Consider the following 163,862-nt stretch of genomic DNA (forward strand, 5'->3'; position numbering starts at 1 on the left):
CCTGGATGACGTCACTGGAGTCGGCCATTTGCGGCACCCATTTTGGCGAGACAAATGCCCCGGCCTCAATGTGTTTCAAACCGGCGTCGGCCAGTGCATTGACCAGCGCAATTTTCGCGTCGGTCGATACACTGGACTCATTTTGCAGGCCATCACGTGCACCAACTTCAACTATTTTGACTTGAGCAGGATAGTTCGCCATTTCAGGCCTCCTCAACAATCGCAAGCATTGCGCCGTGGCTGACCAGCTCGCCTTCGTCGAAACAATAGCTGGTGAGCGTGCCATCAAACGGCGCATTCAAAGTGTATTCCATTTTCATTGCCTCGATGACAACCACTGGATCGCCTTTGCTCACCTGAGCACCAACGCTTTGCAGGTGTTTCACGACCGTGCCGTTAAGTGGCGCAGCCAGTGGTGCTTCCTGATGTTCATGCTCGCTGATGTAGTGCTTAGATTTAAGCGCCACATCAAACTGATAAGGGCCAAACATAACTGTGATTTGCTCTTCGGTGATCACCACATCTGCCAGCAAGCGCTTGCCATCCAGGTTGGCGACCAGGCTGTGACCATCCAGACGTACGTCCATCGTATGGTCGAGATCCTGATAAAATACCTGCCACTGATTGCCACTGGCTTCGGCTACCACCAGATGGTCGGCAAATGGCAGTACCTGACGACGCGGCTGGTTGAGCTTAAAGCCCGACAGCTGCCACGGCGAGGTGACTTTCTCTGCCTGCTGATGCGCCAGATAGGCTGCACTGGCCAGACAAACCAATAAGTCATTGGGCGCCTGAGACGCCGTCAGCGTCTCGGTTTGGGTATCAATAAAGTGGGTATCCGGTGCTGTGGTACTGAATGCAGGGTGGCCTGCCAGATGATGTAAGAAGGCAATATTGCTCTTCAGACCTGCCAGATGCACCTCAGCCAGTGCACTGCGTAATTTTAATAGTGCAGTGCGGCGATCTCGACCATGCACAATCAGCTTAGCGATCATTGGATCGTAAAAGGGGCTGATCTCGTCGCCTTGTTGCACACCGGTGTCGATGCGCACACCGTCTTTGGCTTGTGGGAAGCCCAGATGGGACAATACGCCAGAGCAGGGCATAAAGTTTTCCTGCGGATCTTCGGCGTATATGCGCGCCTCAAAGCTGTGACCGCTGAGGCGGATTTCGTCCTGGGTCAGAGGCAGTACTTCATTGTTGGCGACGCGGATCTGCCACTCAACCAAATCCTGATCGGTGACCATTTCCGTTACCGGGTGTTCTACTTGCAAACGCGTGTTCATTTCCATAAAGAAGAACTCGTCACCACAGAGCAAGAACTCGACGGTACCGGCACCGCGGTAGTTGATGGCCTGAGCACATCGCACGGCGGCTTCACCCATTTCACGGCGCAGCTCTGCACTCAGATCCGGGGCAGGGGCTTCTTCTATGACTTTTTGATGGCGGCGCTGCAATGAGCAGTCGCGGTCGCCCAGATACACGCAATTACCATGGCTGTCGGCAAACACTTGCACTTCAACATGGCGGGGCTTATCGACAAAGCGCTCCAGCAGCACCAGGTCATTACCAAAACTGGCTGCGGCCTCACGCTTTGCGCCTTCAAGGGCGCTGATAAATTCGCTGGCTTCGCGCACTACGCGCATGCCTTTACCGCCACCACCGTAAGCGGCTTTAATCAGCACCGGGTAGCCCACTTTCTCGGCTTCCTGAGCCAGAAAATCAGTATCTTGCTGCTTGCCGTAATAGCCGGGCACTAAAGGTACATTGGCCTCGGCCATGATCTCTTTGGCGCGGGTTTTTGAGCCCATGGCTTCAATTGAACTGGCCAGCGGACCAATAAAGGCAATATTGGCCTGTTCACAGGCGTTGGCAAAGGCTTCGTTTTCAGATAAGAATCCGTAACCCGGATGGATACAGTCCGCACCGGCGCGCTTGGCAACGTCCAGAATACGCTCAGCAACCAGGTAGGAGTCTTTACTTGGCGCCGGACCGATGTGATAGGCCTCGTCTGCCTGTTGTACGTGCATGGCATTGGCGTCTGCATCGGAGTAAACCGCCACGGTGCTCAGGCCCAGGCGCTTGGCGCTGCGCATGACACGACAGGCGATTTCGCCACGGTTGGCTATCAGAATTTTCTTTAACATAGTGTACTCCTTACTTGCTGGCCGCGTTTTGCCAGCCGGGGGCACGTTTGTCGAAAAAGGCGCTCAGGCCTTCCTGTCCTTCTTCGCTAACGCGGATCTCAGCGATCCGTTTTGCGGTGTGTGCAATCAGTGTGTCATCAATGGCATGGCTTGCGACCTCGTCTATCAGTGCCTTGGCACTTTTGACCGCCACCGGACCATTGTTCAGCAGGGTTTCAATAAAGTGAGATTCGGCACCGGCTAAGTCTTCGGCGATTTCGTGGATAAGACCTATGCTCAGTGCTTTGTCTGCAGTAAAGATCTCAGCACTGAGGAAATAGCGACGCGCCTGACGCTCGCCAATGGCGCGGATCACATAAGGGCTGATCACGGCAGGGATAAGCCCCAGCTTGACTTCGCTCAGACAAAATTTGGCATCCGGGGTCGCAACGGCGATGTCACAGCAGGCGATGAGACCCAGTGCACCACCAAATGCTGCGCCCTGAACCAGACAAACCGTTGGGTGCGGGCTGTTTGCCAGCACTTTCATCAGCTTGGCCAGCTCCATAGAGTCAGCGAAATTTTCGTCGTAGTTATTACCAGCCATGGATTTCATCCAGGCCAGGTCGGCGCCTGCAGAGAAGTGCTTGCCATTGGTTTTTAATACAAGTGCACGAATATCCAGCTCGTTTGCGTATTCAATGCTTTTGATTAATTCGGCTATGACTTCGGCATTAAATGCATTGTGTTTTTCCGGGCGGCTAAGTTCCAGCACGGCCACCTTACTTTTGGTGATATTTAAGGTTACTGACATAGGGCCTCCTTACATCCGGAAAATGCCGAATTTTGAATCCTGCTCAGGTGCATTGGCAGCCGCTTCAAGCGCCAGACCAAGCACTGTGCGTGTATCGGCAGGATCGATAATGCCATCGTCCCACAAGCGTGCGCTGGCGTAGTAGGGGTGGCCTTGTTTTTCGTATTGCTCAACAATGGGCTTTTTGAACTCAGCCACTTCTTCATCACTCATAGACTGACCTTTACGCGCCAGACCATCCTGACGAACCTGTGTCAGTACGCCGGCAGCCTGCTCGCCACCCATGACCGAGATACGGGCATTTGGCCACATCCACATCATGGTGGGTTCATACGCTCGGCCACACATGCCATAGTTACCGGCACCATAAGAGCCACCGATCAGCACGGTAAATTTAGGCACGTCTGCACAAGACACCGCGGTAACCATTTTAGCGCCGTGCTTAGCAATACCTTCTGCTTCGTATTTTTGACCTACCATAAAGCCGGTGATGTTCTGTAAGAACAGTAGCGGAATATTACGTTGGGCACAGAGCTGAATAAAGTGCGCACCTTTTTGCGCCGACTCAGAGAATAAAATCCCGTTGTTGGCGACTATCCCAACCGGATGGCCATAAATTTCGGCAAAGCCGGTGACCAGGGTTTCACCAAAGTAGCGTTTAAATTCGTCGAACTGTGAGTCGTCCACGATACGGGCGATGACTTCGCGTACGTCAAACGGTTTTTTAAGGTCCGTCCCGACGATACCGTATATCTCACGGATATCGTATCGAGGTGCTTTAAAGTCTTTCAGAACGGGGCGAACAGGACGTTGGTGATTGAGGCGGGAGACACATTGGCGGGCGATAGACAGCGCGTGCTCATCGTTTTCCGCATAATGGTCAGCAACCCCGGATACTTTACAGTGGACATCGGCACCACCGAGATCTTCGGCGCTTACTTCCTCACCAGTTGCCGCTTTTACCAGCGGCGGGCCCGCGAGGAAAATCGTCCCTTGTTCTTTTACTATGATACTTTCATCGGCCATTGCTGGCACGTATGCACCACCGGCGGTACACAGGCCCATCACCACGGCAATTTGCGGGATGCCTTTGGCAGACATACGCGCCTGGTTATAGAAAATACGGCCAAAGTGCAGTTTATCCGGGAATACTTCATCCTGCTCCGGCAGGTTTGCACCGCCCGAGTCAACTAAATAAATGCAGGGCAGGTGACAACGTTCTGCAATTTCTTGCGCGCGCAGGTGCTTTTTCACCGTCAGCGGGAAATAGGTCCCCCCTTTAACAGTCGCGTCGTTCGCTACTATCATGCACTCCACGCCTTTTACCCGGCCAATACCGGCCACGACACCGGCGCAGGGAATATCCTGTTCATACACACCGAAGGCGGCAAACTGAGAGATCTCTAAAAAGGGAGAGCCTTCGTCAAGCAGGTGCTCAATGCGATCACGGACAAATAGCTTGCCGCGACTCTGGTGGCGAGCGATCAGCGCTTCACCGCCGCCCATAGACAAAGTTGCAACCTTATCATTGAGGTCGGCAACCAGAGACGCCATAGCGTCCTGGTTTGCCTTAAACTGCGGATCATGACTATTAACAGTCGAGTTTAGTACTGTCATGCTGCCTCCTTAGCGGCTTTCGGTGAACAGCTCACGACCGATCAGCATACGGCGGATCTCAGAGGTGCCCGCGCCAATTTCATACAGTTTGGCATCACGCAGTAAGCGTCCGGTAGGATATTCATTGATGTAACCGTTACCGCCCAGCAACTGAATTGCATCGAGCGCCATTTTAGTTGCCAGCTCGGCGGCATACAAAATTGCACCGGCGGCATCTTTACGGGTGGTTTCGCCGCGGTCACAGGCTTTTGCCACTGTATATACATAAGAGCGTGCAGCATTCATTTGCGTATACATGTCGGCGATTTTGCCCTGTACAAGCTGGAATTCGCCAATAGACTGGTTGAACTGCTTACGTTCGTGGATATAAGGCACAACCACATCCATACAAGCCTGCATGATCCCAAGTGGGCCACCGGCCAGTACCACACGTTCATAGTCCAGACCACTCATCAGGACCTTAACGCCTTCATTATAGTTACCCAGAATATTCTCTTCCGGCACTTCACAGTTTTCAAAAACCAACTCACAAGTGTTGGAGCCGCGCATGCCCAGTTTGTCCAGCTTTTGTGCGGTAGAGAAGCCCGGGAAGTTTTTCTCAACGATGAATGCCGTGATACCACGTGGACCGGCTTCTAAATCGGTTTTTGCATAGATCACAAAGACGTCGGCATCCGGACCATTAGTGATCCACATTTTATTGCCGTTAAGAATAAACTTATCGCCTTTTTTCTCGGCTTTGAGTTTCATAGATACAACATCTGAACCCGAGTTAGGCTCACTCATCGCCAGTGCGCCAATGTGCTCGCCGGAGACCAGTTTAGGCAGGTACTTTTCTTTTTGTGCCTGGTTGCCATTGCGGTTGATCTGGTTGACACATAAGTTTGAGTGCGCTCCGTAACTCAAGCCGATAGAGGCGCTGGCACGGCTGATCTCTTCCATCGCAATAACATGCTCGAGATAGCCCATGTTTGCGCCACCGAACTCTTCTGGTACTGTGATGCCCAGCAGACCCATGTCACCAAACTTTGGCCACATTTCATTTGGGAAAGCGTTTTCTTCGTCGGTTTTTTCTGCCAGTGGGGCGATTTCGCTGCTGGCAAAGCTGTTGACGTGGTCACGGATCATGTCCGCTGTTTCGCCCAGGCCAAAGTTAAGTTCTTTATAAAGTGATACTGTGCTCATCTGTAGTTATCCTGTGTGAGAGTTATTCTTGATTAAGCACTCGCCGCGACTCGCATTAAGTGCTACATTGCTCAATCACTATTCGTCTAAATTTTTTAAAGTATTTAAGCCTTGTGGTGCCTTGTATTAAGTGCACTATTTTTGCTCAATCACTATTCGTCTAAGTTCTTTAATGTATCCAGACAGCGACGTTCTGCTGTCACCAGCTCCATCAGGACTACTTTAATGTCGTCCATTTGCTGACTCAGATCGGCCTTTTTTTCTTCGATCAGTTGCAGCATAGTATGAAGCTGTTTGGCGCTTGATTTGTCAGCGTCGTAAAGCTCAAACAATCGACCGGTTTCTGCCAGGGTAAAGCCCAATCGCTTGCCACGCAGAATGAGTTTCAGGCGCACTTTATCGCGCTTAGAATAAATGCGGGTCTGGCCATGGCGTTCAGGTGAAAGTAATCCCTGATCTTCATAAAACCGAATACTTCGGGTGGTAATATCAAACTCCTTGGCGAGTTCGCTGATTGAATAAGTTGGTTCTTTGTTGTCTTGCATCGTTTACGCACTTACATCAAAACTGATTTGTCCAATATAAGTGAAGTTTACGTAAAGGTAAAGTATGGCGTTTGTTTCATCCTATAGTCGCATATCGCAACCGCTCATACTGGTCTACTTTAGGTATTCGTTTTGCTTACAGAAGACCCGCTGAGGCACTCCAGATGGTACGTCACAATGCAGTATAGTCGCCTTATCCGAGACTGACTGGCGAGGAGGACGACACATCGTAAGTCACACCAGTGGCAACCTCGATGTGCAACTTTACTTTACACTTTCAGAGATCGCAATTTGCTTGATTTTAGATTTACGTTGGCGTAAACGTAAATATTAGGTATGCTCGACGTAAGAGATTACTAAAAGCAAGCAACTTGCTTGTAAACAGGAGTTTTTTTAATGAGTAACGAAGCTGTTGTCATTGTTGCTGCCAAACGTACCCCTATGGGTGGATTTATGGGCAGTCTTTCTGGTGCCAGTGCAACTGACCTGGGTGCCACCGCAATTAAAGCTGTGATGGCTGATACTGGGCTGTCTGATGCCAGTATAGACGAAGTGATCATGGGCTGTGTACTGCCGGCCGGTTTAGGCCAGGCGCCAGCGCGTCAGGCGATGTTACATGCGGGTCTGGCCCGTTCAACGGGTGCGACCACCATTAATAAAGTATGTGGTTCAGGGCTTAAAGCAGCCATGTTCGCCCACGATTTAATCAAAGCTGGCAGTATTAACACTGCGGTCGCCGGTGGCATGGAAAGCATGACCAATGCACCATACTTCATTCCTAAAGCCCGGGGCGGAATGCGCATGGGCCATGGTGAAATTAAAGACCACATGATGGCTGACGGCCTGGAAGATGCTTACGACAACAAAGCTATGGGGTGTTTCGCTCAGGATACAGCCGATGAGTATGGCATTACCCGCGACAATATGGACGAGTTTGCGCTGAGCTCTCTGAGCAAAGCCAATGCCGCCATCGAAAACGGCAGCTTTAATAATGAAATTGCTGCACACACCATTTCTACCCGTAAAGGTGATGTGCAAGTGGCGATTGATGAACAGCCTGGCAATGCACGCCCGGACAAGATCCCGTCACTGCGCCCGGCGTTTAAAAAAGATGGCACTATCACCGCGGCTAACTCGTCTTCTATCTCTGACGGCGCTGCAGCGCTGGTATTGATGAGCGAATCAGAAGCGAAACGTCACGGTCTAACACCACTGTGTAAGATTGCAGGTCACACCACACACTCTCAGGCTCCTGCTGAGTTCACTGTGGCACCTGTTGGTGCAATGAACAAGTTGCTTGAGCAAACTGGCTGGTCTAAAGACGACGTCGATTTGTGGGAGATCAACGAAGCATTCGCTATGGTCACTATGCTGGCGATCAGCGAGCTTGGCCTGGATCAGAGCAAAGTAAACGTGAATGGTGGTGCGTGTGCACTGGGTCATCCAATCGGTGCCAGCGGCGCGCGTATTCTGGTAACGCTTATTCATGCACTGCGCAATCGCGGTTTATCAAAAGGCATTGCCTCACTGTGTATCGGTGGTGGTGAAGCGGTGGCATTAGCCGTCGAAGTTTAAGTTAAGTATAGCGCCGCAACGACAATAATTAAGCGGCGCTTTTTCGTTTTAATTGGGGGAGGAGTGCACATGCACCAGGTACCATTATACATCAACGGTGAATTTACCCAGTCTCAGTCTGACAAGTGGCTAGATGTCGTCAATCCGGCGAATCAGGAAGTTTTGGCGAAGGTGCCATGCGCGACACAGGATGAAGTACAGGCAGCTATTTCGTCTGCACAAGAAGCATTTAAAACCTGGCGCAATGTCCCGGTGACAGAGCGCGCACGTATCATGATGCGCTATGCGGCACTGTTAAAAGAGCACCAGGAAGAGATTGCGACTATTATCTGCCATGAGCTTGGCAAGACCTTTGAAGATGCCAAAGGCGATGTATGGCGTGGTATTGAAGTGGTTGAGCAGGCGGCCAATGCGCCGGCGCTGATGATGGGCGAAACGGTTGAGAACGTTGCCCGTAATATCGACACTTATTCTTATATTCAACCGCTGGGCGTATGTGCGGGAATTACCCCATTTAACTTCCCGGCGATGATCCCATTGTGGATGTTCCCAATGGCTATTGTGTGTGGTAACACCTTCGTATTAAAGCCGTCAGAACAAGATCCTCTTACACCGATGCGTTTGGTTGAGCTATTCGAAGAAGCAGGCGCTCCAAAAGGCGTGCTACAAGTGGTACACGGCGCGAAAGAGCAGGTAGACCAAATCCTGACAGCCCCTGAAGTACGCGCGATTTCTTTCGTGGGTTCGTGTGGTGTAGGCTCTTATATCTACAGTAAAGGCACGGAGAATCTAAAACGTGTTCAGGCGTGTGTCGGCGCAAAAAACCACATGGTGATCATGCCAGATGCGAGTCGTGAACAGACCATTAATAACCTGGTCGGAGCCTCTGTGGGTGCCGCGGGTCAGCGTTGTATGGGTATCTCGGTTGCGGTGTTTGTTGGCAAGTCTAAAGAGTGGATCGATGATTTAAAAGCCGGTCTTGAAAAAGTACGCCCGGGTGTGTGGAACGACCCTGAAGCGGCCTATGGCCCGCAAACCTCGGCTCAGGCAAAAGCACGTATTCTGTCGCTGATAGAAAGCGGTAAACAACAAGGTGCAACTTGTCTGCTGGATGGCTCAGACTTTACGGTTGAAGGCTACGAAAACGGCAACTGGGTTGGTCCAACGTTGTTTACAGACGTCACACCAGACATGGATATCTACAAGCAGGAAATCTTTGGCCCTGTATTGAACTGTGTATGTGTTGATACCCTGGAAGAGGCCATTGAACTGGTTAATAACAGCCCTTACGGTAACGGTACGTCTCTGTTCACCGCAAGCGGTGCGGCAGCACGTAAATTCCAGAATGAAATCGAAGTAGGCCAGGTGGGCATCAATATTCCGATTCCTGTGCCACTGCCGTTCTTCTCATTCACCGGCTGGAAAAACTCTTTCTATGGCGACCAGCACACCTATGGTAAACAAGGTGTGCGTTTCTACACAGAAACCAAGACCATTACTTCACGCTGGTTTGCCGATGAGGCCGTAACGGGCCCGAATATGAGCATCAACCTGCGATAACGCCAGTCAGTTAACCTATCAGGCCCGGCACTTGCCCGGGCCGCAAGTAGTAATCCCTGAAACTCAGGTACATAAGAATAACGCCGGGCAGAATCATCACTTCGCCCGCTATGACAACAAGTGAGGTCTTTATGGACTTTAATCTCAACGAAGATCAACAGGCTTTTGCCGAAACCGCCTATCAGTTTGCCATGAGCGAACTGGCGCCCCATGCCGCTGAATGGGATCAGAAACATATTTTTCCCAAAGACGTGATTAAAAAAGCCGGCGAACTGGGCTTTTGTGGCCTATATACGCCGGAAGAAGCGGGCGGCCTGGGTCTGTCGCGTCTTGATTCAAGCATTATCTTTGAACAATTGTCGATGGGCTGTACGGCCACAACGGCGATGCTGACCATACACAATATGGCCACCTGGATGATTGCCAGCTTTGCCACCCAGGCGGTAAAAGATCAGTACATGGATCAATTGGTGATGGGTGAGCTGCTGGCTTCATACTGTCTGACCGAACCAGGCTCTGGCTCTGATGCGGCATCACTGAAAACCAAAGCGATACTGGAAGGTGGTGAGTATGTTCTGAACGGCTCGAAAATGTTTATCTCTGGTGCCGGTGAAACCGATGTGCTGGTAGTGATGGCACGTACTGGTGAAGACGGCCCGAAAGGTATTTCTGCCTTTGTTGTTCCGGCAGATGCCGAGGGCGTTATCTATGGTAAAGCCGAAGAAAAAATGGGCTGGAATGCCCAGCCAACCCGCCTGGTGACATTCGAAAATGTTCGTATTCCGGCGGCTAACCTAATGGGCAAAGAAGGCGAAGGCTTTAAATTTGCCATGCAGGGTCTGGATGGCGGACGTATTAATATAGCAACCTGTTCAATCGGTACTGCACAACAGGCACTGAACACAGCCAAAGAATACATGCAGGAGCGCCAGCAGTTTGGTAAGCCTCTGGCGGCATTCCAGGCACTTCAGTTTAAGATTGCCGATATGAATACTGAACTGGTTGCAGCGCGTCAGATGGTCCGTCTGGCTGCGTTCAAACTGGACAGCAACGACAGTGAAAAAACCACTTACTGTGCCATGGCTAAACGCTTTGCGACCGACGTTGGTACTAAGGTTTGTGATGATGCATTACAGATCCACGGTGGTTATGGCTACATCAAAGAATACCCACTTGAGCGCCACCTGCGTGATGTACGCGTTCACCAAATCCTGGAAGGCACCAATGAGATCATGCGGGTGATCATTGCACGCCGAATTCTAGCCGAAGGCGCTGCAAGCGTACTGTAGAGGAGCATCATTATGTCAGCACAATTGAAACTCGAAAAACAAGGCCATATCGCGATAGTGACTATGTCCAACCCACCGGCAAACACCTGGACTCGCGATACACTGGTCGGTCTGAAGGAGCTGGTAAACGAGCTTAATGCCGATAAAAATATTTACTCTTTGGTGATCACCGGTGAAGGCGAAAAGTTCTTCTCAGCGGGCGCCGATCTGAATGTGTTTGCCGACGGCGACAAAGGCGTTGCGGCGGATATGTCTCGCGTATTTGGTGAAGCGTTCGAAACCCTGAGTGATTTCCGCGGTGTGTCTATTGCAGCCATTAATGGCTTTGCGATGGGCGGTGGTCTGGAAGTCGCCCTGGCCTGTGATATTCGTATTGCAGAAGCGCAGGCTCAAATGGCACTGCCAGAGGCCAAAGTGGGCTTGCTGCCTTGTGCCGGTGGTACACAAAACCTGTCATGGCTGGTCGGTGAAGGCTGGGCGAAGCGCATGATCTTATGTGGTGAGCGCCTCAAAGCAGATAAAGCTCAGCAGATTGGGCTAGTTGAAGAAGTGGTTGAGCAGGGCAAAGCGCTTGAAGCCGCACTTGAGCTGGCTAAAAAAGTTGAAGATCAAAGCCCGGTGGCTGTGACCGCCTGTAAAGCCCTGATCCAAAAAGGTCGCACAGGTACTATCAACAGTGCACTGCCGCTTGAGCGTGAACTGTTCGTGACTTTGTTCGACACGCAAGACCAAAAAGAGGGTGTCAATGCCTTCTTGGAAAAACGTAAAGCAAACTGGGTGAATGGCTAATGGTTGAATTACAGTTACTGAACCAGGCAGATGCCCCAGTGGTATTTGAGTTGGCGCACTGTAATAACGGCATGAAGGTGGCGGTTGCCACCCTCAATGCGCCAAAAGCACTTAACGCTCTGAACCTGGAAATGATCCGCTTATTGGATCCACAGCTTAAGGCCTGGGCTGAAGACGAGCAGATAGCTATGGTGCTGCTCAAAGGCGCAGGTGAAAAAGCCTTTTGTGCCGGTGGTGATGTGGTTAGCCTGTACAATGCAATGGCTGCGGAAGATGGCAATAATCATCTGGAAGTTTTCTTTTCCGAGGAATATCGCCTCGATTACCACATCCACAATTATGATAAACCTATCCTGCTTTGGGGCAATGGCATCATCATGGGTGGTGGTCTGGGCCTGATGGCCGGCGCCAGTCATCGGGTGGTGACTGAATCATCACGTATTGCGATGCCGGAAATCACCATTGGTTTATATCCGGATGTTGGTGGCAGCTACTTCCTGAACAAGATGCCGGAGGGCGTCGGTTTGTTCCTTGGCCTGACTGGTGCCTCCATCAATGCCACCGATGCCAAGTTTGTTGGCCTGGCCGACCACTATATGGATGGCGAACGTCTGGATATGCTGCTGCATAATCTCAGTGAAGTAAACTGGGGTAAAACCAATGTACTCAATCATGAGAAGCTGACTCAATTACTCATCTCGCTTGATGAGGCATCGCACATTCCGCCGCGCAGTGAAATCAAGCCGCTGGCTGAGTCTTTTGCTCAACTCGCTGAATTTGACACCCTGGAAGCACAGGTTGAGCATATTCTGGCGCTCGACAGCACAGAGAACAAATGGCTGAGCAAGGCGCAAAAAGCTCTCAAACATGGCTCTCCTTTGAGCGCAGTATTAATTCAGGCGCAACTAAAGCGTGCAGATGGCCTGTCACTGAAGGAGTGCTTCTTGCGTGAATTGGCGATGTCGGTTCACTGCGGTGAAGTGGGTGAGTTCCGAGAAGGTGTACGTGCACTGCTGATTGACAAAGACGGACAGCCTCAGTGGCAATTTAAGACCATTACAGACGTAGACAGCGCTGTGATTGAGCGCTTTTTTGCGCCACGCTGGGAAGAGAGTGAACATCCTCTGGCTGATCTATAAGGAATAAACACATGGCAAAGATTGGATTTATAGGTTTAGGAAACATGGGTGGCCCGATGGCGGCCAATTTAGTAAAAGCTGGTCATCAGGTGACGGTATTTGATCTAAGCGCAGAGGCAGTGAATCACCTTATTTCACTGGGTGGTCATGCCGCAGACAAAATGTCTGACGTGTGTTCAGGTGCCGATTTTGTTGTCAGCATGCTGCCAGCCAGCAAGCACGTTCGTATGATTTATACTGGCGAAGATGGGTTAATCAACTATCTTGAAAAGTCGACGCTGGTGATTGACTGCTCGACAATCGATGCCGAATCAGCGCAGTTTGTTGGTAATGCACTGGCTGACGCGGGTATTGCGTTTGTAGATGCGCCCGTTTCAGGCGGCGTTGCCGGGGCTGCGGCAGGTACTTTAACCTTTATCGTGGGTGGCAGTGACGCAGATTTTAACAAAGCACAGACTGTCCTGAACGATATGGGTAAGAATATTTTCCATGCCGGGGCGGTGGGTGCAGGCCAGGTCGCTAAGATCTGTAATAATATGCTGCTATCAATACTCATGGCAGGCACCAGTGAAGCACTGCAAATGGGCGTTGACCACGGCCTTGATCCAAAAGTATTGAGTGAAATCATGCTCAACAGCTCGGGTCGCAACTGGACATTGGAATTATACAACCCATGTCCGGACGTACTAGAGAATGTGCCTTCGTCAAATGGGTATAAACCTGGTTTTATGGTTGACTTGATGGCCAAAGACTTAGGGTTGGCGATGCAGGCGGCACAGCAAACAAACTCGGCTACGCCGATGGGGGCACTGGCAAAAAATCTCTACAACCTGATGCAGAATCAGGGCAGTGGCAGTGAAGATTTTAGTGCTATTTTTAAACTCTATTCACAAAAGCAGTAACAGAAGCAGGGTTGAAATATCATGGATATAAAGAACAAAACGGTGGTGATCACCGGTGGTGCGCAGGGCCTCGGCTTTGCGATGGCAACGGAAATGGCCAAAATGGGTGCCAAACTGGCATTGGTAGATATGCAGGAAGAGCAGCTGCAAAGCGCAGCCGCTGAGCTTAGAACACTGGATGTTGAAGTAAAAACTTATGTTGCGAATGTGAGCCTGGAGAGCGATGTTGAACAGGTATTCAGCGACATAGTGGCAGACTTGGGTAACATTGCGGTATTGGTCAACAATGCGGGTATTTTACGCGATGGTTTGCTGTTAAAAGCCAAAGACGGTGAAGTGACGGATAAAATGTCACTACAGCAGTTCCAGTCGGTACTGGACGTTAACCTGACCGGGGTATTCCTGTGTGGTCGTGAAGCGGCAACTAAGATGGTAGAAGGCCAGGAAGGGGGCGTTATCATCAATATGTCGAGCGTGGCACGTGCGGGCAATATGGGTCAGACCAATTACTCGGCAGCTAAAGCTGGCGTCGTTGCTATGACTACATCCTGGGCGAAAGAGCTCGGCCGCTACGGTATTCGTGTTGGCGCAATTGCGCCAGGTGTCATCCGTACACAAATGACTGACGCAATGAAGCCTGAAGCCAAAGAACGCCTGCTGAAGATGAAACCCGTTGGACGTTTGGGTGAAGCTGGCGAGATTGCCCACACGGCAAAATATATTATCGAGAATGATTTCTTCACCGGTCGTGTTGTAGAAATTGACGGCGGGATCAGACTCTGATAAATTAATACTTAAGTATCGGTTTGTTTTTGCTTTTGACCTAAAACCAATACAAAAGAATTCGCATACTTATGTTCCTTTATCTTCGCAAGAAGAAAGTGTGTTGAATCAAGCGGCAGGCCACGCATACCTGCCGCTTTTTAGTTTCTGGCGCACAAGTGTTTGGCGTATTGGCTTATCTACTTCTTTTCTGAGCATGCCTTTTGCTCTTTGAATATTATTGAAAAATTACATATTCTTTTAACTAATCCATTGCTAAAGTAGCGAATTTCTCACTTTTTATCCTTACGAACAAGGGACGACTTTGATTGATTTTGTAGCCACTTTTATCTTCTTTTTTGCGGTTATCGACCCCATAGGCACGATCCCCGTATTTATTGCGGTCACGCGTGGTTATGATGCTGCAGCGAAACGCAAGATCGCCGTGATTGCAAGTCTGGTAGCCGCAGCGTTGTTGGTGTTTTTTGCTGTTGCGGGTGAGATTCTACTGACTGCGATGGGGATCCCGCTGGCTGCGTTTCAGATTGCCGGAGGCATTGTGCTGTTCTTATTTGCATTGTCCATGATCTTTGGTGAGAGTAAACCAGAAGAAGAGGTCCGGTTAATTAAAGACCACCGTGAAACCGCGATATTCCCGCTGGCAGTCCCGTCGATCGCAAGCCCAGGGGCTATGCTTGCGTGTGTGCTGTTAACCGAAAATGCGCGGTTTAATATTTTTGAGCAAATGCAGACTGTGGCTATGATGCTCGCGGTAATTTTACTGACCTTGTTATTGATGCTGATAGCAAGTAGCGTTCATAAGGTTATTGGTAATGCGGGGGCCAGTGTTATCAGCCGTGTAATGGGGTTGATATTGGCATCCGTGGCGGTGACCAATGCATTAGCGGGTTTTGTGAGTTACTTCGATAAGTAAAGATTAGCTGGAAAAGCAGCCTGACGGCTCGGGAAAGGTGGAAAAGCAGCCCAAGGGCTGCTAAACCAATATAGAGTGGTGTGTCAGCTCGATTGCTGATTACGTTCTGCCCAAGCTTTGTTAACAGAGCGACGCCATAAGAAGTCAATAACGAAAAAGCCCAAAATCGCAGCCATGCAGGCGCAGATCAGCGAGCCGAGCATAAAAGCGGGGCCTATCGTCGACAGGCTCTCTACCAGCCAACTCCAGCTGGCTTCAAAATGAAACGGTTGCTCCTCCTGACCCAGTGCAAACGCACCCACCTGATATGATGCATAAAAAATTGGAGGCATAGTAAGGGGGTTTGTGATCCACACCAGTGCAATAGAAAGTGGCAGATTTACTCTGAAAGGAATAGCCAGGGCGGCTGCAAGAACCATTTGAAAAGGAACAGGGATGAACGCAAAGAACAGGCCTACGGAAAAGGCCCCACGCGCCGAGCGGCGATTTAAATGCCAAAGATTTGCATCATGTAACAAACTACCGAATATTTTCAGCGATTTTTGCTGTTTGATCTTATTGTGATCGGGTAGAAACCGTTGGATCGTCTTCTTTGGCATGTTAAGCAACCATTTACATCGATATTGATCTGCTGCGGCCTGATCAGCGGGTGCCTGATCTCAGTATTTTATCTGGGTCAGTGGCAGTGGTTTGTCTGCTCAGGCGTGCTCCTTTTTCTCTGCGGGTATTTTAAGACTTTTTCGAGTGTTTTGGCAGGTTTTATTTTAGGTATTTTTGTGACGGTTTGTCACTATTGGCTGGTTTATGCGCCACCGCTTGCTGAAAAAGGCTTAGAGCAGAACATTGAGGTGGTGGGTACTGTGAGCAAAATCATTGGTACAGGCGCGAACCCTTATGTCACGCTAGAGCTGGCAAGCATAGGCCAGTATAAGGTGCCCCGGTATCGCCGTGTACGCGCAAATGTGTCACTAAGTGGCGCGTTGCCCAATGACTTACATGGCGCAACACTGGCAGGCATGGCGACACTTAAACTGTTTCGCAGTCGAAAAAACTTCTCGGTATTTGACGCTGAGCTTTATGCCTTTCGCAATCAGGTACTCTACAAAGGCCGCCTGTCAGTGGAGGATGCAAGTTACGAACATAGCGAACGCTTGCACACGACCTATCGCACTTGGGTGTCACAGGCGCTGGATGGATTGCATTTTAGCTGGTTTTACTATGTGATACTGACGGGAGATAAAAGCGCGGTACCGCAAGCCGATAAAGCTTACTTTCAATCGCTGGGTCTCAGTCATTTGCTGGCCATTTCCGGCCTGCATGTGGCCATTGTATTTGCGCTGAGCTTTGGTCTGTGCAAACTTGCCCTGACTTTAATGTGGTCGCGTTTGGCTCAGCATCATAATTATCAGCTGGGCTACTTTACCTTTGCGCTGCTCTTAAGCGGGGTGTATGTCTGGCTCAGTGGTATGCAGGTGTCAGCGCAGCGCGCCTGGTTAATGGCCTTGCTTGGCGCATGTTGCTTTTTGTTTGCCCGGCGCCTGAGTCCTGCACGAACCTTAATCTATGCCCTGGCGGTGATCTTATTAGCTAATCCCTTTGCTGTGCTCAATCTGGGGCTGTATTTTTCTTTCTTTGCAGTGGCCACTATTTTTATGGTGTTTCGTAACGTAGTGCGTGAATCACAGCGCCTGTCCCGAGTTAAGCTGCTGTTATATTTACAATGTGGCTTATTTGCGGCTCTGTTGCCGCTTACCCTTTATTCCTTCCATGGCTTTAGCATGAGCAGCATACCGATCAACCTGGTGGTGATTCCATTGTTGTCGGTAGTGATTTTTCCGCTGCTGTTGACACATCTGCTCAGCGTAATGACCACGGGCTGGGCCGTTTTGGCTCTACCAGATGCCATGCTTAACTCGGCCTATCAGTGGCTAAACGCTTTTCCTTACCACTGGTGGCATACTGGCGCGATGGCACCAGAGCTGGTGATACTGAGCTACTTAGCGTTACTACTGTGTATGAGTACCTTAACCCGGCCATTTGCCTGGGTTCCGGTGTCTGCCGCCCTGATGGTAAACTTCTCCGAACGGCCACCCGACTGGCAGGTAGACGTTTTTGATGTTGGGCATGGCACAGCTGTACTGGTCACTGCTCAGGGCAATGGTGCGCTTATTGACCTTGGCGCCAGTTATTTTTCGCGTTATTCGCTGTTTGAAAATGTGATTAAGCCTTATTTGCAGGCGCATCGTATTACCCTTGTGCATACCGTGATCAGCCATGACGACAGTGATCATAACGGCGGGCTCGCTGACTTATACCGTTACGATGGTGGCCGCTCCCTGGAACAGTTTCACCAGGGAGATGGCAAGGCGCTGTGCACACTCAAAACGGTGCAAATGGGCAAACTGAGTATCGAGTCTCTGTGGCCAGTTGAGCCAATGAGCAGCGACAATAACAATTCCTGCGTGGTGAGGATAAGTGATGGCACGACCGAGCTGTTACTACCCGGAGACATAGAGCAGGTTGCAGAAAAGGCACTGTTGGCATTGCAAAGGGAAAAGCTGCCATCGGAGATACTGATTGCTCCCCACCACGGCAGCAATACATCATCAAGTATGGCGTTTGTCTCTGCCGTTGCACCTAAATGGGTGGTGTTCTCGCGAGGATACCACTCTCCATGGCGCTTGCCACACGAAGAGGTGGTGGCGCGTTATCAATCGACGGGCAGCCAGATGCTGGATACCGCCACTGCGGGTCAGATTCGATTCAAAATTACCGGGACAGAAGTTCAACTGGAAACCGCCCGCGACAGGAAAAGTTTTTGGTTCTTAAGATAATGCATTCAGTTTTGCCATCAGTACAGCTACAATACGCGGGTTATGACGTACCAGAGAGACACTATGCAACAATCCGCCAAGCAGATCTACAAGCGGCTTCTGAGTTACACCTTCGAATTTAAAGTGCCGGCCTTGTTTGCCATCATTGGCATGCTCGGTTACGCCGCTATGGATGCGCTGTTCGTTCAGCTAATGCAGCCGTTTATTGACGATGGCCTGACAGAGCGCAATGCCGAAGTGTTAAAAATGGCACCCATCGTGGTGGTGTTGCTGGTTATTGGGCGCGGTATTTTCAACTACATGGCATCGTATTGTCTGAGTTATGTGGGCTCTCAGGTGGTAAGAAAGCTGCGTCAGTCTTTGTTTGAACACATGTTGTTCTTACCTGTAAGCTTTCACGATCAGCACTCCAATGGCGAAATGATCTCAAAAATCACCTTTGATACTGAGCAAGTGCAACAGGCCGTGACCCGTGCTTTGCAGGTAATGATCCGCGAAGGCGCTTTTGTACTGTTTTTGCTGGTGGTAATGTTCAACGCCAGCTGGCAATTGTCTTTGATATTTTTAGTTGTGATTCCTATCGTCGGCGTGATAGTGAACCTGGTCTCTAAGCGCTTTCGAAAAATTTCAAAGAATATTCAGGATGCCATGGGTGAAGTAACCCGTAGCTCAGAGCAGATGCTGGCCGGGCATAAAGTGATCCATGGTTTCGGTGGTCAGGAGAAAGAGATAACTCACTTTGCCGATGTGAATAACCGCAATCGCCAGCAACGTGTAAAGATGGATGCAACGCGTGCACTGAGTGTGTCTGTGATCCAAATTATTGCAGCCAGCGCCATGGCATTCATCCTGGCTATCATCGCGATGCCAGAAATGATAGATACCATCTCATCGGGCACCTTTGTGTCGCTGACTACCTCTATGATGATGATGCTCAGACCGCTTAAGCAGCTGGCGAATGTGAACAGTGATCTGCAGCGCGGTATTGCTGCAGCGACCAGTATTTTTGAAATTCTGGACAAAGAGCAGGAAAAGAATACCGGCGAACTTGAGGCAGATAGCGTAAAAGGCGAGATCGCGGTCTCAGGCGTGACATTCCGTTACCCGGGCAAAGATGAAGCCGTCATTAAATCCTTATCATTACAAATTCCGGCTGGTCAAAGTATCGCGCTGGTGGGCCGCAGTGGGTCGGGTAAATCGACTTTATCGAACCTGCTGCCGCGTTTTTACGACTGGGATGAAGGAGAGATCACCCTGGATGGGGTGAAACTTCAGGACTACACACTATCCTCGCTGCGTAAGCAGTTTGCACTGGTGTCACAACAGGTCGTGCTGTTTAACGACACCATTGCCAACAATATTATGTATGGACTGGAGCGCGCTTATTCTCAGGAAGAGCTGGAGCAGGTAGCAAAGCAGGCCCATGTCTGGGAGTTTGTTAAAGACTTGCCTGAGGGTTTGAATACTATGGTGGGTGAAAACGGTGTCATGTTGTCCGGCGGGCAGCGTCAGCGCATTGCCATCGCCCGCGCGATTGTTAAAAACGCACCCATTTTGATTCTCGATGAAGCAACTTCGGCACTGGATACCGAGTCGGAACGGTTGATCCAGCAAGCGCTCGACAACCTGATGAAAGATAAAACCTCCATTGTGATAGCACACCGCCTGTCTACCATTGAGCAGTCAGACTGTATCTATGTGCTCGACCAGGGTCGTATTGTTGAGCAGGGTAAACACCAGGCACTGCTTGAGCAAAAGGGCATTTATGCCGCGTTATGCCAGATGCAATACGGTGAGCAGGCATGAATCGCTTAGAGCGCAGCTGGTATCAGCCATTAGGGCTGTTAAATATCTTACTGCTGCCTTTGTCAGGCTTATTTTGGCTATTGAGCTCTTTGCGAAGGGGGCTATTTAAGCTGGGCCTCAAGCGAGTCTATAAAGCGCCCGTACCGGTGATCATCGTTGGTAACATTGGCATAGGTGGCAACGGTAAAACGCCGTTCGTGTTGTGGCTGGTGCCATACCTTGAGTCTTTGGGCCTGAAAGTAGCCGTGATCAGCCGGGGCTATGGTGCAAAGCCTCCTGGTCTGCCATACCGAGTGACGGACAACAGCAGCGCCGCAGAAGCGGGAGATGAGCCGTTATTGATATACAAGCGGCTGGGTTGTCCTGTGATGATAGGTGGCGACCGTCAGGCCAGCATTGAAATGCTGATGCGTGAAGACAAACCGGATATTATCGTCAGTGACGATGGCCTGCAGCACTATCAGCTGGCCCGGGATATCGAGATTTGTATTGTTGATGCACAACGCCGTTTTGGCAACGGTCTGCTGCTACCGGCCGGTCCTTTACGTGAAACATCAGGGCGTCTCAAGCACACAGATCTGGTTGTCTATAATGGAGAATCAGACGGGGTTGGTTATGAGCTGGCTCGCAGTGGCTATTTCAGCGTGAAAGACAATCAGGCGGTTGCGCAAACCGCCGGGCAGGGCGTTGCCGTAAGCGCCATTGGTAACCCGCAGCGATTTGAACAGTCCTTGCGCTCAGATGGCATTGAACTGACCGCTACACTGCATTTTGCCGATCACCATGCCTACAGCGCAGCCGACTTTGCCACGTGCGAAGATCAGGCTGTCTTTATGACCGAAAAAGACGCCGTAAAATGCCAGTCATTCGGCAAAGAAAATTGGTATTATTTAAAAGTAGAAGCCCAGCCCAGTGCTGCGCTTATACAACAACTGAATTCGTTATTAAAACAAAAAGGGATAGTCAACCATGGCCTTTGACACTAAATTACTCGAGATTATTGCTTGTCCGGTTTGCAAAGGAAAACTGAGATTTGACAAAGACAATCAGGAGCTGATCAGCACGGCTGCGAAACTGGCTTACCCTGTCAGAAACGACATTCCAGTACTACTGGAAAACGAAGCGCGCGAATTATCCCTTGAAGAGGTCGAAAAGTGGAATTCATAGTCGTTATTCCGGCGCGTTACGCTTCAACCCGTCTGCCAGGCAAACCCCTTGCTGACATTTGTGGTAAACCCATGATCCAGCATGTGTTCGAGCAGGCGCAAAAGTCTGGCGCCAAAGCCGTTTACATCGCGACCGACAACACTCAGGTGTTTGAGCGCGCTAAAGCCTTTACAGAGAACGTACTGATGACCCGAGAAGATCATCAGTCGGGGACTGAGCGCCTTGCAGAGGTGGTTGATCAGCTGGGGCTGGCCGACGATACCTTAGTGGTTAATGTGCAGGGCGATGAGCCCTTACTGGCGCCGGAAAACATCACTCAGGTGGCGACCTTGCTGCATGAAGCTCAGGAAGCGCCGATGGCTACGCTGAGCGTTGATGTGACGGATGTGCAGGAAGTACTGAATCCCAATGCCGTTAAAGTGGTTCAGGACGCCCATCACAATGCGCTGTACTTTTCCCGCGCTTCCATCCCGTTTCAGCGTGACAGCATGATGGAGCTCGATGAGAGTAAAATTCCACTGGCACATTTTCAACGTCATGTGGGTATCTATGCCTATCGCGCCGGGTTTATTAAAACCTATCTGGCCCTACCGGTTTCTCCGCTGGAAGGGCAGGAATCGCTTGAGCAATTGCGTGTGCTATACCACGGTTATCGTATTAAAATTGCCAAGGCGTGTCGTCCGGTTTATGCCGGGGTTGATACACCGGAAGACTTAAAACGCGTCGTAGAGTACCTCAATGGCGCCCTTTGAGGTGATCGCCAGCCACCCGGACTTTGTGGTGGCACATAAACCCGCCGGGGTGAGTTTTCACAGTGAGCACGAAAGCGGCTTTGTTGCGTTATTGGCTGAGCAGTTGGGTGAGCAGCTTTACCCGGTTCACCGACTCGATAAGGTAACGTCCGGCTTGCTGGTACTGGCGCGCTCAAGTCAAGCCGCAGCCAGGCTAACTGAGTTGTTTACCAGTCGCGCTGTAGATAAGTTTTATCTGGCACTCATCGATAGCAAACCCAAAAAGAAGCAAGGCTGGGTTAAAGGCGACATGGCTAAATCCCGGCGCGGCACTTATAAGCTGTTAACCAGTCAAGACAACCCGGCTGTTACGCGCTTTTACAGTGCCAGCATAGCACCGGGTCTCAGAGCCTGTTTACTCAAGCCATACAGCGGCAAAACACACCAGTTGCGGGTTGCGCTAAAAAGCTTGTCAGCGCCTATCCTCGGCGATGTCAGCTATGGTGGCAGTGAAGCCGACAGAGTTTATCTGCACGCATATTGTTTGAGCTTTGAATGGGACAACGAAAGAATGACATTTTACGCTTTGCCTCAGGGCGGAGCACGGTTTGCTGAGCTGGCAGACACAGAAGTAATGCAAAGCTGGGCAAAGCCCAGAGAGTTAGAGTGGTAATATGACGCAAGATACATCTTTAAGATTTGGTGGCATCGGCCGCTTGTATGGAGATACAGAGTTAACCTGGCTTGGCGAAGCCAGTTTCTGTGTTATCGGCATTGGCGGCGTGGGTAGCTGGGTGGCAGAGGCTCTGGCGCGTACTGGCATAGGTAAAATTACCCTGATCGATCTGGATGATATTTGCGTCACCAATGTCAATCGCCAGCTGCATGCAAAAACAGAGACCATAGGCCAGCCTAAGGTTGAAGCCATGCAGGCGCGTTGTCAGTCAATCAATCCGGATTGTCTGGTTGAGGTGATAGATGACTTTATCACCCTGGATAATATCAAAGAGCATATTCAGGGTTTTGATTATGTTATCGACTGTATTGATGCAGTCAAAGAAAAAGCGGCGTTGATAGCCCACTGTAAGCGGCAAAAAATTCCGGTGATCACCACAGGCGGCGCGGGTGGTCAGACAGATCCAAGTCTGATCTGTTATGGGGATGTGGCCAAAACCACCCATGACCCTTTGCTTGCAAAAGTCCGATACCTGCTGCGTAAGCAGTATAACTTTACCACCAATCCGAAGCGTAAGTTTGCTGTTGATTGTGTGTATTCCACCGAGCAACTGGTTTATCCAACAGGTGACGGTAGTGTCTGTAAAGCCAAACAAATGGCCGATGGCAGCAAGAACATGGACTGTGCGACCGGATTTGGTTCTGCAACTATGGTGACGGGCAGCTTTGGCTTTTTTGCTGCGGCAAAGGCTATTCGTAAGTACCTGGATAAGCGCGCGCGCGAAACGGGCTAATTCACTGTGAGTATTTCAGGTGCTATTGCAGCACCTGGAGCTGTTGATGAATACGCTCTACTATAGCGCGCACCCCGTTGCCGCGAGACGGACTCAGGTGCTTGATCAGCCCCAGCTTATCAAACAGCTCATAGGCATCAAGCTTACCTGCTTCTTGCGGTAACTGGTTGTTATAACACGCAAGAATAATTGCCAGTAAACCTTTAACAATGCGGGTGTCAGAATCTGCAATAATGACCAGGCGTTGCTGTTGCTCATCCAGGTCAAGATGTAACCAGACTTTGCTTTCACAACCTTTCACCAACGCAGCATCCGTTTTAAGCGCATCCGGCATAGCCGGAAGTGCCTTGCCCAGAAGCATGATTTCGCGATACTTGCCTTGCCAGGCGCCGTGCTGCGCCAAGGTGTGCTCTATGTGTGATAAGTCCATAATTACTCTTCTAATAAACTGATGGTGTCTTTCAGTGCAACAATAAACCGACGGATGTCTTGTTGGTTGTTGTAAAACGCCAGGCTGACACGAATGGTGCCTTCAATGCCCAGATGTGCCATCAAAGGTTGTGTGCAGTGGTGGCCGCTTCTGGCAGCAATACCATGGGTATTGAGTAAGGTCGCCAGATCGTAATGGTGCTCGTTTTTGTAGCTAAAACTGACAGTGCCGACGTTGTTAGCGGTATCGCCCCAAATCCGGATCCCGTCAATTTCGTTTAGTTGCTGAAGCAGGCTTTGATACAGTGATTGTTCATGCCGGAATAATGCGTCATGATCTTGTGCTGCCAGGTAATCAAGGGCTGCGCCAAAGCCGATAACACCGGCAATATTAGGTGTGCCGGGCTCAAATTTTTCAGGCGCCGGGCGAAAGGTGGTGCCACTAAAACTGACAGTGTCTATCATTTCGCCACCGCTTTGATAAACGGGCAGGGCATTGAGCAACTCATAGCGACCATACAGGCCACCCAAACCGGTTGGACCTAGTGCCTTATGTGCAGAAAACACATAAAAATCGCAATCAAGTTGCTGCAGATCCGGGCGCAAATGCAATAAAGATTGAGCGCCGTCTACCACAGTAACCGTGCCTGAGCTTTTACTGCGCGCTATCAGCGCTGCCACATCATTGATATTGCCCAGCGCATTCGAGGCATGGCAAATACTCATTACTTTGGGTTTTAATTTTTCTATCAGCGCTTTAGCTTGTTCAAGCTGGAGAATACCTTGTGCATCGACGGGCAATAACTCAATACGTGCACCTGTGCGCTGCGCCGCGAGTTGCCAGGGTACGATATTGGCGTGATGCTCCAAAGGAGACAACAAGATCACATCATCTTTTTTTAAGCTGTCGCTCAGGCCATACGCAATTAAATTCAAAGAGGCGGTAGCACCACTGGTCCAGACTATCTCCCGGCTTTGCACATTAAGAAATTGCGCTAATTTGGCCCGTACAGCCTCATAGGCCGTAGTTGCCTGCTCACTCAATGTGTGTAAACCTCGGTGTACGTTGGCGTTCTGAGACTGGTAAAAATTCTTTACAGCCTGGATCACCTGATTGGGTTTCTGGGTGGTGGCTGCGGAGTCAAGATAACACAAAGGCTGGTCGTCAACCGAGACCTCAAAGATGGGGAAATCACGCCGAAGTTGTATGCAAGGGTTATCGTTCAAAAGGGTCTCCTACTGCGCCTGAGCAGGCGGATTCTACCGGATTTATATGGGCTTGCAAGTCTGCCTGAAGACCTGGCACAAAAAAGGGCTGCCAATGGCAACCCTTTTCAAAGTGTCAGTTAAGCGATGCTTATCTGTCACCTTCTTTTTTGTAGTCACGTGCCGTGTAGCCAGTGTACAACTGACGTGGACGACCAATCTTGTGGCCAGGCTGAGACAGCATTTCGTTCCAGTGTGAGATCCAGCCAACAGTACGAGACATAGCGAAAATCACAGTGAACATGCTGGTCGGAATACCGATAGCCTTCAGGATGATACCTGAGTAGAAATCAACATTCGGGTACAGCTTCTTCTCAACGAAGTACGGGTCTTCCAGTGCGATCTGCTCAAGCTTCATTGCAACGTCAAGCAATGGATCCTGAATGTTCAGCTCTTTCAGAACTTCGTGACAAGTTTGACGCATTACGGTCGCACGCGGATCGAAGTTTTTGTATACGCGGTGACCAAAACCCATCAGACGGAACGGGTCGTTCTTGTCTTTTGCTTTTGCAACGTATTCGTCGATACGGTCAACAGTACCAATTTCTTCCAGCATGTTCAGACACGCTTCGTTTGCACCACCGTGCGCAGGACCCCATAGTGACGCGATACCCGCTGCGATACATGCATAAGGATTAGCGCCTGAAGAACCAGCAAGACGTACCGTTGAAGTAGACGCGTTTTGCTCATGGTCTGCGTGTAGCATGAAGATACGGTCCATTGCTTTAGCCAGTACAGGGTTAACCTTGTACTCTTCAGCAGGGACTGAGAACATCATGTGCAGGAAGTTTTCTGCGTAGCTCAGGTCGTTACGTGGGTAAACGAACGGCTGGCCTGTGTTGTACTTGTACGCCATCGCAGCAATGGTAGGCAGTTTAGCAACCAGTTTGATTGCACAACGCATACGCTGATCTGCGTCTGAGATGTCCAGGTCGTCGTGATAGAACGAAGACAATGCACCAACCACACCACACAGCATCGCCATTGGGTGAGAATCAACGCGGAAGCCCTGGAAGAACGAAGCAATTTTCTCATGCAGCATAGTGTTGTGCGTGATGTTCTTTGCAAATTCTTCAAGTTGCGCATCGTCTGGTAATTCACCGTTCAGAAGCAGGTAGCACAGCTCAATGTAGTTAGATTGCTCTGCTAATTGCTCGATTGGGTAACCACGGTGTAGTAGTACACCCTTTGCACCATCGATATAAGTAATAGATGATTCGCAAGAGCCAGTCGACATAAAACCAGGGTCGTATGTGAAGAAGCCGTGAGCGCCAAGTGTGCGGACGTCGACTACGTCCTGGCCAGCAGTGCCAGAGTAGATCGGGAGTTCGATCGGATCATGACCATCGATATGGACTGTGGCTTTCTTATCTGCCATCTATTTATCTCCTATGAAATAACAATATTCTGATTGTTATGTTGTGATACTAATGTTAAGCAAATTCAGATCATTCTAACTTAAAATAGGGGTGGAAAGTCAATTTTTCTGAGAATTATGCAGAAATGTATGATAAATATTCTACGCCGTTTAAATATTATACCATCGGCTAATTCGCAAGCGTCTCAATCTAAACAAGAATTGTAAAAGGCCGCTCGGCCTTATATACTATCTACGGTTTTATACCGTGTCGTCTGTGGGTAAACCTATTTTTACATTGGCATTTTCACAAAGTGAACCGCTCAGTGTTTAAACAGGTATATCTAGAGTGTGCCATTTGTGCAACCAGCGCAAGTGGTTTTATAAAAACAAGTAGATGAGCTCCTTTGTGAGCAAGATGGGCAAGTAACTGTGAAAAAGCAAAGACCTGTAAATCTAGATCTTACGACTATATCTATGCCACCTACGGCAAAAGCGTCGATTTTGCACCGTATCACCGGTGTTGCGTTATTCTTCGCATTGACCTTTGTCATTTGGGCGTGGTCTGAGTCTCTTTCTTCTCCTGAAGGGTTTGAATTTGTTAAAGAGCTAATGACTGGCTTTATTGCAAAATTCATTGCGTGGGGCACCCTGACTGTATTGTCTTACCACATCATTGGTGGCGTACGTCACATGATCCAAGACATGGGTCACTGGGAAGAATTAGAATCGGGCAACACCAGTGCAAAAATCGCATTGGCGCTGTGGGTAATCGTAGCCATTCTGGCAGGAGTGTGGATATGGTCTTAAATCAAGCAACTCTGAAGCGCGACGGTGTGCAAGACTATGTGTCATTGCGCGCGACTGCACTAATCATCCTGGCTTATTCGGTATTTATCGTTGGCTATTTTCTGCTAACGCCCGAAATCAGCTATGAAGCCTGGACAGGTTTATTCTCAAACCTGGCTGTTAAAGCGGCAACTTTCATCACACTGGTATGCATCATGGTCCACACTCGCATTGGCTTGTGGCAGGTTCTGACGGACTACGTTAAGTGTTCAACGATGCGTTCTGTGCTGGGCTTTGTACTTAATCTGATGGCACTGGCGTATGTTGCTGTTGGCCTGTTTGTATTGTGGGGTGTTTAAGTGAAATATAATGTTCGTGAATTTGACGCTGTTGTAGTTGGCGCCGGTGGTGCTGGCATGCGTGCAGCGCTTGCGATTTCTGAGTCAGGCAAAACTTGTGCATTGATCTCTAAAGTATTCCCGACACGTTCTCATACGGTATCTGCACAGGGTGGTATCACAGTTGCGCTGGGTAACTCCCACGAAGACAACTGGGAATGGCACATGTACGACACGGTAAAGGGTTCTGATTACATTGGTGACCAGGATGCCATCGAGTACATGACCAAGACGGGTCCTGAGGCAATCACTGAACTTGAAAACATGGGTCTGCCTTTCTCTCGTTTCGAGAACGGCCGTGTTTATCAGCGTCCTTTCGGTGGTCAGTCTAAGAATTTTGGTGGTGAGCAGGCTGCACGTACGGCAGCAGCGGCAGACCGTACAGGTCACGCATTGCTACACTGCTTGTACCAGCAAAACGTTAAGAACAAAACAAACGTTTTCTCTGAGTGGTACGCACTTGATTTGGTTAAAAACGACAAAGGCGACGTAGTCGGTGTAACTGCAATCGATATCGAAAGCGGCGAAGTTGTTTACTTCAAGTCTAAAGCGGTTGTTTTGGCAACCGGTGGTGCAGGTCGTATCTACGCATCAACCACTAACGCACACATCAATACTGGTGACGGTGTTGGTATGGCGGTTCGCGCTGGCATCTCTATGCAGGACATGGAAATGTGGCAGTTCCACCCAACCGGTATCGCGGGTGCGGGTACGCTGGTAACTGAAGGTTGTCGTGGTGAAGGTGGATACCTTCTTAATAAAGACGGCGAGCGTTTCATGGAACGTTATGCGCCTAACGCGAAAGACCTTGCGGGTCGTGACGTTGTTGCGCGTGCAATGATGACCGAAATCCGTGAAGGCCGTGGTTGTGAAGGCCCTTGGGGTACTCACATTAAGCTTAAGCTTGACCACCTTGGTGAAGAAATGCTTAACCTGCGTCTGCCTGGCGTATGTGACTTGTCAAAGACATTCGCACACGTTGACCCGGCTAAAGAGCCAATCCCGGTTATCCCAACCTGTCACTACATGATGGGTGGTGTACCGACCAACGTTAATGGTCAGGTACTAAACGTGAATGAAAACGGCGAAGAGCGCATCATTGAAGGTCTGTTCGCGGTTGGTGAAATCGCGTGTGTATCTGTACACGGTGCAAACCGTCTGGGTGGTAACTCACTGCTTGACCTGGTTGTATTCGGTCGTGCGGCAGGTAACTTCCTGGGTACTTACCTGCAAGGCTTCGAGTCTACAGGTGATGCATCTTCTGACGACGTTGAGCAGGCATTTGCACGCTTCAACCGTTGGGAGTCTTCAGAGAAAGGCAAAGGCGAAGATCCGGTTCAGATCAAGAAAGATCTACAAGAATGTATGCAGCTTAACTTCTCGGTATTCCGTGAAGGTGATGCGATGGCAGATGGTCTTAAAGAACTTAAAGAGATCCGTGAGCGTCTTAAGTTTGCGCGTCTTGACGACAAGTCTACTGAGTTCAACACCCAGCGTATCGAGTGCTTAGAGCTTGATAACCTGATGGAAACAGCTTATTCAACAGCCGTTGCAGCTAACTTCCGTACAGAAAGCCGTGGTGCGCACTCGCGCTTTGACTTCCCTGAGCGTGACGACGAGAACTGGCTGTGCCACTCTCTGCATCACCCAGAGTCAGACACGATGACTAAGCGTGAAGTAAACTTTGCGCCTAAGACTCGTGAAGCATTCCCACCGAAAGCACGTACATACTAGGAGCTAAGCGATGGCAACTTTAGAATTATCTGTTTATCGTTACAACCCTGACGTAGATTCAGCACCTCGTATGCAAGATTACAAGCTGGAGGTTGAAGAAGGTCGTGACATGATGGTGCTAGATGCACTGTTAATGTTGAAAGAACAAGATCCAACACTGTCTTTCCGTCGTTCATGCCGTGAAGGTGTGTGTGGTTCAGACGGTGTAAACATGAATGGTAAGAACGGTCTGGCTTGTATCACTCCTTTATCTGCATTGCAAAAAGGTGGCAAAGGCAAGATCATCGTTCGTCCATTACCGGGTCTGCCAGTGATCCGTGACCTGGTTATCGACATGAGCCAGTTCTACACTCAGTACGAGAAGGTAAAACCTTACCTGATCAACGACAAGCCAACCGGCGGTGAAGAGCGTCTTCAAAGCATTGAAGAGCGTGACAAACTGGATGGTCTGTACGAGTGTATTCTGTGTGCATGTTGTTCAACGTCATGTCCGTCGTTCTGGTGGAACCCAGATAAATTTATCGGTCCTGCGGGCCTTCTTCACGCGTATCGTTTCCTGGCTGACAGCCGTGATACTGCGACAGAAGAGCGTCTTGCTGACCTTGACGACGCGTTCAGCGTCTTCCGCTGTCACAGTATCATGAACTGTGTAAGCGTTTGTCCGAAAGGCTTGAATCCTACTAAGGCGATCGGACACATTAAATCTATGTTGTTAAATCGTTCGGTTTAATACATATTTAAATCTACAGATGGCATGCTCAGCATGCCATCTTGTTTTCGTTTAAGTTTCTGCGCTAGAAAAAGGGCTAATAAATGCACGAAGGTGTGATGAAGGCATGGCTGGAATCTTCGCACTTATACGGCGGCAACGTTGCATATGTTGAAGATTTATATGAGGCGTATCTTGATGATGCGGCTTCAGTGCCAGAAGAATGGCGAGAAGTGTTTGATCAACTGCCAAAGGTAGAAGGCGTTGACGTTGATGTTAAGCATTCGGAGATCAAGTCTCAGTTTGCTGACCTTGCTAAAAACAAACACAGAGAAGTAATCGTTTCTGCAGAAGGTGCGGCAGATGCAAAACAGGTTCGTGTTTTGCAGCTTATTAATGCATTCAGATTCAGAGGTCACCAAAACGCAAACCTGGATCCTTTGGGTCTATGGCAGCGTGATCGAGTTCGCGAACTCGACCTGGCCTATCATGATTTAGATAATGCCGACCTGGAAAAAGAATATAACGTTGGCTCTTTTGCTTCAGGCCAAGAGACAATGAAGTTAAAAGACTTATACAACGCACTGAAAACCACTTACTGTGGCTCTGTTGGTGCCGAGTATATGCACATTACTTCAACAGAAGAAAAACGTTGGTTACAGCAACGCATCGAATCTACCTTCGCACAGCCTAAATTCAACAAAGAAACTAAGCTTCGCATTCTAAAAGGCCTGACCGCTGCTGATGGTCTGGAAAAATATTTAGGTGCTAAATTCCCAGGCGCAAAACGTTTCTCACTGGAAGGCGGTGATGCACTGGTTCCTATGCTGAAAGAGCTGGTACATCGTGCCGGTGAAAGTGGCCAGGAAGAAGTGGTCATTGGTATGGCGCACCGTGGTCGTCTGAACGTATTGGTCAACGTACTGGGTAAAAACCCACAAGTACTGTTTGACGAGTTCGCGGGCAAATACGGCGAATCAGCTGGCTCTGGTGACGTAAAATACCACATGGGTTACTCTTCAGACTTCGCAACGCAGGGCGGCAACGTTCACATGGCGCTGGCGTTTAACCCGTCACACCTTGAGATCGTTAACCCTGTGGTTATGGGGTCGGTGCGTGCACGTCTTGACCGTCTTAACTGTAAGAGCGGTTCTAAAGCACTTCCTATCACTATTCACGGTGACTCAGCCATCGCCGGCCAGGGCGTAGTACAAGAGACATTCAACATGTCTCAGACGCGTGCTTATGGTGTGGGTGGTTCAATCCGCATCGTGGTGAACAACCAGGTTGGTTTCACGACCTCAAACCAGGAAGACACGCGTTCAACAGAGTACTGTACTGACATCGCTAAGATGGTTCAGGCGCCAATTTTCCACGTTAACGCGGATGACCCGGAAGCGGTTGCGTTCGTGACGCAAGTTGCCCTTGATTTCCGTAACAAGTTTAAGCGCGATGTAGTAATCGACTTGGTTTGTTACCGTCGTCATGGCCACAACGAAGCCGATGAGCCAAATGCAACTCAGCCTCTGATGTATCAGAAAATCAAGAAGCACCCGGTACCACGTCAGATTTATGCTGACAGATTGGTCGCAGAAGGCGCTTTGAGTGCTGATGAAGCGAAAACGCTGGCAGATGACTACCGTAACGGTCTGGATAAAGGTCAGATCGTGGTTGAAGAAATTCAACCTGAGACCAAGCACTCTTCAGACTGGTCTAAGTACGTTGGTCACGACTGGGATACCGATTACGAGGCAAGTGTTCCAGTTGAAAAGCTGAAAGAGTTAAGCGAAAAAATTTCGACTTACCCGGCTGATCACAAAGCACAGTCGCGCGTTAAGAAAATCTACGACGACCGTAAGACCATGGCCAGTGGCGAGAAGCTACTTGACTGGGGTATGGCAGAAACGCTTGCTTATGCAACCTTGGTAGATCAGGGTACAGACATTCGTCTGACTGGTCAGGATTCAGGTCGTGGTACTTTCTTCCACCGTCATGCGGTTGTTCACAACCAGGCTGATGCTTCAACTTACCTGCCGTTGCAAAACGTTCGTGACGATCAGGGTCTGTTTGAAGTATATGACTCAGTATTGTCTGAAGAAGCAGTACTGGCGTTCGAATACGGTTACGCAACTGCTGAGCCAACTTCATTGGTACTGTGGGAAGCACAATTTGGTGACTTCGCTAACGGTGCCCAGGTAGTATTCGACCAATTCCTGAGCTCAGGTGAACAAAAGTGGGGCCGTCTGTGTGGTCTGACTTTATTACTGCCACATGGCTACGAAGGTCAGGGTCCAGAGCACAGCTCAGCGCGTCTTGAGCGTTACCTGCAACTGTGTGCAGACCACAACATGCAAGTGTGTGTACCAAGTACGCCAGCACAGGTTTATGCTATGTTACGTCGTCAGTCAGTACGTCCTCTGCGTCGTCCACTGATTGTTATGACACCAAAATCTTTACTTCGTCATCCTCTGGCTGTATCCAGCCTGGAAGAGTTGTCTGAAGGTGTTTTCCACAACATGATCGACGAGATTGACGACATCAATCCTGAAAACGTCGAGCGCGTTGTGTTCTGTAGCGGTAAAGTGTACTACGAATTGCTACAGGAGCGTCGCAAGCAAGAGCTGAATAACGTCGCTATCGTTCGTGTGGAGCAGCTATATCCGTTCCCGCACAAAGAGATGGACGAGATCATGGCTCGCTACCAGCACGTTAAAGACTTCGTATGGTGTCAGGAAGAGCCTCAAAACCAAGGTGCCTGGTACTGTTCACAACACCATTTCTGGGAAGCTATCCCAAGTGGTGCGAAGTTGACTTACGCCGGTCGTAAAGCTGCAGCAGCGCCTGCATGTGGCTATATGTCGACCCATACAAAAGAACAAAATGCGTTGATTGCTGACGCTTTAACTATTAAGAAATAAGGAATTAGAGATGACGACCGAAATTAAGGTTCCTGTTCTTCCTGAATCTGTTGCCGATGCAACAGTGGCCACATGGCACGTAAGCGTTGGTGACAAAGTAAGCCGTGACCAAAACCTGGTAGATATCGAAACTGACAAAGTAGTTTTAGAAGTCGTTGCACCTGAAGACGGTGTTATTGTCGCTATCTCTGAAGAAGAGGGCGCAACGGTTCTTGGTGAGCAAGTTATCGCACAGCTGGGCGCGTCAGATGCCGCTCCAGCGCAATCAAATGAACAAACAGCAGCGCCAGCAGCGGCGCCAGCAGCAGAAGGTAAAGAAGTGGACATTAAAGTACCTGTACTTCCTGAATCAGTAGCAGACGCTACAGTTGCAACTTGGCATGTACAACCAGGTGAAGCGGTAAGCCGTGACCAGAACCTGGTAGACATTGAAACAGACAAAGTTGTGCTTGAAGTTGTTGCACCTGAAGACGGTGTAATGGGCGAGCAACTGCACGCAGAAGGTGAAACCGTTCTGGGTGAGCAAGTAATTGGTAAACTGGTTGCCGGTGGTGCACCAGCAGCGGCGCCAGCTGCACAGGCAGACGCAGCACCTGCAAGCGATGACAATGCAGACGTGCTAACGCCATCTGTACGTCGTCTGATTGCTGAAAAAGGTCTTGATGCTTCACAAATCAAAGGCACTGGCAAAGGTGGTCGCATCACTAAAGAAGATGTTGATGCATTCCTTAAAGCACCAGCGGCAAAACCGGCAGCTGCGCCAGCGGCAGCAGCTCCTGCGGCACCAATGGGCGACCGTACTCAGAAGCGCGTTCCTATGACTCGTCTGCGTAAGACAATCGCGAACCGCCTGCTTGAAGCGAAGAACTCAACAGCAATGCTGACAACCTTCAACGAAGTAAACATGAAGCCTATCATGGACCTTCGTAAGCAGTACAAAGATGTATTCGAAGAGCGCCACGGTATCCGTCTTGGTTTCATGTCTTTCTACGTGAAAGCGGTTACAGAAGCACTGAAGCGTTTCCCTGAAGTAAACGCGTCTATCGACGGCGATGACATTGTTTACCACAACTACTTCGACATCAGCATCGCAGTATCTACACCACGTGGTCTGGTAACACCTGTACTACGTGACTGTGACAAGCTGTCTGTTGCTGAAATCGAAAAAGGTATCCGTGAGCTGGCACTTAAAGGTCGTGACGGTAAGCTGACTGTTGACGACATGACTGGTGGTAACTTCACTATCACTAACGGTGGTGTATTTGGTTCACTACTGTCTACGCCTATCATCAACTTGCCACAGTCTTCAATCCTGGGCATGCACAAAATCCAGGAGCGTCCAATGGCAGTCAATGGCAAGGTTGAGATCTTGCCTATGATGTACCTGGCGCTGTCTTACGATCACCGTCAAATCGATGGTAAAGAGTCGGTTGGCTTCCTGGTTACAATTAAGGAACTTCTTGAAGATCCAACGCGTCTGCTTCTGGACGTTTAATCATCTAGATTAAAGATTAAGCTGTATGTGAGCATAATGTCCGCATACAGCTTTTTTTTTGCGCCATTAGTCTTACTGGGGTTTTCATACAAGGCCTTGAGATCTATACTATGGGCGCAATTTGGGATAGCTGATTATTTGCATAAATATTCAGCTTTTTTAGTATAAAAAATTGGATAAAGCATCATGAATTTGCATGAGTATCAGGCAAAACAACTTTTTGCCGAATATGGTTTACCTGTATCAGATGGTTACGCTTGTGACACGCCTCAAGAGGCAGTTGAAGCTGCTGGTAAAATCGGTGGTGACAAGTGGGTTGTAAAATGTCAAGTACACGCTGGCGGCCGTGGTAAAGCGGGCGGTGTAAAACTGGCAGACAGCAAAGACGAGATCCGCGCATTTGCTGAAAACTGGTTAGGCAAAAACCTGGTAACCTACCAAACTGACGAGAAAGGTCAGCCAGTTGCTAAAATCTTAGTAGAAAGCTGCACTGATATTGCAAATGAGCTATACCTGGGTGCTGTTGTTGACCGTGCTTCACGTAAAATCGTGTTCATGGCATCAACTGAAGGTGGTGTTGAGATCGAAGAAGTTGCTCACAACACACCAGAACTAATTCACAAAGCTGAGATCGATCCACTAGTCGGTCCTCAGGCTTACCAAGGTCGTGAGCTTGCGTTCAAACTAAATCTGAACCCAACTCAAGTTAAGCAGTTCACTAAGATCTTCATGGGTCTTGCTGACATGTTCATCAACCACGACTTTGCACTACTAGAGATCAACCCTCTGGTAATCACTGACGAAGGCAACCTGCACTGTCTTGACGGCAAGATCGGTGTAGACGGCAACGCATTGTTCCGTCAGCCTAAGATCCGTGAATTCCACGATCCTTCACAAGAAGATGCGCGTGAAGCTCACGCAGCAAGCTTCGAGCTGAACTACGTTGCGCTAGACGGTAATGTAGGTTGTATGGTTAACGGTGCTGGCCTGGCGATGGGTACTATGGACATCGTAAACCTGCACGGCGGTAAGCCAGCTAACTTCCTTGACGTAGGTGGCGGCGCGACTAAAGAGCGTGTATCTGAAGCGTTCAAGATCATCCTGTCTGATGACAACGTTAAAGCTGTACTAGTTAACATCTTCGGCGGTATCGTTCGTTGTGACATGATCGCAGAAGGTATCATCGGTGCGGTTAAAGAAGTTGGCGTAAACGTACCAGTAGTTGTACGTCTTGAAGGTACTAATGCTGAAGCGGGTCGTGAAGTACTAGCTAACTCTGGCCTTGACATCATTGCAGCTGAGTCTCTAACTGACGCTGCTGAGAAAGTAGTTGCTGCTGCGGAGGGCAAATAATGTCTGTACTAATTAACAAAGATACTAAAGTAATCTGTCAGGGTTTCACTGGTGGCCAGGGTACTTTCCACTCTGAGCAAGCTATCCAGTACGGTACGCAAATGGTTGGTGGTGTTTCTCCTGGTAAAGGCGGCACAACTCACCTGGGTCTGCCAGTATTCAACACTGTACGTGAAGCGGTAGAGTCTACTGGTGCAACTGCATCTGTAATCTACGTACCAGCTGCATTCTGTAAAGACGCTATCCTTGAAGCGATCGACGCAGGTATCGAGCTTATCGTATGTATCACTGAAGGCATCCCTACACTAGATATGGTTGATGTTAAAGTGAAGCTGGAAGAAACTGGCGTTCGCATGATTGGTCCTAACTGTCCTGGTGTTATCACTCCGGGCGAGTGTAAGATCGGTATCATGCCTGGTCACATCCACCTTCCTGGTAAAGTAGGCATCGTATCTCGTTCAGGTACTTTGACTTATGAAGCGGTTAAGCAAACCACTGACGCTGGCTTCGGTCAGTCTACTTGTGTAGGTATCGGTGGTGACCCAATCCCAGGCACTAACTTCATCGACGTACTGGAAATGTTCCAGAACGATCCTAAGACTGAAGCAATCGTAATGATTGGTGAAATCGGTGGTACGGCTGAAGAAGAAGCGGCAGAATACATCAAGCACAACGTGACTAAACCAGTTGTTTCTTACATTGCAGGTGTTACAGCGCCTCCAGGTAAGCGCATGGGTCACGCTGGTGCAATCATCGCAGGCGGTAAAGGTACAGCTGACGAGAAGTTCGCTGCACTTGAAGCTGCTGGCGTTAAGACCGTTCGCTCACTGGCTGAGATCGGTTCTGCACTAAAAGAAAAAGCAGGCTGGTAATCACTTTACCTGTACTGTAAAAAAGGCGCCTCAGGGCGCCTTTTTTGATCCTGCTATCATATCCTCTAAGCCGTTAACCTCGATGATGAATACTTGAGAATCTTGCCTGAATTTGGAGGTATTTTCGGGTTAGCCAGCAACTATTTTGTCAAGTGTGCAGGTCGTTAACGGGGAGGTTGCATTCATCAAGAGATAAACACGTGTCATTTATGGGGAATGTGTTGAATGTGAGTGAAGCGGGGGAGAGGGCCCCCGCTGAAGAAGCTTAATCCTGATAGCTGATATGCTGGAAGAAGCGCACAATAACGTCTTGCTTCTCAGGGTTAATAGGCAGCTTGCCGGTTAAACGGCGGATCATGGTTTCGGCGTTGTTCATAAACTTGCCGTAGCCCACGTCTTTTTTATCTTTGTCGCTGGCAACCACCACAAAGTGCATGGTATCGCACAGGTGTTCGCCTTCCCAGATAGAACGGACCTGACCAGCGGGAGCGGATGTATCAAAGCTCAGCTTTTGCAACTCACGATTGGCGTCTGACTTATCAATCTGACTGCTTCTGACCAACGGCTGACGGCCATCGGCAACAAAGCCAACATGGGTCAGTTGCAGTTGATCGCACAAAGTTAAAAAGCTGTCTTCAATGCTACGATAAAACTGAGTGTAATCTCCAGGGCGCATCTGACTTTGATACTCGGTCTTGATAGCGCGGGTAATAGGGATAGAGAAAGACACATAGCTCATCTCAGAGTGCTGCTCTGGCAATGTGCAGTTGCGAGCCTGATAGCGCGGATATAGGCTACGCAGTTTATAGCCGTAACTTTCTCTGTGGCCTTTTACTTTAGCGAAAATGTCATAGGTCAGATGCTGATGGTCACGCACTTTATAAGACAAGCCTTGCTGTTCATATTGTTCTTTAAGGTCGTCCAGTGCTTTTTTCACTTTGCTGTGGAAACTGGCGGCATTGGCACGCAGCTCATCGCCGGTGGCCAGGAACAATAAGCGAATTTTTCGGGCTTTATGGCTCGCCTCATAATGTATCTTGTGACCTTCGTGATACTTTGGATTGTAAAAAAACAGGATCTGCTTATCCGTTTGCAGGCTATGTGCTTCATCGTGATAGCGCACGATGGGCAGCTTGTCGTTAGCAATGACGTGAACGTTAAATAATTCGTGCTCGTCGCAGATGGCAAACAACTTTCGGGCCAGGCGTTGGTAGCAGCTTTCCACATCATCAAAACAATCGAAGAATGCGTCACTGGGTTTGAACTCAGCCAGAATATAATGGTTGTTACGTGCGTTGGTTGGAATATAAACGCGGTGAAGATTCATTGATGCCATAGGTTTTTCCTTGCGATACCTCTGTTGTTGACACCTATGATAGAGCGAGCGTGTGACGAATATATTGCGCTAGAACAAAATTTGTCATAAAAATGACGCGTCTTATTGCCTTTGATTTGGCTGTTTTATGCCCAGGTTTACACAATTGCAAGGTAAATCTGTTTTCGCCTTAGTTTTACGCTGTTCGTTGCGCTAACTTTTTGTAATAATGCCTCAGTTAACTGGTACTAAATTTTCAGAGGAATGAGTTCCTATGGCGGAAGCAGAAAATCGCCCAACAAATTTTATAACAAATATCATTGATGCGGATTTGGCCAGCGGTAAGCATGGCGGTACGCACACGCGCTTTCCACCAGAGCCGAACGGCTACTTACATATAGGCCATGCTAAGTCTATTTGTCTGAACTTTGGCATCGCCCGCGATTACCAGGGTCTGTGTAACCTGCGCTTTGACGATACGAACCCGGAAAAAGAAGATCTGGATTACGTTAATTCGATTAAAGAAGACGTGCAGTGGCTGGGCTTTAACTGGGATGGTGAGATCTGCTATTCGTCTAACTATTTCGACAAGCTATACGAGTATGCGGTAGAGCTGATCAATAAAGGCCTTGCCTATGTGTGCTTCCTGTCGCCAGAGCAGGCGCGTGAATACCGTGGCACTTTGACTGAGCCGGGCAAAAACAGCCCGCATCGCGATACTTCACCAGAAGAAAACCTGGCGCTGTTCGAAAAAATGAAGAACGGCGAGTTTAAAGAAGGCGAGTGTGTACTGCGTGCTAAGATAGACATGGCCAGCTCATTCATGGTGCTGCGCGATCCTATCATTTATCGTATTCGTTTTGCTCACCACCACCAGACCGGTGACAAGTGGTGCATTTACCCAATGTACGACTTTACCCACTGTATTTCGGATGCACTGGAAGGGATCACCCATTCACTGTGTACGCTGGAGTTCCAGGATAACCGCCGTTTGTACGACTGGGTACTGGACAATATCAGCCTTGAGTGTCATCCACAACAGATCGAGTTCTCTCGCCTGAACCTGGAATACACTGTGATGTCAAAGCGTAAGCTGAATGACCTGGTGGTGAACGGTCAGGTAGAAGGCTGGGATGATCCGCGCATGCCAACTATTGCTGGATTGCGTCGTCGTGGTTATACCCCTGCGTCTATCCGTGAATTCTGTAAGCGCATTGGTATTACCAAGCAAGACAATATGGTTGAAATGGGCATGCTGGAAGCCTGTATCCGTGACGACCTGAATGAAAACGCACCGCGTGCAATGGCAGTACTTGATCCGGTTAAAATCGTGATTGAAAACTATGACGCCGAGCAGGTAGAGATGCTTGACGCACCTAACCACCCAACGCTGGATATGGGCTCACGTCAGTTGCCATTTACTCGCGAAATCTACATTGAGCGTGATGACTTCCGAGTTGAAGCGAACAAGAAGTTTAAGCGTTTGGTACTGGGCAAAGAGGTACGTTTGCGTAATGCCTATGTGATTAAAGCCGAGCGCGTTGAAGAAGACGATGCGGGTAACATCACTACGATTTACTGTACATACGACGCCGATACTTTAGGTAAAAACCCGGCTGATGGTCGTAAAGTGAAAGGCGTTATCCATTGGGTATCAGCAAGCCACTGCATTGACGCAGAAGTACGTCAGTACGATCGTTTGTTCAATGTACCAAACCCGGCAGCGGCGGAAGACTTCGCGACTACGCTGAATCCAGATTCACTGGAAATCATCGCCAATGCTAAGCTGGAGCCGTCTCTGGCAGACGCTGCACCAGAGCAGGGTTTCCAGTTCGAGCGTTTGGGTTACTACTGTCGTGATAACAAGCGCGACACATTGACCTTCAACCAAACAGTTGGTCTGCGTGATTCCTGGGCAAAAATTGAAAACGCCTAACACGCACAATAAATAAAAAGGTCGGCTTATGTCGGCCTTTTTTAATTAGCATGCCCGATCTTCAGAATTGATTTGATAATTTGCATTAGAAACACTGAATACCCGTAAACGGACAGGCACATGACAGAAAAGTCGATCCATAATTTTTACATCAATGAACAGCAGTCGGTGTATTTGCTCTCCCATAAAGACGCAAAAAAACACCGTCAGTGGCTCAACATCTGTCAAAAACAGCTGACTATGCTGGGCTATCATGATGTGGAAGTGATCGGATCCGGCGCATTCGGATTTGTATTTGCAGGGATCGATGAGCAGGGCAAAGAGTGGGTGTTTAAGTTTTCCCGCATTACCCTGGCGCAGAGTGTACGCGACCGGCTGGAAGACGAAGCCTATATGCTGTCGCAGATTAAAAATCCCATGGTCCCCGAGTTTTACGCTTTTGAACGGGCAAAAAAGCAGGGGATCCTGATGATGGCCCGTGCCAAAGGCCAGGATCTCGAACAATGGTCGCTTAAACGTGGTCGCTTTAAACCTCATGAGCTGGTGCATCTGGCCAATAAACTCAGAAGTGTACTGGTTGATTTACGCGACCGCAAAAATGGCATGTCTCCTCAGCCTGTGGTGCATGGCGATATTAAACCGTCTAATATTGTCTGGGATGAAGCAACAGACAGCTTTTCGCTGGTTGACTGGGGCAGTTCAGTGTATGCGCAGCTGGACGCCCATGGCGAGCCCGTTGCCAGTAATATTATGGATCTTATGTCATCGGACATCAGCAGTACCAATGCCCGGATGGGCGATGTGTACTTTATTGGCGATGAGCAAATGTCGGGCGCGCGCTCTTCGCCGCGCTTTGACGAGCAGGGCGTGGCATCCACTATTTATGCACTGGCCAGCGCTCAGTCCTGCCGTTTTGGTGCCGCTGTAATTCCTGCAACCAGCTTGGGGCTGCCGCAGGCATTTGCCAAAATGATAGATGCAATGCTGAGTAAAGATAAAACCACCCGAGATCAGGCTGGCGACTACTTTATGCGTAATATGCCGGCCATGGCGCGCATGTATCTGCCCGAACTAAAAACACCGCCTCGCAAAGCCAGCATCCCTTTCTGGTTTAATGAGATCGACGAAGAGCCAGATACGGTGGTTTACAGCTCTCGTAAACAATTTTTACGCCGGGCCGATCATAACCAGCAACTGCTGGATGTGAACGATGCTCAGCTTGACCGCTACTATAAAGAGTTTCTGTTCGACACCGGCGACAGTGAGAAAGCGTTTCTGGCATCCATCAGCCGACTGGCAAAATATCCGGTAGTAGGTGGTCTGAGCTTTCACTGGAAAGACGCCTCTTTGTTTGTGGAGTCCAGCCTGGTACTGCACGATGAATCTTTGCAAAGTGCTTTTACGGATGCCGTAAACGCCACCGTGATGCTGGCGCAGGGGATAGAGCAAAAGGGCCTGTTTAAATGCTGCCTGTTTGATGCCAGACAGACTATACAACTCCAGCGTGACGGCACTGGCGCGTTTATTTTTGATCAGGTTCCTGAGCTGCAATACACGGTATCGGACATTGGCACCAGTGAAATCGCGCGGCCGCACTCTTACTTTGAAGATGGTAAAGACCCTGACGAGCAACTGCAATTACCACGACAGATAGTGCAGTGCGTGTTTGAGCTTAACCAGATCCACCATACCGGTTGTATCATCTTTGAATCGCTCAACGACCGCCTTAAAATTCACCATTACTACTGCCTGCTGGATGCCAGCAAAGAGCGGGAGTTTAAAACTCTGCTGACCCGCATTATGCAGTACGCTATGAGCATTCAGGACTTCGGTGTGGCAGGTTTTATGAAACTGCCTTACAAAAATACCCGTGAATTTGCGCTATGTGCCCGCCAGCCAGACCATTTTTATCCCAAAGATCCGAAAGCTGCAGAAACTCAAAGTGAATCATCTACGACTAAGATATAACAAAACGCACGTTGCACATCCGCCCGTCCTCCGCCAAGATAAATAGCTTACAACCGGAGGGAAACATGGATCAGGAAACACGCCGAGAGCTGCTCAAACTAAGCTGGAGCATGCATGACGAAGTAGAGCAGGCCATTTTACAAGACAGCGCCAAACAGGGCGACGACAACTGGACAGAAAAGCAAAAACTGCTTTTGGCAGACATGTCGCTGCATCTGCTGCAAACTGCGCTCAAGCCCAATGGCCTCAGCCAGGAAAAGCTCAAAAACAACCTCAACGCCATTCTTACGCTCAGCGACGACTTTATCGACGAAGTCGACCTGCGCAAAACCGCCGATGCACTCTATGGGTTGGATAAGTGATCAGGTGCTGATCTTCCAATCAGCATTTAGTCACTTACCCTATTTTATACACTTGCACTTATTAGTCATCCCGGACGTGTGCGAGCCGGGATCTACTTGAATACCACACAGTTGTACCTCGTTACAGGCAAACCTAACAAATAACTCCGTCATCCCGGACGCGTGCGAGCCGGGATCTACTTGAACACCACCCTGCAGTTCCTCGATAAAGACAATCCCGACAAACAGCTTCGACATCCCGGACGCTTGCGAGCTGGGACCTACTTGAACACCACCCAGTAGTTTCTCGATAAAGATAAGCCTAACAAACCGCTCCGTCATCTGGACGCTTGCGAGCCGGGATCTACTTGAACAACATGCAGTAGTTCCTCAATGAAGTCAAACCTGACAAACAACTCCGTCATCCCGGACGCTTGCGAGCCGGGATCTACTTGAACACCACACAGCAGTTCCTCGATAAAGACGAACCCGACAAACAGCTCCGACATCCCGTCTCGAAATCACAACACCTTGCCAAATAGGAAAAAAGTGGGTTTAATGATACGCATATATAATGTTGTTCAGGCAGGGAATCAGCCACGTTGTAGCGGCTTAAATCACAAACGGTTGACAGCAAAAGTTACTCATCAAAAGCAAATCCCCATAGCAAAAACCACATCAGCCGGATACGGCGTGCAGGTAGCGGCCAAGTTCAACAAGCAACTATGCGTACGCATGAATACTAAAGCGTTATGTGACTAAAAGAGTAAGCTCAAAATTTTCAGGTAACTAAGCTGTAACAGAAAGGTAATTTCCGTGTTTAGTATCGGAGTAGCCGTGTGGTGTATTTCTATGCTTGGCTATCAAATAAGTTATGCAGAGCGGGTTATGTCAGGACTAGAGAGTTGCATAATTGAATCGCTCTCACTTTGTGAGAAAGTACTGAGATCGAGCTGTATCGAAGCCTATGGGATGGGTCTGCCAGGTACTATGTTTTAGCAACGGTATTTTTCTGCGTTATATATGGTGCAACCTCTTTTGGAGAGCGAAAGAAAAGATGAAGCAGATGCCATCTCTTAACAAGCGGCTGTTGACCCTAAGCTGGGCTTTGTACTAAGTCGCTACGTGGAGATAGCAGACCTCACCATCTCAGTCACACTTACCTTGGGGATAACCCCAGACGATGAACCGAGAAGAGTGATGAATACATTAATTGATCAAGCTCAATTGGAACTTGCCTATCGAAGCTACGCCAGCAAAACAACAAAGTCCTACTGCGATGCGCTTCAAAAAGTCAGCCATTTCTTTAACAAGCTCCTGGATAAAGTACTTAACGATAAGCTTCATCTGCACTTAAAACAGTGGGTAATGTGACATCTCGCTTACTGAATGAATAGTTCAAACCTTTGATGTCTCGCTTTATAATAAAACGGTACAAAAAAATGATGGCGCACAGCGCTTGATTTTGCGTTGCAGCGCTCACCGCCCGGTTAACGGCCAAGTGGTTGAGAAAACGCTCTATTTCCCTGTTGCCCATCTCATTAGGATGTTTTTTGTCATTGAATAAAATGTAGCCTTTTATCCAGTACAGATAGCTTTTCTCTGTTTTCAGACTGTAGTGCTTGGTCCTGAGCTCAACGCGTACAGACTCCAAAAAAGGTGAATAAGACATCTCTACTCCGAATGCTGTTTATTTATACAGGTATAAGTGAATACGGCTATTTATCAAGTCAAATTTCTCGTTTTCTCCGCGCTTTCAAGTCTCGTTTATGCCGCTTGCCTTGTTAACCCATTGAAATTTATTGTGTTAGCCGTTTTACATAACGAGACCCCAAGTCTCGCTATGAACAAGGCTCGGTTTCAACAAAGCCATTCTGGCTTGAGCAATGAGAGCAATGGTGGTAGGTTGTTGTTCTTATTATGAATAAAATAATTTAGCTGTGGAACTGTATGGTTTTAGGAACTGGGTTTAACCGGTATTCACGCTAATAAGCTGTTATGACTAATTTAGGCTCGAGGTAAGGATGAGTTATTCACTGATGTTTAGTATTCCAGGTATTCCGGAGTCAGATGAGGATGCGTGGGATGAATTTGATGAAAGAGAAGAAGCGAATGAGGAAAATGAATTAGCTCCTCATCCTTTGATGCAAGATTTGATAAATCAATTGACTAAACGGTATCCTTGCATTTGTACGCTTCCAGATGAAGAAATTGATGGCGGTTTGTGGGCTGATGGGCCTATTGAAAACAATATCGTTGGTGATCTACTCATATTGGCAATAGTGTTTTCAAAAGTAGAGGAAGCTCTTCCTTTTATTGCAGAAACTGCCAAAAATGTAGGTGTGGTATTTTACGACCCACAAACTGAAAAAATATTCAGGTCATAACAAGCAATTAAACAGGGATAAAAAACTTGCGGGCTATTCGCTTCGCTCAATTTTAGCCCACAATTTTTTACCCGTTAATCGGGCGTTAGCTATACCGTAAGGTGATTGAGTAATGGAAGAACTGTTAAGTAGTTTAGATAAGTTAGTAGTTGAACATAAGCTTGAGTCGCTAGCTTTTGAAGGCGCTAAGGCATGGGCTGCATCAGAAGACTTTGATATAGACAATTCTATAACTTCTCAATTTAAGTACGATTTTCATGCTCATAAACTTTGTTTTAAACATGAGTTTCGACCAACACCATACATAGAGACTTACCTAAATATTGAGCTCGATGACTTGGAAGTGGGTTATTACTGTTGGGTTTCTGATTTAAATGGTGAGGTAATTGACGATATGTTAGTTATAACTGATAACGAGTTAAAGAGTAGCTAACAAATTACTCAAAAGGACGCAAAACGCTTGGCTTGCACTCCTTCGTCGCTAATTTTAGCCAAGCATTATGCGCCCATTAGTAAGGCGTTATGAGTCAACACGAATTTAGGCATGACGCATCCTGACGATATTGATTTCTTTTACTTTCTTGAAAACCATGGGTGGAGTACCTGTGTTGTCTTTATTAATGGAAAAATGTATGAAATGGGGCCGACTCATATATTTGAGAACCCTATTGAAATTTTACTTAGTAGCATGATTGACCTGCTAAATGGAGCTGATTCTGTAGATTTTCAGTGGCAGGATGAACCAGGTGAGTATAACTGGTCTATAAGGCGTAACCCTGAACAGAAGCATAAAGTGCAAATCTCTATTACAGGTTGTACTCAGGTTAATACTTTCAAAGATCCCAAGATCGAAGACTTAAGTTTTGAAGTGAAACTTAAGCTGTTCTCTATTTGTGTACTACGACAAATGGAAAAAATTAGGGATATGATGCAAGAAAAGAGCTTTAATGAGAATCGTGAAGGAGATTTCCCTTACGAATTATTTAAAAAGTACAAACAGCTACATGAGCGAGTATACTCATAACAAACGCATTAAAAACGACGCCAAATACTCCAGTTGCTTTGTGTTTCCGCTTCGCTCCAACTTAACATAAGCAACTTCCGTATTCGGCTCGTTTTATGCGGGCGTTAAGTTACTAAGAGTCATTGTTATGAAATTTGTTGTTCCGTTGTTATTTTCGATTTTAATAATTGGTTGTAAAACCAGCCCTGCTGTTTACAAAAGCTCTTCCATCAACACTAACGAACTTGGTCACATTAAACAAAAAGCTAATGGAAACCTATACTCAGGTGTTCGCGCTGTGTATACGTTGCCAGATGAAGTTGAAGTGGTTAGCACTTCTTTTTGGGGAATTACCAACCATTTGCACGTCAAACTAGAACCAGGAAAATACAAAATCGTGGTTTGGTGTCGTGTCGGTGGACATCCAGGTAACGATGTTGATGTAATCCTAGATGTTGAGCCATCTAAAGTATATGACATGGTTTGCTATCCAGAAGCAAACTCGAGAAAGCACTATGCAGTATTTGAAGAAAGGGAATAGCTAATTCGTAACTTAACAAAGCCATCAAGCATAAGGACGCAAAAAGCTTGGCTTGCGCTCCTTCGTCGCTAATTTTAGCCAAGCATTTTCCGCCGCTTATGGCGGCGTTATGTGCTTGGAGGAAAAATGGGTAATTTGGAGCAACTGGCGACTGAATTTAGAGATGCTATCGAAAAGCTAATCGCGAGTGATACTTCAATTTCAACATATGGTTTCAAAGCTAGGTTTCCACATGGACAGTGCTTGAACAGCTCCCAAATGTTGGCTACTTATCTGAAAGACAAAGGAATTGAAGACGTTTCAGTTATTTCTGGCACGATAGGGAATATGGATAGTCATGCTTGGGTTACAGTAAAAGACCTGATTGTTGACATTACAGCCGATCAGTTTGAAGACTATGCATATCCTAAGGCGTTTGTAGCAACTGAATCTAATCTGCATTCAGCTTATTCTAGTGAGCCAGCTATGTTTCAGGATATGGATCTTGAGTTGTCAGGAACATACTGGAAAGTGCTAAGGTATTTATAATCAAATACGCACATAACAAAGCGTTTAAGGCAGATTCGCAACGCTCGGCATTTTCAGTCTAAGTCGAGTTTTGGTGTTTACGGCGTACTGGTTTAGAGTACGTGGTAGCGCTGCTCACTACTTAACGCGGCGTTATGAGTCTTCGGAGGTTGAGTGGTTGTATTCATAAAAAGTAATTACCTTTTTCTTCTTGCATCTTTAGCAACTTTTGTTTCTTTTACTTGGTTTTTGTTAGCTCCAGATTTTGAGCCAGTAGTAACATCTCTTCTAGGTCTAATAACATCTGTTAGTCTTCGACCAAAAGATTGGATGCTTGTTAGAAGTCGATCTATTCGACAAGATCTCCCTGAACAGTTTTACAACGACAAGCTAGAAACGAAAGCTGGGTTTATTATTGATAATGTTGTTCCTCTTAATGAGGATAAAAATCAATTTAAATTTGGTTGGGGTAAAGGATCTTTAGAGCATAAGGACAAGTCTGTCGAATTTGAAGTCCCTAAACCATCTTTTTCCAAATCAGAATACCGTGAAAAAGTTAAAGTCAGAGTCGTTATGTCTACTTTGCACAACACATACGGAGAGGGGCAGCATTACTTGTATGTTTATATTCCTGATAAGGCACCAGTTTGTTTTTATCAGTTCGAAGGCATCTGTGCTGAAATCACTGTCGTTGACATAGATAATGATGGTTTTCCTGAATTAATTGTCGGCTATAAATGCGGTGCTCATAGTGAAGGCATTAGAGTATTTAAGTTTGATAAACAGCTTAACTTCTATTTTGTTGAAGGTTCTGACATCGGTAGTGACTTCCCTTTGATTACGTGGGGTAGAACTCCAAATGGCTCATTTTTTATTAATTCGTATAGCCGAAACTGGGAAGCAGACAGGGAAAAATACCACTCTGTTTATGAAAAATATATTGTGAAAAGTTCTCAATTTATTTTAGATTCAACTTCTAAAGTTAGATGGAAAGACTCATAACAAGCGCATCAAAAATGACGTCAAACGCTTGGCTGGCGCTCATTCTTCGCTAATTTTAGCCAAGCATTATCCGCATTTTATGCGGGCGTTAGGCTCGAGGTGTCCTTTGCATGAATCGAGATTTTGACATCGATGCTGGCATTCTATTTGTTCAAGAAGAGAATGAGCTGGATCTGCATAATGACTTCAACTTTATTGGACTTAATTATTCGATAGAGCATCGAACTGTCACTTTAGAATGGCGGCGCTTAGAAGAGGAGTGGGTTTCCGAGGCCGTACCGAAGTCATTGAGAATTGTTCTTGCTGAAGTTGAAGAATTCAGGTTTATACCACGCGATTCGGAAATGCCATTCTCGGAGGATGACTGCATCAGTTCCATTGGCTATTGGGTGGATGAAGAGTGGGCTCAAGGTGTAGTCGTTTTGGATGGGAGTAACCCCCCAGAGCCAGAATGGCCTTTGGCCGTAGAGTTTATGTCAGGGGCGGTTGTTGTTGTTCAGGCTTCACGTGCAAATGGTATAGTCAGAGCCTAACAAACGGCTCCAAGCGACAACCACCCGCCACGTCATTTGTGCCAATGGCGCGAGCGCCAATTTTGGCACAAATCCCGCTCTGGCTGGTTGCGCCTGAGTCGGGCGTTAGGTGAACAATGGATAATCAAGCTAAGGCGCTAGCTGCAATATAAGGAAGCCTCGGGTGTAACTCCCCCATAAACTACAACAGTTCTTGAGTAGAATTTCCATTAACTAAAGAAGGAAGTTTTTCGATGAGAAAAAGCAAGTTCACCGAATCACAAATTGTTGCCATGATCAATGAAGCTGAATCGGGTGTATCGGTTCCAGATCTGTGCCGACAACACGGAATTGGACAAAGTACATTTTATAAATGGCGCTCCAAATATGGCGGCATGGAAGCCTCGGGTGTAAAACGGCTAAAAGAACTTGAAGAAGAAAATCGCAAGCTCAAGGATATGTTTGCAACACTAAGCCTGAAGCACACGATGCTTGAGGAAATCGTTGCAAAAAAGCTGTGAGCACAAGCAGGCGCAGAGCCTGGGTTAAACATTTCCTTGAGCAGTTTGGGGTAAGTGTGGCACTTGCTTGTGAGGTTGCAGGACTAAATCGAAGTGTCTATTACTACACGCACAAACGGCCACCTGATGATGAGGTAATCGATGCATTGCTGTTGCTTGTAGAGCGTCACCCTCGCTGGGGTTTGTCTAAGCTGTTTAAACAGCTGCGGCGTCAGGGAAAACATGGAACAAGAAGCGTGTTGAACGAGTTTACAATATGCTAAAGCTCAACTTGAGGCGAAAAGGAAAGCGCCGTGTTCCTACTCGTAGCCTAGAGCCATTGAGTACGCCGGAAAAGCACAATGATTCTTGGTCCATGGATTTCATGAGCGACGCTTTAAGCTTTGGACATCGCTTCAGGACATTAAATATTATTGATGATTACAATCGGCAGGTACTGGCCATCGAAGTTGACACCAGCTTGACCAAAGAGCGAGTTATTAGAACGCTTGAACGAGTGATTGCCTAGCGAGGAAAACCGTCGTAAATAAGGGCTGATAATGGACCTGAATTTACGTCCAGCTTATTCGAAAGTTGGGCTCAGAGCAAGATATAAAGCTAGAATTTATCCAGCCTGGTAGTCCTTATCAAAACGGTTTTGTGCAGCGTTTTAATCGTAGCTATCGAGAAGAAGTATTAGATTTATATCTGTTCGATTCACTACAACAAATACGGTAAATTACGGGTGAATGGTTAGAAATTTACAATTATGAAAGGCCTCACGATGCGCTGGAAGACATGACTCCAGTTGGCTACCTTGAGGCTGCATAATTCTACTATTGAGCTGTACTAGGTTGGGTGGAGTTACAAATACATCAGGTGTATTTCATCTATCGCCTTCATAATGTCGAGCGCTTCCTGCTATTCACCCTTGGGTTGCAATAGGCAGAAGCGCAGCTAAATTCTGGGCCCATTTCTGTCTTATCTTCCCTGTACCTATAGCTGTAATAAGGTGTAATTGATCTTTATTAGCACCGTGTCTACTCTTAATTAACTTTTTGCATGATTTTTTCTTAGTGGCAAGGAGTAAGACGTTGTTGGTGATAAGGATTTATATGCCGTGATTGATACAGCACTTCGTTTTGTTGAGCAGCAGCTTAATCAAACATTGAAAATACAGTTTGCCCTGGAAAATGACATTGTCATTATGAACCATTTGGTTGAAGCCAGTGGCGCACCAGTGCTTGCTAACCAGAACAAAATCGTCATTACGCTTATTAACCTTGAGCACGAAACTAACAAGCAGTTTTATGGTGGTCAGCGTGCAACGAAAGATAGTCATGTTCAGCAATTCCAGCCTGCAACTCGGTTTAACCTGGATATACTGATCACTGCACATTTTGACTCTTACAACGAAGCACTCAAATTTCTTAATGCGGCCGTCGCATTTTTTCAGTCATTCCCGGCGCTAACTAAAAAAGAGTTCCCGAATATGCCCGAGGGCTTGGGCCAGTTACAGTTTGAAATTGAAAACTCGCCTTATACACAGACTCATAATTTATGGAGCGCGCTGGGGGCCAAATATCAGCCTTCGATAATCTATAAAGTACGCCATGTGACAGTGCAATCTTTGCAGGTGACGGGCAAGGTCAGTTCGGTCAAAGAGGTTGGCACGGAGGCGTCGGTATAATGTTCAGCGTATTAACCTTGCGACTTGAGCACGACTATTTTGCCGACAAACAATGGCGAAATGCTGAGCTTGAAGCCACAGAAGCAACTCAGTCATGGTTGCAGCGCTATCAGTTGACATTACACCACAATGGCGCATGTTGGCAGCTATACGCTACGCAGGGATCTTCAAAGCAAGCGCTTTTGCAGTATCTTCGCTATTCTCAGGGATTACAGGCTCTGGAGTTTTGGTTGTTACAGCCCCAGTCTGATTTTGTCACATTTACTGATTTGCCGATGGACTGGCAAGGCCAGCTTGCTTTCAACAGTGCATATTGCGAAAAAACCACTGAAGGGAGTTTAGAGCTTACTGTACAAAGCCTTTCACAATGCGCTTTTGAAGCACAAGCAATCGCTAAGATAACCTTTAATTTGAGTGATTTGTTAGCTTCTGAGCATTACCACATTAGCATGCGAGCACGTAATACCCAGTGGGTCTATCATCTGATTCAAAGAGGGCAAACACGTCTGCATAAGCCGCAATTGCGAGACAAAAAAAACCAAATTATGTTTACCACGCCCATGCATTATCGCAATGAGGAGGGGGAGAATACCTGGCTTTCAGACAGCGGAGAGTTTGATTTACCCATGCAACAAGTGCCAGTGCCTCGATTCGAATTGGTGGATACGCAAACGCTGGATAGCAAAAGCGAACGTTCAATTAGCAGAACCGTGATCAGTGCATTACCAACCCCAAGAAGCGATCAGATATACCTGGAACAAGAGGGGAGTTCACGGCGCGTGCAATCACATATCTATGTGTATTTTTGACCGCTGGTTACTAATTGAAGGTTACTTACCTTGAGATGTAGGTAACAAAAGGTACGTGAAACACCGAAAAGCACCAGGCCGAAACAACGAGTGCACCAGTATGTTGTGGCGGCGTAAAGGGTTTTCGCTTCGTTGAATTAGGTCGAAGGAAAACGAAATCAGTCATACAGGAACAAAAGGCAAACGATGTTATGATAACTTCGAATATAAAAACACCCGGCGTGTACATTGATGAAGTCAATGCCTTCCCTAACTCAGTGGTACCCGTTGCAACCGCGGTACCGGCGTTTGTAGGATACACTCCTACCGCAGAGTATCAGGGAAAGTCTTATTTCAATAAAGCGCAAAAAATCACTTCTTTCGCTGAGTTTCAGGCTATCTACATGAAAGGGAATCCGCCGCCGCCGGCAGATCCTGCGGTGCAATATAACCCTGAGTATTACCTGGTCGAATCAAAAGATAAGCCAACATCTGGCGACTACTTAATGATTGCGGGGAGTTATTACTCAATTGTGCCCGATCCCAGCTGTATCTATTATCTATACAATAGCGTGCGTTTGTTCTATCAAAACGGTGGGGGAGACGCATATATTGTGTCGGTTGGCACCTACGGTGAGAGCGCAGGAAAAGCAGGGGATGTCGGGGCGCAGATTGTAAACCCAAATGTTAAGCTCAGTGATCTAAAGGCGGGTTTAGATTTACTGCAGTATGAGCAGGAGCCAACCATTTATATTTGCCCGGAGGCAACACTGTTGTCTGTGGCTGAGAATGGCACGCTGATGCAAGAGATGTTACTGCAAGCCGGTAGTATGCAAACGGCAGTGTGTATGTTCGACATTATTGGTGGTAACACACCCGATCCAATCACCTACACCAATGATATAGAAACGTTCAGAAACAACACCGGCTCCAACAGTCTGGACTTTGGTGTTGCTTATTATCCCTTTATTGGCACCACAATTATGCAGTCGGGTGAAATCAACTATACCAACCTGTTTGGCGGTGATGTTAAAAAGTTGCAGCCTTTGCTTAGCCCTGCTTCTGCACCAAATCCGACCGCAGAAAAAATCATTTCTATGATTGAAAACAATGATGGCTCAATGACCACATCGCAGCTCAATGCCGCGTTGCTTAATGCCTCGCAAACCTACTCGCAAATTGTGTCGCATGTCATGAACGACGCTAACTTGTTGCCACCCAGTGGCGGTATGGCAGGGGTTTACACGGTTAATGACAACGTTAAGGGCGTTTGGGGAGCCCCTGCTAATACCGGGATCGTAGGTGCATCTTCGCTTCCAATTCGACTCAATGATAGTCAGCAGGCAGACCTTAACGTTGATGCACTGTCGGGTAAGTCTATAAACGCCATTCGCTTTTTTAATGGTCAGGGTATTTTGGTATGGGGTGCACGTACTTTGGATGGTAACTCCCAGGATTGGCGCTATGTATCTGTACGCCGCACTATGACCTTCCTGGAGCAGTCTTGTAAATTGGCAGCGCGAGCTTACGTATTTGCCCCTAATGATGTGAATACGTGGAGTGCTGTGAAAAGTCAGATTGGCAGTTTTCTCACCAGCATCTGGAAAGAAGGCGGGTTACAAGGCGCTAAAGCTTCCGATGCATTTCAGGTTGAGTGTGGTCTGGGTACCACAATGACAGGCGATGATCTGCTTAATGGCTTTATGAAAGTGTCAGTCAAAGTAGCCGTGGTTCATCCGGCAGAATTCATCGTGATTTCATTCGAACAGGAAATGGCTAAGTCGGGCTAATAAGCTGCGCTCAGGTCGTTATGTTTAACCACATTATAGAAGATAGATAAGAGGAAATATCATGGCAGATGATGGCAGCAAAGAAGGCAGCACGTGGCCAATGCCCAAGTTCCGCTTCGAGGTTGACCTTGGAACGGAACTACAAAAGGTGGCTTTTCAGGAAGTGTCGGGTATGGATAAAGAAGTACAGGTAATTGAATACCGCCATAGTAACAGCACTTTATTCTCAACAATCAAAATGCCCGGCATTGCTAAGTACGGCAATATCACCATGAAGCGCGGTATTTTCGTGAACGATAACAATTTCTGGAAGTGGATGGATGAAATTGAAATGAACACGATAAAACGCCGTACGGTACTGATCAAGCTTTTGGATCAGGAAGGTAAAACGACCATGCAGTGGCAGCTTAACAATGCCTGGCCGACCAAAATTACCGGAACTGATCTGAAGTCGGATGGTAACGAAGTCGCAGTGGATACCTTGGAAATTGCGCATGAGCAGTTGATTGTGACCAATGGATCATAACTTACAGACTAGCTTCTATTTCAGTGTTTCGATCTCAGGGATGAGCAGCAGTGATGCTGCTTTTCAGGAAGTCCTGGGGTTGAGCAAGGAAATGGGAAGCGAAGACGTGGTATGTGGAGGAGAAAACCGCTTTAAATATCGCTTGCCCACTATCACGACTTTTTCAAATCTGGTGCTTAAGCGAGGCGTGACAACGGGCGAGTCGCCACTGATCGCCTGGGTAAAAGACACCTTAGATGATGGATTAACAAATCCGATCCAAACCAAAGACATTCGGGTGCGGCTGTTGGATGAAAAGGGCAATGTGAGTATGCAGTGGGATTTTGTGGCTGCCTATCCGGTGAAGTGGTCGGCGAGTGATCTAAAGTCGCAAGACGGTGAAGTATTTATTGAAACGCTGGAGTTTTCATACCGTTACTTCGAGGTTGAGGATAGCCGATCTCCACAACTGGATTTATATGGCGATGCTTGATCAGTAAGCAGCTAAAGCAAAGGAGCACAATGATGGCCGTTGAAATAAGAGAACTGGTAATAAAAACTGCCGTGCAATCGCACAAAGAGCCAACAAATGCGGTGTTATCGGAGCAACAGTTACAGCAAATGAAACAGCAAATTGTCCAGGAATGTGTAAAACAACTGGGCGCAAAGCAGCGGCAGAATGCGTTTGAGCGATAGCCCAATATAAATGTGGAGAGTGGTGTGGGTAGTCTGAAAAAGATGCGTATCGTCGCATACAGCGATGAAAAATTCAGCTCAAAGGTTGATGACTATGTGGTGATGCTAAATCCGGAACAGATCAAGCTGGATCGCAGTATCAACTACAATGAAGAGCAGGCCCCAGATTCTGGCCAGCTATCTTCTAAGTACCGTTCAACGCCAGGAGAAAAGCTCAGCTTTGATCTGGTAGTAGACTGTACCGGTGTGGTTGACTCAACACGCACTGAATTACCTAAAGAGCTCGCTCAACTACAAAAAGTTGTTTACACCTACAACGGCAATATTCATCGCCCTAATTATGTCACTGTGTATTGGGGCCAGGGGTTGTCTTTTCAGGGTGTACTGACCGCATTTGATACCAACTATACGTTTTTTAAGCCAGATGGTACGCCATTGCGCGCTAAGGTTTCATTGAACTTTACATCGTATCTGGACCCGTCTACTGCAGCAAAAGAAGAAGACAAAAAATCCCCTGATCTGACACACAGAATTGAAGTTGTAGAAGGTGACAGCTTGCCTCAGATAAGCCAGCAAATTTACCGGGATCCCGACTTGTACGTGCAACTTGGGGCATTTAACGGCTTAAATAAAATAAGAAACTTAACCGCAGGCAGTGTATTAACTGCGCCACCTTTGCGTAGTACGGGAGAATCACAATGAGCAGCAGCAGTAATGGTGGTGTCGCCACGCTAGAGATTAAATCCGCGGGCTCTGTAATCCCTGATGTAGTGCAGGTACACAGTGTTGTGGTCAGACAAAACATTAACCGTGTAGCCAGTGCCAGCATTGAAATACTGGATGGCAGTCCCTCGCAAGAAGGGTTTTCAGTCAGCAGTTCAGAGACCTTTGTGCCTGGGGCCGAAATCAGTATAGCAATGGGTTACGATGGCAGTAATAGCACGGTATTCACCGGCATAGTGACTAAACAAACTGTGCAGGTTAATCCAGGTGTTGGACCTATGCTCTTGGTTGAGTGCCGGGATAAAGCGATAAAAATGACGGTTGGGCGCAAAAGTGGCGTCTATCAGAAAACCAAAGACAGTGATGTGATGAGCACTTTGATTGGTAATTCAGGGTTAAGTGCTGACGTATCGGCTACATCTGTCGAGTTGCCGGAATTGGTGCAGTATTACACCTCAGACTGGGACTTTTTACTCAGTCGCGCAGAAGTAAATAGTATGGTGGTGAGCACACTCAATGGCAAAGTGTCGGTCTTTTCACCAATTGATGACACCAGCTCAGTATTGACCGCTACTTATGGTGACTCTCTTTATCACATCAATGCGCAGCTCAACAGCGTGACCCAGCTCAGTGAAGTGAAATCGACAGCGTGGGATGCAAAAAGCCAGGCAGTGATCAACGCAACAGCCAGCAACTCAGTATCAGGGCCCGGTAATCTGAGCAGCAAAAAGTTATCTCAAGTGGTGGGGTTATCCGAATTTGAATTACAAACAACAGCAGCAGTAGATAACGACAATCTGACCCAATGGGCAAAAGGGCAGATGCTTAAAAGCGAGCTGTCAAAAATTACTGGAGATGCTCGCCTGCAGGGCAATGCCAAAGCGCAGCTTGGCAAATACATAACCATAGCGGGGATGGGGGATCGCTTTAACGGGGATCATTTTATATCGGGCGTGGAGCATGACTTTTCAGATGGTAACTGGTTTACCACTGTTGAGCTGGGGTTGTCGCCAATTTGGTTTGTGCAGGAGCATGAAGTCAGTGCGCCACAAGCTGCCGGGCTGCTTCCCGGTATAGGTGGTTTGTACAATGCGACCGTCAAGCAGATAGACGAAGATCCGGATAACGCCTATAGAGTATTGGTCGAAATGCCCTTGTATAACGACGAAGGCAAAGGCGTTTGGGCGCGGTTATGTAATTTCTATTCAAGCAGCGGCTGTGGCGCTTTTTTTTATCCCGAGATTGGTGACGAAGTGATCGTTGGTTTTTTAAATCAAGATCCCCGGTTTGCGATCATAGTGGGCAGCGTATATAGCGAAAACCGCAAGCCATACAGCGAGTTGACCCCTGATTCGGACAATAGCAAAAAAGCCATCGTCACCAAAAGTAATATGCGCATCGTTTTCGATGATAGAGAGAGCATTCTTACTATCACCACCGATAGCGATAACACCATAGTCCTTGATGATCAAAACAAGCAGATCAAAATTTCAGATCAAAACGACAACAGTATCTTGCTGAGTGAGTCTGGCATCGATATTAAAAGCCCAAAAAGCATCAACATTCAGGCGGACGAGTCGGTGAATATCAAAGGAGCAATGGGGGTTAATGTGCAGGCAGAATCTGGCGATGTAAAACTGGCCGGGCTTAATATCAGCGCCGAGGCAGACGTTCAGTTTAGCGCTAAAGGGTCCGCGACAGCACAAGTTGAAGGTGGTGCAGAGCTCACGCTTAAAGCCGCTATCGTGATGATTAATTAACAGGAGCTAAAGCAATGCCACCAGCAGCCAGATTAACCGATTTTCATGAGTGTCCTATGGTAACTCCCGGGTTGCCACCAATCCCACATGTGGGCGGGCCGATAACGGGCCCAGGTTGTCCAACAGTATTAATAGGTAGTCTACCTGCGGCGCGAGTGGGCGATATGCTGGTATGCGTGGGGCCACCTGATAGCATTATCAAAGGTTCAGCCACTGTCCTCATAGGGGGGATGCCAGCTGCCAGAATTGGTGATAATACAGCGCATGGCGGGTCGATTTTGCTTGGAGATTTTACCGTGATGATCGGAGGGTAAAACATGGCCGGTAAATCTGAGCTGTCTCAGCAAAGTGAATTCTTGGGGAGTGGATGGCAGTTTCCACCGACATTCTCCAGTGTGTCGCATCAGCTGGCTATGAATCAGTCTGAAGCCAACATTAATCAGTCGATTGATTTGATATTACAAACCCGGCGCGGCGAGCGCTGTTTGCTGCCTGATTTTGGTAGTCAATTGAATACCTTTTTGTTTCGCAGCCAGGATGCGAGTTTGCAAGAAGAAATTGCCAAATCGGTGCGTAACACGTTACTGAATGACGAGCCCAGAATTTCGGTTGATGAAGTCTTTGTTTCTTTTACTTCCGAGGAAGCGTCGCAGGTGGTGATCAGTGTGCTTTACACCATTAAACAGACAAATACCCGACATAACCATGTTTTTCCATTTTCTTTGTTGGAAGGCACTAACCTGGCTGTGAAGGTATAGCGTGAAAAATCGGCTCGACTTTGCAACCCTCCAGGCGCAGCTCAATGCGTGTCTTTGTCCTGATTCAATTGAACTAGATGGACGAGATATTCGAGACCGCCTGGCGTTTATTGCAAATTTGTCTGAGCTGATTTTATTTTATGATGAGCAAAATCAGCCTTCAGGTGACTGGCGTAAGGTTGTTTTAAAAGATCCGGTTATTCTGCTCGCAGTGATCAGTAAAACTGTCTATCAAAGCGTGTATTTTCGGTTTAATCAGGTTCAGGCCGCTCTGGAACACACTAAAACGAGAGTTCGAGAGCAGTTAGAAGGCGACGATAATGAGCACGCTGCTTGCGTGTTGCAGGAACAAGATAGCCGATGTATCGCGCAACTGCTACTGCTGGTGGATCAGCTGTTTGACACTATTAATAGCTGGGTGGAGTATCTTGAACTCAGCAGCGTAGAGTTTACATTGCGTGACTTTATCACCGCCCAGGTAGAGGGAGCGATTGGTCGGTTGCTGTGGCAACGATTTGCATTGCAAGATTTTCTGGCAAACAAGTTAGCGGCCTCAATACCCCGACCCAGTGAGTCGAGTTATCGACATTTTGCGCCGAGCTGGTTTGAGTACAAACGAATAAAAAATACGACTCGGTTTGACAGCGCTGTGGATGCATTACAGAGCTTAGAGCAGATATATCAGCAGGTCTATCGGTTTTTTGTGCAAGTGATCCAGGATGCGCGACCCGCTTTTTATGACATGGTGGTGAAGCGTAATGACTTTCCTGATACCAGCCTGATCATTGTCGCAAACCAGCTCCTTGCATACTCTCAGCGTACGCTTAACCAATACGCACAGAAGCACCTGAACTTTTATTACAAAACGATTTTAAAGCAAACGCCCGCGCCGGCGCAGCCTGATCACACTTATTTGTGTCTTACGTTAGATAAGTCGGTGCCATCTTATGAGTTGGTCGCTGGTGTTGCATTCAATGGCGGCAGCTATCCGGACCAGTCACCCGTGTTGTTCGCCACAACTGCAGACAGTGAAATCAATCACATAGAGTTTATAGCAACTTATGGTACGAGTTATTGTTTAGTGCCGGCAGCGGGAGAAAAGCAACAATATCTGCAGACCTTTGCACCAAGTACAGAAGTTCGTAAAGATCAGGTCGGGCGGGTGTTATCAAGTGACTGGTTTAGCGAAGCGCAGGGTAATGCTGTGCAACAAGGGTTTGCGCTGGCCAGCGATATGCTATTCCTAAATGCGGGTGAGCGTACAATTACTATTACCCTAAAATTCGCAACCCCGGTCACGGTGGCTGACTTCCAAAGCGCTGGGATCACACTTACTACTGCAAAGGGCTGGTCAGACACTTTGGTGCGGGATGAAAGCAGCGGCGCTGACTTACCTAAAAACTATTTAGAGTGGTCGGCTCCGGACAGTCAAACGCTGCAGCTGACCGTGCACTTGTCCAGCAGTTTTGCTGCTGTAGATTGTCTTGCAAAAGCGAATGACGATTACCCCTTAGCGATGCCTTATTGCCGCATTATGCTCCCGAATACCGTGGATTTACAGCAACCACTGCGTTTAATCCAAGTGCAATTTCAGGTGAAAGTAAAAGATAGTGATGCGCTTGCACCAAGCAACGACAATGGTCTGCTATTGAACAATAAAGCCATGTATATATTGGGTACAAGAGCGCAGTTAGACAGCCATTTTTACCTGAGTTATCCGCAGGCATTTTCAAAGCCCCTGACGTCTTTAACGGTACAAATCGACTGGGAAAACATTCCCGAGAAATTGGCAACTTATTACAGTGCCTATAACGACTTTTTAAAGAGCAATAGCAGTGATTACCCTCAGTACAGCGCATTTTCTAATACGGCTTTCACGGTTGAGTGGGAAGCACATCAAGCCGGTGGCTGGCAAAGTATCATAGGCGCACTGACAAAGCCTTCAAAGGTAGACAAGAGCGACCAGTGTGGTTTATTTGCCCAGACAGATCAAAATACAAATGCGTCAGCCAGCAGCTTTGCTTTTTCATTTAGTACGCCTTTGCAATGTGCCGGAGTGGATGCCCGTGATGTCGCGAGCAATCATAACCCTAGCTTGCGTATGACGTTAAATGGGTTAAAGCAGGGGTTTGGCTACCCACTCTACGGGCTGGTTGTTAACGACGTCAGTCTTAAAAATGCCAAAACTCTGATGCAAGCAACCGGACTGCTATCGCCTTTTACTAAAGCGATCAATACCATTTCACGCTGGTTTGGTTCAGATGCTGGCAAGTTAAAGTCAATGCCTAACCCACCATTACAGCCCCAAAGTAAACGTGTGATTATGACCTACGAGGGCGAGCAAACGATAGACTTAACGGTATCGGACGTTACTTTGACGCAGGGGTTTGCATTGCAGCATTTGGGCATCTGGAAAAACTACCTATACTTTTGTCAGCTTGCCGGGCAAAGCAAGCCCGTTGTGGACTTACGTCGAGTTCAGCTGCAACCCTCTGAGCATGCTCAACCAGAGAAGCCTTCGCACCCCATGGCGAGCGATCAAGGTTTAGCTTTATATCAAGGTGTTGGGCAGTCTGCATTGAACTTATATTTTCAGCTGGAGCAAGTGCAGCCACCGTGCCGCTTGAATATTTTTGTGGAACTTGCACAGGATATTAGTGGTGATCAACAGCCAAATCTGGTGGATATATTTTATTGGAGTCACAGTGGCTGGCAATCTGTGACGGTTTTAACCGATGAAACTCATGCGCTGACACGCTCGGGGATTGTTCAGCTAGACCTGCCACAGGATATGGCTGTTAACTCACCGATTTGGCCCATGCCCAAAGGCAAAGTCAATACGGGATGGCTGATGTTTGCGCAGCAACAAGCACGAAAAGTACAATGTGTATATTGCAATACTCAAGCTGTCAAAGTGCAGCGTATAGCACCTGTTTCTCTCCCCGTTGGGGTTGCTCCAACGCTCGGCGCGCAGCAGATCAAGGCACCACAAAACAAAATAGCCGCAATCAGTCGTCTGTCTCAGCCTTTTGCCTCAAGCGGCGGATGTGCTGCACAAGATACCCGCCAGTTTGAGCAGGGAGTGAGCCTGCGCTTAAAAAGCAAGCACAGAGCAAGCGATGACTGGGACTACTGTATGCTCGCCCGACAAGCATACAGTGGCGTGTTTTATATCAAACGATTATCCAGTAAACACGCTGGCACAGTGACGCTCGGTGTCGTACAACAGTACACTTCAACCCAGCAAGTGAATGCCTATAAGCCCGTTATGAGTAAAGTGAACCAATACCAGATAGTAGATTACTTATCTGCACGGGTGTCCCAGATGGTTCAGGTAGTTATTCAAAACTTACGGCACCAGAGTGTGTCAGTCAGTGCCGATTTGATTGTTAGTCAGGACTGCAATATCAATGACCTGAATTTGCTGCTTACCAAAGGGGTGAATACTTATCTTGCTCCCTGGATAGACACAACGCAGCCTCAATATTGTCTTAATTCAGGACTCAGTAAAGCAGGACTTGCCGCTTATATTGCTAGTTTCAAAGAGATTGAAGCGATCCAGAGGCTGTCAGTTAGTCTGGCGGTTGATGATGCAGGCAATCACGCTTCCCACAGTGGCACCGTTGAGGGGCCTGCTGCGCAACAAAGAGACAGAATATATCCCGACTCAGAAGATGCCATTCTTATCCCGGCAGATACACACGCGTTTAATTTTTCCAGAGCCCGTGAGGTATCAGAAGGAAGCGCCAGTGGGCAACCGGTTGATGTTAAGTCTGTATCTAAAAACACCTTGACGGAGGCCAGTGTATGAGCGCATCAACCACAGCCTCTTTAGATGCCCTGGTCAATGAAAATAGTATTTGTGCGGGACCACTGCCAGAGGCTTTGCAATTTACTTATCTAAAAAATGAAGGGATTGAGCAGCTCAAAGCCCTGGCGGGAGAGGTTTGGAGTAATTACAACGACAGCGACCCAGGGGTGACAATTCTGGAACAGGTGGTCTATGCGTTGACTGAGCTGGGATATGTGAATACCTTTGATATTGCTGATGTGCTCACTCAGCCTGATGGCAATATCAATTATCAGCATCAGTTTTTTGCCCCCCAGGATATTTTGACAACAGGGCCCGTCACTGGCAATGACTATCGCAAATTGGTGGTTGATACCATCGCTGGCATCGACAATATTTATCTGCAGCCACTTATCAGTGATGCACAATCGACCGGGCTCTATCAGGTTTGGCTTTACTCTCAAGAGTTACTTACTGCAAATCAAACAGGTACTTCTAACCTACAGGCAGTGTGTAACGAAGTCAGTCAGCTGTTAAATAAAAATCGCAACCTGGGTGAATATTTTTTGCTACCGCAGGTGCTGCAGAGTCAAGAGATTGTGCTCAGCGCAAAAGTGCTGCTGGAGCAGGGGGCTGCGCCCGAGCAAGTCTATCTGGACATTCAGCAAGCACTGGCCGACTACATCAGTCCCGATGTGAAACGCCTGGGCTACCAGCAGGCACGCTCGCAAGGCTTTTCGTCTGGGGAAATATTTGATGGCCCCAGGCTAAATAATGGCTGGATCCCAGGTGATAACCCCTTGGGAGCAAAGCGTGATGTGGTGCAGGTAGTCGACTTGATCACGCTGATCAGCCAGGTTAGTGGTGTGGCCGCAGTGGAGTCGTTTAGATTAGACGAGAGCGAGAGTAAAGACTCAGTGGATATCGCACCTGATAAAGTGGCCGTGTTGCAATTAGGTGATGAGTTTTCTCTGATCCAACATCAGACACCGCTCAATCAGGCGCCCTGGCAACAAACTCACTTGTTGTCGCAATTAGAGCGAACTTGCCACAATCAAAGTGTTTCGGCGTTAACAGATATGGCACCGCAAATGCCAACAGGGCTGTTTCGAGATATCGAAAGTTACTTTTCCATCCAAAACACTTTTCCGGATATTTATGCAATCGGACATAACTCCCTGGAGTCCGACGCACCGGCATACCGTGTGGCGCAAGCCCGGCAGTTAAAAGGATACCTGTTACTGTTTGATCAGATACTGGCCAACCAGTTTTCTCAATTGGCTAACTTGGGTAATTTGTTTTCGTTTAGTTTTGATATCGTGCCAACCTCGCAACAGATGTTTTATCAGCAGCGAACAGACAGCACCCCAGATCACCCACCTGCAATTCCAAGCCAGCGCTTTATCCGCAGTTATTTTTATCAGCCTATTTATGACGTACCAAATGTACAAGCGCTGTTAAAGGGTCAGCAGCAATATCGTTTTTATAACCCTGATGAACCGAAGGACTCCAACGCGCACGATTTACTGGCTTGGCAACGCTTTATTAATGATCCGTTCAATCAATATAATCATGGTTTAGGTGAGATTATTGAAAGCCAGCAGGATGCGGGGCAACGCCGCGATGAGATGCTGAGCCACTTGTTGGCACGCCATGGTGAGCTAGCGCAACTGTATGATGACATCATAGACGCATCGCAATGGTACGGTAGCAAATTGCAAACACGCATCATCGTAAAAACCATCTGGCTGCAAAATTTGCAGGCATTGAGCTATCAACGCGTTCAGGCGATTAAATTTGCCATGGCGGAACCTTTGCCTACGCCGGGTCGTTATCGTATCGGTCAGGCGGATTACAACACGCTAATGAATAGTAAAAGTGAACGCTTTACTAAAGTGGTGCACAGCCTTTATTTGCAAGGTTTTGCGGATCAGCGGCAAATAATCAAAGCCATTTCGGCTTCGTTAGTCAAACAACTTGCCAGACACGTCAAATTGCAGGGTAAAAATAGCAAAGTCGATCTGCCCAAAGTGGTGCAACAGAGCCGCACACTGGCTGCTGCAATTCCGATGACGGACGGCAATGCTATGCTGTTGAACAATTCTCAGCAACGTCTGAAACTGGATGGTGAGTACGATTCGCAAGCCCTGGACACATATGGAAAGTTGTCTGTGCAGGACTTTCGAAATTTTTCAGCTTTTGAGCTTAAGTTTGATTTATTACTGGGCTTTACTGCCCATTTACGTGCTCTGGCGGGTGCGTTAGTGACGTTAATGAACGATGGTGCGTTCGAAACCTGGTTGGAGCAAACAAAAACATCTTCATCTGATCAAGGCTCAGTAACCTGTGTGGTTGATGATATCACGGCGAGCAAGCATACCGATATGTTAGTGATCAGTATCAGCGGTAAAACGGTGCTTGAGCTGCCAAACCCCGGTGGAGCTTGGCAACTCAGTGATCTGCAGGTATACGTTGATCAGATGGCATGGTTATGCGGCTATCGCAAAGGCGCCGTTTTGGTTGAGCATACATTGCTGCAATCCGCGGTTGTGACGCCGCTATCATATACTCCGGACTCGGACCCGTGGTATTTCCTTAAAGCCAGTTTAGTATTGCCAAGTTATGTGAGCCTGGTAAATCAGGAACAGTTTGTCTACTTTATCCGCGCCTTACAGCAGGTACATTGGCCAAGCCATGTGCAGTTGCGCTTACTGGTTGCCGATGTCAACGCGTTCAATGCACTGATCATGGACTACTGTAGTTGGTACAACCAGCAACGGCTGGTGGACCGGGATCCAAAAGAAGCCGCAGATGCTGCACTGCAAACACAGTTAAAAGAGACGCTTTTGGCATTATTGGAGGTGGATTGTGATCACTTCTAAGCACGTCCTGGGTCAATGCCTGTGGCTCACTGAATTCGATGAACAAGCCGAAGTGAGCAACTTACAGGATGCGCTGAGCCAATGGAGCCGCAAAATTTTGCCCCAGGTGCTTAACCAGGTGCTGGATAGAGTGTGCCCAAGTGGACACATCTGGCGCATTGAGCAACTTAGCATTGATTTAGGCACACTTCAGCTAGAGGAGTTGGACCGCCAGTTGCCGCAAAGGGTGGCTGCGGCAATCGAAGAAGCACTGCTGGATATGCTGCGTCGATATAGTCAAAACAGTCAGACGACACATCGGGGTAAATTCACTATCGTGGATCCGGATGTATCTCAGCTTACTTTGATCCGCTGGTTCTTATTATATGGTGTGACGCCTTGGTGGGTAACAGGCAATAACAGCCCGTTACATGCGGTTGACCAGCAAATTAGTTTGCAACCGAATGGTGTGGCTGCGCTTATCCGTGATGTAGGTAAGGCTGAGGTGGTAAGGCGGCGAATTGTCTGGCAGTGGGGCGAAGAAAGAACCCGCAAAACAGTGCAGATTCTTGAACCCTGGAATGCGCAGTTTATTTGTAGCTATGCAGATAATATGTTGCTTGTACAGCGACAACCAGACAGCAGCCTGCCAGCTGATAGCAATTTACAAACACATTTGTGGTACTGGATCCTAACGCACTTGCTGGTCGACAGGGGAACTTTATTTAATACCTTGCAGTTCGTACGGGCAACGCTTTGGCAGCTGGCCCAGCACTATCAACTTCCTTTCAGCCAGCTCCTGGAGCATATGAGTGATGTCGCCAGACAGATGCAAGAGTCCGGTTTGGTCGCACCGCAATTTTTACAGGTACTGATCAGTATTCAACAAAATGAGCGGCAGCAAACCAACATACATAGCAAACCGGAGCAAACGCTGGACCTGTGGTCACTGTTTTCGTCCTTGTTAAAAACGAGCCAGGTGAGCATCTATCACGACAATCAGTCTTATCATCTGACAGAGCTGTTCACAAGACTGGCGCAGGTTGAGCCCGATACGATGGCTGCCATGTTAAAACAAGTAGGCCAATCCGAGTCGGTGCGCACTCATATTGTTAAGCAATTCAATCAGCAGCAGCTAGAACATGTCGTGTCAGTGGTTGCGCCACATGACCAGCAATTTGTTTTGGCGCATGTGGCCCACACACAAACGTTGCTGCAAGAACAACATCTTAATCCGGATCTGATTTGGCGTGTTCTGTTGGCTTACTTACTGGTGAATAAAGGCAGTTACTTCAACCGAAAACAGTTTGTTCACAGCACTTTGTTGCAGATGAGCCAGCATTTTGGAGTGGCGTATCACCATATACTCCTGATGTTGGTACAAACGTTAGGCATGCCAACCTCGACAGGGCAACAGTACGAACTGTTTACTATTTTAGCTGAGCTACAGGACAGTCAGTCTAAAAAATTGCATGACAATAATGATCTGTGGATTGAGCACTACCACACCTTGATGACACTGCACACGCAGCATTCGGCTCAATACCTCAAGGCTCGCCCTTTGTGGTTTAATGAAAACACCTGGCAACGGGCTTTACGTGGTCTGGTTATGTTGCGGCCTTTGAGTAGTCCGCGTTCATTATATGCGTTGCTGAAGTACACTCACCTCGGGGCAAAGCAAAGCGAGCAGCTGTCACAAAAGCTCGTCGCGGCTATGGCGGGTTCAGGCTTGCTCACTCACGGTGAGATCGTGCAGTTACTGACGGCAATTTCTCCTCGGCAGGGGATGCGAAGTGCCAGATTGGTCAATGCTATTCGCGATTGGCAAAAGCTGGGAACCTGGGCCTGGGGTCTGGGAAGAGGATCAATACGTCCGCTACTCGAAAGCGTGGTATTTAGCCTGATCAGTGAGGGCGACACTGCGAGCCCCGAAAAGTGGTTTTCCCGTACTACCCAGTTTATTGCGCAACGATTTGGCTTATCGCATGGGCAGTTAATTGATTTATTAGCGGGGCAAGTCGCAACAGCAGAAAGTGACAAGGCAGTGCTGAGTACTGAGTTGACACAGCTGTTGTTAAACGAAAAGCAAAACAGCCAAACCTGTGACAAACCGCTGTCAGGTCGCCCTGAGTTGGTGTGGTATAGCGCGTTAGATTATGCACAAATACGTGCTTTGACAGCATTTGCGCGACGCTTTTCATTGCCCTTATCGCAGGTGTTGAGGCTGGCGGCTGAGTGCATTAAAAACACGGAGCATCTAGCTGCGTCAGAGCCTGACCAGACATCTGATTATTTACAAACACACCTGGTACAGTCGCTGGCACACAGTTTGGCTCAGCAGTTTGTTTTGCCTGTGACACAAGTACAACGCTATCTGCAGGTTCAGCTAAAGCGTTTCAGCTCAATGGCTGTGATGATCACTCGCTTTCAGCAGGCTGACATGTCCAAGTTGCGAGCTGGGTGTGTACACAATAGCTGGTATATGCTTGAACAATGGCAACTCAGTGCTGGAAGTAAACGAAACTTTGAGCCGGCAAGGCAATACAGTGTACAACCCCTTCGGGAACAGGGGACTTATGCAGAGCTTTCAGGGCAAGAAAAGGCAGCTCAGGCTGGCTCTGTACCGGTATCAGAGCAGCGGATAAAAAAATTACAGCACCAGGTAAGTCAGCTTAGCGATGTTTCGGTGCCACAGCTGTTGGCAGAACTGATAGCGATGCATGATTTGAGAGGGGATTTTTCTCGCGTAACCAATCACCCGGCATTGCTGCACTGGTTGCTGAATGGGTTTGACGGGGCGACTCAACAGCGCTGGGTTTTCAGGCTTTACCGAGCTGTTAGCTCAAAGGGCAGCAGGCCTGTGACGTATGAATCGGTAATGACTGAAGTGGTGTCGCTGTTGCGTACACATGAGCTACTACTCAGTGGCTTGATAGTGAAAAAAGCGCTTAAGTCACAACTCGCGGCAACTTATTTGCAGCAGCTGTTTCAGAGTCGTCTTGCTAATCGCTGGTTTTCAGCCATGTTACCCGAAACCTGGCAGCAACCGGCGCTTTACAAGCGTTGGTGTCTGCAACTTCAGGTCTGGCTAAGTGATGTAGTGGCAACTTTGGATAATCAAAGTGCATTTGGGCCATTTAGCCAGGTTCATTCCAGCGGGCCACGTGGCACAGCAGTCGAACGTTTGTTCTGGATGGAATTCACGACATATCTGGCCTCTCAAATAAATAGTGCTGCTCAGCTCAAATCCCTGACACAACTGCGTGTTTCAGAAGGAATGAGAGCTGTATTTGTCGCCCGGATTATGCTCGGCTGGTGTCAGACTAATGCTCTTAATCTATCACTGTGTGTGCGCCAGTTTGAGCGTTACTGGCAAAGCGCACCAGCCGAGTTGCTGTCAATTATCAGCACAGAAGTGTTAATTACGGAACTTAAGCGTGTTGGCCGTTCAGCTCAAGCCGGCGCCTTTACTTTACCTCTATCAGAGCCTGCAACCCAAAGCGTTGGAGCTACTGAATTTAAGCCTATACCACCAGAGCGCAACGCACATACTCCAGCAGCTAGTTCTAACCATCAGGCAAGCTCACAGACACCGGCTCATCCGCATAACACAGTACCCGACAGCGCTGAATCTAAGGTCGTAAAAATGCCAGCGTGGGAGCAAGATCTTGCCTCTGACTATTTGCAACGAAACGATATCAAATCAATCTTTGAGCATTGGCTGCATAGTGAGAGTCGCCCTCATTTCATTGCAGCCGAAGCACCGTTTTGTGGTGTGAGGCTGTTTAACGATCTGCTGTTGTATAAGCCTGGATCATGGGTTGAATGGGTTCAGCCGCTGCTAACAAAGTCGACTGTTCAGGCCCGAGTGGTCGAGCAGCTTAGTTTAGGTGGATTACTGTCTGCACTCAGTCGGGCTGGTAAATTACGTGATTCACAATTAAACATGGTTGAGGCTGTTTACACACTATTTAAAGCGCTCTCTAAAGCTGGGCTGAAAATAAATGAGGCAGAGTATCAGCAGTACCTGACATTGGCTATTTTGCGCGGTGTTGCTACTAAGCAGCTTACAGAGCTCGATGGAGAAAAGCTATTCGGTGATATGTGTTGGCAGCTGATCTTCAGGCAAAACTGTCAGGTTGGTGCGTTGCAGGAGGCGCTTCAGAGTAATGATTTACCCAGTTCCCCGCATTTACTCACAGCCATAGGGCAGCTTCGTAAGCAGCTTAGTCAATATCAACGGCACAGGCTTTCGAATGCAGTGGCTAAAGGGCAGAGTGAATCTGAGCAGCCGAGCGAATTTCCAATCAGCGTACCAAATGCCGGACTCGTGCTATTGCAAAGCTTTATTCAACCTCTGTTTGCTCGTTTATCACTGACTTGTGACGACAAATTTGTGAGTGATGAACACCAGCGTACGGCTGTGCATTATCTGCAGTTTCTGGTTACAGGCCAAAGTGCCACCGAAGAGCACCATTTGGTGTTAAACAAATTGATTTGTGGTCACGGTGTAACTCAGCCCGTAGAAGCGGGGATTACACTCTCACAAAGCGATATTGATACCGTGCATAGCTTAATTGACGCGGTTTGTAATTACTGGCCGGCGATAGGAAAGACCTCGATTGATGGATTCAGAGGAAACTGGTTGGTACGCAATGGCACGTTAACCGAAGCACTAGATCATTGGGATTTGATCGTCGAAAAAAGGGTGTATGACATACTGATCAGTCGTTCGCCGTTGTCGTATTCGATAGTCAAGTTACCTTGGATGGAAAAACCGATTTACGTAACTTGGCCAACCTAGTTGGTGATGTAGTCCAAGGATGTAATTCAAATTGATAGATAGCAAAGAAGGAATAAGGTGAAAAGTATGAGTTCATACAATGAAAACCTGCAAAAGACGATCAGTTCCACGCTGAACAGCTTGTACGCCGATCAGCAGAAGATGCAGTCAGAGCAGCGCAGTGCACAATACAATCTCTACTATGCGCAAGGCGCACAGATCAGCACCGGCGATAGCCTGGCAAATACCAATCAACAACTTGAGGATGCACAGAACATCAATACACAAGCTGTTTTGTGTGATAACGCCGTAATAAACCTGTTGGCAACGTCTACAACGCTACAAGCCAATACGACGACGGCGGTAAGTAATGTGGCTGCAATGGCTGCCAATATAAAGGTTGCATCGAATTCAATTTCAAAAGTGGCCGCTAATATTGGCAGTGCGCTAAATATTGCACTTGCCTCTAGTTATGACACGGACATCTATAAGAGAACACAACAGGCAAACTACTTTATTTCGCAAACGGCCAACGACGCAGAATATACATCACAGTTAGCCATGGAAGCGTCCAGTCAATGTTCTGAATTAATGAGTACGGACGCATTGAACAGTGTCACCGCTTCAAAAACCCAACTGGAGGCCCTGCTGAGTGCAACTAATGCAGATGTCTCGACTTTGAGTGAGCAGTCTGTTGTCGATCAGCAAGCTCTGAATGATGATAAAAAGGCAGAACGAAAAGCCGAGGGAGTGTTGCAGGATGCCAATTGTGAGCTCAAAGGCGTCGATGAGTCAGTAGACAATGCCAACAGTCAGTTAAATCTGGACGTTATAGTGGATTTGGAGCCATCAAGTAACACACTGAGAGTATCAAGCCAGATTTACGACAAGCCGTTTCAGGACAACACGCAACTTAATATCACAGTACCACCCGCCTCCGCGACACCGCCAGAGCAATACGTCTTTATAGCTAAGGCCAGCAATCAGTCCAGTGTGACCCTTGAGCAGGCTGAAACGCTGTTTGGCGAATACAAATCGAATGATGCCAGTATCAATAGATTCTATCAAATGACGACAAAGAGTGGGACCTCTCTGCTTGAGGCATCTTTGGTGTATGGTGGCGCAGAGGCTGTTCTGGATATAGATGGAGATAAAATTGTCGCGGGCGTGGAATATGTCGCATTCGTCTATGTTGAGCTATCGCTGGATTATCAAAGATATATTGGCGTGTATGACAATATGGTGTCGAGCGCGTCTGCGTCATTTACCCCGGTTTATTTAATGCCAGCCATTCAAGATATCAGTGTATCAGGTGAGACAATCACAATCGACGCAGGGATTGACGGGCAGAGCGATTTAAACGCTGAATTCAGGGTAATGCTGCTGCCGAAGAATAAACCTTCTGAATCTGGCCTAATGACGTCCCCTGAGTTTGGTAAGATCCCGTTTTATTTCAATGTGCCTATATCTCAGCAAGTTTCAAGCGCCAACTACATCTCACATAAAGTGCAGTACAAAGGCGCTACAGAGCAGCAGTTCACGATAGATATTGGCAGTATCGCGGATGTCACAGACAACTTTGGCAGCCCGTTAGTTATGAATGACGAGTACGTGGTTGCAGTGCTATGTCTGCCTGAGAGTGCAGCGGACTTACCTAAGTATCTACCAGAACTCTCGTTGTCAGAAAATAGCTTTACCTATGTCAAACCAATCAAGCCAGTCCGTTTAGGTCCAATCTGTTCGTCGGCGCCAGCACAAAGGGTTGTCAAAGAGAATAGCGCTAGCACAGCTGCAACAGATAAAAAAGCGAAGGCGAAAGAGGCTGACGCGACTTCTGAGCCTGAAGAAAAAAAGGCGACTAATAAAAAAGCCGCAGACAAAGATAAAGAATAAGGAGAACGAATTATGTCATCAGCAAATTCTGGTTATCAGCTTCAGGCAGCTGTGTCACAAAACAAAAATGCCGATATTCAAGCCCTGACCAGTCAGGTTACTCAGGCTCAGTATACGGTCGATGAGCTAAGCAATGTGGTGAGCTCATTAACGGAAAAGAAGGCGTATTTTGCCAACTTATTATTGCTGGCCAGCAATAAACAAGCGTCTGCGCTTGCTCACCTGAACCAGGCTAAAACGCTTCAGTCTGACTTGGGTGAAACATCGAGATACATTAATCTGGTGTCTGCCCAGATTGGTACAGACAGTACGGCCGATTCAGTTAGTTTTAAGCTACAAGAAACATCAACTCATATGTCTAAACTTATTAATAAGTTGATTTTTTCGGTGGACATTATCGAAAAGCTCGAAGACTTTGTTAACCGCCGTAAAGCGGTGAATCAAATCATTCCCGATGAGTTAATTACATATCTGAGCAATGCAACCACTGAATCCAACAATGCTATTGCGCTGACTTTGACCGCGCTGCAAAGCTGTTATTCAACCATCACGCCTGTGACTGAAATTTCAGAGGTTTCAGCATTGCAAGTTCAGCAGGTCCAAGGGCTGACAGCAGATGTGGACTCATTGAGCCAAATGATGCTGAAAAGTTATCAAAGTGCCGTAAAAGGTTATCACAACGCATTAGAAGCCAGTGACATGGCTAATCAGCAGTTAGAGGATGCGAAAATTAACCTGTCTGAAGCCAAGGCTAGCCTGGCCTCATTGCAAGCTGGTCTGGATGCGGCCAAAGCGGCTGCATTTGCGGCGTAGATGTGCTTTACATAGCGGGTGTTGAGTGTGAAGTACAACACCCTGGCCTTTTTGAAAGGACTGAACAATGACGTTTAGAAACTTCTACTTTGACAGTTACAACGACACGAAATGGATCCCTATGTATCCCTTTGATACCAGAGTTGAACTGGGCGATGTGTTTCAGATCAACCAGGGACGTGTCAGAAGGTTATTGAATGCTTGTGTAGACCTGGAGCTGGTGAACCCCATAAAAGCGTACGATTATGCTCCGATCCAAGTGGACGACTGGCGAACGTCGCGGGGATGCTTAAAGGTCAACGATGTGCAGACGGTGGAAACGCTGAGTGATGCGCAACTCACAATGCGCCAGCAAGCATTTCGTTTTGAAAATCGGGGTGATTATTTGTTTCATGGTGACGCGGCACTGGCGACCTTTATGAGTAACTGGGCAAAAGTGTCACCAGAGCTGACTGTTAAGCTGACCCAAAGCAAATTTACGTTTCGTAATGTGTACGTGATTACAGCCGTTGCTGTGGTTGAAAGGTGGGGATTAGCAGTTGCTGCGCAAGAGGGCGCAGAATTAACACTCACCGGAGAGCAGGACAACAGCGCCTACTTGTTAGCACAGAAACAATGCCAACTGACCAGCAACCATGATTTGGCTTTTTTTGCGCATCAAAATGATGTCCCAATGCACTTTTTCAAAGCAAAGAAGCTCACCCTCAGCGAGCAAATGTATGACGAATACCTGGTGCGGCTGCATTGTTCATCTGAGCGCTCTCCCAGACTGCCGCTGGATAACTGGTTGCATGCCAATTTGCTTAACCTCTCTGCGACAGAGCAACTCAACATCAATACCTGCCAGGAGTTTTTCCAGTGGCAAGATGCCAATCTTGATGATGTTTTGTACCTGAGCGAAAATCATTAGGACTGAGATATGACTTACTCATCAGAGCAAAATTTAGCTGCACTATACATGGAAATGGACTGGTTGTTTAACGTGGTAAATCAGGTTATTTGCAACTATTTGAAGCAAGAGGGGCATGAACATCATTGGTTTGAGATCCCGCCGCCTGAATTTGAGTATGGCATGAGTGCCTATGGTGATTTGGTCCGTGACTGGGAGCTTAATACCTTTGAGCGATTAGCCTTAGCGGTGGCAATGGCGCCGGCTGTTAAACCCGATGTGCTCGATATTTTGTTTGGTGTAAACCAATTGATAGACAAAAGCTTCAGTGAATTTGGTGGTGTGAGTGATAAAGCTTTTGGTGGTTTTGTTCCGACCGGACAAACTGTCTGCTTCTTAATTTCGGGGAATGACCCGTTATGGCGCGTACAGGCTGACCTTTTATTGTCGAGTCGACATCGCTTTATGTCTGAGCAGGTCACAGAGCTGTTACCCGCAGAACCGTCTTTACCGCATTGGGCGGGCGTCTATAAAATTACCGAGCATTGGTTTAGTTATTTTCTGACCGGTATACACACAGCACCTGAACTCAGCACCAGTTTTCCAGCGCATGCGATGGAAACCCCTCATCACTGGCATGATTTAGTACTGGATTATGCGGTAATGAAACGAGTTGATGAGATCCGTGCCTGGCTGGAGTACGGAGCTGTGTTGATGGATGAGTGGCAATTGGGGAAAAAAGTAAAACCGGGTTACCGTGCCGTGTTTTTCGGGCCGCCAGGAACCGGTAAAACAATGACCGCAGCACTGCTGGCCAAAACAACCGAACGCGAAATATACCGCGTTGACCTGTCCATGGTTGTCTCTAAGTATATTGGCGAGACAGAGAAAAATCTCTCGCGCGTGTTTGACGTGGCCAGTTATAAAAACTGGATTTTATTTTTTGATGAAGCAGATTCGTTGTTTGGTAAAAGAACGGCTACCAGTTCGTCAAATGATCGTCACGCAAACCAGCTGACCGGCTATTTGCTTCAACGTATTGAGGATTTCCCGGGCACTGTGATCCTGGCTACGAATCTTCGCGCCAATATGGATGAAGCCTTCACCCGGCGCTTTCAAAATATGGTGCAATTTACCATACCGGGTCCACATGAGCGGTTGAAGTTGTGGCAAAACGCCTTCTCACAGGTGTGTGAGCTTGACGAGGACATTGACTTAGAGCGCATCGCCACAGACTTTGAGTTGTCGGGTGGGCAAATCATTAACATCCTGCGTCAGTGCGCACTTAATGCTATCAGGCGTGACGAACGTAGAGTGTATCAGGCTGATTTGCTTGAGAGCATTCGACAGGAATTGCAAAAAGACAACAAAACTATTAACAGCAGTATCTTGGAGCGTATGTAATGAAACACATTCAAATTGAGAAGTCAGATACTAAACACAGTGCCGTACAACGCTTATCGAAACCATTGCAGGATAGGCGGGCAATGCAACGGCAAACTGCGCAATTAAAAGGAGACCGATATTACTGGGTAAAACCCGCTGACGGATCCTGGGAGTACGTGGGAGCATTTAAAAACCACGCAGAAGCAAATACGTGGTGGGCAAGTAATAAAAGCAGTTACCCGGACGGGCAGTTTAGTCAGGGGAGTACCAAAACCAAGTTTAAGTGATATCGTTGCAACTGTAAGGATAACAATATGAGCCAAAGTACCGGGCAATATAAGCGCAACACCGCGAAGTCAAGTCAGCAAGCGGCACAAAAAGTGGAGGTCAGCCCACTCGTTGATAATCGTCGTTTATCAACACAGTTGCAAAAGAACAATACCACCGGGCTGCCAGACAACCTTAAGTCGGGCATGGAGTCATTATCGGGAATGAGCTTAGATCATGTCAAAGTTCATTATAATTCTAGCAAACCTGCCCAGGTTCAGGCACATGCTTATGCCCAGGGAAGTGACATTCATTTAGCACCGGGTCAGGCTCATCATTTGCCGCACGAACTCGGCCATATCGTGCAGCAGGCGCAGGGCAGAGTAAAACCGACCACACAAGTTAATGGCGTAAACGTCAATGATGATGCGGCACTGGAACATGAAGCGGACATCATGGGGGCGAGGGCACTGCAACTAGCATACGATCACCATAGCCAGAGCCAAACGCGCACATACTCCACATTACAAGCTCAGCCTCTTAATAAAAATCACACAGCGCAGTTCAAACCTGTTCAGGGTATGGAAGATGTAAATTATGCCGTAATGAGTCAGGATAGTTATCAGCTGTGGCAGCAATCCAGACAGGGCACGGCTCAGCTACATGGTAAATGTGTAGATGGCAACACTGTTGTGGTCACTCAGTTTCAAGACAAGGCGTTAGGGGTTCAGCAGCAATTTAGCTTGGGTTCAAAAGCCAAAGGACTCCTGCTAATAACCGAAGGGGTGTTAACTGCAATCGCCGGAGGAGTTGTGCTGGCTGCTTCTCATGGGACGTTGGCAATCCCGGGTTTGCTATCGATCTGTATCGGGGCCTCCAAGTTTGCCCGTGGCGTGATTACTATGCTGTTGGGCGACAAAAAGCCAGCGGACAGCAACGGTGCCAAATTTTGGTTTGGTGTGATGGATGCATTACGCACGCTCGAAGCGGGCACCTCTATTGCCAGCGCTGTGCTCAGTGGCGGAAGTCTGGTGAAAGTGACGAGCGGTTGGGTATTTGGCATTGCGAAATCTATCCGCAGCATATGTACCCTGATTGCCAATTATCTAAAAGGTGATAAAGAACGTGCTAAAAAGAAAGCGAGGTTACTAAGTTTTGTGAATAAAGTGGCCTCAGTTGCCCATTGGGTCGAAGTGGCAGCAGCGACTGTTATCGGGGGCGACTCTTTGGCGACGGGTACCACGAAGGGGGTCATAACGGGAGCAACGGGACTGGGAACCGCGCTATCAAAAGGAGTTCGAGCGAAAGATCAACATGACAAAGCATGGCCCAGGCCGGAAAATGAATAAGGGGCAAAGGCGCCGCTATCAACGTTCACTGGTGGAAACAGCAATGTACCGACATAAACAGCTTATGGGTGACAAGCCGGTCAGTCGAGTTTACCTGTAACGCTCTGTTCAGCGACGACGTGCACCCAGAGGTTTTGTGTTACTGCCTGAACGAAGCGAGTGACATAAAAGTGAGTAGTGCGCTTCATCCGACTGTAGCGACTTCTTAAGTGGCCTACTCATCAAAACCAATTGGCTCCATCCCTAAAATCTCACTGACTTTATCATCCATAACAAGATAGTTACTTAGCCCCCAGGTACCGATTTTACTGCGTGGAGTGTCCAACAAATTTCCCATTTCATCATAATACTTTTTAAAAGGGAAAGAAAAAAGCACCACTCTAAATTATCCATAACCTTAATTAATGGAACGTTGTTTACTACTGGCATAAAACCTCTAGAAAATCCTAGCCTGTTTATAAAAAGAGGTTCACACATCAGCTGATATTGTTCATTATAACTAAAGTTTTCAGGTTTGTTCGCTATGTGGTTGAATACATATATTTTTATACAGTCCTCGAATCCTCCAGCGGAGGCACTTAGCGAAATAATTTGACCGAAAACAAACCTAGAACCTGGATATTGAAGTTGAAATACATCTCCAACGAGAAGTTTCTTCCTGTATGGTTTTTGCATAATCATGTTAGTAGGTGGGAATTTCACGTTGTTCACCTAACGTTTGTCTCAGAGGAAACCCCAGATATTCATATTTAAACTCAATGTGATGGACGCTCTCGCATTGTTTGATCTAATTGATTTCGCCAAAAACTAACTAGATAACAACACCATGCGTGATACCACCATCCTACACGATATACTCAGGAAAAACTGCCCCCCAATTCATGCTCGATAGCAATCAACTCTTACTTACCGAGCTGGGTTGAAATATGAAGGGCTCTGTCGCTGCCAAGCACAAGATCAAACGTATTGACCGGCTTGCTATTTACCGCTTTCAAGCACATCTGTTATGTGGCGCTAATTCCATGCCTATCTTACTGGTCGACTGGGCCGATGTGCGCGAGCAAGTAACGCTGGGTGTCCACATAGCTCTCTGTTTTCAGACTGTAGTGCTTGGTCCTGAGCTCAACGCGTACAGACTCCAAAAAAGGTGAATAAGACATCTTCACTCCGAGTGCTGTTTATTTATACAGGTATAAGTGAATGCGGCTATTTATCAAGTCAAATTTCTCGTTTTCTCCGTGCTTTCAAGTCTCGTTTATGCCGCTTGCCTTGTTAACCCATTGAAATTTATTGTGTTAGCCGTTTTACATAACGAGACCCCAAGTCTCGCTATGAACAAGGCTCGGTTTCAACAAAGCCATTCTGGCTTGAGCAATGAGAGCAATGGTGGTAGGTTGTTGTTCTTATTATGAATAAAATAATTTAGCTGTGGAACTGTATGGTTTTAGGAACTGGGTTTAACCGGTATTCACGCTAATAAGCTGTTATGTTTCTACTGAAATTGAGTATGAGAAAGTAATGGATATCGAAAAAATCGAAAAGGACGTAAAAAGAAGCAGAGTGATTGTAGTTTTAGTATTTACAGTTGTTCTTGGCTCTTATATAGGTTGGTTTTGGATGTTAAATCAGCAGCCAATTAGCTCAGATTCAGGCGTTTGGGGAGCGTTTGGAGATTTTGTCGGGGGAATCTTAAATCCCTTAATCGCGTTTGCTGCGTTCTACTGGCTTACACAATCAGTGTTAGTGCAAAAGCAAGAACTTGCTGAGACTAAGAAAGCATTGACTGATTCAAGCAAAGCTCAATTAGAACAGGCGAAATTGCAGAAAAATAATATGAGAATCTCGTATTTGACTACTGAACTTGCAACTATAAATATCGAATTAGAAGCTGAATATGCATATAGAAATACAATGTTCGAAAGGGAAGGGTCTCGGAACCAAGGAAGCATAAAGTCACGTAAATTGCTTGATAAAAATGGAAGGCATGTTGATAACGAAGAAAAGTTGTTTCACGAAATAGACAAAGAAATCAATAGTCTAAAAAGAAAGCAAGAAAGTCTATTACACGAAATACGGCACTTAAGTAATGAAACATAACAAGCAATTTAAGAGGGATTCTCAACGCTTGGCACTTTTGCTTCTACTTCAGTTTTAGTGTTTATGGCACAATGCTTTAGGTTTGGGTGGAGGCGTTGTTCACCCCTTAATTGGGCGTTAAGCGCCAAAAACTAACGATACTCCACTAAACTCAGGATATAGAAATGAAGGTGAAATCAATTGAAATTAGAGGGATAGGCGGCATAGATAGCCTAGATGTTGATTTCAATAAAGGTATGAATTTTATTTGTGGACCAAATGGGATTGGGAAAACAACTTTGCTTGAATGCATTGCGCATTCATTTTCTTATCGCAGATCCAACATACTTAAAAGAAACGTATCTTCTGAAACTGGTAGTGTTAAGTCTGTTGTTGAAATTGACGGGGTGGATACGCCATCAAATATTTCCATTGCAGACTTCGACCCTAATAAGCCGTCACAAATAAGAGGTCTGCTAGATCACTCTCCGAAACTTCTTTCCTTAAAAGTCACTAGAACCTTTGGATATCAGTCTTTAGATGCCGTACGAAAAGACTCTGAGAAGAATAGAGACACTTCGTATCAAGAAGCGATGAATGGCGTTAACCTCAATGAAGTTAAGAACTGGTTCGTCAATAGGTATTTGTACTCGGCGCACGAGGGTGCTCTGACAGAGCAACAACTAAACAATTTAGAACTGGCCAAGATAAGCTTTTCGCTTTTAAATCGCGACTTCTCATTTAGTAAAGTTTTGGCGTCTTCTAACGAGATTATGATTCACACTCCTAATGGTGAAATATATTATGAGTATTTGTCTTCGGGTTTTAAATCTTGCCTATCAATTATATTTGGGATAATTAAGGAAATTGAATTAAGGTTTAAGGAACCTTGTATTAATGCTAAAGACTTTGATGGTGTAATCCTAATCGATGAACTTGAGCTTCATCTGCACCCAGAGTGGCAAGGAAAAATTGCTACAATATTATTACAGGTTTTTCCCAAAGCTCAATTCATCACTTCAACTCACAGCCCCCACATACTTCAAGGTGCCAAACCAACAGAAATTATCGCTTTAGCTACAGACAATGGAAAAGTTTTTCGAAGAGATCTATCACAGACTAAATATGGCTACCAAGGCTGGACTGTTGAAGAAATTCTCATTGATGTAATGGGCATGTCAGATACTCGCACAGATAGCTACTACCATCTAATGTCAGAATTTGAATCTGCAATAGACAACGATGACTATGATAGGTCACAAAGGGCATTCCAAGAGATAGAACTTTTACTTCATCCTGAAAACCATCTCAGAAAGCTACTAAAGTTCCAATTGGCAGCCGTAAAGGGTAATTCATGATCAAGTTAGAAAGATACCCAAAGCCTGAGTTTCTCACCGACGAAAAAGTAGAAGAGCTAGTTGAAGAGTTCAAAAAATCTGGTTCGAGTGTGTGGAACACTGACCCAATAAAGGAACCGCTTCTTAGTTCAAGTTATGGTAAGTGTTCTTATTGCGAATGTGACTTAACCGAAGAAAGTAAATATATGGAAGTTGAACATTTCGAGGACAAAAAACATAATCCTGATAAAGTGGTTGAGTGGGAAAATCTATTGCCATCATGTAAAAAGTGCAATGGTTCTAAGAGTACTCACAATGTTATTTCTGACCCGATATTAAATCCATACGTGCAAGACCCAAGAGAACATTTAGCTTTCAGGATGTTTCGTATGAGAGGATTAACTCAAATTGGGGAAAATAGCATTGATGTGGTCGGTCTAAATAACCAGGAAAGACTTGTTCTGAAGCGATTTGAAATCGGAAGCCAAGCTGCAGATTCAATCGAAGTCGCCTGGGAAAGATATCATACCTTTAAATCTAATGAGCGAACTCAGTCTAAAAACCGACTGATTAGCCTTGTAGAGGGTATTCTTCTAGAGTGTCAACCTAGAGCAATCTATGCTGCTACAACTGCAACCGTAGTGTTGACAGATTCAAATTTTCAAACGCTTATAGATACTATGAAGATTGACGGCTTATGGAGCGAAGATTTAGAGGAGTTACATACAACCGCGCAGACGTTGGCGCTACAATGCGCTTAACAAGTCAAATCACTCGGACGCAGCGCAGCTGCGCCGGTGTTTGAGGCGTTATGTGCCAAGGAGAGTCTGGATGAAAGTTTTAGCCTTTTTGTTTTCTTTAATTTCTTTCCATTCTTTAGCTTGCAGTTGCATGGGGTACGAAATTGAAGAAGCCTATAAGGACTATCCTGTCGTTTTCTCTGGAGTTGTCGAATCGATTGACACCATAAAAGTAAAAGAAGATGGCTGGTTTGAGTATTCCAATTTGAAAGCTGTGACTTTAGTCGTAGAGCACAGTTATAAAGGTATGACTGCTGAAAAAATCAAGGTTACGACAAGAATGGATTCCGCAGCATGTGGTTTTCCATTCGAAGAAAAAGTTAAATATGTAGTATTTGCTATTCCTGACGAAAATGGACTTTTTGTTGGTTCCTGTGGGCCAACCATCCATATGGAAAAACGTGAAGAATACTATGAGCCTGAGCGCCTGAGAGTAACGCGGTTTTTATCAAAGCAAATTGGCACATAACAAAGCCATTATGGAAGGACGCAAAAAGCTTGGCTCGCGTCACTTCGTTCCTAATTTTAGCCAAGCTTTTGTGCGCCCCATATGGCGGCGTTAAGTTGCTTTCATACTCAGCTCATATATTTAAATGGATATTTAATGTTGATTGATTTTAAAGAAATAATAGATGATCACGCTTTTGAGTATTTTGCCAAGTTATTTTTGGAAGTCTGCGGATTAAAAGTCGAAGTTACACCAGCTAAAGGGCCTGACGGTGGTAGAGATATCATTTGTAGTGAAATGACTTCTTTTGGACAAGCTTCATATAGATGGCTTGTTAGCTGTAAACACTTTGCTCATAGTGGTAGAGCCGTGGGTCAAAATGATGACCAAGCAAATCATAACAAACTAATTGAGCATCAGTGTCATGGTTTCATGTTTATTTACTCAAGTGCTTTTACTGAATCATTGAGAACTTCCGTTGTAAAAGTATGTGAAACCAACAAAGCTAACCATAAGTTTTTGACACCGTGGGATATAGAAAACATTATTGTGCAATCGCCGAGGTTTTACCCTTTGCTTAATCAGTTTTTCCCCAATTCACACTCTCTTTTAATTAACACTATTGAAAATCAAGGGAGCTGTTGCAGCCAAGATACCCCAGATATCCCCGGGTATATTTTCTATAGAAAAGACAGTGATACACATAGAGTAAGTGCTGTAAATGTTTGTGGGTATTGTATCGAATCTTATATTGAGCACTTTGACTCAAATAATCTAGATTATAGTTTCTACCAAATCAGAGACTTAGAAGAATGTTGAGACGCAACTTAACAAGTTACTTAAAAGGACGCAAAACGCTTGGCTTGCGCTCCTTCGTCGCTAATTTTAGCCAAGCATTTATGCGCCCATTAGTAAGGCGTTATATTTCTTGGAGACCAGGTGAATAAAGAACAAAAAGCTCTACTCAAAACCTTACAACGTGCTTTGCTGAAAATTCGATTGATGGGCTATGAGGGACAAAAGTCTGGCCTGTCTTGTGAACAGTCTGAAATGATTGCTGATTTAGCTGATGCTTTGCATAACATTCCAGAAGCATTGTCGAATGAAAGTTGTGACATTAATTTCCACACTAATATCATGTTGGGTGGCTTTGATGAAAAATATAAAGATAGATCTAGTATTCAGTTGTTAGAGTTGTATCAACATATTCTTGAAAATGAAATATAAAAGAGAGAAATACGCAGACACCCAGCGTTATATGTTCCTTTTATGGGTCTTTAGTGGGGGCAGCGGGTGCTATGTTGAGTAAAGATGTGATGAATCAGGAGAGTTGTAATTCATTGGTGAGGAATTTCAGCTCGAACCGTAGTTATTTGATATTCTGTGACACGGTTAAACGCTGCCTAAGTGCGACAGTCATCACTTGAAGTCAGGGTAATGACAACTCTAACCTAATAATCGCTCACAATTAGCCAGATTAGGGCGCCGCTTTTTTTGCAGGTGCTCACAGTGCTTAGTCACTGCTTGCTGCCAGCCGACTTCACCGTAGAAGACTTTGGTAAATCGCGTGGTGAGTATTAGCCAGTTTTCATGCAAGATTTACAACCTGGCGAGAATAGGCTGGGTATCGCTGATGTGGCCTCGCTTGTCGGCACGAATGCATCGGCTTGTCAGTTCAAGCAGTTCAATGTAGTAGTTAAGCTCAAAGGGTAGTCCTTTGGGTATGATCAGTCTTGGGTTACAAGCAAAGTGCAGCAGGCTCTTTGGTTGTTTGCCGTGCTGGGCGTGCTCAATGCAATTTTTGATACTGGTAAACTCAAAAGTTTCAGGTGTACTTGCTACTTTGGTCCGGATAGGATCGAGAACAACGTAAGCTATACTGGTGGCCAGGACGGCATAATCGAGTAATGCCAGGGATTTAAATCAGCCTTCCCAGAACCCGCCTGTGCAGCCATCTTCTCTATTGGCGTTAGGCACTGTAATCGAACCTTCAGTTCCGAATGTGGCGAGTATAAAAATACAGAGTATCTACAATCATGTTTTTGATTTTACAATAGGTAATTGACTATGAAGACTGATTTCAAGATTAGTGGGATTGATAAGCACAGCTTTTCTGAACTTTTGAATTTAAATGAGCAAGAATTAGAAAGTCACAATGCTAAATGGATAACGGCTGATGCGAACCCGGGTTACCCGTGTAGGGTTTCATTGATAGAAGCAAATATAGGGGAAAGGGTTTTAGTATTGCCCTATTTACATCATAACGCTGATTCACCTTACCGCGCATCTGGTCCGATTTTTGTTCGAGAAAATGCTATAGAGGCAAAGCTGGACATTAACGAAATACCTGAAATATTAAGAAAAAGGCAGCTTTCCATAAGAGCTTATAATAAACAGCAAATTATGATTCATGCAGAGATATTGCAAGGCTCTGAATTGGCGCCCGGTATTAGAAAGCAGCTCTCAAACCATGAGGTTGAATACATACATATTCACAATGCTAATCCAGGTTGCTTTAACTGTAGTGTACATCGCGCATAATAAGAGATTGTGGCGTCAATAGCTAAAATTCAGCATTTGGCGCTTCCCACATAGTTCCATCTCTGTGCATCGGGTTCAAGGTAACAACCATTTTTCTAACACAGGCAATTAGGGAAACTTTTTTACCGACCTGTCGAAACCAGGTATTTCTATAGCCAACATCGGTCACGATGAGTGGAATACATTTATCAGGCAGGCTCTCTATGGAAGGGTAATGGCAAGTTCATCAAGGACTAACTGGTGGGACTTAGGTGAGTTGTATTGAGCAAATGTGAAGGTGCGCTCATACACTATCATTGAGTGTCCCTGAATGCTGACGGAAGCACGCAAAGTCATCAACCGCAGTTGTCCGCGCACATCGGTCCAGTCGACCAGCAAGATAGGCATAGGATTTCCGCAACACGTCAGGCATGCATGAAAGCGGTAAATAGCAAGTCGGTCGTTATGCATCAGTGTTGCCAAGCAGTCGGTCCATAAGTTTAATGTTGTGCTTGGCAGCGACAGGGCCCTTCATATTTCGACCCTGTTTACCAATGGAAAGCCAGTAAGTGAGAGTTGATTGCTATCGATCAAAGTCTCTGTTGCCTGCACTAATGAATCAAGGCGCCGGGCATAAATTGGGAGCAGTTTTTTCTGAGCATATTGTGTAGGATAGTGATATCACGCTTGGTGTTGCTATCGCTTTGGTTTTTGGCGAAATAAATTAGATCAAACAATACCGTGCGTGCCCATCGCATTGATTTTAATTATGATTATCTGGGGATTCCTCAGATGGCGGCTTTAGGTATCTTTAGGGAAATAAATAAAATGATTCGAGTAATTTTAGCTTTAACTATGCTTACTCTTTCAGGGTGCGCATCACTTCCTGAAAACTATTCACAATTAACAACTGAGCAGTTCTTGCAAGGTGTTGCAAACAATAACAAACCTAAAATAATCCCTGCAAAATACATCAAAGGATCTGAAGCTAGTTTGTCTATGATCGGAGCAAGCTACAATGTTGTTGGTAGTTATGGTTCTGGTATTGTACTCGACGGTATTCGAGAAACAGCGAAACTTTGTTCTGATAAAGGTTTAGTTGTTAAAAATCCTAGTGTTATTAACAGCCGTAAAGTTTTGACTTGCGGTACAAACGATCTGAAAGTTTTAGCTATACATTACGTAAGCCGAGAAAACGCTGGATATGATACAGGTCATACATATGCTTACTTTGATCATCTAGCTTTATTTGATATTGATAAAAAATTATCTGAAAAAGATATAGAATGGATTGCTAACCAATACATTTCTTTTGAAAATCAAACTGTTGATTTTGAGCATGCGCATAATCACCAAAAATTAGACTCAAAAGAGTTTAGTAATTTCATATCCTTATACATTAATTAATATCGAGGATACCTAACAAAGCAATCAAGCACGTACTAAAAAAAGCTTGGCTTGGTTCGTGCAACACCAATTTTAGCCGCTTTTTGGGGCGTTAAATGTATGAGCTAGTCGATGAGATTTATACTAATTATTGTCTTTATTCTGCCTGCCTGTGCGTGGGCAGCTGTTTGTGATAGGGCCAAGCTCTCTTATCTACTTGAAACTGCAGCGGCGCAAGAAAATATCTATGCCGTCCAGTTTGCGCTAGATCTCGGAGCTAACCCAAACGGTGTAACCGAACCAATATCTATTAAATGCTTTTCCGGTATGCCAACGGCATCACCGGTAATGCATGCGGCTTCTCACGAAGATACAGCTATATTAAAGTTATTATTGCAAAGCGGTGCTTCACCCAATACAGGTTGCTGCAATACATCAGCCCTACAAATAGCAAAAGAAAACAAAATCCCAGAAGCAGCCAAGTTACTTAAGCAATATGGCGCCAAACACTAATGTATTTCATAAGGCCAGCTAACGGTGTTAAACATTTCTCATTTAGAACAACTAAATAGTAAAATTTTTGCCTCGCCTATATGGACATAGGTGCCTCAGCGATGGCAGGACGCGTGAGCGGTGTTATCGACGATGTTTTCTCGCCTCAAAATAGAGCACTTAATGAAAATACGTAGACACCCAGCCATATTTGTTCTATCGACGGGTGTCGTTTTAGCTTCTCGAATGGTTCCGCTTCGCCTCACATTTTAGTAAACTACACTATTGCTGCTCAATGTGGCGTCAAGTAATAAGCTCATTAGATTCTCAAGAGAAATATGATGGAATTCATACAGAAGAAAAAATCAAATAAACATACATTTACACTACACGATGATTACTTTAATTTTGCATATGAAGATAAGTCAGGCTCAGGTGATACTGACATGAATTACGCCGACTTTCCGCAGAAATCATCGTTTCAAATAGAGCAAAATGATTGGCTTCGAAATGTGGGCTATCTTTGGATAGCGCTTGGGATTTTCCAACTTGGCTACGCTGTTTACAATGGCGCGCCATTGAATGGCAAAGGTTTTTGGGTGCTGGTTGGTTCGGCATGCGTTCTCTGGGCCTATTTTTCCAAGGTTAAATACTCGGTTTTTCGTGCCGAAAGAGGAAATGTTTTTGTCATTCAAGATAAAAACCATGACCAGATAATTGATGAGCTAAATAAAAGAAGAAACTCTCAGCTTTTGCAATGGTATGGTGAAGTGAACCCAGAAAACGAATTGGAAAACGAAATTCAAAAGTTTAAATGGCTCGCAGAGCAGGGAGTAATTACTAATGAAGAGGCCGAGTATAAAATTGCACAGGCTGAGCTTATAAAAAAGGATGATTTTGAATTACCCGGGGAGCGCCTGAACTAATGCCTAATAAAGAGTGACTTGAGTAGCCCCATTTTGTATTACGGTTTTTTCAGTACTCAGTATAAAAAGCAAGCGTGCGCATCTACTTTTAACTTCATTATGGTCAAAGTGGATATGAAGAAATACCTTCAAATTATAATGATGATTGTCGTCTCATTTTGTACCGGTGTTTATTATGAAAATATACGTCTTGTCGGCGAGCAAGATACAACAATCGCAGTAATGGTTTCTGCATTGGTTATCGATAATTCTCCATGGTTAATATTATTGGTTTGATTTTTTGGTGAACTGATTGCGTTGTATGGCCGCGTAGTTCATGCCTGAATTCAGTGTCATTATTTTCAAGGGTTAAGATGACTATAAACTGGCGCTTAGGCAAGGGGTATTATAGGAGAAGGTGCCTGTTTGGGCTATAAAATGCGTTAGATAAACCGTTCTTTTGAGCAAAGTACCTAGAGGGAAATCGGGTATCATTGAACGTTAAAAAGACAGCTCGACGGGCATTTTCCCAATCGAGTTATTTAAGAGGGTGCAAGGTGCTTGGCTTCCGCTCTTCATTGCTAGTTTCAGCCAAGCATATATCGCCATAGAGTATGGTGTCAGGAGTAATAATGAGTAGTAATCCCCCGTCAGGTAGTTCAATAAAAATTGATAGGTCAAATGGGCATCAGCATATCTTCGTACCACACAGTAAAGCTGGCATAATGAGATATTTTGTCGGTTTGTTTCTCGTATTTTGGATGGGCGGTTGGTTCATAGGGTTTACCAGTGCTCTATCGCAAATAACATCTGGAGAAGGGGGAGCTTTCCTAATGCTGTGGTTAGGAGGCTGGTCTTTAGGCGGCTTTTTCGCGGGATATATGATTTTCAGGGTATTTCAAAAAAGTATTCCCGAACAACTGGTACTCAATCGCCCATCGTTATCGTATGACACAGGAGTGCCTCCGTTCAAATTTGATTTTGGTATACGCAGTCAAAAAGACTACTGGAAGTCTTTGTTTCCTAGCCGAAAGCAGGTTGAGTTTACACCGGTTGAGCTAAAAACAATGGCGCTGCGAGAAACGGACAGTGGCAACCGGCTTACCATAGATAAAGGTGCGGAACGAGTGGAAATAGCAATGGGCGCCACTGAAATTGAACGAGAATGGTTGTACGACTACTTACAAAGAAACTACGGCTAAATCAAATTATCTCTGAACCTAGGTGTTTGGGCTGCAGTCTTGTGGCCGCTGCTAAGTCGTTAGCAAATGCGGCAAAAAGATATTCAAGCGCTTAAGCACAAGCGGTATCTCTACCTGAGCATAAATGATTACAAGGCAAGTGACTAGGTGGTAGGCCAGTTTCAATTAGGTATGGCGATGGTTACATTGCATCTATAGTTGGCGCGTATTTTGATACAAGCATGGTTTACCAGGGACCATATAAAGGAAATTACCATGTTGATGTATAAATCCGCCGCTTCAGGCCATTTGCCTGCTCAGAGCAATGTAGAAAAAGGAAATAAATTGCCGGAAAGCGGCAATAATGATTCAGGCTTTAGTCAGCAGCTTGCTTTAGAGATGCCGATGTACCAGACATCTGATATTAGCTTGCAGTATCAACGAAAAGAGTTACAAACAACAATACGGAACGAGGGCTTCCTGGGGGAAATGCAGGAGGCCATGTTAATGCAGCGATTGGGTGTTGATATTGAAAAAATAAAGCAGCTGAAAGAAAAGCTTGAAGAACTTGAAGATCTTTTTGAGTCAGGTGGAATATCTGAAAAAGAATTTAACCAGAAAGCCTCAAAGATAGAAGAAATGATTGCAGAGGAATACCAAAAAGGACAAGAGCGGGCACAAGACCACGAGCAAAGTGGGGGCATCCAGGTTACGAAGCTTAAAAAGGATGCATCCAAAGATATCGAGTAAGGTGCGATTAACAACCCATATAATCGATACGAATTCAGACTATTCCAGCCATTAAAAATTCCCAAGCACCTGATGATGTATATCTATATTGCAAAAATAGGCTTTATTATACTAATAGAACGGCCTGAAACCGCGCGGCTCGAGCAGAAAAACGAACAAGGGCCAAAGGAACTACTTGCGAGGATAGCAGGTCATCGTTCTGCTATCCAATAAATAACATGGCGATTTACAGGCATTAATAATTGGGTATTTCTATAGAAGGGGTGTAATTTATTTATCCTGGGTAGTTTTAGGGTAATCTAAAATTATGGTTGTTTGTGTATTTCTTGTAGTTGTAATGCTTGCCTTTTTTGGGTTTAATGCTTGCGATTATAATTTGACAGGTGCCTGTAATGTCGCACCTTTATGTAGTGAGAAGTAAAGATGTTTAGAACTATGGTTGTTGTTTGTTCTCTTTTTCTGTCTGGTTGTGCGCAGCTGGCATATGATGCTAAAAAGCCTTTGCCCGAAGGACATGGCTTAGCTTTAGCCCGTTTTAGTACCTCTGGCGATATTGGTAATGCTCAATTCATTACCCGAAATACACAAAAAATGCTAGACAACTACAGCTTCGTTCTAAAAGACACCCGGGAAAAGTTGATTGTTCTGCCATTGCCAGTGGGGACGCACGAAATTGACCAGGTGTTATATATGCAAGGATCCAAATTAGTTGACCCTGACTTAAACTGCCTTGGCACTTTTGATATAGCAGAAAATAGCCTCACCTATATCGGGGATATCCATTTTCATGTGAATGACTACGATAACTATATTTTATTTTCATCGCATTCATGGAGAGTGCTGGTTAAAGAAAACTTCGAGCAAGCGCTTGAGGAGATAAAAACACGGCATCCGGAAATTGATACTAAATTTGCCATCAAAAGCGACGTGGTTGGCCCATTTTCATGTGAACAAGGTGAATAAAGTGCGTTTACTGCGCTGCTGATTTGCCTTTTCAGGCTTTTATCAAAAACACCTATACAGGAAGTATTCTGTCTGGTCTAAGCCCGATACTTCCTGATTTTTCTCTTTTAATGCCCTGTGTGTTCCGTGTACCCCTAATCTCCATTTTCAAAAAATTACCACCATGTAAGTTTCAAGAAAGTTTGTTCCTTTAAGTTTTATTCAACCCAGGACAAAAGCGTTGTCCGATACAGTAAATTTGATTAACGGAGCATGGTAATGAATAAAACAGTTTCTTTGATTTCTCTGGCATTAATGAGTTTTTCAACCCTGGCTGATGATAAGGAGCAAGGCGCTCAATGGGGAATTGGTGCCGCGGTTGTATCTCAGGATCAGGGCTACACCGATGTTGGCAATGAGACCATTTTAGTGCCCGCTCTGGCCATACAATATGGCAACTTTTCATTACTGGGGCCACGTGGCAGCTATAAAGTCTGGCAGCAGGAAAATATAGAGTTCTCAGTGGTGGGGCAGCTGAGACTGGACGGCTACGAGGAAGCCGACGGTGATATTTTCCTGGGGATGGAAGACAGGGATATGAGCTTTGATTTTGGCTTTGAAGGGGAGTTTGATACAGAGTTTGGCGAGTTCGGTTTTTCCTTTATGCATGATGTTACCAGCACCCACAAAGGCTATGAAGCAAGTGTCAGCTATGGTGTGCCATTTACGCTTGGTGACGGGCGGATAACGCCTTATGTCTCTGCAAGTTACCTGAGTGAGGATCTGGTTGATTATTACTATGGTGTATTACCAACAGAGCAGCGTGCCGGGCGCAACGCTTATACAGGTGACGCAACCATGAATCTTGAAGTGGGTGTCTCCAGTGATTGGTTTTTTGGTCGTAACCATATGATAAAAGCCGATCTGAGTTACACCGCTTATGGCAGCGAAATAAAAGATTCTCCGCTTATCGAGCAATCCGGCGCTGTGCAGTTATTGTTGGGGTATGTGTATGTCTTCTAAAGCGCTTATCCTTTTGAGTCTGGTCGCCATGCTGGGCTGCCAGGATCAGCAACGAGAAGTCAATACAGAGGCACAAACAAACCATGCCAGGGTGACTCAGTTTGCCACTGCGATGCCAGAGCGGGTAATCGAAGTGCCACAGAAAGTGTTTTTTGGCCAGATAGAAGGGGCCGAAGACACCCAGCTGGCCGCGTTAAAATCGGGGAGGGTTGAAAAGCTCTGGGTACGTGCCGGGCAATTTGTGACGCGTGGTACGGTACTGATGGAGCTCTATGATCCTGTTGCATATGCTCAGCTTGAACAAGCGCGGGCAGAGCTTCAGCGCACACAGGCAGAGCTGACCAACAGTCAGGCTGAATTCGAGCGCGCCGAGGCACTGGTTAAACTCAATTTGCAAACCCAGTCGCAGCTAGATCAACGCCGACGTAATCTGGATATGGCTTATCAGCAAGTGAATAAAGCACAGGCCGAGGTAAATGCCGCTCGCAATCAGCTTGCTGAGCTTACTATCAGCGCCCCGTTCGACGGGGTAGTGAGTGATCTGCTGGTAAGGCGCAAGGAGTTTGCTGAGGCTGGCCAGACGGTGCTGAACTTTCAGGCTGCATCCGCTTTACATGCCCGTTTTGCGATACCTGAAGAAGTAGCACTGACAATCAATGAGCAGGAGTATGTGGAGGTTTTTGTGCCGGCGCTGAGCGAGTCGGTAACAGGCCTGATAGTGGAGCGTACCTTACCGCTGGGGTCACGCGCTCCCTTCTTTTTTTTGAAAGTCCGGCTGGAAGCACACAATCAGACCTGGATGGGCCTGAATGCGCAACTAAAAATTCCGCTTTCAGATCAACCTTTGTATCGCCTGCCTGGTGGTGCCTTACACTATGACGATGCCAGTCAGCCCTATGTGGTACTGCAATCAGAGCCTGAACAGCGCCGTTATGTTCAGGTAATAACTGGGCGTGCCCACCATATTCTTGTCAGCAGCCCTGAGCCACTTGAATCGCCCGCACTGATATTTGCTGATAGCCGCATGTTGCTGAGCCACTCGTTTAATAAGGAGTAAGTTGTGATTCGACCTCCCTGGTTTGTTAACCCTCGCCTTATTTTGGGCCTGGTATGTATTTTGTGTCTTGCCGGTTTGGGTGGCTGGTTCAGCGCTCCGGAGCAAGAAGATCCCAGCTTTCCGTATCGCAATGGCATGATTGTACTCAATGCCAATGGTCTGGAAGCTGAATCTCTGGCACAGCGCTACATTCGACCTCTGGAGCGTGTTTTAGCGCAAATAGATGAAATTCAGACCTACAGCGCTCAGGTGAAACACGGCTCCGCGTCGCTGGATATAGAGCTGAAAGAAACGGTGTATAACACCGACCAGGTTTGGCAGCGGATCAAAGAAGGGGTTGCCCCTATACGCCAGAGTAATCCGGCGCTGTCTATGACTATCTTAGATCGCGTGCAGGACACCCAGGGTATTTTATTGTCTGTTGGCAGTCGGGGCGACCTGCTACAGGAGCGCCAACTCGCCATTGAGTTGCGAGATCAGATATTGGCGCTTAGTACAGTGCGCAATGCTCAGCTGGTGGGCGACCCGGGCAGCCAGATAGCGGTGGCCTATTCGCAGCAAACTATGTTGCAAACGGGTGTCACCCCCTTGCAGATTGCTCAGCGTATCGGCGGTGCCAATCAGATTGACTCGGTTGCCAGTATCACCGACGACCGGGCTAACCTTATCCTGTCACCTGTGGCTCAACTGGACTCTTTGGCCGAGCTTAAGGGGAAGCTCGTAGCAACCGATCAGGGCCAGCAATTGCCTTTATCTACGCTGGCCGATATCCATTATCGTCCCGATCCTAAAGCCAGTGAGTCTTTTTGGATCAACGGTCAGCAACGCGTTGGTGTGGCGGTGACTCTGGTGCCCAACCGGATCCGCATTGCACAGGCGGGCGAGCAAGTTACCCAGCTGGTTGAGCAATTCAATGAGATATACGGGGCAAACGCTGTCACGATAGAGCTGTTTCAGCCCAAGTGGGCCAAAAAGCGCAAAGACGGGCTAATGCAATCGTTAATGCTGAGCCTGGTTGCCATTGCTGTTATTTTGTTTATTTTCCTCTCTGCCAGTGGTGCTGCGAGTGTATGTATTGCCGTTATGGTTATCACATTGTCGGCCATTGCCGCTTTTAGTGCGATGGATGGAGTATTGCACCAGATGACCATTGCCGGGCTGATTTTATCTTTAGGCCTGATGGTCGACAACTGCATTGTGGTTGCTGAACGATTTAACCGGCATATGTCTGCGGGCAGCGAACCATTACACAGTGCCATCCTAAGTATCACCGAGTTGTGGCGTCCACTGTGTGCTGCAACCGTGACAACCATTGCAGCGTTTTTGCCAATGCTGATGGCCAAAGGCAGTGTGGCTGATTTTATCGCCAGTATTCCGGTCATGGTGATTTTGTGTATTGTGGCCAGTTACGCCATTGCGTTAACACTGGTGCCTTTGCTGAACCGTTACTTGCCTGTGGGTAAAAGCCCGGTTTCTCGCTGGCAGCAGCAACTGCAACATATTTTAGAGCAGGGCGCACTGGCTTTATCCAAGTTTACCTTGCAGCACAAAACCCTGACGTTAGTTGCTGTATTTGGGCTATGCGCCGGGTTGATGTCGCTGCCGCAGGCCGATGGTGAGTTTTTTCCAAAAACCAACCGTAATCAGGCCATTGTGGATGTGGAGCTGCCCATGGGCACGCACAAACGGCTCACAGCAAGTACGTTAAACCGGATAGCTGAAGACATCAGTGCACATGCCGATGTGCAGCGAACGCTGGTATTCAATGGTTTCTCCGGCCCGCGCTTTTACTACAACCTGGCGCAAAAACCGGATGAAAGCCATATTGGCCGGGTGGTACTGACCGCCCAAGCACATACCGATATGGCGTTGCTGGTTGAACAGCTGAACGACCAATTGCAAAGCGACTACCCGGAAGTCATTCTGCGAGCCCGGGAGCTCGGGCAAGGGCCGCCACTGGAAAGTACGGTGGTAATGTGGCTAAGCGGTGAAGACTATAAAATCTTACGTCGAGCGGGCGAAGAGGTATTTGCCTTGCTGAGCTCAGATAGGCGGTTTGACGCACCCGGCAAAGCCTATTCGGGGGCGGTGCCTCAGCTGACCATGACTTTTGATCAGCAACGGCTGAGTCAGCTTGGCCTCACTGAAAGCCAGCTTAATGATTATCTGGCATGGCGCAGTGCAGGGCTAACCATGACTCAGGTGAGCTTTAATGATGAGCCTACATCAGTTGTGCTGTATGACCCGGATTCAAGTCATGACAGTATTGATCTGATGAACACCGGCGTACTGACCTCTCTGACCGAAAAACCGGTGCCGGTTCATGCGCTTGCTGATACCCGGATAGTCGGCCAGCCAGCCATTTTGGCGCGCAGAAATGGTGTGCCCGTGGTTAAACTGATCAGCGAAGTTGCACCTGGCGTGGATGAGGCTGCGCTGCTTACTGAGTTGATGCCAGAGCTGACAGCTATTGCCGAGCGATATGGATTACAGTTAGCGTTTGGCGGAGAAATGGCTGAATCTGGCGAGGCAAACAATGCCTTGTTTAAAACCCTGCCAGCTGGTGCGCTGTTGCTCTTTATTGCCTTGGTGCTGCAGTTTAATTCGTTACGTTTAACTTTGCTGGTGATGCTGAGCATTCCCTTTGCCGTCATTGGTGCGCCGGCTATGCTGAGCCTGGCTCAGGTGCCGTTCGGGTTTATGTCGGTTTTAGGGATCCTGGCACTGGCAGGAATAGTCGTGAATAATGCTATCTTATTGATCGACGGCACTTTGTTATACGTACAAGCTGGGCAGAGCACGCAGGCGGCTATCATGTTATCGGTACAAAATAGGGTGCGTCCTGTTATAGTCACTTCGGTCACAACCATAGTGGGTATGCTACCTTTAACCTCGGCCAGCAGTCCTCTGTGGCCGCCACTGGCATGGGCTGTGATTGGCGGATTGATCACTTCAACCATTCTGGTGCTGGTGGTGATCCCAGTTTTGCTGCAATGGTTGTTACCCAAGCGCACCAGGTCAATGCCAATTGCATTACCTGAGCTGACGTAAAACCTGTCTGGAATAAAGTGGAACAAGTAACGTAAGGCAAGAGAATGGAGAAAGTAGTATGCGCATATTGATCACCGAAGATAACCTGCAACTGGCGAGCTTTATTCAGCAGGCCATGACTAAAGAAGGCTACGCGGCTGATATAGCCACCAGTGCGGGCGCATTACGCGATCAAATGGCATTATGGCACTACGACGCCATTATTCTGGATCTCGGGTTGCCCGACAAAGACGGACTCGATGTGATTGCTGCTTTACGGGGTGCCGACAACCCGGTTCCGGTGCTTATCTTAACTGCGCGGGGCAGTGTGGATGATCGCATTGCCGGCTTGGATCTGGGTGCAGATGACTATATCAACAAGCCGTTTGATATCGGCGAGCTGCTGGCGCGGCTGCGCGCTTTGCTTCGTCGTCCCAGTCAGTACATTGGCACTTTATTGTCTCATGGTAACCTGGCGCTTGACCCAAAATCTCGTCGCGTAACGGTAGGCGGCGAGAACCTTTCAATGGGTAAGACAGAAGTGGCCATTTTGGAATATCTGCTGCGCCATGTAGGCTTAACCGTGGGCAAAGATGCATTATACGACGCCATTTATGCCATGGGGTTTGAAGTAACCGACAACGCTTTGCAGGTGGCGGTACACCGAATTCGCAAAAAGCTTGATGGTACTGAGGCGGACGTCACCATTAAAACGCTCCGTGGCATAGGATATATACTGGCATGAAAATCATAAAAAACTCCCTCGCCCGCAAGATCTACCTGCATTTTATTCTGATAGGCTCGGTGGTGTTCACCGGAATAGGTGTGATCTTGCACCTGTTTTCGATGAACTATGCCAATCTGGCGCTCGAAGTCAGTATGAAAGGCATGATTGAGGACGTAGGGGATGCACTGCATTTTGAGCAACAGCAACTTGTGTATACCCCTGATAATGTGATTGAAAAGTGGGGCTATGACGCCCTGTACAATAACTTTGCGTTTCGTGTTCTGCGCGCCGAGGATGGCCAGGTATTGCTCCAGTCTGTAAACAGTGAACAGGGCTCCGAAGCATTGGCAGCGCTGACCGACACCATTGCGCTTGGGTATTCTCATCTTGATGGCGTTGATCGTTTTCGTACCGAACTCACACTGGACGGACAGGCGCTGTTGCTGGACATGGCACGCAACGACCTGATCACAGAACTGGCGAACGAAGCCGTGATCCCGGCACTAAACCGGGTGACGGCCATCACCATTTTTGCCGCATTTGGGGTGTTTATGGTGGTGGGGTACTTATCGGTGCGCTCTGTGGTGCGGCCCGTTAAAGCCGTAGCTGGCCAGTTAAAGCAGATCAAACCGGAGCAGCTTAGTTTCAGGCTCAGTAACGAGGGGTTGCCTTATGAGATTCAGCCGATTGTGGATTCACTGAACCAGGCCATGGAGCGGGTAGAGGGAGGCTTTGATGAACAAAAGCGCTTTGTGGCCAACGCCGCCCATGAGCTTAAAACCCCACTGGCTGTGCTTAATACCCGTGTTCAGCTGGCCGATATTGCCCCCCAGATCCGCGAAGAAATCGTCAACGATGTCGCTTATATGAGTCGGGTGGTGCAGCAACTCTTAGATCTCTCTCGCGCGCAAAACTTTGTGGTGTACAACAAGGTACCGGTAAGCCTGTCAGCGCTGGCACAGGAAGTTTGCATGATGCTGGCACCGCTGGCAGTACAGTTTGATAAAGAGCTAAGTCTGGACACGGAACCAGGCACCGCTCAGATCCTGGCAGACAAAGCTGCCGTGCATATTATGATTAAAAACCTGGTCGAAAACGCCCTGAAGCACTCAAAGGACAATGCCAAGATTCAGGTCAGAGTGAGTGCCACTGAGTTGGAAGTGAGCGACAACGGCCCCGGGATCCAGTCGCAATTCTACGACCGCCTGTTTGAACGCTTCTGGAGACAGGAGCAATCTACCCTGAGCGGCAGTGGACTGGGCCTGTCTATCGTCAAAGAAGTCGTCGACTTTCACAACGCCAAACTCACGGTTACCTGCAAAAACGAGCAAGGCGGCGCAAGCTTTAAAGTAGTGTTCGGGGAGCGAGAAGCTTAATCCGAACGCTTGTGAGCCGGGATCTACTCAAACACCGCGTAGCAATGCTAAGTTGCAGGCGCACCTCATAAACAACGCCGTCACTTCCAAACAACTCCGTCATCCCGGACGGCTTGCGAGCCGGGATCTACTCAAACACCACGTAGCAGTGACAGGTTCCAGGCGCACCTCATAAACATCACCTACCAAACAACTCCGTCATCCCGGACGCGTGCGAGCCGGGATCTACTCAAACACCGCGCAGCAGTACCCGGTTCCAGGTGCACCTCACCAACAATACCGTCACTTCCAAACGACTCCGTCACTTCCAAGCAACTCCGTCACTTCCAAGCAACTCCGTCATCCCGGACGCGTGCGAGCCGGGATCTACTCAAACACCGCGCAGCAATGCTAGGTTACAGACGCACCTCATAAAACAACGCAGTCACTTCCAAACGACTCCGTCATCCCGGACGCGTGCGAACCGAGATCTACTTAAAAACCGCGCAGCAGTGCCCGGTTCCAGGCGCACCTCATAAACAACTCTGTCACGACCAAGCAACACCGTCACCTCACAAACAACGCCGCCACTTCCAAACAACTCCGTCATCCCGGACGCTTGCGAGCCGGGATCTACTCAAACACCGCACAGCAATGCGAGATTCCAGACGCACCTCATAAACAACTCCGTCATCCCGGACGCGTGCGAGCCGGGATCTACTCAAACACCACGCAGCAGTACCCGGTTCCAGGCGCACCTTACCAACAACACCGTCACTGCCAAACAACGCCGTCACCTCACAAACAACGCCGCCTCTTCCAAACAACTCCGTCATCCCGGACGCGTGCGAGCCGGGATCTACTCAAACACCGCACGGCAATGCGAGATTCCAGACGCACCTCATAAACAACTCCGTCATCCCGGACGCGTGCGAGCCGGGATCTACTCAAACACCACTCTGCAGTGCCCGGTTCCAGACGCACCTTACCAACAACACCGTCACTGCCAAACAACGTCGCCATCCCAACCCTAAGTGCTGATTATTTATACAGGTATAAGCAAATGTAGTCAGTTTCCATGTCAAATTTCTCGTTTTCTCCGCGCTTGAAGGTCTCGTCTAAGTGAAGATCTGATTTAATTTACATAGATTCAAAAAGTTAGTAGCTTTACATAACGAGACCCCAAGTCTCGCTATGAACAAGGCTCGGTTTCACCAAAGACATTTTGGCTTGAGTGACTAGTACAATAGTGGTAGGTTATTGTTCTTGTTATAAATAAAATAATTTAGCTGTGGAGCTGTACGGTTTTAGGAACTGGATCTAACCGGTATTCACGCTAATAAGCTGTTAAGTTTCATTTGAGGAAAGTATGCACAATAAAATAGGTAGTATTACAGGTGTGGCAGGTTTTATTATTTCCCTGATCTCACTCTATTTTTCTTATCAGGCAACTTTAGATCGCAAGGAGAACCTCAGAGTTTCTTTAAATGCTCAAAGGTTTGGTTATGAAACTGAAATTAAAGCTCCTGTAGCAGATATTATTCCTCCGCTACTGAAAACAAATTGGGATGTCGTTGTTACAAATAATAGCGACCGTAAAACCACTATCTTAGAAAGTGATGTGTACTTACTTAGCGATAAAGGGCGGAAAGACTACTCAGGGTTGTTCCAAGGTTTGTATCAAGAAAATGGCAATAAAGTTAGTTTCCCAATTTCTTTAGAGTCTGGTGACTATCTAAAATTAAGAGCGGTAATCGGTTATGAAGTCGCTCCTAAAGCTTATGCAGAACTTAAACAAGTAGATGGCTTCATTAATAACTCATTTCACATCGACGATATGCATCAATTTTTGTGTAACCACCAAATCGACTTTCGTGACAATGATGCTCTTTGTCAGCAGGGAATTATTAGTATCTCGGATAATTCATCGGACAATTTGTATATTATGCAGTTATCAACAGCGCGAGATAATGTTTTTGAAACCGCTGGTTTTTGGTACAAAGTAACTACGACGTACTAAAAACTTAACAAGCAATTTAAGAGTGATTCCCCACGCTTGGCATTTTGGGTTTGGGTTAAGTTTAGTGTTTACGGTGTCCAATTTGAGTGTAGTGGTAGCGTGGCTCACACCTTAATTGGGCGTTACAAGGTAGCTAGATGGAATTTGAGAGTTGGCCAACACCTTTTGAAGATGGCAGTTTGTGGTTAGTCGATTTGTCTTGGGGTACCAAAGAGTGGACTCTCGAAAAATCGAATGGTGTTAAGTACCTGATTAAAGGCGACGCAAAACACGAAAGCCATGAACTTGTAGCTCGTGTATTTCACGAAGAATCAGAAACTATATACGAGCTATTATTTGAATCTGTAAATGGCTTTCGTTGTCTAGACGAACACGGCCTGACAGAAGTTTGGAGCAATATTCGACCAACATTAAATACGTTTAAAATAAAAGGTCATGGTTGGCACAAAGAAAGCCCGCTTACCTTTTTCATGGGAAATGATGGTGAGTGGTCTCACTTAATAGTTACTGCTGACGAATGTTTAGAGGTTATTTGTAGCGCAAGCCCAATCGTAAAAGAAATTGGTAAAGCAGAGGCAGTCGCGACCTAACAAACGCTTTAACCAAGGGACGCAAAACGCTTGGCTTGCGCTCATTCTTAGCAAATTTTAGCCAAGCATTCATGCGCCCCATATGGCGGTGTCATATTTACAAATGACCCACTTTCACATAAATCAATGCGCCATCCTCTTTCGTAAAAGGCGTATGCCGGCTCATGTGGGGGCTACGAAGCCAGGTGCCTGCGGGATATTGGCCATGCTCATCGTAAAACGTGCCTTCCAAAACAAAGATTTCTTCTCCTCCCCAATGGGTGTGCAATTGAAATTGAGTGTGAGGTGACCATTTTACTAAGGCGACCTTCTCACCTTTAAACTCATGCAACGGCATTACCGTCAGCCCATCAACAAGCCCTTGGTGCCAAGGGTGGGTTTGAGTGTCTATCACTTTTTGTTCTGTGTCGTCCTGATCAAATTGATGTAGCTTTACCAATATAGTTGCACCTTCTTTACCTATTTTTGGTGTGTGAGATGTACCAATTGGGTTGCGCACATAGCTCCCCTTTGCGTAGTTTTGATGCTCGTCCGAAAACACACCATCAAGTACTAAGAATTCTTCTCCACCACTATGAGTATGTGACGAGAACGCTGAGTATGGCGCGTAACGAACGATAGAGGTCGCTCGTGCGACTTCATCTCCAACGCGATCAAGCATCATGCGCTCAACGCCAGGCATCGGAGAATCAACCCACTTATAGTCGGCGGGTTGAATTACTACACGATGCTTGAAATCTGCATTGATTAAAGTAGTCATACTGACCTCCAATAAAGATTGTTACTTAATTTCTGCCAGCAATAACACCGCCGTCAACGTCCCAAATCGCGCCTGTTATCCAGCTTGCACGCTCGTTCAAGAGGAACATGATAGCGTTGGCAACGTCATCTGGTGTGCCTATACGACCAATAGGGTGGAAACTGTCAAAACCTGCCAGGGCATCGTCCACTTCTGTCGGATCGATAAAAGTTTCGTAAATTGGCGTTTTCACTACCGCAGGTGACACAGCATTTACCCTAATGCTATGGTCGGCCAGTTCCATTGCCATATGCTGCGTTAACGCGTGTAACCCTGCTTTTGCCATGGAATAAGCAGAAGAGGGGGTTGCTTTGATCGCCTGCTTAGCCCACATTGAACCAATATGAACAATGGAGCCACCGCCATTGTTACGCATATTCTGGGATACGGCTTGGCTTATAAAAAAGGTTGCCCGATTCAGTGCAGCATAAGCATCATAATCCTCAAATCCGTGCTCTAAATAAGGCTTCGGATTGAAGTAACCTGCTGAATTAACAAGGTACTGGATATGTCTTTCGTCCGAGTTTATCGCTTGAATGACTCTGTCAACATCTTTTTGCTCATAGAGGTTGGCTTGTAATGTCTCAATATTGATGTCATTACTCGCTATTGCGGTTAACTGAGATCTGGCCGACTCCAGCTTTTCAGCGTTGTTGCCTAAGATAATAACACTGCTCCCTTGAGCGACGAGTTGCTTTGCTGTTGCCAGGCCCATTCCGCTAGAACCGCCAATGATTAATGCGATATTTGAAGTTGTCATAGATTTTCTCCGATATATGTTAAGGTACGGAGATAATTTATCGAATCACTATAGCGTTAAAAAGTAAGTACAAATTGGTAAGGTAGGTACTTTTTGGTACATCTTTATGAAAGATAGAGAAAAAAAATATTTGAGAAAAACCGCACCGACTGAAAGTGCAAAGATAGTAGAGACTATTTATGGCTGCAAATGGTCTCTTACGGTTTACCAGCTTTTGGCTGATGGAATCAATCGGCCTGGCGAAATGGTGCGCAGCATTGAAGGTTTAACCACTAAAGTGCTGAACCAGTGCCTGCGTAAAAATACGGAGTTTGGGATCCTGGAGCGAATTTCTTACAATGAGGTGCCACCGAGGGTGGAGTACAAAGTCACTGATTTCGGGGCCAAGTTTATGAAAGTCCTTGATGAGCTTGAAAAACTACAACATGAAATTGAAAATCAGCTATAACAAGCACATCAATTAGGACGCTCGCGAGCTTGCGCCTAATACGCGGGTGTAATATGTCGTTACCAGTACAATAATATGATCGAAGTTGAGCGAATTCTTAGAGTGGACCATGCAGGTGAATTTGGGGCAATTAATATATATCGCTCCCAGCTGTTTGTTGCTCGCTATTTATACAAGGATATTGTTCCTAAACTTGAAGAAATGCTGGGCCATGAAAAGAAGCATTTTAATACCTTTGATCGCATCCTTAAAAGCCGAAATATAAGGCACTGTTACGCCTTGTATTTCTGGGCGTTTGGCGGCATAACTCTGGGGATTTTAACGGCTTTGGCAGGTAGAAAAGCGATTTGGGTGTGCACTGATTCAATTGAATCGACTGTATTGCATCATTTGGATTGGCAATTGGACTTTTTATCTCAGCATGACACAGAGGCTTATGATGCGGTCATGAGCATTAAAGCTGATGAAGAAGAGCATCAAGACTTTGGTCAAACTCATGGTTCTAAGTCATTTGTTTATAAACCTATATTCTGGGTGATTCGAAAATCCACCGAGTTTGCAATTTGGCTGAGTACTAAGCTATAAACATGCAAAGAAGCAATGAAAGCGCACCGGTAATAAATACTGGCTGGACGCCCAATACTCCGGCTGCTTTGTGTTGGACTCTCTTTGTTGATGTGTTGAACTAAGCGGCTTCGTCGGAATCATTTTTCTGAGCGTATTGTGTAGGATGGTAGTATCACGCCTAGTGTTGTTATCTATTTGGCTTTTGGCGAAATAAATTAGTCAAACAATGCCTTGCGTGTCCATCACATTGATTTTAAATATGAATATCTGGGGATTTCTCAGGTTTGGTCGTTATATTTTGGGGAGATACCGGTGTTAAAAACAGCATTAAAAATAGCTTTACTATCTTTCGCTTTATTTTCTTCAATTGTTTCAGCAAAAAGCGAAAAGGAAGTAGTAGATGCTTTTTTTAAAGCACTAACATCTTCTAATTTTGCTTTGGCTTCAGAGCAAATGGACCCAGCGGAATTAGAGCAATTCCATGAGCTTTTTATAGAAATTGCCAAATCCGCAGATGCTAACGGCAAGTATAAAGAATTCTCTGTTGGCCCATTTGCCAAATACTCAAGTATAAAAGAATTTGAGAATACTCAGCCTATTTCCTTTTTTACTGATTTTCTTGATTTTACATTATCGCAAAACCAGCAAATGATTCAGTTGTTGAACAACGCGCAGTATAAGTTTATAGGTACAGTAAAAGAGACAGAAAAAACATCATATGCGGTTATCAAATTTGCAATGCAAATGGCTGGAGAAACCATTGAAGTAACCGATGTAGTTCCATTAATTAAGAATAATGATTCATACCGCCTTGGACTTAAGGCAGATATGAAAATTATGGCGCAAGCTTTTAAAGCCCAAGTAGCCAAAATATAACAAGCTGTAATGCTTGGCTGACGATCCATTCTACGCAGGTTGTAGCTAGGTGTAATCCGCCAAATAACAGTGGTTTATGCGAGTGTTATGTAGTTTAGTTGACACCCATCAGGCAAACAACTCGGTCACCTCTAAACAGTCCCACCACCCCGGACGCTTTCGAGCTGGGATAAACTTGACCAGATGATTGCAAAAAATCTTCTCAACCTTAAGTGTTGATTATTTATACAAGTATTAGTGAGCGTACCAGCTCCATGTTACATTTCTCGTCTTATCCATGCTTGAAGGCCTCGTTTAAGTGGGGCACTGGTGCAAGTTTAATAAATTCAAAAGTCTAGTAGCTTTACATAACGAGAGTCCATGTCTCGCTATGTGCAATGCTCGGTTTCTACAGCATCGTTTTGGCTTGAGCAGTGAGAGCAATGGTGGTAGGTTACTGTAATTATTATGATTAAAGCTTGTTCGTGGTTGAGCTTTGGGTATTGGGTTTAACCAGTATTTACGCTAATACACTGTTATCCAATTTGCTCCTTCAAATTGAACAGATATTAAGTGAGATTGGTATTATACATTATGAAGAGTTACGAAGATATCCACGGGCATAACCAAGACTTCGAAGTATCGTATCGCTTGTACTCTCAAAGTGAAGGCGGTTTAGAATCACCTTCTCAACACATGCGCTGTGATTTTGCATATGCAGATGACGATATTGAAAAGTCTGGTATTTATATGATTCATCCTGAGTTCTTAGATACAAATGGAAAACCGCTTCTGGCAGAAGAGCCAATACCGTCAGAAGGCTTTGCGTCTATGTGGATACTTGTTCCCGAAATGCGTGAAAAGGTTCAGTGCAAAAATTGCAAATAGGGACAAAAGGGTACTTTATGTCAGGAAACAGACGTTTGGGTGAAGTACAAGTAACCAGATTAGTTGATTTGCTGAAAAGCGTATAAAGTTGCCAACGTTAAGGTGTTATGTATATCGAGGAGGATAAATTATGCCAATGGCAAGGAAGAGACAGGCCAGCTTATCGGATACCAAATATTACCAATATATTTCTCATTGTGTGAGGCGCGCATTTTTGTATGGTAAAGACCGCTGAACGGGTAAGTCATGTGAGCATCAATGAGACGGGTTAGTATATAAGTTACGAGGACAGTCACCAAAAACAGCCAAGAAAAGTTGTTCAGTAAGATGAACAAGATTGGGACGGATCCTGGTCGATTTATTCTGGCGCGCATGAAAGCGGTATATAGCAAGCCGAACGATATGCATAGCAGTGTTACCAGCCGTCGGTCCATACGTTTAATGTTGTGTTTTGCAGCGACAGGGCCCTTCATATTTCGCCCCAGCTCCGTAAGAGAAAGTTGATTGCTATTGAGCAAAGTTTCAGTTGCCAACTCCCGCGACTCAAGGCGCTGGGCATGAATTTGGTGGCATTTTTTCTGAGCATATTGTGTAGGGTGGTGGTTTCTCGTATGGTGTTGTTATCTATTTGGCTTTTGACGAAATAAATGAGATAAAATAATGCCGTATGCTTCCATCACATTGATTTTAAATATAAGTGTCTGGGGACTTCTCAGAGCTAAGCGTTAGGCGTCTAAGAGGGGAGTGACCAACCCAGAAGAACAAAAGCCGTTGAGCTGCCAAAGCTCAATGAATTAACTGGGATGAGAGTGCATAGCAAGTCATTGCAATCGACTGCCAATGCGTCGGATGACTGAGGTGTTATATTTCTCTATGCATTTGAGTAAAGCGGATAAACTGTTAGCAGAATTAATAATTTGGCCTTACGCTGGTATGTTTGCAGGCATTGTTTCAATTATGTTTGCAGGTATGCATGGCTTGGAGCTTTACCTTCCTTACACTCTCGGTTTGGGAGCATTGGTTGGTTGCACCAGAGCATTTGGTATTGGTTTTGGCCTCGTGCAGTTTGTAACTAAAGAAGTTAGTGTTTTCAGAGGTTACTTCTACAGAGCGACTTTGTTTTTTATGTACAGTTTAGCTATTTATACTGTTGTTTGGCAAAGATATATTTATTAGAAATATAACACGGACGTCAATGTGGATACAAAGCGGTTGGCTTTGTTGATACCTCATAAAACATTAGCCAACTATTGTTAGCCGGCTACAAGGTATTAGGATTATTAGTCGAGTTCTATAGATAATGGTTATTCAGAAGCACAAAACAGACATTGTCATTTTTCTTACTTTTTTGTTTTTTGTGTCACTGCAGATGCTCAATACCAACTCTTTTGGAAATACGGGAGAGTATGATTTCACAGGAGAACCTTTCTCCTGTGAGTACAAAGGCGAGGGCAAGTACGGTGGGTACAAGGGATACCTTCATAAAGGAACAGAAAAGTATTATTTGAAAAACAACTTTAGCAGTTGTAAAGCTTTCAAACACTTGGTTGAAAACAAAAAGCTTTCCGGCAGATTTTTGAAAGATAACCACTTAATTGTGGATTTGTATATTGATGACAAGCCACATTATGAGTCATCGCTGTTAAATATTATTCTATATACACTATTACTAACTTCGCTTTTATGGGTATTCTTTCGTAAGCCGATCAAATGGGTGGTTAAAAAGCATGCGTAACCAAAGTTTAAATAAGGACGCAAAACAGCCGATTGGCGCTTCTTTGTCACTAACTTTAGCCTGCTAAGTGAGGCGTTAGGGCCCTTGACAGATATGGCGAAAAATCAATTCCGATACAAATTGTAGATGCTGTTAAATCTGAAGATTGTGACGAACTCAGAAAGATATTCAGAGAAAACCGAGGTCAAATTGCATTCTTTACACCTTTTAGTGATTCTATGTGGCTTGGTTATGCAGTGCAAAAAGGAAAACTTAGATCCGTAGAAGTGCTCATGGAATGCGGCATAGATGTAAATACGGGCGATAAACGAGAAAATATAACCCCCATCTGAGATGGTGCTAGTGGGGGTCATGAGGCATTGTTGAACCGCTACTACAAAGTGGATGTGGCCTGGACGTCCGTCTGTCAGTTCGTAACCCGCTATTTTCTGCAATCGTGGGCCGTGCTCCTGGCTGTGTTCGATTAATTCTTGATGCAGGTATTGATAATGGTGTTGTTTACAATAGCGAGATCATGAAAAACATGGGCGCTGCGGCTTTTGCTATACTGCGCGGAGAGTCTGGGGCACTAATTTAATTGCAACACATAAGTTGGGTGGCAATACAAAAGAAATAATTGAGTACCTAAAAAGTTGATGACATTGCAATTTAAAAATGCGTATTCGTAGCGCAAAAAAGCCTAATCAACGCATGTAGGCGGACTCGTTTCTCAGCGGTTCTATCATCCGAAAAAGGAGTGTAAGTATGAAATACATTAAAATATATATCAGTATTTTCATGATGTTAGCTATTAGTGGTTGCGTCCATCTAGTGTCTTATTATGATTCGGTGTCTTATAAAAATCTAACTGACATGAAGGGAGAGATGAAGGTTTTTTTTCAGTCATGTCAGAAAGAGGTTGCAAAGGGAGAATATGCACTGTCAGCGATCGATGGGTTTGTGCTCTCTAGCGCCAAAGCCTATGAGTATGAAAAAGGCAAAGGCTTAAATGACGATACTATTTCTCAATTAAAGACACTGGAGAAAACCATTGTCGAAGTTAAATCTAGATATTCCAGCAATGTATATTCTGGCTCAACTTGTGAAGCCAGAGCCGAGGGAGTAGCTCCAGATGCATCAACTGGCTGCTTAACTATCGGATATTGCATCGCAAAGTGGAAAATTCTCGAAACGGCATTCGATATTGCAATAACAACCGAACAATCCAAAATAGAAGAATTTAAATAGGAGAGTTAACCATGTCCGGTATAAGTGAATTTCTAGATACATTGCTTGATGAAACAGTTGACTTTGCAAGAGATGAACTTAAGGTGCTCGTAAAAGAGGCCAAAAATGACAATAGAGTTTTCATTAAGCATATGGGCGATCTTACTGAAGAATTTATTAAGTTACGTGCCCTTGGCCAGTTGACCAATGACGAGTTTGAAGAGTTAATGGAGGATGTTGTTGACTTAAACAAAATGCAATTTCATAAGCTTTCTGTCCAGGCCAAAGCTAGAGCTGAGCGAGTAGCAAATGGGATCAGAGATTTAGTCATCAATAGTTTGTTGAGTTTAATAAAAGCCTGACAAATTTGTTGCACTCGAACACAAACTACAATGAACAATGCGTTAAAAGGGGGCTTCGGCTCATGGATAGGAAAATAATATTGGCAGCTTTATCGGCTTTGCTGATTTCAGCTTGTAATTCCACACCTAAAAGTAGTGTCACAAATTATGAGGCTGATGGAAGTTTGGGATCCACGAGACCAGCTAAATGTGTTTCAGTGGCCGAGCTATCGAACACGCAGAACCCTGTTGATATATTTACAGGACTTAATATTTGCTTGACCGAAAAAAACTATTCTAATGCAGCTGAGCTATATTTTGCTGGCATGTCTTATGGCTTTTTTGATACAAAACGTGTTTCAGATAAAACGGCACATCAAGCGATTAGTGTGCTGCGTATGAATTTGTTTGGTGCGCAATCACAAGATAATATTGATAAGTTTCAAATGGCTCTTACAAAATTAAGTTCTGATAATACTGAGATTTGTCAAAGCCTAACTGATCTAGGTGCACCGGCATATAAACCAACTTATATGATTCAGCATGGGATCGGAGCCTTCACAGGCCAAAGCACTAACGACGGTTTGGTTGAAAACTTTGATGCAGTAGCGGCTTGGAAAGATACTTTATCAACAATCGCCAAGTGTGGTTAAAGCTAACAAATCAATTATGAACGCCAAAAAAATGGGTTGGGACGCGCAAATAATACGGGCCAATATTGAAGCTTATATGACATAGAGGTATGAAGAAATACTGGATAGAGTTAGCAGTAGTCAAAGAACATCCTGGTTTTATTATTTCTCATTCCAGTTGTCTGACTTGGAATAGGTCAAAGAGTGTAGTGTATATTTTAAACAATATGTTCATTAAATTACTATAGGTAGTCACATCGTGTAACTATTGTTGGCAATCATAGCACTGTAAATTACTTAAGATGATAAAAAGCGCTAAACAGTGCATAAAGTGTTCAATGAGGTTTTAGGTAAGTGGGTTTCTATTTCCATGGAAAAGCTGCTATATAAGGAGGGTTTACTGTTTCTCTATAAAGCTTAACGGACAAAGTCAATCCAGATAAATTTATCCATTAACCATGCGCTATACTGCTAAAAGGATATTATGAAACCGAGTATCAAAAGAAAAGTACCACTGGCGTTTTTAACCATTGTATCGATTTGGTGGTGGTTTTACTATTCATCGTTTAATGCGCTTAATGCATATGGGAACGCGAATTATGAGTGGCTGTTTATGCTCGATACACTCCTGGTGCTTCCTGTCTTATGCTTCTTCTGCGAATCAGATAAACAAAAAGCTCTTTTAAAAGCGGCTGTGCTATGTTGCACCTCGGTGTTCATAGGAAGCTTGATCATTCCGGAACATAATAAAGTAATTTTCCATTTTCTCGAAAGTGGCCGTTATTTTGTTTTATCCATAATTCTTGTTCTCGAGCTGTCAGCTTTGATAACCGTGTGTTTAGCCGTTCGCGCTTTGCTCGCAAAACAAGAAGATCCAGATTTAGCTGTGGCGAACCCTATCGAGAAAATCTTTGGCTCCTCTTTTTTCAGCTCAACATTAGCACTTGAAGGACGCGTCTGGAGCTTTGCACTTTTTGCTTCACGGATACAAAGTAGTGCTTATAAAGGCAAACAACATTTTTATTATGATAAAAAAGATGGCGCTCAAAGTAACCTTTTGGGCTTTATCCTTCTTATTGTTATCGAAATTCCACTTGTACACCTACTTCTGCACTTTTTATGGTCAAGCACTGCTGCAAATATCACAACAGGGCTTACGTTGTTCGGGTTAGTCTTTTTCTTTGCGGAATACAAAGCTGTTGGCAGGCGCCCCATTTCAATTTATGGAAATAATTTGATCATTCGTTACGGTCTGTATGCGCCTTTCACAATTCCGCTTGATAATATATCAGAAATACGCCTAAACAATTGTTATGTTAAACGTTCAAGTAACGTCAAACGATTCAACTATTCTGGTGTTCCAAATGTTGTAATCAAACTCAGTTCACCTATCAATGGAAAGAATAAAGTGTATTTGGGTGTAAACGTGCCAGAAACTTTTATCAACACTGTAAAAGATGAAAAAGTTCGGCATAACAAGGTCCTAAAGTCGGGTTCGTAACAGTTGGATAGGTTTCTCGGGAGCGCCCGTATATGGCTTGTAAACTCTTCTCATTGCTCTCTAGCGTGCAAGTTATTCTTTCAATGGGTTTAAGTGAATGAGAGGGAACATGGAGCCTAAAAAAGAAGAGCAAAAAGTTGCACTTGTGATCAGCAAGGCTACGGTTTTATGTATTTTATATTTTGCAGTTTATTTCTCTTGTGAGAGAGTTACCGTCTACTTTTATAATAGTCTTAATCATTATGTTTTCTTTATGATGTGTCTTTTTAAGCTAACTCTTTTATACAATATTATTGTAGAGCCTTTATTTTTTAGAGAGAAGAATAAAATCTATTCACTTGCATTGTATTTATATGGAGGGGGAGGTTGTGCATTTCTTTATGGTTATGACTTAAGAGGAAACTTTGATGTTTCAACTGAAATGGGTGCGTTTTTTTACTATTCAACGTATTTAGCTTTGACATTTATCATTGAAATAAAAGAAGAAAAATTAACATGAAGGGCTAGTTTGGACTGCAGGAAACCGGCCTATTTGGCTGTGGTTATATCTAAGTACATCCCTTGTAGTGGGTTTTGCCATGCCTGGGTATCTATTAAGCCGATAAAGCGGTAGATAGAGTGGGGCAGCAGCTGGCGATGATTCCTTCAACAAGTTACGAGGACAGTCACCTAAAGCAGCCAAGAAAAGCTGCTCAGTATGGTACACAAGTTTGATGCGGAGCCTGGTCGAGCTATTCAGGCGTGTATAAAAGCAGTAATTAGAAAGCGAACGCTATGCATAGTGGTGTTACATATATCTAATGTTGTGCTTGGCAGCGACAGGGGGTTATGTTTCGACCCAGCTCACTAAGAGACAGTTGATTGCTATCGTGCATGCATAGTGTTGTTATCAAACTATTTTTTGAAATAAATTTAATATAAGAATGCATGCGTGTCCATCACATTGAGTTTAAATATGAATCTCAGGAGAGCCTTCAGAACGGGGCACTAATGTTTCAGGAGGCAGTGTGTTTAGTACATTACTACTCGTAGCAGGTGTCCAGTTTGGGGTTGCTAAAGCATGCAATGATCCTGACATTGAGTTGCTAGATGAACCTATCAGTATTGTTGAACCAATTCAGGAAAAAGGCCGTATTTTTGAGCCCGGCACAATACTGTTTAACTCTTCACTACCGTCTGCTTGTTCAGTCATAAATACAGAAGGCACCGTGGAGTTTGACGTATCTGATGCAGGTAAAGTAATAAACCTGAAAATATTGAGTATCAACCCGCCCAGAATACACTCTCGGGTAATAGTCAGAGGTCTTAAAAAAGCAACGGTCTTAAGCAAAGCCTATGGTACTGTCGGTAATAAAGTGCATGTTAAATACATTCAGTTTAAAAATAAAACATAATGTGAAAACAGCGCTACTCTCCTTCATTGACAGATGATTCAAGCCTTATGCTGATCTATTTCAACTCGTATAGTAGGGAATATTGTTAGAGCGAAAAACATATAGGCCATGCCTTTGAGATGAAGTAAACTTTGAAGCAGAGAGCGAATTTGAAAGTTTTTTCCTGTACCATTGTCAACATTGTCAACATTGTCAACATTGTCAACATTGTCAACATTGTCAACATTGTCGAAAAGACACAGTTTCGGCTCATGCATCTAACTTGTTTTCGGCTGGTGCTTCACTAACGTGGATTTCAGGCGAAAACAATGTGAAAACTTTTAGCCTGCCATCAACAAGGCATGTGAAGCGTTTTTGTTCGAACTATGGTTCTGCTTTTCCAAATGTGCAAATAGCTGAGAAATTTTTGGCTGTTCCTGCTGGCAGTATTGAAGCAAAATTTTAAAAAAGCCAAGCGCCCATATATTTGTTTCAATCAGGGCAGAATGGAATCAAGACTTAGGCCATATCCCCATGATAGACGGGCTGCCTGGTTAAAGTTGAATTAAGTAAACAAACTACAACAAACTAAACGCCTGCGTAAGCAAGGGGAGTATAGCGGTTTTTAAATATTTACAAGGAAGCCCTGTTGAACAGCGTAAACTTGTTTCTATTCATATTTGGACTGTCGATATATAGCAGTGCACATGCAAAACTGCACCTTTAAGAGCAATGAAAGCTTACTCCCAAAGGCGCAGGTGATTAGGCTATAAGCCTAAGCGTTATTGATAATCTGTGATGATTATCTAGGAACACAGCCGTGCCAGGTGCCATCTGTCCAGCAAATAGCAGGGTTTGTTGGCATGCATTTTGGGTAAATAGAGACTTCTGCACCACCTGCAACTTGCGGTGTTGCCTGGTTTGCAAGTTGATTGCTATTGTTCAGTGTTTTTAGATTTTTCTTTTTCAGTTGTACTTTCATTTTATATTTCCTTATTCTGGATACATTATTGGTAATCTATAGATAGAGCCCTGTTCGCAGCACACGCGTTAACATGTGCTTAATAAAAATCAGTGCTTGACTTTACCCTACTTAATTTGTGTAATAATTTAAAGCTGTTTTTTTGAACAATCGAGTTCACCTGATGTAAGTGCTGACACTATGGGTAACCATCATGATCACAACTAAACTATATAAACTTTTCCAAATATGTATATTGGGCGGTAATAAGTGGCTTTTGGAGTGAGTAATTAAGGAAGTAGCATGTTAGCACTAGTTCGGGTTCTGGGTTGGACTAATTTTACCGTTTTGGTATTTAGCCTCATGACTGCAAAGGGAGCTGGCTTTTTTCCAGTCGCATTTGTTTATCTGTCTTTTACGGTATGCTGCTTAGGCATGGTGATATACCATTGCTTTTTTGACAGACTGTTCAATACATCGAAAAAAAAAGAGGCCATTATTTACTTTGTGTCTTATCGACTGGGCATTATCATTTTCGTAATTGTCTATGTAATAATGGGCACTGTTATGTTGTATGACCGACTCTTTTGACATCATCAGTTTGCGCCCAAATAGGGCCAGGGGCGTCTTGGTGTAAAGGAATGACACTCGCTTGTTCAGCGATTCAACATATCATCCGCACACAATTTCGGCCCGTTTTTTTTGCCTCATAGAGTGCCATATCGATGCGCTTTAACATCTCTGGCAGATCCTGAACGCTGTGCAAACTACTTACGCCAAAACTAGCTGTAATTGTGTGCTCGCAAGATAACTGAATGTGCTCGATTGCCTGACGAATTCGCTCGGCAACCACCTTGGCGTCATCAAGGGCTGTATTAGGACACAGAATAAGAAATTCTTCTCCGCCCCAGCGAGATGCGATATCACTTAATCGCAGGCTGTTTTGAATTGCCTCAGATACACGTACCAGCACTTCGTCTCCAATATGGTGGCCAAACCGATCATTGACTTGTTTAAAGTTGTCTAAATCCAGAAGGATGCTGCTAAGAGGGAGGCCGTTATCCATACAGATAGCGGACTCTTCAGTGAGTGCCTGATTCATTTTTCTTCTGTTATACAGGCAGGTAAGATCATCTTTATTTGACAGTATTTCTAACTGTGCCGCTCTTTCTTTGTCCTGTGTGATGTCCTGCACCAGGCCAATTGAATTCAGTGGCTGACCTATGCCATTCAGGTGGGTTTCGCAGTGGTGCCGTACGTAAATAAGTGAACCGTCCGAGCGGCTGACGGTGTGTTCAAAATTTATTGTGTCGCCGCCCATAAATACATCTCGTAGTGATTGTTTGAGCTTCAGTTCACCACTTGGATCTAGTGCAGTAATAAACGCACTCCATTGCATGCTGCTTTTTCCATCTGGTATGTCTAACATAGCGGTGAGTTTTTCGCTCAGCTGGACGTTATAGGTTAAGTGGTTCAGACGCCAGGTTCCCACATTCGCGAGCTTTTGAATATCTGCAAGCGCTTTTCTGTCATATTCGCTGTCGCGCAGAATTTGTTGCAGCCGATTGTTTTCTAACTCCAACGCCAGTATCTCATCTTCGAGCCTGGTGATGAGCTCTTCATCATCTGATGTGGGCGGCGGTACTGAACTCATATCCGAACCATTTATTGGGCTGATTGCTAAATTTTTGTATTGAGATGCTCTTCGGCCTGCTTTGTCCCTACAAGCCGGGACCTTATTTTATTGTAGACTAACTCTCTGTTGGTGGAGCTGTCATCTGCAAATGGCGAAAAGCCACAATCGTCGCAGGTACCAAGCTGCGAAACGGGAATAAACTCAGTGGCCAGTAACACCAAGTCCCTGACCGATTCGGGGCTTTCTAACTCAGTACTATTTGGGTTGATCACGCCAATAAAAACGCGCTGGAAGGGCTTAAGGATACGACTAATGAGCTTAAGCGTTTTCTTGGGGTTTGCTTCACCCCTGAGTGCGACGTAAAAGTTACCAGCATTAATTTCAAACAGAGTAGGTAACAGATACTTATAGTCGATGTCGGCACTGTGTGTTGAGTCAATGTCGGCACCAGGGCAGGTATGAATACCGATACGTTGCCTTTCTTCGTCACTAAAGTGAGACAGGCATTTGTTAATAAGCTCGACAAAAGACTTGAGCGTCTGGCCAGACGGATCCAGCTTTAAGGAAAGCCTCGCTTCGGTGAAGTCGAGCTGCACTTTATGGGCACCCAGATCAAGGCAACGCCTGACTTCGCCGACATGCTCGTTGACAAGATCGGCCACAAAGCGCTCATGATCGTAGTCTTCAATCCCCTGAGGTGGGTACACAAGGCTCAGCATAGAGGGAGAGATAACTGCCTGTTTGACCGGTACATTGGCATGTTTGAGCGCAAAAGCGAGAAATTCATCAGCGGTGTGTTCATAGCGAAATGGTGCTACCTTAAGGTGCGGTGCAAAAACTCGGGTATGGCCGTCATTAAAATCAACCAATAGGCCCTGATCAGAATAGCTGGGAGAGTTATGCAGACAATAATGAGCAAAGCCGTCAAACTTTCGCTGCTCACCATCACTCACCACCTCACAACCCAGGCTTTCTAATTCACGGATCACCTGGCACGTTTCACGTTCTGCAATGTCGTTCAGGTGTGCGTAGTTAATTTTTCCCTGTTTGTAGTCTTTATAAGCGTCTATCAAACACCGGTTTCTGGGAACAGAGCCTATTTGTTCACTGGGAATGCGGATCCCTGACATAGCAATCTACCTTATTGTGTTGTTTGTTTTCAGCAATACCAACTAATTGAACGCGTGTAGCTAAGGCTCGTGCTAATAGCGTGTTAATATTGGCTAAATGATAAGCACTTAGCTGAGTATAGGTCGATATGAACCTAAGATCACTGTATTTGCAAGGCAAGTTAATGAATAAATTTAAATGCAGGCTCCAGAACAAGCTGGTAATGAGAAGGTGTTGCGCCCAAACCAGAAATACGCCTCCAATATGCAATTCACAGGCTCACCCAATGTTATGCATTGGGCGTGAGACAAACAGTCTGAATGTATTTTTCAAATCTTATTAGGCTGCTTTCAAAGTGCAGGTTATCGCTTATAACCTTCAAACCAGCGCATTAAATTTGTGCAAATACCTAAAATAGTGGCACTGTGCCCGCAAATTAACCAATATCAAAAACAAAAATTGGAACGATCCATTTTGGTGGGAATCAGACATGAATCAAAATAAACCAGCCAGGCATCTGGCCCTGGCAGCTCTTGCATCGGCTATTTTAGTGGCCTGTGGTCAAGCGCCCAACACAGCTGACAAAAATGCAATACAGAACGTAAACATGCAATCAAATTACGTGTCCGATGTGGTGTCGTATGTCGATCCTTTGATAGGAACTAAGGGCCCGTTTAATCACAGACAGGCTGGCAATGTTTCTCCTGGCGCTTTGGTGCCATTCGGTATGTTTAACTTTGGCCCAGAGCACGCCTATACGGAAGATTTGCTGGCGGAGTCGGAAGGGATCGCAAAGAAGATTCTGGAAGAAAAGAAGCGTGTGCCCGTTTCTCCCGGTGGCTATAACTATCAGGCAAGTCGTGTAAAAGGGTTCTCCTTTACCCGTTTATCTGGTACCGGATGTCTGGGGGCTTCCGGAGATATTCCCGTTATGCCTTTCACCAAAGATATGACTTTTTCTCCCGCGACTGATCCGATTAACGCGTATTATAGTGCTGGCTTTAGTCATGAAAATGAAACGGCGACGCCAGGTTACTATCAGGTTGGGCTGGATAATGGGGTGAACGTAGAGCTTGCCGCGACAACCCGTACAGGTATCGCGAATTTTACGTTTGAGGAGGCCGACAACGCCAAACTGCTATTCAGAACGGCTTATTCCCAGCTCGGCAGTGGCGACGCTTATGTAAAGGTTAATGCCAGCAAGGGCGAAATTACCGGGTATGTCACTTCCGGAAACTTTTGTGGTTATCTGGGGGAGTATAATCGCAGAGATTATTACACCCTCCACTTTGTTGCCAAGCTGGATAAACCTATTTCAGGCTCTGGTGCGTGGAAAGACGCGGAGGTTTTTGCCGGGCAGAATTCCTCACAAGGAGGGATGGGGTACGGTGAAAATGGCTGGCCGGATATAGGGAAAGGGTCGGGGGTCTGGGTCGATCTCGATATAAACTCGGCAGAAACGGTACAGATGCGTGTCGGCATTTCATACGTGAGCCTGGATAATGCACGAGAAAACCTGCAAAAAGAGCAGTCAGAACAGAGTTTTGCTCAAGTACGTCAAAATGCGCAAAACGCGTGGGAAGAGGAGCTCTCCAAGGTGAGTGTTGAGTCTGACGACACCAGCAAGCTGAGTGTGTTTTACACGGCCCTATATCACAGCTTGTATCATCCCAATGTTTTTTCAGACGTAAACGGCCAGTACATGGGGTTTGATCAGCAGGTGCACTCCGTCCAGGAGACCCAAACTCAGCAATATGCCAATTTTTCCGGGTGGGACGTCTATCGCTCTCAATTACAGTTGGTGACTTTGTTAGACAAAAAGCGTGGCAGTGATATCGCTCAGTCGCTATTTAATCAGGCAAATCAGTTTAACGGTATATGGGATCGCTGGACCCACAACGCCGGACCAACGGGCGTGATGAGTGGCGATCCATCGACTATTGCGATTGCCAATTTTGTGGCATTTGGAGCGAATGACTTTGATGTCGCCGGAGCATATGACTCTCTATACAAAGCCGCGACCGAACCGACTGAGTTTGACTTATCTGATGTTGGTTGCCCGGTATTTTGTCGTGGTCAAAAGCCTTCCTTAGATCAGTGGCAACAATTAGGTTATATATCGGATCAATCAAACAGCTGGGAAGGGGCTTCGGAAACGCTTGAGCAAGCATCCAGCTACTTTTCTTTGTCTCAACTCGCAGCACGTTTGGGCAAGCACCAGGATGCATCTCGTTTCGTAAACGAAGCTGGCTTTTGGCGCAATATTTACAACCCGGCCGCAACCGAATCACTGGGCTATATCCAGGGGCGCAATAAAGACGGCAGCTGGAAAGGAGACTTTGATCCTTTCTCGGGTCATTTGTTTGTAGAGGGTAGCCCGGCTCAATACCTGTGGATGATCCCGCACGATGGTGCAGGACTTGCGAAAGTATTGGGCGGTGAACAGGCTATGAGCCAGCGGCTTGATAGTCACTTCCGCAAGCCTGACGGTACCTGGGTACTTTATCGCGATTCAGCTGAGTTCTCCGATGTTTCAAACCAGCCATCGATCTTGTCTCCCTGGATGTATCTGCATACTGGCGAGGCATACAAAACACAGCAGACGGTACGTCAAACAATGAAGGATCTTTGGCTGGATACACCTGATGGCATTCCCGGGCAGGATGATCTTGGCCAGATGTCTTCCTGGTACGTATTCAGCAGCCTGGGGTTATACCCTAAGTATCCGGGCCGCGCAGATCTGGTATTGTCCAGCCCACAGTTTAAAAAGGCGAGGATAGGCAATTTAACACTGAACGCGCCGCAGGCTTCGGATGAGCATATTTACATTGAAGCTTTGAAAGTAAACGGAAAAACGACGTTGAATAGCTGGATTGATGAGTCTTATATCAATACGCCTGTGACACTGGACTTTACTTTGAGTGATACGCCAAACAAAGCATTCGGACAGGCACCTGACAACAGACCGCCAAGTTATGCGCCTTCTATTCGATAAGGACGCAATGGTAGGGAATAGCGACGCAAGGCTCATCCTTTCAGGATGTTTAATATAGTGTCAAAAAAGCCCCGCTGTTAGCAGTGGGGCTTTTATATACTCAAGGTCAATACCTCAGATCAGCTTTGTAACTGAGGGTATTAGTCGATTAATTGCTCGGATGAAAAAGCCGCTTCAGGTACATCGACGTTGAATGGCTTCAAGATTGGGCCTGAGCCGTGCCAGTAAGAACCATAAGCACAGCTGTTCAGGTTTTCCCATGTTCCGTCCTTATATAAGACTCTGGTTGCGCAAGCTTCTGCACTTCCACTGGGCGATGAAGAGTAGTTACTAAAGCGGCAATATTGCCCATTTCTGCAATCCCAACGGCCGCTATGCTGGCTCTGGTAAGTCCAGCTGACTTCTGCCACGGGTTTACTGGTATTGAGTCGAAAAACAACAGAAGAAGCCGTTGATGTTGTGGGGCTGGCACATACCGGGCTGCTCCATTCCTGAGGCGTTGGTGTTCCGCTAATAACACATTCTACGGTCGCGGCCTGGCTTGACAGACTTGTGACACCCAGACCCAAAGCGGCGAGTAACAGATAAGCTTTCATAATAACTTCCTTTTAGTGTTTTGTTTATTTACATCGTTCACATATAAATTACACCAAGGTGGAAGTAAGTCAAGCCTATGGGTACACCCTGAGAAGCGACTGCAAAGTGATCTAAGCAGCAAACTAGAATGGTCAGATTCAGTGTTTCATGACGTTTGAGTCGCTCAGCCGTCAGACGATGCTGAACTTTTTGGGCTGAGTCACATTTTCTTCCTCAGATAGGAGCTGCACACCAGCCAGTGAAGCTGAGCTCAGGTCAAATTCATTTATCGTACCTGCCGTAGCGCTCAGCACTGGTGTGTATAAAGTTCGAACAAGGCTCGCAAAATAAAATGACGCTCACCTAATGGGCTTAACGTAGCGGTTGCAGGGTATCAACCTCAAACAATAAAATTTGACTTAACTGCTTCCCATGCACGTTAAAATTATCATCAGATACCATGAGTAAGCTTCGGTTGCCATTGTCTAGCACTGGCCCAAAGGTCATGCCTTCAAGGTTATCAATGTGTTTGGAGTGCAGTTGATGTTTGATGGTGGCCATATCCAGCAATAAAGTCTTGCTGGCAGGGCGCAAAGTTTGGTTTTTTAATGATGTCATTCGACTGGTGTCAGTTGTGCCTTTTATATCTACAAGGTAGATGCTGACATCATTGCCACCGTCCGCTATGCCTGAAGTATATGAACGTTCCATTGTTAAAAACTGGTGCTCATTAACCTGTAATATCTCAACCAAACCCGTGGTGCGAAATGCATCGGGTTTTGCTTCGGGGCGGTTGACCATGGGCTCAAGATAATAAGCAAACTGCTTTTGCATTTTTTTCGAGGCAAAATCAAAGTAGGAGATACGAACCATGCTGCCTTGCTCAATGGTGGATTCTTCACCGTCTTGTTTCAATGCACCTTCTGCAGACACCCATATTCCCTGACCTGAATGCGCAACCGTTAAGCCTTCAAATACCGCGTTGTGCCTTGGCCCGGAACTTTTGGTGATATCGAACATTGTGGGCAGCTCGAAATTTACCTGGCCTTGCCGTGTTTGCATAAAAACTGCGGGGGCGTGTTTGTATTTTATACTTCCTTCGCTGGTCCAGATAATATCGCCGCTGCCAGGAGCAACGCGTAAACTTTCAGGATCAACAACCCCTGAATGTGTTTTTTTATCAACCAGAGGTAAAGACTTTTCGAATTGAACCTGCTCAATCTTCTTGCCGTTAATACTGATATTTGCCTGAAAATATCGCGGTTTTTTAGAGTCATCTGCTATCAGCAAATATTTGCCGTTGGTGTACTCAATGCTGGACAAGCCACCGACCTTATCGCCATCGATCCGCAAGTCAGCAGGAACAATCACCTCGTCAAGATACTTTAGCTGCATATCAGCTGAATGTGCAAAAGCTGGGGCCAGCATGGCCAGAAATACATAACTGCGCATAACATCATTACTACAAAAAAACAGAACCAAGCAATATACGCGGCTAATATGAACTTTGCATCACAAAAGGGATAAAAAAGCAGGAAGGTGTGATTGTTCTGTTCATCTGCCGGCCAAATTGTGTATGTAAGTTAGCTCTGAGAGTGTTGAAGCTTTACTGCGTGCTTATACACAGGATGAAGCGGCGCTGATGGGGGATGTTGTAAAGCACATGACTGTGCAACTCGGACATAGATGGTAACTAAAACGGTAGTTGTATACCTTTGTCAGGCCAGTTGTGTGCCATAAGAGTAATGATACTCACATGGCACAGCTACTCGATGAATCAAGCAAGTGGTAGGGTATTTACCTGAGGCTTACTCAATAACGGTAATAAAGTTATATTTGTCAGAATCAGCCTGGGTTATCCAGTGCTCGCCGTTAAATGGCGCTGACTTGAGAGTAAAAATATAAAAGTCGATACCCTGCTGGCCCAGCACCTTGTCAAAATAGGTCGCTTGCTTACGGTGACTTACATCAGTATAGGGAATGTCTAAAGCCGTTTTTTCACCGTTTCCCCAACTGTGTACGCCAATTTGTTTGTTGCTTTCGATTGCTATTGTGTCATTCGTTTTTTGTAAAATACGCGGATTACCCGCCGCAAAAAGGTCGGTGCCACCTGAAAAAACGGAACCTGTTCGGGTTACATGGGTTGCCATTTTATTATCTTTGATAAGTAGCCCTGTATACATATTAATGTCGTCGTCTGCACTGCCGCCAATGTGGGTTGAAAATGCCAGGGTCATTTCGGAACCTTCAAAGCGGCTCGTAATGTCTTTCATTTGCAAGTATGTTGTCACGCCGAGTGTTGCGTTAATACGCTCTTTACTGCCATCGTTGTTAAGTATTTCACGAAAGAACTCGTTGAATGCAAAAGTGGTGTTGATTGTGACTTTGTTGTCTTTATTGCTAGCTGTCAGCACGGTGTTACCAATGCTGCTTATGTGTTTGAGTGCGTCAGTCTGGAATTCGACTTGAATGTCAGATTTTCTGTTTTGAGTCGTAGATTGAATCACCGTGCTGTTATCAGAGCTTGTACGAGTAGATTCGCCACATTTAAAAATATCCGTAATGACAGATGGCTGGTAAATCAAACAGTCACCGTCGTCAGCATTACTTAACCACAAGTCTACTGTACTAGCATCTGAACTCTGAAGTTTGATCACCCATTGTCCTTCATCTAACTCTTCAGCGTACTGAACCTGATTGTAAGACTTACCTTCGAAGCTCATTTTAACAGAAGTCAGTATCTGGTTACGCTCAGTGAGCAGAGCCTCCAGCTCAGTATTTGAAAAGGTATGATCTGCTGCTGGTCGTTCTACTTCTGTAGGTGTGACAGATTTGGTTGGTGTGGTCGTTTGACCGGTCGATTTTGATGAGCCCGAATTACACCCTGATACAGAGGCTACACAGGCTGCAACGAGCAATAATTTAAAAGTTTTCATAGTGATATCTCCACGCAAAAATTTTGTTGAGTGCATGGTAACCGAGTGTGAAGGCGGCTTCAGTCATCAAGATGTACAGGAATGTATTTCGGGCTCTGACAAAGCGCGGGTATACTATTGCCATTAGTAGAATATAAAAATTGGTGACCATGACCCGGCAACATATGCTAATCATCGAAGATGACGAGAAACTTCGAAGACTACTTAGTGAATACTTTATCAATCAGGGGTTTGACGTCACGACTTTAGAAGACGGCAGCCATGCAGTCAGCACTATGTGTGATACACAACCGGACATAGTACTACTCGACTTAATGTTGCCTGTCACCGACGGGCTGACAATATGCAGACAAAGCCGTAATCAGTTTCGGGGTAAGATTTTAATCCTGACAGCAAGTAATGATGACTTTGACCATGTTGCGGGTTTGGAGATTGGCGCTGATGACTATGTGATGAAACCAATTAAACCAAGAGTACTGCTTGCACGTGTTCGTTCCTTGCTTCGCCGACCAAGCCACGAAATGGAGGCGGACCCGGAGATTATGCAGTTGGGGTTGCTCAGGCTTGAAAATAAGTACAAGCGTTGCGAACTGGACGGCGAGGTTATTCAACTAACCGACAGTGAATTTGATCTACTGTGGATTTTAGCCAGTCATCCAGACCAAGTGATGTCAAGGGATGAGCTGACCAGAGCACTACGTGGTATTGAGTATGATGGCATCGATCGGACGGTAGACAATAAAATCGTGCGCTTACGCAAACTGCTCAATGACAGTCAGGAGGCATCAAAGCGGATCCTGACTATAAGAGGCAAAGGCTACTTGTTTGCCAGTACTGCGTGGTCGTAGTAAATATCTGATTAACCCGAGACAAGCTGGGAAATAATGAAACGCATCTTTGTTGAATCACTGGCCATCCTGTTTGCCTGTTTTATCGGGGCACTGGTTGCATATGAAGTTCTTGTTTACGAACTGGCAGTAGACTATGAGTTTGTACTGGAAGATGACGAGGCACTGGCACATCAACAGCTGCTACAGAATATCGCCGAACATCAGGGGGGCGCGTCGGCGTTGGCAGCAATGAAGCAGTATGCACAGCAGTCTCATTTGCTTTTACAGTCACATGAGAGACCACCCGCAATTGTCTCTGAGTTCTTCAATGAGAATTCATCGCAGTATACTTATTTTGATGAAGACCGTACCTTGTGGTTTCGCCTGGCTGGAATTACAGCCATATTCAGTTATGTGCCTGACCACAGTAGTCTTGTCAGGCAGAAAATTGATTTGGAAGAGGACCTGGCATGGATCTTCATGCTTGGCAGTTTCGTTCTCTTTAATCTGGTGAATATTTGGTTGATTTTACGTCGTGTCAGAATGTTGGAAAATACAACACGACGCTTTGCCCGGGGAGATTTGTCATGCAGGGCAGAGTTATCCAGTTCCAACAGGTTAGGCTCTCTCAATCAGTCATTTAACGACATGGCTGACCGCATTGCACAGTTAATTGAAAGCAATCGAGCACTGACAAATGCGATTGCTCATGAGCTTCGTACACCGATATTTCGGGTCCAGTGGCAGGCTGAACTACTGCAAGAAACGAAACTGGATGAATCACAAGCGGCGACGGTTAACAGCATCATTGAAGACTCGGAGGAAATGGAGCAGATGGTCGACGAGCTACTGCATTATACCAGAATGGAAAGCGATCATGGTGTACTGTCGCCGGAACCCATTGAATTGGCTGCATTATTAAATGACGGTAAAAAACGTTGGCAAAAAGATAAGCCGTGCGCTGTGAACCTGACAATCCAAATTACCCCTGACAGCCTTATTGTTGTGGCTGACAAACGATTACTCATGCGGGCGCTCGACAACCTCGTACGCAATGCTTTTAAATATGCTGATAACGAAGTGCGTTTGGTTTGTTATGCGCAGGCGCAATTAGTATATATCACAGTACATGATGATGGCCCCGGTGTAGCGCTCACGCATCAGGCCCATATTTTTGAGCCCTTTTATGTCGCCGATAAAGCAAGAAACAAAGCGCAAAGCGGACATGGACTGGGGTTATCAATAGTCAGAAAAATATGTGACCAGCACTTTGGCACGATAGAGGTGGGTACCAGCGAGATACTCAACGGTGCAATGTTCATGTTAGCGCTACCTGCAAGCGATGATAAATCGGACAAATGAGCACTGAGCGTGAGGCGACCCCTTTCGCGCTTCTTTATGCATCACCTCACTTCATATGGGGTTTTTAATGGCGTTTTGGTCGTTGTCTTTACAACTGATTATTATAAACTTGCCCAGATACTTAAGCTACATACCAGTTGAGTGACTATTTTATCGTATAGCTGTTTCGCAACACGTTCTTATTTATACTCAACTTGTTTAAATGCGTCGTATACCGCCAGGTGCAGGGTATCTCCGTGATCCAGTTCTTCAAAATAACGAAAATGTAACTGGCTTTTGCCCTCAAGTTGAGTTGCTATTTTATCGTGTAGCTGTTTCGCAACACGTTCCATTACGTCACCTTCTTTACCTACCGCAATGTAAACAGACTTTGGCAGACTAGTGGGGGCAAATTTACTGGCGAGTAAAGACTCGTTGTTCCACCACAGACTGGGACTGACAATGACATAGTGATCAAACAGTGACGTGTGATGAAACAGAATTTCACTGGCGAGTAAGCCCCCCAACGATTGACCGATAAGGGTATCTGATTGGTTGGTGCGGTAACGCTTATCTATCATTGGTCGGAGTTCATTCTCCAGAAATGCAATAAATGATTTAGCGCCACCGTGGGTCGGCAGGTCACGTTTATCCAGTGCATTGTTACTTTGGGTGGTGAAATCCCGTTTTCTGTCTTGGTTACTAATACCCACAACAATGCTGGGTGGAAGAAAGTTTAGCCAGGGAAAGTTGGCAAATTGCACCAATCCGGCAATGTGAATAAAGTCTTCATCTTTTGAACCGTCCAGCAGGTAAATAACCGGGTATGTTTGTTGTGTATTTTTTTGATATTCTGCTGGTAAATAGACGTTTATTGAGCGATTCTGTTTCAGTATCTGGGAGTTAAATGTCAAAGTGTGGGCAAACTCTAACGGTGCAGAGTGAACCTCATCTTTTGCATAGGCGAGCGAGCAGCTCAGTGCGCTAATTAAAAGCAAGAGTACAACGTTCATCAGGCTTCATTCCTTTGGTCAAATAGAAGCTAGATGTTAACTCTAATTTATGTTTAATCATAGTAGCACGGTAAACAGGTACAGACCGCTTGTGCCTCACAATAATAAGAAAGGAGTCATTATGACCATGTTAAAAGCGTTGTTAATAACCCCATTGCTTGTTGGCAGTTTCGTAACACTTGCAGCCACTATTCAGGTTCAGGCTGTATCGCAACACCTGCATATTCTTACGGAGCAAGACTACGGCACAAATATCGGATTGTTTAAATCCTCCGACGGCGTGGTACTAATCGACCCTATGCCAGGTAAAACTAACTTGGCCCAGCTATATAAAACTGTTAATCAAATTCACCATAAACCGGTTACCCATATTTTAAATACGCATAATCACGAAGACCACTCGGGAGGCAATGCTTATTTCATGGAACGTGGAGCTCAGCTTGTCGAAGGCGACGTTAAACTGGCCGGGTTTACCCGTGTTATGGTTAAGTCTCATACCTCGGTAGACAACATTTTTTATCACAAGCCGAGTAACACGATTTTTGTCGGAGATGTGTTTGATACCAGCTGGCATCCCACCTTTTATGCGGGAGGGGTGCAGGGCTTTAAAGATGCCATCGAGATCATTTTACAAATCGGGGACGAACAGAGTGTGATCATTCCCGGGCATGGCGCTGTGTCAAATAAAGCGTCACTGCGTGAATTCAGAGCCAATACGCTCCTGTGGGTGGAGACCGTACGTGTGTTCAGAAAAAAAGGCTACAGTGTTGAGAAAATTATGGCAGAGAATGAGAGTAAGAAAATTGTCGCCAGATTTAATGTGCAAGGCAAGGTGCCGTTTTTACCAGACACAGCTTATAAAAGGTTTGTAGAGAGAACCATCCAGGTGATAGAGCAGGAAGAGAACAAGGGGGGTGAGTGAGGAGCCTGAAGCGTCTGACGATATCGGGTACGCTGAGGCCCTTTTGCGCTTGGCTGAACCATGTTGATATGCGATAGTGCAGGGGTCTGTGATTAAAACAATATCGTAATGGAATTTTCGCGCTACTTTCTGTTTTTCTTCGCCTCACTTGGGGCATTTAATGGCGTTTTACTGGCTGCCTGGGTTTATCATAAACGCAAGGAAATTGCCGCAGCTCCCTGGCTGTCTTTGCTGTTGATTATGCTGAGTATTCGGATTGGCAAATCGGTTGCGTTTTACTTTAGTCCCGGGCTGAGCAAAGACTTTTTGCAGCTGGGGTTGAGTGCCTGCTGTTTGATTGGACCGAGCCTTTTTTCGTTTTGTTTTCGTAGCCTTTACCCAAACAAAGCTCGCTGGCTACTGCGCGGGCATTTTGCATTGTGGCTTGTTTTGGTTGCCCTCGTTGGCGTGATATACCCGTATCAAAGTTATCCTGAATTGTGGCAAACCTGGGTGTATCGCGGCTCAAGTTATGTATGGCTTGGTTACCTTTTGGTGTCGGCTTGGGTGTACCGGCACAAACTGGCCGAGTTAAAATCGCATCCGGACCTCCCTGTATGGCGCGATTTGCCTTTTATCGCGCTTAGTGGCGGCGCACTTATCTGGTTTGCCTATTTTACCTCAGCCTATACGTCTTACATTGTGGGCGCTTTGTCATTCTCTATGGTGTTGTATCTCAGCATTGTGGTTTTTTCTGGGCATAGCAGAGGCAAAGAAAAATACGCGGCACAGGTTATTTCACCACAACAGAGTGCGGAAATTTCCGCGATGCTAGAGAGCTTGATGAATGAGCAGCAGCTATTCACGGACCCTTCTATGTCCTTACCCAGGTTAGCCAAACGTTTGGGTGTTAGCCATACAAAATTGTCTCAACATTTGAATCAACAATACGGTTGTAACTTCAATCAATATCTTAATGGCTATCGAGTAAAGCACGCCCAGAAACTGTTAATACAGGAGCAGAACATGACAGTTGAGCAAGTTGCTGAACAGTGTGGCTTTAACGCCAGCTCGACATTTTATACGGCGTTTAAAAAGCAATGTGGTCAAACTCCCAATCAGTTTCGTGCAAAGTCTGTCAAATTATCATTCTGAACACTTAGATTATAATTCAGGAGCTTGTTTTTTAAGGTTATGTTTTATGGTGAGGTGACATTAAGTTAACCGGAGAAACACCATGAAAACTCTTTTAAGACACCTGCTGATCTTGCTATGCCTGCTATTTTGTGGCATTAGCCTGGCTGATGATGAGGCAGGCGTTTTACGTGCTTTAAATGACTACTTAAAGGGAACTGAAATGGGGCAGCCTGCCCAAATCAAAAATGCCTTTCATCCGCAGGCTCAGCTACTGTTGTCTCATGACACCAAACCCTTTTGGACGGTATCGATGGAGCAATACAGTAGCTGGTTTAAGCCGCTGAACAATCGCAACCGTCGGGGCAAGATACTCTCTGTGAAAATCGATGGTGATATCGCCATGGCTCGGCTGAAAATTACGATAGCACCTCCTTACCAGGCATATATAGATCATGTCTTGCTTAAACAGATTGCAGGGAAATGGCAGATTGTGAGTAAGACAGCAACGGACCAAAGTGCTCAGTATAAAAATAAAAAAATTCTCTTCATTGCATCCAGTGCCAGCTTTCATGGTGACAGTGACTTACCAGCCGGGACCAGTTTTTCTGAGCTGGTCTATGCCTACGACACATTCATCAAAGCCGGGTATGAAGTAGACTTTATGAGTACCCGAGGTGGAGCGTTAAGCCTGGCTTATGTGAATACGTCAATTCCAATTCATAAGCAGTATCTTTACGACCCCGAATTTATGTACTCGATAGGCAACAGCTTCGCACCAGAGGAAGTGAATGCCTCTGAATATCAAGCTGTCCATTACCTTGGTGGCAGCAATGCTATGTATGAGGTTGCAGAACATCCCGGAGTTCAGGCTATTGCGATGACGGTTTATGAGCAGAATAACGGCATTGTTTCTTCGGTCTGTCATGGTACAGCCGGTATTGTCAATCTGAAATTGAGCAACGGAGAGTATCTGGTCGCCAACAGACGTATCAGTGGCTACCCTGAATCTTTTGAACGTGCCGGGGCTGAGTACCTGAAAGAATTTCCATTTATGATTGGCGAGCGTATTGGGGCGCGAGGTGGGGATTTTCGCCATGGTGAGCGCAACAAACCCTTTGTAGAAATAGATGGACGACTGATCACCGGACAGAACTATTTATCCTCGGTGGCAGTGGCTGAGGCGATGATCGAGGTGTTAGAAAAGCGGTGAGCTGGCGATGCTAGAGTAGGATAAATCTGACAGCTCGGAAAATGCATGTAAAAAGAGGCAATTAATTGCCTCTTATAGGAAAGAAGAACGGGTTTAGTTACCTTGTTCTTGCCACTTCAACAGAAGTGCAAGGGTCAGTGCACCGACCTGACCCGCCTCATTCAGGCCGTAATGGGTCATAGCCGCGTGTCGAAATGCATATGAGACAGCGTTCAAGTGTTCTTTTACTCCTTCCTGACATGCCTCGCGATAATCCTCATCTTTTGAACATTGGCTGTAATATTGCTCAATTCTAGGGATATAGTGTGCAGCAAAGTGATCAGATAAATCGCCAACATAGGCATCAATTAGCGGCTTAGACGTCAACTCCACAGCGTCAAGTGTGGCCGTATCATCCCAGCAACGAGACCACACCTGAGGATATGTCGCTTCTTTTTCCTCCAGCACAGAGATGATATCGGTAACTCGATGCTGAAGCCTCAGCAGCGAGCGAGCATCGTCAAAAGCTGCACAGTTTTGTGGCGAGTTAACGGCGTCTTCGACACTGGACTCAAGTAGCTGATTAAAACTGATGCGAGCTGGCTCAAAATCCTGCGCCAGATTACGCCAAAGTGGAAAAACGATACCCAGCCGGTAGCCATAAAAATCGTGATCGAGCGCCACGCCTTTTTCGACCAACCAGTGAACATTGTCCAGTGCTTCCTGGTAGTGCCAGGAATCGTAAAGATAGTAAGCTTCGTCCAGCTTAGCCTGAAGCTGAGGGTCTAAATTGCTGGCATGAGAAGAAAGACAAAAAGTACCACAAACCAACAGGGCGCTGGAAATTAAAAGTTGTTTCATTTTACTCTACTCCTTAGGAAAAAATGAAGTGTCTGAGGCTCAGTGTTAAAAACCACAGACTTGGTTTAGTGCTGTCAGGTTGAACAGCCGACATGGATAAGCAGTATGCATGCCAATTTAGTTCTTTTTACTTGTTATTTTTCGTTGTACCCATCCAATAATCTTAATTGTGGGGAGGGGAAGTGCCAAAAGCGTAACGGACCTTACCCTGCTCAACCCGGTAAGATGATAGGTATGAAAACTAAAGCACTTGTTTATACACGTGTAAGTCGTTTAAATACCCCGTATCTGATAAGTGTGCGCCCGATTAGGGGCATAGTGAGGCGTTATGCATAACTACCTTTTACCTGCGCTGCTGTTATATAGCGGGGTGTGCCTCGCAACACACCAAGTCAGGGAAGTCTTTGTTGTCGAAGGGCAAGCGCATGGCATAGATCTGTTTCCCCTCGAGTCACTTTACAACTACGATGACATTCAGTCCAGGCTGGTTGGCAGAGGGTGGTGTACAGCGAACTGGCGAGGCTACAAAGGGACCTGGGAATTAAGGGAAGGTAAGCTTTGGTTAACCTCGCTGGTGCAGGATTCATGTTCTCAGACCCCACCTTTAATTGACCCCGTGCCATTTTTTGGTCAAAGCGCTTATCCGGTCAAAGCAAGCTGGTTTAGTGAAAAGATAGAGGTGCGACTGGGTGATATGGTGCCCACATATTGCAAGACCAAAGATGATGAACCACTTCAAACGGGGTATACGTACGATGCGATGGTGTATGCTTTCACTGGCGGAGAGCTTGTTGAACGCTCCAGGCAAACAATTAACCAAGACTGGGAGGAAAAGCATCAGCTATGCATTGATAACGCACCTTGGGATTTTTTCAACTGGATCGGCATCAGCAAATAAGTCTCGAAAAACACAGCGCCGGCGACTTGATACCCGCGTTTTTGCAAAAAACCTCTGTTGTGAGAGGCAGGACACCAGCTTTTATCGCAGATTGTGCTGCCCGCATTATGTTTGAGAGACACCAAAAAGCGACCATGATTAGATAAGTGCGACTACTGCAAGCTTTTGCTCTGACAGAAGTTGCACTCAGTCTGGTTGCTTTATTTCGCTTTATGGTTCATGCAATGTACCCGGGCTTTGGGTTTGGCAACGGGTTCATCTTCTTCTGGCAGCTTGATAGCTTCATATTGATCCTCTTCAGGGATATCTTCCAAACGTCGCAATGTGTTGACCTGAATATGCGGCCACTGAGTGGTTTCACCACTGGCACCAAACATAAACTCAAAATCCACGATTTGCTCGTACTGCAACTGATCTATCTCTTTTCCATTTTCCAGTTCGATGCGCTCCAGCCACATGCGATGGCGCATGCGAACCACACGACAGTAGCGCTCAATCATGACATTATTGACCGTTGCACCCTGTACCCCAGTATCATGCTGGCTGTCTAATTCGATCAGATCATAGCTTTTGAAGTTTAACCCCTCATTAAACTCTGAAAGCAACAGATTTGGCTGAACTGTGTAGGGGAACTTGGCACCATACTTATTGTAGTTAAAGATATTCAGGAAATAGGCGCGGGCACTGTTTACCCCCTGGTGCGCCTCAGGTTGGTCTGGGTAGTCTATTTGCTCGTCCCGTGGTTTGGTCGTCCAGTCTGGCTTTTTCAGGCTGCCCGGGATCAGGTCGCGTTCGGGATCTATACCCATAGTCGGAGAGATAGACAGGTAGGGTTGCTCCCAAAGCTTTGCTATTTCAGGTCTTTCAGGTGGCTTAGGTTTCTGGTTCTGATCAAAATGGGTAACGTTGCCTGTCAGGTGAATGGTGGTGCCATGGGGGATCACTCCTGAGCGAGAAATGGAGTGAGGTGGAACAAATTGAGGACCTTGTTCGCCAGGGCCAATGACCGGAACGCCGCCGTCTTCATCAACGGTTGCAGCGGTTGAAGGGCGAGAGAACATAGTACGCGGGTTTTGATACTGACCATTTTCTTCCCATGGCATAGTATTATCGCCCAACCATAAGTACATGCCGTTCTCAAAATGTTGCAGATCGTTGTTGTTATCTATGATGGCTGTTTCGTATTTGACCGGGCCATTAAATTGTTCATTAGAGCCTGCACGGTTGCGAACCGGTGCGTTTACCTTTGAAAAGGTTAGCTGCTCCCGGTATTGCTGCGATTTGAAATGAAAAACCCCAAATACGGTTTCTGATGAAGTGCCGGGAGAGGGCATAGGCGTAGTGTGCAAACCTTTAGGGCCGCCTTTCCAGTTAACCCAGGTGCCATGAAGTTTATCGAGTATTCCGAACTGAGGTACCGTGGGTTCGTTGCCTTTCAGTTCGGGGTAGGGGCGAACGGATGATTGTTGGGTCTTGCTAGTCATTGCACAGTCCTTATTTTTGCGCCGATCATTAACAACAGGCTCTGATGAGAGTGATATGTCGATGTCATTTCGACGGGTTAATTCAAAGGTCACGCGCATACTCCCTGCTGTATGAGCCGAGGGAGTGCGAGTGATAACGGTATGCAAAAATAATGGACCAAATATACCCGCTAAACCATTACAGGCTATTACAGGAATTTCCGCTTCAAGCCAGGTATTTGCCAATAAAATTAATATGATCAGCGCCTTTTTAGCTGAGCAAATACTTGTATTGTCTAGGGAGTTGTTTGACGCGCGACAGAGATGATTTCCTGTCTGAACCACCGACTTGCCTGATCGTCTTTGTTGCGAATATCCCAGTACATTTTCATCGAAAACGGCGGGACTGACAGCGGCGGCTCAAACACTGCAATGTTGAACTTGGCACTCACTGCCTCAATGAATTTGCGTGGTGCTGTGAATATGGCATCACTGGTTTCGACAATGTATGGGGCACTTGAGAAGTTAGCCACTTTATATTGAACTTTGCGGGTATGTCCCAGTTTGTCCAGCGCGTCGTCCACGGTTCCCCGAATATCTTTACCAGTGCCCGCCAGAATATGTGGATAGCGGCAGTAACTGGCCAGGTCGAGTACAGAACTGAGACAAGGGTGATCTTGCCTTACTACGGACACATAGTCGTCTTTATACAAGGTGGTGACCATCAGAGCAGGGTGGCTAGACTCGATAACACTGATTGAAAAATCAACCTCACCACTTTCAATCTGGCTTGCAAAGCCCCGTTTATCGAGCTTGGCAAATACCACCTGAATATTAGGGGCCACCTTGCTTAGATGTGGGATTAAAACCGGGGCCAGTGATTGCTCTACCAGATCGCTGGTGGCGATAAAAAAAGTACGACTGGAGTGAGCTGGGTTAAATTGCTCCTGAGTAAGAATATGGCGTTCAAAGTCATTTAACCAGCGATTGAGCTGGGATTGCAGGTATTCTGCACGTGGGGTCAGGATCAATTTATTGCCCTGTCGAATAACCAACGAATCATTAAAGCTGTGGCGCAGCTTTTTCAGCGTATGGCTGACTGCTGATTGTGTCAGACCCGCACGCTCACCGGCTCGTGTGAGGTTTTTAGTCTCAAATATTAACTGTAACAGACGCAGCTGGTTGAGCTCGATATCCGAAATATTACTCACGCCTACCCTCCCAGAGTTATTATTTATATTCATGGCTATATTAAAGCAATTAATTTCATTAATGAAGCGGGGCGACTTATTCTAGACCCAAGTTAAGAACACACGTCATCAAACTTCAGGAGATGAACATGAAATTAAAAACACTCGCAGCACTGACAGCATTGATTGCAAGCCCACTGAGTCTGGCCGATGAGATTTTGGTAGTGATGTCGGACACGGCACAAATGACATTGAAAAACGGTTACGACTACAAGACAGGCGTTTATCTGAACGAATTAATGGAACCGGTTAAGTTATTTCTGGATGCAGGTCACACACTGACCTTTGCTTCACCTAAGGGTATGGCACCGAGGCTCGACCCGGTATCTGATACACCCGATCATTTTCTGGACGTCAGCAAGTCGAATTATCAGGCTCATAAGGCCTTGTTCAACCAACTCAAGATTGATGATAAGACCGACAGTCCGGTTGTCAGTTTTGCCCGCATAGAACAAATTGGTATTGATAAATTTGATGCGGTCTTTGTGCCGGGTGGCCACGCACCACTGGGTGACCTGGTTGCTAACCCACAGCTGGGGGAGTTTTTGCGCCACTTTAATGCGCAGAAAAAACCCACCGGTTTGGTCTGCCATGGCCCGGTTGCCTTGCTTTCAGCTCTGCCAAATGCCGCTGAATTCGAAGTAGCAATGAAGTCAGGCAAAAATACCAAACCCGCAGAGGGCTGGGTTTATGAGGGATATCGCATGACTACATTCAGTAACTCTGAGGAAGCCGTTGCAACCCAATATTATCTCGGGGGTGACGAATTGTATTACTGGCCTCAAGACGCGCTGACCAAAGCCGGCGGGGATTATTCTCGGGGTGAAAAAGACTGGCATCCGCATATTGTTATCGACCGTGAGCTGATCACCGGTCAGAACAACAAGTCGTCAGTTGGAGTAGCGCAGGCGTTTCTTAAGCAGTTGGACTAACAATAAATCTACATTCAGGTGTAGCCTAAAATGCGTACAGCTGCCTTGTCTCAAGCTGTACGCCAGACAGACAAAATTTAAAAATTCTGGAGAATACCATGACACAATCAGTTTTAGTGACCGGATCAAACAGCGGATTTGGCTATCTTATTGCGAATACACTGGCAGACCACGGCTTTACGGTTACAGGCACTATGCGCGACCCACAAGGGCGCAATGCATCGGTTGCCAACGAGCTCAGAGGTAAAGGGGTTCATGTTATTGATATTGATGTTACCGACGATGATAGTGTTGCAATGGGCGTGAATGCTGCACTTGAGCAGGCAGGACATATCGATGTTTTGATTAATAATGCAGGCGTTGGTACGCTTGGCTGGCAAGAGAGTTTTAACATTGAAGACTTCAAGCGTGTGTTTGAGATCAATGTTTTTGGTGTACAGCGTATGACGCGGGCTTTATTACCGCATATGAAACAGCGTGGGCAGGGCACTTTAATCCAGATTTCCAGTATCTTGGGCCAGTTCGTGTTGCCATTCCTGGGTTCGTACAACGCGACCAAACATGCGGTAGAAGGTCTGGCGGAAAACTATCGGGTTGAGTTGTCTCAGTTTGGTATTCAGTCACTCATCGTACAGCCTGGTGGTTTTGGCACAGACTTTGGTGCGAATTTGCTGAGATCCAGTGATAAAGCTGTAACTGAAAGTTATGGCGAACATGCTGATGCACCAGAACAAATGTGGGCGGGTACAGAACAGGGTCACGATGCTGAAAATGCACCCAGCCCGCAAATGGTTGCTGACGCTGTATTACAGTTATTGCAGACGCAAGTTTCAGCACGTCCGTTCAGAACAACGGTAGACGGCACCGGTCTGAATCCAGTTATTAAAGCTGTCAATGAAGCCAGAGAAAAGGCGATGCAACATATCTACGGCGCTTATGGTATGGACGCAATGTTAGAGGTCAAGCAAGGTTAATACTGCATCTATTGCGTGCCTCTCCCTCGCAAGGACGCCAGTGGAGAACAATACCTGTCGCATGGATGCCGGGGACTGTTGGTTTTATCTTAACAGGCAAATCCAGTCCCCGGGGTTGTATCTATCTTGATTCCTTGCCATTACCACTCAAGTGGCGGCACAGCGCGACCCAGGCATTCTCTTACCTTCATAAGGGTTGGTTCATTCGGTCCGCGCACAGGCTGATCGCCTACTTTAAATTGATAGTTTCGGCCTGGTTCAAAAGCCAGCACGATAGAAGAGCCGCCATAGCCAAAGTGGCCCATAAACTGGCCTTTTTCAATGTCTGCGCCGGTTTCAATGGCGTTGACTATGCTGCCCACACCCCAAAAGCCAATCGCAACCATGGCGACTAACCCCAGATCGGGTGTTTTAATCACCCAGACATAACGCTGATGCTTACCCAGTTTCTGGTACCAACCAACTTTGTCGCTGTTTTTTGGTGGTAGCGGATCATAGGGGTGTCTCGGGTTAAAATTGTCAAAGTCATAATTATAAGAGCCCTCATACAAACCCTGTTCTATGACGGTGCCGGATACGGGGGCATGGAAATGGTGGTAATCGGTAAACCAGAGCAGAATGTCAAGTAGAGGACCACCGACAAAGCAGCGGCCATAACCGGGGATAGCTTCAATCAGATTAAAATGATCTCCCGATTTACCCGGTAGCAAGTAGCGATTGCTTGCCTGGCTATCGTTGTGCTCATTGCTGCCGCGCTCTAAAAAAAACACGCCACCATCACAGGGGGAGATCACGACACCACTGTCACTTGCACAGTTGCACAAAGGCCGCTGTCCGGGCTTGAGGTTACGTAAAAAAAACTGATTAAAAGACTGAAACCCCCCTTGTGGGCTATGTGGATCCGGGCGCTCATAATGATCAATATTAAACGGGTGCTCTTCTGTACCTGTATATGTCATCCAGGCACTTAATGTGTCTGTTGACGATGTGCTGTTTATCCAGTCACCATGAAAGTTCAGAAACTGTCGAAACCAGCCTCTGAAATAGCCGTCATTAGCCAGCTTTAAACCGGACTCGGTATTGACCAGGTAGTCCCAGTATTCGATGTATAAACCCGGGTTGTCCGGTGTTGGGGTATAAGTTAACCATTGAGAAAAGAAATTTTGCAGCGTAAATCCGGGCTCTCTGTATAAATAGGGCTGCCAGAAAGTTGCGATATCTTTGCGTCTGGCAAGGTTTACCTCAGAACATACCTCTGCCAGAGCCTCGAGATACCACAGCAAATTGAGCTGATTTTCTAAAAACACGCCATCCAGGCCCAGTATATGTAGCTCTGCTTCCGAACTTTTTTCGTCCCAATTTATAGGCGCAGGTAAAGGCATGGTCGAAATTTCAGTCATGATATTGGTCCTTTTGGTTCGCGAATGGTGATCAGGGGTTGGCCGTTGTGATTGTCCGAATCGGTCTAATCTGGAACTTTATAGGTCATGCCATTCATGAGGGCAATTACAGCAGATTACAGTGTGCAAAAGTGGGCCTTTATCGGCGCTTATTATTACTTTGAGCAGGTATAGTTCCGACTATGCGATGATCCGCAGAGGTTTGAGGCTCGTTTAACAGGTTAAATTTGCCATCAGGAAAATCTAACAATGTTTCAGTTCTTAAAACGTGATCCGGTCAAAAAGCTGCGTAAGGCCTATGATGCCAAACTAGAGCAAGCCATGCATGCACAGCGTAATGGTGATATTCGTGGTTATGCGATGCTCACTGCAGAGGCAGAATCAATCTGGCAGGAGATTGAAAGTTTACAAGGTAAGTAATGTGTTGATAAGTGAGGCACTCTTCACGAGTGAGGACAAAGCATATGTACCTCACTTGCAGCGAATATGGGCGCATAAGCAATAATTTGAGCCTAGCGCCCCGAACGTTAACTGGTCACAACCTTATCGTTGCCTATGTGCACCCGTTCAACCAAAGATGTTTCATTTCTCAACCAGCGGTTCATCACCACACAGGCAGTCAGGTCACCACTAACATTGATCACCGTACGGCACATATCCAGAATACGGTCGACACCCAGGATCAGTGCGATGCCAGTTGCTGGTATGCCAAACGTAGCGAGCACAGATGCGAGGATCACGATGCCTACCCCAGGTGTGCTGGGCGAGCCTATGGATGCGCCCACCGTGGTGAGAATAAGTAATATCACCTGATTCACCGATAAATCCACACCGAAAACCTGAGTGAGGAAAATAGCCGCAACCACCTGGTAAAGTGCCGTTCCATCCATGTTGATGGTGGCACCAAGTGGTATGATAAATTGCACTATCGGTTTTTTTACACCCAGTTGCTCCTGGGCTGTGCGCATTGACAATGGCATAACGGCAGCAGAACTGGAGGTTGAGAATGCGAGCAATTGCGCGCTACGGATGGCCTTTAAAAAGGCCATGGGGTGTACTTTGGCAACAAACGAAGCGACCAGGGTATAAATGAGTAATAACCCGGCGAGTCCTAACAATACCGTGGCCACATAAGCGGATACGCCAATCAGGGCATCTACGCCAATGCGGATCGTTATATCACACAGCAGACCAAACACTGCAAGGGGAGCCAATAACATGGCCCAGTTCACAATTTGTAACGAAACAGACTGGATCCCGTCCATAAAATCTATCATCAGTGCCTTGCGCTGTGCGGCCAATGTCGTCAACGCCATACCAATAAAGCTGGCATAAATGACGATGGCGAACATGTCTTTGTCCAGTGTGGACTGAGTGGGATTCGCCGGGATAATGGCCGCCACTTTATCTGGCAGCGAGGTCTGCGTTACTTGGGTCGCCACGACTTGCGCAGGCTGATCGGCAATTGCGCTAAACAGAGCGCTATCGACATAGTTACCCGGTTCAATGAGGTAAACCACAGCCAGGCCCAGAATGACCGCGACGAAAGTGGTTGTAACAAAGTAAGGTAAGATGCGAACTCCAACTTTTTTTAAAAACGCGGTATCTTTATTACCTGCGATACCAAGAATGATCGAGGAAAGTACCAGCGGGATAACAACCATTTGGATCAGGGCGAGAAACACCCGCCCGGGTAGCGCTACCCATTGAGCAATGTCCATTGCTGCCGATTGACTGACCAGCGCCATGCCCTGCGGAGAAAGTAGTAAACCTATGGTGATACCAAGTATCAACGCAACCACTATTTGCAGCCAGAGCCGCTTTTTTTGCAGCAGATTGGCTGGTGCATCTGGAGTTTGAATGTCTGTCATAACAATATCCCTGACTGGATGAGCACGATTAGAGTGATTATCCTAGCATAGCCATTTGATGCTACATTGACCCGCATCAAACGAGAAGAATTCACCCGGTTAGTGCAGGCAATGACTGGCGTCAGGTTTTGTCTGCTATCACTGTTAAATCACGTGCAAACCTGAGGTACACTGGCGCTTTGAGTACGGAGTATTGTATGGATATTAAGCGGTATCAAAGTAGCTGGGCCAGAGAAATTGCAGATTTATTTCATAGTGCAGTGCATGCAATTGCTAAAGACGACTACACTCAGGCGCAAAAAGCCGTATGGGCGCCAACACCGCCCGATTATGCATTTTGGTCAAAGCGCTTGGCAAACAAGCTTCCCTGGGTTGCCGTGCTAAACGGACGTATTGCAGGTTTTATCGAACTGGATGATGATGGTCATATCGATTGCGCCTATACGCACCCAGAGTTTCAGGGGCTGGGCATTGCAAGCGCGCTCTACCGTAAGTTAGAAACGCAGGCCAGAGAGCAGGGGCTGCCCCGTTTGTATGTCAAAGCTTCTAAACCTGCACGTCGCTTTTTTGCCACGCGCGGTTTTGCAATGGTAAAACGCAACGAAATTGTGAGGCATGGCGTCACTTTGATTAATTACACGATGGAAAAAACCCTCTGAGTGCCCAACTTGCGTGCTAATTATCAACATCAACCACAGTTCACTAAGTAATCACTTTTTGTTCACTGTAATACATCAAATTACTGCTACGCTTAAAGTTAACTGAATCAATTAGGGCCAGAGCATGCTGTGTCTGTTGTACCAATACAATAGGGAGCAGTAATGATTAATTATGGATTTTTGCCTTTTTCGGCTTATGTGGTTTCAGACTTTTTAGTCTTTCATCGCAACCGTTCTATTAGCCTGGAAATCTTATTACGACAGATCCGCTTCACCGGAGTTGAAGCCCTTGGGCTGGTCATGTTGATTGCTTTGTTAATCGGGGCATTGATCATTGTCCAGGGCTATCCTTTGTTGTCTTCTATTGGCCAGGTCAAATGGATCTACGCCATTTTAATATCAACAATTGTGAGAGATCTCGGTCCTTTTATTGTGTGTTTTGTTGTGTTGGCTCGTTCAGGCACGGCAATTACTACAGAACTGGGGAACATGGTGGTGCGTAAGGAAATAGACGCACTGATAGCAATGGGGGTGTCACCAATTTCATATCTGGTTGCGCCCCGGGTGTTGGGTATGGTCGCATCTTTGATCCTGCTGATGAGTTACTTTGTTGCCTGTGGCATTTTTGGTGGCTACCTGGTGAGTAATGCGTTTGCCTCGATTCCAGTGAGCACTTTCTTTGTTAAGCTCATGGCACAACTGCACTGGCTGGATATGTTGATTATGCTGGCCAAAGTCGCATTTTCCGGGTTGATGATTAGCCTGATAGCCAGCTATCACGGTCTGACCGTCAAAAGTGCGATCACTGAGGTGCCGCAGCGAAACATAAAAGCCGTTGGCCGCGGATTGATTGCCTTGTGTATTATCCACGTACTGTTCACTTTGCTGTACTTTGCGCTAATGAGTGACTGGTGATGAAAATAGAACTTAGGAATATTAGTCACAGCCTGGCTGAACAACCCATATTGGCCAATATCAGCATCACTGTTGAAAGCGGGCAGTGCTTGCTGATCACTGGTCGCTCAGGTAGTGGCAAGTCGCTGTTATTCAGTATCATTTGTGACATTACCCGACCTCAGCAAGGGACGGTATTGATTGATGACATAGCAATGCCAGCAATGACTGCGCTGCAATATGCGCGTTTTCGTCGTGATCTGGGGGTTATTTTTCAGGTTTCGGCGTTGATATCTAATCTGACTCTGGAAGAAAACCTGCTTCTGCCATTGAATCGTCACCATAGCCGTTTAAGTCACGATGAAAAGCTACAAAAGGTGTACGGGATCTGTGAAGAGTTTGGTCTGACTCAGTATCTGGATCAACGCACCGATCGACTCTCCTCAGGGCTGGCGTCTCTGGCTGGGTTAGCGAGAGCCTTGCTCATGGAGCCAAAGGCGTTGATTTGGGATGCCCCTATGGCGCAGGTGGACAGACATTGGTGCCGTCATGAGCTGGCTTTACTTAAGCACCTCAAAGAAAAAGGAACAACGTTAATTCTCTGCTCTAATCGCCAGGAGTTGATCGTGAGCTTAGCAGACCAGCAGCTTCAGCTTGGGTTACCGGAAGAATTAGCGTCAGGGGGAGCGCATGCAGCACAAGCCCAAAAATGCCAATAGGATAGTGATAGCATTTAGCCTTACCGGCGTGCTGTTGCTAGCCACGTTTTGTATCATGATCCTGGTGAATAATCACACTTTTGCAGACAAGGTTTATTACAAAACCGTGTTGGATAATGCCCGGGGACTGAGCGCCTTACCGGCGATCTACTTTAAAGGTATGGAGATTGGGCGCATAGATGATTACCGGCTAAATTTGCAAAACAACGAAATTGACGTGGAGTTTTGGGTATTTCAGGAATACAGCACTAAAGTGGTGAAATATGCGTTGCTGACCGGTGAGCAACACCCCATTTTTGATGACGTCACGACATTAGACCTGATTTTACCTGAGCCCGATAAAGTCGGCCCCTTTGTGGCTTTGCCTGCCGGGGCACTGGTACCCCATATTAACAGTGCATTAGGCCAGCAGTATCTGACGGCGGGTTACGTGTCTCGCTCAAAAGACGATGTGGAATCTATTTTAGCCAGTATTCAGGAGCTGTTACAGAACCTGCAAAAAGAGGATAACCCGGAAGCTGGATCTTTGTTCAGAGCGCTCGACAGGGTTGCCAAAATCAGTGACCATATCATGATTGTCAGCGAAGAGTTGCGTGAAAGTGAGTTGTTGCCCGAGGCTGAAAAAACATTAAAACAAAGCCAGGTATGGCTTGCCCAAATGCCGCAATTACTCGCTCAGTTAAACCAAACGCTGGTGAAGACAGATGGCATGCTAACGCAGGCACAAAGCACGTTAACCACTTATGGACAGCCCACCGAACTTGTCAAAGAGATGACCGATAGTCAGCTACCTCTGGTGCTTCACAACCTCAATGCCAACCTGACAGTGATGCAGCAAATGCTTAAAGATGTTCACGGTGAGCGTGAACAGTTTGCGCTGACTGTTCATAGTGTGCAGCAGGTGCTTGAACAAATGGAAAAAACTCTGGAGGCATTGAATAATCATCCGGTATTCAGAGACGGGATCAGTACCCCGGTAAAAAATGGGGAGATAGAAATGCATGATTAAAGTGGTCTGGCTATTTCTGATCTGCATGCTCTGGCTGTCAGGTTGTTCTTCGGCACCGGAACGAGACTATCAGGTCACCCGATTCAAACGCCAAGCTGCGGCCTGGCTGGCGCAAGGAGACAGTCAGCGTCAGCAGGGGAAATATCAGCTGGCATTGCGTTATTACGATAATGCGTATCGCTATGCCAGCAGAAGGCACGATCCACAACAAATGGGGTTGGCCCGGCTCAAGCAGGCTGCGGTATACATTAGCCAGGGACACACAACACAAGCCGAAGATAAAATTGCCGAGGCGGTGATGTTTGATAAAAATGAGCGTACAGAGTTGAAACCGGCAATTGATTTTATGCGCAGTAAGCTGGCATTTGCCAGAGGACAGCAAGCTCAGGCGCTGGCATTGGTAGAACAATTACAAACCCGGTTCGCCGACGATGCGCAAAGGCGCATTTATTATCGCTGGGTTGGCTGGCAATATGCACCATCCAGGCTTGACTGGTCACAGGCTGAAAAAGACATTCAGACACTGTTCAAGCTCAAAGCCGACAAAGCGCTGAACAATATAGAGGTGCTGTCATTTGTAATATACCACAATCTGGTTTGGCGTATCGCCACAGAGCAGAGCAAGGTACCGGATGCGCTTGATATTGCTATAAAGCACTTTGCTTCGCTTGAGTTAACCAATAGACTGATAGAGTGTTTCGACATTGCCGCAAAATATTATAATGATGCTGGTGATGTAGACAGAGCTCTGTACTATCAGGCGCGATTTACGCAATTGCGTGGTTCTGTGAACTAGTACCTTTCGCTAAGCTAATAATAAAGGAAAGAAAATAATGTCAGGCATTATAAATTTGACAGCGCTTCTTAAAACGATGGAGCCGATTCTAAACCCAGAAGAATATGTCTTTTGTAGCGTATCAGGTAGTCTAGAAGAGTATGCACCACTTCATCCGCTGGCAACATTTAGGGAGCAAGAAGGGTTAACCCTGATAGTTGAAAAAGCTGCAGCGCAGTCCTATGGGCTTGAGTTTGAGGGGCCTTTTCGACAGTTAACTTTAAGCGTGCATTCCAGTTTAGATGCGGTAGGGCTGACTGCAGCTGTGGCGCAGTGCCTGACCGAACACGGGATCAGTGCCAATGTGGTCGCTGCTTTTTATCATGATCATCTCTTTGTTAAAACCGAACATGCGCAGGCTGCCCTGAATGCATTGGTCGAACTCGCTGCGTCAAGCTGACAACCTTCACATACACAGGTAGTTTTCTAACTTATAATACCAATTTCACTTAATACCTGTTCAATTTGACGGAGCAAATATGACGCTAACTGTGTTAAAAATTTCTCATTTAGAACCTTTACCTAAGGTATGAGTTCGCAAATTTTTGCCTGGTTATCGAGCATATTTTCTCGCCTCAAAATAGAACACTTAATTAAGCAAATTGGTATAATTAGCGGCTGTACCTGAAGTAATCACGTTCCTGCGCGCTGGTCAGTGGTGTGTCATGATACCTGACGACACCGCGCAGGTTGGTTGTGGCACTGCCACCACTCAAGGATGCAGCCTCTTCCTTGCTCAGGCGAGTAGGGTCTGACGACGTTTCTGTTGCAGCCTGCATCTCTCCAGCTATGTCACTGCTCGGTGCCAGCTCGCCCGGATAACTATGATTTAGTAAAGGTGCTGTACTGTTAGAGATCTGTGTGAGCAGATAGGTTTGCCCGTTAAGCACAGCAGCTTGGTCAAATTGGTATTTTAAACCCAGGAAGAGTGCATCAAAATCATGCGGTGAGATGACGGCAATATTCTGAAAATGGGCACTCCCACTAATGGCTTGCGTTTCAAGTTGGGCATGATAAAACGCGGCATCCAGATTTAGCCCGTCAAGTTGATATTGTTGCAAAAATTCAACCACACTTTGGCAGAATACCTGACGACCATTGATGTCCTGACTCAGATAGCGCAGGCCGTTATCATCGGGTGACAGGCTTAGTAACAGCTTTATCGCAGGGTAATTTTTCCGTGTGGTATCCAGATGTGCCTGAAAGGCTCTTTCACCACCTATAGCAATAAGCTTAGCCCCGTCCAAACCGTCAGGTCTTACCTGAACACCCGTTATATAGATTGCTTTTTCAGATACACCAGAGCATTTTTTATGTTCAAAAGCCATTGTCATAACTTAGTCAGTCAACTTTACTGCCTGATACTATGAAGGGATTTGCTGCTGGTAACCATTACACCGACATTACATGTGGCATGTTGAACGGGAAAGTTTATTTTGTTGTGTTAAATGCATTAATAATTGTCGGATTTTATTGGTGTTTTTAAAAAACTCAGCGTAAGCTTGTTGAGCGCAAAAACCAATAAGGAGTGACTAAAATGCAAAATGAAATTTTAAGCTTTGACCTAAACAGCGAAAACTATTTATTCCGACTCAGCCCGACAACGACCACTGAAGATTGGGGATTGCAGTATTACGATAGTGAAAGTGGAGAATATAGACCGGTCCCCCAAGGTACTCAACTTAATGTCGTGTTTAATCTGGGCGACATACCGGGCATTTCTGAGAATGCGCGTCGTGCTTTGATCTCGAAGCAGCAGGCTGTGTTCATTGTAGAGATGGAAGATTGTGCAGATAGTGACTGGCGCTTCTGGCAAAGCGGTATTTCTTTATCGTGTGAGCAGGACTCACAGGATTATCAGCTGACGACTGATATTGAGAATCAAGGTAAAACGCTGGTTTTGACTATCAAGAACGTGCTAAATGGCGTGGCATCTGCAGCAGGCAAATTTGATGATATTGACTTCAGATTTGTTGCTGTGAGGCTGAACAATTCAGCTGGTGCACTTAACGAAATTTTCTATTCTCAAGATCCGCGTATCGGTGTGCGCCGCGATAAACCAGCATAGACTTCCTGGATTGGAAAACGTCAACCTTAGGGTTGACGTTTTGTACATAAAGTGGCGCCAGGGTAGCCAGAAACAATTCCAACAAACTCTTCTCTTTGGCAGAGATTTTTAAACCATGGCAGGTTAAACCATACGACGCCATAGCCGACAGACATTGCCGCTTTTACGCTAACCAATGCTGATGTGAGTTCGCCGATTTGAGTGTAAACCAGCGCGGCTGTGAAAGCATATTCACTGTTGTCTGGTGACTGTTTTATCGCTTCGTTTAGCAAGGTTACTGCAGGTTCATGGTTGCCAATCTGTGCGTGAGCCTGAGCGGCATCCAGAAGATCATAAAAGTCCTTTGAACTGTCATTGCGCTCAATAACTTGTTGATAGTACTGATTTGCCTGATGCATATTTCCGTTGAGCTTCTCTATATCAGCCAGGTTGAGTAAAAAGAGAGAATTGTTTTCTATTTCGCTCAGTGGCCTTGCAGTTTCCAGTGCTTTGGCAAATTGTCCGTTAAGCGTATAACATAATGCCAGTACATTAATGTCAAAGGGCTGAGGGTCAACCGACACGACTTTTTCATAACGTTCGATAGCCTGTTCGATATGTCCCTCTGCAAGGTGAATATCTGCAAGCAATTGATTCGTTAAATAGTCATCTGGAGAGAGTGTGAGTACTTCATTTAGGTAGTGCTTAGCTCGCTCAAATTGACCATTCTGATAGTAGGTATTCGCAAGGTTGAACATGATAGAAGTATTTTTTCTAAGTGCCATAGCCTCATGAAGGTGTGCAATTGCCGCTTTAAGATCGCCTTGCTGCTTGGCCCGTTTTGACAGGATCACTTCGATGTCGTAAACACTAAAATGTCGTGCCCGGGCGAGCGCGAGGTGCGTTTCGAACAAGGCCTCATCATGGCTGGTCAGGGCAAGTAGCATCATCTCCTTGTTAAAAATGGCTTTTTGCTTGTAACGTGCGGGTGCATTTCTCAAAGTAGCGCGCAGTTGTGTTAGTAATTCTTCTCTTTTGGTCTGATCGTATACCGTTAAGCTTATGTCGCTATATAGTCCATAGGCCGCAAACAGGTAGGGGGAATTCGTCAGCACCTGCCGTAACTTGTCCAGGTTGCCCAGATTATAAGCACCCTGGTTAGACACATCCTGGTAAATTTGCAGATAGCTCAGGTAATCTTGCTGCCTGATGGTTTCGAGAGGCAAGCTGTTAGGCGTTAGATCAGGAAACAGTTTGACAGCCTGCGCTTGGGTGGAATAAAAGTTTTCTATTTCACTGGTGAGTGCCATTGGCCAGCTGATCTGCTGCTGAACGGTCCACTTTTCGCCTCCCAGCCGTTTTACAACTGTTTCACAGCTATGTTCACTACAGGTAAGCTCAGTGCTGATTATGTCTGTTGCCCCCGTCGTTGTTGCCAGCTGGAGCAAAGAGTGTTCCGCCTCCGGGCGGTGAGCAATCAATTCAGTATGCTTTCCGTCAATGATGAGCTGGCGCAGCGCGTGATCGACGCTGGCAAGGGTGCTCTTTGTTCGCTCGTCACTGAGCTGTTTTGTCAGGGTAAGTTGAGGCTTAAGCACCAACACATATCGCTTTTCTTGCGGGGGCTGGCTAAACAGCCAGACGACTAATATGGCTACAAACATCAGGGAGCAAGCGATTATAGCGAGGAATTTAGCGCGCTTATTTGGCTGTGTATGAGGTGGCTGTGGAGCAACTGGTGCCGATACATCAGGCTCGAAAGGCACAGTTTCTTGTTCCATGATAGCGTTTTGTGTGATTGCTATCAGAATTTGCTCAAGTCGTTTGGCCACTTGTCTGGCATTGGCCGGACGTTTTTCAGGGTCAACCGACAACAGCTGATTTAACAGGTGAATCAGTGGTTCAGGCAGAGCCGGCAAGATCTCCGCGGCATCGTCATGCTTACCTTGTAATATACGCTCACGCAACTGAGTTTTACCAAAAGGGTGGCGGGCGCTTATCAATTCATAAGCAAGGACACCAAAAGCAAATAGGTCCGACTGAGGTGAAAGTGCTTCGCCTTTAAGCTGTTCGGGCGAAGTGGCGGTCATACTGGCGTGGCTTTGTGCTGTGTCAGCGTGAGTTGCAGTCTGGGGTGAGTGTGTGATGCGGGCGATACCGAAGTCGGTAATTTTTATCTGCTGATCCTTATCCAGCAAGATATTAGCGGGCTTTAGGTCACAATGTATCACGCCACACTGATGAGCGGCTGCAATACCATTTGCAACCTGAATCAGCAGGGTTAGCTTTTGCTCCAGGCTCAGTATCTGAGTTTTTTGGTGATAAAACAATGTGGTGCCATCGACGTATTCCATCACCAGATAAACTTGCTCAGAGGTTGTTATTATGTCGTAAAGCTGAACTATGTGTGTGTGGTTTAACCTGGCAAGAATTTGTGCCTCAGCGACCGCGAGAGAGACCTCGGTGCCTGCAGCCTGTGTTTTGAGGCGCTTTATTGCCACTTTACGGTTGAGCCGGATATCTTGCGCCAACAGAACTTCGCCCATTCCGCCTTCGCCTAACATTTTTATAACATGATAGTGTTCGGGCAAACCCGTCTGCTGAGAAATGGAGGATTCCCCTTTGGGCTGCTCTGAGTTAGTTGATGGCTGCGATTTATCCATTTTCTTTTTTATCTTGTACCTTAGGAGTGGCAATGCCTGGAGGGCATATGTATCGCCGGAAAAATGACGTGCAAAAAGAACGACATGTACCGAATAGCAATAGTAACGGTTAAGCAAATCAAATGCCAGTCTATCAGGTGAGTAGGTCGGATGAGATTGTTTTAGATATGGCAATATTTTGGTGTAATGTGGTGAAATCGGTGTTTTTGCGAAACAGTGATATGCTTATTAAGGAACAGTTTTCCGGGTCAGGTCGATTGATGTGCTATGGCGGCAGCCCGGAACAGTTATCGAGGAGCGAACATGGCCACGTTAAAACATAAACAGCAATCTAAATATTTGTATTTAAAGTCCTTTCACCGATTTGGGCGGCTCAAGCATTCAGTGGACAGTTGCTTTGACGAACTGGCTATTTCCCGTATTCATGCCGTTATTGAATGGCAACAAGGGTACTGGTATTTACGAGATTTGAGTCGTAACGGCACCTGGCTAAATGACGCACGAGTTCCCTATAACCAGGATGTTGCTCTAAATGTGAATGATGAAATTCGCTTTTCAGATTCAAGCAGTCATAGCTTCAGTGTAACGGATCTGGCACCACCAGAGGACTTACTGGTGCCTTATAGTCACGATGAGCTTGTTGATGGACAGGTACCTGTGATCCAGCTGGAGAATTATCATTTGCTGCCAAGTGAGTCTGATCCTGAGCTAATAGTCTATTTTAATAGCGCTGAGCAAACCTGGTGTTATGAGGAAGTTGGTTCCGAACATCCGGTGAGTATTACTGATGGTGAGCAACTGCGTTTTGCGCAGCAGGTATGGAGTCTGATCCAGACGCGGGCAAGTCAACAGGAGTGCACAGCAGAAGTCACAGATACAGATCCCGGCGATCTGGAATACCATTTTACATTGAGCCAGGATGAGGAATATGCTGAGTTACAGGTAAAACAGGCTCAGGAAAAAGTCGATTTTGAAACCCGGACACACCATTACCTGACCGCACTATTGGCCAGATATAAAATAAAAGATATGCAGCATCAGGTCGATGATGCATCACAAGGGTGGGTCTCGGTGAAACAACTGTCCCGTGATTTGGGGCTGACCGAGAGCCACATTAATATCCAGATCCATCGTGCCCGTAAACAGTTTGTCGACAGGATGAAAGACAAGTCAATGGCAGAGTCGCTCATTGAACGTAAGCGAGGCCGGGTGCGTTTTGGTGGCAGACATTTCAGTATCGTCAAAGGGCAGCAACTAGAGGCTTCAACTCTTTTTAATCAACATGATGAGTTACTAGTCAGTTAAGCGCAGTTAAAAAATACTCAGCTTTGTGAGTGGCGATACGTGGCCCGCGTTAATGCGGGCTTCGTCGTTTTTATGTGAGAAAAATGCACGTGTTGATTAAGCGACCTTCCTAGTGTGTCATCTAACATCACACAGATACGCTGAGTGTGATATGTTTTCTTCTCTGATATTACTAGTTAGCTTTGTTGAGGTCATAGATGATAAAAAAGGTTCTGTATTGGGGCGTCGGGTTTGGAGTGGGCTTTGCTATTGCTTTTGTTGCTATGGTGTATTTTGTTTTTACGCTTGAGGAAAACAAGTTAAGAGAATCAAGAGACGAATTTCTTTTGGAGCTTAACACTATGATCAGAAATATGCCTGAAAAAACCACAGATTTGTGCGAAGGAATGGTGGGTAACTGGAGCGGGAATTTTCGTACCCGAGCTGATGAAGATGGCTACTATTGGGATTCACAGTACAAGGCTGACAACACTTTTTCAACTAAGCTGGTGTATGAGGGAGGCGGTGAAGTTGAGAGCAGAACCGGGACCTGGACATGTGAAAATTCTCTCCTCGTAAACACCTTTCATCAAGAGAATGGGGAAAAAGAGCACCATATCTACATCATCATTCATATGGGTGACAGTCGCAGGGTATATATGCATGTTGAGCACAGTGATTACGGAGATATTTTTGTTGCCCGGAGACAATAATGTCAATTTCACTCAGTACTTGATGGCTATAACGAGAAAGGCGACCTTTTCTGGCGTCAGACAAGCCGTTATGAGTCGGATGTTATGTACACATTTGGTGATCAATACATTCTTGGTGTACCAACCAAGCGCCTCAAAGAGGCACAAATTTTCCTGATCCCGATGGCCAAAGGTGTTACTGATAATTTGCAAATATTAAGCGAAACAAAGTAATTTAAGAGTGTAGGAGAGCTGCTAATCATCTCACAGGCGATCAGACTGGTGATCTACTAACCCTTTTCCTCCGGCACTATATCAGCCATAGTGCCGGACCACCTTCTGTGTAATTCATCCGAATCGTTTGCTGACCCCCAAATTCTGCAATAAGATTGAAAACCGTTTAGCAAGAATACCCAGCCTGTTGCTGGCTGCGGCTTACAACAACATAATACCAATTTCACTTAATACCTGTTCAATTTGACGGAGCAAATATGACGCTAACAGTGTTAAAAATTTCTCATTTAGAACAACTGAATAGCAAAATTTTTGCCTTGTTATCGACCATATTTTCTCGCCTCAAAATAGAACACTTAATTAAGCAAATTGGTATAAATAACGAGCAGGACGATTATGCAGAGAATTTTGGGATTATTTTTGAGCTTGTGCACGATAAGCACTCCCGCTATGGCCGAGGAATATGCACAGGGCCGTCAAATATCGGCGTTGCCGGATGTGTTGTCATTCAGGGAGCGCGTGCAACCCATCAATGATATGGTGACAGATCGCTTGGATAACTTACTTCCTGAGCTGATGCGTGAGGTGGACCTGGATATGTGGCTGGTCATCAACCGTGAATATGGCGAAGACAAGCTGTTTTATACCCTGGTTCCGCAGCCCACGTTTGCAGCGCGCCGTACCACTTTACTGGTGTTTTCAAAACAAGCGGATGGCAGCGTCGAGCGCTTTAGCGTGAGCCGTTACCCCATTGGCGAGTTGTATCCGACAGTATGGAAAGGGGGCACAAAGGCGCAACAGTGGCAGCGTCTGGCTGAGGTGATTGCCGAGCGTGACCCGAAACGCATTGGGATTAATGTGAGTGAAGACTGGGCACTGGCCGATGGCCTAAGTGTCGGGTTACACAAGCAACTGTTGAATGTATTGCCAGGCAAATATCAGGAGCGCCTGATGAGCGCCGAAAAGCTGGTGATCCGTTGGCTGGAAACGCGCAGCCAAAAAGAGCTCAATGTATACCCGCAGGCGGTGACACTGGCTCGACGTGTGATCGCAGAAGCATTCTCCAATAAGGTGATCACACCTGGCGTGACCACCACCAAAGACGTTGAATGGTACTTACGCGAACGCTTTGAAGAATTACAGCTCAGACCCTGGTTCCAGCCGTACGTAAATATTCAACGTCAGGGCGACAAAACCAGCAAAGAGGATGTGTTTATTGGTGAATACAACCGGACTATTCTGCCGGGAGACATTATCCACACCGATGTGGGTATTTGTTATCTGAATCAGTGCACGGATACACAGGAAATGGGCTATGTGCTCAAGCTTCATGAAACCGATGTACCAGCGGGCCTGAAACAGGCTATGGCGACAGGTAATCGCTGGCAGGATATCTTAACCAGTAACTTTAAATCAGAGTTAACGGGCAATGAGATCCTGGCCAATACCATTAAGCAAAGTAAAGCGGCGGGGATTGTCAGCAGTACTTATACCCATCCACTCGGTTTTGTCGGTCATGCGCCTGGGCCAACCATTGGTATGTGGGATAATCAGGGGCCGACACCGGTACAGGGAGACTGGAAACTGCATCCAAACACGGTTTATGCCATTGAAGGAAACATAAAAACGCAGCTACCGGAGTGGGACAACCAGTGGATCCAAATTAAGCTGGAACAAGATGCGGTATTTGATGGCAAGCAGGTCTGGTACTTAGCGGGCAGGCAAACCCAGTGGCATGTAATAAGATAGAACTATAATGAGTTGAAAAAGCCCGCATTTGCGGGCTTTATTATTCGCTTAGAAGTTAATCGACACCTTACCGTACACAAAGCGGCCATCTGTGCTGTAAGCCGAGAACGCTGAGTATGGGAAGATTTGGTTAAAGTTACTGAACCCTATGTTGCTGACGGTATCCTGCGGATATTGATCAAACAGGTTATTGGCACCAAGGGCAACGCGCCATTGCTCATTGACTTTGTACGCTACTTCCAGATCAGTGATCCATTTGGCATCCAGTACTTCATCTTTTTCAACTGTGCTGGAAGGGTCGGTGACTTCACCGTAGCGGGTTGCTTTAATCATGACCTGCCACTGCTCACGCTGCCAGTTAGCAACCAGGTTCCATTTGTTATCTGGTGTACCGGATTCAAAGCGCTCAATTTCACGACGAGCAAAATATTGATAGCTTTCGCCCAGCGCAGCCAGCTCTGCCGGGTTCGCTTTCACATTGGTCACCTCAGTGTCATTAAGGTTCAACGCTGCACTCAGATTAAGATCGCCATAATCAGCCAGGTCAAAGCGATAGGTCGCTACAATGTCTACGCCCTGAGTACGAGAATCGATAGCATTGGTAAAGTAGCGCACACGCTGTACGTTAAACTCACCCGCCTGTTGCAGGATCTGCTCAACTGCGTCGCCACTGAGGTTTTCTGACATTACAATGCGGTCATCAATATCAATGCGATATGCATCCAGCGTCAGGCTGAACGCATCCTGGGTGTAGATGAATCCGGCAGTCAGGTTAACTGATTCTTCTGCTTCCAGAGGTTGTGCGCCAAGTGCAACAGCCGCTGGGGTATCCACTGGATACAAGCCCACTTCGTTAGGGACACCGTCTTCAAAAACCGTGGCAATTGATTTGTAGGAAGTTTGCGCCAGTGAAGGGGCACGGAATCCTGTGCTCAGTGCACCACGCAGTGACAGTTGGTCATTAACTACATAACGTGTTGCAAGTTTACCGGTCAGTGTAGAGCCAAAGTCGCTGTAATCTTCATAACGCGCTGCCAGAACCAGGTTCCAGTCTGTTGTCAGGTAAGTATCCAATTCGGCAAACAAGGCGATGTTATGACGTGACTCATCAACCGCACTTTCTGGTGAAAATCCAGCCAGAACCTGAGCGCCACCAGCGGCAACCGGTTGTCCGTTAGCATCCAAAACGGTCTGGTAAGAGGCTAACTCACCGGCCTGGACCTCATAAGTTTCGCGGCGATACTCACTGCCCAGTGTCACAAACACACTATCATAAAGGCCTAAGTCCAGCTCGGTTTTTGCTTCAGCGTTAACCAACAGCTGACTGTAGACCAAAGCACCGTTGTCAAACTCTGTTGGGCTGCTTGCACCCATTGACGTGTTCAGGCTGTTTGATACGCCAAAGCCGAAGTCGTTCAGACCATAGTTTGTACTGATGTCGTACTGCCAGTCACCTGCATCACCCTTAGCACCGACTGCAAAGCTATAGTCGCGTACTTCAGTGTCAATTTGCGGTAAGAAGCCATCAGGATATACGTCAGTCAGGTTGCGGCTATCTTGTGGGCGACGGAAGAAACCACCGGAATTACCATCCCGGCTTGAGAAGCTACCAAAGGAGTACAGGTCCAGCTCGGAGTTAAGTGTGTACCCCGCATTGTAGAATAGTGCGAAATCTTCGATGTCGGCTTTACCAAACCTGTGGTTATAACGCTCAGCCGAAAATTCTCGTGGATCCAGCTTACCGTTTTCATCCCGGGCATACTGTTCACGCTCATCGATGCCAGAGCGGTTGGTCGGCTGCTTGTTACGCAGCTCAGCAGCCACATTGATAAAGCCATTGTCGCCCAATGCAAAACCCATATTACCGCTGATGGTTGTTGTGCCACCATCGTTCAGCTCGCGATCTGCGCCTTTGTCAAATGCCAGGTTGCCTTCGGCATCTTCGTAGGTACGCAACAGCTGAGGTGAACCGGCCATTTGAGTATCGTATTCACCGTAAGTGACGGACAGGTTACCGCCTTCGTCGGCATCGTTTAGCACAATGTTGATCACGCCAGCAATGGCATCTGAGCCGTATTGTGCAGCGGCACCGTCACGCAAAACTTCGATGCGCTTGATTGCAGCCGTTGGAATAGTATTGAGGTCTACCGCTGTAGAGCCACGACCTACGGTACCGTTTAGATTGAGCAGCGCACTGGCGTGGCGACGCTTACCATTGATAAGCACCAAAGTATGGTCTGGCGCCAATCCGCGTAACACAGCAGGACGAGCATGATCTGTCCCGTCTGCCAGTTGTGAATTAGGGAAATTAAAACTGGGTACCAGCGTTGTCAAAACCTGGCTCAGTTCAAGCTGACCTGAGCTGGTGATTTCATCCATGCTGATCACATCGACCGGTACTGTGCTTTCAGCAACACTGCGCAAGCTGCGGCGAGTACCTGTGACTTCAATCACTTCTGTGGTGCTACTGGCTGTGGGTGCCTGGCTTTCTTCTGCATTAATTTGAAACGAAGCGGCGGCGCCCAGCACCAAGCTGATGCTGGCTGCCAGAGTACTCGGTCTTAACATAGAGATTCCTGTTTATATGTTGATTTCTATACGGGCTACGTTGTCTGGCCCATGAAAAGGACGGCAATACTAAAGGTGGAAAATTCGATGCGAAATTCGAATTCGTTATAATTTATAACCGCTCAAGTTTTTATGCTTTTTTAGTTACATTGCATTAAATGCTGATCATAAGATTACAAAGCATCAATCAGCGGTGGGCGAATGATGCGCAGCGCTGTCAGAGGCGGGTGATGCACTTTTCTTTGTTCAATCAGTTTTTTTGCTGCTTTTGTTCGCATATTAAACACGCATGGTTAACCCTGCGCTTTTCACCAAAGCTTAAACGAATTGTTGTGAGAGGTTGCCAGCTGTCCAGCGAAAATACGCGTTCAACCTTGCCTTTAAATATAGCCTTCATACATAACGGATTGACTGACGTATTAACAGTGAGGCGTCCATCCCCGTTGGTCCTATGTGGCCCTTTTTTCCGCACAACATCGTTGTTTCTACCAAGTCCAAAAAAAAGGCCGACCCTATACTGCACAGCCATCGGGAATACTCAGGTTAGGAAGGAAAAATATGGAACCTATGTCTGTTGGCGCTGAGTTTATGCGAACGTTTGATGTGCAGCTTGCGCAGTCGCAAAAACAAAAGGACGCAGTTTTTACTATCCGTCATCAAGTCTATTGTGATGAGCTGAATTGGGAAGCCAGGCAGCAAACGCAACTGGAGCGGGATGAATATGACGATCATTCCATTCATTGTTTGTTGCAGCACAAGCCCAGCAAGGAATATATCGGGTGTATTCGATTGATCATTCCCTCGCCTCATTCGTCATTAACCTTACCCAGTCAGGACCAGTATGGTGGATATCTAAAAACAAGCCTGTTGTTGCCTTTGTTGCAGTCGGGCACGTTGAGTGAATGCTCCCGGCTGGCATTGCTGCCTGATGTAAGGCGCAAAAACATCAGGGATTATCGCCAGGATGAGCCTGGTACTGTGTCGCAGCCTGCGTCTCAACATACTCAGCTGATGTCGGTCAGCTTGTATTTTTGTTGTATCGCCCTTGCCAAACTGCATGGTTGTCGGGGCACCTTATTATTAGCCAGTCCGAAGTTAAGCAGACACCTCAAAATGCTTGGTCTGACCCTGACCAGGCTCAGTGAAGATATTGAGCACCGAGGGCGCAGGGCGGTTTACCACTTTGATACGCATGAATTTAAGGCGCAGCAGCTTCGCAGTGATGTACTCAGTGAGCTATACCAGGCCGTGGAGCGTCGGCTGTCTCAGCAGTTAAACAATACTGAACTTGCCTGTGAATTATCCTGAGGAATGATGATGAATACGCATTTTGATTATGATCTGGCTTTCTCCAGAAACATTGGGTGGGTGACTTCCACGGAGCAACAGATTTTAAAACGTAAAAAGGTGGCCATTGCCGGGTTAGGCGGGGTCGGAGGTTCTCATTTACTGGCCCTGGTCAGGCTGGGTATTACACGTTTTAACCTTGCCGACTTTGACGAGTTTGGGTGTGAAAACACTAATCGTCAGGTGGGTGCGACGACGGCAAGTTATGGTAAAAAGAAGCTCGATACCATGATCCGTATGGCCAGAGAAATCAATCCGGAGATTGAGATCACAGGGTTCAGTGAGGGGGTGACAGAGCAGAACCTGGGTGAGTTTTTAGCGGATGTTGATTGCTATATTGATGCACTGGATTTCTTTGTTTTGAGCATCAGGCGGCGGGTGTTTGCACAGTGCTATGAGCAGGGAATTCCGGCGACGACGGCTGCGCCCATTGGCATGGGGACTGCGTACATCAATTTCCTGCCCGGTAAGATGTCGTTTGAGCAGTACTTTGACCTTGCGGGATATACAGAGAGTGAACAGTACATTCGATTTTATCTGGGCCTGACACCCGCCAATTTGCAAAAACAGGCACTGGTTGACCCGTCCACGGTGGACCTGGCGAATAAAAAAGGGCCCTCGACTGTGGTTGGGTGCCAGCTGGCAACGGGCGTGGCAGTCGCTCAGGTTGCCAAAATACTGCTTAATCGTGGCACGGTTATCTGCGCGCCGCGTAGCCTGCATTTTGATGCCTTCAGTAATAAAATGAAGAAAGTATGGCGGCCGGGTGGTAATCGTAACCCGTTACAACAGTGGTTGTTCAAACTGGTCAGGAAAAAATTACAGACGCCAAAAAGTGACGCCGGGCTTTCTGAGTCTGTGCCCGCAAGCAATGCGATGACGACGGCGGAGAAAGTGATTGAGCTGGCTAAGTGGGCGCCCAGTGGCGACAATACCCAGCCATGGCGTTTTAAACTGCTCAGTGACACAACATTTATCATTTATGCCAGCAATACCCGTGATCATAGTGTGTATGACCTGGATGGACATTCCAGCGAGCTGGCGCACGGCATGCTACTGGAAGCCATCGACATTGCGGCCAGTCGCTACCATTGCCGAGCGGTTGTGAACCAGACCGCTGCGCAAATACCAGAAGGTCTCGCTGACACGATCCATTATCAGGTTGAATTAGAGCAGGACAGTAACGTAAAGCCGGATCCATTGCTTCCCTATGTGAAAACCCGCACAGTGCAGCGTCGTCCAATGGGGACCCGGGCGTTAACGGATGAGGAAAAAGCCGCGTTGCAGCAGTGCTTGCCTGCTGGCTTTAAGCTGTACTTATATGAAAGTCTGACGCAAAAATGGCGGTGTGCCTGGTTAAACTTTAAAAATGCGAAAACCAGATTGACCATGAAAGAAGCCTATCACGTCCATAAGGAGATCATTGATTGGGGCCAGCAATTTAGCGACAGCAAAATACCCGAGCAAGCTTTGGGTATAGATAAAGGCACGGGCCAGCTGATGCAGTGGGCGTTTAAAAAATGGAGCCGGGTTGCCTTTTTAAATCGATATCTGTTTGGCACGTTCGCGCCCAGAATACAGTTAGATTTGCTCCCAGGCATTTGTTCGAGTGCACATTTTACCCTGTGCGCGCCACATCCGGCTGAGTTACAGAACGACTATCTGGCTGCCGGGCGAGCGATTTATCGATTCTGGTTAATGACCGATGCGTTGCAGCTTGGCTTACAGCCGGGGTTAACACCGGTTATTTTTTCCCGTTACCTCGACAACGATGTGACTTTTACAGACGATAAATCCGTTTGCAGGCGGGCAAAGGCATGTCAGCGCCTCTATAAGTCTTTTATTCCCGAGCATAAAAACCTGGTCTTTATGGGTCGCGTGGGCAGAACTACGCCGCCCGTATCCCGCTCCGTGAGGCGTTCACTGACGACATTAGTGCTCAGCGATAATGCCGCAGATAGCTAAGAGTCGTTTGGTCAGGTGTAAGTTCTTAGCAGCATAAACGCGCGCTCGTCGACACTAGACAATTAGTCGGAATTTCACATTTACATTTTTGCTAAGCGATGATGTTTGGTATAAAGCAGCCTCACGCTGAATGTGAATCCGACTAGAAAAGTGACGTTAAAACAGGCTTTTTTAGTTAAATGATTACGTGAAACGGCAAAGTAGGGTAGAATAGCGCGGTTCTATCTACACGTATTACTGCCTGACGAGGTTTATATGAGTTTGTATAATGAGTACATGGAAGAAATCCAAACCCGTAAAACGGAACTTGGATTGAGTCCAAAACCAATCGATAGCGCTGATCTGCTATCTGAAATTATTGCCCAAATCAAAGACGCAGGGCATGAGCACCGTGAAGATTCTCTGAACTTCTTTATCTACAACACGCTTCCGGGCACAACCAGCGCAGCTGGTGTGAAAGCACAATTCCTAAAAGAAATTATCCTGGGCGAAGAAACTGTAGCTGAAATTTCTGCGGACTTTGCATTTGAACTGCTTTCTCACATGAAAGGCGGTCCTTCAATTGCGGTACTACTTGACCTTGCACTGGGCAACGACGAAGCGGTTGCTAAGCAAGCTGCTGACGTACTTAAAACGCAGGTTTTCCTTTATGACGCAGACACGTCACGTTTAGAAGCGGCGTTTAAAGCGGGCAATGCAATTGCAAAAGACATCTTAGAAAGCTACGCGAAAGCTGAATTTTTTACTAAGCTGCCTGAAATTGCAGAGAAAATTGAAGTTGTTACTTATATTGCCGGTGAAGGTGATATCTCAACTGACTTACTTTCTCCAGGTAACCAGGCACACTCACGTGCTGACCGTGAGCTACACGGTAAATGTATGATCACCCCTGAAGCACAGCAAGAAATTGTTGAGCTGCAGAAGAAGCACCCAAATGCAAAAGTGATGCTGATTGCTGAAAAAGGCACTATGGGTGTAGGTTCATCTCGTATGTCTGGTGTGAACAACGTTGCACTTTGGGCAGGTACACAAGCAAGCCCGTACGTGCCATTCATCAACATTGCACCAGTTGTTGCGGGTACTAACGGTATTGCACCAATCTTCCTGACAACCGTTGATGTAACCGGTGGTATCGGTCTTGACCTTAAAAACTGGGTGAAGAAAACCGATGAAAACGGCAACGTAGTGACTGACGCGAACGGCGATCCGGTACTGGAAGAAGCATATTCTGTAGCGACTGGTACGGTACTTACTATCGATACTAAAGCACAGAAGCTGTACAACGGTGACAAAGAGCTGGTTGATGTATCTTCTTCATTCACTCCACAAAAAGTAGAGTTCATGAAGGCCGGTGGTTCTTACGCAGTGGTATTCGGTAAGAAGCTACAAACGTTTGCAGCCGAAACGCTGGGTATTGAAGCCCCTGTTGTTTACGCGGCTTCAAAAGAAATTTCACACGAAGGTCAGGGTCTGACTGCGGTTGAGAAAATCTTCAACCGTAACGCAGTAGGTGTTGCTTCTGAAACACCACTTCATGCTGGTTCTAACGTTCGTGTTAAAGTGAACATCGTTGGTTCTCAGGACACCACAGGTCCAATGACGTCTCAGGAGCTGGAAGCCATGGCTGCTTCTACGATTTCTCCTTTGGTAGACGGCGCATATCAGTCAGGCTGTCACACAGCGTCTGTTTGGGATAAAAAAGCGCAAGCGAACATTCCTAAGCTAATGGCGTTCATGAACAAGTTTGGTCTGATCACCGCGCGTGACCCGAAAGGGGTTTACCACTCAATGACAGACGTAATCCACAAAGTACTGAACGACATTACTGTGGATGACCGCGCTATTATCATCGGTGGTGACTCGCACACGCGTATGTCTAAAGGTGTGGCATTCGGTGCTGACTCAGGTACTGTTGCGCTGGCACTGGCGACTGGTGAATCAGCAATGCCAATTCCAGAGTCTGTAAGAGTAACCTTCAAAGGTGCCATGGCTAAGCACATGGACTTCCGTGATGTGGTACATGCGACTCAGGCACAAATGCTGAAGCAATTCGGCGGTGAGAACGTATTCCAGGGCCGTATCATCGAAGTACACATTGGTACTCTGATGGCTGACCAGGCGTTCACTTTCACTGACTGGACTGCAGAGATGAAAGCGAAAGCGTCAATCTGTATCTCTAACGATGAAACGTTGATCAAGTCAATCGAGCTGGCTAAGAGCCGCATCCAGATCATGATCAACAAGGGCATGGAGAACGAAGCGAAGACGTTACAAGGCCTTATCGATTTGGCCGATGAGCGTATCGCGGGTATCAATTCTGGTGAGCAACCAGCACTTGCACCTGATGACAATGCTAAGTACTACGCAGAAGTCGTTGTTAACCTGGACGAAATCGTTGAACCAATGATTGCTGACCCGGATGTAAACAACGAAGACGTTTCTAAGCGTTACACGCACGATGTGATCCGTCCTGTTTCTTTCTACGATGGCAAGCCAGTTGACCTTGGCTTCGTTGGTTCTTGTATGGTTCACAAAGGTGACATGCAGATCATCGCACAGATGCTACGTAACCTTGAGAAGCAAAACGGCTCAATCGAGTTCAAAGCACCACTGGTTGTTGCGCCACCAACGTATAACATCGTTGATGAGCTAAAAGCAGAAGGCGACTGGGAAGTACTGGCTAAGTACGCAGGCTTTGAGTTTGACGATGAAAATCCGAAGACTGCTGCACGTAATAAGTACGAAAACATCCTGTATCTTGAGCGTCCTGGATGTAACCTGTGTATGGGTAACCAGGAAAAAGCAGAACCAGGTGACACGGTTATCGCAACTTCTACGCGTCTGTTCCAGGGCCGTGTTGTAGCGGATTCTAACGAGAAGAAAGGCGAATCACTACTTGGCTCTACGCCACTGGTAGTACTTTCAACGATTCTGGGTCGTTTCCCAACTATGGACGAGTACCAGGCAGCTGTTGAAGGCATCGACCTGACTGCGTTCACCCCACTTGAAGAAGAACTGACAACTAAGTTCGGTTCAGAGCAAGCGGTACCAGTTAAAGTACTTTAATCTTCAAAGATTAAAAGACTGAAAAAAGCGCGTTTTTACGCGCTTTTTTGTTGGGTGGAGATTGGGGGTACCGTTTCTGAGTATTGTTCGCTTGAACTGAGCTGTTTTGGCTTGAGTAACTAGTACAATAGTGGTAGGTTACTGTTCTGATTATGAATAAATTAATTTAGTTGTGGATCTGTACGGTTTTTGGAACTGGGTTTAAGCGGTGTTTACACTAATAAGCTGTTGGGCAACAAGGAGGCTTAATGAAGGCTGCAAACTTTTCTGAATCTCATGTTCAAAAATTTTGCTCTGAGATTAGTTGTACACAACCGGTTTCAGTTGTGTGTAAACCTCAATATCAAGAGGATGAAAATGAGTGCTTCCAGCTCGTTCAAGATAAAATTGAGGAACTAGGAGGAACATCAGTCACAGGTTGGGCTATCTGGGAAAAAGAAGGTATATTCATTGAAGCTGAATTTCATGCTGTATGGTTAAACTCAGAAGGCAAATACATAGACCTTAATCCAAGGCATATTTCTTCTAAGCTAAAAGAAATATTATTTATTCCTGATGAGCAAACTAGATATAAAAACAAACAAATTGATAATATCCGTAAACCTCTTGTTGATGATGCTGTAGTAAAGAAATTTTTACATCTAAACAGTAAAATGTTTGAATTTATGAATCGAGGTGAAAGAGCTTTTCAACATGGTGAAATAGAGCTTTCAATCCGCGAGAAAAAAGAACACAACAAGCTGCTGAAAGAGCTAATAAAATTAGAGCTAAAAATTAATAAAAAGTATGGTGTAGTTGTTGCTTAACAAGCAACTAAACGCGGGTTCGCTTTACGGTCACACGTTTTGCAAAAAGCGCAAAACTAAGTGCCAGCAAACCTCACTGGTTAGTTGGGCGTTAAATCTAGTTTAGATTGGTGCTAATTCTTTAGTCCCTTTATCCATTTTCTATAGTGAGATTTTTTGTTGCTTATCAATCTATTATAATCCATGCAACAGTTTAAACCGAACCCGTTGGGTGAGGGTTTAGCTTTGTAGAACTAACACAAACTAGAATAAAGTTGGTAAGAATGAGTATTATTCATGTAAACCAGATAGCTAATAAAATTGAGCAACTATTTCAAAGTAAGGTTGATGTTTCTGATCTAAATCCGTCTGATCAAGAGTATCGAACGAAAGTTCTGACTAGGTGCTTAGCTGCATACGCTGTTTATTGTATCGGTGGAGCGAATGAGGTTGAAGCTGCAAACTCTGTTATCGATGGTGCAAATGATAATGGCATAGATGCAATTTATTACTCTCCAGCTAACAAACGAATGATTTTGGTTCAATCTAAATGGTCTAAGAAGGGGGTAGGTGAGCCAGAAAGTGGAGACATGCGTAAATTTAAAGATGGTGTATTTGACCTTTTAGGCTTGGATTTCTCACGGTTTAACGATAAAACACGTAATATGCAAGCACTAATAGAAACGGCGTTGACTGCATATGACACTAAATTTGACATTGTCTTAATCCACACTGGAAACCAACTTATTAGCACTCATAGCCAAAGAGTAATGAACGATTTGGTCGCTGAGCTAAATGATGCGGGTGACGGCGTAAGTGAAGATGTCGTAACATTTCATCAACTAAACCAAGCTAAAGTACATGCTAGTCTTGCTGGGGGTATGGAAGGGGAGCCCATAGATCTCGAAATAGGTTTATCACAATGGGGTAAAGTAGAAGAACCTCATACCGCTTTCTTTGGGATGGTGTCCGGTGATGAAGTTTTTAATTGGTATAAATCAAAAGGGAAGCGTCTATTTTCGAAAAATATCCGTCAAATGCTTGGAAGTACGGATGTGAATGATGAGATAAGTACAACTATTGAAAAAACGCCAGAAAAGTTTTGGTACTTCAATAACGGGGTCACATTGGTTGCTGATAGTATCAAGAAATCGATGGTTGGTGGTAACGGTAGGGATATTGGTTCGTTTCGAGCAGCAAACATCAGTATAGTTAATGGGGCCCAGACGGTTAGTACTGTTGGTGGCTTTGATGAGTCTGAATTATCTAAATTGGAAAAAGTCAAAATTCCAATCAAATTAATCTCATTGGAAAATGCTGGAGATGACTTTGGAGCTAATGTTACAAAAACGAATAACAGGCAAAATCGAATCGAGAATCGTGATTTCGTATCTCTAGATGAGCAGCAATTAAGACTAAGAACTGAATTAGCTATCGAGGGTATAGAATACAATATTGTACGTTCAGAGTCTTTCAAATCTTCAGTGAAGTCATTTGACTTATCGGAAGCAACGATAGCTCTAGCGTGCGCATCAAATCAGGTTAGTCTTGCAGTACAAGCTAAAAGGGAAATTGGTAAATTTTATGAAAATTTATCAAAAGCTCCTTACAAATCAATTTTCAACCCAAATGTAACGGGAGTATATGTCTCTAATGTTGTGAAAAGCCTGAGGGTTGTTGAGCAGTTTCTTAATAATAAAATCGACTCATTAACTAAAAAAAGCGGTAGAGAATATGGTTTTCTGGTTCATGGAAACAGAATGATAGCCTTATTGGTCTTTTCTGATTTGAATCTTAGTAAGGTTGCTAATGATTATGAATTTGATTTAAATTCACTAGATATTGAAGAGGCATTTGAAAAAATTGTAGAAACTTTGTCGAATCAAATCGATGAGCATTATCCAGATAAAATTTTAGGCACCTTATTTAAAAACGCTACTATCTGTAAAGATCTATATAGAAGGTGTATTTAAAAAGGAATTAAAAGAGACATATATGGACGCTCCAGCGAGATTAAAAGAGACACCCATTCAAAACCAGCGCAAGCGAGATTAAAAGAAGCGGTTAAAAGAGGCATGAAATACGGAGACACCCAGCTTTGTCTGTTCCTTTATTGGGTTTTTGGAGTAGGGATCAGAGACACCGAGTAGGGATCAGAGACACCCACCTCAAACTGGCGTGCGGAGGGTATCTCGTCTACCTTTGGGTAGTACTCAATGGATTGAGGCTAATGGACAATGCCAACAGCAAGGAAGAAGCAAGTCAGCTTAACCGATACCAAATATTATCACTGTATATCCCGATGTGTTCGTCGAGCGTTTTTGTGCGGCAAAGACCGCTTTACAGGTAAGTCTTATGAACACCGCCGGGATTGGGTTGAAGAAAAGTTGCTGACGCTGGCAAAGATATTTTGCATTGAAGTGTGTGGTTATGCGGTGATGAGCAATCACACGCATATTGTGCTGTATGTCGATGATAAAAAAGCACAAAGGCTGTCGGACAAGGCCATTATTATTCGCTGGCATAAGCAGTTTAAAGGCAGCTGGTTGACGCACAAGTTCATCAATGGTGATGAGCTGAGCGAGTCAGAGCGCAGTATGCTTGATGCAGACATCAGTGAATTCAGAATACGCCTTGCGAGTATCAGCTGGTTTATGCGGGTATTGAATGAAGATATTGCACGCAGAGCCAACAAAGAAGATGGTTGCACCGGCCGTTTCTGGGAAGGGCGGTTTAAATCTCAGGCCTTGTTAGACGAAGCGGCAGTGGCTGCGTGCATGGCGTATGTTGATCTGAATCCAATCAGAGCCAAACTAGCAGAGACACCAGAAACATCGGACTATACCAGTATTAAAAAACGCATTGAGCATGCAAAACAGGGGATACAACCTTCAAGCTTAAGACGATTTGCTGGCAACCCACGTGAGCGCATGCCAAGTGGCCTGCCGTTTGAGTTAACCTATTATATTCAACTGGTTGAATTAACGGGCAGATGTATGCGTGCAGGTAAGCGGGGTTACATTACAGACAGCCGGGGCTTGTTAACCCGATTACAAATAGACCCGGACAACTGGCTAAAGCTCACAACCCAATTCACTCGGGTATTTCATGGTGCGGTAGGGCGGGAGGAAGCGTTGACAGAATACTGTGAGCATCTGCATAAACGGCGTCGAGCAAACCTGACTCAGTGCGAGCAATTATTGAGTTAATCACGCTCAATGTTATCAATATACCTTAGCTATTCAACCAACCTCATGCAAGGTGACGGCATCGTTTTGCCAAATTAAAAGAGACACCCATTCAAAACCAACGCTCAGTGAGGAAAAACACGGTTAGCCATTGTTATGTGTTCATTTTCTGGTTCGTCATGTGCTAGAAGCTTTCGAATGGGTGTCTTTACGCATTACCTGATCTTTGGCGGACTAATAATGTCGTAAAGGTAGTTATATACAAAAGTGTATAACGTAATGTAAATGACTAAAAACAACTCCAATCTTAGTGCCTCAAACATTGACACGTTTAGCCACCAAGCCAACATTGGTAGAGTCAATACCAGCATAGAGCCTTCAAAACCTAAGGCATGAATAATCCTGATTTTTAGTGAACGCTGGGTAAGTTGTTTGGGGTGATGTTTTAACAAGTATGTATCAAAAACATAGTTAAATATTAAATTCCAAACGACGGCATATATGGAAAAGGCAAGACCAATCGTCAGGGATTCGGACATTTCTAGTTGAAATAAAGGTTTAAGCAATAAGCTAATACTCAGCAGGGCAAATATTTCATAAAAAAGGGCGTGAATGATTCGCTCTTGTCTGGTTCTCATTTTTTATCCATCGTCTAAATTGCTATCTGCTAACCATCTTATATACTTAGTGACTATATTATTAGTTAGAATATATACATTAAGTAGATAGATGGCCGTTTCCTTCGAACAATTAGAAGCTTTTGTGGCAACACATAAATGTGGTTCCTTTTCCGCCGCCGCCAGATATACTGGCAAAGCACAATCGGTAATGAGTACCTTAGTATCAAACTTGGAGATTGATTTGGGTGTCGATTTATTTGATCGCAGCCATAGATATCCAATCCTCACTCCTGCTGGAGAGTCCTTAATTGGTCGGGCTAGTGGGGTTGTTGAGCAAAGAGAGAGGTTAATAGTTGCGGCAGATGAACTGCTTGCCAATGTTGAAACTAAACTCACTATCGCTATAGAGAATCAAATAACGATTGAAAACCTAGGTCATGTGCTCAAGCAACTCATCGTAAAACACCCTTATGTCGATATCGAAATCGATTATGGCACGGTACAGGACGTATGGCGCAGAGTGTCAAATGACACCGCACAACTTGGCATAGTAATACAGCCTGAAAACCCCTTAGAAGGTGTTGATTTTAGAGGTGTCGGTGTTATGGAATTTGTCTGTGTTGCATCTGAAGAGCATCCTCTATCACAACTAAAACAAGTATCTTGGGAAGATTTAAAACAGCATAGGCAGATATTGATCAAAGGTTTTGAAGATTCATCCATGACCAAATGGCAAGCTTCATTTCAAATTTGGCAAGTAGCAAACGTTCATGGATGTTTCGAGTTGGTTAGTGAAGGCATTGGTTGGGCTGTATTGCCTCGTTATGTATTAAAAGACACTAATTCAAAACAGAAAATTGTAAACTTGCCTTTGTCATTCGACAGCAGGAGTAGCTTTGCTCAGGAAGTGGATTTAATCTGGTCCGATAATAAAGCACTTGGCCCAGCTGCTAAGTTTATTACTGAACAGCTGAGCGATTTAATGCAAGTGCGAAATTAACATTAGCTAACCAGAGCTTGGCTTAACTCACAAGTGATTTGGCAAAAGACTCTATCGTCGTTGTTGGCTCACCTAATATTTGCCAAGTTTGTTCAGATACAGGCTGTTCATGTAACTGTTCAAAATATGTGAGCAGGTGCTCCATAAACTCAGCTTCTTCTGCAGGAAAGCCCATCTCTGGAATAGCGGCAATCGGGTAAGTAGCTATTTGGGTTTCGGGGCTGAATACGTCTAAGAATTTTCTCGCCGCGTCTGGAAATGAAATACCTTCTTTACCTTGTACTGAAAACGCTTGGTTGTAAGCTTTGTCGTTACCAATGGCGTTGTAAATGTTTATCGCTAAATCGGTCGTATTAGTATAGTAGATAGGGTAAGTATGATCGCCGATGATGCCGAACTGACCTTCTTGAATAAATACTGGGAATGAATCCAAAAAGAACGAGCAGTGGAAGAAGGTATAGTTAATTCCCGATTTTTTGATGTAGTCCATTCCCGGTAAACGAATTAGATTCGTTTTGTAAATTAATCCTTTAGCGGCAAACTCTTCGTGTAAGCTGTCAATACCAACAATCTGCATAACGTGTTTCACGCCGTTTTCTTTGGCGGCATCAACAATGTTAATTACACCTTCTCGTTCAGTATGAAATGGCAAACTAGGATCAAGGCTAGTGGTATTTAAACTGATATAAACAGTTTCAGTACCTTTCAATGCGTCTTTTAAACTGTCTAAATCACTTACATCTGCATAAACACAAGTCACCTCTTCAGGTAGAGCTGCTTTTGCTTTTTGCACATCTCGCACAACGGCGGTTACTTGAACGCCTTTAGCAACTAAATTTCTAATAACAGGTTGAGCCAAGTTACCTGTTGCGCCTATTACCGTAATTGATTTTTGCATGAACAATCTCTCTATAAATATAAACCACGAATGTAATATTAATATCGACTTATGGTATTGATAAAAATAGGTTGTATCCATTGTGTGTATAGGTCAGGGTAAGATCATGAAAAATCGTTTGCTATTCAGGAAGGTTTGAATGCAGACACCCAATGAATGATTGTTCTACATTTGGGGTGCTATGTTCTAAATTGAAGTGCACCACTATAGTTCAAGTTAGCTATTTTGGAGGTGCAAAATGGGTCAAAAATACTGTCATTTGAGTCATCAAGAGCGGAAGCTTATTTTTAATTGGTCTCACTATC

At 46.1% G+C, this 163,862-nt stretch carries 144 protein-coding genes and 6 pseudogenes (1 of these 150 running past the window's edge); 114 read left to right on the forward strand and 36 right to left on the reverse strand.

Annotation, left to right across the window (positions count from 1 at the left end; genetic code table 11):
* The 6 genes from NH568_RS08770 to NH568_RS08795 form a co-directional block, all read right to left on the reverse strand.
* Nucleotides 1–202, reverse strand: the 5' portion of a protein-coding gene (locus NH568_RS08770; protein WP_253046295.1) for a hydroxymethylglutaryl-CoA lyase. Its footprint begins 707 nt before the window's first position; only the first 202 of its 909 coding nucleotides appear in the window; the start codon lies at nt 200–202; its stop codon lies beyond the left edge, outside the window.
* A gap of 1 nt (nt 203) precedes the next feature.
* Nucleotides 204–2,147, reverse strand: a complete 1,944-nt coding sequence (locus NH568_RS08775; protein WP_253046296.1) for an acetyl/propionyl/methylcrotonyl-CoA carboxylase subunit alpha — start codon at nt 2,145–2,147, stop codon at nt 204–206.
* A 10-nt stretch (nt 2,148–2,157) separates the two neighbouring features.
* Nucleotides 2,158–2,940 carry an enoyl-CoA hydratase/isomerase family protein gene (locus NH568_RS08780; protein WP_253046297.1) on the reverse strand — a complete coding sequence of 261 codons (783 nt, stop codon included), beginning with the start codon at nt 2,938–2,940 and terminating at the stop codon, nt 2,158–2,160.
* A gap of 9 nt (nt 2,941–2,949) precedes the next feature.
* Nucleotides 2,950–4,557: a carboxyl transferase domain-containing protein gene (locus tag NH568_RS08785; protein WP_046003792.1), complete on the reverse strand. Its 1,608-nt coding sequence runs from the start codon at nt 4,555–4,557 to the stop codon at nt 2,950–2,952.
* Nucleotides 4,558–4,566: 9 nt separating this feature from the next.
* A complete protein-coding gene (locus tag NH568_RS08790) occupies nt 4,567–5,742 on the reverse strand; it encodes an isovaleryl-CoA dehydrogenase (RefSeq protein WP_054016869.1) in 1,176 nt (391 codons plus the stop codon).
* Between the two features lie 152 nt (nt 5,743–5,894).
* Nucleotides 5,895–6,287, reverse strand: a complete 393-nt coding sequence (locus NH568_RS08795; RefSeq protein WP_054016870.1) for a MerR family DNA-binding transcriptional regulator — start codon at nt 6,285–6,287, stop codon at nt 5,895–5,897.
* Between the two features lie 396 nt (nt 6,288–6,683).
* On the opposite strand from NH568_RS08795, the gene NH568_RS08800 reads away from it, so the two are divergent.
* The 8 genes from NH568_RS08800 to NH568_RS08835 all read left to right on the forward strand — a co-directional run bounded on the left by NH568_RS08800 (nt 6,684) and on the right by NH568_RS08835 (nt 15,237).
* On the forward strand, nt 6,684–7,862 hold the full coding sequence (locus tag NH568_RS08800) for an acetyl-CoA C-acyltransferase (protein ID WP_253046298.1): 1,179 nt from the start codon (nt 6,684–6,686) through the stop codon (nt 7,860–7,862).
* A gap of 69 nt (nt 7,863–7,931) precedes the next feature.
* Nucleotides 7,932–9,422 (forward strand): CoA-acylating methylmalonate-semialdehyde dehydrogenase, encoded by a 1,491-nt coding sequence (locus NH568_RS08805; protein ID WP_253046299.1) that lies wholly within the window; start codon nt 7,932–7,934, stop codon nt 9,420–9,422.
* 131 nt (nt 9,423–9,553) lie between these two features.
* Entirely contained in the window at nt 9,554–10,711 is a 1,158-nt protein-coding gene (locus tag NH568_RS08810; protein WP_253046300.1) for an acyl-CoA dehydrogenase family protein, read from the forward strand.
* 12 nt (nt 10,712–10,723) lie between these two features.
* Complete coding sequence (locus NH568_RS08815; RefSeq protein WP_046003798.1) at nt 10,724–11,500, forward strand: enoyl-CoA hydratase; 777 nt, start codon at nt 10,724–10,726, stop codon at nt 11,498–11,500.
* Nucleotides 11,500–12,639: an enoyl-CoA hydratase/isomerase family protein gene (locus NH568_RS08820; RefSeq protein WP_253046301.1), complete on the forward strand. Its 1,140-nt coding sequence runs from the start codon at nt 11,500–11,502 to the stop codon at nt 12,637–12,639. The genes NH568_RS08815 and NH568_RS08820 overlap by 1 nt, the downstream gene beginning before the upstream one ends.
* An 11-nt stretch (nt 12,640–12,650) precedes the next feature.
* Nucleotides 12,651–13,541, forward strand: coding sequence for a 3-hydroxyisobutyrate dehydrogenase (gene mmsB / locus NH568_RS08825; protein WP_253046302.1), 891 nt, complete (start codon nt 12,651–12,653; stop codon nt 13,539–13,541).
* A 21-nt stretch (nt 13,542–13,562) separates the two neighbouring features.
* Nucleotides 13,563–14,324, forward strand: a complete 762-nt coding sequence (locus tag NH568_RS08830; protein ID WP_253046303.1) for an SDR family oxidoreductase — start codon at nt 13,563–13,565, stop codon at nt 14,322–14,324.
* A 304-nt stretch (nt 14,325–14,628) separates the two neighbouring features.
* A complete protein-coding gene (locus NH568_RS08835; RefSeq protein WP_253046304.1) occupies nt 14,629–15,237 on the forward strand; it encodes a MarC family protein in 609 nt (202 codons plus the stop codon).
* Between the two features lie 83 nt (nt 15,238–15,320).
* Here NH568_RS08835 and NH568_RS08840 read toward each other — a convergent pair whose 3' ends face one another.
* Nucleotides 15,321–15,836 carry a DUF2062 domain-containing protein gene (locus tag NH568_RS08840; RefSeq protein WP_054016879.1) on the reverse strand — a complete coding sequence of 172 codons (516 nt, stop codon included), beginning with the start codon at nt 15,834–15,836 and terminating at the stop codon, nt 15,321–15,323.
* Between the two features lie 24 nt (nt 15,837–15,860).
* Between NH568_RS08840 and NH568_RS08845 the strand changes: the two genes are divergently transcribed.
* The 7 genes from NH568_RS08845 (at nt 15,861) to tcdA (ending at nt 23,244) form a co-directional block, all read left to right on the forward strand.
* A complete protein-coding gene (locus NH568_RS08845) occupies nt 15,861–18,071 on the forward strand; it encodes a DNA internalization-related competence protein ComEC/Rec2 (RefSeq protein WP_349288002.1) in 2,211 nt (736 codons plus the stop codon).
* A gap of 63 nt (nt 18,072–18,134) precedes the next feature.
* Entirely contained in the window at nt 18,135–19,877 is a 1,743-nt protein-coding gene (msbA, locus tag NH568_RS08850; RefSeq protein ID WP_253046306.1) for a lipid A export permease/ATP-binding protein MsbA, read from the forward strand.
* Entirely contained in the window at nt 19,874–20,857 is a 984-nt protein-coding gene (gene lpxK / locus NH568_RS08855) for a tetraacyldisaccharide 4'-kinase (protein WP_253046307.1), read from the forward strand. The genes msbA and lpxK overlap by 4 nt, the downstream gene beginning before the upstream one ends.
* Nucleotides 20,847–21,044, forward strand: a complete 198-nt coding sequence (locus NH568_RS08860; protein ID WP_010381495.1) for a Trm112 family protein — start codon at nt 20,847–20,849, stop codon at nt 21,042–21,044. The genes lpxK and NH568_RS08860 overlap by 11 nt, the downstream gene beginning before the upstream one ends.
* Nucleotides 21,032–21,796, forward strand: a complete 765-nt coding sequence (kdsB, locus tag NH568_RS08865) for a 3-deoxy-manno-octulosonate cytidylyltransferase (RefSeq protein WP_253046308.1) — start codon at nt 21,032–21,034, stop codon at nt 21,794–21,796. The genes NH568_RS08860 and kdsB overlap by 13 nt, the downstream gene beginning before the upstream one ends.
* Nucleotides 21,783–22,448: a TIGR01621 family pseudouridine synthase gene (locus NH568_RS08870; RefSeq protein WP_253046309.1), complete on the forward strand. Its 666-nt coding sequence runs from the start codon at nt 21,783–21,785 to the stop codon at nt 22,446–22,448. Before kdsB ends, NH568_RS08870 begins: the two co-directional genes overlap by 14 nt.
* 1 nt (nt 22,449) lies before the next feature.
* The gene (tcdA, locus tag NH568_RS08875; RefSeq protein ID WP_253046310.1) at nt 22,450–23,244 is read left to right on the forward strand and encodes a tRNA cyclic N6-threonylcarbamoyladenosine(37) synthase TcdA; all 795 of its coding nucleotides are present in this window, start codon (nt 22,450–22,452) and stop codon (nt 23,242–23,244) included.
* 22 nt (nt 23,245–23,266) lie between these two features.
* Here the strand turns inward: tcdA and NH568_RS08880 are convergent, their stop codons facing one another.
* The 3 genes from NH568_RS08880 to NH568_RS08890 all read right to left on the reverse strand — a co-directional run bounded on the left by NH568_RS08880 (nt 23,267) and on the right by NH568_RS08890 (nt 26,317).
* A complete protein-coding gene (locus tag NH568_RS08880) occupies nt 23,267–23,674 on the reverse strand; it encodes a SufE family protein (RefSeq protein ID WP_253046311.1) in 408 nt (135 codons plus the stop codon).
* A gap of 2 nt (nt 23,675–23,676) precedes the next feature.
* Nucleotides 23,677–24,900, reverse strand: a complete 1,224-nt coding sequence (locus NH568_RS08885) for a cysteine desulfurase (RefSeq protein WP_253046312.1) — start codon at nt 24,898–24,900, stop codon at nt 23,677–23,679.
* A gap of 130 nt (nt 24,901–25,030) precedes the next feature.
* On the reverse strand, nt 25,031–26,317 hold the full coding sequence (locus NH568_RS08890) for a citrate synthase (RefSeq protein WP_046003811.1): 1,287 nt from the start codon (nt 26,315–26,317) through the stop codon (nt 25,031–25,033).
* A gap of 411 nt (nt 26,318–26,728) precedes the next feature.
* On the opposite strand from NH568_RS08890, the gene sdhC reads away from it, so the two are divergent.
* The 8 genes from sdhC (at nt 26,729) to sucD (ending at nt 36,564) form a co-directional block, all read left to right on the forward strand.
* Nucleotides 26,729–27,106: a succinate dehydrogenase, cytochrome b556 subunit gene (gene sdhC / locus NH568_RS08895; protein WP_082225568.1), complete on the forward strand. Its 378-nt coding sequence runs from the start codon at nt 26,729–26,731 to the stop codon at nt 27,104–27,106.
* A complete protein-coding gene (sdhD, locus tag NH568_RS08900; RefSeq protein WP_046003812.1) occupies nt 27,097–27,444 on the forward strand; it encodes a succinate dehydrogenase, hydrophobic membrane anchor protein in 348 nt (115 codons plus the stop codon). Before sdhC ends, sdhD begins: the two co-directional genes overlap by 10 nt.
* Nucleotides 27,445–29,217: a succinate dehydrogenase flavoprotein subunit gene (gene sdhA, locus NH568_RS08905; protein WP_010381483.1), complete on the forward strand. Its 1,773-nt coding sequence runs from the start codon at nt 27,445–27,447 to the stop codon at nt 29,215–29,217.
* Nucleotides 29,218–29,227: 10 nt separating this feature from the next.
* Nucleotides 29,228–29,947, forward strand: a complete 720-nt coding sequence (locus NH568_RS08910; RefSeq protein ID WP_046003813.1) for a succinate dehydrogenase iron-sulfur subunit — start codon at nt 29,228–29,230, stop codon at nt 29,945–29,947.
* A gap of 83 nt (nt 29,948–30,030) precedes the next feature.
* Entirely contained in the window at nt 30,031–32,844 is a 2,814-nt protein-coding gene (locus NH568_RS08915; protein WP_253046313.1) for a 2-oxoglutarate dehydrogenase E1 component, read from the forward strand.
* Nucleotides 32,845–32,854: 10 nt separating this feature from the next.
* Nucleotides 32,855–34,339 (forward strand): 2-oxoglutarate dehydrogenase complex dihydrolipoyllysine-residue succinyltransferase, encoded by a 1,485-nt coding sequence (gene odhB / locus NH568_RS08920; protein ID WP_253046314.1) that lies wholly within the window; start codon nt 32,855–32,857, stop codon nt 34,337–34,339.
* 186 nt (nt 34,340–34,525) lie between these two features.
* The gene (gene sucC, locus NH568_RS08925) at nt 34,526–35,692 is read left to right on the forward strand and encodes an ADP-forming succinate--CoA ligase subunit beta (RefSeq protein ID WP_046003816.1); all 1,167 of its coding nucleotides are present in this window, start codon (nt 34,526–34,528) and stop codon (nt 35,690–35,692) included.
* Nucleotides 35,692–36,564, forward strand: coding sequence for a succinate--CoA ligase subunit alpha (gene sucD / locus NH568_RS08930; protein WP_010381473.1), 873 nt, complete (start codon nt 35,692–35,694; stop codon nt 36,562–36,564). The genes sucC and sucD overlap by 1 nt, the downstream gene beginning before the upstream one ends.
* Nucleotides 36,565–36,829: 265 nt before the next feature.
* Here sucD and NH568_RS08935 read toward each other — a convergent pair whose 3' ends face one another.
* The gene (locus tag NH568_RS08935) at nt 36,830–37,900 is read right to left on the reverse strand and encodes a DUF3083 family protein (protein WP_253046315.1); all 1,071 of its coding nucleotides are present in this window, start codon (nt 37,898–37,900) and stop codon (nt 36,830–36,832) included.
* Between the two features lie 253 nt (nt 37,901–38,153).
* Between NH568_RS08935 and glnS the strand changes: the two genes are divergently transcribed.
* The 3 genes from glnS (at nt 38,154) to NH568_RS08950 (ending at nt 42,145) form a co-directional block, all read left to right on the forward strand.
* A complete protein-coding gene (glnS, locus tag NH568_RS08940) occupies nt 38,154–39,815 on the forward strand; it encodes a glutamine--tRNA ligase (protein ID WP_253046316.1) in 1,662 nt (553 codons plus the stop codon).
* A gap of 120 nt (nt 39,816–39,935) precedes the next feature.
* Nucleotides 39,936–41,783 (forward strand): serine/threonine protein kinase, encoded by a 1,848-nt coding sequence (locus NH568_RS08945; protein WP_253046317.1) that lies wholly within the window; start codon nt 39,936–39,938, stop codon nt 41,781–41,783.
* A 65-nt stretch (nt 41,784–41,848) separates the two neighbouring features.
* Nucleotides 41,849–42,145 (forward strand): hypothetical protein, encoded by a 297-nt coding sequence (locus NH568_RS08950; protein ID WP_138546745.1) that lies wholly within the window; start codon nt 41,849–41,851, stop codon nt 42,143–42,145.
* A 1,309-nt stretch (nt 42,146–43,454) separates the two neighbouring features.
* Here NH568_RS08950 and NH568_RS08955 read toward each other — a convergent pair.
* A complete protein-coding gene (locus tag NH568_RS08955; protein ID WP_253046318.1) occupies nt 43,455–43,796 on the reverse strand; it encodes a phage integrase N-terminal SAM-like domain-containing protein in 342 nt (113 codons plus the stop codon).
* Between the two features lie 352 nt (nt 43,797–44,148).
* On the opposite strand from NH568_RS08955, the gene NH568_RS08960 reads away from it, so the two are divergent.
* The 27 genes and pseudogenes from NH568_RS08960 to NH568_RS09090 all read left to right on the forward strand — a co-directional run bounded on the left by NH568_RS08960 (nt 44,149) and on the right by NH568_RS09090 (nt 75,317).
* Nucleotides 44,149–44,511 carry a hypothetical protein gene (locus tag NH568_RS08960; protein WP_253046319.1) on the forward strand — a complete coding sequence of 121 codons (363 nt, stop codon included), beginning with the start codon at nt 44,149–44,151 and terminating at the stop codon, nt 44,509–44,511.
* A gap of 112 nt (nt 44,512–44,623) precedes the next feature.
* A complete protein-coding gene (locus tag NH568_RS08965; protein ID WP_253046320.1) occupies nt 44,624–44,944 on the forward strand; it encodes a hypothetical protein in 321 nt (106 codons plus the stop codon).
* 111 nt (nt 44,945–45,055) lie between these two features.
* On the forward strand, nt 45,056–45,535 hold the full coding sequence (locus NH568_RS08970; protein WP_253046321.1) for a hypothetical protein: 480 nt from the start codon (nt 45,056–45,058) through the stop codon (nt 45,533–45,535).
* Nucleotides 45,536–45,662: 127 nt separating this feature from the next.
* Nucleotides 45,663–46,055 (forward strand): hypothetical protein, encoded by a 393-nt coding sequence (locus NH568_RS08975; RefSeq protein ID WP_253046322.1) that lies wholly within the window; start codon nt 45,663–45,665, stop codon nt 46,053–46,055.
* A gap of 126 nt (nt 46,056–46,181) precedes the next feature.
* Complete coding sequence (locus NH568_RS08980) at nt 46,182–46,583, forward strand: hypothetical protein (RefSeq protein ID WP_253046323.1); 402 nt, start codon at nt 46,182–46,184, stop codon at nt 46,581–46,583.
* A 153-nt stretch (nt 46,584–46,736) separates the two neighbouring features.
* Nucleotides 46,737–47,564, forward strand: a complete 828-nt coding sequence (locus tag NH568_RS08985; RefSeq protein ID WP_253046324.1) for a hypothetical protein — start codon at nt 46,737–46,739, stop codon at nt 47,562–47,564.
* Between the two features lie 110 nt (nt 47,565–47,674).
* The gene (locus NH568_RS08990; RefSeq protein ID WP_253046325.1) at nt 47,675–48,097 is read left to right on the forward strand and encodes a hypothetical protein; all 423 of its coding nucleotides are present in this window, start codon (nt 47,675–47,677) and stop codon (nt 48,095–48,097) included.
* 233 nt (nt 48,098–48,330) lie between these two features.
* Nucleotides 48,331–49,407 (forward strand): annotated as a pseudogene (locus tag NH568_RS08995) (IS3 family transposase).
* A 289-nt stretch (nt 49,408–49,696) separates the two neighbouring features.
* Entirely contained in the window at nt 49,697–50,266 is a 570-nt protein-coding gene (locus tag NH568_RS09000; RefSeq protein WP_253046326.1) for a DUF4255 domain-containing protein, read from the forward strand.
* Nucleotides 50,266–51,075: a hypothetical protein gene (locus tag NH568_RS09005; protein ID WP_253046327.1), complete on the forward strand. Its 810-nt coding sequence runs from the start codon at nt 50,266–50,268 to the stop codon at nt 51,073–51,075. The genes NH568_RS09000 and NH568_RS09005 overlap by 1 nt, the downstream gene beginning before the upstream one ends.
* Before the next feature lie 191 nt (nt 51,076–51,266).
* Entirely contained in the window at nt 51,267–52,844 is a 1,578-nt protein-coding gene (locus NH568_RS09010; RefSeq protein WP_253046328.1) for a phage tail sheath C-terminal domain-containing protein, read from the forward strand.
* Between the two features lie 61 nt (nt 52,845–52,905).
* Nucleotides 52,906–53,370 carry a phage tail protein gene (locus NH568_RS09015; RefSeq protein WP_054017483.1) on the forward strand — a complete coding sequence of 155 codons (465 nt, stop codon included), beginning with the start codon at nt 52,906–52,908 and terminating at the stop codon, nt 53,368–53,370.
* Nucleotides 53,360–53,842 (forward strand): phage tail protein, encoded by a 483-nt coding sequence (locus NH568_RS09020; RefSeq protein WP_253046329.1) that lies wholly within the window; start codon nt 53,360–53,362, stop codon nt 53,840–53,842. The genes NH568_RS09015 and NH568_RS09020 overlap by 11 nt, the downstream gene beginning before the upstream one ends.
* A 29-nt stretch (nt 53,843–53,871) precedes the next feature.
* Complete coding sequence (locus NH568_RS09025) at nt 53,872–54,045, forward strand: DUF5908 family protein (protein WP_160317426.1); 174 nt, start codon at nt 53,872–53,874, stop codon at nt 54,043–54,045.
* A gap of 24 nt (nt 54,046–54,069) precedes the next feature.
* Entirely contained in the window at nt 54,070–54,747 is a 678-nt protein-coding gene (locus NH568_RS09030) for a hypothetical protein (RefSeq protein ID WP_253046330.1), read from the forward strand.
* The gene (gene vgrG, locus NH568_RS09035; RefSeq protein ID WP_253046331.1) at nt 54,744–56,528 is read left to right on the forward strand and encodes a type VI secretion system tip protein VgrG; all 1,785 of its coding nucleotides are present in this window, start codon (nt 54,744–54,746) and stop codon (nt 56,526–56,528) included. The genes NH568_RS09030 and vgrG overlap by 4 nt, the downstream gene beginning before the upstream one ends.
* A 14-nt stretch (nt 56,529–56,542) precedes the next feature.
* A complete protein-coding gene (locus NH568_RS09040) occupies nt 56,543–56,842 on the forward strand; it encodes a PAAR domain-containing protein (protein WP_253046332.1) in 300 nt (99 codons plus the stop codon).
* A gap of 3 nt (nt 56,843–56,845) precedes the next feature.
* Complete coding sequence (locus NH568_RS09045) at nt 56,846–57,286, forward strand: GPW/gp25 family protein (protein WP_253046333.1); 441 nt, start codon at nt 56,846–56,848, stop codon at nt 57,284–57,286.
* A 1-nt stretch (nt 57,287) separates the two neighbouring features.
* Nucleotides 57,288–61,097, forward strand: a complete 3,810-nt coding sequence (locus NH568_RS09050; protein ID WP_253046334.1) for a hypothetical protein — start codon at nt 57,288–57,290, stop codon at nt 61,095–61,097.
* Nucleotides 61,094–63,958 carry a hypothetical protein gene (locus NH568_RS09055; protein ID WP_253046335.1) on the forward strand — a complete coding sequence of 955 codons (2,865 nt, stop codon included), beginning with the start codon at nt 61,094–61,096 and terminating at the stop codon, nt 63,956–63,958. The genes NH568_RS09050 and NH568_RS09055 overlap by 4 nt, the downstream gene beginning before the upstream one ends.
* Nucleotides 63,945–68,741: a contractile injection system tape measure protein gene (locus NH568_RS09060; protein ID WP_253046336.1), complete on the forward strand. Its 4,797-nt coding sequence runs from the start codon at nt 63,945–63,947 to the stop codon at nt 68,739–68,741. Before NH568_RS09055 ends, NH568_RS09060 begins: the two co-directional genes overlap by 14 nt.
* 66 nt (nt 68,742–68,807) lie before the next feature.
* On the forward strand, nt 68,808–70,613 hold the full coding sequence (locus NH568_RS09065; protein WP_253046337.1) for a hypothetical protein: 1,806 nt from the start codon (nt 68,808–68,810) through the stop codon (nt 70,611–70,613).
* Between the two features lie 12 nt (nt 70,614–70,625).
* Nucleotides 70,626–71,426 carry a hypothetical protein gene (locus tag NH568_RS09070; RefSeq protein WP_253046338.1) on the forward strand — a complete coding sequence of 267 codons (801 nt, stop codon included), beginning with the start codon at nt 70,626–70,628 and terminating at the stop codon, nt 71,424–71,426.
* A gap of 67 nt (nt 71,427–71,493) precedes the next feature.
* Nucleotides 71,494–72,336 (forward strand): hypothetical protein, encoded by an 843-nt coding sequence (locus tag NH568_RS09075; protein ID WP_253046339.1) that lies wholly within the window; start codon nt 71,494–71,496, stop codon nt 72,334–72,336.
* 9 nt (nt 72,337–72,345) lie between these two features.
* Nucleotides 72,346–73,719 (forward strand): ATP-binding protein, encoded by a 1,374-nt coding sequence (locus NH568_RS09080; protein WP_253046340.1) that lies wholly within the window; start codon nt 72,346–72,348, stop codon nt 73,717–73,719.
* Nucleotides 73,719–73,988, forward strand: coding sequence for a hypothetical protein (locus tag NH568_RS09085; protein WP_253046341.1), 270 nt, complete (start codon nt 73,719–73,721; stop codon nt 73,986–73,988). Before NH568_RS09080 ends, NH568_RS09085 begins: the two co-directional genes overlap by 1 nt.
* A 27-nt stretch (nt 73,989–74,015) precedes the next feature.
* Complete coding sequence (locus NH568_RS09090) at nt 74,016–75,317, forward strand: DUF4157 domain-containing protein (protein ID WP_253046342.1); 1,302 nt, start codon at nt 74,016–74,018, stop codon at nt 75,315–75,317.
* 285 nt (nt 75,318–75,602) lie between these two features.
* On the opposite strand, the gene NH568_RS09095 is transcribed toward NH568_RS09090, so the two are convergent.
* A complete protein-coding gene (locus NH568_RS09095) occupies nt 75,603–76,019 on the reverse strand; it encodes an Imm26 family immunity protein (protein ID WP_253046343.1) in 417 nt (138 codons plus the stop codon).
* A gap of 124 nt (nt 76,020–76,143) precedes the next feature.
* Here NH568_RS09095 and NH568_RS09100 point away from each other — a divergent pair.
* Nucleotides 76,144–76,408 (forward strand): annotated as a pseudogene (locus NH568_RS09100) (IS4 family transposase); the annotation flags it as partial.
* Here the strand turns inward: NH568_RS09100 and NH568_RS23980 are convergent.
* The gene (locus tag NH568_RS23980) at nt 76,349–76,477 is read right to left on the reverse strand and encodes a hypothetical protein (RefSeq protein ID WP_290444189.1); all 129 of its coding nucleotides are present in this window, start codon (nt 76,475–76,477) and stop codon (nt 76,349–76,351) included. The pseudogene NH568_RS09100 and the gene NH568_RS23980 overlap by 60 nt on opposite strands.
* Before the next feature lie 358 nt (nt 76,478–76,835).
* Here NH568_RS23980 and NH568_RS09105 point away from each other — a divergent pair, with 358 nt between their 5' ends.
* The 6 genes from NH568_RS09105 to NH568_RS09130 all read left to right on the forward strand — a co-directional run bounded on the left by NH568_RS09105 (nt 76,836) and on the right by NH568_RS09130 (nt 81,205).
* Nucleotides 76,836–77,414, forward strand: coding sequence for a hypothetical protein (locus NH568_RS09105; protein WP_253046345.1), 579 nt, complete (start codon nt 76,836–76,838; stop codon nt 77,412–77,414).
* Nucleotides 77,415–77,578: 164 nt separating this feature from the next.
* Nucleotides 77,579–78,751, forward strand: coding sequence for an AAA family ATPase (locus tag NH568_RS09110; protein ID WP_253046347.1), 1,173 nt, complete (start codon nt 77,579–77,581; stop codon nt 78,749–78,751).
* Nucleotides 78,748–79,491 (forward strand): HNH endonuclease, encoded by a 744-nt coding sequence (locus NH568_RS09115; protein ID WP_253046349.1) that lies wholly within the window; start codon nt 78,748–78,750, stop codon nt 79,489–79,491. The genes NH568_RS09110 and NH568_RS09115 overlap by 4 nt, the downstream gene beginning before the upstream one ends.
* Before the next feature lie 70 nt (nt 79,492–79,561).
* Nucleotides 79,562–79,999 carry a hypothetical protein gene (locus NH568_RS09120; RefSeq protein WP_253046351.1) on the forward strand — a complete coding sequence of 146 codons (438 nt, stop codon included), beginning with the start codon at nt 79,562–79,564 and terminating at the stop codon, nt 79,997–79,999.
* 135 nt (nt 80,000–80,134) lie between these two features.
* On the forward strand, nt 80,135–80,797 hold the full coding sequence (locus NH568_RS09125) for a restriction endonuclease (protein WP_253046353.1): 663 nt from the start codon (nt 80,135–80,137) through the stop codon (nt 80,795–80,797).
* Nucleotides 80,798–80,917: 120 nt separating this feature from the next.
* A complete protein-coding gene (locus NH568_RS09130) occupies nt 80,918–81,205 on the forward strand; it encodes a hypothetical protein (RefSeq protein ID WP_253046355.1) in 288 nt (95 codons plus the stop codon).
* Nucleotides 81,206–81,424: 219 nt separating this feature from the next.
* Here NH568_RS09130 and NH568_RS09135 read toward each other — a convergent pair.
* Nucleotides 81,425–81,946 (reverse strand): annotated as a pseudogene (locus tag NH568_RS09135) (transposase); the annotation flags it as partial.
* A 99-nt stretch (nt 81,947–82,045) separates the two neighbouring features.
* Between NH568_RS09135 and NH568_RS09140 the strand changes: the two are divergent.
* Nucleotides 82,046–82,519, forward strand: coding sequence for a DUF1203 domain-containing protein (locus NH568_RS09140; protein ID WP_253046357.1), 474 nt, complete (start codon nt 82,046–82,048; stop codon nt 82,517–82,519).
* A 22-nt stretch (nt 82,520–82,541) separates the two neighbouring features.
* On the opposite strand, the pseudogene NH568_RS09145 reads toward NH568_RS09140, so the two are convergent.
* Nucleotides 82,542–82,643 (reverse strand): annotated as a pseudogene (locus NH568_RS09145) (IS110 family transposase); the annotation flags it as partial.
* Nucleotides 82,641–83,160 (reverse strand): annotated as a pseudogene (locus NH568_RS09150) (IS4 family transposase); the annotation flags it as partial. The pseudogenes NH568_RS09150 and NH568_RS09145, both read right to left, overlap by 3 nt.
* Nucleotides 83,161–83,290: 130 nt before the next feature.
* Between NH568_RS09150 and NH568_RS09155 the strand changes: the two are divergent.
* The 13 genes from NH568_RS09155 (at nt 83,291) to NH568_RS09215 (ending at nt 97,956) form a co-directional block, all read left to right on the forward strand.
* Nucleotides 83,291–83,905, forward strand: coding sequence for a hypothetical protein (locus tag NH568_RS09155; protein WP_253046359.1), 615 nt, complete (start codon nt 83,291–83,293; stop codon nt 83,903–83,905).
* A 111-nt stretch (nt 83,906–84,016) separates the two neighbouring features.
* Nucleotides 84,017–84,397, forward strand: a complete 381-nt coding sequence (locus tag NH568_RS09160; protein ID WP_253046361.1) for an ankyrin repeat domain-containing protein — start codon at nt 84,017–84,019, stop codon at nt 84,395–84,397.
* A gap of 317 nt (nt 84,398–84,714) precedes the next feature.
* The gene (locus NH568_RS09165) at nt 84,715–85,302 is read left to right on the forward strand and encodes a hypothetical protein (protein WP_253046362.1); all 588 of its coding nucleotides are present in this window, start codon (nt 84,715–84,717) and stop codon (nt 85,300–85,302) included.
* Nucleotides 85,303–86,114: 812 nt separating this feature from the next.
* On the forward strand, nt 86,115–86,483 hold the full coding sequence (locus tag NH568_RS09170) for a hypothetical protein (protein ID WP_253046363.1): 369 nt from the start codon (nt 86,115–86,117) through the stop codon (nt 86,481–86,483).
* A gap of 255 nt (nt 86,484–86,738) precedes the next feature.
* A complete protein-coding gene (locus NH568_RS09175; protein ID WP_253046365.1) occupies nt 86,739–87,212 on the forward strand; it encodes a hypothetical protein in 474 nt (157 codons plus the stop codon).
* Nucleotides 87,213–87,635: 423 nt separating this feature from the next.
* On the forward strand, nt 87,636–88,175 hold the full coding sequence (locus NH568_RS09180) for a hypothetical protein (RefSeq protein ID WP_253046366.1): 540 nt from the start codon (nt 87,636–87,638) through the stop codon (nt 88,173–88,175).
* A 258-nt stretch (nt 88,176–88,433) separates the two neighbouring features.
* Nucleotides 88,434–89,177 (forward strand): MipA/OmpV family protein, encoded by a 744-nt coding sequence (locus tag NH568_RS09185; RefSeq protein ID WP_253046368.1) that lies wholly within the window; start codon nt 88,434–88,436, stop codon nt 89,175–89,177.
* Nucleotides 89,167–90,234, forward strand: coding sequence for an efflux RND transporter periplasmic adaptor subunit (locus NH568_RS09190; protein WP_253046370.1), 1,068 nt, complete (start codon nt 89,167–89,169; stop codon nt 90,232–90,234). The genes NH568_RS09185 and NH568_RS09190 overlap by 11 nt, the downstream gene beginning before the upstream one ends.
* 3 nt (nt 90,235–90,237) lie before the next feature.
* Nucleotides 90,238–93,285: an efflux RND transporter permease subunit gene (locus NH568_RS09195; protein ID WP_253046372.1), complete on the forward strand. Its 3,048-nt coding sequence runs from the start codon at nt 90,238–90,240 to the stop codon at nt 93,283–93,285.
* A gap of 58 nt (nt 93,286–93,343) precedes the next feature.
* Nucleotides 93,344–94,009 (forward strand): response regulator transcription factor, encoded by a 666-nt coding sequence (locus NH568_RS09200; RefSeq protein ID WP_253046374.1) that lies wholly within the window; start codon nt 93,344–93,346, stop codon nt 94,007–94,009.
* On the forward strand, nt 94,006–95,367 hold the full coding sequence (locus NH568_RS09205; protein WP_253046375.1) for an ATP-binding protein: 1,362 nt from the start codon (nt 94,006–94,008) through the stop codon (nt 95,365–95,367). Before NH568_RS09200 ends, NH568_RS09205 begins: the two co-directional genes overlap by 4 nt.
* Before the next feature lie 1,348 nt (nt 95,368–96,715).
* Nucleotides 96,716–97,366, forward strand: coding sequence for a hypothetical protein (locus tag NH568_RS09210; protein ID WP_253046376.1), 651 nt, complete (start codon nt 96,716–96,718; stop codon nt 97,364–97,366).
* A gap of 137 nt (nt 97,367–97,503) precedes the next feature.
* Nucleotides 97,504–97,956: a hypothetical protein gene (locus NH568_RS09215; RefSeq protein ID WP_253046377.1), complete on the forward strand. Its 453-nt coding sequence runs from the start codon at nt 97,504–97,506 to the stop codon at nt 97,954–97,956.
* Nucleotides 97,957–98,053: 97 nt separating this feature from the next.
* Here the strand turns inward: NH568_RS09215 and NH568_RS09220 are convergent, their stop codons facing one another.
* Both NH568_RS09220 and NH568_RS09225 read right to left on the reverse strand, forming a co-directional pair.
* Nucleotides 98,054–98,716, reverse strand: a complete 663-nt coding sequence (locus tag NH568_RS09220; protein ID WP_253046378.1) for a cupin domain-containing protein — start codon at nt 98,714–98,716, stop codon at nt 98,054–98,056.
* Nucleotides 98,717–98,741: 25 nt separating this feature from the next.
* Nucleotides 98,742–99,515, reverse strand: a complete 774-nt coding sequence (locus NH568_RS09225) for an SDR family oxidoreductase (RefSeq protein ID WP_253046380.1) — start codon at nt 99,513–99,515, stop codon at nt 98,742–98,744.
* A 106-nt stretch (nt 99,516–99,621) separates the two neighbouring features.
* On the opposite strand from NH568_RS09225, the gene NH568_RS09230 reads away from it, so the two are divergent.
* From NH568_RS09230 to NH568_RS09285, 12 genes and pseudogenes are all read left to right on the forward strand, one after another.
* Nucleotides 99,622–99,963, forward strand: coding sequence for a winged helix-turn-helix transcriptional regulator (locus NH568_RS09230; RefSeq protein WP_054017570.1), 342 nt, complete (start codon nt 99,622–99,624; stop codon nt 99,961–99,963).
* 75 nt (nt 99,964–100,038) lie between these two features.
* The gene (locus NH568_RS09235; RefSeq protein ID WP_253046382.1) at nt 100,039–100,548 is read left to right on the forward strand and encodes a demethoxyubiquinone hydroxylase family protein; all 510 of its coding nucleotides are present in this window, start codon (nt 100,039–100,041) and stop codon (nt 100,546–100,548) included.
* 294 nt (nt 100,549–100,842) lie between these two features.
* Nucleotides 100,843–101,406 carry a hypothetical protein gene (locus tag NH568_RS09240; RefSeq protein WP_253046384.1) on the forward strand — a complete coding sequence of 188 codons (564 nt, stop codon included), beginning with the start codon at nt 100,843–100,845 and terminating at the stop codon, nt 101,404–101,406.
* A gap of 573 nt (nt 101,407–101,979) precedes the next feature.
* A complete protein-coding gene (locus NH568_RS09245) occupies nt 101,980–102,273 on the forward strand; it encodes a hypothetical protein (RefSeq protein WP_253046386.1) in 294 nt (97 codons plus the stop codon).
* A 130-nt stretch (nt 102,274–102,403) separates the two neighbouring features.
* Nucleotides 102,404–102,505 (forward strand): annotated as a pseudogene (locus NH568_RS09250) (transposase); the annotation flags it as partial.
* A gap of 641 nt (nt 102,506–103,146) precedes the next feature.
* A complete protein-coding gene (locus NH568_RS09255; RefSeq protein WP_253046388.1) occupies nt 103,147–103,449 on the forward strand; it encodes a hypothetical protein in 303 nt (100 codons plus the stop codon).
* Between the two features lie 1,303 nt (nt 103,450–104,752).
* Nucleotides 104,753–105,235 (forward strand): hypothetical protein, encoded by a 483-nt coding sequence (locus NH568_RS09260; protein ID WP_253046390.1) that lies wholly within the window; start codon nt 104,753–104,755, stop codon nt 105,233–105,235.
* An 11-nt stretch (nt 105,236–105,246) separates the two neighbouring features.
* On the forward strand, nt 105,247–105,576 hold the full coding sequence (locus NH568_RS09265) for a hypothetical protein (RefSeq protein ID WP_253046392.1): 330 nt from the start codon (nt 105,247–105,249) through the stop codon (nt 105,574–105,576).
* A gap of 62 nt (nt 105,577–105,638) precedes the next feature.
* The gene (locus NH568_RS09270; RefSeq protein ID WP_253046394.1) at nt 105,639–106,208 is read left to right on the forward strand and encodes a hypothetical protein; all 570 of its coding nucleotides are present in this window, start codon (nt 105,639–105,641) and stop codon (nt 106,206–106,208) included.
* 463 nt (nt 106,209–106,671) lie between these two features.
* Nucleotides 106,672–107,688, forward strand: a complete 1,017-nt coding sequence (locus tag NH568_RS09275) for a hypothetical protein (protein ID WP_253046396.1) — start codon at nt 106,672–106,674, stop codon at nt 107,686–107,688.
* Between the two features lie 109 nt (nt 107,689–107,797).
* Complete coding sequence (locus tag NH568_RS09280) at nt 107,798–108,187, forward strand: hypothetical protein (protein WP_253046398.1); 390 nt, start codon at nt 107,798–107,800, stop codon at nt 108,185–108,187.
* A 508-nt stretch (nt 108,188–108,695) separates the two neighbouring features.
* Nucleotides 108,696–109,082 (forward strand): hypothetical protein, encoded by a 387-nt coding sequence (locus tag NH568_RS09285; RefSeq protein ID WP_253046400.1) that lies wholly within the window; start codon nt 108,696–108,698, stop codon nt 109,080–109,082.
* A 781-nt stretch (nt 109,083–109,863) separates the two neighbouring features.
* On the opposite strand, the gene NH568_RS09290 is transcribed toward NH568_RS09285, so the two are convergent.
* The 3 genes from NH568_RS09290 to NH568_RS09300 all read right to left on the reverse strand — a co-directional run bounded on the left by NH568_RS09290 (nt 109,864) and on the right by NH568_RS09300 (nt 112,788).
* Nucleotides 109,864–110,043, reverse strand: coding sequence for a hypothetical protein (locus tag NH568_RS09290; RefSeq protein WP_253046402.1), 180 nt, complete (start codon nt 110,041–110,043; stop codon nt 109,864–109,866).
* A 643-nt stretch (nt 110,044–110,686) separates the two neighbouring features.
* Nucleotides 110,687–111,676 (reverse strand): GGDEF domain-containing protein, encoded by a 990-nt coding sequence (locus NH568_RS09295; protein WP_253046403.1) that lies wholly within the window; start codon nt 111,674–111,676, stop codon nt 110,687–110,689.
* A 26-nt stretch (nt 111,677–111,702) separates the two neighbouring features.
* On the reverse strand, nt 111,703–112,788 hold the full coding sequence (locus tag NH568_RS09300; protein WP_253046404.1) for a 5-methyltetrahydropteroyltriglutamate--homocysteine methyltransferase: 1,086 nt from the start codon (nt 112,786–112,788) through the stop codon (nt 111,703–111,705).
* A gap of 470 nt (nt 112,789–113,258) precedes the next feature.
* On the opposite strand from NH568_RS09300, the gene NH568_RS09305 reads away from it, so the two are divergent.
* Nucleotides 113,259–115,763 (forward strand): GH92 family glycosyl hydrolase, encoded by a 2,505-nt coding sequence (locus NH568_RS09305; RefSeq protein ID WP_253046406.1) that lies wholly within the window; start codon nt 113,259–113,261, stop codon nt 115,761–115,763.
* Nucleotides 115,764–115,903: 140 nt separating this feature from the next.
* Here the strand turns inward: NH568_RS09305 and NH568_RS09310 are convergent, their stop codons facing one another.
* From NH568_RS09310 to NH568_RS09320, 3 genes are all read right to left on the reverse strand, one after another.
* Nucleotides 115,904–116,359, reverse strand: coding sequence for a hypothetical protein (locus NH568_RS09310; protein WP_253046408.1), 456 nt, complete (start codon nt 116,357–116,359; stop codon nt 115,904–115,906).
* Nucleotides 116,360–116,711: 352 nt separating this feature from the next.
* Nucleotides 116,712–117,791: an esterase-like activity of phytase family protein gene (locus tag NH568_RS09315; RefSeq protein ID WP_253046410.1), complete on the reverse strand. Its 1,080-nt coding sequence runs from the start codon at nt 117,789–117,791 to the stop codon at nt 116,712–116,714.
* A gap of 356 nt (nt 117,792–118,147) precedes the next feature.
* On the reverse strand, nt 118,148–119,275 hold the full coding sequence (locus tag NH568_RS09320; protein ID WP_253046412.1) for a hypothetical protein: 1,128 nt from the start codon (nt 119,273–119,275) through the stop codon (nt 118,148–118,150).
* A 164-nt stretch (nt 119,276–119,439) separates the two neighbouring features.
* On the opposite strand from NH568_RS09320, the gene NH568_RS09325 reads away from it, so the two are divergent.
* Both NH568_RS09325 and NH568_RS09330 read left to right on the forward strand, forming a co-directional pair.
* Nucleotides 119,440–120,123: a response regulator gene (locus NH568_RS09325; protein WP_290444171.1), complete on the forward strand. Its 684-nt coding sequence runs from the start codon at nt 119,440–119,442 to the stop codon at nt 120,121–120,123.
* A 36-nt stretch (nt 120,124–120,159) separates the two neighbouring features.
* A complete protein-coding gene (locus NH568_RS09330) occupies nt 120,160–121,467 on the forward strand; it encodes an ATP-binding protein (RefSeq protein WP_253046416.1) in 1,308 nt (435 codons plus the stop codon).
* Between the two features lie 179 nt (nt 121,468–121,646).
* On the opposite strand, the gene NH568_RS09335 is transcribed toward NH568_RS09330, so the two are convergent.
* The gene (locus NH568_RS09335; RefSeq protein WP_253046418.1) at nt 121,647–122,459 is read right to left on the reverse strand and encodes an alpha/beta hydrolase-fold protein; all 813 of its coding nucleotides are present in this window, start codon (nt 122,457–122,459) and stop codon (nt 121,647–121,649) included.
* 121 nt (nt 122,460–122,580) lie between these two features.
* On the opposite strand from NH568_RS09335, the gene NH568_RS09340 reads away from it, so the two are divergent.
* From NH568_RS09340 to NH568_RS09350, 3 genes are all read left to right on the forward strand, one after another.
* The gene (locus NH568_RS09340) at nt 122,581–123,381 is read left to right on the forward strand and encodes an MBL fold metallo-hydrolase (RefSeq protein ID WP_253046420.1); all 801 of its coding nucleotides are present in this window, start codon (nt 122,581–122,583) and stop codon (nt 123,379–123,381) included.
* Between the two features lie 108 nt (nt 123,382–123,489).
* Entirely contained in the window at nt 123,490–124,515 is a 1,026-nt protein-coding gene (locus NH568_RS09345; protein ID WP_253046433.1) for a helix-turn-helix domain-containing protein, read from the forward strand.
* An 82-nt stretch (nt 124,516–124,597) separates the two neighbouring features.
* Entirely contained in the window at nt 124,598–125,707 is a 1,110-nt protein-coding gene (locus NH568_RS09350) for a nuclear transport factor 2 family protein (RefSeq protein WP_253046435.1), read from the forward strand.
* 93 nt (nt 125,708–125,800) lie between these two features.
* Here NH568_RS09350 and NH568_RS09355 read toward each other — a convergent pair whose 3' ends face one another.
* Nucleotides 125,801–126,547 carry a hypothetical protein gene (locus NH568_RS09355; protein ID WP_253046437.1) on the reverse strand — a complete coding sequence of 249 codons (747 nt, stop codon included), beginning with the start codon at nt 126,545–126,547 and terminating at the stop codon, nt 125,801–125,803.
* Between the two features lie 328 nt (nt 126,548–126,875).
* Between NH568_RS09355 and NH568_RS09360 the strand changes: the two genes are divergently transcribed.
* Nucleotides 126,876–127,445, forward strand: a complete 570-nt coding sequence (locus NH568_RS09360) for a hypothetical protein (protein ID WP_253046439.1) — start codon at nt 126,876–126,878, stop codon at nt 127,443–127,445.
* A 200-nt stretch (nt 127,446–127,645) separates the two neighbouring features.
* On the opposite strand, the gene NH568_RS09365 is transcribed toward NH568_RS09360, so the two are convergent.
* Both NH568_RS09365 and NH568_RS09370 read right to left on the reverse strand, forming a co-directional pair.
* The gene (locus NH568_RS09365) at nt 127,646–128,929 is read right to left on the reverse strand and encodes a peroxidase, FMP-type (RefSeq protein WP_253046441.1); all 1,284 of its coding nucleotides are present in this window, start codon (nt 128,927–128,929) and stop codon (nt 127,646–127,648) included.
* Nucleotides 128,930–129,204: 275 nt separating this feature from the next.
* Nucleotides 129,205–130,119, reverse strand: a complete 915-nt coding sequence (locus tag NH568_RS09370; RefSeq protein ID WP_253046443.1) for a LysR family transcriptional regulator — start codon at nt 130,117–130,119, stop codon at nt 129,205–129,207.
* Between the two features lie 128 nt (nt 130,120–130,247).
* On the opposite strand from NH568_RS09370, the gene NH568_RS09375 reads away from it, so the two are divergent.
* Complete coding sequence (locus NH568_RS09375) at nt 130,248–131,090, forward strand: type 1 glutamine amidotransferase domain-containing protein (RefSeq protein WP_253046445.1); 843 nt, start codon at nt 130,248–130,250, stop codon at nt 131,088–131,090.
* 98 nt (nt 131,091–131,188) lie between these two features.
* Complete coding sequence (locus NH568_RS09380; protein WP_253046447.1) at nt 131,189–132,064, forward strand: SDR family oxidoreductase; 876 nt, start codon at nt 131,189–131,191, stop codon at nt 132,062–132,064.
* Between the two features lie 140 nt (nt 132,065–132,204).
* On the opposite strand, the gene NH568_RS09385 is transcribed toward NH568_RS09380, so the two are convergent.
* The gene (locus NH568_RS09385; RefSeq protein ID WP_253046449.1) at nt 132,205–133,464 is read right to left on the reverse strand and encodes a phosphatidylserine decarboxylase; all 1,260 of its coding nucleotides are present in this window, start codon (nt 133,462–133,464) and stop codon (nt 132,205–132,207) included.
* 249 nt (nt 133,465–133,713) lie between these two features.
* On the opposite strand from NH568_RS09385, the gene NH568_RS09390 reads away from it, so the two are divergent.
* Nucleotides 133,714–133,884: a DUF6435 family protein gene (locus NH568_RS09390; RefSeq protein ID WP_138551441.1), complete on the forward strand. Its 171-nt coding sequence runs from the start codon at nt 133,714–133,716 to the stop codon at nt 133,882–133,884.
* Between the two features lie 107 nt (nt 133,885–133,991).
* Here NH568_RS09390 and NH568_RS09395 read toward each other — a convergent pair whose 3' ends face one another.
* The gene (locus NH568_RS09395; RefSeq protein WP_253046450.1) at nt 133,992–135,335 is read right to left on the reverse strand and encodes a dicarboxylate/amino acid:cation symporter; all 1,344 of its coding nucleotides are present in this window, start codon (nt 135,333–135,335) and stop codon (nt 133,992–133,994) included.
* Nucleotides 135,336–135,532: 197 nt separating this feature from the next.
* On the opposite strand from NH568_RS09395, the gene NH568_RS09400 reads away from it, so the two are divergent.
* The 6 genes from NH568_RS09400 (at nt 135,533) to NH568_RS09425 (ending at nt 139,851) form a co-directional block, all read left to right on the forward strand.
* Entirely contained in the window at nt 135,533–135,994 is a 462-nt protein-coding gene (locus NH568_RS09400) for a GNAT family N-acetyltransferase (protein ID WP_253046452.1), read from the forward strand.
* Nucleotides 135,995–136,156: 162 nt separating this feature from the next.
* Entirely contained in the window at nt 136,157–136,909 is a 753-nt protein-coding gene (locus NH568_RS09405) for an ABC transporter permease (RefSeq protein ID WP_253046454.1), read from the forward strand.
* On the forward strand, nt 136,909–137,607 hold the full coding sequence (locus NH568_RS09410; RefSeq protein WP_253046456.1) for an ATP-binding cassette domain-containing protein: 699 nt from the start codon (nt 136,909–136,911) through the stop codon (nt 137,605–137,607). The genes NH568_RS09405 and NH568_RS09410 overlap by 1 nt, the downstream gene beginning before the upstream one ends.
* A complete protein-coding gene (locus tag NH568_RS09415; protein WP_253046458.1) occupies nt 137,579–138,616 on the forward strand; it encodes an MlaD family protein in 1,038 nt (345 codons plus the stop codon). The genes NH568_RS09410 and NH568_RS09415 overlap by 29 nt, the downstream gene beginning before the upstream one ends.
* Entirely contained in the window at nt 138,609–139,412 is an 804-nt protein-coding gene (locus tag NH568_RS09420; protein WP_253046460.1) for a hypothetical protein, read from the forward strand. The genes NH568_RS09415 and NH568_RS09420 overlap by 8 nt, the downstream gene beginning before the upstream one ends.
* A gap of 37 nt (nt 139,413–139,449) precedes the next feature.
* Nucleotides 139,450–139,851 carry an ACT domain-containing protein gene (locus NH568_RS09425; RefSeq protein ID WP_253046462.1) on the forward strand — a complete coding sequence of 134 codons (402 nt, stop codon included), beginning with the start codon at nt 139,450–139,452 and terminating at the stop codon, nt 139,849–139,851.
* 211 nt (nt 139,852–140,062) lie between these two features.
* On the opposite strand, the gene NH568_RS09430 is transcribed toward NH568_RS09425, so the two are convergent.
* A complete protein-coding gene (locus NH568_RS09430) occupies nt 140,063–140,779 on the reverse strand; it encodes a glycoside hydrolase family 18 protein (protein ID WP_253046464.1) in 717 nt (238 codons plus the stop codon).
* Nucleotides 140,780–140,988: 209 nt separating this feature from the next.
* Here NH568_RS09430 and NH568_RS09435 point away from each other — a divergent pair, with 209 nt between their 5' ends.
* A complete protein-coding gene (locus NH568_RS09435; RefSeq protein WP_253046465.1) occupies nt 140,989–141,519 on the forward strand; it encodes a hypothetical protein in 531 nt (176 codons plus the stop codon).
* A gap of 26 nt (nt 141,520–141,545) precedes the next feature.
* Here the strand turns inward: NH568_RS09435 and NH568_RS09440 are convergent, their stop codons facing one another.
* Complete coding sequence (locus tag NH568_RS09440) at nt 141,546–144,161, reverse strand: serine/threonine-protein kinase (protein ID WP_253046467.1); 2,616 nt, start codon at nt 144,159–144,161, stop codon at nt 141,546–141,548.
* Nucleotides 144,162–144,464: 303 nt separating this feature from the next.
* On the opposite strand from NH568_RS09440, the gene NH568_RS09445 reads away from it, so the two are divergent.
* The 4 genes from NH568_RS09445 (at nt 144,465) to NH568_RS09460 (ending at nt 148,120) form a co-directional block, all read left to right on the forward strand.
* Nucleotides 144,465–145,466, forward strand: a complete 1,002-nt coding sequence (locus NH568_RS09445) for an FHA domain-containing protein (protein WP_253046469.1) — start codon at nt 144,465–144,467, stop codon at nt 145,464–145,466.
* Nucleotides 145,467–145,663: 197 nt separating this feature from the next.
* On the forward strand, nt 145,664–146,158 hold the full coding sequence (locus NH568_RS09450) for a hypothetical protein (RefSeq protein WP_253046471.1): 495 nt from the start codon (nt 145,664–145,666) through the stop codon (nt 146,156–146,158).
* Between the two features lie 470 nt (nt 146,159–146,628).
* Complete coding sequence (locus NH568_RS09455; RefSeq protein ID WP_253046473.1) at nt 146,629–146,907, forward strand: hypothetical protein; 279 nt, start codon at nt 146,629–146,631, stop codon at nt 146,905–146,907.
* Nucleotides 146,891–148,120 (forward strand): M24 family metallopeptidase, encoded by a 1,230-nt coding sequence (locus tag NH568_RS09460; RefSeq protein WP_253046475.1) that lies wholly within the window; start codon nt 146,891–146,893, stop codon nt 148,118–148,120. Before NH568_RS09455 ends, NH568_RS09460 begins: the two co-directional genes overlap by 17 nt.
* 48 nt (nt 148,121–148,168) lie before the next feature.
* Here NH568_RS09460 and NH568_RS09465 read toward each other — a convergent pair whose 3' ends face one another.
* Entirely contained in the window at nt 148,169–150,688 is a 2,520-nt protein-coding gene (locus tag NH568_RS09465) for a TonB-dependent receptor (protein ID WP_253046477.1), read from the reverse strand.
* 558 nt (nt 150,689–151,246) lie between these two features.
* Between NH568_RS09465 and NH568_RS09470 the strand changes: the two genes are divergently transcribed.
* From NH568_RS09470 to NH568_RS09495, 6 genes are all read left to right on the forward strand, one after another.
* A complete protein-coding gene (locus NH568_RS09470; protein WP_253046479.1) occupies nt 151,247–151,996 on the forward strand; it encodes a PEP-CTERM/exosortase system-associated acyltransferase in 750 nt (249 codons plus the stop codon).
* Between the two features lie 9 nt (nt 151,997–152,005).
* Nucleotides 152,006–154,000, forward strand: coding sequence for a ThiF family adenylyltransferase (locus tag NH568_RS09475; RefSeq protein WP_253046481.1), 1,995 nt, complete (start codon nt 152,006–152,008; stop codon nt 153,998–154,000).
* Nucleotides 154,001–154,255: 255 nt separating this feature from the next.
* Nucleotides 154,256–157,066, forward strand: coding sequence for a bifunctional aconitate hydratase 2/2-methylisocitrate dehydratase (locus NH568_RS09480; protein ID WP_253046483.1), 2,811 nt, complete (start codon nt 154,256–154,258; stop codon nt 157,064–157,066).
* A gap of 248 nt (nt 157,067–157,314) precedes the next feature.
* Nucleotides 157,315–157,872: a hypothetical protein gene (locus tag NH568_RS09485; protein WP_253046485.1), complete on the forward strand. Its 558-nt coding sequence runs from the start codon at nt 157,315–157,317 to the stop codon at nt 157,870–157,872.
* Nucleotides 157,873–158,135: 263 nt separating this feature from the next.
* Nucleotides 158,136–159,824, forward strand: a complete 1,689-nt coding sequence (locus tag NH568_RS09490) for an AIPR family protein (RefSeq protein ID WP_253046486.1) — start codon at nt 158,136–158,138, stop codon at nt 159,822–159,824.
* Nucleotides 159,825–160,088: 264 nt separating this feature from the next.
* Nucleotides 160,089–161,060, forward strand: a complete 972-nt coding sequence (locus NH568_RS09495; RefSeq protein ID WP_253046488.1) for a transposase — start codon at nt 160,089–160,091, stop codon at nt 161,058–161,060.
* Nucleotides 161,061–161,254: 194 nt separating this feature from the next.
* Here NH568_RS09495 and NH568_RS09500 read toward each other — a convergent pair whose 3' ends face one another.
* Nucleotides 161,255–161,677 (reverse strand): PACE efflux transporter, encoded by a 423-nt coding sequence (locus NH568_RS09500; protein ID WP_253046490.1) that lies wholly within the window; start codon nt 161,675–161,677, stop codon nt 161,255–161,257.
* A gap of 91 nt (nt 161,678–161,768) precedes the next feature.
* On the opposite strand from NH568_RS09500, the gene NH568_RS09505 reads away from it, so the two are divergent.
* Complete coding sequence (locus NH568_RS09505) at nt 161,769–162,659, forward strand: LysR family transcriptional regulator (RefSeq protein ID WP_253046492.1); 891 nt, start codon at nt 161,769–161,771, stop codon at nt 162,657–162,659.
* 22 nt (nt 162,660–162,681) lie between these two features.
* Here NH568_RS09505 and NH568_RS09510 read toward each other — a convergent pair whose 3' ends face one another.
* Nucleotides 162,682–163,557, reverse strand: coding sequence for an NAD(P)H-binding protein (locus tag NH568_RS09510; protein ID WP_253046494.1), 876 nt, complete (start codon nt 163,555–163,557; stop codon nt 162,682–162,684).
* Nucleotides 163,558–163,862: the final 305 nt, after the last annotated feature.

It is taken from the genome of Pseudoalteromonas sp. XMcav2-N (assembly GCF_024124545.1).
Lineage (GTDB): Bacteria > Pseudomonadota > Gammaproteobacteria > Enterobacterales > Alteromonadaceae > Pseudoalteromonas.

Coding starts and splice junctions, on each gene's coding strand:
- NH568_RS08970 (WP_253046321.1), top strand. CDS start 45,056: ATGACGCATCCTGACGATATTGATTTCTTTTACTTTCTTGAAAACCAT.
- NH568_RS09020 (WP_253046329.1), top strand. CDS start 53,360: ATGGATCATAACTTACAGACTAGCTTCTATTTCAGTGTTTCGATCTCA.
- NH568_RS09350 (WP_253046435.1), top strand. CDS start 124,598: ATGAAAACTCTTTTAAGACACCTGCTGATCTTGCTATGCCTGCTATTT.
- NH568_RS08910 (WP_046003813.1), top strand. CDS start 29,228: ATGGCAACTTTAGAATTATCTGTTTATCGTTACAACCCTGACGTAGAT.
- NH568_RS09245 (WP_253046386.1), top strand. CDS start 101,980: ATGAAGAGTTACGAAGATATCCACGGGCATAACCAAGACTTCGAAGTA.
- NH568_RS09160 (WP_253046361.1), top strand. CDS start 84,017: ATGAGATTTATACTAATTATTGTCTTTATTCTGCCTGCCTGTGCGTGG.
- NH568_RS09455 (WP_253046473.1), top strand. CDS start 146,629: ATGACGCTAACAGTGTTAAAAATTTCTCATTTAGAACAACTGAATAGC.
- NH568_RS08945 (WP_253046317.1), top strand. CDS start 39,936: ATGACAGAAAAGTCGATCCATAATTTTTACATCAATGAACAGCAGTCG.
- NH568_RS08915 (WP_253046313.1), top strand. CDS start 30,031: ATGCACGAAGGTGTGATGAAGGCATGGCTGGAATCTTCGCACTTATAC.
- NH568_RS08870 (WP_253046309.1), top strand. CDS start 21,783: ATGGCGCCCTTTGAGGTGATCGCCAGCCACCCGGACTTTGTGGTGGCA.
- NH568_RS09080 (WP_253046340.1), top strand. CDS start 72,346: ATGACTTACTCATCAGAGCAAAATTTAGCTGCACTATACATGGAAATG.
- NH568_RS08965 (WP_253046320.1), top strand. CDS start 44,624: ATGGAAGAACTGTTAAGTAGTTTAGATAAGTTAGTAGTTGAACATAAG.
- NH568_RS08830 (WP_253046303.1), top strand. CDS start 13,563: ATGGATATAAAGAACAAAACGGTGGTGATCACCGGTGGTGCGCAGGGC.
- NH568_RS09390 (WP_138551441.1), top strand. CDS start 133,714: ATGTTTCAGTTCTTAAAACGTGATCCGGTCAAAAAGCTGCGTAAGGCC.
- NH568_RS08990 (WP_253046325.1), top strand. CDS start 47,675: ATGAATCGAGATTTTGACATCGATGCTGGCATTCTATTTGTTCAAGAA.
- NH568_RS09410 (WP_253046456.1), top strand. CDS start 136,909: ATGAAAATAGAACTTAGGAATATTAGTCACAGCCTGGCTGAACAACCC.
- NH568_RS09445 (WP_253046469.1), top strand. CDS start 144,465: ATGGCCACGTTAAAACATAAACAGCAATCTAAATATTTGTATTTAAAG.
- lpxK (WP_253046307.1), top strand. CDS start 19,874: ATGAATCGCTTAGAGCGCAGCTGGTATCAGCCATTAGGGCTGTTAAAT.
- NH568_RS09310 (WP_253046408.1), bottom strand. CDS start 116,359: ATGAAAGCTTATCTGTTACTCGCCGCTTTGGGTCTGGGTGTCACAAGT.
- NH568_RS09075 (WP_253046339.1), top strand. CDS start 71,494: ATGACGTTTAGAAACTTCTACTTTGACAGTTACAACGACACGAAATGG.
- NH568_RS09040 (WP_253046332.1), top strand. CDS start 56,543: ATGCCACCAGCAGCCAGATTAACCGATTTTCATGAGTGTCCTATGGTA.
- mmsB (WP_253046302.1), top strand. CDS start 12,651: ATGGCAAAGATTGGATTTATAGGTTTAGGAAACATGGGTGGCCCGATG.
- NH568_RS09065 (WP_253046337.1), top strand. CDS start 68,808: ATGAGTTCATACAATGAAAACCTGCAAAAGACGATCAGTTCCACGCTG.
- NH568_RS09505 (WP_253046492.1), top strand. CDS start 161,769: ATGGCCGTTTCCTTCGAACAATTAGAAGCTTTTGTGGCAACACATAAA.
- NH568_RS09185 (WP_253046368.1), top strand. CDS start 88,434: ATGAATAAAACAGTTTCTTTGATTTCTCTGGCATTAATGAGTTTTTCA.
- NH568_RS09025 (WP_160317426.1), top strand. CDS start 53,872: ATGATGGCCGTTGAAATAAGAGAACTGGTAATAAAAACTGCCGTGCAA.
- NH568_RS09335 (WP_253046418.1), bottom strand. CDS start 122,459: ATGAACGTTGTACTCTTGCTTTTAATTAGCGCACTGAGCTGCTCGCTC.
- NH568_RS09175 (WP_253046365.1), top strand. CDS start 86,739: ATGTTGATGTATAAATCCGCCGCTTCAGGCCATTTGCCTGCTCAGAGC.
- NH568_RS08815 (WP_046003798.1), top strand. CDS start 10,724: ATGTCAGCACAATTGAAACTCGAAAAACAAGGCCATATCGCGATAGTG.
- NH568_RS09045 (WP_253046333.1), top strand. CDS start 56,846: ATGGCCGGTAAATCTGAGCTGTCTCAGCAAAGTGAATTCTTGGGGAGT.
- NH568_RS09485 (WP_253046485.1), top strand. CDS start 157,315: ATGAAGGCTGCAAACTTTTCTGAATCTCATGTTCAAAAATTTTGCTCT.
- NH568_RS09005 (WP_253046327.1), top strand. CDS start 50,266: ATGTTCAGCGTATTAACCTTGCGACTTGAGCACGACTATTTTGCCGAC.
- NH568_RS09110 (WP_253046347.1), top strand. CDS start 77,579: ATGAAGGTGAAATCAATTGAAATTAGAGGGATAGGCGGCATAGATAGC.
- NH568_RS09430 (WP_253046464.1), bottom strand. CDS start 140,779: ATGGCTTTTGAACATAAAAAATGCTCTGGTGTATCTGAAAAAGCAATC.
- NH568_RS09230 (WP_054017570.1), top strand. CDS start 99,622: ATGAAAGATAGAGAAAAAAAATATTTGAGAAAAACCGCACCGACTGAA.
- NH568_RS09085 (WP_253046341.1), top strand. CDS start 73,719: ATGAAACACATTCAAATTGAGAAGTCAGATACTAAACACAGTGCCGTA.
- NH568_RS09405 (WP_253046454.1), top strand. CDS start 136,157: ATGATTAATTATGGATTTTTGCCTTTTTCGGCTTATGTGGTTTCAGAC.
- NH568_RS09400 (WP_253046452.1), top strand. CDS start 135,533: ATGGATATTAAGCGGTATCAAAGTAGCTGGGCCAGAGAAATTGCAGAT.
- NH568_RS09115 (WP_253046349.1), top strand. CDS start 78,748: ATGATCAAGTTAGAAAGATACCCAAAGCCTGAGTTTCTCACCGACGAA.
- NH568_RS09340 (WP_253046420.1), top strand. CDS start 122,581: ATGACCATGTTAAAAGCGTTGTTAATAACCCCATTGCTTGTTGGCAGT.
- NH568_RS09360 (WP_253046439.1), top strand. CDS start 126,876: ATGCATAACTACCTTTTACCTGCGCTGCTGTTATATAGCGGGGTGTGC.
- sucD (WP_010381473.1), top strand. CDS start 35,692: ATGTCTGTACTAATTAACAAAGATACTAAAGTAATCTGTCAGGGTTTC.
- NH568_RS09325 (WP_290444171.1), top strand. CDS start 119,440: ATGCTAATCATCGAAGATGACGAGAAACTTCGAAGACTACTTAGTGAA.
- NH568_RS09420 (WP_253046460.1), top strand. CDS start 138,609: ATGATTAAAGTGGTCTGGCTATTTCTGATCTGCATGCTCTGGCTGTCA.
- NH568_RS09330 (WP_253046416.1), top strand. CDS start 120,160: ATGAAACGCATCTTTGTTGAATCACTGGCCATCCTGTTTGCCTGTTTT.
- NH568_RS09090 (WP_253046342.1), top strand. CDS start 74,016: ATGAGCCAAAGTACCGGGCAATATAAGCGCAACACCGCGAAGTCAAGT.
- NH568_RS08880 (WP_253046311.1), bottom strand. CDS start 23,674: ATGGACTTATCACACATAGAGCACACCTTGGCGCAGCACGGCGCCTGG.
- NH568_RS09465 (WP_253046477.1), bottom strand. CDS start 150,688: ATGTTAAGACCGAGTACTCTGGCAGCCAGCATCAGCTTGGTGCTGGGC.
- NH568_RS08795 (WP_054016870.1), bottom strand. CDS start 6,287: ATGCAAGACAACAAAGAACCAACTTATTCAATCAGCGAACTCGCCAAG.
- NH568_RS09290 (WP_253046402.1), bottom strand. CDS start 110,043: ATGAAAGTACAACTGAAAAAGAAAAATCTAAAAACACTGAACAATAGC.
- NH568_RS09355 (WP_253046437.1), bottom strand. CDS start 126,547: ATGAAACAACTTTTAATTTCCAGCGCCCTGTTGGTTTGTGGTACTTTT.
- NH568_RS09415 (WP_253046458.1), top strand. CDS start 137,579: ATGCAGCACAAGCCCAAAAATGCCAATAGGATAGTGATAGCATTTAGC.
- vgrG (WP_253046331.1), top strand. CDS start 54,744: ATGAGCAGCAGCAGTAATGGTGGTGTCGCCACGCTAGAGATTAAATCC.
- NH568_RS09440 (WP_253046467.1), bottom strand. CDS start 144,161: ATGGATAAATCGCAGCCATCAACTAACTCAGAGCAGCCCAAAGGGGAA.
- NH568_RS08785 (WP_046003792.1), bottom strand. CDS start 4,557: ATGACAGTACTAAACTCGACTGTTAATAGTCATGATCCGCAGTTTAAG.
- NH568_RS09270 (WP_253046394.1), top strand. CDS start 105,639: ATGGATAGGAAAATAATATTGGCAGCTTTATCGGCTTTGCTGATTTCA.
- tcdA (WP_253046310.1), top strand. CDS start 22,450: ATGACGCAAGATACATCTTTAAGATTTGGTGGCATCGGCCGCTTGTAT.
- NH568_RS09450 (WP_253046471.1), top strand. CDS start 145,664: ATGATAAAAAAGGTTCTGTATTGGGGCGTCGGGTTTGGAGTGGGCTTT.
- NH568_RS09015 (WP_054017483.1), top strand. CDS start 52,906: ATGGCAGATGATGGCAGCAAAGAAGGCAGCACGTGGCCAATGCCCAAG.
- NH568_RS09500 (WP_253046490.1), bottom strand. CDS start 161,677: ATGAGAACCAGACAAGAGCGAATCATTCACGCCCTTTTTTATGAAATA.
- NH568_RS09380 (WP_253046447.1), top strand. CDS start 131,189: ATGACACAATCAGTTTTAGTGACCGGATCAAACAGCGGATTTGGCTAT.
- NH568_RS09190 (WP_253046370.1), top strand. CDS start 89,167: ATGTCTTCTAAAGCGCTTATCCTTTTGAGTCTGGTCGCCATGCTGGGC.
- NH568_RS08955 (WP_253046318.1), bottom strand. CDS start 43,796: ATGTCTTATTCACCTTTTTTGGAGTCTGTACGCGTTGAGCTCAGGACC.
- NH568_RS09205 (WP_253046375.1), top strand. CDS start 94,006: ATGAAAATCATAAAAAACTCCCTCGCCCGCAAGATCTACCTGCATTTT.
- NH568_RS09295 (WP_253046403.1), bottom strand. CDS start 111,676: ATGAGTTCAGTACCGCCGCCCACATCAGATGATGAAGAGCTCATCACC.
- sucC (WP_046003816.1), top strand. CDS start 34,526: ATGAATTTGCATGAGTATCAGGCAAAACAACTTTTTGCCGAATATGGT.
- NH568_RS09280 (WP_253046398.1), top strand. CDS start 107,798: ATGGAGCCTAAAAAAGAAGAGCAAAAAGTTGCACTTGTGATCAGCAAG.
- NH568_RS09315 (WP_253046410.1), bottom strand. CDS start 117,791: ATGCGCAGTTATGTATTTCTGGCCATGCTGGCCCCAGCTTTTGCACAT.
- NH568_RS09275 (WP_253046396.1), top strand. CDS start 106,672: ATGAAACCGAGTATCAAAAGAAAAGTACCACTGGCGTTTTTAACCATT.
- NH568_RS09105 (WP_253046345.1), top strand. CDS start 76,836: ATGGATATCGAAAAAATCGAAAAGGACGTAAAAAGAAGCAGAGTGATT.
- NH568_RS09215 (WP_253046377.1), top strand. CDS start 97,504: ATGGAATTTGAGAGTTGGCCAACACCTTTTGAAGATGGCAGTTTGTGG.
- NH568_RS08890 (WP_046003811.1), bottom strand. CDS start 26,317: ATGGCAGATAAGAAAGCCACAGTCCATATCGATGGTCATGATCCGATC.
- NH568_RS09470 (WP_253046479.1), top strand. CDS start 151,247: ATGGAACCTATGTCTGTTGGCGCTGAGTTTATGCGAACGTTTGATGTG.
- NH568_RS08980 (WP_253046323.1), top strand. CDS start 46,182: ATGGGTAATTTGGAGCAACTGGCGACTGAATTTAGAGATGCTATCGAA.
- NH568_RS09255 (WP_253046388.1), top strand. CDS start 103,147: ATGCATTTGAGTAAAGCGGATAAACTGTTAGCAGAATTAATAATTTGG.
- NH568_RS09510 (WP_253046494.1), bottom strand. CDS start 163,557: ATGCAAAAATCAATTACGGTAATAGGCGCAACAGGTAACTTGGCTCAA.
- NH568_RS09490 (WP_253046486.1), top strand. CDS start 158,136: ATGAGTATTATTCATGTAAACCAGATAGCTAATAAAATTGAGCAACTA.
- NH568_RS09320 (WP_253046412.1), bottom strand. CDS start 119,275: ATGAAAACTTTTAAATTATTGCTCGTTGCAGCCTGTGTAGCCTCTGTA.
- NH568_RS08935 (WP_253046315.1), bottom strand. CDS start 37,900: ATGGCATCAATGAATCTTCACCGCGTTTATATTCCAACCAACGCACGT.
- NH568_RS09010 (WP_253046328.1), top strand. CDS start 51,267: ATGATAACTTCGAATATAAAAACACCCGGCGTGTACATTGATGAAGTC.
- NH568_RS09055 (WP_253046335.1), top strand. CDS start 61,094: ATGAGCGCATCAACCACAGCCTCTTTAGATGCCCTGGTCAATGAAAAT.
- NH568_RS09165 (WP_253046362.1), top strand. CDS start 84,715: ATGATGGAATTCATACAGAAGAAAAAATCAAATAAACATACATTTACA.
- NH568_RS09155 (WP_253046359.1), top strand. CDS start 83,291: ATGGCGGCTTTAGGTATCTTTAGGGAAATAAATAAAATGATTCGAGTA.
- NH568_RS09365 (WP_253046441.1), bottom strand. CDS start 128,929: ATGACTAGCAAGACCCAACAATCATCCGTTCGCCCCTACCCCGAACTG.
- NH568_RS09235 (WP_253046382.1), top strand. CDS start 100,039: ATGATCGAAGTTGAGCGAATTCTTAGAGTGGACCATGCAGGTGAATTT.
- NH568_RS09495 (WP_253046488.1), top strand. CDS start 160,089: ATGCCAACAGCAAGGAAGAAGCAAGTCAGCTTAACCGATACCAAATAT.
- NH568_RS23980 (WP_290444189.1), bottom strand. CDS start 76,477: ATGTCTTATTCACCTTTTTTGGAGTCTGTACGCGTTGAGCTCAGGACC.
- NH568_RS09220 (WP_253046378.1), bottom strand. CDS start 98,716: ATGACTACTTTAATCAATGCAGATTTCAAGCATCGTGTAGTAATTCAA.
- NH568_RS08975 (WP_253046322.1), top strand. CDS start 45,663: ATGAAATTTGTTGTTCCGTTGTTATTTTCGATTTTAATAATTGGTTGT.
- NH568_RS09180 (WP_253046366.1), top strand. CDS start 87,636: ATGTTTAGAACTATGGTTGTTGTTTGTTCTCTTTTTCTGTCTGGTTGT.
- NH568_RS08790 (WP_054016869.1), bottom strand. CDS start 5,742: ATGAGCACAGTATCACTTTATAAAGAACTTAACTTTGGCCTGGGCGAA.
- NH568_RS09260 (WP_253046390.1), top strand. CDS start 104,753: ATGAAATACATTAAAATATATATCAGTATTTTCATGATGTTAGCTATT.
- NH568_RS09140 (WP_253046357.1), top strand. CDS start 82,046: ATGAAGACTGATTTCAAGATTAGTGGGATTGATAAGCACAGCTTTTCT.
- NH568_RS09225 (WP_253046380.1), bottom strand. CDS start 99,515: ATGACAACTTCAAATATCGCATTAATCATTGGCGGTTCTAGCGGAATG.
- glnS (WP_253046316.1), top strand. CDS start 38,154: ATGGCGGAAGCAGAAAATCGCCCAACAAATTTTATAACAAATATCATT.
- NH568_RS08860 (WP_010381495.1), top strand. CDS start 20,847: ATGGCCTTTGACACTAAATTACTCGAGATTATTGCTTGTCCGGTTTGC.
- NH568_RS08820 (WP_253046301.1), top strand. CDS start 11,500: ATGGTTGAATTACAGTTACTGAACCAGGCAGATGCCCCAGTGGTATTT.
- NH568_RS08960 (WP_253046319.1), top strand. CDS start 44,149: ATGAGTTATTCACTGATGTTTAGTATTCCAGGTATTCCGGAGTCAGAT.
- NH568_RS08950 (WP_138546745.1), top strand. CDS start 41,849: ATGGATCAGGAAACACGCCGAGAGCTGCTCAAACTAAGCTGGAGCATG.
- odhB (WP_253046314.1), top strand. CDS start 32,855: ATGACGACCGAAATTAAGGTTCCTGTTCTTCCTGAATCTGTTGCCGAT.
- NH568_RS09435 (WP_253046465.1), top strand. CDS start 140,989: ATGCAAAATGAAATTTTAAGCTTTGACCTAAACAGCGAAAACTATTTA.
- NH568_RS09120 (WP_253046351.1), top strand. CDS start 79,562: ATGAAAGTTTTAGCCTTTTTGTTTTCTTTAATTTCTTTCCATTCTTTA.
- sdhD (WP_046003812.1), top strand. CDS start 27,097: ATGGTCTTAAATCAAGCAACTCTGAAGCGCGACGGTGTGCAAGACTAT.
- NH568_RS09070 (WP_253046338.1), top strand. CDS start 70,626: ATGTCATCAGCAAATTCTGGTTATCAGCTTCAGGCAGCTGTGTCACAA.
- NH568_RS08780 (WP_253046297.1), bottom strand. CDS start 2,940: ATGTCAGTAACCTTAAATATCACCAAAAGTAAGGTGGCCGTGCTGGAA.
- NH568_RS08805 (WP_253046299.1), top strand. CDS start 7,932: ATGCACCAGGTACCATTATACATCAACGGTGAATTTACCCAGTCTCAG.
- msbA (WP_253046306.1), top strand. CDS start 18,135: ATGCAACAATCCGCCAAGCAGATCTACAAGCGGCTTCTGAGTTACACC.
- NH568_RS09425 (WP_253046462.1), top strand. CDS start 139,450: ATGTCAGGCATTATAAATTTGACAGCGCTTCTTAAAACGATGGAGCCG.
- NH568_RS08800 (WP_253046298.1), top strand. CDS start 6,684: ATGAGTAACGAAGCTGTTGTCATTGTTGCTGCCAAACGTACCCCTATG.
- NH568_RS08775 (WP_253046296.1), bottom strand. CDS start 2,147: ATGTTAAAGAAAATTCTGATAGCCAACCGTGGCGAAATCGCCTGTCGT.
- NH568_RS09385 (WP_253046449.1), bottom strand. CDS start 133,464: ATGACTGAAATTTCGACCATGCCTTTACCTGCGCCTATAAATTGGGAC.
- NH568_RS09200 (WP_253046374.1), top strand. CDS start 93,344: ATGCGCATATTGATCACCGAAGATAACCTGCAACTGGCGAGCTTTATT.
- NH568_RS09475 (WP_253046481.1), top strand. CDS start 152,006: ATGAATACGCATTTTGATTATGATCTGGCTTTCTCCAGAAACATTGGG.
- NH568_RS08810 (WP_253046300.1), top strand. CDS start 9,554: ATGGACTTTAATCTCAACGAAGATCAACAGGCTTTTGCCGAAACCGCC.
- NH568_RS09210 (WP_253046376.1), top strand. CDS start 96,716: ATGCACAATAAAATAGGTAGTATTACAGGTGTGGCAGGTTTTATTATT.
- NH568_RS09170 (WP_253046363.1), top strand. CDS start 86,115: ATGCTGTGGTTAGGAGGCTGGTCTTTAGGCGGCTTTTTCGCGGGATAT.
- NH568_RS08840 (WP_054016879.1), bottom strand. CDS start 15,836: ATGCCAAAGAAGACGATCCAACGGTTTCTACCCGATCACAATAAGATC.
- NH568_RS09480 (WP_253046483.1), top strand. CDS start 154,256: ATGAGTTTGTATAATGAGTACATGGAAGAAATCCAAACCCGTAAAACG.
- NH568_RS09305 (WP_253046406.1), top strand. CDS start 113,259: ATGAATCAAAATAAACCAGCCAGGCATCTGGCCCTGGCAGCTCTTGCA.
- NH568_RS09395 (WP_253046450.1), bottom strand. CDS start 135,335: ATGACAGACATTCAAACTCCAGATGCACCAGCCAATCTGCTGCAAAAA.
- NH568_RS09300 (WP_253046404.1), bottom strand. CDS start 112,788: ATGTCAGGGATCCGCATTCCCAGTGAACAAATAGGCTCTGTTCCCAGA.
- NH568_RS09375 (WP_253046445.1), top strand. CDS start 130,248: ATGAAATTAAAAACACTCGCAGCACTGACAGCATTGATTGCAAGCCCA.
- NH568_RS09345 (WP_253046433.1), top strand. CDS start 123,490: ATGGAATTTTCGCGCTACTTTCTGTTTTTCTTCGCCTCACTTGGGGCA.
- NH568_RS09125 (WP_253046353.1), top strand. CDS start 80,135: ATGTTGATTGATTTTAAAGAAATAATAGATGATCACGCTTTTGAGTAT.
- NH568_RS09265 (WP_253046392.1), top strand. CDS start 105,247: ATGTCCGGTATAAGTGAATTTCTAGATACATTGCTTGATGAAACAGTT.